Raw genomic sequence first — 230,686 nt, forward strand, 5'->3', positions numbered from 1 at the left:
CCCTGTTCACTACCCGTTTCAAGCTCGCGGTCGATGCCATTAATCAACATATCGACTGGTTGACTGGCCTGGAAGCCAAGCTGACTAAAGAGGGCGCTCGTAGCTTTAGAATTGGTGAAGAGCTCTATGAGCAGAAGTTTGCCTTCGATATTCAATCGGGCATGTCGGCCAAGCAGCTCTATGAGAAGGCCCTGGCGGATAAAGCAAGAGTTCAGGGCGAGATGGCTAAGATCACCACGCAGCTGTGGAGCAAGTATTTTAAGACAGAGATGCCCAGCGACACTAAGGTGGCGACTCGTCAGCTGATCGACAAGCTGTCGGCCCGCCATGTGAAACGCGAAGACTTTGTTGCCGAGGTACGCGCCCAGATCCCCGAGTTGGTCAAGTTCGTCAACGAGAAGCAGTTGGTGACGTTAGATCCTAAAAAGCCTTTGGTGGTGCGTGAAACCCCAGAATATATGCGTGGTTTCGCCGGCGCTTCGATTAGTGCACCTGGTCCCTATGAGAAGACGGGTAATACTTACTACAACGTCACACCGCTAGATGGCATGAGCGACGCTTCTGCAGAGAGTTACCTGAGAGAATACAACCATTGGATCTTGCAGGTACTTAACATTCACGAGGCGATCCCGGGTCATTACACCCAACTGGTTTACTCTAATGAGTCGCCAAGCCTGGTGAAGAGCCTATTTGGTAACGGTGCCATGGTTGAAGGTTGGGCGGTTTACGCCGAGCGTATGATGCTGGAAGAGGGTTATGGTAACTTCGAGCCAGAGATGTGGCTCATGTATTACAAGTGGAACCTAAGGGTCATTGCCAACACCATTCTGGACTACAGCATTCAGGTGAAGGGGATGACAGAGGAGGAGGCGATTGCGCTGATGACTCAGGAAGCCTTCCAGCAACAGGCTGAGGCCGAAGGCAAATGGCGCCGCGCGACTCTGAGCCAGGTGCAACTCACCAGCTACTACGCGGGTTATCGTGAGATCTATGATTTCCGTGAGGAACTTAAGGCTAAGCAGGGAGAAGACTTTAACCTTAAAGGCTTCCACGAACAGTTCTTAAGCTATGGTAGTGCACCGGTGAAATACATTCGCCAGTTGATGCTCAAATAGAGACAACTTGTTTTTAAGGCCCCAAAAGGGGCCTTTTTTATGTCGCGAGTATCAATGGGGTGGGATGCTGGTCAAAGTTTTATCCTTTAGAGGTATAAAGGACTGGATTGGCCCGATGAGTTAATGTAACCTTAATGATAACAATTATCATTAAGGTTCTTAAATGGAAAGAGTGTTACTCGTTGATGATGATCCCTTTGCGCGCGAAGTCCTCTATCTTGGCCTAGTCGCCAGCGGGTATCAGGTGCATTGTGCCAGTAATGGCCAGGAAGCACTGCTTATTTTAGGCAAAATGGCGATCGATCTCATTGTCTTGGATATCGAGATGCCCCTTGTGGATGGTTTTGCGTTTCTAGAGGCGCGTAGCGACAACCTGCCGGTGATCCTAATCTCGGCTACCGATGAAGAGGAGCGGCGGGTAAAAGGGTTTCGTCTCGGTGCCGATGATTTTCTTTCTAAACCTGTAAGTGTACGAGAGCTGGTGGCGCGTATCGATGCACTGCGGCGCCGCGCAGCCATCACCAAGGCGCAGCTGACCGAGGTTCTGCCGCTGCCGATCAAGGCGATCTATTTTAATCAGAATGATTTCAGCATAGAGGTGGCTGAGCGGCGCGTATCCCTGACCCAGACCGAGTTTAAGCTGCTTAAATACCTGTTCGATCGCAAAGGAGAGGTGATCACCAAACAGGAGCTGCAGAAAAGTGTGCTGAAGAAAGATCTGGGACAGTTCGATCGTAATCTGGATATGCACATCAGTAATACCCGGCGTAAGCTTGCCAAGATCTGCCTGCCGAAAACCATCATCAATACCGTTCGTGGCCAAGGTTACAGCTTTCTGTGTTAGTCAAAATGGCAACAAAAAAACTGGCTTTTATTTGGCGCTAGCGGTGCGAAAATGGGGCGAATTAGTTTATCCTTAGGGGATCAGCAGACCCAAGATGTCTGCCTTAACTCAATGAAGGAATGGATATGCTAATCAGTGCCAATTTTGACGGCGGTAATATTGAGGTCATTAACCAAGATGATATCAATAATGTGCAACTGGCCATTAGACCCGATGAAGGGGGCGAGTTTTTCCAGTGGTTCAATTTTCGTCTGCAAGGTGAAGTAGGCCAGCGCTATACCCTGAATATCATCAACGCGGGCCAAGCCTCTTACACTAAGGGCTGGGAAGACTATCAGGCTGCGGCCACCTACGACAGACAGCAATGGTTCCGCCTGCCGACTCAGTATCAAGATGGCAAACTCACCATAGAGGTCGAGCTGGATTGCGAAATGATCCAGCTCGCCTACTTCGCGCCCTATAGCTACGAGCGTCATCAGGATCTGCTTAGCGCCGTTCAGGTGCATCCGCTTGTCTCACTCGAACATCTTGGTAAGACATTAGACGATCGCGACATGACCCTAGTTAAGGTGGGTGATGAAGATGAAGAGAAAGCTAAGATCTGGATCACCGCACGTCAACATCCTGGCGAAACCATGGCCGAGTGGCTGGTGGAAGGCCTCCTAAATAATCTTCTCGATGGCGATTGTCCGACGGCCAAGGCGCTACTGGATAAGGCCAACTTCTATATTGTACCTAACATGAACCCGGACGGCGGCGTACGTGGCCACCTGAGAACCAATGCCAAGGGCGTTAACCTTAACCGCGAATGGCAGAGTCCGTCGCTGGAGAAGAGCCCTGAGGTGTACCATGTGGTCAATCGCATGAAAGAAACAGGCGTCGACCTCTATTATGATGTGCATGGCGATGAAGGCCTGCCATACGTGTTCCTCGCAGGCTGTGAAGGCGTGCCGGGTTACAATCAAAAGATGGCGGATCTGCAGGGCGATTTCGTTAAGGCATTGCTGATGGCCAGCGCCGATTTCCAAGATGAGTTCGGTTATGATAAAGACGAGCCAGGCCAGGCCAACCTGACCGTTGCGTCAAACTGGGTCGCGCAGACCTTCGGCTGTCTCTCTAACACCCTGGAGATGCCATTTAAAGATAACGCCAACATGCCAGATCCTATGTCTGGTTGGTCGCCTGAGCGTTGTATCTACCTGGGCGAGGCATCACTGCTCGCCATGCTGGCCGTGGTCGATAAGCTAAGATAGGAGTCCGCAATGGCCTTAGTAGAATGCCCAAGTTGTCAAAAGCGCATATCGAGTTTGGCTAAGAGCTGCCCGCACTGTTCCTCGGGCTTGTCTGGGGATAACGAGTCGCTTAATCGGATTAGCCATATCAAGCGTACCAATCAGCTGATGAACCAGAGCTTTCTGGCGATGACGCTGTTTATTGCCGGAGTGGTGATCTGGTTTTGGGGCGGCGAGCCGGCGGAAGGGCTCAGAGCCAATATCGCCGGCATCTGTTTCGTCTTTGGCTTCGTCGGCTATCTGATAGCCAGAGTTCGCATAGTGTTACATAAACGGAAGAGTATATGAGTGATATCAATAAGGTGATCGACGATATGCCTCAAGAGGTATACGAGCGATTACTCAGCGCCGCCGAACTCGGCAAGTGGGAAGATGGCACAGTGCTGTCTGATGAGCAGAAAGACTCGACACTGCAGCTGGTAATGCTGTACCAGGCTCGCAGGTTGAACCAGACAGATCATTTCACCATTAATAATCAAGGTGAATTGAACGAACTGTCAAAGGCCGAGCTGAAACGTCAGTTCAAGGGCGAGAGTATCGCCGCCTTCAAAGAGCAAGACCTCTAAGAGTGAAAAGCCCCTGATGACAGGGGCTTTTTTATTTCGCATTGTTAGTTTTAAACCAATTAGTCTTCGGTGAGCTCACCGCAGAGATCTTGCTGCATCTGCACGCGAATATCGCTTGGTGAAAGCTCGGTAGACAGCAGGTAGTGCAGTTTGGTCAGCGCCGCTTCCGTGGTCATGTCGAAGCCACTGATCACCCCGGCTTTGGCCAGTGCATTGCCCGTGGCATAGCCGCCCATGTTGACCTTACCCTGCAGACACTGGGTTAGATTCACTAAGATGATGCCGCGCTCGTTGGCTTTTCGCAGACACTCTAGGAGTTCGGGGTTTTGCGGCGCGTTGCCGACACCATAGGTAAGCAAAATTAGCGCCTTTACCGGCTGCTGTAAGATGTTATCGATGATCTCTGTGGTGATCCCAGGGTAGAGGGTAACCACGCCTATGGGCTGAGGGCTTATCTTGTTGACCGTCAGGGTATTGGCCTTGCTTTCGCTGATGCGGCCCGCCTTGAGGCGGATCTTAATGCCTGCTTCTAACAGCATAGGAAAGTTAGGCGAGGCGAAGGCATCGAAGCCATCTGCATGGGCCTTTGTGGTGCGATTGCCACGAAACAGCTTGTTGTTAAAGAAGAGGCATACCTCGGCCACCGGATAGTTGGCGGCGATATAGAGGGCGTTAAGCAGATTGGTTTGGCCGTCTGAGCGCAGCTGGGCCAGCGGGATCTGCGAGCCGGTAACGATAACGGGTTTGGTCAGTCCCTGCAGCATGAAGGAGAGGGCCGAGGCGGTAAAAGCCATGGTGTCTGTGCCATGGAGGATCACGAAGCCATCATACTTGTCGTAGTTTGCCTTGATATCGTCGGCGATCATCTGCCAATCCGTCGGCGCCATGTTTGAAGAGTCGATCAGTGGACAATATTCACTGATGACAAAGTCTGGCATCTCCTGGTGAAAAAACTCGGGCATGGCCTTGACGCAGTCGGTAAGAAATCCCGGTACCGGCGCGAAACCATTGTCAGTCTTTTGCATGCCTATGGTGCCGCCGGTGTAGGCGACATAGATGGAGGGTTTTTTCATTATAGTGATAGCTTTATTGATGCAGGATTGGCGCGATTATACTTAGGATGGAGCCAATAAAAAAGCCCGCATCGGCGGGCTTTTCTGTGATAGCGTCTTTGCTGCGAGTACAGCAGAGCGATTAGTAGTTACAGCTGTCGCAGTAGAGGTAGAGGCCATTTGGATCGTCAAAGGCGTTAAATTCTTCGACTACGCTGCTCACCTCACCAAGCAGTTGTTCGATTAGGCTGCTCTGAGACATACTCTGTGGCATATAGCTAACAGCCTGGGCAAACATCTGCTGGATGAACTGCTCCTGTGGCGACAGCTCCTGTTCGATCAGCTTGGTATCGAACTTCTCAAGCTTAGCCAGCTCGGCCGCCTTAGTCACCGCCTGCTCAAGATCGCCAAGATCATCGACCAGGCCAAGCTCAAGTGCGCGTTTGCCAGACCAGACACGGCCCTGGGCAATCTTATCCACCTCTTCGGGTTTCATGCCGCGCTCCTCTGAGACGAGCGAGATGAAGTCTTGGTAGCCACGCTCGATATGGCGCTGAATGATCTCCTTGAGCTCTTCGCTGATCCCCTGGGTGCTGGAGAATGCGGTCCAGCCTGAGGTGGAGACGCCGTCTGTGTGGATCCCAAGCTCTGCCAAGGAGTCTTCGAAGGTGGTCATCATGCCAAAGATACCGATAGAGCCGGTCAGTGTCGTTGGTGTGGCGTAGATATAGTCGGCACTTGCCGAGATCCAGTAGCCACCCGAGGCGGCGTAGGTGCCCATGCTAACGACCACAGGCTTGTTGGCCGCCTTGAGGGCCAACACTTCCTGGCGGATCTGCTCGGAGGCAAATGCGCTGCCGCCAGGGCTGTCGACTCTGAGGACCACAGCTTTTACCTTGTCATCGAATCTCGCCTTGCGCAGCAGGGCAGAGGTGCTCTCGCCGCCGATCTGGCCCGCTGCCTGGTGACCATTAAGGATGTTGCCCTTGGCGACTATGATGCCGACGGCGTCGTGCATCAACACTGGTGGGAACTGCTGGATCACGCTCTGATAGTCATAGAAGCTTATCTGCTTAAAGCTGTGACCTTCTTTGGCTTCTCCTACACGCTCGACCATGTCCAGGCGGAACTGCTCGGCAGAGGCGAGCTTATCGACCCAGCCAAGGTTGATGGCCATCTCGGATGAGCGACCGTTGGCCTTATTAAGCTCAGCAAGATAACGCTCGGCGCTCAGCATCAGGTCGTCTTGTTTGATGCCGCGGTTTTGACTGACCGTGGCTTCGAAGCTGTCCCAGATATCTTGCAGCAGCTCGCGGTTGGCCGATTTCGCCGCCTCAGACATGTCGTCGCGCATAAAGGGCTCGACCGCCGACTTGAAGGTGCCCACCCTGAAGACGTGCGCCTTGATCTTGAGCTTATCCAGCGCCGACTTGAAATATTGGCGATAGCGGCTCAGGCCTTCTATCTCTACCGAACCCTGAGGGTTGAGGTAGATGGTATCGGCGAAACTGGCGAGGAAGTACTGGTTTTGGCCATACCAGTTACCCATGGCGATAATCGGCTTGCCTGAGGCCTTAAAGCGGGTCAATGCGTCACCAATGCTCTGCAGCTTGCTGATCCCTGTCCATCTTAGGTGACCTATGTCGAGCACTAAGGCGGAGATGCGTTTGTCGCTGGCCGCATTGTCGATAGCGTTTAGCAGATCGGCAAGTAGGATCTCGCCATCGCTCTGTCCCCCTTTACCACTCTTCATGGCGGCCTCTATGGGGTCCACCTGGCGTTTCTGTTCTACCACGTTACCCGAGAGATCCAGCACTAATGCTGAACCCTCTTCGACTGTTGGGCTCTCCTCACCGGCGAGGATCACGAACAATAGGGCGATAAAACCGAAGAAGAATAGATTTAAGATCACCTTGCGTGTGGTGTTGACCACCTTCCACAAGGTGGAAAAGATCCGTTTAAATATTGAGGGCTTAGCGGACATTATCCACTCCTTTATGACTCTGATCCCTCTATGCTAACTGAAAATGGCCATAGGGGCGAAACACAATTGTAAATGAATCTTAAGGCTTGGCACGCATTGAGTATTGAGCTAAATCCAAACAGCGGGTATGCTGATTTAAATCACTTGTTTAAAAAGGATGTTTAAATGTCGTTTCCGCATTTATTAGAACCCTTAGATCTCGGCTTCACACAACTGAAGAATCGTGTGCTCATGGGGTCCATGCACACCGGGCTCGAAGAAGAAAAGGGCGGTTTTGAGAAACTGGCAAAATTCTACCAAGAACGTGCCGCCGGTGGTGTTGGCCTGATTGTGACTGGCGGGATCTCACCTAACCTCAGAGGTCGTTTGGCGCCCAATGCTTGTCAGCTAAGCTTTCCCTGGCAGGTCGCCAAGCATAAGATTGTCACCAGCGCGGTGCATGAGGCGGGCGGTAAGATCTGTATGCAGATCCTGCACGCCGGACGTTACGGCTATCATCCTTTTTCACAGGCGCCTAGCAAGATTAAGTCGCCTATTACCCCCTTTACCCCCTCGGCCATGTCGGCCCGTCAGGTAAGAAGCACCATCAAAGATTACGCCACCACGGCGGCGCTGGCCAAGAAGGCGGGCTACGATGGCGTGGAGGTGATGGGATCTGAAGGTTACCTAATCAATCAGTTTATTTGCGCCAGAACCAATAAGCGCAGCGACGAGTGGGGCGGTGAGTTCAGCCAAAGAGCCAAGTTCCCGGTGGAGATCGTCAAGGCGATCCGTGAAAGGGTCGGCAGCGATTTCATCATAGTGTTTCGCCTCTCTATGCTTGATCTGGTGGATAACGGCTCCTCCTGGGAGGAGGTGGTGCAGCTGGCTAAGTGGCTGGAGAGCGCCGGCGTGACCATCATCAACACAGGCATAGGCTGGCATGAGGCCAGGGTACCCACCATTGCGACTAGCGTGCCCCGCGGCGCCTTTGCCTGGGTGACTGAGCGCCTCAAGCAAGAGGTGAGCGTACCGCTTATCGCCACTAACCGTATCAATACCCCTGAAATCGGCGAGCAGATCATTGCCTCGGGTCAGGCGGATATGGTCTCTATGGCGCGTCCTTTCCTGGCCGATGCCGATTTCGTCAACAAGGCGGCCGCGGGGGAGAGTCAGCTGATCAACACCTGTATCGGGTGTAATCAGGCCTGTTTGGATCATACCTTCGCGCTGAAACGCGCCACCTGTCTGGTCAACCCCAGAGCCTGTTACGAGACAGAGCTTAATTTTGTGCCGGCGACAAACAAGAAGCGCATCGCCGTCATGGGCGCCGGCCCAGCCGGAATGGCGTTTTCCATCTATGCCGCCAGCCGAGGCCATCAGGTGGTGCTGTTTGAGGCCAAGGGTGAGGTTGGTGGTCAGTTTAACCTGGCCCGTAAGATCCCGGGTAAAGAGGAGTTTGATGAGACCATCCGCTATTTCACCGAGCAGATGAAGCTCAACAAGGTCGAGCTAAGGCTCAACACCCGACTGGACGCCTCAGTGGTTAGAGACGAGCCTTTCGATGAGGTGGTGATCGCCGCCGGTGTCGTGCCAAGAGCGCTCGATCTGCCCGGTTTCGATAGCCCCAAGGTGGTGAATTACCAACAGGTGCTGAACGGCGAGGTCGAGGTAGGCGAGCGGGTTGCCCTGATCGGCGCCGGTGGTATCGGCTTCGATATGGCTCACTATCTGGGAGAGCAGGAGTCGACCACACTCAAGCCTGATACCTGGCTCAAGCAGTGGGGCATAGACAAAGCCTATGGTGAGCGAGGCGGATTAACCACGCCTCAGCCAGAACACACAAGCCGAAAAATTTACCTATTGCAGCGTAAAACCAGCAAGATGGGCAAGGGACTTGGCAAGACAACAGGTTGGATCCACCGCGCCGTGGCTAAGCACCATGATGTCGAGATGCTAAACGGTGTCAGCTACCAGAAATTCGATGAGCAAGGCCTGCATATCAAGGTCGGTGAGGCGACCCAGGTACTAGAGGTAGACAATGTGGTGTTATGTGCCGGACAAGAGTCTAATCGCAGCCTAGTCGATGAGATGAACAACACAGGCCTGCCGGTACATCTGATTGGCGGTGTGGATGTTGCTGCCGAGCTAGATGCCAAACGGGCGATCCGCCAAGGCGCAGAGCTGGCCGCACGCATCTAAAAAATTAAAAAGTCGGCTACCGCTAGCTTGTGGTTATTAAACTAGATTGCGGTTATAAAAAGTGAAAAGCTAATCCTTTGGGTTAGCTTTTTTTATGACCTTGGCATAACTTAAGCTAATGCTTACTAAGGTGGATTAGATAATGAACGAAACTAGAACAAAAGCGAATACTAGAACGAATACCAAAAACCATCGCTTGCTCGTTACCTTATTGGGCGCAGTAGCGGCTCTGGTGGTGAGTTTGCCGCTTAGAGCCGAAAGCTATGATGCCGAGCTTGCGGCAAGAGTCGGCGCCGATGAGTATGGCATGAAGCGCTACGTGATGGCCATGCTCAAGAGCGGCCCTAATCGCAGCCAATCCGAAGAAGAGGCAGAGAAACTGCAACGCGCACACCTGGATAATATCGGCCGACTGGCCGAGGAGGGTAAACTGGTGCTCGCTGGACCCTTCTTAGAAGAGGGCGCCTTAAGAGGCATCTATATCTTTAACGTCACCAGTGTCGAGGAGGCCAAGGCATTAACCGAGTCTGATCCCGCCATTAAGGCCGGACGTCTGGTGATGGAGCTGCATCCCTGGTATGGCAGCGCCGCCCTAATGGAGGTGAACCGGCTACACCATAAGCTAGCGAAGAAGGCGATCTAACAGATTATCTCGCGAATTTGCCTTTTGCATCTGTCCAATGTCCCAGTCAGCTTATCTGTTTAATGCTTCTGTTTGAGACAAGTTTTTGGTGAATCTGCAAAGGAATGCCAGATGTAATCAGCGTTTTGCCAGGGATTTTACTTGGAACTTGACTGCTTTTACCTAGTGCCTGTCTGAGGCTAGATTTGAATTAGATTCAGAGCGCTATTCAACGGTGCAGGCAATGGGCTCAGATGCATGAGTCGAGACCACCTCTGCGCCTTGAGCAGAAAGTGCCAGGTCGAGATCGCCGTCGGGATGACAGCAGCAGGGCAGACACTCATCGGCTTCCAGTTCGACCAGCGGTTCTGTGTGGTAGACGACGCTACCGCGATTAATCTTGGTCTTGCAGGCACCACAAAAGCCGTTACGACACTCAGAGAAGATACGAACCTTCTTCTGCTCGAGTGCCGCCAACAGGCTCTGGTGGTTATTGGTATAGAGAAGTACAGGCTGTCCATGAAGGCTCACGATCGGAGCCTTCTTAAAAACAGCCTGATTAAAGACCGCCTTGTTAGAGATCAAAGTCGGCAAACTCACTCTCATCCACAGACGCGTCAATTTGACCAACCAGGTAAGAAGACACCTCAACTTCCTGCGGCGCAACCTGTACCGAATCACTCTCGAGCCAGTTCTTCATCCACGGCAGCGGGTTACTCTGGTCGGCATAAGGGCTTACCAGGTTAACCGACTTCATACGCTCGTTGGTGATGTACTCGACATACTGGCAGAGGATCTGCTCGTTCAGGCCGATCATAGAGCCGTCTTTGAACAGGTACTTGGCCCACTCTTTTTCTTGCTCTGCCGCCTTCACGAAGATGTCGATCGCCGTCTGTTCGCACTCTTTAGCGATCTCGGCCATCTCTGGGTCATCCTTGCCACCTTGCATCAGCTTAAGGATATGCTGAGTGCTGTTTAGGTGTAGTGCTTCATCACGGGCGATGAGGCGGATGATCTTAGCATTACCTTCCATCAGCTTGCGCTCGGCGAACGCAAATGAGCAGGCGAAGCTGACGTAAAAACGGATCGCTTCGAGCACGTTAACCGACATCATGCACAGGTAGAGGGCTTTCTTTATCGCGCGGGTGGTGACCTCTACAGTCTTGCCGTTGATCTCGTGGGTGCCTTCACCCATGAGGTGATAGATTTGGCTCAGCTCGATCAGGTTATCGTAGTAATCGGCGATATCGCTGGCGCGCTTGAGGATCTCTTCATTCTGTACGATATCGTCAAATACCACTGAAGGATCGTTAACGATATTACGAATGATGTGGGTGTAAGAACGTGAGTGAATTGTCTCAGAGAAAGACCAGGTCTCGATCCAGGTCTCAAGTTCCGGCAGCGACACGAGCGGCAGGAAGGCAACGTTTGGCGAGCGCCCCTGAATCGAATCCAGCAGGGTCTGGTACTTGAGGTTAGAGATGAAGATATGCTTCTCGTGATCTGGCAGCGCAGCGTAATCGATCTTGTCTTTGCTGACGTCAACTTCTTCTGGACGCCAGAAGAAGGAGAGTTGCTTCTCGATCAGTTTCTCGAACACTTCATATTTTTGAACATCGTAACGGGCAACGTTAACCGATTGACCGAGGAACATAGGTTCCAGCAGGGCATTGTTAGGTGTTTGACAAAATGTTGAATAGGCCATTTTTCTATCTTCCGATAAAGGGGGCAAAGCCCCCTGATAAAAGGTTAAAACACGTAGAGTTAGATCTTACATGCGCCGCCTGCGCAGCTATCGTCTTCTTTCTCAATGGAGGTGATATCGTCATATTTGTCTGACGCACCGTCACGCGTGTTGTGATAGTAAAGTGTCTTCACACCGTATTTATATGCGGTCAACAGGTCTTTCAGCAGCACCTGCATAGGCACCTTGGCACCTGGGAAGCGGCTTGGGTCATAGTTGGTGTTGGCCGAGATAGATTGGTCAACAAACTTCTGCATCAAACCGACCAGCTGCAGGTAACCTTCGTTGCCAGGCATCTGCCACAGCAGCTCATAGCTGTATTGGTACTTTTCAAAATCAGGGACCACCTGCTTGAGCTGACCATCCTTACTCGCTTTAACGCTGATCAGGCCTCGCGGTGGCTCAATACCGTTAGTCGCGTTAGAGATCTGCGATGAGGTCTCAGATGGCATCAGGGCAGACAGGGTCGAGTTACGCAGGCCGTGAGTCTTGATCTCCTCACGCAGGGTTTCCCAATCCATGTGTAGTGGCTCGTCACAGATCTTATCGAGGTCACGCTTGTAGGTATCGATAGGCAGGATACCCTTAGCGTAATTGGTCTCGTGGAAGGCAGGGCAGGCGCCTTGCTCTTTCGCGAGATTCATCGAGGCCTTCAACAGATAGTACTGGATCGCTTCGAAGGTCTTGTGAGTGATGCCGTTGGCGCTGCCGTCTGAGTAGCGCACGCCTTCTTTAGCCAGGTAGTTAGCAAAGTTGATCACGCCTATACCCAGGGTACGACGGTTCATCGAGCCCTTATGTGCCGAGACGATTGGGTAGTCTTGATAGTCGAGTAGGCTATCGAGCGCGCGAACGGCCAAATCTGCCAGGCTTTCCAGCTCATCAAGTTTCTTGATGGCGCCCAGGTTCAACGCAGATAGGGTACACAGGGCGATCTCACCATCGGGATCGTCGATGTTGTTCAGCGGCTTGGTCGGCAATGCGATCTCAAGGCACAGGTTCGACTGACGTACAGGGGCAACCTTAGCGTCAAACGGGCTGTGGGTATTACAGTGATCGACGTTCTGGATATAGATACGACCGGTTGAGGCACGCTCCTGCATCATCAAGGAGAAGAGTTCTACCGCCTTGATCTGCTTCTTACGTATGCTCTCATCCTGCTCATACTTCACATACAGACGCTCGAACTCTGCCTGATCTTCGAAGAAGGCATCGTACAGGCCTGGGACGTCTGATGGACTGAATAGCGTGATCATGCTGCCCTGAATAAGACGTTGGTACATCAGCTTGTTCAGCTGCACCCCGTAGTCCAGGTGACGGATACGGTTATCTTCGACGCCGCGGTTGTTCTTAAGTACCAGCAGAGACTCAACTTCCAAGTGCCACATAGGGTAGAAGAGGGTCGCCGCGCCGCCGCGAACGCCGCCTTGAGAGCAAGACTTCACCGCCGTCTGGAAATACTTATAGAAAGGCAGACAACCTGTGTGGAATGCCTCACCGCCGCGAATTGGGCTACCCAGCGCGCGGATACGACCAGCGTTGACCCCTATGCCTGCACGTTGCGACACATACTTCACGATAGAAGAGGCGGTCGCATTAATTGAGTCTAAGCTGTCGCCACACTCGATCAGCACGCAAGAGCTGAACTGACGTGTCGGTGTACGCACACCAGACATGATAGGTGTAGGTAGCGAGATCTTAAAGGTAGAGGTCGCGTCATAGAAATCTTTAACGTACTGAAGACGCGTCTCTCTCGGGTAGTTGGCGAACAGACAAGCCGCTACCAGAATATAGAGGAACTGCGCACTCTCGTAGACTTCGTGAGTCACACGGTTTTGAACCAGATACTTACCTTCCAACTGCTTAACCGCGGCATAGGAGAAGTTCATGTCGCGCCAGTGGTCGATATAGCTGTCGAGTGTGTCTAATTCCTCGCGGCTATAGTCGTTCAGAATATGCGTGTCATATTTACCCAGCTCAACCAACTTCACCACATGGTCGTATAGCGAAGGCGGCTCAAACTGACCGAAGGCTTTCTTACGCAGGTGGAAAATGGCCAGACGTGCAGAAAGGAACTGATAGTCTGGTGACTCTGGCGAGATAAGGTCGGCAGCGGCCTTAATAATGGTTTCGTGGATCGCTTCAGTTGGGATTCCATCATAGAACTGAAGGTGTGAACGTAATTCGACTTCCGATACTGAGACGTTATTCAGTCCTTTGGCCGCCCAAGTGATCACTCGGTGGATCTTATCGAGATCGATGGTTTCACGTTCGCCACTGCGCTTCGTGACTTGCATATTGCTGTTCATTGAAGATAAGCCTTGAATTAAATATCGCTGGGAGGGAAAACTCCGCCCTACGTTTCCATGTAAAAACAATCGAAGATGTTAAAAAAAGTACCTGAGCACTACTGCAGTTCTAGTGGCTTCGACCGCCGCCCATACACAAGATATGGTGTTTTTTCTTTTATAGGATACAAGATAGTGAGGTTGGTGGGATATTGCAAGCGGGTTTTTAGGGGACAAGTTGTGGATATCTTGGGGGTAAACCAAAGGGTTAGTAACGGCTTACCTTTAACCCTTGTTTTCAATTACGATAGCACCGGCGGGTCAAGTTTTAGGCGACTGATTCGCCCTATCATGAAAGCTAAAATATTGGCCAGATCCTGAGGATCTTTTTACGCCGAAAAAGGATCGCGATCTCAGCTTCGACGACTTTTTACTGACGTGTCACACGCTCTAGCACCAGAGCGCGTGATGCATCTCATTTAATTGTGACTTAACCGTGACTTATGCACGACTTAACCGCCACTTAGCCCTGTCTTAGGAGTTCAAGCACGGAGACTGGGGTGTCGAAGCCAAAGTCGTGAGGCCAGAGGTGCGCCTGATCATTGTTTCCAATATAACCCCAATGGGCGATGCCCCCCAGCATGTCGCTATTGCGAGCAGCCTCGAGGTCACGTTTGGCATCGCCTAGGTAGAGAACTCCCTGGCAGCTGACGCCAATTTGCGACGCTGCCAGACGCATAGGCGCCGGATGGGGTTTATTCTGTGTGGTGGAGTCGCCGCTGATGATGGCCGGCATCTTGTTGGCTAAATCAAGCCTGTGCAGCAAAGGCCTCGCGAAACGCGCCGCCTTATTGGTGACCACCCCGAAGGGGATCTGCTGGCCGCTAAGGTGCTCGAGCAGGGCGCTCATGCCATCAAACAGCTTGGCCTCTTGGCCGTTAACATTATGGTAGTGCTCAAGCAGCGCCTGCTGGATGGCCGCTTTTTCCTCATCATTAAGATGAGGCTGGGCGGCGCTAACTAACGCCAAGCTTCCATGGGAAGCGGCAAAGCGAATATCTTCAAGATGTTGGCTCGGCAGCCCAAAGTCTTTTAGCGCCAAGTTAAGCGCCAGCACGAGATCGGGCGCCGTATCCACTAGGGTGCCATCGAGATCAAACAGCACACCTTTTATTGGCCTAGTAGCTGTGCGCTTACCTTCAATCGTTTCAGCGTTAGCACCTGGCAGGATTTGATCAGTCATCCTGCTTAACCGTGGCGATCATATAGTTGACATCCAACGACTTTGTGTAGCGGAAAATCTCCGTTAGCGGATTGTAGGTGATGCCGGTCGCATCGACGCACTCGAGATCTACCGCATCCGCCATGCCAATAAGTTCGGCAGGCTTGATGTACTTCTTATGGTCATGGGTGCCTACCGGTAGCATCTTAAGCAGGTACTCGGCGCCAATGACTGTCTCTACATAGGCTCTGATGTTGCGGTTAATGGTCGAGAAAAACACATAGCCGCCAGGCTTAACCATGTCGCTACAGGCCTTGATAACAGAGGCTGGGTCGGGCACATGCTCGAGCATCTCCATACAGGTGACCACATCATACTGGCCCTGATGACTATCTCTGTGATGCTCCGCCGTGTCCTGGATATAGTTGATCTCAACGCCCATCTCTAAGGCGTGCAGTTTCGCGACATCGAGGGGCTCGGCGCCCATGTCCAGACCATCTACCTTGGCGCCCAGACGTGCCATGCTCTCAGAGAGAATACCGCCGCCGCAGCCGACATCTAGCACACGCTTACCAAACAGACCGCTTACAGCTTGGTCGATATAGTTAAGTCTCAGGGGATTGAGCTTATGGATGGGTTTAAATTCTCCTTCGGGGTCCCACCAAGTGGCAGCCATCTTCTCAAACTTAGCGATTTCTTGTGGATCGACATTGGCATTATTAGTCTCAGAAAAATTTGTCTCAGAAAGGTTAGACACGGAGAGTCCTCTGAAGGGAATAAATGATGTAGCTATTATACCCATCGCCTTAGATAAACAAAGGAGAACCCGGCGAAAATGTCTGCTTAGTCATCAGATTGCTGTTAAAGCGCTCATCTTGGTCAAAACGAGGCGGGGTTTTGGGTGGTAAACAGATATTTGGCGTGAAATTTCAATAGGGTCTAGCGCCTTTAAATATCTGTGTTAGAATGCCAAATCACGTTTTCAGGCTTGGTAAAATATTGCCTGGTTTTTAAGCAGTATTTTGTCGGCTAAATTTCAAGGGATCGAGCAGTTTATGACTGATCTGGCTTCATCTATAACACCAATTAATATTGAAGACGAATTAAAGAATTCATATTTGGATTACGCTATGAGCGTGATCGTTGGCCGTGCGTTACCCGATGTACGTGACGGTCTAAAGCCGGTTCATCGCCGCGTATTATTCGCGATGAACGAGTTGAAGAACGATTGGAACAAACCTTATAAGAAGTCGGCGCGTGTCGTCGGTGACGTTATCGGTAAATATCACCCACACGGTGACTCTGCAGTTTACGACACCATCGTTCGTATGGCGCAGCCTTTCTCTATGCGCTACACCTTGGTCGATGGCCAGGGTAACTTTGGTTCGGTCGATGGCGACGCTGCGGCGGCCATGCGTTATACCGAAATTCGTATGGACAAGCTGGCGCATCAACTGCTGGCTGACCTAGAGAAAGAAACCGTAGATTATGTACCTAACTATGATGGTACAGAGCAGATCCCAGCGGTACTGCCAACCCGTATTCCGGCCCTGCTGGTGAATGGTTCATCGGGCATCGCCGTAGGTATGGCGACCAACATTCCTCCTCACAACCTGTCAGAAGTGATCTCCGGCTGTTTGGCACTGATCGATGAGCCAAGTCTCTCTATCGAGCAGTTGATGGAACATATTCCAGGGCCAGACTTCCCAACGGCGGCGATCGTCAACGGCCGTAAGGGTATCGAAGATGCCTATAAGACGGGTCGTGGTAAGGCGGTCATGCGTGCCCGCGCAACCGTTGAGACTGAAGACAACGGTCGTGAGCGCATTATCGTTACCGAGATCCCTTATCAGGTAAACAAGGCACGTCTGATCGAAAAGATCGCCGAGCTGGTAAAAGATAAGAAGATCGAAGGCATCAGCGGCCTGCGCGACGAGTCAGACAAAGACGGTATGCGTATCGTTATCGAAGTAAAACGCGGCGAAGTGGGTGAGGTGATCCTCAACAACCTCTACGCCCAGACTCAGCTGCAGACCTCTTTCGGTATCAACATGGTGGCCCTGACCAATGGTCAGCCTAAGCTGTTTAACCTTAAAGAGATGCTCGAGTGCTTCATCCTTCACCGTCGTGAAGTGGTGACCCGTCGTACCGTATTCGAACTGCGTAAGGCTCGCGAACGTGCTCATATCCTTGAAGCACTGGCGATTGCGCTGGCCAACATCGACCCTATCATCGCACTGATCAAGGCGTCACCAACCCCTGCCGAAGCCAAGACTAAGCTGGTTTCTCAAGGCTGGGCCCTTGGCAATGTACAAGGCATGCTGGAGAAGGCTGGTGATGATGCGGCGCGTCCTGAGTGGCTGTCGGCAGAGTTCGGTATTCGTGATGGCCTCTACTACCTGACCGAGCAACAGGCTCAGGCGATTCTAGACTTGCGTCTGCACAAGCTGACCGGTCTGGAACATGAGAAGATCCTAAGCGAATATGAAGAGCTGCTAGAGCTAATCGCAGCCCTGCTATATATCCTCCGCAGCCCTGAGCGTCTGATGGAAGTGATTAAAGAAGAGCTTCAGGAAGTGCTAGAAGTGTTTGGCGATGAGCGTCGCACCGAGCTTAACGCCTCTGCGGTCGACATCAGCCTCGAAGATCTGATCAACGAAGAAGATGTGGTCGTGACCCTGTCGCATCTGGGTTACGCCAAGTATCAGCCTTTGAGCGATTACCAGGCTCAGCGCCGTGGTGGTAAGGGTAAAGCCGCGACTAAGGTGAAAGATGAAGATTTCGTCGAGAAACTGCTAGTTGCCAACACCCACGACACCATCTTGTGCTTCTCTGACTTCGGTAAGATGTACTGGCTCAAGGTGTACCAGCTTCCGCTGGCAAGTCGTCAGGCTCGTGGTCGCCCTATCATCAATCTGCTGCCGCTGGCGGAAGGTGAGCGCATCACCGCTATCTTGCCGGTGCGTGATTACGATGCCGACAAGTATGTGATCATGGCGACCTCTCACGGCACCGTGAAGAAGACCTCGCTGGATCAATACTCTCGTCCGAGAGCCAACGGTATTATCGCCGTTAACCTGAAAGATGGCGACCAGCTGATTGGCGTCGATATCACTAACGGTGATAACGAGGTGATGCTCTTCTCTAACGAAGGTAAGGTCGTTCGCTTTAGCGAAGATCAGGTTCGTGGCATGGGCCGCACCGCAACAGGTGTTCGCGGTATCAAGCTCGAAGATGGCCAGAGCGTAGTCTCACTCATCGTACCTAAGAACGACGGTGCAATCCTGACCGTTACCGAGAATGGTTATGGTAAGCGCACCGAGCTGGATGAATACCCAGCTAAGAGCCGCGCGACCAAGGGTGTAGTCTCGATCAAGGTGAGCGAGCGTAACGGCGCCGTCGTCGGGGCGGTACAAGTACTCGAAAACGACGAGATCATGTTGATCAGCGATAAGGGTACCCTGGTTCGTACACCAGCATCTGGCGTATCGACTATTGGTCGTAACACTCAAGGTGTGACCATTATCCGTACGGCAACCGACGAGACGGTTGTTGGGCTGCAGCGTATCGATGAGATCCAAGATGAACAGGAGTTTGACGAAGAGGGCAACCCTATCATCACGGATACTGTCGATGAGCAGCAAGTCGAAGGCGAAGCGCCCGAGGCCGAGCCAGACGTTGAGCCAAATGAATAACGTTTAGCGAAATTAACGGGCGTCCTTATGGGCGCTCGTTTTGTTTTGGCAAGTGAAACCCGATAATAAAATACGCCAATGGCATTTAATCTGACGCAACACAGTTGAAAGAAGAGCAAAGGAGAAAGCAGTGAGCGCGACATATAATTTCTGTGCAGGGCCGGCCATGTTACCTCAGCCCGTGATGCAAAAAGCACAAGAGGAGTTATTGGATTGGAATGGGCAGGGTGTCTCCGTGATGGAGATAAGCCATCGTAGTAAAGAGTTTATCGCGCTTACCGAACAGGCCGAGGCCGACATCAGAGATTTGATGAATATTCCCAGCAACTACCATGTGCTATTTATGCATGGTGGCGGTCGCGGACAGTTCGCCGCAGTCGTGAATAATTTATTGGGTGAACAGGGTAAGGCCCTCTATCTTGTTGATGGCAGCTGGTCATCTGCGGCGGTTGAAGAAGCCAAGAAGTTGGCCGGCGACGCCCAGATAGATACCTTAAACATTGTCGAAAAAGTCAATGGTATCAGCCGTATCGTGGTGCCAGATCTTAATGAGGTCAAACAAGATTATCGTTACCTGCACTACTGCCCAAATGAGACGGTAGATGGTATCGAAATTTTTGAAGAGATTAATTCGCCCTGGCCGATTGTTGCCGACATGTCCTCAAATATCATGTCTCGCGAGATAGATGTCAGCCGTTATGGACTCATCTATGCCGGCGCCCAGAAGAATATCGGACCATCGGGCTTAAGCATCGTCATCGTTCGCGACGACTTACTCGCGTATCCGCAGCTCACCCAGGCATCTATCATGGACTATCGCCTAGCGGTAAAACATGACTCCATGTTCAACACACCGCCGACCTTTGCCTGGTATCTGGCTGCCGAAGTCTTTAAGTGGCTCAAGGCACAGGGTGGGGTGGCAGAGGTTGCCAAGGTCAATGATCGTAAGGCAGAGACGCTCTATGCCTATATCGACAGCGGCGATTTCTATGAAAACCGCGTCGCGGTTGCTAACCGCTCGAAAATGAACGTGACCTTCTATCTGAAAGATGAGTCGTTGAACGAGGCGTTTTTAGCCGAGGCTAAGGCCGCAGGCTTAGTGGCGCTAAAAGGTCATCGCAGTGTCGGCGGTATGCGCGCCAGCCTCTACAACGCCATGCCATTAGTGGGTGTCGAGGCCTTGGTGAGCTTCATGAAAGCCTTCGCCGAAAAACACGCGGCTTAGCTTTAAAAAAACATCAAAACATAAAGGGGACCAGATGGTCCCCTTTTTTATGAGTTTTCAGGCTGTATTACAACACCTTGGCGATAGACTCCGCCAGATAGTCCACATTACCTTCACCAATACCAGCGATGCTGATGCGGCTGGAATCGACCATATATATGCTGTGACCCGCCTGAAGCTTAGCGACTTGCTCTGGGGTAACACCGAGGAAGGAGAACATGCCTTTTTGCTTGGCGATAAAGCTAAAGTCTCGGGTGACGCCTTTTTCGATCAGCTTATTTACAAGCATGGCGCGGTTGCCGTTAATGCGATCGCGCATGATCTTCAACTCATCTAGCCATTGCTGTTTAAGCTCGCTGGAGCCCAGAATCGTCTCGACGATGGCGGCGCCATGAGCCGGCGGCATAGAGTAGATGCAGCGCACCACATAGAGCAGCACCGAATAGGCCACATTGGCCGAATGGCTGTCTTTGCCGACGATAGAACAGGCGCCGATACGCTCACGATAGAGGCCGAAGTTTTTCGAGCAAGAGCTACACAGGATCATGTCATCGACGTTAGCAGCCATCTGGCGCACGCCGTAGGCATCTTCATCGACACCATCGCCAAAGCCTTGGTAGGCCATGTCGATGAGCGGTGTGAACCCCTGTTGCTTGGTCAGCGCGATCACCTGATCCCACTGCTCGTTAGTGAGGTCCATGCCGCTTGGGTTATGACAGCAGGCGTGGAACAAAACCACATCATCGGCGCCAATCTGGGAAAGGGCCGCCAGCATCTCGTCAAATTTAAGAGTATTGTTTTGATAGTCGTAGTAAGGGTAGGTCTTAACCTTAATACCGGCCGCCTCAAACAGACCCGTGTGGTTGGCCCAGGTGGGGTCGCTTACCCAGATCACACTATTTGGATTAACGCGTTTAATGAAATCGGCCGCGACGCGCAGGGCGCCCGTACCGCCCGGAGTCGATACGGTGCGAATGCGATCGGCCAGCAGCGCAGGGTTGTCCTGGCCAAACGCCAGTTCTCCCATCAGCTGGTTAAAGGCAGGAGAACCTGTTGGGCCAATGTAAACTTTGGTTGCCTCTGTGTCGATACGGTGCTGCTCGGCGCGTTTGACACAAGCTAAAATCGGGGTGTTTCCCGCTTCATCCTTGTATACACCTACACCCAGATCCACCTTATTTGAATGTGGATCTTCACGGAATTTAGTCATTAGCCCTAGGATAGGATCGGCGGGCATAGGGGAAAGATTCTCGAACATGGCTCCAACTACCTTATGTCTTGTTATAGGCCCTAAATGGCCTTCGCTGTGCGTAGCCTTAGGATAAACTAATTTCGCGCGGAATTTACAGCGCAAGGCGAGATTTTATCGAAACTTAAACTTGGCAAATTTTCATGCCAGTGGCGGGAGACGGGTCTGCTTTTGGCGATTTTTTGTGAGCATGCAAAGTGCTAAGAAAGAAAATTACTCATTAAAGGCCATAAATCGTAAAAAAGGGTTGAATAGTCCGCCTCAATCAGTAATTTTATAACCACGAGGCTCAGGTCTATTGAGCAGATGGCCATTTTGTCGTGATGGCAAGTTTTTAGTATCTAACAGTATCAATAATCCGCGGTCGATTCAGGCTGCAACCAATTAAGAAGTGATTAATGAAACAACTACGACTCGATCCCATATCTAAGGTTCATGGTACCGTGAATATTCCCGGTTCTAAGAGTATCTCTAATCGCGCCCTGTTATTGGCGACCTTAGCTGAAGGGAAAACCCGACTGACCAATCTGCTCGATTCTGACGACATTCGTCACATGCTTACTGCCCTCAAGCAGCTCGGGGTTAATTATCAATTGTCTGACAATAACCGGGTTTGCGAACTCGAGGGGCTGGGCGGCGCGATCAATAGCGACGCAGCTCAGACACTGTTTCTGGGTAATGCCGGTACGGCGATGCGCCCCTTATGTGCTGCGCTGACATTAGGCAGCGGCGAGTTTACCTTAACCGGTGAGCCGCGAATGGAGGAGCGTCCCATTGGCGACCTGGTCGATGCCCTAAACACACTGGGTGCCGATATACGCTACCTGAAACAGCCCGGCTTTCCGCCGCTGACCATCAATGCAACCGGACTCAATGGCGGCGATGTTGAGATCGCTGGTGACCTGTCCAGCCAGTTTTTAACCGCGCTGCTGATGGTGACACCGCTTGCCAAGGCCCAGGTGAATATCAAGATTAAAGGCGAGCTGGTCTCCAAACCTTATATCGACATCACTATCGCGTTGATGGCGCAGTTTGGTGTGACGGTTATTAATCACGACTATCAGCGCTTCGAGATCCCTGCAGGCCAGAAATATGTCTCTCCCGGCACTGTGTTGGTTGAAGGAGACGCCTCATCGGCGTCTTACTTCCTGGCGGCGGGAGCCATCCAGGGAGGCGAGGTTAAGGTCACCGGCGTTGGGCTGAAAAGCATTCAAGGTGACGTGAAGTTTGCCGATGTGCTCGAGGCTATGGGCGCAGAGATAGAGTGGGGTGATGATTTCATCATCGCCAGAAGCGCGCCGCTACACGGGGTGGATCTCGACATGAATCATATCCCGGATGCAGCCATGACCATAGCGACTGCGGCGCTGTTTGCCACAGGCACCACGACGCTGCGTAATATCTACAACTGGCGCATCAAGGAGACGGACCGTCTCGCTGCCATGGCCACCGAGCTGCGAAAAGTCGGTGCCGAGGTAGAAGAGGGCCATGATTATATTCGCGTCACGGCGCCGGCTCTGTTAAATACGGCCGATATCGATACCTACAACGATCATCGCATGGCCATGTGTTTCTCGCTGATGGCCTTTGCCGATTGTGGCATTACCATCAACGATCCCGATTGTACTTCTAAGACCTTCCCCGACTACTTCGCCCAGTTTGCGGCGCTTGCCCAGTAGACTCAGTCTCATCGCGGGTCAGTGTTTTTGACCCGCGATAATAAGTGATCCAATTATGTTAATTCGTAACTTTTTGCCGCTTTATGATTGCTTTTAGTTTATAATGCGCGCGCAGTTTTTTCGTGGACGACATTCAGGATCTTTAGGGAAGATAGATTTAATTTGGAGAATCATATGTCACAACGGGCTCCCATCGTCACTATTGACGGCCCAAGCGGTGCAGGTAAAGGCACTATTAGTCAGATACTTGCTTCGCGTTTAGGATGGAAGCTGCTTGATAGCGGTGCCATATATCGTGTCTTGGCCCTAGCGGCAATTCACCATAACGTTGAGTTAGATAACGAAGCCTCGCTGGCCCTGTTAGCCGCGCATTTAGATGTGCAATTCATTACGGCTAAGGGCAACGGCATTAAAGTGGTTCTGGAAGGCGAGGATGTATCCCACGCCATCCGTAGCCAGGAGTGCTCGAATGCAGCCTCAAAAGTCGCGGCTTTCCCTCGCGTTCGTGAGGCGCTTCTTCGTCGTCAGCGCGCCTTTGCCGAGGCGCCAGGTTTGATCGCTGATGGTCGCGACATGGGCACGGTCGTTTTTCCCACAACTCCAGCTAAACTTTATTTAACCGCGTCAGCTGAGGAAAGGGCCCAAAGGCGCTATAATCAGTTGCAGGACAAGGGCTTCGATGTTAATATCGACCGTCTTTTGGCCGAGGTCGTTGAACGCGATGAGCGTGATATGAATCGCCCGGTCGCTCCTCTGGTTCCTGCCGAGGATGCGCTGGTGATCGATACGACTGGCATAGGCATTGATGAAGTAGTTGAGCTTGCGCTCTCTCACATCAAAGAAAAATTACCTGATCTTGTTCTCTAGGGAGCTGGGTCGTTACGATTTGTCACATGGATGCGACAAATGATTAATCTGACTCCACGTCTAGGATGGGCCGTGGTTTATTACTTAAAGTAAATTAACATGACTGAATCTTTTGCTGATCTATTTGAACAATCCCTTCAACAACTTGAGTTCCGTCCAGGTTCTATCGTTCGTGGTACTGTAGTATCAATCCAGAACGGTATGGTACTGGTTGACGCTGGCCTTAAGTCTGAAAGCCCAATCCCAGCTGACCAATTCAAAAACGCTCAAGGCGTTCTAGAAATCGCTGTTGGTGATGAAGTTGACGTAGCCCTTGACTCTGTTGAAGATGGTTTCGGTGAAACTCAACTTTCTCGTGAGAAAGCTAAGCGCCACGAAGCTTGGATCGTTCTAGAAAAAGCTTACGAAGATGCTGAAACTGTAATCGGTGTCATCAATGGTAAGGTTAAAGGCGGTTTCACCGTTGAACTAAACGGTATCCGTGCATTCCTACCAGGTTCTCTAGTTGACGTTCGCCCAGTTCGCGACACTGCTCACCTAGAAAACAAAGAACTAGAATTCAAGGTTATCAAGCTAGACCAGAAGCGTAACAACGTTGTTGTTTCTCGTCGTGCTGTTATCGAATCTGAAAGCAGTGCAGAGCGTGATGCGCTACTTGAAAACCTACAAGAAGGTCAAGCAGTTAAGGGTATCGTTAAGAACCTGACTGACTACGGTGCATTCGTTGACCTAGGTGGCGTTGACGGTCTTCTACATATCACAGATATGGCTTGGAAGCGCGTTAAGCACCCATCTGAAATCGTAAACGTTGGCGACGAAATCAACGTTAAAGTACTTAAGTACGATCGTGAGCGCACTCGTGTTTCACTAGGTCTTAAGCAACTTGGCGAAGACCCATGGTTAGAAATTAGCAAGCGCTACCCAGAAAACACTAAGTTGACTGGTCGCGTAACTAACCTAACTGACTACGGCTGCTTCGTTGAAATCGAAGAAGGCGTTGAAGGTCTGGTACACGTGTCTGAAATGGATTGGACTAACAAGAACATCCACCCATCTAAGGTTGTTAACCTAGGTGATGAAGTTGAAGTTCTAGTTCTGGACATCGATGAAGAGCGTCGTCGTATTTCTCTAGGTCTGAAGCAATGTAAGACTAACCCATGGGATGATTTCGCAGAGCGTTACGCGAAAGGCGACAAGGTTACTGGTAAGATCAAGTCTATCACTGACTTCGGTATCTTCATCGGTCTAGACGGCGGCATCGACGGTCTGGTTCACCTGTCTGACATTTCTTGGAACGGTACTGGCGAAGAAGCTGTATCTGACTACAAGAAAGGCGACGAAATCAGCGCAGTTGTACTGTCAGTTGACCCAGAGCGTGAGCGTATCAGCCTAGGCGTTAAGCAGACTGAAGACGATCCATTCAACGCTTATCTTGCAGATAAGAAGAAAGGTGCTATCGTAACTGGTACTGTTACTGCAGTAGACGCGAAAGGCGTTACTATCGAGTTGGCTGAAACTGTAGAAGGTTACCTACGTGTTTCTGACATCTCTCGTGAGCGCATCGAAGATGCATCTACTGTATACTCAGTAGGTGACACTGTTGAATCTAAGTTCATGGGTGTTGATCGCAAGAACCGTTCTATCAGCCTGTCTATCCGCGCGAAAGACGAAGCTGATGAGAAGGAAGCGATGGCTAACTTGAACAAGCAAGATGACGTTGCTATGAGCAATGCCATGGCTGAAGCGTTCAAAGCGGCTCGCAAATAATTCGCCTGAAGTTCGGGGATGGCAACGTCCCCGCTAGGTGACTGTGTTTGGCTTGATTATAGAGGGTACAGGATGACTAAATCCGAACTGATCGAAAAACTTGCCACTAGGCAGTCGCAGCTGTCGGCAAAAGAAGTAGAAAGCGCTATTAAAGAGATGTTGGAGCAGATGGCAACGACATTGGAAGGCGGTGACCGTATCGAGATCCGTGGCTTTGGTAGTTTTTCCCTTCATTATCGTGCACCACGTACAGGCCGTAATCCTAAGACTGGCACTTCAGTTGAGCTGGAAGGCAAGTATGTACCGCACTTTAAGCCTGGCAAAGAACTGCGTGAGCGCGTTGATGCTATCAACTCGTAAATGACATTGTTTTAAAAGCCTCCGAAAGGAGGTTTTTTTATGTCTAAATTCTAGGTATGGCTAGCTAGTTCGCTAAATTTCTTGGATAATCAACCCACCACCACGGGTTTATGGAGAGTAACGTGAAGTCATTTATCGCGACCGTGCTTGTCGCCCTGTTTTTCGTCTTGGCTTTATTGTTTGGTGCACGCAACGAACAGCTGGTGACCATCAGTTATTTTGTCGCTCAGGGTGAATATCGACTGCCTGTCGTGCTCGGAGTGGTGTTTCTGGCGGGCTTCCTGGTTAGCTGGCTGTTTGCCATTTACCATATTACTAAGGTAAGGCTGCAACTGCGCAAGGCCAACAAAAAATTAGAGCAGTTAGAAGCCAAGTTACCGGTTGAGATACTCCCACCATCTACCCAAATCGAACATCAAGCGAAGGAAGTAAACGCTTAATATGTTAGAGATTCTGTTTCTGTTGTTACCCATAGCCGCCGGTTACGGTTGGTACATGGGTCGCCGTAGTATCAGGCATAAGCAGAATAGTAAACGTAAGCAGTTAAGCCGCGATTACTTTACCGGTCTTAATTTCCTTCTGTCTAATGAATCTGACAAGGCGGTCGATCTTTTTATCTCCATGCTGGACGTGGATGACGACACCATAGATACCCATCTCTCCCTCGGCTCCTTGTTTCGCAAGCGAGGTGAGGTAGATCGCTCGATCCGTATTCACCAAAACCTGATTGCCCGCCCAACACTGACAACCGAGCAGCGTGACATCGCCATGATGGAGCTGGGCAAAGACTATCTGGCCGCCGGCTTCTACGACAGGGCCGAGGAGATCTTCCTTAATCTGGTTCGCCAGGAAGATCACAGCGAAGAAGCCGAAGATCAGCTGATCGCCATCTACCAAGTGACCAAAGACTGGCAGAAGGCTATCGATATCATCAAGAGCCTCAAGCGTAAGCGTCAGCAATCGCTCAAACACCTGCAGGCCCATCTCTATTGTGAGCTTGCTGATGAGGCCAGCGACAGCGAGCTCAAGCTTAAACACCTGTCACAGGCGATAAAACAAGATCCCCAATGTGGCCGCGCCATGTTAACCAGCGCCAAGCTGTTCCTCGCTCAGCAGGAATTTGGCCGTGCCAAGGAGATGCTCTGCCGCCTGAAAGATGCCGATATCGAACTCTTTCCCGAAGCGCTCGCCATCGCCAAAGAAGTTTATCAATCGACCGAGGATCTCGGCGCCTATCGCGAACTGCTACGCGAAGCGTTAGAGCAGGGGGCTGGTGCGAGTGTGGCCATCACTTTGGCACAGCAGATGATCACTCAGGGTGAAACCCAAGATGCCGAGAAGTTGATCCTCGACGGCCTCTATCGCCATCCGACCATGAAGAGTTTCCAGCATCTGATGAAGATGCAGATCCAACACGCCGAAGATGGTCAGGCAAAACAGAGTTTAAACATGCTCGCCGAGCTGGTCGAGCAGCAGATAAAATTCCGTCCCAGTTACCGCTGTATCGAGTGTGGTTTCCCGTCCCACACCCTCTACTGGCATTGTCCTTCCTGTAAGAGTTGGGGCACCATCAAGCGGATCCGCGGACTCGACGGGGAGTAAATAGACAATAAAATGCAAAGCAACAGGAGAACAGCATGAGTAACAAACCTATTATAGTGGCGCTAGATTACGATAATAAATCCGAAGCTTTGCAGCTCATCGATCAGCTCGACCCCAACATGTGCCGGCTCAAGATAGGCAAAGAGATGTTCACCCTCTTTGGTCCTGAGTTGGTTAAAGAGATCCACAGTCGCGACTTTGACCTCTTTCTGGATCTCAAATTCCATGACATTCCGAACACCGTAGCCAAGGCCGTCGCCGCTGCGGCAGAGCTAGGGGTGTGGATGACTAACGTGCATGCCAGTGGTGGCCTCGCCATGATGCAGGCGGCTCGCGAGGCGCTGCTTCCTTATGGCGACAAGGCGCCGCTGCTGATCGCCGTGACGGTACTGACCTCAATGAGTGATGAAGAGCTGGCGCTGCTTGGCATCAATGTACCTGCTGCAGAGCATGTTAAGCGTCTGGCCAGCCTCACCAAACAGGCTGGACTGAACGGCATCGTCTGTTCGGCTCAGGAAGCCAGCATGCTAAAGGCCGAATTTGGCGCCGACTTTAAGTTGGTTACGCCGGGGATTCGCCCAGCCGGCAGCGACAAGGGCGATCAACATCGCGTGATGACCCCGACGCAGGCGCTGGCAGCGGGTTCCGATTACCTGGTGATTGGCCGTCCTATCACCAAGGCAGCTAATCCACTCGCGGCATTGACCGAGATCCATGCATCGCTTAAATAGCTTGACCTGACACTTCGAGCCTCCTAATTTAACTCTTAAGGTTTTATTAGACAGGGAAAGAAGATGTTCGATTATCAAGGGAAAAACGTCTTTGTAGTGGGCGGTACCAGTGGCATTAACCTGGGTATCGCCAAGGCTTTTTCAAAGGCGGGCGCTAATGTTGCCGTGGCCAGCCGACGTCAGGAAAAGGTCGATGCGGCCGTAGAGGCGCTGCGCGAGATTAATGGTCAAGGTAATATGCTTGGCGTCGCCTTCGATGTTCGGGATCTCGAGGCGCTTAAGACTGGTTTTAAGCAGATAGCCGATGCCTATGGCCAATTGGATGTGCTGGTCAGTGGCGCGGCCGGAAACTTCCCGGCGACGGCGGCAGAACTATCCGAAAACGGTTTTAAGTCGGTGATGGATATCGATCTGTTGGGCAGTTTTCAGGTGCTCAAGCAGGCCTACCCCTTGATGCGTCGCCCCGGCGGCGCCATAGTGCAGATCTCGGCGCCTCAGGCCTATATCGCCATGCCGATGCAGTCCCATGTGAGCGCGGCCAAGGCCGGCGTCGACATGCTGACCAAGAGTCTGGCACTGGAGTGGGGAGTCGAGGGGATCAGGGTTAACTCCATAGTACCCGGTCCAATCAGCGGCACAGAAGGATTCAATCGCCTGGCACCTAGTGATGCACTGCAGCAGGCCGTTGCCCAAAGCGTGCCCCTTAAGCGAAACGGCAGCACGGATGATATAGCCAATGCGGTGATGTTTATCGCATCAGAAATGGCCAGTTACATTACCGGCACCGTGTTGCCAGTAGATGGCGGTTGGTCCCTCGGCGGTGCCAGCATGGCCATGAGTCAGTTAGGTAAATTGGCCCAACAACCTAAAGAGAAGTAGGTAGCGCAGATAGTGTTACCCAATGAGTGAGAAGAAAGATGGCAAACCCATTTCAAGAGCAGTTGCTCAAGGCTGGCCTGGTCAGCAAACAGAAGGTTCGCGATGCCAAGACCCAGAAGCGTCGCGATCGTAAAGCTAAGGTCGATGATGGCTCAGAGGCCTTGAAACAAGAGATAGCCGCAAAGAAACAAGCCCAGATAGATAAGGATAAGGCGCTAAACGAGCAACGCTTCGCCGAGGCGATGGAGAAGGGCCAGGTGCGCGGGTTAATCACCGAATTTAAGCGCTGCGCCATCGAACCACCAAAGGATGCCGAAGTTAAGTTTAACTACACGCTAGGCACTAAGATCTTTAGCCTGTACGTGAGCGAAAAACTGCAGAGCCAACTACTCAACGGCCAGTTAGGGATAGTTCGCCACGAAGAGGTGAGCTACCTGGTTCCCCATAAGCTTGCCGAGCGGGTTAACCTGCTGGTGCCCGACTGGTGCGGTTACCTGTGGCAGGCAGAAGATGCCACCCAAGTGGTGGAAGAAGACGACCCATACGCAGATTATGTGATCCCAGACGACCTGATGTGGTAAGTCCCTCATTTGGTAACTAGCTGTAACTTAAGAAGCCTCGCAATCTACGCGGGGCTTTTTTATTTGCGCTGGCGGACAATATTTGACTAAAGGGCTTTATTCTCAGCCGCAACTGAGATAGATTAAAACAGCTGTTTTAATCTAACGTTTAAGAGAGGCGAGATGAATCCATACCAGGCGCCATTGGCCGACATGAAATTTCTGTTGGAGCGCGTGTTCGATGCTCCACAAACTTGGGGTGAACTAGCGGCCTTGGCCGAGACCGTCGATATGGATACGGCAACGGCGATCCTCGATGAGGCCGAGAAGATCTCACGGGATCTTATTCATCCTATTAACCGTCCCGGTGACGAGCAAGGCGTAAGCTTTGAAGATGCTAAGGTGATCACACCCGATGGCTATCGTGAGGTTTATGACCAATATGCCGAAGGCGGTTGGGTAGGGCTATGCGGCGATCCTGAGTTTGGCGGCATGGGTATGCCTAAGATGCTTGGCGTGCTGGTCGATGAGATGGCCTATAGCGCCTGTAACGCTTTTACCTTGTATGGTTCACTCACCGCGGGTGCAGCCCTCTGTATCAATGCCCACGGCAGTAACGAGCTAAAAGAGAAGTACCTGCCTAACCTCTATTCGGGTCAATGGGCCGGGGCCATGGACATGACAGAGCCACAGGCGGGTTCAGATCTGCGTAACATTCGCACCAAGGCGATGCCACAGGATGATGGCAGCTATCTTATCTCTGGCAGTAAGATTTTCATTACCGGCGGCGACCATGATCTCACCGAAAACGTCATTCACTTGGTACTGGCAAAGCTGCCAGACTCGAACGGTATTTCACTCTTCTTGGTGCCTAAGATCAAGGTAGATGATAACGGCGAGCTAGGTGAAACCAACGGCGTTACCGTAGGCTCTATCGAGCACAAGATGGGGCTTAAGGGCTCGGCAACCTGTGTGATGAACTTCGACGATGCCCAGGGTTATCTCATCGGTAAGGCGAACCGCGGCTTAGTATGCATGTTCACCATGATGAACTATGAGCGTCTGGCGATTGGCATTCAAGGTCTAGGCACATCTCAGGCGGCGTACCAGATGGCCAGCGATTATGCCAAGGAGCGTCTACAGGGGCAGGCCGCAGGTGGCAGCGACAATGCCAGCGATCCTATCTTGGTTCACGGTGACGTGCGCCGCATGCTAATGACCATACGCTGTTATACAGAAGCCGGGCGCGCACTGTCGGTGTTTACCGGTCAGCAACTGGATCTCGCTAAACATGCCGAGGGAGAGTTGCAGGAGAAGGCGGCGCGCTATGTCGGCCTGCTTACACCCGTTGCCAAGGCGTTCTTGAGTGACAGAGGCCTGGATGCCGCCGTGATGGCCCAGCAGGTGTTTGGTGGTCACGGTTATATTCGCGAGACAGGTATCGAGCAGCTGGTTCGTGACACCCGTATCGCCCAGATCTATGAGGGTACAAACGGTATTCAAGCCATCGATTTCCTGGGTAGAAAGACCACGGGAGACGATCTGCGTACATTGACTGAGTTTGTTGCCGAGTGCCAGAGTCAGCTGACAGCCATGACCAATGTGAGTGATGAACAAAAGGCGCTTATCACTTCGCGTTTCGATGCCTTGCTCGCAAGCGGTGAATATATCAACGCCAACAAGCTAAGCAATCCGGCCTTGATCAACGCCTGCGCCGTCGATTTCCTCGATGCCTTTGGTCATCTGGTCTATGGCTATTTCTGGTTATTGATGGCCGATAGGGCTGCCGATCACCAAGATGCAAGCTTTAGCACGGCGAAACAACAGCTGGCCGACTTCTATCTGACCAAGCTGCTACCTAAGGTCGACTATCATCTGGCGCAGGTCAACGCCGGCGATGCCAGCGTGATGGCGATGGCAGAAGAGCTGTTTTAGCAGCTAGATTTAATAAAATGAAAACGCCCGGTTCATTAGGCCCGGGCGTTTTTTATTTCAGCTATTTTACTAAGCACATGTTTATAAGCATATTTTACTAAGTGCATGTTATTTCGCACTGAGCGTTTTTGGGTTGCTCTTCTTATCCTCGTTTTCATTACCTTGGCTTTTGACTGTCTGCCCTTGATTATCCAGCAGGCTTTGCAGGAAGAGGGCGCTAAAGGGGGCAGGACTTTGCTTCTTACTCTTCTGGCTCTGGCCATTTTCCATGACCACGAAGAGCAATTGGTGACTTGCATCGAGTTGAAGGTAGCCCGCTAAATTATCGACACCCTGCATCGAACCTGTCTTGGCAGAAACCTTATTCATCAAGGGAGCTTGATGAAAGCCGCGCTTATAGTTGAGGGTACCGCTAACCCCGGCGACCGGCAGCAGCTCAATGAGGTGGCGTAATTTTTCATCCTTCGCCATCAGGCCCAGGACCTCAGCCAGTTGCCTGGCCGAGATAAGGTTATAGCGAGAAAGGCCCGAGCCATCGATGATCTGCGAGTGGCTGAGATCTATCCCGTCCGCCTCGAGTATCGCCTTAACGGCCCTGGCACCGGCATGAAAGCTTTCTGGAACATTGTAATAGTGTGCGCCTACGGCTTTAAACAGGCTGTCGGCAATCAAGTTGTCTGAATCCAGCAGCATGGTGCGAAGTAGCGTCTCGAGTCCTTCCGATTTGTGGGCCACTATGGGCTTAAGGCCTATTGGCGTTCTGTGGGCGATAGCCACTTGCCCGCTCATTTTGATGTGGGCGCTCTTTAACATGCGCGTTAGCATCTCTTTGGCGTAGAGCGCTGGATCATCCACGGCGATAGCCAGATTAAGTGGCTTATCACCCGGATAACAGCCACTGATGTGGTAATGGTTATCGGGCAGCCTAGCTAAGTTGAGTTCACAGAAGGGCTCTTGCTGCGTCTTATCAAACACCGCCGTTGTCGATACCTTGATGGGCAGATATCGCGGAAAGTTGAGTTGGCCGGCATTACTTGCCAACTTTGGCTTTAACTGGCCCTTGACACAATTTTGATTGACGATAAAGCTGGATACCGGCGCAGCGTAGCAGATCCCGAGATCGTCCCACACCCAGCCGGGGGCTCGCGTCTGCTCCTTGGCTTGACCCACAAGCAAGAGATTTCCCTTAACGGTATGAATGCCTGCATCTTTCAAGCTCTTTAACATAGCTCGTAGATCGTCTGTGGTTAAGGTGGGGTCGCCACTAAAGGAGAGATAGAGATCGCCCGTCAACACACCGTGAGACAAGCGCCCTTTGGTTGAAAATTGAGTAGCAAAGCTGAACTCTTCACCCAATACCCGCATCGCGGCGACGGCCGTGAGTAATTTTTGCGTACTGGCAGGCAGCACTAGGGTATCGGCGTTGTGCTGATACAGTATCTCATTATTGGAGAGATCCTGGGCCAAAATAGACAGTTGCGAGTGAGGCGGCGCGATCACCGACAAGAGGTTGTCATAGTAGCTTTGATTCTCATAACCCTTGCTATCAAGCTGCTTGGTATTGGGATAGGTGTTAACGTCGGCATCGGCATTGCTGACTGTAGGTATTAAGGCAGCCGCGACAGCTAGAGACAAGGCGAATGGTTTTGCAGCCGGAATCGCCTTAGTCAGCAAGCTTGGGAAATTAAGGGGAAGGGCGCTTAGCCCTTTAGTCAATCTTGTAAACATAAGCGTCGAAACAGGTCCTTGTTTTCGGTTTTGGCTAATCGTCCGTTGAAGGCTCATCTTTTTCCATCAAACGGTATAAACGTAGGGTCACAAATAGCACTAATACAATAAAGAGCGGCAACACCAGAAAACCGAGCTGCGCCTTAAAATGAAAGATGCCCCATGCGGTTAACAGGGTTAATGCCAAGGTAAGAAGAATGGTTTTGTTCATGCTGGAACCTAAACGAAGATGGATAAGCCTATTGTAAGGTGTTTTACGTCCGATGTCGGAGCGTTAAACGAGAATTAAGACTAAGGATGCAAAACTTAGCACTTTAGCCGCTGATTCTGCTTAATTTTAACCCGGTTTGTCTCAAGTGCGACTGACAACGACAGAAAACCCTTGCCCCAAACCCGGTAAATGGGTAATTTCTACCCCTTAAGATTTGGGATGGAACCAGTATGCCACACATTCGTATGCGCGGTTTACCGCAAGAGGCGGTATGTCGAATCAGTGAGACCTTACTCGATGAGCTCGCAAGCCTTTGTCAAATCAAGGCTGAGAGCTTCACCTTAGACTGGGAGCCAAGCGTCAGCTATCGCGCCGGCAAGGTCGATACGATATTCGTGCAAGTCGAGGTGCTCTGGTTTCCTAAAGATCCCGAAATTCGTCACGCAGTAGAGCAGATCATTCGTCAGGCCGTATTAGCGCACTATTCGCCTGCAAAACATATCTCAATCATGTTTATGGCGCTCACGCCACAATGCTACTACCGTGATGGGCAGCATTTTTAAAGGAGGATACCTTGCTGGATAAGCTAGGTGGAATTGCGTTACCCGCCGACGCCATACGTTGGTTGCTAACGCCTGCGGCGCTTAAAGCCGAACTACTCAAACAGATCGCGAACGCTAAACGAGCGATCACCCTTGCCGCACTCTATCTTGAAGATGATGAGGCGGGCAGGGAAGTATTGGCTGCCCTGATGGCGGCCAAGGCAGCCAGACCCGAATTGGATATTACCGTTTTGGTGGATTTTCATCGTGCCAGACGAGGGCTTATCGGCCATAAGGGTGACAGCGGCAACTACCTCATGTACCAAGAGGTGGTTAACGCCGCAGAGCATCCGATCAATATTCTTGGCGTACCGGTAAAGTCCCGTGAATTTATGGGCGTACTCCATCTTAAAGGCTTCATCATAGATGACACTGTCATCTACAGCGGTGCCAGCCTGAATAACATCTATCTTCACCAGGGCGAGAAATACCGTTTCGACCGTTACCATGTAATCGAATCTAAGCCGTTGGCTGAATCCATGCGTAACATGGTGATGGAGTACATCGCCAGTGACAGAGCCGTGACTTCGCTCACCCAAGACAAGGCGACCGAAAAGCTGCCGGAAAAAAATGATGTTCGCAGCCTGAAACAGCGTCTGGCTAAGGCCAAATATCGTTTTGCGAGTACCAAGACGGGCAATCGCATCACACCTGTGGTTGGTTTAGGGCGCAAGAAGAATAAGCTAAACAAGCTAGTGATCGATCTGGTATCCCAGTCTCAGCGCTCACTGTTTATCTGCACCCCCTATTTTAATCCGCCTTATATTCTCTCCAGAGCGCTTGCTAAGCATCTGCGAAAAGGCAAACGAATCGACATTGTAGTTGGCGATAAGACGGCTAATGACTTTTACATTCCGCCAGAAGAGAAGTTTTCGACTATCGGTGCCTTGCCCTACATGTATGAGCAATCGCTGCGTAAATTTGCCAAGCGCCAGCAATGGGCCATCGATGCCGGGCTACTCAACATTCATTTGTGGAAGCATGATCGCAACAGCTATCACCTTAAAGGGATTAGTGCCGATGATCGCCTGCATCTGATCACTGGCTCTAACCTTAACCCAAGAGCTTGGGCGCTGGATTTAGAAAACGGCTTATTGCTGCAAGATGAGACCCAAGCCTGGACCGAAGAGTTTAAACAGGAACAGGCGCACATCCTCGAGCATACCGAGCGCCTCTATCATTACAGCCAGATAGATACCCTAAATAACTACCCTAAGCCGGTACGCAAGATCATGAATCGTATCAGACGTTTGCGCGCCGATTTCCTGCTACGCCGTATCTTGTAAAGCATGAAGGCGAATAGTAGTCGTCGCGCATAGATAGTGAGTTAGCGTAAAAACAGGCGAACATCATGGTTCGCCTTTTTTATGAATGAGAGTTAAATGGCGTTGCCCGCGTTATACTTAACCAGGCAAGCCATGACGAGTAAGCCCCAAGTTTTTAATAGGTTACCCAATGACACTTCCTCCCCATGCGGTACATCAGCGCTACCAATATCGAAAGGCGATCTCTACTCGGCCCTATAATGCCCGGGGGAAAAACCTTGAGCGCTGTGAGGCCTGCCTGCTGGCTCAGCGCTACTGCACCTGCGATACCCGCGCGCAGTTGCAATCCGAGGTTAGTTTTTTGTTGGTGATGTATGACGATGAGGTGTTAAAACCCAGTAATTCTGGGCGCTTAATTGCCGATCTGATCCCCGATACCCATGCCTATATCTGGGATCGCACTCGGACTAATCGCAAACTCCTGGCGCTACTCGAATCTCCCGAATATCAACCTTATCTGGTTTTCCCCAGCGAATATGCCATGCCATCTCAGGCCGTGGTACCCGATGTAGCGCTGAAAACGCGCTTAGCCTCGGAAATCAAACGCCCGCTGTTTGTGCTGCTCGATGGCAGCTGGCGTGAGGCGATCAAGATGTTTAACAAGAGTGACTATCTGCACCATCTGCCCATGCTGTCGTTTGCACCGGACGCCGCGGCGCGATATGGCCTGCGCAAGGGGAGTCGAGATTTTCAACTCGGTACCGCCGAGGTAGCGAGTCTGGTACTTAGCGCTGCCGCAGAGCCCGAGAATGCAGCCAGTCTGTCAGCCTGGTTCTCGCTGTTTATCGAATCATCCCTCTATAGCCGCAGCCGTAAGAGCCCTAAAGATCTGGCGTCGCTCGACAGTTTAAAAACTGCATTCCTAGAGACGTTAAAGTAAACGTTAAAGTAGACCTTAAAGTCACAAGCCTGTCTGATTTTTGCGCCGAGGGGAATATTCTCATATAGTGAAATAAGGGGCTATGCCAGAGGTTGGGCGTGTTTGAGTTGAGGTTATTCGATATAGGCTTGCTCAACGGGGTGTAGCATCAAACAAAATAAGGAGTAGCTATGTTAAATATACCTTTACATAGAAACTTGCGCATATGCAGGCATAGTTTCTCTTCGGGCGGCTACTCACTCGTGCTCTTTCTCTTCCTCTTAATGGGCTGTGGGACACCAAGCCAAATTGATTACAGTTCAAATCAGGCTATTGCTCTCGATACCGTGAGCTACAACAGGTATCAGGCCATCTATTTTTGCAAACAAAATCGTTGGGCGTTTTGCCAAAGTTGGGGCGAGCTGAGTGTTACACGGCTCGCCTGAGATTTGGGACCTGAATTATAGTTAGCGCAGCTTAGATGTTCGAGATAGGTGTTTTGCATCTCAAGCTATCTTTATTCATCTTACTGACACGCTTATTGTATCTACTGGCCGAGCCTGAGAAGCAAGGATACGCATAGGGACATTTACCTATTAACTTGCCGACTTATTCACTATTGAGACAACTAGCCAACAGACAAATGCCCCCTAAAGACTAATCTTTGTAGATCACGCCATCCTTCATAACGAAACTTACCCGTTCCATCAGTGATATATCCGCTAACGGATCGCCATCCACGGCGATGATGTCGGCATAAAAGCCTGGTTTGAGCTGGCCGAGATTATCTTCTTGCTGGATCAACGCCGCACTGTTAACCGTCGCGGCTTGCAGCGCCTGGGCAGGCGTCATCCCAAAGGTAACCATACGCGAGAATTGTTTGCCATTGTCACCATGGGGATAGATGGCCGCATCCGAGCCAAACACCATCTTGGCCCCGGCTAAGGTGGCGCGTCTGAAACTATCACGCTGGGCCTTAGAGACCTGTTTCTCTTTCTCTATGTTGGCCTGAGGGACGCCATTGGCTTCGCCAAAGGCCAGGGTATATTCGGTATTGTAGATATCGCAGGAGAGGTAGGTTCCGGCTTTAACCGCCATCTTAATCGCCTCCTCATCCATAAAGCTGCAGTGCTCTATGCTATCTATGCCGGCGCGAATAGCGGCCTTGATGCCACTGGTGCCGTGGGCATGGGCGGCAATGACTAAACCGCGGCGATGGGCTTCGTCGGCCGCCGCGGCCAGTTCTTGCTCGCTATATTGCTGCACGCCGACCTTGGTTCCCTTTGAAAAAACGCCGCCGGTGGCGCAGATCTTTATAGCATTGGCACCATATTTGATATTTTCGCGCACCTTCTGCCTGACAGCCCAGGGGCCATCGGCGACACCAGCTGCGACACTATGCGCCTCTGGCGCGGCAAAGTTATCGTCACAATGGCCGCCAGTGATACTCAGCGCATGGCCAACGGCCCAGATGCGGGGCCCGGGGATCTCACCAGCGTCGATGGCATCGCGCGTTGCGATAACCGAGTAGCCTGATGCCCCTAAGTCCCGAACCGTGGTAAAACCTGCCATCAGGGTGCTGCGGGCATTCTTAACGGCCTTCACCGTCTGTCTCGGAATGGAGTAATTCATCGATTCGAGAAAGTTATCTTCGGCGTCGCTTGAGAGATGCACATGCATATCCATGACCCCAGGTAGCAGATACTTGTCCTTAAGGTCGACCACTCGATAATCGCCTTGCATAGCCACATTACCTAGCTTAGCCACACTGCCTTGATGGCCGACCGAGACAATCTGATTGCCGCGCACCACTATGGCTACATCTTCGATAGTCTTTCCCTTAGCGACGTCCACATAGCCTTTGGCAAGTAGCAAGGTATCTTGCTCTTGTTGCTGAGTTTGGGCCTGAACTTGGGCCTCTGCTTGATTTTCGGCTTGAGCTTGAGCAAAGCTAGGCAGTACTAGCGCCAAGGCCAGCGCAAGTGCGCTCAATGGTTTGGTTAGGGCAAGCAGGGACAAAGATGCTCCTTGCTGAGAATCATCATAGGGGCGCTGCGACATCATAGGTTTTCCTTATTGTTATTAATGGGTAACGCAAGAGTCATCTTAAGTCATATTGGGTCGAATAGACGAGTAAGTTTTAACGTCAGTCCTTAGCCGTTAACTTTGCTTAGTGGCGAACACTTGTTGCCAAAACTCTGCGCCGAGAGCGCTGATAATCCGTGACTCTCCGTTGAGTAAGATGGCGATCCCCAGGTCCAGCTCAGGTGAGTAGGCCACTTCGGTCACATAACCTGCGACCCAACCGGCGTGATAGATCAGCCGATGGCCGTTAAACTGGTAGATGCGCCAGCCCTTGCCATAGTGAGCATCGTCAAGATAGGGTTTCCAATCGCGGCGGCGCAGCTCCTTAGTGGTGCGAACCCCTGGGGTAGTGATATCTTCAAGCACCTGAGGCGAGAGCACCTTAGGTTCATGCCCCATGTTGGCCATGAGCCACTTAGCCATATCCTTGATACTGGCATTGACGCCAGCCGCTGGCGCTAGCTGATAGTAGTTAGGTTTTACCTTAACCTGTTTAAATCCATGTTTCGTTTTGATATGAGGCTCGGCCCGGTTGCTGGTATGCGTAAAGGCCTCATAGCCGATAGAGGCCGTCTCCATGGCAAGTGGGGCGAAGATACGCTTGTCGATCAACTCTTCATAAGCTTGGCCGCTTTCCTGTTCGATCGCCTGCTCGATAAAAGAGAAGGCGACGTTTTGATAGCTGTAACAGACGCCCGGTGGGCAGATGGGGGTCAGCTCGGCAAATTTGGGAATGATCTTATTCAACTTAACGTTGGCATTAACCAGGTTATCATAGCTGTTTGGCATCAGGCCCGTGCTTTGACCTATCACATGCCCCAGGGTGATCGCCTGACTATCGGCAGGCTTAGCCAGGGAAAAGTCAGGAAGGTATTGATTGATAGGTTGTTGCCAGCTGAGTTTATGTTCGTGTACCAGTTGACTCGCCAGCGCCCCGGCAAAGGTTTTTGAGACGGATGCCAGGCGAAACACAGTGTCGGCATTGATCTTCTTGCTACCGCCTTGATGGCGTTTACCATAGGTATCCAGAGTAACTATGTTGTCGCCCTGGACTATCACAAAGGCGCCGCCGGGCACTTTGTTCGCCTTTAGCTGCTTCTTAAAATTTTGCTGAAAACTTTTGCCTAGGTGTTGATAAGACTGGGCCATTGTCGAGGCATTGAAAAGGAGTGCGCAGCAGCACACGGCGAATGACAACAGGGCCGTATTGAAAGACATGAATAAGCTACCCGAATAAACAAAGTGAAACGATCAACGTCTGTAAATTATGTACATTTGTATTAGTTATTATCTTAAAAATCATGCCCTTTAGAAAAAGGGCGCGTCAAAATCACAATCTCTGTCATGACTTTGACGTTCACTCCATACTAACTAAAGGTGGTTGAAGATGTAAGTCGTGGCGGTGTAACAATCTGGTAACTGCGCAATTGTTCGGCAAACCCAGCAAGGAAATTCAGCTAGCAAGCTAAGGTTAAGCGACAAGGGTTTGAAATCTAACGCTACTAGACACTAAGTAAGGTTTCTATTTACCTGCTTGTTATCCCAAGGTTATGATGCTCGGTTCGTTATCTGTTGGAAATAAGGGAGTAAAAGATGAAGATAGCCGATAGCCAGAGATTAAGATTTGAGATGATCACCGAGCAAGACGCCCAGTTACTCTATGATTTAAATCTAGATCCCGAGGTAATGCGATACATCAATGGTGGCAAGCCATCGACCATGGCCGAGATTGAGGACTATTTCATCCCGCGTATCCAAGGCTTTTCCAATAGCGACACGGGATGGGGTCTGTGGAAAGTTACTACGTTAGCCAGCGAATCGGACCTTGGCGATACCTTTATCGGCTGGATCCTGGTACGGCCGATGGATTTCTATACCGATACGCCAAAACTTGAGGATCTCGAGGTGGGTTGGCGATTTTCCCAGGCCAGTTGGGGTAAGGGCTACGCCACAGAAGCGGCTAAGACCGTTTGCCAGGCTTTGGTAAAACACTCTCAGTCTACTGGCAACCCTGTTAGGCATTTCAGCGCCATTGCCGACCCGGATAATAAGGGGTCAATCAATATCATGACCAAGCTTGGCATGGAGTATATTAAAAACACTAGCGTCGACACCCCGGAGGGCGAGGTTGAGGTGGTGTTATACAGAATGGCGGTTTAAAGCAAGCTAGCTTTTGGGCACCAAGGTCTAGCACCTTATCTAGCCGATAAACCTAAGATAAAGGGCATTTTCCGCTAGGCTATCCATATTAGCGTTTATTTAGCCCCTATTGGGGCGTTACATTTATCTTGAACCCCAGCATTAGACTAGCGTCTAACCAATTAAAGGCAGGGGAGTAATGTAAATTGATTTTCCTTTTGGTAAAATGCCGCAAAATTTACTGTGAGAGTTAATTATGCCAATGTACGTTGTGGGTCATAAGATCCCAGATTCAGATTCAATTTGTGGTGCGATTGCACTGGCTTACCTTAAAAACCAGATCGGTGAAGAAGCCATTGCCGCAAGACTGGGTGAGCCATCACCAGAGACCGCCTTTATCCTGGAACGCTTTGGTTTTGAAGCCCCGCTGTATAAAGAGCACTACGCCGGTGAGCAGGTTTATATCGTTGATCACTCTGAGCTGACCCAGGCACCGGATGATATTGCCGAGGCGACTATTGTCGGCATCGTCGATCACCACAAACTGGGCGACCTGACGACCTCTACACCGCTTGAGTGTTGGATCCGTCCTGTGGGCTGTAGTAACACAGTGATCAAGATGATGTACGACTTCTACAATGTCGAGATCCCGAAAGATATCGCCGGCATCATGATGTGCGCCATCCTGAGCGATACAGTGATCTTCAAGTCGCCAACTTGCACCACGGCCGATATCAAGTGTGTCGAAGCCCTGGCTGAGATCGCCGGTATCGAAGACTACAAGGCGCTTGGCATGGAGATGTTCAAGGTTAAGTCGGCCGTCGAAGGCACGCCGGTTCGCGATCTTGTGATGCGTGACTTTAAAGACTTCAACATGAACGGTAACCTAGTTGGTATTGGTCAGCTTGAAGTTATCGATCTATCAGTATTCGATAAGGTTAAGGCTGAACTCGAAGCCGATATCGCGGCGCTTAAGGCTGAAGGCAATCGCCACAGCGTGCTTTTGCTGCTGACCGATATTATGAAAGAAGGCTCTGAGATGCTGGTCGTGTCTGATGATGCTGACCTCACCGAGCGCGCCTATGGAAAAGCAACTGAAAATGGCCGCGTATGGTTAGATGGCGTACTCAGCCGTAAGAAGCAAGTGGTTCCTCCGCTGCAAGAAGCCTTCGCTTAATAGCTTAGGCTTATTGGCAATGCTCTTAGCATTGGCTAAGTGGCTAAGTGGCTAAGTGGCTAAGTGGCTAAGAGATTGAGAAAATTAAAAAAGCCGGTCTAGTACCGGCTTTTTTATTGGCTAACAATTTGGGTTCTAGTCTCAAATCAGCTTTTTACTCTTATTCCTTAAGTATTTGTTCTTAAACCTTAGCCTTTTGGGTACGCTTTACATGGTCCCTCAGTTTCTGCAATCTGGCATCGGCCATGGCGTAGAGGCTGTCCTTCGGATAATCTTCGAACTCAAAATCACGTTCACCCGCCGAAATACCCGTTAAGATCTCAAGCGCATCATTAACATGATCGATTGCCCAGATGGAGAACTCTCCCTTGCTCACGGCGTCGACGATATCGGCTCTAAGCATCAGATTTTGCACATTGGTGCGCGGAATGATCACTCCTTGGCCCTTATGACGTCCCTTGATCTTACAGACATCGAAGAAGCCCTCGATCTTCTCATTTACCCCGCCAATGGGCTGTGCCTGACCGAATTGGTTCATCGAACCTGTGATGGCTACATCCTGGCGCAGTGGCACCTTGGCAAAGGCAGATACGATGGCGCACAGTTCCGCCATTGAGGCGCTATCACCGTCGACACCCGAATAGTTTTGTTCGAAGGTGAGGTGAGTGGTTAGCGGTATCTTATCCGTCTGACCGAAAATCGTCGCGAGATACGCCGTTAGAATCATCACCCCCTTGGAGTGGATCTGCCCGCCGAGTTCTACCTTGCGCTCGATATCGAACACGGCGCCTTCACCGAGTGAGACACTGGCGGTGATACGACTTGGGGCGCCGAATTGATGATCCGAGGTTGCCACCACAGACAGGGCATTGATCTGACCTACCACACTGTCTTGGGTATCGATGAGCGTGGTGCCATTGATAAAGCTCTGCATCACATGATCACGCAGGCGACAGACCCTGAGTTCATGATTATGCAGTGCCTGCTCTACATGGCCTGCGCGGATCATATTCGACTTACTCGTCCTGGCCACATAATTAGATTCCCGCAGCAGGTTGGCAATATCGGCCGAGTGCAGGGATAGCTTATTTTGCGCATCGGCCTGGCGCGCACTGAACTCTATGACGCGTTTTATGGCACCGCGGTCGCAGTGCAGCATCTTGTTGCCCACCACTATGCTAGAGATAAATTTCGCGTACTGCACCTCGGAGGCATCGGTACGCGGCATCTCATCTTCAAAGTCGGCGGTGACTCGAAATAGCTCTTTAAATTCAGGATCATAATGTTGCAGCAGTTGATAGGTCTGATAATCGCCAAACAAAATGATCTTCACATCTAATGGTATGGCCTCAGGGTCCAGCGAGATGGTACCCGATAGCGTCACCTCACGCTCTAACGAGCTGAGACTCAACTTACGAGAGCGCAGGGCGCGCTTCAAGCCGTCCCATACGTAGGGTTGTTCCAACACCTTGATGGCGTCAATCATCAGCACGCCGCCGTTGGCCTTATGCAGACTGCCTGGGCGGATCAAGGAAAAATCAGAAAAGATGGTGCCCTTATAGGTGGCGTTTTCTATGTAGCCGAAGATGTTGTGATAGTTAGGGCTCTCCTCAATCACTATGGGCATAGGGATATCGGCATGATTAACTAACACATTGACCTGATAGCGCCTCGGCATCTTCTTAGCCAGGGAGGCGTAGGAGAGGGCGATCTGCTCCTCATTTTGCTCGAGGAAGATATCCAGATTGTCTAAGATATCTTTGTGCATCTCATTAAGATGGGCCTTCACCTCGGGATATTGCGCGTAACGCTCCTTTAGGGAGTCAAGCAGATGCACCAAAACTTCCTGAGCCACCTGCTCATCATGCTTCTGCTGCTTGTCCGAATAACTCTCTTCCCAGGCGGTAAACTTGCGCACGACTTCCCTAAGCTTAGACTCAAGGGACCCGATATTTTTCTCGAGCTTCGCCTGTTCCTTGCTGCTTAGCTCGGCAAAACTGGATTCGGTGTGCGGCTCCTCACCATTCATGGCGACCAGCTCGTAGCTGCCTTGGGGATTGATGGACAGGCTGATCTGCTTGGCGGCCGCTTCTTTGGTGATCTGCCCCAGCGCCGCTTCTTGCTTCTCGGCCAGCTGTGTCTTTAGTTTTTCGGCCCGCGAATAGTAGAGCTCATTGTCAAAGGCCAAGGGCAGGGCCTTAACCAGGCGCTTCATCAAGTTTTCGATATCAGCCTTGAAGGCCTGGGCCTGTCCACGAGGTAGCTTAAGCACCTTAGGCGTACGGGCATCTTCGAAATTCACCACATAGCACCAATCAAAGAGTTGATGATGCCCGTTGGGGTCATATCTGTCCAGGTAACGCATTACCATAGTACGTTTACCCAGACCATTTCGGCCGATGGCGTAGATGTTGTAGCCCTTATCTTTCATCGACATGGCAAATTCTACCGCCTGTTGAGCGCGTTCCTGACCGACAATTTCGTTGAGCGGCGTCAGCTGTTTAGTCGATTTAATGCTTGGATCGAGTAGGGCAAGTGTAGAAGAACGATAAAGCTTGTCACTGGCAAGAGGAGAAATGGACATAGGCGAGTGCCCTCATATGACAAATGTTAACCCCAGTGTAGGCAGCTCATTTTTCAATTTACAATCATTTTTTATGTTGAAAGAGGTATTTAGGCGCGCCAATTGATTTGTTCGCTCAATATCTGTACAAATCGCTAACGCTTTCGAAGTAAAGCGGCTCAAGATGATTATTTTGACGATTCAGGACCACAAAAACGGTCCGATAAATCCCGCAGCGCCGAGATAACTTGTTAATATAGCACTCGTAGTTAACACAACTATACTCTTGTTAGGTACAGGGAACGTCAAATTAAACAAGAAGAGACCCTAAATATGCCGTATGATGCGCCCAATCTACACCCAGATCTGCTCCAATGTCTGGCCAGTGACAGCTATCTGTTGCAACTGACATTAGATACCTTACCTGTGCCTATCTTCTATAAAGATAAGGCAGGCGTCTATCTGGGCTGCAACAAGGCATTTGAATCCTTCATTAAACTCACCCGGGACGAATTAATTGGTAAGAGCGTCTATGAGCTTTTCGACGAAGAGCTCGCCGAAGTATACCAACGCGCCGATCAGGCGTTATTCGACAATCCTGGCGTGCAGATCTATGAGAAACAGATAAAGACCCGTGAAGGTGATTCTGTCTTTGTGCGTTTTCATAAGACAAGTTTTAACGACAATCGTGGTGAGGTGGCCGGCCTAATCGGTGTGATATTCGATATCACAGAGTTAAAGGCCCTGGAAGCCCAGCTGACACACCATGCTATCTATGACGATCTCACTCAGTTTTACAACCGCCGCGAAGGTATCGCCATTGGCGAGCGCCTATATCACGCATGTAGTCAGCAGCAAGGAGAACTGGGCGTCATCCTTATCGATGTCGATTATTTCAAGTTGATCAATGACACCTACGGCCACATGGTCGGCGATGATGCATTGCGCCATATTGCGGCGACCTTAAAGCAACAGCAGGATCCCGAAGATGTGCTGATGCGCTGGGGCGGCGAAGAGTTTGTCGTCTTGGTTAATCGTCCCTTTGGCACGGACCAAGACTTCGAGACTTATCTTGAGGTCCGCGCGCAGGTCTATTGTGACGCCATAAGACAAAATCGTTTTCAGATCGGTGATGACTCACTGCAGATCACTTTTAGCTGTGGCCTAAGCTCGTTTGAGCCGGGTAAGAGCCTGACGCAGATGCTACACGATGCAGACGCTGCGCTTTACAGGGCAAAGGATGCCGGTCGCGATAATGTAAGTTGGTAGCTGGCTAACTTGGTTCGTTATTATTTGGAAATTTAAGTTGCTAACGTTGCTTCAGGCTAATACTCGTTCTGCCCCATTTAAGCGTCTCATGGCTTGTAAATCCTACGACGCTAATTTAAGATTCTCTTGGTAACACTGATACTTTGGCGTTTTTATCCTGCCCAGGCTGTCACGCTTATTTAATTTTCTGATAAAATTCTGTTTCTTAACCGCAATTGTTTATCTAGCTCCTATTTTATCTTTGAGCGAATATGTCATTTTAGGCAATCAATAAATCACTTTGTGCAAACCCATCTCTGCTGTGATTCCTATACTGAATCGTAAGTCGGGAGGGCAGATACTTGAAGGTAATTTCTCTCCTGCTACCGATAACGAGTACGGAGTAAAGCAGATGAACCGAGTTACCTTTCCAAATACCAATGGCCTAGATATCACCCTAGCTGGGCTAATCAACTTCCCTGCAGATTTTGATGAAAGCAAAATCTACCCAGCGATCGTCGTTTCTCATCCTGGCGGCGGTGTAAAAGAACAGACTGCGGGCACTTACGCCAAGAAACTGGCCGAAAACGGTTTTATCGCTATCGCATATGATGCTTCTTATCAGGGCGAAAGCACAGGTGACCCCCGTCAGCTGGAAAACCCACATGTGCGCACCGAAGATGTTAGCGCTGTGATTGATTACCTTACAACGCTGAACTATGTAGACAACGATCGCATTGGAGCCATGGGCATCTGTGCGGGCGCAGGTTACACAGCCAATGCAGCGATAAACGATCGCCGCATTAAAGCGGTCGTTACCGTGAGTATGGTTAATATCGGTCAGATGTTCCGCAACGGCTGGGATAACAATGTTAAGGATAGCGACGCTTTGCCATACATAGAGGCAGGCTCTGGTGCCAGAACGTCAGATGCTAGCGGCGCAGAAATTGCCACCATTCCGATGGCACCGTTAAAAGAAGAAGACGCACCTAACGAAGAACTCCGCCAAGCGTGGGAATACTACCACACCGATCGCGCGGCTTATTGCACTGCACCGGGCTTTGCGACAGCACGCAGTCTGACGCAAATCATTACCTACGATGCGTTCTTCAAGGCAGAGGCCTTTTTGACTCAACCCCTGCTTACCATTGTCGGTAGTGATGCCGGCAGTAAGTGGATGAGTGAAGACTTGATGGCGCGCGCGGCCAGTAGCGACAAACAAATGTATGTCGTTGACGGCGCGAATCACATGGATCTCTATGATGGTGAGTCCCCAATTGCCGAAGCTATCGGTGTGCTAGCACCATTCTTCCAGCGCACGCTGTAACCACGCGCCAAAGTATTAACCAATAGAAAGGCTTAGTGCTACTAGGCCTTTCTATCAGATAAGGCTTTCATTATGAACATCCAAAAAGTGACATTCAGAAATGCAGATATGGCCTGGGATATGGCGGCACTCATTCTGTTGCCGGAAGGCTTTGACGAGTCAAAACGCTACCCAACTATGGTCAGTGTCCATCCATTTGGTAGCTGTAAAGAGCAAACATCCAGTGCCGTGTACGGTAAAGCGCTGGCTGAGCTGGGGTACGTGGTGATCGCTTTTGACGCCAGTTTTCAGGGCGAATCTGGCGGATCACCTCGCTACGTCGAAGACCCAAGCCAACGGGTCGAAGACATCAGCCGTGTGATTGACTATGCGGTTAGTTTACCTTATGTCGACGAAGACAGAATCGGTGGTCTTGGTATCTGTGGTGGCGGCGCTTATATCTTCAGTTCCGCTCTGACAGAAAAGCGTTTGAAGGCGGTTGTTGGTATTACCCCGGTAAATTTGGGACGTCTATTCCGAGAAGGATTCAGCCAGTACAATCCAATCGGAGCACTAGAAGCTATGGCCACCCAGCGCACTGCTGAAGCGAGGGGCGAGAAGCTACAGGTCAATGAGCTTCTGCCGCCGAGTCCTGATTTTGCAAAACAAAATGGAATGACCGAACGCGATCTGTTCGAAGCCACGGATTACTATAAAACACCCAGAGGGCAGGCCGAGGGCGGGGCAACGCGTATGTTGTTCTCTCATGCGCAAAAAACGCTGAGTTGGGATGCTTTCGCCTTTGTAGAAACCCTGATGACGCAACCAATGATGGCAGTTGTCGGTCAAAAAGTAGGTGCATTTGGCGCGTATCGTGACGGACACGAGATCTATGGCCGCTCAATTGTGTCCAAAGACCGCCAGTTGGTCGAATTGCAAGATTGGTCCCACTACGATCTGTATGACCATCCGCAAGCGGTGAGTCTGGCAATAGAGAAAATTGGTCCTTTCCTGAGCCAACACCTCTAACCAACGCCGCTAACCAAAGAGGTGAACGTGTCCTGAACACTGACGAGGGCACGTTCTCTTTTTACAAGGCAGCGGGTTTGCGCTAAGGCATATTGGCTTTAGCGATAAATAGCCAAAAGTAACAAAGGAAGCAACTATGGGTCGTTGGATATTGATTGGTTTGCTGATCGTGCTCGCATTAGTAACATTAATTGCCTTAGTCGTGACGCAGATTGAAAACGCCCAGGACGCCAAAAATAGATCGCATCTATCCAGCACACCGACCAGTCGAGTGGCCGAGGTCAATACGGCTATTGTGGTGTTCTCCCGCTCTGGCAATACTGGCGTCCTTTCGGACCATATTGCGCAGCAAACCGCGGGTCATGTGTATGAGATCACGGCCGAGAGTTACCACCTTGGGATCCCGGGCTGGATTAACGCGCTGAAAGACGCAAGAAGCAATGTCGCCGACATTTCGCCATCGAATATTGATCTCGAGCCTTATGAAACTGTCTATCTAGGTTCGCCTATCTGGCTCTATAGCCCGGCACCACCGATTTGGCAGTTTGTCAAAGACAATGATTTTACAGGCAAAAACGTCCTGCTCTTTAATACCTTCAACAGCAAGTTTAAGCAGCAATACATTGATGATTTTGCTAAATTGGTTTTTGCTAAAGGCGCCAAATCATTCAAGCACAGGTACGTAAAACGAGGACGTATGGGCGACCAAATTTCACAGCGGCGGATGCTGAAAGAATTTGACGCGCAATCAACCGAGGTCAAGCAAGTAGGGCATGTCTATGTTAATTACTAGCGGTAACAGCATGATTCAATCTCTAGCAGATAAAGCATTTGCTTACGGGAGAAGGGAAGGTGACCATGACACCAGCATCCCTGGCCTGACGCTTCACATCAGAAACAACCCGACCGAGCCACTGCACTGTATCTATACCTTGAGTCTGTCGCTTATCTTGCAAGGCAGTAAACAAGTCGCTATCGACGACCGTTTGCGCGTCTGTAAAGCAGGACAATCTATGCTGACGACATTTGATTTGCCTGTCATTTCCCATGTAACTGAAGCGACAAGGCATCATCCGTTTATCGGTTTAGTCTTGAAGTTGGACTATGGATTAATTGCCCAGACTTGCACTGAACTTAATCTGGAAAGACCATCCAAAGACATTAGATATCAAGCCATTTCTACCCAAGATATCGATACTGGATTGTGTGATGCGATGAGCCGTTTGCTGGGGTTACATCACACGCCTGAATATATCGAAAGCTTGGCGCAACTGTATAAAAAGGAAATCGTTATTCGATTGCTCCATGGCCCACACGGAATGCACTTGCGACATTTGGCGTCGGTTGGCTCGCCGAGCAGGCAAATCGTACAGATAGTGGCTTGGATGAAGCAAAATTTCGCTCAAGCGATAGGCATCAATGAATTAGCCGACAAAGCCCATATGAGTGCATCTGCCTTTCGGCAACACTTTAAAGCATTGACGGGTAGCAGCCCATTGCAATATCTCAAGCATCTGCGCCTGCAGGAAGCGAGGGACCAGATGCTGTTAAATGGTTTGGATGCCAGCCAAGCAAGCGGAGTCGTTGGCTATGAAAGCCCATCTCAATTTAGCCGTGAATACAGTCGGCTATTTGGGCTTCCTCCACAAAAGGATATCCAGCGATTACGTCAGGCGTAATGAATAAGCTGTGTCCTAGAGTGGTGCACGGCATTGCGGCGGGTAACTTGTGTCGGAAAAGGGTCATCTGCAGGCTTATGACAACCTCCATGGAAATGTTCACTTAAACTCAGAATCTGAGCCAATTAAATCCCAACCAAATCATCAAGCTTTCTTACTGTGTCGCAGCAGCCTTGCTAGCGTAAATCCTCAATGTCTAACACAGCAATCTTGTGAAGCGCTGTAGCAGAGTGGTGGATTATCAAATTAGCTATGCGGTGAACGAGAATCTCAGTTTGAATGAAAATGCCTAGAATTTTCCGGAAATAAATTAACCTCACACATCTTATTTAACATAATATACATTGTGCGCATGATCATGTATCTAAGACTGTGGTGGAGAGTGAGCCAGATATCAATCTTACAAAGACTAGCCTATATGCCATTTCTACTTTCACTTTTAATTTTGCCTTATCGGCTTATAGCTTGAAAGCTATCTGTCTCGAATACGCCCAATAGAATGAACTCATTGAATAATACTAAGTCCTTTCTCTTTCTTTTATCAGTGCTAGCTCTTTTTATGGCAACAGAGATTCAACTCATTTGGCTGAGTTACAGTTGCTACAATATCGCTATACTTTTTCATACAAAGCGAACTTACTAAGACTGGCATCTCAACAAGTGCTCCGAGTCGATATTTTAATTCAGCTACTGGCCTTTAGGCAGTCCGTTAAAGAATCGTCTTAGCTTTTCTAAAGTCCTTAATGGTATCTATCGCATTGAGGTATTCTTTCTGTGGAGCATTCTAATCAGCATCCAGGGTTTTACTTGCCATGGATTGCTCAATCATTAGGCGTCGCTACGTGAAATCTGGCGGGTAATCCCCTTGTTTAAGTCATTTCATGCACGTAGCGACGCGTGAAAATTTTGTAGGATTTTCCCTGGGTCAGCTATTTGTTTAATTACGCAAGAATTTTGCGAACTACTAAAGCTAGTGCAGACATAGCCTTCAATTAGCAAGCACTTGGAAAGCTAAAGTTAGTTTAGATGCTCTTAGTGTTACGGGTGTTAGTTAGGAACCAACCAGGCTTGCCGGTTTGATCGTTTCGGTGCGTTACTCTGAATGCATTAATGGAATGCCTGACATTTAGATGTTTAAACTGAGTGCTTTTAAAAGAGTAATGCGAAACTCAGTGTATGACTAACCTAACTGCAGCTCAGAACCTAGCTACCAATACGCAATCGGCACGCCTTAGCAGCTCACCAAATGATTCAATCTAGCCCCTCAGATGCAAACGCTCAAAAGTAACCTAAGTAACTTAGACCTCTTGATATTGGGAATCGTCATATAGACTGAGAGCTGCTAGTCAGAAAAATTGCTAAAACGAACTTTTAGTCAGATGCCGATAATGATACTTATCGGCATTAAGCGATTTGAAAAATGGCACGCCATTCTAATAGTTAAAAGTCTGGTTAAAATTTACGCGCCCGGTCATCATAATGTTTGTAGGTTGGCAGAAACCTTTAGTTAAGCATTAACTAAAGCGTCATATGAGTGACATGGAATCGCAAAACAGCCTGTTTAAACTATTATCGTCAACTCAAATTAGAGCCCTGTCTATTAAGTCTTTTCTTGTTGAGATACTTAAGCGATGCGACCGCTTTAGGCTCCCTACCCGTGTCTTCCCGGACACGGGCTTTTTTGATCATTCGATGCCGGCTAATCTGTCCATAGGCTTATTAGCTGCACTCTGATGCCTTTCGGCCTGAGATGTGTGAAGATACTGAGACGTGGTATCGATGCTCTCATGCCCTGCATCCGCCTGAACATGGGATAAGGGCCGACCATTGAGGTTAATGTCATGGGTGATCCCGGTATGGCGGATGCTATGCACTGTCAGTTTTCGCATCACCTCTGCATCTTCCAAAAGCCCGTCCGCTGCCGCTTTGTCGGCGGCATGATTAATCAGCGACTGTACCGCCTCCCTCACCTGGCGAATGCCCAGATTTGCGTCGACCAATCCCACTTCACGTCCTCGCCCAGCGGCCCTATGGCGTACAAAAATCGGTGTCTGTTCCTGATAGCCGGGTAAAGGTGATAGCCCCAAATGTTCGCGGTACTGTTTGAGTGCCTCTATTAATGCATTGGACAAGGGGATTTGCCGCTGCTTGCCCCCTTTGCTCTTGGGAATATGAAAACGCCAGATCCCTGTCTGCTTGTCTTGCTTAAATTGTCCCATGATGGGACTGTAACCGGTTCGCGCACTCACATCAGATACACGCAAATAACAACCGTAAATCAACTTGATAAGAAACAAACTGCGTTGATGGATTTCAGGTTCCGCGATGGCAAGTTGTTCGACACTTGAGATCACATAGGACCATTGCAATTCGGTAAAGGCGAGACCACTGCCCTCCTCTTCGCTCATGGCGAACTTTCGTTTATGGGCAAACTTTGAATGGTTCATCCAGGCCTGTGCAGGATTACGCTCACAGTAATCTTCCGCCATCAAGAAGCCATAAAATGAGGAGAGTATCGCCATCTTAGTCTTGAGGGCGTTATCGCTAAGGCGGTATTCTTCCCCTCGTTTGCCCACAAAGGGCCGCCATAACGGATTGGGAACGCGCAGCTGACTCGCCTTGTCGAGTTTAAACTGGGCAACGTTAAATTGGCCGATTAACGCCTTTGGTGGTGACTGACAGTAGGCCACGAATTTATCCATGTCACGCCTACTTATCTGCCCCGGTGACTGCTGCACCACATCGAAACACCAATTAAGAAAACAGGTGATTTCGCTACGAAAACTCTTATAACTGTTCTCATTTTCCCGCTGGGCGAACAGTAGATCGGATGCCAGCTCATAAACCAGGCCTGCATCTTCGACGCTAATCATGGCTATCGCCGTAATGTGCTGATTGATGATGGGATTGCCAGCTTCGATATAATCGATCGATTCAAATAGAGGTAAGGCGTGCAAGAGTCGACTCCAATAAAAAAGCGCTATGGGATGCCCTACGCACTATAGCAACAAAAGCGGGAAAATATTTAATAAAATTGGAGTGTTAGATCAGTATTTGATCGGTTAAATTAAAGAGCGCTTGCTCCGTAAACACAAGTATATGTTTACCGCTCTTATGTTCACCGCCCTGTTATCGTCACGCGATACGCAACAAACAGGGCTAACTGCCTCATTTAATCTGCATTTTCAATTTCTCACCTTCTAAATTCTCCAGCTAAATGCCACGTGAGTTACTACACTAATAAATAAGGTCAATTTAGTTCACCTAAGAGGGGTACGGATGCTAATTGATATGGCGAAAAAGAGTCCACTGTTCTCAGGTAAGAAGAAAGCAGCCGAAACAGAAACAGGACCGGCCTGGCGCATACTGATCGTCGACGATGAGCCCGATGTACACACAGTAACAAAACTCGCACTGTCGCGGTTTAAACTAGATAACCGCGGCATAGAGTTCATTAATGCCTATAGCGGCGAAGAAGCAAAGCGGGTGTTACAAGATGAAAAAGACGTGGCCATGGCGTTTATCGACGTGGTCATGGAGAGCGATCACGCCGGGCTTGAGCTGGTCAAATGGATCCGTGAAGATCATAACGACCGCAGCATCAGATTAATCCTGCGTACCGGTCAGCCGGGACAAGCGCCCGAAGAAGATGTGATTGTCAATTACGACATCAACGATTACAAGGCAAAGGCTGAATTGGATTCACGTAAGCTGATCACCAGCGTCTACTCTGCGCTGAGAAGTTACCGCGATATCATGGAGATCGAGGCGGCCAAACAGACGCAAATTCGCTATCGAGAAGGACTAGAGCGTGTAGTTAAGGCGACATCAGGCCTGTTTGAACTCAGAACTCTGTATCATTTTGCCGACGGCCTGCTGACTCAGGTCGCCAACCTGCTTAACCTCAACAACGAGACCTTGCTGCTAACCTGCAATGCCATCGATGCGATGAGCAAGGATTTAAGTACAGACAAACTCCATATCCTAGCCGGCACCGGCCAATTTGCCCGTCATCATGAACAAGCCATCCCCGAGCCCATCGAGAAGTTGCTTAAACGGGCACTACAGGAACAGACATGTCTGTATGAAGACAACCTGTTTGTGGGTTACTTTCCGGCCAAGAGTGGCTGGATCAACCTGCTGTATATGGACAACATACATGCCATCGGCGATCTGGATAAGAAGCTTATCGATATCTTTGCCATCAATGTCGGCGTCGCCTTCGAGAACCTGCTGCTGAACAAAGAGCTCGAAGATACCCAGTCAGAATTGATCTTCCGCCTAGGAGATGTGGTCGAGAGCCGCTCGAAGGAAGCCGCCAACCATGTGAAGCGTATGGCCGAGTACTGTTATATCCTGGCAAAATTGGCCGGGCTTGATGATCAACAGGCGGATCTCATTAAACATGCATCACCCATGCACGACATAGGTAAGATTGCGACGCCGGATGCCGTGCTGTTAAAACCTGGCAAACTAAACGATGAAGAGTGGCAGATCATGCGTCAGCATCCCGCCATCGGTCACCAGATCCTGGGCAACTCAGAGCGCCCTATTCTCAACGCTGCCGCCATCATCGCCTTGCAACACCATGAGAAGTACGATGGCAGTGGTTATCCTGACGGATTAAAAGGCGATGAAATTCATATATTTGCACGCATTGTTGCTATCGCAGATGTGTTCGATGCGCTCTCCCACGAGCGCTGCTATAAACCAGCCTGGCCGTTGGATGAAGTGATAGCCGAGATCGCAAAAGGTGCAGGGTCACACTTTGATCCCGATCTCACCGCGCTCTTTATCGATAACATAGAACGCTTCAATAAGGTGCGATTAGCCCTGTCTGACAGCAATTAAGGTTTAAGCAATCAGCGGTCGGCGTGAGCGGGTTTTATTGATCTAGTGAGTTGTGTCTATTTTTTGAGTCTGATTATTTGAGTCTAAATATTTGAGTACGATGGCATAGATGAAGCTAGCTGCCTAAAAGGCTTTGTTCCATATAAGGCAGCTTGAGTCGATTAGCACAGCTTTTAGCCATTTTTAGCCGGATTATCGGCCAAAAAATCGTACATAATGGTCTTAGATTGACCGCCTATCTCGAAGCTGGCGATAAGACGCCACACCATATAATTGCTGCTGCAAGAACCGTATATTAGCGTTCCTTGATAGGTGTTTTTGCTAGTTTCACTTAAAATGAGTGGAATAACCCCCATAAACATATCTCTACCCTCAACACGAACCTGGAGTTTTTCCATTGGTTCACTACTGCTAAAGGTTACCGTTAACGGCTTCTCGCTAGGGGTGTCTTCAGGTGAAATTGCCAATGAAATAAGCGTTTCACCGAGTTTTTTATCGCAGGTTTTTTGATGAAAATCGCACAGACTCGGGTCTATTTCAAAGGCGGTTTCGTTAGCCGCTTTTACATCTTGTTTAGGGGCTTTTGGCGCTTTTTCGCAGCCCGTTAACAGGGGCATTAAAAATAGGCTTGCAGTCAGCGTAATCAGGGAGATTTGTCGATTCAGTAGCACAATTATTAACCTTTTGAATCATAGTGTTTACATTCTATCCAGGTAGTTTGATCTGGATCAATATCCTAGGCCGCATAATTCCTATCTTTTTTGATATTGCTCAAGTATCATTGCGTTACTCGGCATTAATTTGCGTTAATGTTGCGTGACACATTGACACAATCTTGTTTGTTTCGTAGGGAAACAAGCCTTTGATGTCATTTTACCGGGTAAAGTGCCGCTTTACTCAAACAATAAGTATAAGTAATAAGCAGTGGAAGCAATATGATGAACCATTCCCAGCCTCAAGGCGCTGATTACAATTACACTGTTGTCCGCCAATTTGCCCTCACCACAGTTTTGTGGGGCATTATCGGTATGACAGTAGGTGTATTGATCGCGGCCCAGTTAATCTGGCCACAACTTAACTTCGAAACTCCATGGCTAACGTACAGTCGTCTAAGACCTCTGCACACCAACGCCGTGATTTTCGCGTTTGGTACTTCAGCGTTATTTGCAACATCCTATTATATCGTCCAGCGTACCTGCCAAACCCGCCTATTTGCACCTAAATTAGCTGCATTTACCTTCTGGGGATGGCAAGCCATTATTCTTTCAGCCGTTATTACTCTGCCGCTTGGTCTAACCAGCAGTAAAGAATACGCTGAACTTGAATGGCCTATCGACATCGCTATTACCATAGTGTGGGTAGCCTATGCCGTTGTGTTCTTTGGCACAATTGTGAAACGAACCACGTCACACATCTATGTGGCAAACTGGTTCTTCGGCGCCTTCATCATCACGGTTGCAGTTCTGCACATCGTGAACTCTATGGCAGTACCTGTCAGCCTGTTCAAGTCATACTCATTATACTCTGGCGCGGTCGATGCCATGGTGCAATGGTGGTATGGCCACAACGCCGTTGGCTTCCTACTGACCGCCGGTTTCCTGGGTATGATGTACTACTTCGTACCTAAGCAAGCAGGTCGTCCTGTTTATTCTTACCGTCTGTCTATCGTTCACTTCTGGGCTTTGATTGCACTGTACATCTGGGCGGGTCCTCACCACCTGCATTACACAGCGCTACCAGACTGGACACAGTCACTGGGTATGGTGATGTCTCTGATCCTGTTCGCACCTTCTTGGGGCGGTATGATCAACGGTATCATGACCCTGTCAGGCGCTTGGCATAAGCTAAGAACTGACCCTGTTCTACGTTTCTTGATCGTTTCTCTGTCTTTCTATGGTATGTCGACCTTCGAAGGTCCAATGATGGCCATTAAGACAGTTAACGCATTGTCTCACTACACCGACTGGACCATAGGTCACGTTCACTCAGGCGCACTTGGCTGGGTGGCTATGGTATCTATCGGTTCGCTATACCACCTGATCCCTGCTATCTACGGTCACGGTCGTATGTACAGCACACAACTGATTAACGTTCACTTCTGGTTAGCGACTATCGGTACTGTACTTTACATCGTTTCAATGTGGATCTCGGGTGTTATGCAAGGTCTGATGTGGCGTGCAGTTAACTCTGACGGCACCCTAACCTACAGCTTCGTTGAAGGTCTGGAAGCATCATACCCATTCTACTTTGTTCGCTTCTTAGGTGGCCTGTTCTTCGTCACTGGTATGCTGCTAATGGCATACAACGTGGTTAAGACAGTAAAAGCGCCAAAAGAATCTTTGCCAGCGCTGGCTGAAGCATAAGGAGTAGATTTGATGAAATTTAATCATGAGATAGTCGAGAAAAACATCGGTCTGCTAGGTATCTTTACCGTAATTGCTATCAGTATTGGTGGCCTGGTACAGATCACTCCCCTGCTTTTCCAAAAAGACACTACTGAGCCAGTAAACGGACTACGTCCATACTCAGCACTTGAGCTCGAAGGTCGTGACATCTACATCCGTGAGGGTTGTGTTGGTTGTCACAGTCAGATGATTCGTCCGCTACGTGCTGAAACTGAGCGTTACGGTCACTACTCTGTTGCCGGTGAATCAGTTTGGGATCACCCATTCCTATGGGGTTCTAAGCGTACTGGTCCAGACTTGGCCCGTGTTGGCGGTCGTTACAGCGACAAGTGGCATGAAGTTCACCTACTTGATCCTCGCGCAGTAGTACCACAATCAAACATGCCTGCCTTCCCTTGGTTGGCCGAGAACGTCCTAGATGGCGAGCTAACGGCTAAGAAGATGGAAGTGTTCCGTGGTTTCGGCGTGCCTTACTCTCAAGATGATATCGACAACGCTAAGAAAGCGGTTGAAGGTAAGACTGAGATGCAGGCACTAATTGCATACCTGCAGTCGCTAGGTCACGCACTGAAATAAATTGGAGGCATAAATATGGATTACGGCACAGTACAAGGGATTATTACCATTGTTGTCATGGTGACGTTTGTCGGTATTTTTGCATGGGCTTATAGCGGTCGCCGTAAAGCGCAGTTTGACGAGGCCGCTAACCTTGTTTTCTCAGATGATGAGAAGCACAAGGACTCAGGAGAACATAAGTGATGATGAGTAGCTTCTGGAGTATTTGGATTACCGTACTCACAATTGTGGTAATCGCAGGATGTTTCATCCTACTGTTTGTTGTCTCTAAAAACACCACAGGTGTTGAAGAAGGCAAATCAATGGGTCACAGCTTTGATGGCATTGAAGAGATCAATAACCCCCTGCCTAAGTGGTGGAGTTATATGTTCTACATCACCATCATCTTCGGTGTGGTCTATCTGGCAGCCTACCCAGGTCTTGGTAACTATAAAGGTTTCCTAGGCTGGTCAAGCTCGAACCAAAGCATTGGTACCGACAAAGGTATCAAGGAAGATTCTGCCGCTGCCGTTGAACTGGCTGCAAATGAACATCGCTGGGTTCAGTATGACCAAGAGGTTGAGAAAGCCAATGCTAAGTACAGCCCGATCTTTGCGGCTTACCTGGCAACACCGCTCGAAGAGCTAGTGAAGAACGAAGAAGCCCTAAAAGTGGGTGGTCGTCTGTTCCTGCAAAACTGTGCTCAGTGCCACGGTAGTGACGCGCGTGGTAGCAAGGGCTTCCCTAACCTGACTGACGGTGACTGGCTATATGGCGGCGATCTTGCCACCATCAAGACCACTATCATGAACGGTCGCAACGGCATGATGCCACCAAAAGGCGGTCTACCTATCGAAGACAGCGAGCTGAAAGGCCTGGCTGAATACGTCGTTAAACTGTCTGGTCGCGACCACGATGAAGCCTTGGCCGCACAAGGTCAGGCATCATTCATGAAAGGTTGTTTCGCCTGTCATGGTATGGACGGTACTGGTAACAAGTTCATGGGTGCACCTAACCTCACCGACAACACCTGGTTGTACGGCGGTAGTCGTGGTGTGATCCAAGAGAGCATTAAGAACGGTCGTTCTGGTGTAATGCCTGCTTGGAAAGATGTCTTGGGCGAAGAGAAAGTTCACGTCATCGCTGCCTATGTTTATAGCTTGTCAAACAAGTAATTACATATAAGTAACACCAAGGCCTCGAAACAGATCGAGGCCTTTTTTTTAAGTGCTATCACTGCCTTTTAACGGTAAGATATGGCCAACAAAAATAACAGGTAGTATCCATGAATAAACCACAAGCTTGGTATAAACAGTTTTGGCCTTGGTTTCTGATTATTTTGCCGCTGTGTGCCGTATTTGCCAGTGTGAATTTGATGTTGCTCGCAGTCGAAAATAAAGACTCCTTAGTATCGGAAGACTATTACAAAGACGGCAAGGCCATTAACATGGACCTGCGTAAGATTAAACACGCCAAGCAACTTGGCTTGCAGTTTGAGTTGCATCTAACCCAAGATGAACTCACCCTCACCCAGCATGGCGGTGAGCCCTATACAGCTGCGCTCAACGTATCCTTCTATCATCCAACGCTACAAGAGAAAGATTTCGCCGAGGTTGCCACCGCCGACGGTAATCAGGTTTACCATATCGCGCTCAACTCGCCGCTTCAGGGCAGCTGGGAAGTCAGACTGGAAGGGTTTGATGGCACATGGCGCATCCAAAAACGTCTCGAGCTAAAAGATAATCAACAATACTGGTTAAATTAATCTTGTATGGATGCGTTAAACTGCTTTCATTGCGGCGAGCCGGTAACTACCGGCCGCCAATTCGAGACCCTTATCGACAATGTCCCTCAGCCCATGTGTTGCCCCGGATGCCAGGCGGTATCTGCCGCCATCATAGAGGCAGGACTGACCAACTATTATAAGTATCGCACCGAGCCCGGCAGCAAGCAGACGGCGCTGGTGCCCGAAGCCCTCAACGCCTTTTCCGCCTTCGATCTTAAAGAGGTGCAGCAGGACTTTGTCCATCAAGACCTGCATAAAAACAAACAGAGTGCCAGCACCTCTCTAACCATAGATGGCATTACCTGCGCGGCCTGCGCCTGGTTGATCGAACATAAGCTGCAGCATCTCGAAGGCATCAATAAGATAGCGGTCAACACCACCACAGAGCGGGCCCAGGTCAGCTGGGATCCGGAAAAACTCAAGCTGTCAGAGATCCTGGCGCAGATCAGCCGTATCGGCTATCAGGCGGCTCCCTATCAGGTGGATGACGAAGAGATCCAGAGCAAGAAGAACAGTCGTAAATTCCTGCTTAGACTCGGCCTGGCAGGCTTTGCCACCATGCAGGTGATGATGTTTGCCCTAGCGCTCTACTCTGATTACTTTACCGATCTCGACGTGGAGTTCAGGGACTATTTTCGCTGGGTCAGCATGATCTTCGCCGCGCCCGTGGTCTTCTATTCGGCGCAGCCCTTCTATTTTAGCGCCGTGCGCGCCATGTTATCCGGCCGGCTCAACATGGACGTGTCTGTGTCCATCGCCATCTGCGGCGCCTATATCGCTAGCTGTATCGCTACGGTATCTGGCCAGGGCGAAGTCTATTTCGAATCCGTCAGCATGTTTACCTTCTTCCTGCTGTTGGGACGCTATTTCGAGCAAAATGCGCGGCAGAAGGCCTCGATTAGCTCCAATAACCTGCACAAACTGATCCCGCTCACCGCCAACTTGCTCGATGTTGACGGCAACCAGAGCGAGGTTCCCGCCAAGCGTCTCAAGGTTGGCGATCTCATCATGGTTAAACCCGGTGAGGTGATCGCCGCCGATGGCGATATCATCGAGGGCATGAGCAGCGTCAATGAGGCCATGCTTACTGGCGAGCAGATGCCGGTGACCAAGAATATCACCAGCCAGGTGTATGCGGGCACCATCAATGTGGATCATCCGATAAAGGTGCAAGTCACCGCGACCGGGCAAGATCAGCTAGTTGCCGAAATCATTCGTCTACAAGAGGCGGCATCGAACAACAAGCCAAAGGTGGCGCTCTACGTCGATACCATCTCCAACTATTTTACCTGGACCATCTTAGTGGTTGCCGCCCTCACCTATCTGGTGTGGAAGCACTATTGGCCAGAAGATGCCTTTTGGGTCACGCTTTCTGTCTTGGTCGCTACCTGTCCCTGCGCGCTGGCATTGGCGACCCCGACGGCGGTGACCTGCGCTACTGGCCTCTTTACCAGGCTTGGGGTGGTTGCTCGCCGCCCGGGTGTGTTTGAGAAGCTACCCAAAGTCGATCAGGTGGTGTTTGATAAGACGGGTACTCTCACCTGCGGCAGCCTCACCCTACGTGAGACTCAGAAATTTACTCAGCGTTTTAACCAGGATGCCTCTTTCGATGTGCTGGCCATCGCCGCCGCCATGGAGTCGCATTCGATTCATCCCATCGCTAAAGCGTTTTCACCTTATTACCAGACTGGCTATCGCTTGGATGACAGTCAGTATGTCGCCGGCGCGGGCGTGCAGGCTAATGTCAACGGCACTCGCTATTTCCTCGGCAGCGCGGATTTTATCCGCCAAAACACCAATGTAATAACTATCGACGGCCAGCACAGCGTCTATCTCGCCGATAACGATGCGCTACTCGCCGGCTTTACCCTGAGCGATACGGGGCGAGAAGATGCAAAAGCTACTCTGGCAACCCTAAAAGAGATGGGCTTTGCTACCTGTATCGCCAGTGGTGATACCAGTGAACACGTAGAACAAGTTGCCAGAGAAGTGGGTATAGAAAACTTGCACAAAGGCCTCAAGCCTCAAGATAAACTTAAACTTATCAATCAGCTAAAAGATGAGGGCAAGCAGGTCGTTATGTTCGGTGATGGTGTAAACGATGCGCCGGTACTTGCCGGTGCTAACCTTTCGGTAGCCATGGGCAGCGGTGCGGACATCGCCAAAAACAGCGCCGATCTTATCCTGCTCGGCGATCAGCTATCACGCTTTCCTCAAGCAGTTCGCATCGCCAAGATGACCGAGCAGATCATCAGACAAAACCTGATCTGGGCGCTTGGCTATAACCTGCTAATCATTCCTTTAGCGGTAACTGGACACGTGTTACCCTACATTGCCGCCATAGGTATGTCGGCCAGCTCATTAATTGTTGTCGCCAATAGCCTCAGACTACTAAAGGTTCGTTTATGAGTATTATCTATGTCTTGATCCCTATCGCCATGCTGTTCGTGCTGGTTGCCGTAGGCATCTTCTTCTGGGCGGTTAAATCTGAACAATTTGACGATCTCGACAGGCAGAGCGTCTCTATCCTGTTCGATGACGACATCAAACAGAAGCCAAGTGAGTCCAGCGATGAGTCGACGCCGCGTTGATCGACTTTAGCATTACCGGCGCCTTCCTCGTCGGCCTGATGGGCGCAGGCCATTGCATCGGCATGTGTGGTGGCCTGGTGGGCGCCTTCTCCCAGCAGCTCCCAAGAAAGGCCAGCGACAATATCTTGCTGGGTCAGCTGCAGTTTATCCTCAGCTATAACCTGGGCCGCATTCTCAGCTATACCCTGGCAGGCGCGCTAGTAGGCGGTTCAGCCAGCCTGCTCAGTACCCTCTTCAGTATCGATGCTTACCTGATTGGCATGCGTGTATTTGCTGGTGTGATGATGATAGTCACCGGACTCTATATCGCGCAGATCTGGTCTGGAGTGGTGCAGATTGAGCGCGTGGGGAAATTATTGTGGCGATTCATCGGTCCTATTGCGAATAAGTTGTTACCGATAACAGATTTAAAACAAGCCTTTGCGGCAGGTCTACTATGGGGCTGGCTGCCCTGTGGCTTGGTCTATAGCACACTTACCTGGGCGGTCGCGGCAAACTCGGCGCAGCAAGGGGCGATGATCATGGCCGCCTTTGGCCTGGGCACCCTGCCGGCGCTGGTCAGCGTCGGCATCGCTGCACGCTATTTTGCCCAGCTAGTACAGGCACGAAAAGTAAGGCTTATCAGTGGCTTAATCTTAGTAAGCTTTGGCATACACACTTTGTATATTGCATTTGCGCAGCTAGGCTAGCTGTGACTATTAAATTAGTTTAACATAAGCCTAATTGTGAAATTCGAGAGAGATTATGACAGATAATATTAAAAGTCGTCGTTCGGCTGTACCCGGATGCGCCATTCATTGTCATGACTGCAGCATGGGTACTTTGTGTATCCCTTTCACGTTGAATAACAACGAGCTAGATCAGCTTGATGACATTATTGAACGTAAGAAACCGATACAAAAAGGCGAGCAAATTTTTAAGTCTGGCGACTCGTTAAAATCTCTCTATGCGATTCGCTCCGGTACCATCAAGAGCTACACCATTACCGAACAGGGTGATGAGCAGATCACAGGCTTTCACCTGGCCGGTGATGTGATAGGTTTCGATGGCATTCACTCTCAGATCCACCAGAGTTTTGCCCAAGCATTAGAGACCTCTATGGTATGTGAAATTCCTTTCGATACCTTAGACGAACTCTCCGGCACCATGCCTAAGCTCAGACAACAGATCATGCGTCTGATGAGCAACGAGATCCAAAGCGACCAAGAGATGATCTTGCTACTCAGCAAGAAGAACGCCGAGGAGCGTCTAGCGGCATTTATCAGTAATTTGGCCAGCCGTTTCGGCAGCCGTGGTTTCTCGCCCAAAGAGTTCCGTCTCACCATGACACGCGGTGATATTGGTAACTATCTTGGTTTGACTGTTGAAACCATCAGCCGTCTCCTGGGACGCTTCCAAAAAGCAGAATTGATCGAGGTAAAAGGAAAGTACATTACCATCGTCGATTTTGACTCGCTCAACAAGTTAGCCGGTAACAACAAGATAGGACGCTAATTAGCCGATTTTCTGGGCAAATTTGATCTAAAACAAGGCAATTTGCCCTATATCGCTCATTATTTAAGTACCACCTCAGTTAAAGGAAGAATCTATGAAGGACTATCATAAGATCCTTGTTGTAGTGGATCCAACAAGCGACAAGCAATCTGCCCTCGCCAGAGCCGTCGAACTAGCCTCTAAAAACCAAGCGTCAATCACCGTTTTTCTCTCTATTTTCGATTTTTCCTACGAGATGACCTCTATCCTGTCGGGTCATGAACGCGAAGCCATGCGCCAAGGCGTGATTGCCCAGCGCAGAGCCTGGCTGGACGATATCCTCGCCGGTTACAAAGATAGCGGCGTCGCCATCGACAGCGAAGTGATCTGGCACAATCGTCCCTTCGAGAGCATCATCTTACACGCCATCGAAGGCGGCTATGATCTGATCGTTAAAGGCACACACGAACACGACAAACTCAAGTCAGTGATCTTTACCCCGACCGATTGGCACCTGATGCGTAAAGCGCCGGTACCAGTGCTCTTGGTGAAAGAACATGACTGGCCGGTAGCCGGTAAGATCCTGTGCGCCATCAACGTGGCCTCGGAAGATGACGATCATCAAACCCTTAACGGTAAGATCATCGAGCATGCCCTAGATCTAGCCAAGAAATTCGATGCTCAGGTACATCTGGTGAATGGTTACCCTGGTACCCCAGTTAACCTGGCTATTGAGTTGCCTGACTTTGACGCGCACACCTATAGCGAAACCATTCGCATGCAGCATGAGCAGCGTGTCTGTTACCTTGCCAGCAACTATGGTATCTCCAGTGACTTTTGCCACATCAAGGAAGGTCTGCCGGAGGATGTGATCCCTGAGCTTGCCGAGCAACTGGATGCCGAGCTGGTGATCTTAGGTACCGTGGGTCGCACCGGCTTCTCGGCGGCGCTTATCGGTAACACCGCCGAGCATGTGATCGATAGCATCAACTGCGACCTGCTGGCGATTAAGCCCGACGGCTATAAGTCACCGTTAGAAGAGGAATGATCGCCTTAGGCCATCTTCTTTAGCCCCATTTTTTAAGCTATACTACGCGCCCAGAATTTTACGATACTAGGCGCGTTTTTTATTATGTCTGAAGAAAGCCTCTCAAAGAAACAGATAACTCGGCTAAACAAGCTACAAAAGCGCCTTAGGCGCGAAGTCGGTAGTGCCATCGCCGATTACAACATGATTGAAGAGGGCGACACCGTCATGTGCTGTCTTTCCGGCGGCAAAGACAGTTATGCCATGCTCGATATCCTGGTCAATCTGCAGCAGAGAGCGCCGGTTAACTTTAATCTGGTAGCCGTTAACCTGGATCAGAAGCAGCCAGGTTTCCCAGAAGATATTCTGCCGGCTTACTTAGATAGCCTAAAGGTGCCTTACCATATCCTCGAGAAGGACACCTACTCTATCGTTAAAGATAAGATCCCAGAAGGCAAGACCACCTGCTCGCTCTGCAGTCGTCTGCGCCGCGGCACCTTATACGGTTTTGCCCAGAAGATTGGCGCTACTAAGATCGCCCTGGGTCATCACAGAGACGACATCATAGAAACCATGTTCCTCAACATGTTCTACGCCGGCAAGCTCAAGGCGATGCCACCTAAGCTGCTGTCTGATGATGGCGCCAACGTAGTGATCCGTCCCCTCGCTTACAGTCGAGAAAAAGATATCGCCGAATATGCAGAGTTAAAGGCGTTTCCTATCATCCCTTGTAACCTATGTGGCTCACAGGAAAACCTTAAGCGTGCGGCGGTAAAAGAGATGCTCAAGAGCTGGGATAAGCAGTTCCCCGGCCGTATCGAAACCATCTTCACCGCGATGCAAAATACCAGCCCGTCACAGGGCGTCGACCGAGACCAGTTTGATTTCGTCTCTTTGAAGCAAGATCCCGATGCACCGATGAAAGGTGATGTTGCTGAGTCGGACCTGCCGGCATTCGATTTCCTAGACCTTGCCAACAGCGGTCATATCGATCTCGATGCAGCTAAACGCAGCAGTGACCTGCTCAAAATTGATGTGGTGAGCACCTATACGCCGTAGGCGCTTATCTCAGATATAAAAACGCCCTCAGTTGAGGGCATTTTTATTATTCAGTCATCGTGACCAATGAAGCGCTTAGATTAGGAGTTTTTCACCCAAGGACTGACCACCTTAGGCGTCTCGCTAAAACTTATCTTAGTTAGCGCGCTTATTTCATCACTCGCTAAGCGATAGATGCCGTCAACCTGCTGCACTTTACCATCGATCGTCACCTGCGCCTTACCCGCAAACTCAAAGCTAACACCGGCAATATCCTCGGCGAAATATTTCATAGGAAAGCCCTGCATCTGCTTAAGCAACTCATCCATCTGGGTTGCCAGCTCGCTAAGTGCTGACTGGCTGTATTCGCGCGATGGTGATTTGGCGCGGATCTGCATGGCGACACCACAGCGAGTGGCATCATTTTTCATTTGCAGATTGATCAGGGCACGCTCGGACTTTAGGGTCTCATCGAATGGAATATAGAGACGTTGGTCATTGGAGATCGTCAGCGGATAATCGCGTTTCTCTGTGGTGATTGAGCCACTCTCGATAACACAGCCGTTCGCCATAGGGACGGAAAAGGCGATATCGATAAGCGAATAGTTACCTTTGTTCATCTGCTTCATTCTTTGATAGAAGCCCTGATAGTCGAGAGAAATGGGCGTTGCCTGAACAACACTCGTTGCGAGAAGCAGGCAACTACACAGCAGGCCTTTGTTCATGATTTTCCACCAAAAATTGATTGTTATGACGTAGCATATCAAGCAGCTCTTCAACATAAGCTTCCTGACGCTCTGAGTAATTCATTAGGCCGTACACCAACTTCTCGGCACTAACCGGCTGATTCTGCGCTCTTAGATCGGCGCGAATGGCACGCAGCAGCGAATAAGCCGCATTCGAGTTGAGGTTACGCATATAGGAGCCCACCGAATCTTCGACGGTCTTAAAGACGGCCACCTCATGGCTGAGCCCTTCGCTTCGCGATTGCGGCACCAGACCACAGCCCTTCTTAAAACACCATTGGCCGAAGAAGTTCATCCCTTCTCTGGCAAAACGGCTACTGCCCCAACCTGTCTCGTTAGCCGCTTGAATGAGTACTAAGTCTTCGGGAATGGTATCGACCCGCGTTAATAGCTCATCCAGGGACTCCAGGGTAGCTGTGCGCATCGAATACTGATATTTGCTCGCGAGCTGCAAAATACGATAGTCTTCGGCCTCGGACAGGGGCTGTTGGTTAGCTAGGTGAGCGCGAGATTGTTCCAGGAACTTACGTTCATCGCTAATCACCGCATTGTGATGCCTGATGGCCGGGCGCAGGAAATCGAAGAAGGCCTGCTTTTTCATACCGACATCGCCGATCGCCTGAAAATCTGGGATGGCACTAAACTGACTGCGGTTTTTCAAAATCGTCCCCGGCGCTTGGTCTGGCTCGGTTTTGCGCTCAATCAAGAATAACTTTACCGCCAATACCGCCAGCGCAACAATCCCTAGGGATAGTATCAACTTGTTGATGTGACCTGTTCTCAAATGCTTCGCTCTTATTATGAGTTCATGGGCGGCATTATATGTCATCTGCGCGATGAACAAAACCGCTATACCTAGGGGGGGAATTGGTTATAATGACCGGCAGGTAAATGGGGATTCAGGAAGGAAATACCCGAAATGCGCGATTGTGCCATCAATCAATATCAACATGTCGTCGCCATCGGCGGAGGCCACGGACTGGGCCGAGTCTTATCCTCTCTCTCATTTCTCGGCCCCAAACTAACAGGCATAGTGGCGACCACAGATAACGGTGGTTCTACCGGACGACTACGCCAGCAGCAAGACTGCATCGCCTGGGGCGATCTGCGTAATTGCCTGTCCCAACTCGCCAGCCGCCCTTCCGTCGGCTCACTGCTGTTTGAATATCGATTCGGCGGTAATAGTGAACTTGCTAATCACAATCTGGGTAACCTGGTGCTGATGGCGCTTGACGATCTTTGTGTGCGACCGTTAGATGCGGTCAATCTGATCCGCAAACTGCTCAACATTGAGACCAAGGTGATCCCCATGTCGGAGCAGCCTACCCATCTGGTCGCGATTCAGTCGTGTGGCAATCGTATCTTTGGCGAAGTCGAGGTGGACCAGAAGTGTGAAGATCCCATCGCCCTATCGCTGGAACCTATGGTGGATGCCACCCTCGAGGCCTGTGAGGCGGTTCGTCAAGCCGATCTCATCATCTTAGGCCCTGGAAGCTTTTTGACCAGCATCATGCCGCCACTCCTGCTGCCTAAGCTAGCTGAGGCGCTGCATGCCTCTAAGGCGAAAGTGATTCTGATCGACAATCTCACCCAGGAGCCCTCGGCCGCGGCAAACTTCAGCCTGGAAAAACGCCTTGGCTGGTTTAAACAGGTGATGGGCAATAAGGCTGTCGATCATGTGCTTTGTCACGGTGACAGATATCTCACCACAGGCATAGTCACTCACTACCCGCTACGTAGTCGCCACCATCTGGCCCTCCACGACAGAGCGGCGCTGGCAGACGCTTTGTCTCTCATCGTTGAGCCGCAAGCGCTCGACGCACTGGCATAAAAAAACGCCACGTTATTGCTAGCGTGGCGTCTTCATTAATAGTGTTTTACCTATTATGAAGGTTACAGCACCTGGGCGATCGCGCGGCAGATGGTATCCATGTTAGCGCGGGTCATGCCGGCAACGCTGATGCGGCCCGAACCTACGATATAGACACCAAACTCCTCTTTCAGGCGAGCCACCTGCTCTTTATTAAGGCCAGAGAAGCTAAACATGCCGTTTTGCGCCGAGATAAAGCTGAAATCTTGCTCGACACCCTGCTCAGACAATGTCTTAACGAACAGTACGCGCATCTCTGCGATACGCTCGCGCATCTGTGTCAGCTCTTCTTCCCATAACTTGCGAAGCTCAGCGTCACCGAGAATGGTCGCCACAATCAATGCACCATGTGCCGGTGGATTAGAATAGCTGCTGCGTATGGTGCTCTTGATCTGGCTAAAGGCACGCTTGGCCGTCTCTTCATCTTCGGCGACTAAGGTCACGGCGCCGATACGCTCATTATAAAGACCAAAGTTTTTCGAAAATGAGTTAGCCACCAAGAGTTCAGGCACCTTGCTGGCCACCAGACGCAGGCCCTGCGCGTCTTCTTCTACGCCGGCACCGAAACCTTGATAGGCAAAGTCAAACAAAGGAATTAATCCTTTATCGACACAAAGCTGGGCAATCACTTCCCACTGACTGATGTTAAGATCGATACCCGTTGGGTTATGGCAGCAACCGTGCAGCAGGAGTAGATCGCCGCTTTCGGCCTGCTCCAGGCTGGTAAGCATGGCGTCGAAATCGATATCATGACTGGCCGCATCGTAGTATCCATATCGCTTAACGGTTAGACCGGCAGACTGGAAAATGTTGTTGTGGTTTGCCCAGGTTGGGTTGCTCACCCAAATGGTGCGAGAATCGGTATTACGGACAACAAACTCGGCCGCCATTCTAAGCGAACCGGTTCCGCCCGGCGCCTGCGCCGTTACCGCGCGCTTCTCACTCATCACGGCGTGGTCGGCACCAAACAACAAGCCTTGTACCGCCTGGTTATAGGCGATCACACCATCGATACCCAGATAACTCTTGCTGGTTTCGGTTTCCAGTAGCTTTTTCTCGGCTAACTTAACTGACTTAAGTATCGGCGTCTGGCCAGACTCATCTTTATAGATGCCAACACCTAAATTAACCTTATCTGCGCGAGGATCGGCCTTAAAAGCATCGGTAAGACCTAAAATGGGATCTGCGGGGGCCAGTACAACCTGGTTAAATATCATGGTGGTGTTCCTAAACGTCGATATAAGAAGGGGTTCGGGGCTAGTTATACCACTGTCTTATCGCCCTTCAAAGCGGATATTTTTCTATATCAATATTTTTCTTATGCCGCCCTAGCTTTCCTGATTATTAACGAGCAGATCGGTGAAATTTTTATTAAATATTTAGCTAATCTGGCTAGATATAGCACAATCTTTAATATGAGAACTGGATCACATGGACTTCGAGGTTCCTTTATTTAAGACCTTCCCTTTTAAGAACCACCACTCGTTTGAACCTCCGCCAATTTAGCACTGCGTTGCGCTGCCTAAAAACCGTGGATGATACCAAGTTATCACTGTAAAGCTAATGAGCCTCATCATTGAGGCTCATTCTCGCGACAGATTTTCGCACCTGCTTACTAGTGATAGGCTTCGCCTACCTGCACCTTACCGCGAAATACATAATATCCCCATGCCGTGTAGCCTAAGATCACAGGTAAAATAAACAGTACGCCCATCAAAGTGAAGAGTTGGCTTGAAAGCGGTGATGCGGCCTGCCAGAAGTCAACCGATGGCGGAATTATCTTAGGCCAGATACTGGTCATCAGACTAAAATAACCAAGGATGATGAGTAATAGCGTGGCGACAAAGGGTTTGTACGGGTGGCGCTTGCGAAGATGGCTCAGAATTAACCCTAGCGCAATCACAGCAAGCACTTCGACACAGGCGGTAATGATCCAGTTACTGCCATTTAACCAAAGCGCGGCTATTTTGGGGTTCGTCCAGCCTGTCCAGACTGCTACCACAGCGATCATCAAGATCAAGCCATAGGCCAGTGGACGACTATAATGGCGCATCTTACTCTCGAGCATGCCATCGGTTTTCATCAGCAACCAGGTACTCCCCAGCAGCGCATACGTGAGGGTCAGCCCTAACCCACACAGCAAGGGAAATGGCGCGAACCAGTCGAAATCACCACCGGCAAATTGGCGGTCAACCACTGGTATACCGGCCACATAGCTACCAAGAGCGACGCCTTGGAAGAAGGACGCCATAAATGAACCACCTATAAAGGCCTTGTCCCACCAATGACGTGACTTCGCCGATGCCTTAAATCTAAATTCAAATGCGACGCCTCTAAAGATCAGCCCGGCTAACACCAGCACCAGCGGTAGATACAGGGCCTCCAAAATTACTGAATAGGCTAATGGAAACGCGGCAAACAGGGTTGCACCACCAAACACCAACCAGGTTTCGTTACCATCCCACACGGGCGCGACGGTGTTCATCATTACATCCCGCTCTTTCTGATCTTGAATCAAGGGAAAGAGGATCCCCAGGCCTAAGTCAAAGCCATCCAAGATCACATACATTAGCAGGCCAAAGCCGATGAGCACGGCCCAAATTATGGATAAATCTATGCCTTGAATCGTCATATGAAGCTCCTCTATCTAGCCTGGCTTAATGGCAGATTAACAACGTCTTGCGTCTTATCGATCGCTTGAGGGCCCTTGCCCACGAGACGCATCATGTAGGTGATCCCTACGGTAAATACGGAAAAATAGATGACGACAAACAGCGCGAGGCTAATACTCATCTGCAACACATCATGATTGGACGCGGCATCACGGGTTCTCATCATGCCGTATACCACCCAGGGTTGACGGCCAACCTCAGTCGTAAACCAACCAGCCAGCAGCGCAATCAGTCCAGAAGGCCCCATCAACAATATGAAACGGTGAAACGATTTGTTGGTGTACAGTTTACCCTTGCGTCGCAGCCATAACGCCGCCAGCGCAGCGAGAATCATTAGCATGCCCAGACCTGCCATGACACGGAAGCTCCAGAACACTAAGGTCGAGTTGGGCCTGTCTTCCTTTGGAAAGCTCTTCAACGCTGGGATCTGTTTGTATAGGCTGTGAGTCAGAATCAGGCTGCCCAGATAAGGGACTTCAAGACTGAACCGCGTTGCTTCGGCGTCCATATCCGGCACGCCAAACAAGATAAGCGGCGTGGCCTCACCAGGCTTATTGTCCCAATGACCTTCTATCGCCGCGATCTTGGCTGGCTGATATTCGAGTGTATTGAGTCCGTGGGCATCACCGACTAGCGCTTGTAAAGGCGCAACCAGCAAGATCATTCCCATCGCCATCGAGAACATCTTTTTGACTTCCTCACTCTTTCTATCCCGCAGCAAATGCCATGCGGCGGACGCAGCGACAAAGAAGGCCGTGGAAAGGAAAGCTGCCAGTGACATGTGGATCAAACGATAAGGGAACGACGGGTTGAAGATGATTTCAAACCAATCTACAGGCATCACACGGCCATCGACAATCTCAATCCCCTGGGGAGTCTGCATCCAGCTGTTGGATGAGAGAATCCAAAAGGTAGACATCAGGGTGCCGATGGCCACCATGAAGGTAGCGAAGAAATGCATACGGCGACTAACTTTCTGCCAACCAAAAAGCATAACGCCTAAAAAGCCGGCTTCGAGGAAAAAGGCAGTTAACACCTCGTAGGTCAGCAGAGGCCCTGTTACGCTACCTGCAAAATCGGAAAAGCGCGCCCAGTTCATGCCGAACTCATAGGACATGACTATGCCCGAGACCACCCCCATGCCGAAATTGACTGCAAAAATCTTGCACCAGAAGTGATACAGGTTCTTATAAACCTGCTCACCGGTTTTTAGCCAGCGCCATTCGAGCACCGCGAGATAACTCGCAAGTCCTATGGTAATTGCGGGAAAAATGATGTGAAACGACACGGTAAACGCAAACTGCAGGCGCGCCAGGTCGAGTGCTTCTAAGTGAAACATACTTGTATCCTAAAATCTTCGGGACGTTACAGGCCTTGCGGTTAAAACGGTGCTAGGCCCATCGGATAAAACGGAATAACCCGAGTTAGACCGCCTTGGTTGGGATCAGACTGCTTGGTTTGGCCTTCTCCAGCTTGATGGCGACAAACTTAGAGGTTGGCGTAAAGGTGCGATCCCCATAGCTGTCCAGCGGGACCAAGGGATTGGTTTCCGGGTAGTAGGCCGCAGCTTGGCCTTTCGGCATGTCGTAGGCCACGAGTTCGAAGCCTGTGACGCGGCGTTCCAGTCCATCGTCCCACAGGGTAACCAGGTCCACCTTATCGCCCGGTTCAAAGCCGAGGCGTCGTATCTCTTGTTCATTGACAAACACCACGTCTCGCATGCCAAACACGCCGCGATAACGATCGTCCAGGCCGTACAGGGTGGTGTTGTACTGATCGTGTGAGCGTAGGGTCTGTAAAATAAGATCTGGCGATTCTCCCCGCTGAGTAACGTTTTCATTTACCAGCTGTGCGGGCAACTCCGGTGCCGCAAATTGCGCTTTCCCGCTTGGTGTACTCCACTCTCGCCGCGCCGCCGTATTACCAAGATAAAAGCCGCCGGGATGCACTAAACGCTGATTGAAGTCTTCAAAACCAGGGATAGTATCTGAGATCAAGTCGCGAATATTAGCGTAATCGGCAATCGCCCAATCCCAGTCAATCGGAAAGTTACCTAAGGTAGCTTTGGCAATTCCCGCCAGAATCGCCGGCTCTGAGCGCAAATGAGGCGAGCGTGGACTCAACTGACCATAGGAGATGTGTACCATGCTGAAGGTATCTTCTACGGTGACACCTTGAGGACCATCGGCCTGAAGATCGATCTCGGTGCGCCCTAAACAGGGTAAGATCAGCGCGTCACGACCCGTGACTAAATGAGAGCGATTTAGCTTGGTTGATATGTGCACCGTGAGTTCACAGTTGCGCATCGCCTCATGGGTTCGTGGTGTGTCGGGCGTTGCCTGTGCAAAGTTTCCGCCGAGACCGATAAACACCTTAGCGCGTTTCTCCTCCATCGCCTTGATAGCCTGCACCGAGTTGTGACCATGACTTCTGGGTACCTTGAATTGAAAACGTTCTTCCAGCGCATCGAGCAAGAATCCTGGCGGTTTCTCATCGATCCCCATAGTACGGTCGCCCTGCACGTTACTGTGGCCGCGCACTGGCGAGAGGCCCGCCCCCGGCTTCCCCACATTCCCTCGGAGCAGTTGTAGATTGACGACCTCTTGAATGGTAGGCACCGAATGACGATGCTGAGTCAGTCCCATGGCCCAGCACATGATCACACGCTCTGCTCGGCGATACATGCGAGCCAGCACCTCAATTTCCTCTAACGTTAACCCTGATTGATCGATGACCTGCTGCCAGGTGGTGTCATCTACTGCCTGCAGGTAATCCTCAAAGCCAATTGTGTGTTTGGCAATAAACTCGAGATCAAACACCGATTCCTTTCCCTCGGAAAGGGCTTCACGCTCCCATTGCAGTAGAAACTTCGCCATGCCACGAAAAACGGCCATGTCGCCTCCAAGAGCAGGATGGAAGTAGGCGCTGCTGGTAGGTTCAGAGCCATTGCTCAACATCTCCAGAGGATGTTGTGGATGTTGAAAGCGCTCCAATCCACGTTCTTTTAGGGGGTTGAGACAGATCACCTGAGCACCGCGTTTCACTGCTTCTCTTAGGGGCTCCAACATACGAGGATGATTCGTTCCTGGGTTTTGCCCAATGACAAAGATGGCATCGGCCAGTTCCAGATCCTCAAATACCACTGTGCCCTTACCGACGCCCAGAGTATCTGACATGCCGATACCGCTGGCCTCGTGACACATATTGGAACAGTCCGGAAAGTTGTTGGTACCAAACGCCCGAACAAACAGTTGATATAGGTATGCCGCCTCGTTGCTAGCACGTCCAGAGGTGTAAAACTCCGCTTCATCCGGCGATGCCAGCGCATTAAGGTGACTGCCAACCAAGGCAAATGCCTCTTCCCATGAGATCTCTACATAATGATCCGTCATAGCATCGTATCGCATTGGTTGACTTAGCCGACCCTGATATTCCAACCAGTAGTCGGTCTGTTTAGCCAGCTCAGATACACTGTACTTGCGAAAAAAGTTGGAATCGACCAGGCGACTGGTCGCCTCCCAGTTGACGGCTTTCGCGCCGTTCTCACAAAAATTCACCATGGGATTGTCTGGTGATTCACCCCAGGCACACCCAGGACAGTCGAAACCACCGTTCTGGTTAGTCTTCAACATGGCTCTTAGGTTACGAAAGGCATTTTCGCTCCCTAACCAGCTTTTGGTGACAGCCTTGAGTGCGCCCCAACCCGCTGCAGGTCCAGGGTACGCTTTGATATGTTCTTTTTGATTCATGACGACGCTCCTCTCTCGGTATTACAATCAACCTTTTATCAGCCTATCTGTTAATGTGAGCTTCAATAAAAGATGCTGTAAAACATAAAAAACTAAAAAACGAATAAGGTTTTACGACGAGCAGTTAAATATTTTCACTGGTTACCCAGCAACTGCATTACATATTTTTATTGAGGATAATAATTTGCAGCCTGAACGTCTAATTGAATACACTTAATTAATAATAGATGGCATCTATCATTAATGAAATTTCAAATCTTCCAGCAGATATGTGAGTGATTTATATTTTGGTTCATATTGATGTTCTTTGTTTTGTTAGAAGCTTCAATTGAATTTAGATGTTCTTCATTGAAAGGAAACAAAACCTAATAGGCTGTAATTTATTGATTTATTATGCTCCGATTATTGGTCAACAGAAGCTAGGGGCGTGATAGACAGGCTCTATCACGTGATAAAAACAACCAATTTGCAGCCTTTGTTTTTCGATCGTACACTTGATCCAGATCAAAGAAGCTGAGGTTTACCACTAGAGGGGTGAACAAAAAGCGAACAGAGGGGTGAACAAAAAGCGAACAGAGGGTGAGCTTTTCCAACGGTTGCTTTGGATAATTTGACATAAGGACTTTATCCACTAAATGACTGCCAAACTTTATTTTATTACAGAAATTTATTTTTATCTCTCTTGAATTAACCATTTTGAATAATGGGTAAAATAATATGAGCGTGTCAATATTTTTAATTTACTTTGAACGGTGGGATTATGATTATCCATCCTAAGCCTAAATTAACCAGCATTTTATTTTCGCTCAAAGGTTCCATCGCGAAACGTATTGCCAAACGCAGTGTAATGGTAACTGTTTTGGCTTCAATAATTGTAATTGTGGAAGGTTTGTTACCTTCATTATTTTCTCACGTAAATGCGACACCTTTTACTTTGTTAGGTATTTCACTATCCATTTTTATGAGTTTTCGTAACAATGCCTGCTATACACGTTGGTGGGAGGGGCGCAAGGCCTGGGGACAGGTGATCACAGAGGTACGTTCTTTAACTCGCGCCAGCCAAGTCATTGAAGATGAAGATTTGAGAAGGTCGTTACTGAGAGAATTATGCGGGTTTACCCATGCCTTAGCTGCTAGGTTACGCTGTGAAGAGGAATATCAAGCCGCTAAGCCTTGGCTCAGCCAAAGGGTCGATACCTATGGACACAATGTTAGTGATGGTATCTTACGCCACATCAGTGCCGGCTATTCTAAGCTAGCCAAATCCGGTTCGATAAGTGAATGGCGTTATGTAATGCTGGAAGAGCGATTGCAATCGCTGTCTGAGGTCCAGGCGACCTGTGAAAGGATTAAGAATACACCACTGCCTTTTCCTTACACCCTACTCTTCCACCGCACTAACTATATATTTTGTATGTTGTTACCCTTTGCCATGGCAGAGCCCTTGGGTTGGATAGCACCGATTTTTACCACTATTGTTAGCTACACCTTTTTTGGTCTGGATGCCATAGGCGATGAGCTAGAAGATCCCTTCGGCCGAGATGAAAACGATCTCCCCTTAGATGCCTTGATACGTACTATAGAACGTAACGTGTTAGATGCGCTCAAGGTAAAGACTTTGCCACCTAAGTTGCAGCCAGTCGACTATGTACTTAACTAGTCTCCAGCACAGGGAACACCTGAGGAAAAATGATGGACATTAAGCAATTAAAGTATCTTATTGCACTCGACGAAACTCAACACTTCGGCCAGGCCGCAGCCATGTGTCACATTACCCAACCGACACTGTCGATGCGAATTAGAAACCTAGAGGATGAGCTACAGCTGACGCTGATTAGTCGCGGTCAACGATTTGAAGGCTTCACTGAGGCTGGCGAGCGCATTCTTGCTTGGGCACGCAGTGTATTGTCTGCCCATGACGGACTGCAGGCTGAAGCGGCTAACTGTCGCGGTCAGTTAGTGGGGAGTCTTCGTTTTGGCATGGTTCCCCTGGCAAGCCTTAATCCCATGGCCTTGCTGGAACCTCTGTCAAACTGCTATCCCGAGTTAAGTTACCAACTCTGCTCCATTACCTCGGAGCAGGTGATAGACGGCCTTAATCGAAATCAACTTGACCTGGGGGTGTGTTACCTGGATCAAATCGATACGACACATTTTGAGGTCATCGAACTATCGCCTACCACCATGGGGCTGTTGTTCGATAGTCGCCATTTCGATATTGCAGACGCTCAACTCGATTGGCAAAGTCTCAGCCAAATCCCACTCGGCCTCTTGACCAAAGGGATGCATTACCGCCAATCGATAGACATGAGCTTTGCCAGCAAGGGCATATCACCTCATATTCAGCTTGAAAGTGATTCCACCTTTCAATTGCTACAGGCAGTGACGGCCGGACTCTGCTGTGCAATCATGCCACTCAACAGCGGCATGGAAAGCATGAATGAACATCTTCGTATCTTGCCAATCATCGATGCGCAAGTACATTCGCGAATTGGTCTCTTGATGCGTAAATCCGAGCCTCGTTCTGCCCTGGCAGAGCGCTGTTTTGCTAAGGCGCAAGAGATCTTTGCCGCTGACCAACTGTTATCTGAGTAATCGGGGAGATCACTATGCCCTGCACACTTCCCCAACTGAGCGAGATAACAGAGGCCAACTTCTCTCCTCTGTCGCCCAATCAATATTCATACCTTGAGATGAACCCGCAGCAGGCCATGGGTAGAAACCTGTTAGCCAGCGAGACGGCACTCTCTATCAGCTACAACGGCATAAGCCATGCGGTGATGATGGTGACGCCTGGCCATATCGAAGACTTCGTCAAAGGCTTTAGCCTCAGCAGTGGTATCGTGGCGTCGTCGCGGGAAATATATGAGGTGCAATTGAGCATTGGCAAAGATTCACACCATGCGGCGGTCGAAATTTCCAATAGGGCCTTCTGGTCACTAAAGACCCAGCGTCGCCATATGGCTGGTGCCAGCGGTTGCGGCATCTGCGGTGTAGAAGCGTTAGAGCAAGCCCTGCCGCAACTCGTCCCGCTGACACCCACAACACCTCCTGATCCGCAGTTATTTATTGGTTTGCGTGAACGTATTAAAGATGCGCAGATACTCGCACGAGAGAGTGGTGCGCTACACGCGGCCCTTTACGTCAAAGAACTTGGCGACATTAGCTTGTGCCGTGAAGATATTGGACGGCACAATGCGTTAGATAAACTCATAGGTGCCATGGTGACGGCAAAAACTGAACCGCAGCAGGGGTTTGTTGTAATGACGAGCCGTTGCAGCCTTGAGTTGATCCACAAAGCTGTGCGCGCCAAGATAGCCACCTTAGTAACGCTTTCAGCACCAACCGCATTAACAGTAGAATGGGCGCGAAGGCATAATCTCAACCTTGTTCATCTACCCAAGAGGAGTACGCCTCGGCTTTACAGCCCTGCCCCCACGAGAAATAATGTCCTGGCGCTGCATCGTTAGAATCTTCACATTACTGTCATAAGTGTTGTTCGAGAATATCCAAGCTGCCGCCAGTCCTGGCTCAATAGAAGAGTGTTTTCAAAAGCTGATTACAAAAAAAAAGCGAACAACTCAAGAGTCATTCGCCCATTATTCTCTAATCCGATTTTCGATATCGTCCTAGTCCGTTCTCGTCAAGACGCCTATTTGTCTTTAATTCGTTCCTCTATGGATTCCAGTGGCTCTAATGTATATAGAGCACAATTTTATCTGGTCAATGACTGCTCATGCCTGCCGCAAACATCATGGCTCGCATTATCATAGCAACCACGGCGAGCACCAGTACGCTAGCTGTCCAAATCGCCCCCATCCACAGCCACTCATGCATTGTTGAGCCTAACTTATCACTTCTATCTTTTCTCATAGGATCCTCTCGATAACTTCCCGGCTTTTGAGCACTCAAGGTTAACTGGAGCAAATACCTTAAACATGCATAAGGCTTGGCCGAGCAAATATTTATTTCTAATGGCTTTGATCATAATAGTCGGGCCATCGGGGTCAAATCGATTTGCTGAATCCCCTCATCGACCGATTCAATCAAGACTATCATCACCTCTAAATTCTGTGACTCACCAAAATCCGTGAATATAGGTTGCTGTAAAACGACAGAAAAACTGAGAGATTTAGAAAAAGTGACAAGAACAGATAGGCAATTTACGCCAAATTTTGATTGCTTACGTAACAATTACGAGTATTTAATCAGGTAGGCGAAAAACAGGATTTGAGGGATAGCTAGATGTTTTAAAACTATCTGATTTACGTTGCTGAAGGGAAACTTTTAGGAAAGCAATTACCGTAAATTTGGGGCTATTGATTTTGACCCAGGAGGTGGTACCCGAGGACGGACTTGAACCGTCACGCTGTTACCAGCGAGGGATTTTAAATCCCTTGTGTCTACCGATTCCACCACTCGGGCTAAGTGTGTTTTATCGTGATTTACGTTAAAACGAAAAGTGGAGGCGCGACCCGGAGTCGAACCGAGATCGACGGATTTGCAATCCGCAGCATAGCCATTCTGCCATCGCGCCTTTATGTGAAGCGGTTTACGGTTTGACCGTAAATTTGGAGCGACATATCGGGTTCGAACCGATGACCTATACCTTGGCAAGGTATCGCTCTACCAACTGAGCTAATGTCGCATCTGAAACGCTTGCCAGCCAAGTGCCCTATCGAGCTTTCCCCTGACTGCGGAAAGGAATTCTACCGATTTACCTAAAAGTGTCAACGTCTATTTATGGCTTAAACAAGGTTTGTTGCATCAACTGCTGCATTAATCACCTTTGTGACTCTTTGTTAAGCATATTCAACTTCTTATGGATAAAAAAAACGCCCCGGTACTTACCGAGGCGTTTAGATTTATCTAGCGTCTAAGCTTAAGCAGCAGGCAGAGACTGGTAGTTTAGACCAAGCATCTTCTGCATTACGCCAACAACCTGGCAGCTATAACCGAACTCGTTGTCGTACCAAACATAAAGAATGGCGCGGTTACCCTCGGCGATGGTCGCCTGTGAGTCGACAACACCCGCGTAGCGAGAACCAACCAGATCAGAAGAAACGATCTCTGTTGACTCGGTGAAGTCAACTTGGTTTTGCAGCTCAGAACATAGCGCGACGTTACGTAGGTACTCGTTCATGTCTTCTTTGCTGGTTTCACCATTCAGGTTCAGGCTGATAATTGCCATAGACACATTTGGTGTAGGCACGCGAATCGCATTACCGGTTAGCTTACCAGCAAGCACTGGCAGTGCCTTGGCGACAGCCTTGGCCGCACCCGTTTCGGTGATCACCATGTTCAGCGGTGCACTGCGACCACGACGATCGGCCTTGTGGTAGTTATCGATCAGGTTTTGATCGTTAGTGTATGAGTGAATCGTTTCAACGTGACCGTTGACGATGCCATACTTGTCGTTGACCGCCTTCAGCACTGGCGTGATGGCGTTAGTCGTACAACTTGCCGCCGAGACGATTGTGTCTTCATCCAGGATATCGTTTTCGTTAACGCCGTAAACGATGTTCTTAATTGCGCCCTTGGCCGGTGCTGTCAGCAGCACCTTAGAGGCGCCGTTACATCTTAGGTGTAGTCCCAGACCATCTTCATCTTTCCAGATACCTGTGTTATCGACCACCAGCGCATTGTTGATGCCATAACGCGTGTAATCGACTTCATCTGGAGAGTTGGCGTAGATCACCTGAATATAGGTGCCGTTGGCGATGATAGCGTTGTTTTCTTCATCGACCTCTACTGAGCCGTTGAATGGACCGTGTACCGAATCACGACGCAGCAGGCTGGCGCGCTTCTCGAGATCGCCCTTACGACCGCCGCGCAGAACGATAGCGCGAAGACGCAGCTTGTTGCTCACACCCGTTCTTTCAATCAGTAGACGCGCAAGCAGACGACCGATACGGCCGAAACCGTATAGCACTACATCGCGTGCTTCTTGGTTGTCTTCATGATCGATTGCCGAAGCCAGCTCTTGTGACATGTAGGCTTCGATCTGGCTCGCATCCTTATGTTCGCGCCAGTAGTTAACCGCTAATTTACCGATATCAACTTTACATTGCTTCACCGCTAGTTTGCTAAGTGCCTCAACAAACGGGAAACTTTCGCGTAATCTGAGTTTGTCACCCACATGACGACGCACTAAACGGTGTGACTTAATGATCTCGATAGTGGAAGCATTAAGAAGTGGCTTACCGTATAGAACGACTTCTACACCTTGGTTACGATATAACTTACCAAGTAGAGGCTGCATCGCCTCCGCCATTTCGAAACGTTCTTGCCAGCTTTGTAGGTGTTTATCAGCGGTCATTTACAGATCCTTTATCTCACTTTTACTACATTTATTGTAGAAATGATTGAGTAACAAAAAGAAAAGACCAATACTCTATTATTATCGGACGTCAATCCTGTTATTGGTCGGCGCTATTGTAATGAAAAGTGAGCCTGCGATCTAGTAAGATATTTTCTCTAACCGTGTAATTTTATTAGATAAAATCCTAAGGAGACACGCTTTTGAGATTAAATTTTGTAATCATTACACCAATTATGTCTCTTTTGGCGCTTTTCAGCCTGTTTGGCTGTGATAATGCTGCTAATACCGCCACGATTTGTAAAAATAATCCTGAGCTTTGCGACGATCTACATCGTGATAGCTGGTGTCGATATGAGCGAGCCGACCTGATCCAGAAGCGTTATACCCTTAAAAACACCCCCTCACCCACCGGCAAGCAGATTTATCAGCATCTAATCAATCTTGAAAATTACAGTAAATGCATCGAACTGGCCGCTGGCGTGCAGCACATCATGCACCCAGAGCGCACCAACGATAGGGTGCGAGCCTTCGGCATCAGCGCCCAAAACCTGGCGCAGCTGAGAGAGACGACCAAGGACAACCCGGATCTCTATCTCTCTTACTATCACTGGATCCGCCTAAATGACCAGGCGGCCCTGTCTCGCGTGATTAAGGCACAACAGGCTGGCAGCATAAAAGATCTCGAGATACTGGCCAGTCTCGCCTCTTATTACCAAAAGTCGGATCTCGATAAAGCCAAGGCGCTATATCTGCAGCTGTTAGACAGTGCCGATCCGGACAGCTTTAATCCCGACTGGCTATTAGGCCTTGCCAGCATCTACCACCAGCAAAACGATCTGGAAAAAACCTATCTCTTCTCAAAAGCCAACGTATTGATGACGCGCAACACGGCATCCGATGCCAAAATGAACGCCTTAATCAATGGCAACCAGCAACTGGCGCATTTTTTAGATGAACAAGCCGATACCTTAGTGGAACATCTGAAAAACGGTGACTACGCTTCTAGTGAGATCCGCGCTCAGTTAAATACCTCGTCTTAATTGAGCCATTCTCTTTGCTGGCAAAATGTTTGCCACTAGTATTTTTTTTACAGAAATCGGCTCGGTTTTTGTAAAAAATCTGATCTTTGTAAAGAAAACAGCAAATTTGTTAAGCTAACTAGCCAATAAAACCCGATATTGCTTGACGATAGCTGTCAATTTGGTAATTTTACTACCAGATATTTTTATACATTTACCTGAGGGATATGAGATGACTATCCGCGTAGCAATTAACGGCTATGGCCGTATCGGTAGAAACGTACTTCGCGCACTTTATGAAAGCGAAAAGCAGTACCCCATCCAAATCGTTGCCATCAACGACCTGGGTGATGCTTCAATCAACGCTCACCTGACTAAGTACGACTCTGTACATGGTCGCTTCAACGCCAAAGTTGAGCACGACGACGAAGCTATCTACGTCAACGAAGACAAAATCCAAACTTTCTCTGAGCGTGACCCAGCTAAACTGCCTTGGGCCGAGCTTGAAGTCGATGTTGTGTTCGAATGTACCGGTATCTTCACTTCTAAAGAAGCGGTTCAGCCACACCTAAACGCTGGCGCGAAGAAAGTGATCATCTCTGCACCGGGTAAGAACGTTGACGCGACGGTTGTTTACGGCGTAAACAACGATGTGATCACCTCTGACATGACAGTGATCTCTAACGCTTCTTGTACCACTAACTGTCTGGCGCCTTTTGCTAAGCCGCTGAACGACGAGATTGGTATCGAATCGGGTCTGATGACCACTATCCACGCTTACACTAACGATCAGCGTCTATCTGACGTTTATCACACAGACCTACGCCGCGCTCGTGCCGCCGCTATGTCTATGATCCCAACTAAGACCGGTGCTGCTGCAGCCGTTGGTCTAGTGGTACCCGAGCTGGCTGGTAAGTTCGACGGTATGGCAGTACGTGTACCTACAGTAAACGTATCTCTGGTGGATCTCTCTTTCGTTGCCGCGCGCGACACCACAGTTGAAGAGATCAACGCCATCATCGAGAAGGCGGCAAGTGTTGCACCTATGAGTGAAGTGCTGTCGGTAAACAAAGAGCCATTGGTTTCTATCGACTTCAACCACAACCCATTCTCTTCTAACTTCGACGCGACACAGACCCGTGTAAATGGTCGTCTGGTTAAAGTGATGGCATGGTACGACAACGAATGGGGCTTCAGTAACCGTATGCTAGACAACGCAGTTGCGCTGATGACTGCCAAGTAAGCAAAGTTATATTTAAGTTACATTCACAAAAAAGGAGCCTAAATGGCTCCTTTTTTGAATCCGTCTTTCAACTTCTTTTTCTGTTCTGTCGTATGACTTAGCGTTGGTTTTTAATCGCGTTATACAGTGCGCGCCATGGCATCGTCCAAGCTCGCGATCCCCTGCGAAAGATACCCAAGTAGAATGTCTGTCTCTGCAGAGCTAAGATCAGCCGACAGCACATAGCGATAGAGTTCGAGTAATCGACTCTTATAGGAAAGGAGCTGCTTAACACCGATAGCGCCGGGTAAGAAGTAATGCTCCGCCAGGCAATCTGTGACCCGCTGGCAATCGCTCTGAATAAGACGCTTGATAAAATAGGCTCGGCTATTGGCAGCGTGAAGTGCACCGGCCTGCGCCGCTGGAATATGTTTAAGCTGTGCTTGGAGTCTTGGGGTGGCATTTGCTTGCATAGTGAACCTCTTAAGCCTAACACTTATTTCGTTTCACTATTATATTGGCCACAAACTGAACAGTGGCTTACCCGAAATGGATTAATCAGCTTTTAAATCAATTCAGGCACTAAATCTTAAACTAAATCCGCCGGACCTGGCCGTCTATCGCGCGCTATCGTCTCAAATTGCACTAAGCGCATAGCACATAGCACATAGCACATAGCATCAAGCTAGAAGCGTTTGATACGCACCACTTTCATCACTTCAAAATCGAAGCCAGCAACGGTTTCAGTCTCGGGGTAATAGGTCATATTTACCTTGTGTCCCTGTAGGCTGCGGTACTTCTTTGTGCGGCGAAACTTAAAGGGGGCGTCACAACCTTCTATGGTTACCGTATGTTGCACCCATTCATCAATCTCTCTCTGGGTATGGGATAAAATTTTCACGCCCTCTGAATGCACCAGTTTCTGATGTTTATCGAGCATCTTATCTACAACATGTTTCATAGCGGGTAACCTTTATCGATGAGTTCTAACCTGTTTAAAAAAACGACAGTAGAAAATTATAGAACATCTCATCGGCTTTGCGTGTGGTTGAGCTATGGTATCAAAAATTCGACCCTAACTGTACCTGTCCCTGAGCCAAGCATATTGATAATAGGCACTTTGTCCTAAGCGTCGCAGTCGCGCGAAGGGAAACTTAGGCAGTGGTGATTGGTAAAGCGGCAGCTCAGGCAAGCGCTCGCCGGCAATATGCTGTGCCAGGCGATAGGCGGCCTGAGCTGAGAAAGCGACGCCTGAACCGCAATAGCCCAGACTGTAACCCATATCTCCCTGACTAAAGACGTGGGGCATATCGTCTAAGGCGGCGGCGATCCATCCGGTCCAGTTATGATCAACTGTTACATCGGCTAACGCAGGAAAACAATCTGCCATGGCGCTCTTTAATCGCTCTCCATAGCGAGGATCGCTGGCATCGGCGCCGCTTATTGCGCCGCGGCCACCAAACAGCAAGCGATTGTCGCTTAGTAGGCGATAGTAGTACTTGAGCCTGCGGGTATCCATCACCACCTGATGTGTCTTAAGGCCCGTCGCCTCAAGTTGCGCATCAGTGAGAGGCGCAGTCACTATGATGTTACTCAGTATGGGCAGGTAGCGATTATCAACCGCTTGATTAAAACGTTTAGGCGTATAGGCGTTACCGGCACTGACAACCTGCTTTGCGATCAGTTCTCCCTTATCGGTTATGAGTCTATGGTAAGGTCCCTCCTTTAACCACTGCCGCACGCAGCTATTTTCATGCAAGGGAACGCCAAGGGATTGCACCACGCGCTTATAGCCCAAGCAGAGTTTTAGGGGGTTTACACCGAAACCATCGTTAAGTCGCAGCGCGCCATAAGCTTGATGGTTATCCATGTAGCTCTCTTTAAGATCGCTGGGTGTGAGAAACAGGGCATCATCGCCAAGATGTTCGGCGATGAAGTCGGCCGCTCCCTTTAATGTGCTATAGGCCTTGGCGTTGTGCGCTATCTTAAGATAGCCCTTGGGCTGAGCATCGCAGGCGATCTCATGCTGTTCAATCAACTGCTCGACGCGGCGCACCGCGCTTGTGAACTCACCATAGATCCCTTTGGTGGTCTCCATGCCCCACTTCTTGGCCATCTGACTATAGCCCATACGTCCAGAGCCTTTGAGCACAAAACCGGCATTGCGGCCGCTGGCGCCAAAGCCTATCTGATTCGCCTCTAACACCCTGGCCTCAATATTAAACTCGCTGGCAAGATAATAGGCAGTCAGCAAACCAGTAAAGCCTCCACCGACGATGGCTACATCGGTTTGCATCCGGCCGCTGAGAGCTGGCAAGAGTGCAGGACGAGAGACGGTCTTCGCCCAGTAAGAGTCTGGCCAGGGCTGACCATCGGGAAAGTCATTGAGTAAAGGATCGTAGGACATAATGTTTAGGACTTTTAGAAAGTGATATAAGGTTGTGGCTGGTCGATTCCCTAAGCTAGAAAGTCAGGATCATCTCGCAAGCGACGCAATGACATTCGCTGCCACACAGCACGCAGATATAGTCGGGATGATCTGGGTTATTGTTCCAGCGCTCAGGATGTTCCTTGATAAGCTTGCCTCCAGCCTTGGTAAAGTACCCCACTGCTGAGTTATCTGGGCTCTGTTTCCAGAGGTGGCTAACGCCAGCCAAGGCGCCTTGGGCCTTACAGGTTTCAATCGAGCTTTCAAGCAGGGCCTTACCTATGCCAAGTCCCCTAGCCTCCTCGGCGACCGTGTTACATTTAAAATAACAGCAATGTTCGGGTGCAACAGGCCAAAGCGCTGGCGAGCACCAGCGATCCAGCGACCAATTGCCTGGCGCGTAGGTAAGCCGAAAGCCGACTAATTCGCCCTCTAAGTAGGCAACAAAGTTTGCATTGAGGCCAGATTTAAAAGCCTTATCCTGCATCTCGCTAAGCATCTGCTCATCGAGATAGCCATCGCCATGCACCAGATTACCAAGAGCGATGACTCGCTCAAAATCTTCCTGCGCTAAGGGTCTTATCTCTACTTGGCTACTCATCGCCTCACTCGTCTGTTTACCTTAAATTAACCTCAAGGTAACATAAAAACCCTTAAATGAAGTAAGGATGCGATTAAGCGCATATTTCTTGAACAATCCCAAATCATAATGGAGTCATTGGGTGAATACAGATTTCTCAAAACCTGCGCTGGAAGACAAACTCAACCGGATCACTTCGATACCACAAAGATTCAACCAGGGCCTTAAGAACCTGTGGCAACGCCTCACGCTGCCACAAAGGCTTTACCTACTGGCCGCGCCACTGTTGATGAGCGAACATTTAGGCTTAGTGGCCATCATTACCACAATTGCCCTCACCCTGGAGTTTTGGCCTCTGTTTGAGCGTATCTGGCACTCGCTCGCCGGTAAGGCGGTATTGCTGCTCTTCTACGCTATCGTGGCCAACTATGCTCTGGCAATGGCAGGTGCCATTGTTAACGAGGTGGTGGGCGTACCGGCCACGCATTTTAACTACACCCACAACTTTGCCATCTTGCTGCTTCTGCCCGCCTGGATCCTGGGCATTAGCGCCATCGGGCTATTGTTTGTGCAGCTGTTGATGCCTTTCTATCTCATGATAGCCCTGATGTTAAAACCCATTGGTATCAAGCTCTTTTCCCTTACCGGCAACAGTCATTACCGTTTCACCACCCTGATGGTCAGATTCGTCCTCTCCTTGGTCTTGCTCTACCATTTGATCTTGCTTATCGGTGATGTAGAGGAGAGAGTGGAATCAGCGCTGAACGATTTAAAGACCATTGAGGAATCGGTAAAGGGAGAGTCGAACAAAGGTCAAGACAAGCAGCTAACCGCAAAAACAGATGAGGTGGCCGCCAATTTAGAAATAAAGAGGCAACGCGGGGCTGAAGCGCCAGAGAAGGATGAAGCGTTATCAAACGCCGGACCTGCCCAAGAAAAGACAGATGATCAACAAACTCGCCAAGCAGAGAGCGAGGCATCGTTAGCGAAAGAATATGCCTCACTACGTCACGCCTATCAGGGTGAGATCCGCGAGTTAATCGCCGAGTTCGCCTACCGCCTCGAGGCCGATAGCCGTTCTCGTTGTGAAAAGAGTGAGAATGCCAACGTGGTCGAGCTCAACGACTATGAAATTCTCGAGGTGGTGCCAGACAGTACGGCAAAATACCGTTATCGCTTTACGGTAAGAAAATGCATTTCACCTGCCTTTCCGGCCAAATAAGCTAAATACTTCGCTTGGGCGTTAGCCATAGGCCGTTAATCATAGCGCCCAAGCCTGTAACCAATTGTCTTAACCGCTACCAAGGGATCAGCTGGCCATCGAAGTTTAAAAACTGGCCTGACTGAGTTGCGTCCAGGTTTTCGATACATCTAGCCATCTGATCTACAGCCTCATTTACTGTGATCAGCGCGTTGGGCCCGCCCATGTCTGTCTGTACCCAACCTGGATGAAATGCCAGGCAGTAGATCTCCTCGCTGCTCAAGTCGATAGCCAGGCTCTTAAGCGCCGCGTTGAGTCCCGCCTTTGATGAGCGATAGAGATAGCTGCCGCCACTCTGGTTATCCGCTATGCTCCCCATCTTCGAGGAGATACAGATCACCTTGGCATTAGTCGCCTTTTGCAACATGGGATAGCAGATCTGGGTCACCATGATGGGTGCTATGGTATTAACCGCAAGCACCTTCTGCCACTCTGCCGCCCTAAGCTGACCGAAACCTATCCCCTTAGGGCCATAATAGCCGGCGTTATTGATCAAGATATCGATGGCCGCATCATTTAAATGCTGGGGTAAGGCGTGCATCGAGACATCATCGGTGACGTCCAGCTGAATAATATTGAGGTTGGCATGGATCTCCGCCAGTTGGATCAAGGCACTTGCTTGAGCGGGCTGCCGGCAACAGGCACTCACTCTATCGCCTTTAGCCAGATAATGCCTGACAAAGCCTAAGCCTATCCCGCGATTTGCCCCTGTGATCACCACATGCTTTGTCATAACAACTCCCTACATCATCAATAGTTAACAACAAGAATCATAACCTAAGGTTCGATGTTTTGCCTGTTTTACCCATCTTTGCACATCTATAACCGCTGGATATGCAAACGGCCAACCGAGGAAGACGGCAAGCCGCCTTTCCTCGGTTTTTATTGTCTGCGACAATAGGGACAAATTGATGACAACCTATGTCATGTCAGTGACTAGCTGGGATTCCTCTATCTTGAATATTGAGCAACTGCTTTGCGAAACACTCTCATGCGAAAAAGTCATAAAACTAGGTAAACTGCAGACCCTTTGGAGTGGCTATGGCGAGATAGCTCGCTTTATGATGCATTACCTGCCTGAAAGACCGCATGAGAACTCCCGTGATGATTTAATTAACAGGTCTGCTTCGCAAACTGTCATCGTTAAGCATATTGCGCCGCCAACACAGAGCAGCCATCCCCACCAATGGGACACAGAGATCTCTCACCAACGTAAGATGCGCTCTTATCAGGTAGAGCTCAATTGGTATCGCGACTTCACTCCCCGTTGTCAGGGCGTGCTTAACCTCCCCCAACTTCTAGTGGCAGATCAAGATACTGAGACCCAAGAGATGTTGCTCGTCATGAGCGACCTCGACGCACAGGGGTTCGATCAGCGCCGCATCAACCTAACCCAAGCCGAGCTTTACGCCTGCATAGAATGGCTGGCCCGTTTTCATGCCATGTTTGCCTATGAATGTGCCGATGAACTTGGCTATGAACTTGGCTATGAACTTGCCAATAAATTTGCCTATGAAGCTTCTCAAGCTTCAACAAAAGACCATCCGTCAGAAAAGGAGTTTCCAAATGCAGCGCCCTACGCTGGCCTTTGGCCAATAGGCACCTACTGGCACCTGGCAACCCGGCCCGATGAGCTTGAAATTATGGCGGATTCGCCTTTAAAAAATGCCGCAGAGGCGATCGACGCTAGACTCAATCAAGCCAGGTTTCAAACCTTAGTTCATGGCGATGCTAAGGTCGCCAACTTCTGCTTTCACAAAGAGGTTGAAAGCTTAGGCGTTGACGGTGTGGCGGCGTTAGATTTTCAATATGTCGGCGCCGGCATTGGCGTAAAAGACTTTATCTATCTGCTGGGTAGCTGCCTGGACGAGGCTCAGTTGGTGACTAATTATGACGCTGCCTGTAGCCACTATTTTAAGGCCCTCAAACAGCAGCTTTCTGGTCGTTGGGCGGCTGAGCAAATTGAGGCTTTGGTAAACGAGTGGAATGACCTACTTCCCTTCGCCTGGGCCGACTTTGAGCGCTTTCTTGCTGGCTGGCAGCCAGAGCATCATAAGCGCAACGGCTTTAGCCAAGATATGACTCAGAGAGCGCTAAATGCGCTCGGCTAAGTGTGATAGCTAAGTCCATTGTTTAAGCCTATTGTCTAAGTTTATTGCTTGAGTGCATTATCCAAGTTCATTGCTTGAGTGCATTATCCAAGTTCAATGCTTGAGTCCAATGTCTAAGATTGTTGTATAAGTTTACTGGTTCAAGGCGACTGATTTAAGAGGACTGATTTAAGACGACTGATTTACGACTATTAATAGAGCCATTGAGTTGATGTTGGGCAGCTTCAGCAAGCGCCTCCACACCCCAAAGCTAGCCTCTAATGACTGAATCCCCAAGGCGTCCAAAAGGCCCGAAAACAGGGGGCAAATCACACCAAAAGGGCTACAATCATACTAAGAGAGTGCTCGATATACGCAAACGGGTGAGTACCCAAATGTGCTATCTAAGTTAGCCAATAACGCGGCATCACACTCTCTTTCTTTTGCCTGTTTCTTTCGGCTCTATCTTGCCTAATCTTTTACCTTTCACTCGACCTTGTTCAGGTCATTTGCGCCTCAGGCGCTAATTGCCAATGCCCATACAACGCAAATTACATACCTGTTTACATTTAAGCGCTTTAACAAATTACCTATTTCGATAACATTTACCCTGCAAAAAATCTTTCGCCTAAGTATAAAAACGTTTTTATTAATAAATTTATTATCTTAGCTCCAACAAGAGGAAGTGTTTGTGGCTACCGTAAAACAGTTCGTATTGCCCATCGCAGTGCTATTGCTCGGGGGCGGCACCTTTGCCGTGCTAGCATCGATGAAAAAACCACCAGAAGAGAAACCTGTCGTTGACAATACGCCCGTCGTGGCTGTCGAGATTATCGACAAGGAGCCCATGACCTTTACCGTAAACTCCTACGGTATCGTCAACGCCAAGTATGAAACTGACCTTGTGTCTCAGGTTACCGGTGAGATCGTCTACCTGAGCGACGCTTTCGTTCGCGGTGGCTTCGTGAAGAAAGGCCAGATACTGGCAAAGATAGATCCCAGCGATTACGAGGCCGCCCTTATCGATGCCAAGGCCACAGTGGCCAGTGCAAAGGCGACTCTGGTACAAGAAAAAGCCTATGGCAAGGTGGCCGCCGAAGAGTGGAAGCGAATCGAGAACGGCACCCCTACCGAGCTGAGCCTGCGTAAACCCCAGCTGGCTCAAGAAGTTGCCCGCCTCAATTCATCTGAAGCAGGCCTCAAGCGCGCGACCCGTAATCTCGAACGCACTGTGATCAAGGCGCCCTATGATGCCTTGATCGAGAGTCGCCATATAGGTTTGGGCTCATACGTCTCCGCCGGTACCCAAGTGGGTAAGCTGCTTAGCACGGAAAAAGCCGAGATCCGCCTTCCCCTGCCCGATAAGGAGATACGTTACCTCGACAACAAGGGCCTGGGTGCTCAAGTCATGGTCAAGGGAAACTTTGCCGGTGAGAACACCGCCTGGAAAGGTCAGATAGTGCGCAGCGAAGGCGTTATCGACAATCGTAGCCGAATGACCTATCTGGTGGCCGAGGTGATCGATCCCTATGGGCTGAAGGACAACAAACAGCCGCTGAGATATGGCAGCTATATCACGGCGCAGATCCACGGCTCACAGGCCCAGGATGTCACCACCATCGCTAGACACCTTGTGGTTAACGACAAGGTCGCCATCATGACGCCGGAAAACACCCTCGCATTTAAATCGGTAGATATACTGCGTCAGCAAGGCACCCAGGTAGTTATCGGAGACGGGTTAGATGATGGCATGCGCCTCATCACCTCGGCGCTGGATTATCCCATCGAAGGGATGAAACTCGCCCTGGCCGATGACAAACAGACGCCGACACAAGATGAAGCCGTCGCCGATCAGCTGGCCATGGAAGACAAGGAGTAAGGGCGAATGCCAGATCCAAATAAAGGCATGATCGCCTGGTTTGCCCGCAACAGCGTGGCGGCGAACCTGCTGATGATCATCATCATTATCGGCGGCCTCCTCACTGCCAGCACCATACGCAAACAATTTTTTCCCCAGACAGAAACCAACTGGGTCGAGTTTAGTGCCTTCTATCCAGGCGCCGCGCCCCAAGAGGTAGAGGAAGGGATCACCATCAAGGTCGAGGAAGCCCTGGAGCGGGTACAAGGCCTGAAGCGTGTTATCACCTATTCGAACCGTAACTCGGCATCGGGCTATTTTCGTATCGAAGACTCATACGACCCTCAGGTGGTCTTGGACGAGATCAAGTCTGAGATCGATTCTATCTCGAGTTTCCCCGATGGCATGGAGCGTCCGCGGGTTGAGCGGATCAAGAATCGACAGGAGGTATTTTATATCAGTCTCTATGGCGACCTGCCGCCAAAGCAGCTCAAAGAGTTCGGCGAGAAGATCCACGATGAGTTGATGCAGTTGCCGCTGGTGAACATCACTGAGTTTTATGGCGGACTGGACTATGAGATGTCTATCGAGGTCAGCAAGGATAAGCTGCGCGAATACAACCTCTCCTTCAACGATGTCGCCAAGGCGGTTCGCGGTTATTCGCGCAACATGTCGGCCGGCCAAATCAAGGCCGAGAACGGCTACATCAGCCTGAGGGTGCAAAATCAAGCCTATGTCGGTTACGAATTTGAGAATCTGCCGCTGATCACCCTAGAAGATGGCACCAAGTTGCTGCTTGGCGATGTGGCCAATGTGGTCGACGGTTTCGAAGAGGGTATTCAATACTCCAAGTTCAACGGTAAGAACTCGGTGACTTTCTTCGTGGGCGCATCAAACGATCAGAGCATGACGGATGTGGCTAAGGTGGTTAACCAATACGTCGAAGATAAACAGGCCTCACTGCCCCAGGGCTTGAACCTGGAGACCTGGGTCGATATGACCTATTACCTGCAGGGCCGTCTGGATCTTATGCTCGACAGCATGAAGAGCGGCGCCATCTTGGTATTTATCATGCTGGCCCTCTTCCTGCGGGTTCGCCTGGCCTTTTGGGTGATGATGGGGCTGCCGGTCTGTTTCTTAGGCACGCTGCTACTGATGCCGACCGCCATGATAGATGTCACCATTAACGTGATCAGCCTGTTTGCCTTCATTCTGGTGCTGGGGATAGTGGTCGACGATGCCATCGTCATGGGTGAGAGCGCCCATACCGAATGTGAAGAGAAAGGCCAGAGCATAGATAATGTGATCCGCGGCGTGAAGAAAGTAGCCATGCCCGCCACCTTCGGCGTGTTGACCACAATTGCCGCCTTCCTGCCCATCACCATGGACGATGGCCCCTCTTCGGCCTTCGGCCAGTCGATCGGCTATGTGGTGATCTTGTGTCTACTGTTCTCGCTGGTGGAATCTAAGCTCATCCTGCCGGCGCACTTAGCCAAGATGAAACATAAAACCCAGGTTAAGCCAGGCTCGAAGAATCCCATCAACCTGCTGCGTATCGGGGTCAATTATTTACAGGCCAAGGTGGACAATGGACTGCAGTTTGTGATCTATCGTCTGTACAAGCCGTCTTTAACATTGTCGGTGAAATACAGATATATGATCATTGCCCTGTTCATCTCCTTAATTCTGGTCTGCGCCGGCCTATACTCCGGCGGGATCCTACGCTACGTGGGACAACCTAAGATCCCCCATGATTTCCCGCGCATCAGCGTCGAGATGAACCTGGACTCATCAGAGCAAGCAACCCTGTCTGCCGCATTGGCGATCGAGGCGGCGCTGCATAAGGTCGATGATCAGCTGGAACAGGAGTTTGGCCAACGAATGATTGCCGACATGCAAGTCGATCTTCAAGGCAGAACCCGTGCCCAGGTGATGACTAAGCTAGTGACCCCAGAGCTAAGGCCCATAGATACCTTTGCCCTCGCCGAGCGCTGGCGTGCAGCCATGCCGCAGATCCCAGGGGTGAAGTCCTTCAATATTCAGGATAACCTCTTCGGTGGCGGCCGCGACGATGGCGACATCAGCTTCCGTCTCGAAGGCAAAGACGAGGCTCAACTCATCGCCGCGGCGAAGGCGCTTAAGGCTAAGCTTAACAGCCTGCAGGGCGTTGGCGACGTCAACGACAGCCGCCAGTCCAGCGCCAAAGAGGTGCAATTTAGCCTCAAACCTCTGGCTAACAGTGTCGGCCTTACCCTGGCCGATGTGGCCTCTCAGGTCAGCGCCAGCTTCTACGGTCTCGAGGCCCAGCGTATTTTGCGTAACGGCGAAGAGATCAAGGTGATGCTGCGCTATCCCGAGGAGCAGCGTAACTCCATCGCCCATGTGACCGAGGTGATGATCCTCACGCCACAGGGCGCAGAGATCCCGCTCTCAGAGGTCGCAGAGATCCAGGTGACGCAAGGGGTCAGCGGTATCCGGCGTGAAAACGGCAACCGGACCATCAACGTCTGGGCCTCGGTGGACGCCTCTCAGGCGGAGCCATTTAAGCTAGCCCAGGACATTCGTGATAACTTTATCCCTGAGCTGCTGCGTCAGTATCCTAGGGTGAAGAGTGAGGTGGCAGGTAACATTCAGGAGCAGATCGACAGCGCCAATACACAGATGCGTAACTTCATCATCTCACTGCTGGTGATTTACAGCCTGTTGGCCGTGCCGCTTAAGTCCTATGTGCAGCCAATGATGATCATGTCAGTGATCCCCTTTGGCATCATTGGCTCTGTGCTCGGCCACATGCTACTTGGGATAGACCTAAGCGCCCTCTCCCTCTTCGGCATCATTGCCGCCGCCGGGGTGGTGGTGAACGACTCCTTGGTGATGGTGGATTACATCAACCGCGCCCGACTGGCCGGTATCAGCATGAAGGTTGCCGTGATTGAGGCAGGTTGTCGCCGTTTCAGGGCGATCCTGCTAACCTCGCTGACCACCTTTATCGGCCTGGTGCCCATCATGAGCGAGACCAGCATGCAGGCTCAGATGGTGATCCCTATGGCGGTATCGCTCGCCTTCGGCGTACTGTTCGCCACCATAGTGACTCTGGTGCTCATTCCATGTCTCTATGTGGCGATCGAGGATACCAAGTCTGCGTTTAGTTGGATATACAACCGAATTACCGGCGTTAAGATGAACCAGCCTGTGGTTTCAGAGCAGTAGTCTGATTGCCACTCGCTTAAACAGAAAAAGCCCGCTTTTGAGCGGGCTTTTTTACAATCAAGATCTTCTCCAGCGCGAGAATGCTTTGGTACCTTGATTCAAACATTCCCTGAAAATGAACAAAGAAACGAGAAAAGGCTTTCATTTCTGGAAGCGTTATTCTTTATGTGATGAAGAGATAGCCAGCGTTCTCTAAAAAAGAGTGAGCATTAGGAGCCCTGGGTTCAAATAATTCCTATAGCCAGAATTTAGATAGTTGCCAGTCAGAACGAAAAAAGGCCACCGTTTCTGGAAGCCTTTTCTCTTAATGTGGAGGAAAGATAGCAGGGCTTAAACGTTAGGAACCCGGTTATTACTCATTTCCGATATGCTAGATAGCACAAAGCCGCTTGTTAGCGGGCTTTGTTAATTTGGTGAAGAGATAGCCTGACTGAAATATTTGGAAGCCTGGGTTCAATTTACTTCCGTTTACCTAGTAACTAGTTAGCGCTTATCGAGTCCATAACGAAAAAAGGCTTCCATTTCTGGAAGCCTTTTTTCTTAATGTGGCGGAGAGATAGGGATTTGAACCCTAGACGGGCTATAAACCCGTGCCGGTTTTCAAGACCGGTGCATTCGACCACTCTGCCATCTCTCCGAACGCCGCGAATAATATAGCGCCCTATTTCACTTGTAAAGGGAAAATATAACGAAAAGGCGCATTTGGCGAACTTACGCTCACTTTGTCGAATCTTCCTCCTGATGCAGCGCAATTTTAGCCGGATCTGGTGTAGAGATGGCGCCGAACACGGCTCGCCAGCTATCGTAACCTCGCACTTGGAAACCGATTAGCACACCTATAGCGCTGACGACTATCCCGACACCAATCGCCTTCTCACCGCTACTTGCCCATAACGCCACAAGTGAGGATGCGCCAAAAGCAATACTGATCTGCAAGAAGTTTTGTAAGCCCGCCGCCTTGGCCGACGCCTGCTTGAACACCTGCAGCGCTGAGTTAACCACTATGGGATAACAAGCGCCATTGGCCGCCGCCATCACGGAGAAGATACTCAACAAAGGCCAGATAGTGCTCGATGGATAACACAGGGTGACCAGGGCGATACCAGCAACACAAGCGCCGAACAGCAACAAGACCCAGGTAAGCGTCACCTCGGCGCCTAAGCGACGAATAAACAACTTGCTCAGATAGCCCCCGAGAATAAACATCACGGTCTGCGGAACGAAACTCAGGCCGATCGCCTTAGCCCCATACCCATGTTGTTCCATCACTATCGGCCAGAGGGTTAGGTAAGAGAAAAAAGCCGCCGAGCAGGCGCCAAAGACCAGCACGTTGCCCAGATATTTGGGGCTGGCCAACATGGCCAAATAGCTCACGCGAACACTCTTTTGAGCTAGTGTGTCTTTACAGCCTTGCTGGCTACTTGCCTCGTCGGTCTTACTATTAAGGCTTTCCTTGCTATCGACCCAGGCAAGGGTCGCTAGGATAAGCAGCAAGCTTAAGCCGCCCAGGATGAAGAAGATGCTGTGCCACTGCTGCCACTCAAGCAGATAAGCGCCCAGGATAGGCGCTAAGGCCGGCGACAGGGCCACAAGCGGCATGATATTACTAAATACCTGCTGCGCCTCGTCTGCTTTATAGCGATCGATCACTATAGCCTGCCAGATCACCGAGGCGCTACAGGCACCTAATGCTTGGAAGAAGCGCGCCACATTAAACATGGCGATTGAGTCGCTATTGGCAATCACCAAACTGGCTGCGCCGAACAGAGCAAGACCCAATACCAGACTCAGACGTTTACCTACGGCCTGTACCAGGGGGCCATACAAGAGCTGCCCCAAGGCCAAACCAGCGAGGAAGAAAGTCAGCGAGCTGGCCACCTGAGTGGCACTTGCATCTAAACTTGTTTCAATTGCTTTGAAAGCAGGTAAATACATGTCAGTCGCAATAAAGCCCAACATGCTGAGTAGCGCTAGATAGATAAGAAAAGAAAAATTAGCGATTTTATTCATAAAAATAGAAGATTCACTTTAACTAACCAAAGAAGTCGGTGAGTCTATTGACTTGCCAATTGCTTGTGAAACGTTTATTTTTGCTTACAGCCTTCAAATATTCTCACGGCAAATTTAGGAGCAAATTCGAGATGCTTTCAGAACAGTCGATGCAATTAATTGATATGGTGGCCCGAGTCGGCAGTTTTACCGCGGCGGCCAACAAGTTACACAAGGTGCCCTCTGCCGTGAGTTATGCCGTGAAGCAGGTTGAGGAAGATTTGGGGGTCGTGTTGTTTGAGCGCCACCATAGAAGCGTGAGCCTCACCCCGGCAGGCGAACATTTCGTCAAGCAGGTGCGCTCCATGCTTACCCATTTGGCGTCGCTAAAAGAAGACACCAAACGCGTGGCCAACGGCTGGCAACCCACACTCTCAATCGCCCTGGATAACATAGTGCGCGCCGATAAGATCAGTAACCTGATCGCCGATTTCTATCGCCATTTCGACAATGTCGAGCTGATCATACGCATCGAGGTCTTTAACGGCGTTTGGGAGGCAATAGCCACCGGCCGCAGCGACATCGCCATCGGTGCCACCACCGCGATTCCTGTGGGCGGTGATTATCGCTTTAAGGATATGGGCGATATCGAATGGACCTTCCTGGTGAGTAAGCATCACCCCCTGGCCGCTATAGATAGACCGCTGCTGGATGATGAGCTACGCAGCTACCCCTCTATCTGCTTGGAAGACACCTCTCGCGAGATCCCCAAACGCATGACCTGGCTATTAGACAATCAGCGCCGTTTAGTCGTCCCAGACTGGATCCGCGCCATCAACTGTTTCCGCGAAGGCCTGGGCATAGGTTACATGCCCAAGCACTTCGCCACCCCCTTTGTGCAGGCCGGCGCGCTGATAGAGAAAGAGCTGGAACGCCCTAAGGCTCCAAGCCCCTGTTGCCTGGCCTGGAACGATGCCAACATGTCCCCCGCCATGGCCTGGGTGCTGGATTATCTAGGCGATAGCGAAAAACTGCAGCGAGACTGGTTTAACTAAATCTCTTTAAATCAGTCACGTTTAATGAGTTATGTTTAGTTACGCGCTTAACTGAACGCATTGAATTTACCAGGCTTAATTAACCGCTTATCGAGCAGATGGGCTTTCGCCTTCCCCTTGGCTCGGTTATGATAATAGCTTTGAAAAACAAGTTAAATCCGGTTCATGAAATGGAACTCTTGCAACCGATTTGACTCAAATAAACCATCAAGTTAGTGATAGTCACTGGAGATAAAGATGACGCAAGAAACACTATATGCAAGCCATGCTTCGACACAAGAAGTGAATAAGCTGCTTAAAAATACCTATCTGCTGCTCTCGATGACACTGGGCTTCTCCGCGCTGTGTGCGGGATTGGCAATGGTGTTGCAAATCAGTCCTCTGATGTCTATCGGTCTGTCGATCGGTGGTTTCATTTTGTTGTTTGTCACCCTGAGAAAGGCCGAGTCAGCCGCGGGTCTGTTTTGGGTATTCGCCTTTACCGGAATGGAAGGTGCCTCTTTAGGCTACATGCTTAACCACTATGCAGGCATGGCCAACGGTCCTCAGCTGATCATGCAGGCCTTAGGCCTAACCGCAGTGGTGTTTGTTACCCTGAGTGGCTATGCCATCACCACCAAGAAAGACTTCTCTTTCATGCGCGGCTTCCTGCTGGCTGGCCTGGTCATTGCCATCGTTGCCGGCATCGCCAACATCTTTATCGGTAGCGGCGCGGTGTTCATGGCCCTCAACGCGGGTATCGCCCTGTTGATGACAGGCTTTATCCTGTTCGACACCAGCCGCATCGTCAATGGTGGTGAGACCAACTACATACGCGCTACCGTATCGCTGTACTTGGACTTCCTCAACCTGTTTATCTCTATTTTGCACCTGCTTGGTGCAGGTAGCGACGATTAAGCAAACTAAGCTTAGAATGCCCGCCCCCATTGGCGGGCTTTTTTATGCCCTTTTCTTCGACTAATTAGCCTTTTATTTGTGTAAAACAGCCAGCGTATCCACCAGGCATTTGGGATCAATTTAAAAAACAGATAGAATAGCGGCTCAAAGCCGAGCTCTTACGGCGCAATATTAAGTTAGGGTTAATGAGTAAGCTCATCATTCAAGTCAATCAGGCTGGGTACGGCCAAGGTAGCAGCTATCAGGCACTGCAATTTACTAAGGCGGCTATCGATGCCGGCCATGAGGTGATTAAGGTCTTCTTCTATCAAGACGGCGTATTATCGACCAATCATCTGCAATCGCCTGCCTCCGATGAATTTGCCCTCTATCAGGCCTGGCGAGAGCTTGGACAGACACACCAGGTACCCATGGTCAATTGCGTATCGGCGGCGCTACGCCGCGGCGTGTTGTCTGCGGCCGAATCGGCTGAAAACCAATTGCAGCACTGGAATCTCGAGCCCCCCTTTCAGATGGGCGGCCTTGGCGAACTCGTGACCGGTATAGAGCAAGCCGATCGCGTGATCTGTTTTTAAACGCCAGATGTTAAGCATTCGCTTTTTGGAAAAATGATGAAAAAGATCACCATTATCTTCAGACACGCGCCCCATGGCAGTGCCAAAGGTCGGGAAGGACTGGATTTTGCGCTGCTCAGCGCCAGTTTCGAGCAAGAGGTCAGCCTGATCTTTGTCGATGAAGGCGTACTTAATCTGGTGCCGCAACAGACGCCGGAAGCCATAGGGGCCAAAGATTTCCTGGCAGCCTTCAAGGCGCTCCCTTTGTATGATATCGAGTGCGTCTATGCCTGTCGGCAGAGTCTGGCAGACTATCAACTGGATGAATCGGCCCTGGCCATCCCGCTGGAGGTCAAAAACCCAGCCGATATAGGTGAGCTGCTAACCCAAGCCGATGAGGTCTTTGTCTACTGATGATACTACATATCGTTCAATACTCGGCGACTCAGGATAACGCCCTTGCCACCTGCCTTCGCTACATTCAGCCCCAAGACACCCTCTTGTTGCTCGGCGATGGCGTAAACTCTCTGCTGCTACAAAAATGGCAACAAGCCTTGGCTGACACCGAGATCTGCCTGCTTGAGCAAGATGTTGAAGCCAGAGGCCTGCAAGCAAGGTTAGGCCAATACCAGCAGCTAAGTCAGGCGGAATTTGTCCAATACTCGTTAACTCACGCTAAGGTGATCACTTGGTAAATTTTATTATGTATGGCGATAGTCAGATCCCCACGGATCCACAGGGCTATTTGAAAAATGTCAGTGACTGGAATGAAGAACTTGCAGTACTTATCGCCACCGAAGAAGAGATAACCCTAACGCCAGCGCACTGGGAAGTGGTGCATTTCGTGCGTGATTTCTACATGGAATTTAAGACTAGCCCGGCCATTCGGGTGCTGGTCAAGGCCATAGGCCAGAAACTCGGCGCCGAAAAGGGTAACTCCAAATATCTCTATACCCTCTTCCCCCTCGGCCCGGCGAAACAGGCGACAAAGATAGCTGGGCTACCTAAGCCAGCCAAGTGTATCTAATCTTTAAGCCGTTAATGACCGTCTAATTAATTGTATTTAGATAATAAAAAACCTTCGCAATCGCGAAGGTTTTTTTGTGGTTAGAGATTTTTCATCACTAACATAATCGCTTTCCCAAATGTTGCTAACATTACTGCGACGAAGATACAGATAATGACGACATAGGTCAGCCACTGAAAATAGCGCCCACCGTTATCCATGTTTCACACTATCTCTTTATCGCGTTAGCCTATTTGAGTCAGGCCGCCCATGTATGGACGTAGCGCCTCAGGTACTGTGATTGAACCATCGGCATTCTGATAGTTTTCCAGCACTGCCACCAAGGTACGGCCGACTGCAAGACCTGAACCGTTCAGGGTGTGCAGCAATGCCGGCTTCTTGGCAGATTTGGCCTTGTAGCGCGCTTGCATGCGACGGGCCTGGAAATCCTGCATGTTGCTGCAAGATGAGATCTCGCGGTAGGTGTTCTGCGCCGGCAGCCAGACTTCGATATCGAAGGTCTTAGCCGCACCAAAGCCCATGTCGCCAGTACAGAGTACTACGGTGCGATATGGCAGACCCAGGCGTTGCAGCACTGTTTCGGCGTGCTGAGTCAGACTCTCGAGCGCAGCCATAGATTCTTCTGGCTTCACCAGCTGCACCAACTCTACCTTGTCGAACTGGTGCTGACGGATAAGACCACGAGTATCACGGCCGTATGAACCGGCTTCGCTGCGGAAACAAGCCGTATGAGCAGTCATCTTAATCGGCAGCTCATCTTCATCGATAATGGTATCGCGAGCCAGGTTAGTCAGCGGCACCTCGGCGGTCGGGATCAGGCTCAGGCCCTGACCTTCTTCGGTCGCTGGCTTGGTGTGGAACAGATCTTCACCAAACTTAGGCAGCTGACCCGTGCCCAGCAGACTGTCTTCGTTAACCAGCAGTGGCACATAGGTTTCAGTGTAACCATGCTCGGTTGTGTGCAGATCCAGCATGAACTGAGTTAGCGCACGGTGCATGCGGGCGATCTGCCCCTTCATCACGATGAAACGAGAGCCAGTGATCTTAACGGCGCTCTTGAAATCCAGGCCTGCGTGTTGCTCGCCCAGATCAACATGATCTTTCACTTCGAAATCAAACTGCTTAGGTTCACCCCAGCGACGGATCTCAACGTTATCGTTCTCGTCCGCACCAATAGGCGCCGACTCGTCCGGAAGGTTAGGCACGCTCATGGCGATGGCGTTCAGCTCTTCCAGCAGCTGCTTTAACTCGGCTTCTTTACTGCTTAGCTCGGCGCCAAGATCGCCGACCTTAGCCATGATAGGCGCAACATCTTCGCCCTTTGCCTTGGCTTGACCGATAGACTTGGAGATCGCATTACGGGACGCTTGCAGCTCTTCTGTCGCCACCTGTAGTGACTTACGCTTTTCCTCTAACTTGCTGAGACGATCCACATCCAGGATAAAACCACGGGTGGCGAGACGCTCGGCGGTCGCTTCTAATTCAGTACGTAAAAATTTGGGATCTAACATGTTTTTAGTTTCTTAATAGTTAAATGCGAGAAAAAACCAACTGCTGTCCTAAGTAAACCATGAATAAACATAGACATAGGTTCAGAGCGATATTTGTAAATGCTTTCAACCAGGCGCCCTGCTGCATCAATAACAGGGTTTCGTTCGAAAAAGTTGAAAACGTCGTAAGTGCTCCTAATAACCCAACACCTACTAATGCTTTGATTTCAGGACTAACCTGACTCGCTTCACCTAGGGCATAGATCACGCCCATCAGGAAGGAGCCGATCACATTGACCATGAGTGTACCAAAAGGAAAAGAAGAGCCAAACACCTGAATCATGAATATTGAAATAAGATAACGAAATACCGCGCCGATGGAACCACCCAGGGCCACAAAAATGAGATTATTCATAGCGTTTCACCTCACTTGCCCTGTCCATTTCTGCCAAGGTGGCCAGCTTGGTCTTGATACGTTTCTCGAAACCATGTTCGCTAGGGTAATAGAACTGCGCCCCTGCGAGCGGCTCGGGGAAATAACACTCACCGCTGGCATAATGATTGGGCTCATCATGGGCGTAGCGATACCCCTCGCCAAGGCCGATATCGGCCATCAACTGAGTCGGGGCGTTGCGCAGATGGTTAGGCACAGGCTGACTGCCGGTCTCCCGCGCCAGCTGGCGCGCCGCCTTAAAGGCGGTATAAACGGCGTTACTCTTGGGCGCGCACGCGAGATAAACGACGGCCTGGGCGATCGCCCGCTCCCCTTCGGCCGGCCCTACCCGATGGAAACATTCCCAGGCATTGACCGCCACCGACATGGCCACAGGATCGGCGTTACCTATATCTTCCGAGGCGATGGCCAGTAGGCGGCGAGCAACGTACAGCGGATCGCAGCCCCCTTCGAGCATGCGGCAATACCAGTAGAGCGCCGCATCCGGCGCGGACCCCCTAATCGACTTATGCACCGCAGAGATAAGGTCGTAATATTGATCGCCATTCTTATCAAATCCGGCCAGCTGTTGCCCGGCCACCTCGATAAGCATCTGGGGATGAAACTCGCCGCCATCGGGCAGCATGTCGCTCATCAACTCGATAAGATTAAGGGCCTTACGGGCATCGCCATCACAGAGACTAGCCAACTTCTCAGCGACCGCATCTGGCATCGTCAGCTGACGCTTACCCAGACCACGCTCCTCATCTTCCAGCGCCTGACGGACAATCTTGATGATCTCAGCGTCTTGCAACCGCTTGATCAGGTAGACCCTTGCGCGGGATAACAGCGCGTTATTGATCTCAAACGAGGGGTTTTCCGTGGTGGCACCGATAAAAATCACAGTGCCATCTTCGATAAAAGGCAAAAAGGCATCTTGCTGGCTCTTGTTGAACCTGTGTACCTCGTCGACAAACAGTAAGGTGCGCTGCCCGCGTGACTGGGCCACACTCTTGGCGTGCTCAATGGCGGCGCGGATCTCTTTCACCCCTGAGGTGACCGCAGAGATGCGCTCGACATGAGCATTGGCATAATGGGCAACCAGCTCGGCGAGTGTGGTCTTGCCGGTACCCGGCGGTCCCCAGAACATCATGGAGTGAGCCCTGCCAGCCTCGAGGGCCTGACGCAGCGGCTTACCCTCACCTAACAGATGATCTTGCCCTATATATTGCGACAGAGTTTCCGGCCGCATTCTTGCGGCAAGTGGGCGGAAATCTGGCGCGAAATCGAAACTTAAGCTAGACACAAATGGCCTTATCTAATGACTTATTCAAATGGCTTATTCTAATCGCTAATTCAAAGGCTTAATCCAATGCCTTGAGGCGCTGATCGTCAATATCGACGCCGTCGGGGACGGTAAACTGAAACAGGTTAGCATCGGCGTCTTTCAAAGGCGCCTGGGCTGACAGATTAAAGACGCTGAGGTTACCCTGCTGATCTGTCAGCTTCATCGCCTCGAGTTGCTCATCCTTAAAGCAGACCTCAACGCCGGTCACGCTAGCATCGACGGCCTTAGGGGTGATCTGATAGCAATCATCCTGACGCTTTACCTGATAGGCCTGCCAGGTCGCTTCGTCGCGATGTACCAAGAGCGCGATCGGCGAGGCATCGATAGCCTGATTGAAATCCAACACAGACACCTCTTCGGCAAAGGGATTGTAGATCCACACATCCCGGCCATCGGCGACAATCAGGGATTCATCCGGCTGCGTCAGATGCCAATAAAACTGATTGGGTACCGCTAGGGCGAAGGTGCCCGTGCCCTGCTGGATCACCTTGTTGTTAACGTCGGTTACCTGCTGGCTAAAATTGGCCTTGAGGTTATCCAGCTTGGCAAGTTTGTCCTTTAGGGCTGCCGAATCATCGGCGTAGCTCGATGCCGCCACGACTAAAGGTATGGCACAGACTAATTGAAATAAGGGTTTTAGCATTTCAAATCCTTTCATGTAAAAGCGCTCGCTATTCACTCGGGTTACTGTCCCCATAAACTCAGGAGGTTTAAAGTCCTGACTTATAACTCTCTACTTTTTATCAGAGAGCGTCACACGAGTTTGTCACGAGAAATATTAACGAGAGCTTAATAATCTTTCGGCGGCGGAGGCGCCAGCACCTCACGGTTACCGTTATGGCCTTGAGAGCTGACGACGCCCTGCATCTCCATCTGTTCTATGATGCGAGCGGCGCGGTTATAGCCAATCTTAAACTTACGCTGCACGCTGGAGATAGAACCACGACGGGTCTCGGTAACAAAGGCCACCGCCTCATCGTAGAGAGAGTCCATCTCTTCATCATTCTCCGCGGCTTCACCAGGAAGCAGCACCTGCTCCCCTTCGGCCGAGCCCTGCAAGATCTCATCGATATATTGCGGCTTACCGCGACTATGCCAGTCGGCCACCACAGCATGGACTTCATGGTCATCAATAAAGGCGCCGTGAACACGGATAGGCACACTGGTCCCGGGTGGTAGATAGAGCATGTCACCCATACCCAGCAGAGTTTCAGCACCTTGCTGATCTAAGATAGTGCGCGAATCGATACGGGATGACACCTGAAACGCCATACGGGTTGGGATGTTGGCCTTAATCAAACCCGTGATCACATCAACCGATGGACGCTGGGTCGCCAGGATGAGGTGGATACCGGCGGCGCGGGCCTTCTGGGCGATACGAGCGATCAATTCTTCCACCTTCTTACCGACGATCATCATCATATCGGCAAATTCGTCGACGATCACCACGATAGACGGTAGCTTATCCAGCTCAGGCGCCTGCTCTTCCATACTGTCTTGTGAGCGCCACAGCGGATCTGTGATCACCTCGCCGCGCTCCTTGGCTTCCTTGATCTTGGCGTTGTAACCCTTGAGGTTACGTACCCCGAGGGCCGACATCAGCTTATAACGACGCTCCATCTCGCCTACACACCAGCGTAGGGAGTTGGCCGCCTCTTTCATGTCGGTCACTACCTCACAAAGTAGATGTGGGATGCCTTCATACACAGAAAGCTCCAGCATCTTAGGGTCGATCATGATGAAGCGTACATCATCCGGCCCTGACTTATAGAGCAAGCTGGTGATCATCACGTTGACCCCCACAGACTTACCCGAACCTGTGGTACCGGCCACCAGAAGGTGTGGCATCTTACCAAGATCTACCACCACAGGCTCACCCGAGATATCCTGACCCAGCACCATGCTAAGGTGTGATTTGCTATGCTCAAAGGCTTCGCTGCCCAGCACGTCACGCATAAATACGGTTTCGCGAAACTTGTTAGGGATCTCCAGACCCACATAGGCCTTACCTGGGATCACCTCGACCACACGAACACTCTCGGCTAGCAGCGAGCGCGCGAGGTCTTTCGACAGGTTAGTGATCTTAGATGCTTTGACACCTGGCGCGAGCTCAAGCTCGAAACGGGTCACCACAGGACCAGGGAAGACGCCGACCACCTTGGCCACAATGTTAAAGTCGGCAAGCTTGACCTCGACCAGACGCGCCACCTGATCCAGCTCTTCCTGACTGATTGGGTTTGTCTTACGATTTGGCACATCGAGCAGTGAAATATCCGGCAGCGGCGTAACAGGCTTCTTCGGCTGAGCCTCTTCCCCGCCCGGCAGGACGACTATGCCATCGACAATTTTTGCCTGCTCGACCTTCTGATTTTTGGGCAGTTTCTTGGGCAGCACGGCGCCGGTTGAATGCTTGGTATCGAAATCAATCGAGACTTCATCATCCTGAGCACTGAAGCTCAGAGCAGGCTCTTGCGCTTCTACCTCGGCAGCGGGTTTTGCCGTTGGCAGGCTAAAGCTTGGCTCCTTAACCCGGCCGCGAGAAGAAGTTTCTTGAGCCTCATCTTCATCATATTCATCATCGTAATCATCCTGTTCTTCTTCATAGACCTCTTCTTCGGCCTTAGCCAAAGCCTTTTGACGACGAGACTCCTTATATCGGTCAAATACCGACATGAACCCCTTGGTATCATCGGTTTCGGGCGCGCTGGAGAACTTCTCGGGGATATGTTTCAGCTGCCTAACGCACCAGATGGTGGCAAAACCAACCACCTCGACCACGGTTAGCCAGCTGATGCCGGTCAGCAAGGTAAAGCCGGCGCCGACGAAACAGAGCAGCAGCAAGGTCGTGCCCAACTGATTAAAATAAGGCAACATGGCATCGGCGATCACATCACCGGATACACCGCCAGCCGAGAACTCGTAGATGTCATTGGCATTCATGCTGGCAAGAGACGCAAGGCTGAAGGTGATCAACAAGAAACCAATCAGCCTTAGCCCTACCGAAAAATAATCGATCTCCAACAGTCGGTGAATACGTTTGAACAACAGCCAACCGGTCACCGCCACTATGATAGGAATAAGGTAAGCGGTGTAACCGAAGAAATAGAAAAGAACATCGGCAAGCCATGCTCCCACGGCGCCGGTAACGTTTTTAATCTCACCTTCGAAATTAGACTGACTCCATCCTGGATCAGACGAATGAAAGCTGCTTAGTGCAAGCAGAATATAGGTGGCGACCATGCAGCAGAGGATGAGTCCGCCTTCAAGCAGACGCTGCAGACCGCTGAGTGTTTTGACACTATTTCCCTTAGACAAAAGACAACCCACAAAGCAAAAACGAAAAGGTGAGCCTAAGATATCAAAATAATTCGTGCTATGCAGCGTTTTACCTGCCTATACAGCACAATAGCAAGGCAAAAGGCCTTCATTGGTGAAAAACTATTCGAGGTGAAAAAAAAGGAGCCCTGACGGCTCCTTTTTTACGACATAAATCGTTTTTAAGACTCAAGCGTTACATTGATTGCAACTCTATTGGTCTGCTTGACTTCTTCCATCACAACGTAGGTACGAGTATCAGAAACAGCGGGCAACTTAAGTAGAGTTTCACCTAACAAGCGACGATAGGCAGACATGTCAGAAACACGGGTCTTCAATAAATAGTCGAAGTCGCCAGAAACCAGATGACATTCTTGAATATCATCGAGCAGCTGTACGGCACGATTAAACTTATCAAATACTTCTGCAGTATCGCGATTTAGCGTGATTTCTACGAACACAAGTAATGAGGCCCCAAGATAATGGGGATTTACTAGCGCAGTATATCCATTGATGTAACCTTGCTTTTCGAGTCTTTTAACTCTCTCTAAACAGGGAGTGGGGCTCAGCCCTACACGCTTTGACAACTCCACATTGGAAATGCGGCCGTCGATTTGCAACTCGTTAAGGATGTTACGATCGATCCGATCTAAGTCTTTTATAGGACTCTTTTTATTATTAACCATATTTTTAACCTTGCTTTATCACTAAAACAACATTTACTGCTACGTATGTCAAAAGTTCAGCAGCATTAACTGCCGAAGTGATACTATACTAGATTTCCCTGAAACAATCACGTTCAGGACCTATAAAATAACAATTCAACCCAGAATAAATGGGTTTTTATTCAATTTGAGGCTCGAAGATGATAATTGGTGTACCTAAAGAAATCAAAAACCACGAATATCGTGTTGGTATGGTGCCGTCAAGTGTCCGCGAATTGACCCTAAAAGGTCATGAAGTATTTGTAGAGAAGAATGCAGGTGTTGGGATCGGTTTTAGCGACCAAGACTATGTCGATGTAGGCGCGTCAATCTTAGACACTGCAGCTGAAGTTTTTGCGAAAGCAGAAATGATCGTTAAGGTAAAAGAACCTCAAGCGGTCGAACGTGCCATGTTGCGTGAAGATCAGTTGCTGTTCACTTATCTTCATCTTGCTCCCGATCTGCCACAAACTGAAGATCTTATTAAGAGCGGTGCCGTCTGTATCGCTTATGAAACAGTAACCGATGCCCGTGGCGGCCTGCCGCTACTGGCGCCAATGTCTGAAGTTGCCGGTCGTATGTCTATCCAGGCTGGTGCCATGGCACTGGAAAAATCTATGGGTGGCCGCGGCATGCTACTTGGCGGCGTACCTGGTGTTGAGCCAGCGAAAGTCGTTATCATCGGCGGCGGTATGGTTGGTACCAATGCAGCGCAGATGGCCGTAGGCCTGGGCGCAGACGTGGTTATCCTGGATCGCAGCATCGATGCGCTGCGTCGTCTGAATGCTCAGTTCGACAACCGCGTTAAGGCGATCTACTCGACTGCCGACGCTATCGAAAAGCACGTACTGGAAGCCGACCTGGTGATCGGTGGCGTACTGGTTCCTGGTGCTGCTGCACCTAAACTAGTGACCAAAGATCACATCAAGCGTATGAAACCAGGCAGCGCTATCGTTGACGTCGCCATCGACCAAGGTGGTTGTGTTGAGACTTCTCATGCTACGACTCACCAAGACCCAACTTATATCGTTGATGAAGTAGTACATTACTGTGTGGCTAACATGCCAGGTGCAGTGGCTCGTACCTCGACCTTTGCGCTGAACAACGCGACCCTGCCTTACATCATCAAGTTGGCCGATATGGGCTACCGCGAAGCACTGCGTCAAGACAAGCACCTGCTAAACGGCTTGAACGTAATGCATGGCAAGGTAACCTGTAAAGAAGTTGCCGAAGCCCTGAACTTCGAGTTTGTTGATCCAAGCGTACTACTCGCTTAATCAAGTAAAGAGTGTAAACAAAGGGAGCCAATGGCTCCCTTTTTCGATTAGAACAATCTAAAAGATTGCCTTTACCCCTTAGGGGAAATTCCCTACAATCGCTGCAATTCGCTAAAGGCACGGAGAAAAAGATGAGCCAAGCTAGACACTGTAACTTATTAATTTTGGGTTCGGGCCCTGCTGGGTACACCGCCGCTGTTTATGCTGCCAGAGCAAACCTAAAACCTGTATTGATCACGGGTATGCAGCAAGGTGGTCAGTTGACGACCACGACCGAAGTTGAAAACTGGCCAGGCGACGCCGACGATCTAACCGGTCCGGCTTTGATGGAGCGTATGCAGAAGCATGCCGAGAAATTCGAAACAGAGATCATCTTCGACCACATCAACGAAGTTAACCTGCAAGAGCGCCCTTTCCAACTGAAAGGCGACAGCGGTGAATATACTTGTGATGCCTTGATCATCTCTACCGGCGCCTCGGCCATGTACCTTGGCCTCGAATCTGAAGAAGCCTTCAAGGGTAAAGGTGTTTCGGCCTGTGCCACCTGTGATGGTTTCTTCTACCGTAACCAAAAGGTTGCCGTGATCGGTGGTGGTAACACAGCCGTTGAAGAAGCGCTTTACCTAAGTAACATCGCATCAGAAGTTCACCTGATCCATCGCCGTGACAGCTTCCGCTCTGAGAAGATCCTGACCAAGCGTCTGATGGACAAAGTTGCGAACGGTAACATAGTTCTGCATCTCGACAGCACACTAGACGAAGTCGTTGGCGACAACATGGGTGTGACCGGCGTGAAGATCAAGAGTACCAAAGATGGCGCCATCACAGAGTTTGATGTCATGGGCGTGTTCGTCGCCATCGGCCACAAGCCAAACACTCAGATGTTTGAAGGTCAGCTAGAAATGAACAATGGCTACATCAAGGTGCAGAGCGGTCTTGGCGGTAATGCCACCCAAACCAGTATTCCTGGTGTATTCGCCGCTGGTGACGTGATGGATCAACATTACCGTCAGGCGATCACCTCTGCTGGCACCGGCTGTATGGCTGCCCTGGACGCAGAGCGTTTCTTAGATGCACAGTAAGCGTTACGCTTAATAAAAAAGCAGGCCGAGTGCCTGCTTTTTTTTGTCTTTAATACCAATCACGGTAGATAAGTACTCAGAAATAGCACGGGGAAAACGTTCGAGAACAAGGCAGAGTTTTTGATAAGCAGTTATTCTACAATCAAAAATGATAACACCGTCATCGGACGTTTTAACAAGCTAGAGTGACCAGTTATTGACTACGATTGGTATAAGTTCAGCCAAATAAATTTGCGGTGATCGGGCACAAAAAAAGGGACCCTGGGGTCCCTTTCAAAGCAAAGCTCACTAATTACTTAGCTAGAGCTTCTTTTGCCTTTTCAACTAGAGTGGCGAAAACCACTTTGTCGAATACAGCGATGTCTGCCAAAATCTTACGATCGATTTCGATAGACGCCTTTTTCAGACCGTTGATGAAACGGCTGTAAGACAGACCATTTTGACGAGAAGCCGCGTTGATACGTGCAATCCACAGTTGACGGAATTGACGTTTCTTCTGACGACGGTCACGGTAAGCATATTGGCCAGCTTTGGTTACTGCTTGCTTAGCAACACGGTAAGTACGTGAGCGAGCTCCGTAATAACCTTTAGCTAGTTTTAATACTTTCTTGTGACGAGCACGAGCGGTTACACCACGCTTAACTCTAGGCATTGTTCTTTACTCCTCTAATTAAGCGTATGGTAGTTGACGTGCAATTGCTGGCACATCAGACTTCGCAACTAAACATTTAGCACGTAAGTGACGTTTACGCTTAGTGCTCTTCTTGGTCAAAATATGACGTAAATGGGCTTGCTTGCGCTTAAAACCGTTAGCGGTTTTCTTAAAACGCTTTTGTACACCCTTGTCTGTTTTCATTTTAGGCATTGCTAAAACTCCGCATTGGGAAATTAATAAAACGCAAGGCGAGCAGAGGCCCTCAGAGAGGTCTCTGCTACTTTTAAATTTGCCTTACTATTTCTTTTTCGGCGCGAGTACCATCACAGCCTGGCGACCTTCCATTTTTGGAAAAGCCTCCACAACTGCTATCTCAGCCAGGTCGTCTTTAATACGATTCAAAAGATTCATACCAAGACTCTGGTGAGCCATCTCGCGACCACGGAAACGCAGCGTAACTTTCGCCTTGTCGCCGTCTTCTAGAAAACGCTTCAGGTTGCGTAGTTTTACCTGATAGTCGTTTTCGTCAGTACCGGGACGGAATTTGATTTCCTTCACCTGTATCTGTTTCTGCTTCTTCTTTTGCTCTTTTTGGGCCTTAGCCTTGTCAAAAAGATACTTTCCGTAGTCCATTATGCGACATACAGGCGGCTCAGCGTTTGGGCTGATCTCTACGAGATCTACGCCCGCTTCATCTGCAAGTTCTTGCGCTTCACGAAGACTTACAATGCCGATAGTTTCACCGTCTAATCCATTGAGGCGTACTTCTGATACGCCAACAATGAGTTCGTTAATTCTATTCGCCGCTGCTTTACGCACGTCTGTTTTCTTGATCTTTATGACCTATTCCTCCAACAAATTTAGACTACGGAGCGAAATCTGTTCTTTAACCATGGCAGCAAATTGATCGATTTTGATCTTACCTAGGTCAACACCATCTCTGGTTCGCACCGCGACTTCCCTATTTTCCATCTCTTGATCGCCCACGACCAATAGATAGGGAACACGCCTTAGGGTGTGTTCGCGTATTTTAAAGCCAATCTTTTCATTCCTCAAGTCTTTCGAGGCACGAATTCCCTGATCTTTAAATAATTTGACCACTTCGTCAACATATTCAGACTGTTTGTCAGTAATATTCATCACAACGGCTTGAACCGGTGCCAACCAGGTTGGGAACTTACCTGCGTATTCCTCGATCAGGATCCCTAGGAAACGCTCCAGCGAGCCTAGAATCGCACGGTGGATCATCACTGGCGTCTGACGGCTGTTATCTTCGGCAACATAAGTCGCGCCTAGACGTCCAGGCAAGGCGTAATCAAGCTGCACTGTACCGCACTGCCATGCCCTGTCTAAGCAGTCATGGAGCGTAAATTCAATCTTAGGACCATAGAAGGCACCTTCGCCCGGCAGAATCTCATACTCGATGTCGTTGGCTTTCAGTGCATCCATCAGCGCCTGCTCTGCCCTGTCCCACATGGCATCGTCACCGATACGCTTCTCTGGACGGGTAGAAAGTTTTACCACGATATCGTGGAAACCAAAGGTCGCGTAGGTGTCGTAGACCATCTTGATACAGCCACTCACCTCTTGCTGCACCTGCTCTTCGGTACAGAAGATATGGGCATCATCCTGGGTAAAGCCACGAACGCGCATCAAGCCATGTAGAGAACCCGATGGCTCGTTACGATGACAACAACCAAACTCAGCCATGCGCAGTGGCAGATCGCGGTAAGACTTGAGACCTTGGTTGAAGATCTGCACGTGACCTGGGCAGTTCATCGGCTTCACCGCGTACTCACGGTTTTCTGAGTGAGTAGTGAACATGGCTTCGGAATACTTATCCCAGTGACCACTGCGCTCCCACAATACACGGTCCATCATCAAGGGGCCTTTCACCTCTTGATAGGTGTACTGACCAAGCTTCTGACGAATGAATCTTTCAAGTTCGAGGAACAGGCTCCAACCGTCGTTGTGCCAGAACACCATGCCAGGGGCTTCTTCCTGCATATGGTACAGATCAAGCTGCTTACCTATCTTACGATGGTCGCGCTTAGCCGCTTCTTCGAGGCGAGTCAGATGCGCCTTAAGGGCCTTCTTGTCTGCCCAGGCCGTACCATAGATACGCTGCAGCATCTTGTTGTCTGAGTTACCGCGCCAGTATGCACCAGCAACACTCATCAGTTTGAAGTGATGACAGAACTTCATGTTAGGCACATGGGGGCCACGACACATGTCGGTATATTCTTCGTGATGATAGAGCGCAGGCTGGTCATCTTTACTGATGTTCTCATCCAAGATAGCCATCTTGTAGCTTTCGCCGCGTGACTCGAAAGTGTCACGGGCTTCTTGCCAGCTGACGACGCGCTTCACCACATCATAGTTTGTCTTAGCCAGTGCCAGCATACGCTTTTCTAGCTCGACTACATCTTCCTCGGTCAGCTTATGATCGAGATCCACGTCATAGTAGAAACCGTTATCGATCACCGGGCCGATGGCCATCTTGGTTTCAGGCCACATCTGTTTGATGGCATGACCCAATAGGTGAGCACAAGAGTGACGTAAGATCTCTACCCCTTCATCGTCTTTTGCGGTGATGATAGCGAGATCGGCATCTGTCTCGATCAAGTCACAAGCATCTTTCAGCTCGCCATTGACGCGACCTGCGATACAGGCTTTTGCGAGACCAGGACCTATGTCCGCGGCGACATCTAGGGTAGAAACGGCGTTAGCAAACTCGCGCTTGCTGCCATCGGGAAGTGTAATTACAGGCATGTATAATCCTTATCCAGTGGTGACCCCTACGTAGGGCCACTTGGTCATATTGAGAAAAATTTAAGCAACTGAAGCGCAAAACATTACCGGAGTTTTGATCTACTTCAGCGCAGGCCTGACATTCTAGGGCCGCATCAGGCAAATCGCAAGGTTTAAGGCCGCCGCTGTAGCCTAAAATCACCAACTAACTGACTAGCTAGTCGCTGCCAGTTAAATCTGTCACCAATTGTCCATCTGGATGTCATCGAAAAGTCATGGACGGCCCCTACTCTAGCCGCCATATCGTTATGGCTAATTCGCTAAGGAGCCCGACCATGATGAAGCTTATATTATTGACCGCACTCTTCTATCAGCCTTTGTACCCTAATGACGGCACTCGCGGCGCGTCTATGCTGGAAACTGCTACGCAGCAAACTCAAGTGCAGGCTTTCGAAGCCAAAGGTATCGAATTGCAAACATCGACTATTGGCCTGGATGTGAGCCAACTGGAAGGTGAGATAGCTATTGAGCTCGACCAGCAGCTCAAGGCGCTACATGCCGAGTTGCCACTGCAAGGAGGCGATCAGGAGCTGCTCGCCAGCCAAAACTGATAACGGTTGAAGCCGATGACGTCAGTTGTCCGGGACTTCAACTGCACTATAGTGCCTGCTATTGTCCGAGCACTTACTATGCTATTGCAACCTATTGCTATAAATAGGAAAGTCATCCAAGATTGTGCTCAAAAGATAATGAGCAACTTAGATGACAATGAATAAATGGGCACTGGTAACCGGCGGCGCCAAACGTATTGGTGAAGCGATCGTATTAGCCTTGCACAGTAAAGGTTTCAATATACTGCTGCACTATAAGGGATCTGAAAGTGAAGCAATGGCGCTCGCAGGCAAGCTTAACCTCAGCCGGGTAAACTCGTGCCAGACTGTGCAGGCTGACCTCGCCACCGAACAAGGGCCCCTTAGCCTTATCCAACACATTAATGACCATCAACTCCCGCTTGGGGCTCTTATCAATAACGCCTCGCTGTTTATACCAGACAGCAGTATTGAAGACTGGCAATCGAGCCAGCAGCTGTTAAACCTTAATCTGCTCGCGCCCTACCTGTTAGCCACCAAGCTTAGTGAAAACCTCGCCAGCAATGACGGCTGCGTCATCAACCTGGTGGATATTCACGGCGACCGCCCCTTAAAACACCATGGGCTATACTCAATATCTAAGGCAGGATTAAACATGGCGACCCGAGCCTTGGCCCAGGAGTTAGCGCCTAAGGTAAGGGTCAACGGTATATCGCCAGGCGCGATACTCTGGCCATCCCAGAGCGATCAAGCAGCTATCGCTAGCGTCACTCAGGCCATACCTCTGGCTAGAGCCGGCAGCCCCGAGGATATCGCCGATACCGTATGTTTTATCCTGGAGAGCCCCTACCTTAATGGTCAGGTGATCGCTATCGATGGCGGTCGTAGCGCAACCGGATATACAGGAGCCGACGGATGAAAATTTTTGATAAAGTGATCTGTTGTCCCCACTGTGGGCACCATCAACATATCAACTTAGATATCAGCTGTGGCGATCAGGACTATTACGACGATTGTCGTGTCTGCTGTAACCCTATCCATTTTCGAACCCACATAGACGATTCCAGACAGAAAATAGAGGTCTATGTGGACTCGGACGATGAGCAGTACTATTAGGCCAACTAAGACTCAGTGTAGGCCAACTTAGACTATGTACTGCTGCGTTAAATTCAGCAAGATTAAGGTCACCCACACCTGGTCACGCCTTAATCTACGCCTCAACGCCAATCCTTATCCGTTAACCAAGCCGTTTAACCAAGCCGTTTAACCCAAACGCTTGGCCAATACCCGTTCAACCGTGTCCACGATAGCCTGAGTCTGACTGTCTATCTCGATATTAAGCATAGTGCCGACAGCGACCTCGTCTAAGTTGGTGATCTCCAGGGTTTCTGGAATGAGGTGCAGCATAAAGCCAGTTTCGCTGATCTCTCCTACGGTCAGGCTACAACCATTCACGCCAACGAAACCTTTGTAGAGAATGTAGTTCATCCATTTAGGGTCGACTTCGAGGCGGATATCAAAATGGGCAGGCGTATGACTCACCTCGACCACAGTGGCCTGAGTGTGTACATGACCCGATAACACATGGCCACCTATCTCGCTGCCATAGGTCAAAGAACGCTCGATATTAACTTGGCTACCCACAGACAGACCGGCCAGATTAGTCAGCCTCAATGTCTCTTCCATTACATCGAAAAACACCCTATCATCTGCCATCTCGGTAACGGTCAGACAGACGCCGTTATTGGCGACACTTGCACCTCGCTGCAAGTTTTCCTTCAGGTGTGACGGCATCGCAATTTCGATTGTATTAAGACCATCTTTTTTATGAATAGCCACCACTTCACATGTGGCTTGAACAATACCTGTAAACATTTTTTACTCTCTGCATTAAGGCGTTTTCATGAATCAATTCGGCTTTCAAGCCAAAAAGCTCGTCCATCTCGCGTTGCCTGTGCTGATCGCCCAGGTCACCCAAACCATGATGGGTTTTATCGATACCGTCATGGCCGGACGTGTCAGCGCATTAGATATGGCCGCAGTGGCCATCGGCGGCAGTCTGTGGCTGCCGGCGCTACTGTTTGTACAGGGTTTGCTGGTCGCCTTTACCCCTGTGTTTGCCAGCCATCATGGCGCCGATAATCAAAACGCTATCAGGCCGATGGCTTTTCAGGCTGCCTATATTGCCATAATCGGCGCGGCCGTAGTGATAAGCTTTCTGCTTTTTGCGCCGCAGATCTTCAAATTAATGAATTTGTCCCCCGAGCTGGCCGAGCTGAGTGTCAGCTATCTCCATGGATTTGCCTGGGGCGTCCCCGCCTTCGTGCTCTATCAGGTCTTGCGAGGATGTAGCGAGGGGATCTCATACACACTACCGACTATGGTGATAGGGTTTGTCGGGCTGGCGGTCAACATCCCGGCCAACTATATCTTCATCTATGGCCACTTAGGTGCGCCCGCGCTGGGCGGTGCGGGCTGTGGTATCGCAACGGCCCTGGTGTTCTGGGCCATGTTTATCGCCATGACCATTTACATGCAGTGGCATAAGCGCTTCGCCGTTATCAAGCCGCTAGGTGCCTTTCACCTGCCGGATCTTAAGACCATGAAGAGAATGACCAAACACGGAATGCCCATCGCCATGGCCTTGTTTTTCGAGGTGAGCCTGTTTGCCATCATAGCACTGCTGCTCGCCCCTTTGGGCGCCGATGTAGTGGCAGGCCATCAGATCGCGCTTAACTTTTCATCCATAGTGTTTATGCTGCCACTCTCTATCGGCATCGCCGTGTCGATAAGGGTTGGATACTACCTCGGACAGGATAAGGCGGACGTGGCTAAGCTAGTGACTAAGGTCGGTCTGGCTATCGCCTTTAGCTTGGCGGCCTGCACGGCCGTCATCACTGTGGTGTTTCGCACTCAGATAGCGCTGCTCTATAACCAAAACCCCGAGGTGGTCTCCCTGGCGAGCAGCCTGATGTTCCTGGCCGCCCTGTATCAGTTGTCTGACTCGGTGCAGGTAGTTACTGCAGGTGCCCTGCGTGGCTATCACGACACCCGCAGCGCCTTCTACATTACCCTTGTCTCCTATTGGGCCATCGGCATGGTGCTCGGCTATCTGCTGGCAGAAACCGACATACTAGTTCCTGCCATGGGCGCCCACGGTTTCTGGATTGGCTTGATCGCCGGCCTCACCAGCGCCGCACTGCTGTTTGCCTTGAGACTTCAGTATATTCAAAAGCATCCAAAGCAACTGGCCTTGGTTGATCAGCCGATTAATCACGCCGACCTATAGCCAAGATCAACACAGGCAAGCTGATGTTTAGCTGATGTTTAGCTGATGTTTAGCTAAATAATCATCATCTTGCCTGAATCTTTATGTAAACACTTTGCCGAATATAACGACGCTTTGGCGTTAAAAAGATCAAGTTGCGCAGCAAATCACCGCTTGATTGAAAAATTACGATTTTTTACTTGCAACTCACATCACATCCCTCGTAATATAGCGCTCGTTCGCTGGCCGAGAGGTCGTGAACGGTAAAGCAGTACAACCGTAGCTCAGTTGGTTAGAGCACCACCTTGACATGGTGGGGGTCGGTGGTTCGAATCCACTCGGTTGTACCAATTTTACAAGAGATAACAGTACAACCGTAGCTCAGTTGGTTAGAGCACCACCTTGACATGGTGGGGGTCGGTGGTTCGAATCCACTCGGTTGTACCATCTTGTAAAAATATCAGCCAGCGCAAGCTGGTTTTTTTATGCCTGTTACTCGCTATTCAGCCTACTTCGCACTCACCATAACAAAAATCGGCTCACCACCGCCGGATCTATTGCTGGCAAGGTCGGTAATACTAACCTTGGTTTTCACTCGATTGGCGCTCGATGAGTGACGCTCAAGAAACTGAAAGCTTTGTGATGCCTGATATTGGTAGGCAAACTGCGCCAGACTCAGGCCATTGCAGGAGATGCTGTTGACCCCGAAGCGCATGTTATGGTCATAGTTAACCAGTTTACGCTTTAACGCCGAACTGTTATCGCTACCCGCCGCAATACAGATCTTGGTCTCGACGCTACTGTCCTGCGCCACAAATCTATAATTGGCATTGGTGTTAGTGCTGGTATTAGCGGCGGCTGCCGCCTCTTCAGCCACTGCCACCTGTGTACTCAAGCCTAAACCTAGAGCCGTAACAGCTACACCGATAGAAACAAACGCCCCTGTTTTCATCTTCAACTCCTTAAGCCGTATTGATAACGGCGCCGCGATACCTGTTTATTGCCGATCCGCAAAGGCACTTAGGCCTGCACGAAATTGCATTGCCAGTCGCCTCGGCGCATCACATCTCCTCAAGTAAAGCCCAAAAACCGCGTCAAGGTTGTTAACCCTTGATGTCAAAGTGTTGCAAGCTGTGTAGCCCAAATGAAGGGCATGGTGAACGCTGCTTATCCTACTAAAATCCTAGAGAAAAAAAGTACAACTGAGGTACACTGTTTGCTGGCGAGTGACAACAGGAGCCGGGAATGAGCCAGCGTACATTACACACCCTTTTTAAACCTAAGTCGGTGGCCATCATTGGAGCCTCTAACGGCGCCAAGCGCGCCGGCAATGTCGTAATGCGCAACCTGCTCTCCAGCGGGTTTTCCGGGCCTATCATGCCGGTCACCCCAAAATACGATGCCGTGATGGGTGTGCTAGCCTACCCCAATATCGAAGCTCTGCCGCTTAAGCCCGATCTGGCCATCATCTGCACCGCGGCCAGCCGCGTCCCCGCCATCGTCGAACGTCTCGCCCAATTTGGCTGCAAGGTGGCGATTATCAACGCTTCAGGCATGGCCAATCAGCTCGATGAAGAGGGGCAGAATTTACTGACGCTGACCCGCGCCCACGCCAAACGCTACGGGATGCGGATCCTCGGCCCCAACAGCCTGGGGATGATGCTGCCAAATTTGGGGCTCAATGCCAGCCTGGCACACACCAGCGCCCTACCGGGTAAAATCGCCTTTGTGTCCCAGTCTGCCGCCATCTGCACCACTGTGCTGGACTGGGCCAACAACAAGGGGATCGGCTTCTCCTCCTTTATCTCACTTGGCGATGCAACAGATATCGATTTCGACGAGCTGCTGGACTTTCTCGGGCGAGACTCGCGCACCACGGCGATCATGCTCTACATAGACTCGGTCAACGAGAAGCGCCATTTTCTCTCCGCAGCCCGCGCCGCCGCACGTAACAAGCCGATATTAGTGATCAAATCGGGTCGCAGCATTGAGGGCACCACAGCAGCTAAGCTACACACAGGTGGGGAAGTGGGTAACGACGCCGTCTACGAGGCTGCCTTCAGACGCGCGGGTATGCTGAGGGTTAACGATCTGGTAGAGCTGTTTGCCGCAGTAGAAACCCTGGCCCACTCTGCTCCCTTGCAGGGCGAGCGTTTGGCAATTCTCAGTAATGGCGGCGGTCCCGCCGTACTAGGCCTAGATCAGCTAATTCTCGGCGGCGGTAAAGCCGCCATCCTAGACGATGATACCTTCGACAAACTCAATGCCTTGCTGCCCGATACCTGGTCCGGGCAAAATCCGGTGGACATAGGTGGCGACGCCGATGCCAAGCGATACACCCAGAGCCTGGACATTCTGATGAACGCCGATGTGGCCGATGCCATCTTGGTGTTGCACTCACCTTCCGCCCTCGGCGATAGCATAGAGATCGCCGACAGCATCATAGAGCTCGTCTCAAAACATCCAAGGCGTCACAAGGTCAATGTGCTCACCAACTGGAGCGGAGAAGACTCGGCCTATCAGGCCCGTAAACACTTTAACCGCGCCGGTGTGCCCACCTATCGCACACCAGAAGGTGCGGTTGGCGCCTTCATGCACATGGTGGAATACAGACGCAACCAAAAGTTGCTACAGGAAGTGCCGCAATCTATCCCGGATAATATTCCCACCGATGCCCAACTTGCGCGCTCCTTGCTGCAAAGAGCGATTGCCGATAACAAGCAGGTGATCGAGACCCATGAGGCAAGCGCCATCCTCAAGGCCTATGGGCTAAACACCATAGAGACCCACTTTGCCGCCAATGCCGAGCGCGCCGCCGAAATTGCCGAACAGATAGGCTATCCCGTCGCCCTCAAGGTGCAGTCACCTGATATTCACCATAAATCCGATGTTCACGGCGTCATGCTCAACCTCACCTCCCATCAGGAGGTGTTACAGGCCGCCGATGCCATGGTCGGCCGGGTACATTCACTCAACCAGGACGCCGACATCCAGGGGCTGATAGTGCAGAAGATGGCACTCACCGCCGGCACTCAGGAGATCCGCGTCGCGGTGACCAATGATCCCGTGTTTGGCCCGGCCATCCTGCTTGGCGAAGGCGGCTCCGAGTGGCAACCCAGCACAGATGCCGCGGTTGCTCTGCCACCACTGAATATGACTCTGGCCCGCTACATGGTGATCCAGGCGCTGAAGACCCACAAGCTCAAAGACAGGCATCTGCCGCTGGGCTTAGACATGAACGCCCTGTGCGTCATGCTGACCCAGATCTCCCACCTCATCATAGATTGCCCCGAGATATCAGGCTTAGATCTTAACCCTGTGCTGTGCGCCGGGGAGCAGATCACCCTGTTAGATGTAAATATTCAGCTCAATGCCAATGCCCAGGACAATACCAACCGCCTGGCTATCTGCCCCTACCCTAAGGAGCTTGAAGAGCATGCGGTATTGAAAAACGGTCTTGAGATCATGCTACGGCCAATTTTGCCTGAGGATGAGCCTAAGCATCTGGCCTTTGACAACTCCCTCTCGGACGAAGACAGGTATAAACGCTATTTTGGTGTGCGATCCAAGATGACCCATGAGGAGATGGCGGTGCTTACGCAGATTGACTATGCCAGGGAGATGGCCTTTATCGCCACCACAAAGGGCTCCGATGGCGATGATATTACCCTGGGCGCCGTGAGGGCCTCCATCGACCCCGACAATACCGAGGCGGAGTTTGCCATGGCGGTGCGCAGCGACCATCAGGGGATAGGCATAGGTAAATTATTACTGGAAAAATTGATCGCCTATTACAAGGCCAATGACACCGAGCTGCTTACCGGCTTCACCATGTTTGAAAACCGCAACATGGCAAGCTTGGCGAAGAAGTTGGGCTTTAGCGTTACCTTCGACATGGAGGAGCATCTGATCAAGATGGACATGCCCCTCAAGCCGAAACAAGACTAGCTGGTGCGCCCAGCTTGTAAGCCGTGCTTATTTAGCGTGTTTGCTAAGCGTTAACCATTTTACGTTTAGCTGCTAAATCTGCTTTCACACCTGCATACAGAGAAGCTAGCTCACAACAGAGCTAGCCTTTGAAACAGTTACTTATTGAGCCCCTTAGCCTTTCACACAGTTACGGCCCGCTGACTTGGCTCTATATAGGGCTTCATCGGCGCGCACCAGATAAGACTCTCTGTCGTCATCGTGGCGCAGTGTCGCCACCCCGATGGAGACGGTGATCGCCCCAAGTGATAGCTTCTTATCTTTGCCTATGCTTAGATGGCGCTCGGCGATACGTGCCCTAAGCTGCTCGGCCACGACCATGGCGCCTGAATGCTCGGTATCGGGCAGCAGGATCACAAACTCTTCACCGCCGTAACGCGCGACAAAGTCATCCCCCTTCACCCCTTGTTTTAACGCTAGTGCGATATAGGCGAGTACCTTATCGCCCACCAGGTGACCATGGGTATCATTAAACTGCTTAAAGTTGTCGATATCGACCAGGAGCAAGCTGCTAAGGCGCTGCTCTCTTCTGAACCTTTGAATATGACCCAGCACCTCCTCATCGAAGGCACGGCGGTTACGCAGCGAGGTGAGCTGATCTGTCATCACGGCGATATTGAGATCTTCCATCTCGGCCTTCAGCGCGGCGACCTCCTGATTCATCGTCTTCAGATTCGCTTCCATCTGGCGATTGCTGATCACCACCTGAGACACCTCTTCGGCCAGGGTATCGACCAGGCGCTCGAGGGTCTTAGGGTCTGGGTCCTGGCTGATGTTCTGCTGAAAGGTGGTCAGGCTGAGATTAAATTGCGCCGTACCTGCGGTGACCTCGGATAAACGGGTCATAAAATTATTGATCAAGATCTGCGTCTCTATCTGCACATTCTCGATCACCTCGGGTGACTGCTCGCGAATGAAGCTGTTATAGAGGCCGGCATTGACCTCAGAGGTAAACTGAGCGCGGCTGGCCACCAGGGTGTCGATGGCGCGCTTAAGATCCAGATTGACCCCACGGAAATACTCATACCACACGGCATAATTATCTGGGGTTACTGGGATATTGAGTTCTGACATGCGCGGAACGGCATGTCGGAGAATTTTAGCGGAAAGTTCGGTCTCGGTAAGTTGTTTAGCCAAATTCATAGAGATTTTCGCCATTTTATTATTAGAGGAACACTAGCGCACACTCGGCGCCTTCATCCGCGTAATTTAATGAATGAAGGCGCAATCTCTACAATAACGAAAATTTTAAGCCTTACCAGCTATTTTTGTTGTTTTTATGTTACAAACCACTATTTTACCCGGCAAGTCGCAAACAGATCCTTTTCCTTGCGATACACCTCGGTCGATACGTTCATCAGACCAAGCAGGCTGGAGAAGAGGTTATCGTGTGAGAAGCCGCCCTTGGTGGCATGGTCACGCAGACACTGCTTGTCTAAACCATTGTCGGAGGCGAAGTCCGCTGAGAGCCAGGCCAGCATAGGGATCTTGATCTGCTCATCCGGCGCTATCGCATAAGGCGCACCATGAAGGTACATGCCACTCTCCCCCAGCGACTCGCCGTGGTCGGACACATAGAGCAAGGCGGTATCGGCCTTGTTCTGCTGCGCCTTGAGACGTGAGATCACCTGAGCGATAATATAGTCGGAATACAAGATGGTGTTGTCATAGGTATTCATCAACTCTTCATCGCTGCAGTTTTGGATGTCGCTACGCTGACAATCGGGCACAAACTTGCGATGGGCTTCTGGATAGCGCAAATAGTATGTCGGGCCGTGTGAACCTATGATGTGCAGCACGATAAGGGTATCCTGGCTGACACCTTCGGCCAGGCGCTTATCGAGTTCATTCAGCAGCACCTGATCGTAGCAGTAGTGACCGTCGCAGAGCTCTGGGTCGCTATTGAGATCTATGTTGATGTGTTTAACGCGGTCACACACGCCCTTGCAGCCACTGTCGTTATCCAGCCAGTCCAGCGAGATACCGGCGTGATCCAGCACGTCCATGGCCGTGTCCTGGGCCTGTGCCTGGCGCGCGTCGTAATCTTCTCTATCCATGCTAGAGAACATACAAGGCAGCGACACGGCCGTTGCCGTGCCGCAAGACTCGGTGTTTTTAAAGGCGATCATGTCATACGCCTTGGTATGGGCGTTGGTTGGCTTATCATAGCCATAGTACTCATAGTTATGGGCCCTGGCGGTCTCGCCGACCACAACCACCACCAAGTTAGGCTTGCCGTTATGATCTAAGGTCAGGTTCTTGGCATCTTTGCCCTGCACCTTATAGACCAGCGGCTCCTGGAAGTAGTTAACCTTGACATACTTGATCATAGATCCGATGGCATAGGTCGGGACTATGTAGCGCTTCATCTGATCGTTGTTACGGCCAAAGGCGACATAGTTTTGATAATAGAAGAAGCCGATCACCGCGATACCGGCAAGCATGGCGAACATGAAGGCAAGCTTATGCAGTAGCTCTTTCACGAAAGGCTTGTAGACGATATCGGCCTTAAAGATCAGCAGCGCCGGCAGCAATCCGGTCAGGGTAAAGTTTAAAATTGATGACCAGTTAAGATAGGTTAAGGCCTCGGCGCTGTTAGTCTGCACTGTGTTTTCGATCATGCCATAATCGAACACGACGCCATATTGCAGCGCGGCGAAAAACACGCTGGAAGAGATCAGAGTAACGATGATGAAAAACGGTTTAAGTAGATACTTAACCGAAAAAAGCGAAAAGATGAAGCTTAACGCGAAGATAAGAAATAGCGGAATGGTGGCGATGAAGAGGTAGTTAACCTCGCCCTGCTTCTCTATACCCTGCTGAACGATCTGGAACAGCGGAATATTAAATACGCCTACATAAAATAACGCAGTGATCAGTGTAAACTGATTCACCGAAAGGGTTTTAACGCGTGACAGCACTGAGTGTTCTCTCTGTAAATAAACCTAAAATGACGTTCAAAAAATCGCCAAGCTGCCGATTATAACGACCTGCCAATCAAATAACGCCACGACTTCTTTTTCATCTTCTGCATCATCTTTCACATCAGGGCCAAACCTGGCCCGAATCAGAAGCAATTCATGCTCTAAGCACTTAACTTTTAACACTTAGCTAAAAGTACTTAGCGAATAGCAATTCTCGAATAGCACTTAGCTAATAGCACTTCTCACATAGCACTTAGCTATCAAAATTTTGCCATTAGCCAAATTTCAGATAACCGTGGCGCAGAAATGTTGCGGCAATATTACCAATCAACACACCGCGCCACAATTGTAATCGCTATCAGCCTACCAACACAGGCACAGAACACCTTTGTTAACAGCTATGACTTAAGGGCAATAGGTAAAAGGCCATTTGTTAACTGCTATTTGCTTATAGCGTAAGCCTATTAACCAGCATATTTGAAAGTTTTGAATTAACACTCGGGAGTTTACACACCCGAGGTGAAAAAAAAGTGTTTTTACAGACGCAGTGCATGAGTTGCGGGTTAAAACTCGCTGTTCATGCGCTGGAAAAAACTCAACAAGAGCTCACGTTCGCTGTCGGAGAACTTAGCGGTAAGTTGATCGGACAAGCCATGGTGCAGTTGGTCATGCTCCCGGTAGACAGCCTGACCCTGCTGGGTTAATCCAACCAGAATCGAGCGTCTGTCTTGCTGGTGGGCCTTACGTGCAACTAGGCCCGCCTGCTCCATCTTATCTATCTGCACCGTCAGAGTACCTGTGGTGATCCCCATCTTCTCCGCCAGCTCTTTCATACGCATGTCACCATTGCCGCCCAAAATCTCTACGGCATGGATCTGAGGCAAGGAGTGGCCGGCATCCTTGACTACGGCCATCTCCCAAGACGAGAGCTTTTCATAAAATTCGACTATGGTGTGGCTCAATAGGTCATTATTCATAGTTAACGCACAATTCCTTTTTAAAGAGTTCGAAATTTAAGCTTATTCTGCCCCTTGGCAAGCAGTTTGACGGCAAGTGATGAGTTCGACCGTCAGATGGTCAATACGTTCAAATTTAGCCAACTTCTGCTTGAAATAATCCAGCTCCTTCGGCGCATGGCTAACGATAGAGACCATGGCGGCATAATGATCGGCGCTAACACGCCAGACGTGAATGTCGCTCACCTGATGATCCTGCTCGGCCTCAATCAACTCAACCATCTGCTTCACGTATTGTTTCTCTATGCTGGCATCGAGCAGAATCGGCCCAGTTTGCTTCATCAAGCCCCACGCCCAGCTGGTGATAATCACAGCGCCAACCACGCCCATTAAGGGATCTAACCAGGTCAGTCCCAGATACTTACCGAACAGTAAGGCGCCAATGGCCAGCAGAGAGGTCAAGGCGTCGGCCATTACATGGAAATACGCAGCGCGCAGGTTGTGATCATGATGACCCTTGTCACCGTGTGCATGCGCTTTTTCATGTTTATGCTCATGAACATGGTGATGAGCGTCATGCTCGTGGCTATGATCGTGCTCATGGCTGTGATCGTGATGATGCCCGTGACTGTGGTCATGACTGTGATCATGATGGTGATTATGATGATGCCCGTGGTGGTGATGTCCATGGTGGTCTTTTAGCAAAAAGACAGAAATTACATTGACCGTCAGGCCGATCACCGCCACAAAGATGGCTTCGTTAAAGTGGATCTGCTCGGGGTTAAACAGGCGGCTCACCGACTCAACCACCATAAGTAACGCAACGAGCCCGAGTGCAACGGCACTGGTAAAGCCCCCTAATACGCTAACCTTACCTGTACCAAAGGCAAAATCAGGGCTGTTAGCATGTTTCTTCGCATAGTGATAGGCAAACAGGGTAATGAGAAACGCTGCGGCATGGGTACCCATATGCCAACCGTCGGCCAATAAGGCCATCGAACCGTATACGGTACCTGCACCAATCTCGGCGATCATGGTAAATAGGGTTAGCAGTAACACATAACGGGTGTTGCGCTCGCCATCACTGTTTAAATTAGCGAACTGGTGGCTGTGCTGCCAGGGGGCTAGATGATCCTTTACGTTAGGCATGAATGTTTCTCTATTCGTTTTTATTGGTTAGCTTTTGCTGTTTACTTTGGTTAATTAACTTTGGCTAGTTAACTTGGGTTGTTTAACTTCTACTGGTTCGTATATAGGTTCGTACATCGGCTCGTATATTGATTCGAAGCTAGCTGTTTGTGTTTATCAGTACCCGAGACGCTTAACCCAAATACTTTGAAAACCAAACAGTCAGCATATTAACTAGTTTGATTTTCAAAGTAAATAAATATGAGATGCTCGAATAGAAAACTGCCATTCTCGTCACAAGCCATATTAAAAATTAACTAAAAACAATAAATTAAAAATTATTTCTTTGCTTTTAACCCTTTTCCTCTATGCTAGCGTTTATACCAGGTATAACCGTTCAATTTAACGCTAGGAGCTTTCATGAAATTACCATTGAACAAATATACATCTGCCCTATTAATCGGCCTAGGTCTCTCCTTTAGCACCTTCTGTGCCCAGGCGACCAGTCCCGCCAAGCCACAGCAGTTAACCATGCCCGTCGCAATAAGCTACTCTGCAAGCGACTATCAAGCCGAAGAAGCTACTAAGATGTTTCCTGCGCCAACTGACGGCCTGGTGCAACATATTCTTACCCTGCCAAAACTTGCCAATGAGGGCGACTATCGCCTGGAGATAGCCATCGGCCGCAGCGAAGAGGTAGATTGCAACAAGCATGGACTGTCGGGGGAGATAACTCAGCATACGGTAAAAGGCTGGGGCTATAGCTATTATCAGGTGGATGCCATACATCAAGGTCCTAGCACCATGATGGCCTGTTTCGATAAGGCAAAGAAGACAGCATTCCTCACCCTGCCTGAGAAGCTTACCTTAGCCTACGACAGTCGCTTACCTAAGGTGTTTTACTTGCCTGCAGGTGCTCAGCTTAGATACCGCATCTGGCAGGCCAGCAGCGACTATCAGTACAGCGAAGCCAAGTAGTTGTGTTCAGCCTTACGGCCTGTTGCTCATATTAATCAGATACAAAAAAACCTCTGCCTAGGCAGAGGTTTTTTTATAACGCTCGCAGCATTTGCTTAGCGTAATTACAGGCCGTTGATGGCGTCTTTACACAACTGGGTGATACGCGCCCAGTCGCCCTGCTCCATAGCATCGGTTGGGGCAATCCAGCTGCCGCCGATACAATCGACATTCTTAAGCGCCAAATAATCTTTGTAGCTGCTCGGGGTAATGCCGCCGGTTGGGCAGAAACGTATGTCGGCTAGCGGACCTGAGAAGGCCTTCAGCGCATTCACGCCGCCAGATGCCTCTGCTGGGAAGAACTTAAAGTTGGTGTAACCCAAGGCCATACCCGCCATCACCTCAGAGATGCTAGCAACGCCAGGGATTAACGGCACGCTACCCTTCATCGCCGCCTTTAGCAGCTCAGGCGTGGCCCCCGGGGTGATCACAAACTGAGCGCCGGCATCGATAGCCTGCTGCAGCTGCGCTTCGTTGAGCACGGTACCCGCACCGACCAGGGCTTCGGGCACCTCTTTGGCGATCTTGGTGATCGCTTCCAGCGCACAAGGGGTACGCAGCGTCACTTCCAATACGCTGATGCCACCTTCGACCAGGGCTCTGGCGAGTGGAACCGCATCCTCAATCTTATTAATCACCATGACGGGAACGATCGGGCTACGTTTAAAAATATCTTGGGGTTGAATTGACCAGTTATTCTCAGCCATTGCTAAAAGCTTCCTCAATGATTAATAATTTTCGTCTATGGTCGTGGTGCAACGTGCACCCGTCTCTGGACTACTTAAATTGGAACGCAGCGCCGCAAACAGTTCGCGGCCCATGCCGAAACTGGTACTACGTAGATCGACTTTTTCCGCTTCACGACTCGCCAGTACAGCCTCATCGACCAGCAGGCTCACCTCACCTGTATTAGCATCGACACGAATCAGGTCACCATTCTCAACCTTGGCAATCAGACCACCGTCTAATGCCTCTGGCGTCAGATGGATCGCCGCAGGCACCTTACCGGATGCACCAGACATACGGCCATCGGTCAGCAGCGCAACCTTAAAGCCTTTATCCTGTAGCGAGCCCAGGATTGGCGTTAACTTATGCAGCTCAGGCATACCGATCGCCTTGGGCCCTTGGCCTTTAACCACGACGACACAGTCTCTGTCGAGCTCTCCGGCCTTGAACAAGCCTTCGAGTTTGTTCTGATCGTCGATCACCACGGCTGGCGCCTCGACAAATCGGTGCGATTCGGCAACCGCTGATACCTTGATCACCGCACGCCCCAGGTTACCCTTAAGCAGCTTCAATCCACCGTTGGCCTGGAATGGCGATGCCACGGCCGTCAGCACCTCTTTATCCAGAGAGTCACTTGGGCCTTCGACCCAAACCAATTCATTGTCGATAAGGCGTGGCTCCTGGGTGTAACGACGCAGACCAGGACCGGCCACCGTCAACACATCTTCATGCAGCAGTCCGGCATCGAGCAGTTCCTTGATCAGGAAGGCCATACCGCCAGCGGCGTGGAAGTGGTTGATGTCGGCGTGACCGTTAGGATAGACGCGAGCAAGTAACGGCACGGCGTCTGACAGCTCAGAGAAATCATCCCAGTTGACGATAATGCCGGCAGCACGGGCAGCGGCAACGATATGCATGGTCAGGTTGGTCGAGCCACCCGTTGCCAGCAAGGCAACTATGCCATTGACCACAGATTTCTCGTTAACCACCTCACCGATTGGTGTGTATTGGGTACCCATCTCGGTGAGACGACACACCTGCTTAGCCGCCATCTTATTCAGGGCTTCACGCAGCGGATCGTCAGGATTCACGAATGAGGAACCTGGTAGTTGCAGGCCCATCACTTCCAGCATCAGCTGATTGCTGTTTGCCGTACCGTAGAAGGTACAGGTGCCCGCGCTGTGATAAGACTTAGACTCGGCTTCCAAGAGCGCGGCGCGATCCACCTGCCCCTGGGCAAACTTTTGTCGAACCCGCGCCTTCTCCTTGTTAGGAATACCGGATTTCATCGGACCGGCTGGCACAAACAACATAGGCAGATGACCGAAGCTCAGAGCGCCGATCAACAGACCAGGAACTATCTTGTCACAGATCCCCAGTAGCAAGGCGCCGTCAAACATGTTGTGAGACAGACCCACAGCCGTTGACATGGCAATTACCTCACGGCTAAGCAGGCTGAGCTCCATGCCGGGTTGCCCTTGGGTCACACCGTCACACATGGCGGGCACGCCTGCGGCCACCTGGGCAACGCTGCCAACCTCGTGACAGGCGTCTTTCAACAGCTGAGGGTAATGCTCGTATGGCTGATGGGCCGACAACATGTCGTTGAACGCGGTAACAATACCTATGTTGGCTTTATTGAATGCCTTGATGGCATTCTTATCCGCCGGACTACAGGCGGCAAAACCGTGGGCTAGGTTGCCACAGCTCAGGCTGCTGCGATGAACGCCATTGGCTTTTGCTTCGCCCAGCGCCGCAAGATACTTTGCGCGAGTCGCTTGGCTTCTGGCAATGATCCTGTCGGTAACTGACTGTACTACTGAATGCATAATCGCTCCTTAAGCGCTCCAATAAACATCGACGGGTGTCTTGTGCTGGGCAAGTACCGCACGTATCGGCATCACCTTGGCATCGTCATTCTCGAGCGCTTGTCGGTAAACGGCGAGCTTCTGTTCACCGACTATGTGTAAATAGATTTGGCGTGACGCTAAGATCCCCTGCTTGGAGATGGTCATACGACCATGGGGTGCCTCGCCCGGATTCACCGCCAGGCACAACGCCTGGGTGCTCAGCGCCTGTTCAATCTCCTTAGCGCACGGGAACCATGAACAGGTATGGCCATCGTTGCCCATGCCGAGCACCACCACATCGAAGGGCCTCGGGAAGTTGGCGAGTTGCTCTATGGCCATGTCGACGCCAGCCTCTGGGGTGGTGAACATGTTCTTCAGGCCGCGAAACTTAGCGCCCGCGGCGCGGTTTTGCAGCAGGTGTTGTCTCACCAAACGCTCGTTGGAATCGCTGTGCTCGCTATCGACCCAGCGCTCATCGGCCAGGGTGATATAGACATCGTTCCATTCGATCGCCTTCTGACTCAGCAGCTTAAACAGTGCCAGTGGTGTCGAGCCACCAGACACTACCAGGCTAGCCTTGCCACGGGCATCTATAGCCGCCTGAAGCTGCTCGGCGATGCGCTCGGCAAGTTGCTCCTCCAGGCTGGCTTTGCTATCAAAAGATTTGAATACGGATTCTTTAATCATCTTAAAATCCCCTTATTCGTCCCAAGAGCGGCCGTCTTTAGCGATCAAAGCAACTGATGCCACAGGGCCCCAGCTACCGGCTGGGTATGGCTTAGGCGTCTCATTGCTCTCTTCCCACGCCTGAATGATGCCGTCGACCCAGGTCCATGCCTGCTCAACTTCATCTCGGCGTACGAATAGCGCCTGATTACCCAGCATGGCTTCGAGTAGCAGACGCTCATAGGCATCGGCGATGCGGTCGTTCTTGAAGGTATCGGAGAAACTCAAATCCAGCTTTGTGGTTTGTAGTCTTTGTTTCTGCTCAAGACCCGGCACCTTGTTCATCATCTGGATCTCAACCCCTTCGTGAGGCTGCAGACGAATAGTCAGCTTGTTTGGCGGCAGGTTGCGGTAGCTTGAACGATACAGGTTATGGGGTGGGTTCTTGAAATAGACGACGATTTCAGAACTCTTGGTCGGCATACGCTTACCGCTACGCAGATAGAAAGGCACACCGGCCCAACGCCAGTTGTCGATATCGACGCGCAGGGCGACGAAGGTCTCGGCGTGAGACTGAGTATTAGCACCCTCTTCTTCCAGGTAGCCAGGTACTGGCGCCCCTTTGAGGAAACCGGCTGAGTACTGGCCGCGCACCGTGTTTTCATAGATGTTATCGGCATCTATCTTACGCAGTGACTTAAGCACTTTGACCTTCTCATCGCGAATGCTGTCTGCGTCCAGGTTTACTGGCGGATCCATGGCGACCAAGGTAAGAACCTGTAGCAGATGGTTTTGGATCATATCGCGCATCTGACCGGCCTTATCGAAATAGCCCCAGCGACCTTCGATACCCACCTCTTCGGCCACAGTGATCTGCACATGGTCGATCGTGCGGTTATCCCACTTAGAGGCAAACAAGGAGTTAGCGAATCGCAGCGCGATCAGGTTCTGTACCGTCTCTTTACCTAGGTAATGGTCGATACGGTAGACTTGGTTTTCATTAAAGTAGGCGCTGACTTGATCGTTAATGACTTTAGAAGAAGCGAGATCTGAGCCGATGGGCTTTTCGAGGACGACACGGGTATCGGGATAGATAAGGTTTTGTTCATGCAGGCAGCGACAGATATCGCCAAAGATGGCCGGCGGCGTCGCGAAGTAGTTCACCATGACACGCTTCTTGGGCTCGAGGATCTCATGGAAGGCACTGTAACCTTCTGCTTCGGTGAAGTTAGTCCCAATATAGACACAGCGCTTTAGGAATCGCTCGAGGGTTTCATCACACAGGGCTTCTTTAACGAAGCTCTTTAGTGCCGTGACGACCAGCTCCTGATACTCATCATGGCTAAAGGCGTCTTTGGCTACCCCGACTATCTTAGTCTCCTCATTGAGCAGACCTGCCTTATCCAGTTGATAAAGAGAAGGGAGTAACTTACGTCTGGCGAGATCGCCTTTGGTGCCGAACAATACAAAATCACAAGCTTTGGCTTCTGGTGATGTCATGCCCATAGCTTAAAAATCTCCTATGTACTGTGTCCCATCGTTTCGATGAGAAGCTCACATGTTTGTTGTAATATAACAACAGAATTTGTTAATTGCATCTAAATTTTGCAAAAAATGACCTATTAGTAAACTAGCAACGAGACACCAAAATCTGATATGCTTTTTGTGATTAAATTACTATATATAGTAGAAAGTTTGCTCTGTAGTTAGATCATAATTCGTCATATAAACCAAACTGTAGCACTTTTTGTTTGGTTCTATCATGACATAAAAGAATAAATATAATTACATTACAATCCAGTGGATGTACGCATATGAATACCCTAGAAAAGGTTCAGAAAAACCTAACACATTTCAGTAAGTCGGAACGTAAAGTGGCTGAGGTGATCCTGGCGTCACCACAAACCGCGATTCACTCCAGCATCGCCACCTTGGCTAAGATGGCCGACGTGAGCGAGCCTACTGTGAACCGCTTCTGCCGTCGTCTCGACACTAAAGGCTTCCCCGATTTTAAGCTGCACTTAGCACAGAGCCTGGCCAACGGTACGCCTTATGTCAGCCGCCACGTCGAAGAAGACGACAGCCCAGACTCCTACACCACTAAGATCTTCGAGTCTTCCATGGCGGCACTGGATACCGCCAGACAGAGCATGGATACGGCAGCCATCAATAAGGCGGTCGATATTCTTACGCAGGCAAAGAAGATCTCCTTCTTTGGCCTTGGCGCCTCGGCCTCTGTTGCCCATGACGCGCAGAACAAATTTTTCCGCTTCAATGTCCCTGTGATCTGCTTCGACGATGTCTTGATGCAACGCATGAGCTGTATCAACAGCAGCGAAGGCGACGTGGTGGTGTTGATCAGCCACACAGGCCGTACCAAGTCACTGATTGATATCGCCCGCCTGGCCCGTGAGAACGGCGCCGCGGTGATCGCCATCACCTCACGTAACTCGCCGCTCAGCGCCGAATGTACCCTGCCAGTGACCATGGAAGTCCCCGAAGATACCGACATGTATCTACCTATGGCTTCACGCCTGGCTCAACTGGTCATTGTCGACGTGTTGGCAACTGGTTTTACCCTGCGCCGCGGCCCACGTTTCAGAGAAAGTTTGAAGCGGGTAAAAGAGGTGTTGAAAGAGTCTCGCATAGACAAAGAAGCGACACTATAGTCCAGTTTTGTAAGGATATTAGGCGGCCCTTGTATAAGGGGCCGCCTTTTTTTTCACTTTTAATCGCAGCAGTTCACAAAATTAATAATTTGAGATAGATCATTTTGTTTGTAATTTTCCTACAAAACTCCATTTTGTCTGTTAATATAGAGTAAGATTATTTAAAACTTAACGGAGTATCTCATGTTCCGCAGAACCAAAATTGTAACGACTCTGGGTCCAGCAACCGATCGTGACGACAATCTACGTCGTATTATCAAAGCTGGTGCAAACGTTGTTCGCCTAAACTTCTCTCATGGTTCACCTGAAGATCACCTGAAACGTGCCACCGACGTGCGAAATATCGCTAAAGAACTTGGTGTTCACGTTGCCGTACTGGGTGATCTACAAGGCCCTAAAATCCGTGTATCAACCTTCAAAGACAACAAGAAGGTGCAACTGGATATCGGTCAGGCATTCATCTTAGATGCCGATCTCGAAAAAGGCCAAGGTGATGAACACCAAGTGGGTATCGACTATAAAGAGCTACCGCAAGATGTCACCATCGGCGATATCCTGATGCTCGACGATGGTCGTGTTCAGCTTAAAGTAGAAAAAGTTGAAGGTAATAAGGTTCACACCACAGTGACGGTTGCCGGTCCCCTGTCTAACAACAAGGGCATCAACAAGAAAGGTGGTGGTTTGTCTGCCGCGGCGTTGACCGAGAAAGACAAGCAAGACATCATCACAGCCGCGGCCATCAAGGTCGACTACCTAGCTGTTTCTTTCCCACGCAGCGGCGCCGATCTGAACTACGCTCGTGAATTGGCTCAGAAGGCTGGTAGCAATGCGCTGATCGTCTCTAAAGTAGAGCGCGCCGAAGCCGTTGCCTCTGATGAAGCGATGGACGATGTGATCCTAGCCTCTGACGCCGTGATGGTTGCCCGTGGTGACCTGGGTGTTGAAATTGGTGACGCTGCCCTGGTTGCGGTGCAGAAGAAACTGATCAGCCGTTCTCGCCAGCTGAACAAGAGCGTGATCACCGCGACTCAGATGATGGAGTCTATGATCACCAGCCCAATGCCTACCCGCGCCGAAGTAATGGACGTGGCTAACGCCGTGCTTGATGGCACTGACGCCGTCATGCTTTCAGCCGAAACCGCTGCCGGTGACTTCCCAGAAGAAACCGTTAAGGCGATGGCTAATGTTTGTCTTGGCGCCGAAGCACACCCAAGCGTTCAGGTGTCTAAGCACCGTATGGACGAGCGTTTCACCTCTGTTGAAGAAACCATCGCCCTGTCGACCATGTATGCGGCTAACCACCTGGAAGGCGTTAAGGCTATCGTTGCCCTGACAGAATCTGGTGCGACGCCTCAGCTTATGTCTCGTATAAGCTCTGCCCTGCCTATCCTGGCCCTATCACGTCACGACGTGACTCTGGCTAAGATGGCACTGTATCGCGGCGTACAACCTGTCTACTTCGACTCAACGGCCTACGGCGCAGACGAGCTAGCGAAGAAGGCACTCGAAGCCCTGACCGAAGCGGGTTACCTCACCTCCGGTGACATGGTACTGATGACCAAGGGTGACGCGATGGAAACTATCGGTGGCACTAACACCTGTAAGGTTCTGATCGTCGCCTAAGACTTTCAGCAACAATCAAGCGGTTCGCTTAGTTAGATGAACCGCCCTAAAAGAAAAAGGTACGCTATGCGTACCTTTTTTTATGGCAGGCTAAATGTCAGCGCCTGTATATTAAAACTGAAAGCTTAACGTCACCGACCGTTAGAAGCTTTCAAACTCATCCACAGCGATCGCTATCTTACGTAGCCTGTCGGCCTCGAGTAGCGTGTCGCGTTCTGCCTCAGTGATGATCTTAAGCTCATAGGCTTGGGCATACAGGGCGTCGTTAGCCTGTTTACGCTCAAGCTTGCCTTCCTTCTGGGCATTGCGCAGCGTCTTAAACAGCTGCTTTGCCTTGTACTGAGCAATAAACGCATCTTCCACCTCGGCAATACCACCATTGTCGCCTTCGAAATCAGGGCACAGATGGGTCAACCTATCGCGAGCTGGACCGGGTCTGAGCATGCTCTGACACACGGCAATAGTGAGCTTGTCGTCTGGACCATTGAAATGGTTTCCCAGCGGGAACACCAGCGCACGCATCGCATAGGCCAGTGGGCGATTAGGGAAGTTACGCAGCGCGCCATAAAGCGCCTTAGCCGCCCTTTGCAACCTAAGCTGCATCACATAGTGTACAGTCGGAAGATCATCCTGCTGACGGCCATTGTCTTCGAACAGCTTGAGGGTAGCCGAGCCAAGATAGAGTTCACTGAGCACATCACCAAGGCGCGCCGACAACATCTCCTTGCGCTTGAGATCGCCGCCCATCACCAACATGGAGAGATCGGTGACGAAGGCGAGTGCCGCCGACAGACGAGTCATATCCTTATAGTACTGCTTGGTTTCGCCGGACACGGGCGCCGAGTTGAATCTGCTACCGGTTAAGGCGCCCCATAGTGAACTCAGGGCATTACGAGCTGCATAGCCCATGTGGCCCAGCAGTAGACTATCGAAACGCTCTAACGCCTCGCCGGTATCTTCCATGGCCGCGGCTTCCATCTCGGCCAGTACATAAGGATGACAACGTGTCGCCCCCTGACCGAAGATCATCAGGCTGCGGGTAAGAATATTCGCCCCTTCTACCGTTATCGATATCGGCGTGGCCATATAGCCATGACCTAGATAGTTCTTAGGCCCAAGCTGGATCCCTTTGCCCGATTGAATATCCATGGCATCGTTGAGCACGTCACGGCCCATCTCTGTCATATGATATTTGGCGATGGCGGTGACCACAGAAGGCTTGACTTTAAGATCGATCCCCGTTGTGGTCAGGCGGCGCGCCGCCTCCAGCTGATAAGTGTTGGCGATGATACGCGCCAGGGCCTCTTGCACCCCTTCAAACTGGCCGATCGACAAGCCAAATTGATGGCGTACATAACTGTAAGCCGTGGTGGTTTTCGTGGTGACATGACCAGATGCCGTCGCCAAGGCGGGCAGCGAGATGCCGCGACCGGCCGAGAGACACTCGACCAGCATACGCCAGCCACGGCCTGCGTATTGCGGCCCACCAATGATCCAATCCAGCGGAATGAAGACATCCTCGCCGCGAGTGGTACCATTCATGAAGCCCATGTTAAGCGGGTTGTGACGATTACCTATCTCAACGCCGGGATGATCCGTTGGAATAAGGGCGCAGGTTATACCTATCTCTTCTTTGTCTCCCAGCAGACCTTCAGGGTCGCGCATTTGGAAGGCCAAGCCCAATACCGTCGATACCGGAGCCAGGGTGATATAACGCTTGTCCCAGTTAAGCTTAAGGCCTAATACCTCTTCGCCTTGGAACTCACCGCGGCAGACTATGCCGGTATCAGGAATGGCGCCCGCATCTGAACCCGCTTCGGGGCCTGTCAGGGCAAAACAAGGCACGGCTTCACCGCTGGCCAGTTTCGGCAACCAGTGGTCGCGCTGCTCCTTGGTGCCATAGTGGGTCAGCAGTTCGCCGGGACCTAGGGAGTTTGGCACCATCACACTCACCGCCGCGCTGACGCTACGACTGGCAAGCTTACTGACGATGGTTGAGTTGGCATAGGCAGAAAAGGCCTTACCGCCATACTCTTTGGGGATGATCAGGGCGAAGAAGCCCTCTTTCTTGAAGTAGTCCCACAGCTCGGGCGGCAGATCTTTACGTTCCTGCACTATGTTGAAATCATCAATCATAGTCAGGGCCGTCATCACCTGCTCATCGATAAAGGCTTTCTCCTCTTCGGTCAGCCTTGGACGGCCGTAGCTGTGCAGCGTGTCCCAATTTGGTTTGCCACGAAACAGCTCGGCTTCCCACCACACATCACCGGCTTCCATCGCCTCTTTCTCAGTATCTGAGAGCGGCGGCAACACCTTCTTAAAGAAGGCGAATACGGGCCGCGTGATACACTGCATACGGATATTTTTCACGCCAAAAAGCACTATGATGACCAATAGTGCCAGGATAAAGAGTGTCATGTTGCCCCCTACTGCGTTGTCACAGGCACTGCCACACCGGCAGCCAGATATGGTATGACCTTGCGGATCACGGCTTCGATATCATTGTGCTCATTGAAATCTGCCTCGGCAATTTCGGTCAAGGCATCGGCTGATGCCATGGTGAAGACCACAGTGCCCAAGGTAAAGTGTAATCGCCAAAACATCTCTGCGGGGGGAATATGTGGCGCGCTTTCGGCAACCGCCTTCACAAACTCGCTCAGATGCTCACCATAATGCGTGGTGATAAACCATCTTAAATGGCCCTGACTCTCGATATAGCCACGGCCCAGCAGCTGCAAAAAGGTGCGGGTGCCATCGGCCTTAAACTTGTTAAGCTCGAGGAGCGGTTTAACCAATGACGAGAAGATCTCATTCAGGCTGGGTTCGCTAGCCTGTTTTAATTGCACCACGGCATCTGAGGCTTCTGGCATGAAACGGTCCAGATAGCGCGCGAGTACGGCGCGGATCAGCTCTTTCTTAGAGCCAAAATGATAGTTTACCGAGGCGAGGTTAACCTCTGCCTTGCTGGTGATCAGCCGCAAGGAGGTTTCTGAAAAGCCGCGCTCGGCGAATAGCTTTTCTGCCGCATCCAGTATTCTTGTTTTCGTGTCGGATCGATTTGCCATTCCGTGACCTACAACTCTGATTTAAACGTGTGTTTAAATTAAACACTGGTTCACCTATTGTCAAATGGAAATCGACAAGCTTTGCGCAGCCTTGCACAGGCATGGGGACCATTCATGGCTATGGCAGATAAGGAAAAGCGCGTTCAACTGTAAAATTTGGTGAAATTGAGTAAACTATGCCCCACAAAAAGCCACACAAAAATAACAAAGGAAGCACTCATGAAACCAATTTGTGCCAAGTTGACCCCGGTTGCCGTGGTCATCGCACTCTCTCTAGGGATCGGCGGCTGTAACGACGAGAACAATGCTAATACAGAAAGCAAGGCCACTGCAGAAAGCAAAGCCCAGCAGGCAGCAGGGCAAGATGCTCTAAAACAGCAAACCTCTGAGCAAGATAAGCTGGCCGAAGCCAAACAGTTTATCAGCAATGCCGAGAGCCAACTCGCCGATCTGTCTATTGAACAAAATCGCGCCGAGTGGATCTACAGCAACTTCATCACTGAAGACACGGCCGCCCTCGCCGCCTCTGTCGGCGAACGCCAAACCGCCCTATCGGTACAACTCGCCACCCAAGCCGCCAACTATAGCCAGCTGCCACTGGATGAGGTCAACACACGTAAACTCAACATCTTACGTAGCGCATTGGTGCTGCCGGCCCCTCTGGATCCTAAGAAGAATGCCGAACTTGCCAATATCAGCGCCGAGCTAAATGGCCTCTATGGTAAAGGCAAATACTGTCTGGCCGATGGACGCTGTCTCACTCAGCCAGAACTTTCAGGCATCATGGCTAGCTCACGCGATCCTAAAGAGCTTGAGGAGATCTGGAAAGGCTGGCGCGAAATAGCCAAGCCGATGCGTCCGCTGTTTGAGCGCGAGGTGGAGTTAGCCAACGAAGGGGCTAAAGATCTCGGTTATGCCAACCTATCAGAACTCTGGCGTAGCCAGTACGACATGCAGCCTGATGCCTTCTCTGCAGAGCTCGACAGACTCTGGGGCCAAGTAGAGCCTCTGTATGAATCGCTGCACTGTTATGTCAGGGGCGAGCTGAACGAAAAATATGGTGATGAAGTCGCACCTAACAAAGGCCCTATTCCAGCACATCTGCTTGGCAACATGTGGGCGCAGCAATGGGGTAACGTCTATGACATGGTGGCGCCGCAAGATGCGGACCCTGGCTATGATGTCACCGAGCTGCTGGCAAAACAGGGCTACGATGAGCATCAGATGGTTAAACAGGCCGAGAGCTTCTTCACCTCGCTCGGTTTTGACGCACTACCAGAAACCTTCTGGAGCCGTTCACTATTCCTGCAGCCCAAGGATCGCGATGTGGTCTGTCACGCCTCGGCCTGGGATCTGGATAACCTAGATGATATTCGTATCAAGATGTGTATCCAGAAGACGGCGGAAGATTTCACCGTGATTCACCATGAACTGGGCCACAACTTCTACCAACGCGCCTATAAAGAGCAGCCCTTCATCTTTAAGAACAGCGCCAACGACGGCTTCCATGAGGCGATTGGTGACACGGTCGCCCTGTCGATCACGCCTAACTACCTGAAGCAGATAGGCTTACTGGAAGAGGTGCCAGATGCCTCTAAAGATATCGGTCTCTTGCTTAGACAGGCTCTGGATAAAGTAGCCTTCCTGCCCTTCGGCCTCATGATAGATCAATGGCGCTGGAAGGTATTTAGCGGCGAGATCACCCCGGCGCAATACAACCAAGCCTGGTGGGAGCTACGTGAGAAGTATCAGGGCGTTAAGGCGCCAATCGCCCGTAGCGAAGCCGACTTCGACCCGGGTGCCAAGTACCATGTACCCGGCAACGTGCCCTACACCCGCTACTTCCTGGCGCACATTCTCCAGTTCCAGTTCCACAAGGCGCTGTGTGATATCGCCGGCGATAAGGGCCCGGTTCACCGTTGCAGCATTTATGGTAACAAGGACGCGGGCGCTAAGCTAAACGCCATGTTAGAGATGGGTCAGAGTAAGCCTTGGCCAGAAGCCCTTGAAGTGGTCACGGGCTCGCAAAACATGGATGCCTCTGCGGTACTCGATTACTTTGCGCCGCTAAAAGTCTGGCTGGATGAGCAGAACAAGCAGGCTAACCGTCAGTGTGGCTGGTAAGCGGTAATCTCATCAAACAGGCGCACTTAAACCAATACATAGCCTGATTTGAGACAGTAGAAACAAAAAATCACCTCCTCGGAGGTGATTTTTTTAAACTAAACACTATTAAGGCAGCAACAAGCGCTCTCACAAATTAAGAGCCTTGCTAGGTTAAGCCCAGCGGTGTGTGCCTTTAGCATGTTGCTCTGCGGTGTCTAACTTATCTTGCTCCGATTTCGTTAGCATCACCATCATGGCACCTGGACCGCCCCAGGCAGCTGGCGCACTGTGAAAAGCCTGCACCACCTCTATCTCGGCAAGCCAGGCCGAGACATAAGATTTAAGTTTGGCGGGAATAGGCTGACTATTCACCCCAGTGCCGTGGATCACGATAAGGTTTCTTAACCCTGACGCCTGACTGTTTATCACAAAATCGAAAAGCAGCTCTCTAGCCCTGGCTAGACTCAGGCCGGTTACATCCAGATCCGCCTGCACATCATATTTTCCCTGGCGAAACAGCTTAAACACCTGTCCCTGCACGCCCTGTTTCTTAACGCTCACCACGGCATGTGGGTCCAGCGGCGTAATATCATTCAGTTCGAGGGACAGTTTCTCCAGCGCTAAGCGCCGCTGCGCATCATGGTGACGCTGCTGCCCCTCAGCGCTCAAACCACTCTGAATTGGCGTGACCGCATTACTTGTCTTTAACGGCTTAACACCTTGCATAGAAGCGAGAAATAAAGCGCTTTCATCTTCACTCATGCCTATCTCCTCCACTTCTGTCTTTCACTATCACACCGGGAACTACTATGGGTGATACTCATACGAGCGACACTGCCTAAAAGCTCACTCAATGCATAAGCAAATCGGCGAGTCATTCGCAGGGTTAATTTGCTACAAGCATCGCGAAACCAATCACAATAACCATCGGAAACCAATTGCAGCATACAAGCACCCGGTCAGGTAAAAGTATCCGTTTAGGCTAAGCAAAACTCAAGTGCGGTATCGAGCGGGCCCCTTCAAGCGACTCAAAAATCACCAATGCATGGTCAGCAACCTGGTAGGTTTTGCTTTGCATGCCTTATAAAGCTCAGAAGCCTTGATGCTTGTAAACATCGAGGAAAGAGGTGATTAGCGGTAAAGTTGCAGAAAAAAGCAACGCCCAGTGCGAGAGACACAATTTGTTAAGAACTAAATCTTTCGCATCAAAAGGCCATGGATTATAGTGACCCTAGTATTAGCAGCAGCGTATAGCTAAATGAAACTCTTCAAATTTGTCCTTGTCTTGGGGCTCTGTGCTCTCAATTTCCAAGCCTTTGCCCAAAAGAATGACAATGATGCCTTAAATCAGTTCTATAAGCAGTTCAGCGTCGCGTTTGAACAGCTAGACGCGGCCGTGATTCAAGATATCTATGCGGAGAATGCCTGCTACATTCCCGAGCAACAGAACAAAGAGATCACCATGGGGCGCGATAACATTATCGAGCTCTACAAACGCTTCTTTGGCAAGATTAAACATAAGAATGCTCAGATAGAGGTGGATTTTCGCGTGGTCGAGCGCCAGCTAGACAAACAACAGGCGACCGATGTGGGCTACTATCTTATCCGCTTCTATCCGCCTAAAGAAACCGAGGAACCCGTGAGTGAGTTCGCCGGTAAGTTTGTCACCGTCTCCAAGAAGAAGGAAGATGGCAAGTGGTACCTCACGGTAGATACCAACAATCGCTCGGAACCGTCGTTTTACTATAGTGCCAAGCCGTTACCTAATCTCTATTATGGCCGTCAGTTTTCGACCCTAAATGAGTCAAGCAGCAATCATGATTAACCCCTCCCTCCCATGCCCCTGTGGCAGGTCGGTGAAAGATAACCCCCTAAGCTACAACCAGTGTTGTGAACCTTTTCATCTCGGGGTCATTGCACCGGATCCCGAATCCTTGATGCGCAGTCGTTATTCTGCCTTCGTGCTCAAGTTGCACAAGTATCTGATAGCGACCCATCATCCCGATCATCTGGACGGACTGAGTGTCGAGATCCTCGATGAAGAGAATCATACGAGTTGGCTGGGGCTGAGCGTTAATCGAAGCAGCAGTACCCAAGATGCGGGAATGGTAGAGTTTCACGCTTGGTACCAGGGCAGCAACGGACTGGACGCCATTCATGAAATCTCAGACTTTGTGAAGCAAGATGGTCGCTGGTGGTACACCCAGGGCGAGCAACTTGTGCCCAAATACCCCAAACGCAACGATCCCTGTGTATGCCAGAGCGGCAAGAAATTTAAGCAGTGCTGTCTTAAATAGTTAGATTGGATTTATTTAGCCGAGAAAACTAATAGATAGGCTACCAAACTGGCTGTGACAGCTTATACACCACAGGCTGAGCGCCCACACAAACTTTCACTTCTAAACCACTACCGCGGCGGATTAGTTAGGAATAGCTATAGTTGTGTCAGTGTAGCGGCGTCTCGGCATTGGCTCGCAGGAACTGGCTGAATTCGGCCTCCCTAAGGGCCGGGCTGTAGAGGAAACCTTGGGCCTGATGACAGCTCAATGCCGATAGGAAAGATTCTTGCTCGGCGGTCTCGACCCCTTCGGCCGTCAACGACAGATTAAGCGCCTTAGCCATGGCGATGATGGCGCTGACGATCTCGCGGCTCTCCCGACTGACACTCAGATCTGAGATGAAGGATCTGTCTATCTTAAGCTTAGAGATGGGGAACTGCTTGAGATAACGCATCGAGCTGTAACCCGTGCCGAAATCGTCGATCGCCAACCCTACCCCTAGCTCGGCCAGCTCCTTACAAAGATGCGTCGCATAGACCACATCTTCCATCAGCTCTGTCTCGGTGATCTCTAAGATCAGGGTATTAGGGCGAATACGGTAACGGGTAACCAGTTGCCATACCTGATCATAGAGCTGAGTACTGAAAAACTGCCGTGCCGATACATTCACATGCATGGAAATGTTGATGTTATGGTGCTGCCACAGGTTGAGCTGACGGCAGGCGGCCTCTAACACCCATTCGCCGATGGCGGCGATCATGCCGGTTTGCTCGGCGATATCGATAAAGGCGCCGGGATAGAGCACGCCTTTCTTGGGGTGATGCCAACGGATCAAGGCCTCGGCGCCGATATAGGCCTGACGACCGAGATCTTTAAGCGGCTGATAATAGAGTTCAAACTCGCGATTCTTAAGCGCCGCCTGCAGATCCCGCTCGATCTGTGCATCCTCTTTGAAAGTGTTTAACAGGGCGTGGTTAAAGATCTGTATCGCGCTGCCCTGCTTCTTCTTGGCATATTGCACTGCGATATCGGCGCAGGTAAGCGCAGAAAACCCAGCCTCCAGGGCATCTATCTCGACCACAGAGAGCGCAGGTTTAGCCTCAAATGATTCGGTGCCCACCTGAACAGGCAGGCTCAGCTGATGATAGAGGCGCTTGATGGCATAATCCAGGTTCTGCTCATCCTCTACCCCTTCAAGCACCAAGGCAAACTCATCGCTGCCCACACGGGCCATCAACTCCGCCTTCTTGACGCTGGCAAAATGTTTGATACGACGCGCCACCTCGATCAACAGGCTATCGCCCTTCTCATGACCATAGGTATCGTTGAAGCGCTTAAAGCCCCTGAGATCGATCAACATCAGGTGGCCGCTGCGCAGTTTTTCCAAGGCGCGATTGAAATAGCTGCGGTTATAGAGGCCTGTCAGCGAACAGCGCCAGGCTAGACGCTCGAGTTCATTCTGCTGCACCAACTCTTCCGAGCAATCTTCGGCGGTCACCAAGGCGTAATGGTTGCCTCTAGGCGTGGTGAAGGGACGCACTCGATAACGCAGCCAGTAACTCTCGCCGTCGCGGCGGGTCAACTGGGTGTTTCCCTTAGTGATCTTGCCTTGCTTGACTTGGGCCAGTACCGCATCGGCCTGCACCGGTGATTGCTTAAAGAAATCCAGGCAGGCGAGCGATTTGCCTAAGATCTGCTGCTTAGGCACCCCAGAGATGGCGTGATGGGCGCCGTTGACGTATTCAATCTTATCCGTGGCCAGATTGACCACCATGCTGATCTGTTCAGACTGCTCTATCGCCTTCAAGAACAGGCTCAGGCGCTCGTCTGTGTCGTAGGCTCTCTGGGTGGCCAGGGTCAACGCTAGCTGATCGGCGACTTGAGAGACGATATGGATTTCGCTTTCCGGCCATTCATGGGCCTTGAAAGATTCGAGATAGAGCACACCTTCAAGATGGCCATTGATACGAATCGCCACATCGAGATGTGACACCACGGCGTTGGCCGTTAGATGCTCACGAATCTCGGCGACGCGGCAGTCCTGCTCCACGTCGAGCACATCTATGATACGACCACGTTTGAGTTGTTCGAAATAGTTAGGACAGAGACCCTGTGCGGGACGGGACGCATGATTCTGAGCAGACTGATTAAATGAAGCTTGGCTTTGAGAACCCGAAAGAGCTATGAGCTCACTGGTTTCGCAACCGGAAAACAGGCAAACACCTATGTTGTCGACCTTCAGGGATTGACTGAGCAGATCACAGGCAAGCTCGGCCGTCTCTTTAAACTGGCCTTCTTGTTTCTGCGTCGAATTGACTATCGTTTCAAGCAGATGTTGAAATTGTCGCTTGGTCATAAAATCCTACTGCCGATAACCTTTGCCAATAAAAAGGTTATCAAGATAAAAACCGCCAAAGACGGTACAACATAGATGTTATTGTTATTATTTAACGTTCAATTTGTGCACATTACACGAATAACTAGCTAATTAGCAAGCAAATATGGCTGTCCCCTATTAGAGGCCATGCTCGAGTTGAAATATCATCTTCTCGGCGCTGTAACCAAAGGTCAGACGTAGTTCCTGGCCGCCTTCAACCGCTTTAATTTCACTCTCTACGCCCTCGAAACGCTGTTTGGCCGCCTCTGCCAAGGCTTGCAACTCACTCTGAGCCTTGTCACCCTCACGAACCAGAGTCAGTACTGTGTCAAATTCATCGATCACCGCACCTATGTCGGCATAGCTGCCACAATCGTTACAGGTATCGTTGACTAACTCGGATTGACCTTCTTGAATCTTCTTCATTTTGACGCTTAACCTTTTTACTGAAAATGCTCTTAGCTATATATAGCAAAACCCGAGCGTTCGCACTTAAAACTAAGCCAAAATGTCTCCTAACGCACGTTGCCTGACGATCTGCTCGGTAAAATGGGGCAGCTCCATCACAGGTGCATCGGCATCGAGTTCATTATGAAAACGTGCCAGGGTAACGGGATCGCAGTTAGCCAACACCTCTTGCATCGCCAGTGGGTCTCGCCCTCTATGCACCAAGGGCTCGGGGTTTAAATATTGCTGTAGATGAAAACCACAGAGACCCGCTTGATGAAACTGCTCACGATTATCTCTGTCTTCACCAAGATGCAGTTTGCTGGTCAGGGGCTGAGCGTCCGGTAACTCAAACTGACGCTTGAGTTTCGCTTCAAGATCACTGGGGGTTTGCTCCAGGTTAAACTGCGCCATATCGCGGGCGTCGTTAGACAACATGGCCAGCAGCAGACCAAATTCGCCCCGGCGATGATCGACTATCGCCTGGTTGAGTCGGGTCCCCAATTGATTTTCGTTGATGATCAACTGACTAGTTCGCATAAAAAAACATCAATAAAACAGCTCGTTGCTATTTAATCGACCGCTTGCGCCATAACTTTAGTAATTATTTTAAATTGGGGCTTTACAGCGCCAACGATTCTGACTACTATGGCCGCCGCAATTGAGGAGGGGTTCCCGAGTGGCCAAAGGGATCAGACTGTAAATCTGACGGCTCAGCCTTCGAAGGTTCGAATCCTTCTCCCTCCACCATTTGCCTACAATGTAATAAAGAGATACTCGTGGAGGGGTTCCCGAGTGGCCAAAGGGATCAGACTGTAAATCTGACGGCTCAGCCTTCGAAGGTTCGAATCCTTCTCCCTCCACCATCTTTATCTTGTTATTACCTTGTGCTGCTGTACCAAAAAATATGGAGGGGTTCCCGAGTGGCCAAAGGGATCAGACTGTAAATCTGACGGCTCAGCCTTCGAAGGTTCGAATCCTTCTCCCTCCACCATTTTTTCTCCCGCGTTATCTCATCTCTCAGCTTTACCCTAAATCTCAGCTTTACCCTAAACCTCAGCTATCTTAAGACTTAGCTTCCCTGTTTGGTTTACCTATTGTTTTAAAGCGCATCTGTTTTTAAGCAAGACTAATTTCGTCCCGTTTGCTACCCACTGCAGCCTAGGGCTTGAGTAATTTTCCAGTCGCTCCTTCAATCATCACAACACGCGCCCTCAACGCTCGGTCGCATTTCTTTTCGATTTTCCTTTTCGTTATAAATTATTTCGTTAAGCTATAAGGTCTATCCGCTCAATAACCTCAGGAGCCACAATGGATCAATCTTGGGTCAACCAGGCCATCGCAAAGATCGAGGCTGATTATCAACGCAGTGCAGACACTCATCTGATCAAGCTAGAACTGCTCATGCTGCCCGGCATCGATATCTACCTAAAAGATGAAAGCACCCATCCCACAGGCAGCCTCAAGCATCGCCTGGCGCGATCCCTGTTTCTCTACGCCCTGTGTAATGGCTGGATCACCCAAGATACGCCCATCATCGAATCTTCATCTGGCAGTACCGCAGTATCAGAGGCCTACTTCGCGCGCTTGCTGGGGCTGCCATTTATCGCCGTGATGCCGGCCTCTACTGCCAAAAAGAAGATCCAACAGATAGAGTTTTATGGTGGACGCTGCCATTTCGTCGAGCATTCGAGTCAGATCTACGCCGAGTCACAACGCCTGGCCGACGAGCTATCGGGCCACTATATGGATCAGTTTACCTACGCAGAGCGGGCTACCGACTGGCGCGGTAATAATAATATCGCCAACTCCATCTTCGAGCAGATGCAAAGAGAGCCGCATCCCGTTCCCAGCTGGATCGTAATGAGCCCTGGCACGGGTGGCACCTCGGCCACCATAGGCCGCTATATTCGTTACCAGTGTGCCAAGACCAAGCTTTGTGTGGTGGACCCAGAAAATTCGGTGTTCTACGACTATTACCATAGTGGCGACGCCAACATCAGCTGCGCTGGCGCCAGCCGTATCGAAGGGATAGGCCGGCCGCGGGCGGAGCCCTCCTTTATTCCAGGGGTTGTCGATCATATGGTCAAGATTGATGACAGCGCATCGATCGCCACCATCTATTGGTTAGAGACGCTGATAGGCCGCAAGGCTGGCCCCTCGACCGGCACCAACCTCTATGGCGCCCTGCAACTGGCCAGCGAGATGCATGCCAACGGCCAAACTGGCTCCATCGTGACCCTGCTATGCGACTCGGGAGATCGTTATCTCGATACTTACTACGACAAGCAATGGGTCGATGAGCATATTGGCGACATCAGTGAATATCAGGCCAAGCTAGCGGCCTTTAATGAGTCGGGGCATTTGGAATAGCCTGCCTATCTAGCCAATTATCAAGCAGGGACTATAGAGAAGATAAGCAAGCTTAATGAATCATCAACAAAAATGGCGCCTTTAACTGGTTACTCCCGGTTGGCGCCGTTTTATTGTGTGAACTTATGTGTCCCTGATACTTAATCGATATTCAGATATTTATGGGTCTGAATAGAGAGGCGCCAGTTGCGCTCGATGCAGACCTTCATCGCCAGCTCGGTGGCGCGGGGCTTCTGACTAATCGGCTGCAGGCAGATGGTCTTGCCCAGGGTATCAATGCCTTTGAGCAGCTCATCAAGCTCCTCAATATGCGAAGCCTTGGCGACCGGGTGTTTGATCTCATCGGCGCGTTCCAGCGCCTGCTCTAACACCTTGTAACCGCCCTTCATGTTGATCTTAGGCGATACCGTCACCCAGGCGCGGGGGTCCACCAACACATCGAAGGTCCCGCTGGTCTCGATTTGACACTGCATGCCTGCATCGGCAAAGGCCTGAGTCAAGGCGATAAGGTCATAGATACAAGGCTCGCCGCCGGTGATCACCACATGTTTGGCGCTAAAGCCCTGCACCTTGAAGTGCATCAGCAGCTCACGGGCATCCAGCTCGGCCCAACGACCGATGGCGCCGTCCACCTGGATCACTTGCTCCGAGGAGACACGATTCTCGGCTAAGGTTTCCCAGGTATGTTTGGTATCGCACCAGGAACACCCCACAGGGCAGCCCTGCAGACGGACGAAGATCGCCGGCACGCCCGTGTAAACCCCTTCACCTTGGATGGTTTCAAAAACTTCATTAACCGGATACTTCATCTTAAACCTCGTCACTTGCGGGCGGCTTTTATAGAAGATTTTGCCCCTACAAGCAAGTATAACCCCATTAATTCCCCAAGGTTTCACCAATTTGTCCATGGCTTAGGCGGATCGTCACAAGAAAATTTGCAAGGCCTTCATGGTCAGTTAAACTATCGACAAATTTTCAATCTGGACAGATCAGATGTCTAAAGCTGTTGTTGTGTTTAGTGGCGGACAAGACTCCACCACCTGTTTAATTCAAGCCCTGAATCAATATGATGAAGTGCATGCGGTTACCTTCGATTATGGCCAGCGCCACAGCGAAGAGATCGCCACCGCCGCCAAGCTGGCCAAGGACCTCAAAGTCGCCAGCCATAAGATATTAGATGTAACCGTGCTGAACGAGTTGGCTATCTCAGCCCTCACCCGTGATGCCATTCCTGTATCGAATGAATTGATGGAAAACGGCCTGCCCAACACCTTCGTGCCTGGGCGTAACATACTGTTTCTCACCTTGGCCGGGATCTACGCCTATCAGCTGGGCGCCGAGAGTGTGATCACCGGCGTGTGTGAAACCGACTTCTCCGGCTATCCAGATTGTCGCGACTCGTTTATCAAGGCAATGCAGTCGGCGCTCGAGCAGGGAATGGATCGTGAACTTAAGCTTGTCACTCCCTTAATGTGGCTTAACAAGGCCCAGACCTGGGCACTGGCAGACAAATATCACAGCCTGGAGCTGGTTAGAGACCAGACCCTTACCTGCTACAACGGTATCGTCGGCAGTGGCTGCGGCACCTGCCCTGCCTGCCTACTGAGAGCCAAGGGACTGAATGACTATCTGGATGACAAAGCAGGCGTCATGGCCGAACTGGACGCAAAATGTTAGGTCGGCTGACGTCGCACGCTACGCCCTATGGCGTGGTGCTGGGGATCAGCATACTCTGCGCTCTGCTCTACTTTCTCCATCTGGATGGTACACTCGCCTTTCGCCGCAGCGCCATTGCGCACGGAGAGTGGTGGCGCCTAGTTAGCGGCAACCTGCTGCACACCAATCATTGGCACCTGCTGATGAACCTAGCGGGTCTGTGGGTGATCAGTTTTCTGCACGAGAACCACTACCGCGCCGGTAATTTCACCCTGCTGTTTGTCCTGCTCTGTCTACTACAGGGACTGGGGCTCTACTGGTTTTTCCCAACCTTAGGCGGCTATGTGGGCCTCAGCGGCATGCTGCATGGTTTGTTTGCCTACGGCGCCCTCAAAGATATTCAGATGAAGATCCGCTCCGGCTACCTGCTATTTGCCGGCGTCTGCTTTAAGGTGGCTTATGAGCAATATTACGGTGCCACGGATCAGATCACTAAGCTGATCGATGCCAGGGTCGCCACAGAGGCACATTTGGTAGGCGTGATCAGCGGCGTGCTGGTCTTTTTGCTCTATCGTCTCATCAGGCGACTGGCGCGCTAATGACCTAAAGCTAATAACCGAGTTAACGGCATTGCTTATTACATTGGCCCTGAAAAGATAAAAAGGCTCACCTAGGTGAGCCTTTTCTTTGTCGCATCGCTTATGCGGGTGTACTAAGCCTTAATCAGCGCCTCGCGCAGGGCCAGCACCTCATCACGCAGCGCGGCAGCCTGCTCGAACTCCAGGTCTCTGGCATGCTGATGCATACGCTTCTCCAGCTCATCGATTTGATGGCTGAGGCTAGAGGCATCTTGCTTGGCATAGGTAGTTCTGGACTCGGCCACCTTCTGGTATTTCGGCAACACCTTGGCGGTATGCTCGTTGTAATCCCCCAGATCCATCACATCGGCGATCTTCTTCGACACCCCTTTCGGTGTGATGCCGTTGGCCAGGTTGAACTCATGCTGTTTCTCCCTGCGACGCTCTGTCTCGCCGATCGCCTTGGCCATCGACTTAGTCATATTGTCGGCGTAGAGGATCACCTTACCGTTCACATTACGGGCGGCGCGACCTATGGTCTGAATGAGGGAGCGCTCTGAGCGCAGGAAGCCTTCCTTATCGGCATCTAAGATGCACACCAGGGAGACCTCCGGCATATCCAGCCCCTCCCTGAGCAAGTTGATGCCGACCAGCACATCAAATACACCCAGGCGTAGGTCGCGGATGATCTCCACCCGCTCTACCGTATCTATGTCTGAGTGCAGATAACGTACCTTGACACCATGCTCATCGAGATACTCGGTGAGATCTTCCGCCATACGTTTGGTTAACGTGGTCACCAACACCCGCTCGTTCACGGCGACTCGCTTGTTGGCTTCAGACAAGAGGTCGTCCACCTGAATTGCGACCGGGCGCACCTCTATCTCGGGATCCAGCAGACCTGTCGGTCGCACCACCTGCTCGGCGATCTCCCCGTCACTCTTATCTAACTCATATTGCGCCGGGGTCGCCGACACGAAGATGGTCTGTGGCATCAGGGATTCGAACTCTTCGAACTTGAGCGGACGATTGTCCAGCGCCGAGGGCAGACGGAAACCATACTCCACCAGATTCATCTTGCGCGAACGGTCGCCCTTATACATGGCGCCGATCTGCGGCACGGTCACGTGAGACTCATCGAGGATCAGCAGACCGTCGGCGGGCAGATAATCCAGCAGGGTCGGCGGCCCCTCGCCCGGACGTCTGCCAGAGAGATAGCGGGAGTAGTTTTCGATGCCGGAACAGTACCCCAGCTCTGTCATCATCTCAATATCGTATTGCACCCGCTCAGAGATCCGCTGCGCCTCGATAAGCTTATTATTGTCCAGCAGATACTGCTTGCGCTCTCTGAGCTCCTGCTTGATATCCTCTGTAGCCGCCAGGATCTTCTCTCTGGGCGTCACATAGTGGGTCTTAGGATAGACAGTGGTGCGCGCGATGCGCTGCAGAATATGGCCGGTCAAGGGATCGAACAGGCTGAGGCGGTCAATTTCATCGTCGAACAGCTCGACACGGATCGCCTGCTTGTCAGATTCGGCTGGGAAGATATCGATCACCTCACCGCGCACCCTGAAGGTACCGCGATCCAGCTCGATATCGTTACGGGTATATTGCAGCTCACTCAGGCGCTGCAGGATCTCCCTCTGGCCCATAAAATCGCCCTGACGCAGATGCAGCAACATCTTCATGTAGGACTCAGGGTCGCCCAGACCATAAATGGCCGACACAGAGGCGATCAGCACCACATCGCGCCGCTCAAGCAACGCCTTGGTGGCCGAGAGTCGCATCTGCTCGATATGGGCGTTGACCGAGGCATCCTTCTCGATGAAGGTATTGGTCGACGGCACATAGGCTTCGGGCTGATAATAGTCGTAGTAGGAGACGAAATACTCGACGGCATTATTAGGAAAGAACTCCTTCATCTCACCATAGAGCTGGGCCGCCAGGGTCTTGTTGGGCGCCATGATGATAGTTGGGCGCTGCATCTGCTTGATAACATTGGCAATGGTAAAGGTTTTTCCGGATCCCGTTACCCCAAGCAGTGTCTGGCTTGCCAGCCCGGCATCCAGGCCGTCGACAAGTTGCTTGATCGCGCCGGGCTGATCGCCGGCCGGCGCGTATTGCGAAACGAGATCAAATGCTGATTCACTCAATGGTGCACTCCTTTATAGCTGTGCACCTATCTTAAAGTACCCACAGCTATTAGCCAATGAGACGGTTCATTTTCTTATTAGGCAGAATTCACCAAAACACCCCATAAATGTCATCGGTTTGTCATGTAAGTTTTGTACAAGAGGCAAATTTGTACTCGACGGTCAAAAAACAGGCTAAAACTCACGCCTGTAGCCAATTTAATACACAAGTGAAGGGCCAAAACTCATTACATATCTGTAACGTCATGCAGATAAATGCATTAAGGGGCTTGATTTTCATAAGTTGTTGATAATTGGTGCCAATATTAAGATGCGCTAATTCTTGTCATTTTAAGTACAACCCGCAGAGCCACTGCGTTTGCCCGGCGATTTAGTGCCTAACCCACAGGCTTATCCACAGATTTAGTGGATAACTCCCGCAACCTCAGGATAATCGCGGCTTTAGCCCCTTTTACACATCGCCGCCCTTTTCGCTATAAGGATGTAATTTTACTACATTTGAAAACCCAGCCTATCAGAGGAGCGTCGTCGGCTGTCATATAGCGTCAGCATAAAATGCCAATAGCCGATAAATTTCAGCCAGATATGGCCGTTAAAGCAGCAAAATGCGCACTTAGCGATCACTGTGCGCATTAGATGAGCACTTAACAGCATAATTACACTTTTTTTGCCAAGTCGAGTTGACTCATGTGTAAGAGCGATTTAATATGCGCTCCGTCTTCAACGACGAGTCGCTTACACGATTCCCCAGTAGTTCAGTCGGTAGAACGGCGGACTGTTAATCCGTATGTCACTGGTTCAAGTCCAGTCTGGGGAGCCAAAGCGTAAAATTGAAGAAGATGAGTTAGCTATATAGATGTTCCCCTGTAGTTCAGTCGGTAGAACGGCGGACTGTTAATCCGTATGTCACTGGTTCGAGTCCAGTCAGGGGAGCCAATTTAGTTAACCATATAAGTATCAATTCCCCAGTAGTTCAGTCGGTAGAACGGCGGACTGTTAATCCGTATGTCACTGGTTCAAGTCCAGTCTGGGGAGCCACTTATAGCATAGAGAAGTATCTACTCCCCTGTAGTTCAGTCGGTAGAACGGCGGACTGTTAATCCGTATGTCACTGGTTCAAGTCCAGTCTGGGGAGCCACTTCACTATCATATCTCTCTCGATTCCCCAGTAGTTCAGTCGGTAGAACGGCGGACTGTTAATCCGTATGTCACTGGTTCAAGTCCAGTCTGGGGAGCCACCTTCTTAAGTTTTATCCTCTGCGTTAACCTAAAAAACTCATCGGCCATAAAGCGTTAGACTATCTGTTTCAAATTTAGCTAGAATGAGCAGTCGATCAATTTGGGTTACTTTCTTATGGGCGTTGGAAAATCTATACATCTATTGCTGATAACGGCTTGTCTTGCCTTGACGGCGCTGGCCTATCTCAACCAGCGACAAGAGATCGCCGCAATAGCCGACTTCCAACTTAAGGAATATCAGGCCGATCCCATCTGGCAACAGCCCCTGCCCGAGCAAGGCCAGGCACTCTATACCCTGCTGACTAAGCAATACGAATTTCAGTTTTTCCAATATGTTCACCAATTAGATGGCAACCTCAACTACACCCAGGGCGAACTTATCGCCTCAGGTACGGATCTGGCCACAGTCCTCTTTAATCAGCCAAGGGAACACACCCAGGCACTGCCCCTAGGCCGCTTGCAGGTGAAACTCTCCAGCCGCACCATAGCCAAGGATGCGCTGACTCATTTTATCCAGACTCTTATCTGGATAGTCGGTGGCTATCTGGCCCTGGCGGTACTCTTTACCCTCTTGATGGCCAGACAGAAGCGGACCATAGGCTATGCGGTCAATGCCCTGGACGGTTTCGCCGAGCTTAAATTTGATGCCATTGCCCATTCACGTTTTCACGGCGAACTCAAACCCTTAGGCAAGGCGCTGGAGCATTGCCGCGTTGCCCTGCATGACAAGTTCGATCAGCTGCAGCAACAGACAGAGCAGCTTAATCGTGAGGCCTATCAAGATCCCGTCACCCTGTTTGGCACCCGCCCTAAGTTTACCGAGAAGCTCGACGCCCTCGCCAAGCCCGGCAAGTCGCGCATCGGATTGATGGCGATGATCAAGGCCACCGAACTTGGTCATGTTAACCAGAGCCAGGGCCGCGCGGCGGGCGATGACTATCTGGCAGGCGTCTCCACCTGCATCCGCAAGGCCCTACAAGGGATGCCAAATATCGAGGCATTTCGGATCAGCAGCGCAGATTTTGCCGTCTTTATACCGGATCTGGTATTAAAGGATGCCCAGCTGCCGCTGGAGAAATTAAAAGCCCAGTTCGATGAGTACCAGCAAGGCGGCGATCTCGAATCGGTCGCCTATATCGGCATGGTGCCCTATGAGCAAGGCGGCGACGCCCTGTCTCTTGTCTATATTGCCGACGCCGCCGTCAGCATCGCCCAGACACTCGGCCCCAACAGCTATCATGTACAGGAGAAGCTCAGCGACGAGGAACTGGTTGGCGATTCTCACTGGAAGCTGGCCATCGAAGATATTATTAAGCGCCGCGCCATCAAGTTTCACGCCCAAGATATTCAACCCTGTCGCGGCGCCGACAACGTCTATCGCGAGCTGCTGTCGCGCTTCTATAGCAGCGAGGGCAAGTTTCTGCCCACGGGCACAGTGATCGCCATGGCCGAGCGTCATGGGCTCAGCGTAGAGCTGGATAAGATCATCATACTCAGCACCCTGCGCCTGTTGCTCGACACCCCAACCTTCACCGGCGCCTTGGGGATCAACATCAGTACCGCCTCAGTCAACCAGCCCGCCTTTACCGCCTGGCTGAAAGATATCTTCGTACGTCAGCGCCAGATCGCCTCGCGCCTGGTATTGGAGGTGAATGAGGCAGGAATGCAGGCCAATATCCGTCAGGCCCATAAGTTTGTGCGCGACATGCACAGTGTCGGCGCACGGGTGGCGGTCGAGCACTTTGGCATGGGATTCACCTCTTTCAAGTTCTTTAAAGAGGTCAGGCCCGACTTTATTAAGCTCGATGGCAGCTATTCTCAGGGAATAGACACTGATAGCAACAATCGCTTCTTCGTGAAGATGATAGTCGATGTGGCCCGTAAGCAGTCGGTTAAGGTGATCGCCTCCAGTATCGAGCGTCAAGAAGAGAAGTTTGCCCTGGAGCAGCTTTTAGTGGACGGCTTACAAGGCTTTTACATCGCTAAGCCTAAACCATTCACCGTAAAGGATGAACAATCTGCGCGCAGTCAGACGGCGGGATAAATAATCCCTTCATTCTTTGTGTTGTTTATCCCGGCCGAAAGGCCGATAATAGCCCGTAAATTAGATATAGATAACCCATTGAGATGAGCGAATATCTCCTCCTATTGGTCGGCACAGTGCTGGTCAACAACTTTGTATTAGTTAAATTTCTCGGCCTCTGCCCCTTCATGGGGGTCTCGAGTAAGTTGGAATCGGCTATCGGCATGTCGATGGCGACCACCTTCGTGCTCACCCTTGCCTCTATCTTAAGCTATTTGGTCGACACCTACCTGTTGACCCCTTTCGATCTCAGCTATCTGCGCACCATGGCCTTTATCCTGGTTATCGCCGTCGTGGTGCAGTTTACCGAGATGCTGGTACAGAAGACCAGTGCCGCCCTGCACAGGGCTCTGGGTATCTATCTGCCGCTGATCACCACCAACTGCGCCGTATTGGGTGTAGCCCTGCTCAACGTCAACGAGAAGCACGACTTTATCGAGTCGGCCATCTATGGTTTTGGCGCGGCGGTCGGTTTCTCCATCGTCTTGATCCTCTTCTCCGCCATGCGTGAGCGCCTCGCCGCAGCCGATGTTCCAGCGCCTTTCAAGGGCGGCGCCATCGCCATGATCACCGCAGGCCTGATGTCTCTGGCCTTCATGGGCTTCACAGGTTTGGTTAATTAAGCATGAGCCAAGTTATTATTGCCATCATCCTATTAGGATTACTCGCCCTCGCCTTCGGCGCGCTGCTGGGTTACGCCGCCGAAAAATTTAAGGTCGAAGGCGATCCCATTATCGACCAGGCCGAGGCACTACTGCCGCAAACCCAATGTGGCCAATGCGGCTACCCAGGCTGTCGTCCCTACGCCGAGGCGATCGCCAACGGCGAGAAGATCAACAAGTGTCCGCCGGGCGGTACCGCCACCATGGAGAAGCTTGCCGAGCTGATGGGCGTCGACCCAGAGCCGCTCACCGCCAGCGCCGAGACCCAGGTAAAAAAGGTCGCCTTCATTCGTGAGGCCGAATGTATCGGCTGCACTAAATGTATTCAGGCCTGTCCGGTCGATGCCATCTTAGGCACAGGCAAACAGATGCACACGGTTATCACAGACTACTGCACAGGTTGCGATCTGTGTGTCGAGCCTTGCCCTGTAGACTGTATCGACATGATCCCCGTTGCCGAGACACTGCAAAACTGGAGCTGGCAGCTCAATGCCATACCCGTGGTCAATATTAGCGAGGAATCTAAGTGTTAACCTTGTTAGAACAGATAGATAAAGGCACACTCTGGCGTATCCCCGGCGGTATTCACCCACCCGAACATAAAACGCTTTCCAACCAGAGCAAGATAAGCCGCTTGCCCCTTGCGGACCACTACCTCATTCCTGTCCCGGGCGTCGGCGAAAACTGCACCTTAGCAGTGAAAGTCGGCGACACTGTCACTAAGGGACAGCCCCTGACCCTGGGCGAAGGCTTTCGCCATCTGCCGGTCCATGCCCCTGTCTCAGGCAAAGTCGTCGCCATCGAGGAGCGTGCCAGCAACCACGCCTCCGCGCTACCTGTGCTCACCTGCGTGATTGAAAACGATCATCAGGAAAAGTGGATCGAAAGCGTTCATGCGCCACTGAGTCTTGAACAAGTGGCCGAGATGGACAACGACGCCATCATCAGGCGGATTCAGGCGGCAGGCATTGCGGGCCTTGGCGGCGCCGCCTTCCCAACCCATATCAAGCTCAAACCGGTTAGCGAGATTGAGCTGCTGATCATCAACGGCGTCGAGTGTGAACCCTATATCACCTCGGACGACAAGCTGATGCAGGAAAGCTGCGATGAGATCGTCCGCGGCATAGAGATAGTCCATCAATTACTCAGCCCGAAACGCATCGTTGTCGCCATCGAAGACAATAAACCAGAGGCCATCGAGCAGATGGGCCATGCGCTCAACCGCAGCCAGCTGCCGAGTCACTGCGCGCGAGTGAGCAAGATCCCCACGCTCTATCCGTCAGGCGGCGAGAAGCAACTTATCCAGATCCTCACAGGACAAGAGGTACCCTCAGGCGCCATTCCGGCCAACCTGGGCATTCTGGTGCAAAACGTAGGCACCGCCTACAGCATAGCCCAGGCAGTCTATCGCAATATGCCGCTCATCGAGCGCGTGGTCACCCTGACCGGTCAAAATATCGCTAAGCCCGGCAACTACTGGGTCCCTATCGGCACGCCAGTCGAGCACCTGCTCGAGGTGGGTCAGTTTAGGGGCGATGTCAATGCCCCGGTGATCATCGGCGGCCCCATGATGGGCTACATGCTGCCGAATGTCGCGGCGCCTATCACCAAGGGCACCAACTGTGTCCTGATGCCGAGCGAACAAGAAGTTGCACCACAGAGTCCGGAGCAGCCCTGCATCCGCTGCGGCGAGTGTGCCCAGGCCTGTCCGGCGCAGTTGCTGCCCCAGCAGCTGTTCTGGCATGCCAAGGCCCAGGAATATGACAAGGCTGCCAGCTACAATCTGCGTGACTGTATCGAGTGTGGCTGCTGCAGCTATGTCTGCCCTAGCGACATTCCACTAGTGGAATATTATCGCGTCGCCAAATCTGCCCTGCGCCAAGAGGCGGAAGAGAAGAAACAGGCGGAGCTTGCCAAGCAGAGATTCGATTCCCGCACCCTGCGCCTCGAGCAGGAGAAACAGGCGCGTGAAGAGAAAGCCAAACAGGCGGCCGAGCGTCGCAAGGCGCAGATGACAGGCTCTGATAAAGATGCCGTTGCCGCCGCCATGGCAAGAATCCAGGCCAAGAAGGCCGCAGAGGCACAAGGCTCAGCAGGCGCAACGACAGAGAAGCCACAAGACAAGGTCGCCGCCGCTATCGCGAGGGCCAAGGCTAAGAAGGCCGCCCAGAAAGCTTCCAGCGAAACAGAAACTGAGACGAGCGAGCAGCCAGCATCACAAGTCATGGGGGCCGACAATAGTGAATCGGCCGCTATGAGTCAGAAAGATAAAGTCGCCGCCGCCATCGCCAGAGCCAAGGCGAAGAAAGCCGCACAAGACACGGCCGATACCACTGAAGCAAGCCAAGTGCCCGCTCAGCAAGGTGCTGAGACTGCGCCATTAAGCCAGAAAGAGAAAGTCGCGGCGGCAATCGCCCGCGCCAAGGCCAAGAAAGCCGCTCAGGTAGGCTCAAATGAGCAGCAAACCGCGACTGTTGAGCACAGCGACGAGCCAATTGAACGCAGCGACGAACCAATTGAGCGTAGCGGCGAGACAGCTAAGCCAAGCGAAAACCAGAGTGCTAGCACAGACAATGTCGAAGGCACCGAAAAGGCAGATGCTGCGGCTGCTAAGAAGGCAAAAATTGCCGCCGCCATTGCTAAGGCCAAGGCAAAAAAGGCACAGCAAGACGCTGGGGCTTCCGATGAGCCAGACGTCATGACCCCAGCTGAGGATATTGAAGCCGACAGTCCTGAGGCCATCAAGAAGGCAAAGATAGCCGCGGCAGTCGCCAAGGCCAAGGCGAAGAAGGCACTGCAGGCCGGATCAGGCGATGAGCCAAAAGCAGAAGCCGCAACTGATGCAGAGCCAGCTAAAGCGGCATCTGTACAGGTTGAGGCGATAGACGATGCCGAGGCCAACAGCCCTGAAGCGATCAAGAAGGCCAAAATAGCCGCCGCAGTCGCCAAAGCCAAGGCGAAGAAGCTGGCTAAGCCCGAGGCAGAGACCCCAAACAATGAGCACAAGGATTAATCATGGCATTTAAGTTGGCCTCATCGCCACACCTATCCACCAAGGCACAAACCCGTGGCCTGATGTTTAAGGTCATGCTGTGCGCTCTGCCCGGCGCGCTGGCCCAGTGCTACTTTTTCGGTTGGGGAACCCTGATCCAGATAGCCTTGGCTATTGCCATCGCAGTGGCCACAGAGGCGGCGGTATTAAAGTTACGTGCGCGTCCCGTGGGCAAGACCATCAGTGACAACAGCGCGGCCCTTACTGGCCTGCTCATCGGAGTGGCGATTCCAGCCCTGGCACCTTGGTGGATTGCGGCCATAGGCGTAATATTTGCCATCTTAGTGGTCAAACAGCTCTACGGCGGCCTTGGCAACAACATCTTCAACCCGGCCATGGCGGCCTATGTGATGCTGCTGATCTCCTTCCCGGTGCAGATGACCACTTGGGTCGCCCCAAGTGGCGCCGCCCTGCATGACGTGGGGCTGATGCAAAGCCTGAGTGTCATCTTTCAGGGCGCCGACGCCGAGCAGATCCTCGCCTATCGCGCCGGCATAGACGGCGTGACCATGGCCACGCCTCTGGATGCGGTCAAGACAGGCCTCTCCACCGGCCTGACCCTGGATGAGATTTTAACTAAGGCCAGCTTTAGCGACGGCTTTGGCATAGGCTGGGCGGTGATAAACCTGGCCTACCTGGCTGGCGGCCTGGTGATGCTCAAGCTGAAGCTGATCCGCTGGCAGATAAGCACCGCCATCTTGGCCAGTTTGTTTGTCTGCGCCAGCATAGGTTATTTGCTGAGCCCTGATACCCACATGGGCCCCTTGCTGCATCTGTTTTCCGGCGCCACCATGTTGGCGGCCTTCTTTATAGCAACCGATCCTGTGACCGCGGCGACCAGCACCCGCGGCCGACTGATCTTCGGCGCCCTGATTGGTCTCCTGGTCTATCTGATCCGTAGCTTCGGCGGCTATCCCGATGCCTTTGCCTTTGCCGTGCTGCTGGCAAACCTGTGCGCGCCCTTTATCGATTATTATGTCAAACCCCGAGCCTACGGCCACAGAGCAAGCCGCTAAGCCCACGGCAGGAGTATGAAGTGAAACGTTCTATCGTCAAAAATGCTAGCTTACTGGGATTATTCGCCCTCCTGTGTACCGCCTTGGTGGCCCTGGTTAACCAGTTTACCTTCGAGCGGATCAAGCAGCAGCAAGATCTCGAGCTGATGCGCACCCTGCATCAGATCATCCCTGATGAGATGCATGACAACGCGCTTATTGAGCACTGCATCCTGATCCAGGACGCAGATGTCCTGGGTATAGATGAGCCCCTACCCGCCTACATCGCCAGCCAAGGAGGCGAGCCGGTAGCCATCGCCATGGAAACTGTCGCACCGGACGGCTACAACGGTCAGATTAAGCTGATCGTCGCCATCGATGCCAAGGGCGAGGTTTTAGGCGTGCGAACCCTTAACCATAACGAGACGCCGGGCCTTGGGGATAAGATAGATCTGCGTAAGTCTTCCTGGGTACTGGGCTTTAAGGGACAGAGTATTCAGGGCGAGCAAGACAAGCGCTGGGCGGTGAAGAAAGATGGCGGTCAGTTTGACCAGTTTACCGGCGCCACCATCACGCCAAGGGCCTATGTCGGCGCCGTTAAGCGCACCCTGGCCTATTTCAATGCCAACAAGCAGACCCTGTTAAACCGCCCTGCCAACTGTGAGGTCCAGTATGAGTAACTATCGTGATATCGCCTGGCAAGGGCTGTGGAAGAATAATCCGGGCTTAGTCCAGCTCCTGGGCCTGTGTCCGCTGCTGGCGGTCACCGCGACCCTGACCAACGCCATAGGCCTCGGCTTAGCAACACTGGTGGTCCTGGTGGGCTCCAACGTGCTTGTCTCCCTGGTGCGAGAGTTTGTGCCCAAAGAGATCCGCATACCCGTATTTGTGATGATCATCGCCGCGCTGGTGACCTGTGTACAGTTGCTGATCAACGCTTATGCCTATGGCCTCTACCTGTCATTGGGGATCTTCCTGCCGCTTATCGTCACCAACTGTGTCATCATTGGCCGCGCCGAGGCCTTCGCCTCACGCAACAGCGTGGTTAAGGCGGCGTTTGATGGCCTGATGATGGGACTAGGCTTCACCCTGGTGCTCATGCTGTTAGGCGCTTGCCGCGAGATTTTGGGCCAGGGCACACTGTTTGACGGTGCCGATCTGCTGCTTGGCGACTGGGCTAAAGGGCTAACGATTCATCTCTGGCAGGTGGATACCAACTTCCTGCTAGCCATGCTGCCGCCTGGTGCCTTTATCGCCATGGGTTTCCTCATTGCCATCAAGAACATGATCGACAAGCAGCTTGAGGCGCGTAAACCCGTCTTAGAGGCCGCACCAGCCGTCACCCGCGCACGCATTACCAAGGTGAGTTAAGTTATGAATACCGAGAAACGCCGCAAGATCCTGGAGATCTTTCGCGATAACAATCCTAAGCCAGAAACCGAGCTTAACTTCTCCTCTCCCTTCGAGCTGCTGGTTGCCGTCACCCTGTCGGCCCAGGCCACGGACGTGAGCGTTAACAAGGCCACCGACAAGTTATTTCCCGTGGCCAATACCGCCCAAGCCATCTATGACCTAGGCGTCGAGGGACTCAAGGACTATATCAAGACCATAGGCCTGTATAACAACAAGGCAATCAACGTTATCAAGGCCTGCAAGATCTTGCTGGAGAAGCACGGCGGCGAGGTGCCCGAAGATAGAGAGGCACTCGAAGCCCTGCCTGGCGTGGGTCGTAAGACCGCCAACGTAGTATTAAACACCGCCTTCGGCTGGCCGACCATTGCCGTCGATACCCATATATTCCGCGTCGCTAACCGCACCAAGTTTGCCATGGGCAAGAACGTGGATCAGGTGGAGCAGAAGATGTTAAAGGTGGTACCGGCCGAGTTTAAGGTAGATGTGCACCACTGGTTTATTCTTCACGGGCGTTATACTTGTGTTGCCCGTAAGCCAAGATGCGCCAGCTGTTTGATTGAAGAGCACTGCGAGTTTAAAGAGAAGGTCTATCCAGACGAATAGGCGTTCAGGCTTGCGCTGATTCTAGAACTAATACTTGAGCAAATACTTAAGCAAACTCTTGAATAAAAATAAGCTCTCAAAGATAAAAAGCCGCAGATGCGGCTTTTTTCAGACTCAGTAGCGAGGGTTCGCTGCTGAGCTATACCAATCACGGTAAGTAAGTGATCAGAAATAGCACGGGAAAAACGTTCGAGAACAAGGCAGCATTTTTTGATAAGTAGTTATTCTACAATCACAAATGGTAACACCGTTATCGGACGTTTTAACACGCTAGAGTGATCAGTTATTTACTAAGATTGGTATCAAAACATACAGACAAAAAACACAGATAGAAACAGTGCTATGGTGGCCGTTAATCCAAGGGCCATTTTCAATTCGTTTGGCATTGACAACTCCTCTAGTAACCAAGCTCAATTATCCCAGCCACCCGGGTTAACACCAGTGACATAGGCCCATTCTGTGACAGGGATCATGGCGATTTACACCTGTATTTCCCAGACTGTCAGGGGACAAGCAAACCGCTAGCACAGATTTAAATGGTGGATAAATAAGGTATACTTGGGCCTAGCATTCCCCTAAAAAGAGGTCCTTATGGCACAACTTTTACACACCATGCTGAGGGTCGGCGATCTCGATCGTAGCATACATTTTTACACCGAGATCCTGGGCATGAAGCTACTGCGCAAGTCCGAGAATCCAGAATACCGCTATACCCTGGCCTTCGTTGGCTTCGACGAAGAGGCAACTGGTGCCGCTGTGGTCGAGCTCACCTACAACTGGGATACGGACAAGTATGACCTTGGTACCGGTTTTGGCCATCTGGCGATCGGCGAAGAGGATATCTACAGTCGCTGCGCCGCCATTGAAGCCGCCGGTGGTAAGGTGACACGTCAGCCTGGCCCGGTTGCCGGTGGCACCACTGAGATAGCCTTCGTAGAAGACCCTGATGGCTACAAGATTGAATTCATTCAGATGAGATCTGCCCAGCACGGCTTAGGCTAATTTTGATACTCGCATAAAAAAAGCGCCCTAGGGCGCTTTTTTATTTCCAACTGCTCGTTAGAACTTAACGGTTACACCGCCGTAGATCTGACGACCGATAGTGTCGTAAACCTCAGGCACTGTGCCTGCTTCGTTACCACTTGCCACCATCACAGGCTTCTCATCGGTGAAGTTCTTCACGCCCAGGCTTGCCGTAATGCTGTCGTTGATGTGGTACATACCCGAGATATTGTGGTACAGCACTGAATCAACTGTGTCACCATAGTTGATGTCGTCCATCTCACCGATAAAGCGGTTAGAGTACATCAGACTCCAGTCACCCTGGCCAGCCTTAACGCTGAAGTTGTTCTTCACCTTAGCGTAACCACCGAACATACCGCCGATGGTGCCAGTGTAGTCGATGCCATCCTGTTCAAACTCAAGCAGGTAGGTCAGATCGTTGCTGATGCTCCAATCCAGACCCAGGCCTTCGAAACGGTAAGCCAGGTTAAAGTCGATACCACTGGTGTCTTGATAACCCACGTTGGTTAACGGGTTAGTCAAGTTCTCCAGGTTACCGTCAGGCGTGATGCCGAAGGTTTCACAAGCTGTAGTATCACCAGCGTGGCAAGCATTCAGACCCGCTTGAACGTCCAGACGCGAGATGGCGTCTTTGATCTTGAAGCGCCAGTAGTCCAGCGTCAGTGACATGCCGTCGATATAGCTTGGCGAGTACACCAGACCAGCTGTGTAAGACTCTGAAGACTCAGCCTTTAGATCGGGATCTGAGGTGTAGTTCACCAGGATCTGTGGGTCTTGCTCGTTGCCCCAAGGATCGTCCAGGTAGTCGTATGAACCCACGTTACCACCGAACAGCTCGCTCACGTTTGGCGCGCGGAAACCGGTTGCCGCTACGGCGCGAAGCATAAGGTCATCGGTCGCTTCATAGGTCAAACCTATCTTCCAAGTCGATGCGTTACCAAAAGTTGAGTAGTCATCGAAACGCAGCGCAAATTCACCGGTCAGCTTGTCGGTAAAAGGTACGCTCACCTCTTGATAGACAGACACCACGCTGTAGCTACCATCGGTAGGATCTTGCTGGGCCGCGGTGCCTTCACCGGCGACGATCACTGGATCTGGATTGTAGTAACCACTGTCATGGCGATACTCGGCGCCAATCGCATAAGCCACTGGGCCCGCCTCCAGGTCGAAGGCTTCGCCGCTGATCACGCCAGAGACGATGTGCTGCTCGTTACCACCTGTAGTGCTTTCCAGGTAGCTGATATCATCGACGATGGCTTGAGACAGTGGGTCACCGCTGAACCAGGCATCCTGGTTGTCATAGACAGACTGCGCCATGTTCTTAGCGTTGATTGAGTTGTGCACCCAGGTCTCTGCCTTGTTCTTACCATAGGTGTAAGAAAGATCCCAGGCGATGCCTGTGTGAACATCGAACTCACCGGCCAGACCCGCTGAGACACGCAGAGTGTCAGTGTCTTGCTCGTAGATACGGTTACCCGCATCTGTGGTTCTTCTGCGATATTCGACGCGGCCTTGGTCGTCAGGCGTGATGCCACCGGCAACCATCTCGTCGGTTAGCGTAATGCAGTTACCTGTAGAAGTCGGCGTGCACACATCTAACATCACAGAGGCTGGCTGAGCCGCCATCATCTGCTCAGACTGACGCTTGGTATAAAGCAGGTCGCCGGTAAAGACGATTTCGTTCGCAAACTCCTGGGTCGCGTTGGCGAAGAAGCTGTAACGCTCGTTTGGTGTCTGTAGCCAGCTGTCCTGGGTAAAGTCATACCCTTCGGTGCGATCGACCCAGTTGCCGTTCTCGTCTTGTACCTTGCCGCCTAATGAGCCGGTTGGGATGAAGCTACTGGCACCCTTCTCTACCCAGTCGCGATCTTTTTGCATCACGCCACCACGGTCTGAGTAAGCCACACCAAAGGTGTAGTTACCACCGTCTGTGTTGAAGCCGTAAAGCGCACTGATCTCAACGTTTTCTCCATCACCCTTGTCGGTCGCGCCGCCATTGATGTCCAGCTGGAAGCCTTCAAAATCTTTCTTGGTGATGATGTTCACAACACCGGCAATGGCGTCAGAGCCATAAACCGCTGAGGCACCGTCTTTCAGGATCTCCACACGGGCGATCATCGCCACTGGGATAGTGTTCAGATCCACTGCACTGTCGGCGCCCGAACCTGAGTTCACCATGCGGCGGCCATTTAACAGCACTAGCGTACGGCTTGCGCCCATACCACGTAGATCCACCTGGGCGACACCGTCGGCACCATTGTTAGTGGTAGAGCCTACTGCCATACCCGCCATGGCAGGTTGCGCCTGTAGGATCTCATCGACCGAGTTGTAACCCTCGGCGCGAATAGCACTGGCGTCGATAACGGTAACAGGTGAAGCCGTTTCCATGTCTTGACGTTGAATGCGTGAACCCGTTACCGCGATACGTTCAAAAGAGGCACTTTCTTCGGCAGCAACGGCATTGTTGGCAACAAAATATCCGCTGGTCGACACTGTCGCAATTAAACTTAATTTAACTGCCGCAGCTAATCTGCTTGTTTTAATCATGTAGGTCTACTCCCTAATTCAATTTTTATTCGGCGCCGTTCTTTTATTTATTCAACGCTCGATTCGATACTCTCCTTTCACCCCAAATGCGTCAATCCACCAATTCATTAACCAATGAAAAATAAAAGTTAATACAAAGTATCATTTAAGTAACAACGCAAGTTTAATATTTCACCCCAGATAGTGAATAAGCATTCACCTGGTTTAATTAACTAGAATGTTTGATTCGAGCCAGTGTTTTACTCGGCAAGAGTTGCAACACAATCACAACGCACACAAAAGACAAAAGTGTGACCTCCATCACAAAAAAAACAGTCTAAACACTTGTTTCAATCTGGCGTTTTTACGCCGCAGGCACATAAACACGCCACCATTAACAAATCCGCCGACCCGAGCCTTAAATGAATAAGGATGCTGAGCGATGATTAGACTTGCTTGTTACAATATTTTACAAACGCGCAGAAACTCAGCGTTAGTTAACTTATCTCTCTACCTAGCTTCCACCCCGCCCAATTAAAGAAATTACTGACTTAACGCATTTAATTTTAAGGAGTAACTAAGTGCGAAATTAATAAAATGGACACGAATCAATCTTCAATTTAAATACACTCAATCTTTGTGGAGAATTAACAAAACCACTAACAAGTAGGCTTATTAAATTATATAAATGTAACGCTTTGTATCTTTTATTCCCTTAACAGGAACTCTTTTAGCTTAAATTTTAAACGAAAGGATTCTGAAATAGGATTCAGGAGTAGCTAGACAGCAACCGACTCGAATCATCGACCTGATTGCATAGAAATTCGAGTGCGTCCCCAGCAACGACAGAGCGACAGCCGCAAGATCATGACACTCAAAGCACACTCATGGAGACGTTATATTAGCGCCTTAGATTAAAGGCTTTGATTGAAGGCGTTGATTGAAAGCTTTGATTAAATGCTCAGACAGGGAGGTACTGGGTAGACAGCAAAGGCGTCGTATTTAGAGCAAGTAGGTGACAACAAAAAAGCGCAGTCTTTCGACCACGCTTTTTAACGCTCAACTCAATAATGTGAAGATAATAGCCGTTCGCCTAGCGATTATTCCGGCTGGATCAGGTTAAAGTGCTGATAGGCTCTCGCCGTCGCGATACGTCCTCTTGGGGTGCGCTGGATGAAGCCTTGCTGGATCAGGAAGGGTTCGAGCACATCTTCGATAGTCTCACGCTCCTCGCCGATGGCCGCGGCCAGGTTATCCAGACCCACAGGGCCGCCCATAAACTTATCTATGATGGCCAGCAACAGCTTACGGTCCATATAATCGAAGCCTTCGACATCCACATCCAGCATATCCAAAGCGCTCTCGGCGACCACCTTGTTGACCTCGCCATCGTGCTTCACCTCAGCGTAGTCACGTACCCGTCTAAGCAGACGGTTAGCGATACGCGGCGTGCCGCGAGAACGTCTGGCGACCTCTACCGCGCCTTCTTGATCGATCGGCAGCTCAAGCACCTTGGCCGAGCGCGTGACGATGCTGCTAAGATCTTTGACGTTATAGAACTCGAGACGCAGTGGGATGCCAAAACGGGCACGCAGCGGCGATGTCAGTGCGCCAGCACGAGTGGTGGCGCCAATCAGGGTGAAGGGAGGCAGCTCAAGCTTAATGGAGCGCGCCGCCGGACCCTCGCCTATCATGATATCCAGCTGATAGTCTTCCATCGCCGGGTAGAGGATCTCCTCCACCACAGGACTTAGTCTGTGGATCTCGTCGATAAAGAGCACATCACCGGACTCGAGATTGGTCAGCAGGGCCGCGAGATCCCCCGCCTTCTCCAGCACTGGGCCCGAGGTGGACTTGATGTTAACCCCCATCTCGTTGGCGACGATCATGGCGAGCGTAGTCTTGCCCAGACCTGGTGGTCCGTAGATCAACATATGATCAAGGGCCTCGCCGCGCTTCTGCGCCGCCTCGATAAACACCTTGAGCTGGGCCCTGGCATCGTCCTGGCCCGTGTATTCATCCAGCAGCTTAGGACGCATCGCCCTATCTATCTGCTCGTCCCGCTCCTCAGTGCCTTGGGGCTGGGCGTGAACTAACCTATCGGCTTCAATCATCTATTTCTCACTCTGAGCGCTAGAGCATCGATTTCAGCGATGCCTTGATCAAGGTTTCTGAATCCATGCCCTCTTCGAAGACACTGGACACCGCCTTACTGGCCTGTGCCGGCTTATATCCTAACGCCAAAAGCGCCGAGATGGCATCTTCTTCGGCAGTGTTAACCACAGGCGCAGGAGTATAGTTAGACTGCAACACAAACTCGCGCTCGTTGCCATGGGACGCTTCCATCAGGCTCTTAAGCTTGTCGCGCATCTCAACCAACAGACGCTCCGCAGTCTTCTTGCCGACACCCGGCAGCTTAACCAGGGTCGCGATATCGTCATGCTCGACGCATTTCACGAATTCGCCCGCCGTCATGCCAGAGAGTATGGTCAGTGCCAGCTTAGGACCGACGCCATTGGTCTTGATCAGCAGCCTGAACAGCGCCCTCTCCTGCTTGGTGATGAAACCGTACAGCAGCTGGGCGTCTTCACGCACCACGAAGTGGGTGTAGATCACCGCCTCTTGGTTTAATTCCGGCAGTTCATAAAAACTGGTGAGCGGCATCTGCACCTCATAGCCGACACCGCCAGTTTCAATCAGCACCTCGGGCGCTTGCTTCTCGACGAGTAATCCCCGTAAACGACCTATCATCTATATCTTCCGTAAGTTCTCGCGCTAGCCTTACCGCCCATGGCGATCAGGCTCTGATATGTGTGGAAATGGCACAGGGCAACGCCTAACGCATCGGCTGCATCGGCCTGTGGTGCCGCCGGCAACTTGAGGATCTGTTGCACCATGTGCTGTACCTGACTCTTCTGCGCCCGTCCCGTGCCGACCACGGCATTTTTGATCTGGGTCGCCGAATATTCGGCCACCGGCAATTGAGCATTGGTGGCGGCGACGATGGCCGCCCCGCGCGCCTGGCCGAGCTTTAACGCCGAATCGGCATTCTTAGCCAGAAACACCCGCTCGATAGCAAATTCATCCGGCTGGTATTGGCGAATGATCTCGCTTATCCCATCGAAAATCACCTTGAGCCGGGAAGGCAGATCATCGGATTGGGTACGAATACAGCCGCTGCCCAGGTAGATCTGCTGCCTGCCCTGGCACTGGATCACCCCATAGCCTGTGATCCGCGAGCCGGGATCCACCCCCAAGATTATCGGCATAGTCTGCCTATTCGAGGCTGGCTAAGATCTCATCTGAGATCTCGGCGTTATGATAGACCTCTTGCACATCGTCGTGATCTTCAAGGTTATCGATGAGGCGCAGGAACTTAGGCGCCGTCTCAGCATCCAGCTCCGCCTTAGTCGATGGCACCATGGTCACCTCGGCATTAACCGCCTCAAGACCAGCTGCATCCAGCGCATCCTTAACCGTACCAAAGGCTTCTGGCGTGGTGTAGACATCGATAGAGGTATCATCATTGGTCACCACATCCTCGGCGCCGGCGTCGAGCGCCGCATCCATGATGGTGTCTTCATCGCTGCCTTCGGCGTAAGAGATCACGCCACGCTTCTCGAACAGATAGGCCACAGAACCATCTGTGCCCAGGTTACCGCCAGACTTGCTAAAGGCGTTACGTACGCCAGAGACGGTGCGGTTACGGTTGTCTGTCATGGTCTCGACCATCACGGCGGTGCCGCCAGGACCATAGCCCTCGTACATGATGGTTTCCAGTACCTGACCATCGAGCTCACCGGCGCCGCGCTTGATGGCGCGCTCGACCGTGTCACGGGTCATGTTATTTGACAGCGCCTTATCGATTGCCGCCCTGAGTCTCGGGTTTGAATCGGGATCCGAGCCGCCTTCTCTGGCCGCTACCGTGAGTTCGCGAATGAATTTGGTGAAGAGTTTACCGCGTTTGGCGTCTTGTGCCGCCTTGCGGTGCTTGATGTTGGCCCATTTACTGTGACCGGCCATAGGGACTCCTTATTCGAGTTTGCCTCGAAAAAGCCGAGCAAGATGCTCGGCTTATTGGTTCAATCTTGTTTTATTCCTGCTCTTTTTTCGCTTCCACTACGCTGACCCCAAGCTCCTCGAGCTGTACAGGGTTGGCAAAGCCAGGGGCATTGGTGAGCGGACAGGCTGCCGTGGTGGTCTTAGGGAAGGCCATCACGTCGCGAATCGAGCTGGCACCAGTCATCAGCATGACCATACGGTCTAGGCCGAATGCCAAACCTGCGTGTGGCGGCGTACCATACTTGAGCGCTTCGAGCAGGAAGCCAAACTTCTCTTGGGCTTCCTCGTCGTTGATCCCCAGGATTCTGAATACGGCCGACTGCATCTCGGCGTCGTAGATACGTACCGAGCCACCGCCCAGTTCACAACCGTTAAGTACCATGTCATAGGCATCAGAGATAGCCGCCGTTGGATCCGCTTCCAGCTCGGCTGGCGTGATACCACTTGGCGCAGTGAACGGGTGGTGCATGGCGTGCAGGCCACCGTCAGAGGTGCGCTCGAACATTGGGAAGTCAACCACCCATAGTGGTTTCCAGTCGCCTTGTAGCAGGTCGAAATCTTCACCTACCTTAAGACGCAGCGCGCCCATGGCTTCGGCCACTATGTTCGCCTTGTCGGCGCCAAACAGGATTAGGTCACCGTTGGCCGCGCCTGTGCGCTCCAGGATCCCCTTAACCACCTCTTCGCTTAAGAACTTAAGCACTGGCGACTGAATGCCTTCCAGGCCTTTCTCCAGTTCGTTGACCTTCATCCATGCCAAGCCTTTGGCGCCATAGATGTTGACATACTTGCCATACTCATCGAGCTGCTTACGTGACAGGCTAGCACCGCCCGGCACACACAGCACGGCAACACGGCCTTCGCTGTCGTTGGCTGGCTCCTGGAACACCTTGAAGTCGACATCTTTAACCAGATCGGCTACATCGACCAACTCCAGCGGGTTACGCAGGTCTGGCTTGTCTGAGCCGTAACGACGCATCGCTTCGGCGAAGGTCATCTTAGGGAACTCGCCCAGGTCGACGTTTAGCAGCTCTTTAAACAGGCCGCATACCATCTCTTCAGTCTTGTCCATCACCTGCGCTGAGGTCATGAAAGAGGTTTCGATATCGATCTGAGTAAATTCAGGCTGACGGTCGGCGCGTAAGTCTTCGTCGCGGAAACATTTCACGATCTGGTAGTAACGGTCGAAGCCAGACATCATCAGCAGCTGTTTAAACAGCTGTGGCGATTGTGGCAGCGCGAAGAACTGGCCCTTGTAGGTGCGGCTAGGCACCAGATAGTCCCTGGCACCCTCTGGGGTTGCCTTGGTCAGAATTGGTGTCTCGATATCGAGGAAACCATTGCCGTCGAGGAAACGACGCACGGCGCTGGTCACCTTAGAGCGGAAGATGATGCGCTCGGCCATCTCTGGGCGACGCAGATCCAGGTAGCGATACTTAAGGCGCTGCTCTTCGGTGTTGTGTTGATTTTTGTCCATGTTGATCGGCAGTGCCGGTGCGCTATTGAGTATGGTCAGGGCCTTACCCAGCACCTCAATCTCACCTGTGCGCATCTGGTCGTTGATCTGGCTGTCTGGACGTGCACGCACCAGGCCTTTGACCTGAACACAGAACTCACTGCGCAGTGTGCTGGCGACATCGAATACCTCTGGCAGATCAGGATCATATACTACCTGAATCACGCCTTCACGGTCGCGCAAATCCAGAAAAACCACGCCGCCGAGATCGCGACTGCGGTTAACCCAACCTACGAGAGTAACTTCTTCCCCAACATGAGACCGATTAACGTCTCCACAATAATGACTGCGCATCTAACACTTTCCTTTCATCCGTCAAGGCCGTGCTTGAGGATATTCAATACATGACAAAAGCGGCATTATAGTGAAATATTGCCGATTTCAAAACAACTTCATCCGCTTAAAATGAAGTAAACCTTTGGGTTGGATAAATATCCATCAAATCCTGAACTGGGGTCACAGATCAGGCGCTCTGGTAACAGCGCCCACCCTGTTTCACCGCCCGCGACATCAACTTGTCGGCGGTCTTGAGTAGCTCCACCACAGTATCGCCATCGCTTGGGAACATGGCCACCCCTATGCTGACCGATAGTGCCACATCCAGGCCGTTGATCGCAAAGGGAGCGCTAAAGCCGCCTACTATACCGTCGGCCACCTGGCACACGGTATCGAGATCTTTGCTGCGATTAAGCACCATCACAAATTCGTTGCCACCGAAACGCGCCAGAGTATCAGACTTACGCACCGCCGATTTGAGGCGCTGCGCGCCCTTGGCCAGCACCCTGTCGCCTACTTGATGGCCATAGGTCTGGTTGATCTCACGCATGTTGTCGAAGCTGATAAAGAGTACGGCAAAGGGCTGCATCTCGCGGCGATGTAACAGCACAGACTGCTGCAATCTGTCATCGAGCAGGCTGCGATTCGGCAAGCCGGTGAGTGCATCGAACTGCCCTGCCCGGGTCAGCTCATGGGCAAGCTCCTTGGCGGCCGCCAAGCGGCTACGCTGAGCGCGCCAGATAAGATAGACAAACACCACAAAGCTGAGTAGCGCCAGAAGATAGAAGGCGCTCTGATAGTTCACCCAAGCCTTCCAACTGCTAGGTTCATCTTTCACCCAGTGCTGATAAATTTCCTCTTGCCGCTCTGGCGTGATCTGGGCGATGGCCTGATCCCACAGGGGCACCAGCGCATCAAACTTGGGGTTCAGGGCGAAATGGCTCTGCTGCTGGGAAAAGTCCGCCAGCACAGACATCTTAAGTGCTTTGTAATCGGACTCCTTAAGCACCATGGCCATGTTGATCACCTTCTCGATGAAGGCATCGGCCTTGCCCTGGGCCACCGCATCGACACCGGCGCGGCTGTTGGGCACAATCACCAGCTCGATGCCCAGCGCCTTGTTCATCAGATTGGCGATGAGATGATACCCCTCGACAATCGCCAGACGCTTACCACTCATCTGACTCAGGTTAAACACAGTCACCTGACTGAGGTTAGTCACCAATCCCCAGGGGGATGGCCAATATGGGGTGGTAAAGATCATCTCCCGCTCCCGCTCAGGGGTATGGGCGACGCTACCGACCATATCGATGTCACCCTGTTTAAGCGCCTCCAGCAGACTGCTCCAGCGATCGAATGGCACCCCCTCTATGGTTAAACCCAGCTGCTCGGCGACCCAGTGGCTGATCTCGCTGTTGATCCCCATAAACTCACCGGTCGGCCCCTGATACTCCATGGGCGCCCAGGCAGCAAGGTAGCCCACTTTAAGCGTACCCAAACTATCCAGATAACGGCGCTGCTCCTCTGTAATAGAAAGCGGATTAAGCAAAGACTGCACGCTCCTGTCGTCTCTATCCAAGATCCATTTATTCTCTATGGCGGCAAGCTCGGCATTGCTGATCAGACGAAAGCCCGCCGCGATACGCTGAGCCAGCCCCTTGTCCTCGTTGCGGGTCAAGGCATAGATGTCTGTGGTGAAGGCCAGCTTGCGATACTGGTGAAAGTCAGACCAGGATTCGGCGCGCAGCAAATAGTGTTGGGTCCAAGCCGATGCGGCCACGAAGGCGGCGATATGCCCCTGCTGGGCGGCCTCTATCATCTGAGTCACATCGGTATAGAGCTTAAGCTCAGAGTTTGGCAGCGCCTGCTTGAGTTTATCCAGATAAGGCGCGGTGGGCACGGCGCCGACACGCTTACCCTTTAGCTCATCCAGGCTATTGATCGCCTTACCATAACTGAACAGACGACTCTTGACCTGATAGGTGCGCCAGGCACGGGTGAGATTAGTCTTCATGGTATCGCTCTCTGGATACCCCACATGGATATCGGCGCGGTGAAACTTGAGTTCATCCAGGCCATCTTCCATAGCAGCGGGGCGAAACTCCACCTCTATGCCCGTCTTCTTAGACCAGAGCTTCCAGATATCGATATAGAGACCGTGTGGCTCACCGTCGCCGCCGGTATCGACAAAGGGTTGAATTCCTGTCGTGGTGGCAATCACTAAGGTGTTGGCATCATGGCTAAAACCTAACCAACGCTTGTCTATCTCGGCGCGGATGGTTTGGCTCAAGCGGTCAAAGCCGCGGTTGATCTCTGTGATAAGATCCAGCCTTCCCTTGCTGACGGCGGGCACCAGCGCCGTCTTCTTGATAAGCAAACGATTATCCAGGGGAAACTCTTCCAGAACGGCGCGGCTAACGGCGTTATCCTTTAAGTAGCCTTCCATGCCGGCGAAGACATCGACCTCGCCGGCCACCACGCCACGAAGCAGTTCGGCGCGGCTATTATAGTAGCGATAACTCAAACCAGTAACTTGCTGATTGAGAATGGATTCATGGGATGAGCCGGTCACTATGCCGATGCGATAGGGCTGGAGATCGCTAAAACTCTTCTTACCCTTTAGCGTGTTACGCACATAGAGATAGGTACTGACATAGGCGATGGGCGCCGCGAAATCGAAATCTTTATCCCGCTCCTTGGTGATCCCAAGGCCGATATGGATATCGGCATCCCCCAGCGCCAGCTGCTTCAAGGAGTCCTGCCAATGACGGGCAACAAATACCACTGGCACCTGAGTCTGAGACGACCACTCACGCCAGAGATCCACCAAGACCCCCTTGACATCGCCATTCTCATCGACGAACTGATAAGGGTAGCTGTCCTCCCCCATTACCAAGACTAGCGGGGCTTGCTGCTCTTGTGCAGACACCTGAAAACTAAGCATTAAGCTCAGCGCCAACGCGGCAGTTCCCAGCACAAAACGGGCCATCATGAGCGGCGCAAAGACTATGCACGCCGACAGGAGACGTCGCCAGGCAACACAGGCCGAAGCAAAAGTGTGTAGTGATGTCAAAGGTAGGTCCCAGTTTCTATTATCATTTTTATATCAAGCCAAGCTATCACTTGTTCTAAAACAGCCCCTTATAAAAAGGGCTTATAAAAGGCAGCTTATATTACAAGCTGGCTACAAAAAATAACCTTAGCATCCCTGCGTCGAGCGCAAAGTCACCACGCTGTAAAATATATGTTGTTATTAGGATATTAGACAGAATTTTATTCCTAATTACCAGTACCAGACTTGCTGCGAACTGTTATCATTAGCTAGAATGAAATATTGAATTTACTCAAAAAACTCTGATGAACTCAACTCAAGATACTATTTACGCACAGGCCTGTGAACATATCAGTGACTTTCAATTCGACGATAGAGTCGCAGGCGTCTTTAGCGATATGATCCGCCGTTCTGTTCCCGGCTATGGACAGATCATCAACACTTTGGGCGATTTCGCCGACAAATGTGTCACCCCCAATAGCAAGATATATGATTTAGGCTGCTCCTTGGGCGCGGCCACCCTGAGTGTGCGTCGCCGTATCGAAGGTCGCGGATGTGAGATCATCGCCGTCGACAACAGCGAGTCTATGATCGAACGCTGTAAACAGAACCTCAGCGCCTATGTCAGCGAAACCCCAGTCGACCTTATCTGCGCCGATATACGCGATATCGAGATCCAAGATGCCTCCATGGTCATCTTAAACTTCACCATGCAGTTTTTGGCCCCGGAAGACAGACAGACGCTGATCGCCAAGATCTATCAGGGACTCAAACCCGGCGGAATTCTGGTGCTGTCAGAGAAATTAGTGTTCGAAGACGAGCCGGTGCAGCATCTGCTGGACGAGCTACACCTCGACTTTAAGCGCGCCAACGGCTATAGCGAGCTTGAGATCAGCCAAAAGCGCAGCTCGCTCGAGCATGTAATGAAACCTGACACCCTGCCCCAGCATCAGCAAAGGCTTAAAGCCCAGGGCTTTAGCCATTTCAGCGTCTGGTTCCAATGTTTTAATTTCGCATCTATGGTGGCCATCAAGTGATCAGCTTCAGCTCCTTTTATCAACAAATCGCCGATTCCAATCTTCAACATTGGTTAGAAGAGCTGCCGGCGATCCTCGGCCAGTGGCAACGTGAACATAAGCATGGCAACCTGCCCAAGTGGGAGAAGGTGCTCAATAAGTTGCACTATCCTGCGCCGGACAGAATCGATTTCACCACTAAGGTAGAGGTGGGCAGTGGCGAACAGCTCAGCAAGGGCCAGCAGGAGAAACTCAAGAACCTACTAAAACTCTTCTGCCCCTGGCGCAAGGGCCCCTTCGATCTACACGGCATCCATATCGACACCGAGTGGCGCTCAGATTGGAAGTGGGAGCGAGTTCAGCCCCATATCTCACCACTGAAGAATCGCACCGTGCTGGATGTCGGCTGTGGCAGCGGCTATCACATGTGGCGTATGCTGGGTGACGGCGCTAAACGCGTCGTGGGTATCGACCCCTCGCCGCTGTTTCTGTGTCAATTTGAGACGGTAAAACGCCTGGCGGGCAATGACCACCCAGTGCACCTGCTGCCTCTGGGCATAGAGCAGCTACCGCCACTGGATGCCTTCGACACCGTCTTCTCCATGGGCGTGCTCTATCACAGACGCTCCCCCATAGATCACCTGCTGCAATTGAGGGATCAACTGAGAACCGGCGGTGAACTCGTCCTCGAGACCTTAGTGGTCGATGGCGATGAAAATACCGTACTGGTCCCAGGGGAGCGCTACGGCAAGATGAACAATGTCTGGTTCCTGCCGTCGGCCAAGGCGCTGGAAGCCTGGCTAAAGAAGGCGGATTTTGTCGATGTTCGCTGCGTCGATATCGATGTGACTTCACTTGCAGAGCAGCGCAGCACAGAATGGATGCCTAATGAGTCCTTGGTGGACTACCTGGATCCTAACGATGTCAGCCTGACGGTTGAGGGGTATCCGGCGCCCAAACGCGCCACTTTTATCGCCGTTAAGAATCAACCCAACAAAGATTTGGTTTAAACAAAAATAGTAAACGGGAAGCACTATGTTAAAACAGATGACCACTCTCGCCCTGGTAACCAGCCTGGTAGGCTGCGCAGCCACCCAAGATCCTAAGCAGCCCGCGCCTGTCGATGTCGACACCTTCAATGCCAGCCTGAGCGAGCAGAAGAGCGAGCTAGTCACCCTGATCAGCACCAGCCAAAGCGAGCAGCAGGCGGCGCTGACTTCCCTGTCTGCCCAGCTGGAGCAGCTGTCCAAGCAATTGGCGGCCGTTAAGACCCAACCCGAGAAGCAGGTGGTACAGGTTCCTATGCAGTGTGACCCGTCCCCTATCGGTGACAAGTTTATCCTAGGCGCGGTTGAACACGTCTATGTCGATGAGATCAAGGCAGGCTTCGAGACCCGTATCGATACCGGCGCCGAATCCTCATCGCTAGATGCCCACAACATCATACTGTTCGAGCGTAATGGCAAGCAGTGGGTGCGCTTCGATGTGTTCACTCAAGGCGCAGACAAGCCATCACAGACCTTCGAGTCTAAGGTCGAGCGCTTCGTGCGCATCAAGCAAGATGCAGAAGATAAGAATGACAGACGCCCGGTGATCCATGCCCATCTACAGATTGGCAATTACAAGGCGGAAACCGATCTCAACCTGGTCGATCGTAGTCACCTCGACTATCAGCTGCTGCTGGGACGTAAGTTTATGCAAGACATTGCCGTCGTCGATGTAGGACAGACTTTTGTGCACGGTAAGAACAATCCATCAAAGACAGCCAAATAATAGGATGTAAATGCGATGCACTCTAAAAAACCTTTTTATATCTTAGTGGCCCTGCTGTTTATCGCCGGCATCGCCGCTAGCGTCTATCGCGGCATAGAACATAATGTCCCCTTCCTCCCGGGCGAGCAGGTACAGAGCTGGGCCGTGGATGCCAAGGTGAGCTTCCAGGGCACAGGCGAGCCTGCCGAGGTGACCTTCTCGCTGCCCAAGGATCCTGCCTTTGAGATCTTAGCGGAAAACGCGACCTCTCCAGGCTACGGCTTGTCAGCCACAGAGGATGACACAGGCCGTCAGGTCACCTGGTCGACCCGCGAGGCGATCGGTCAGCAAGATCTCTACTATAAGGTCACCCTGGTACCGACCGGCAAGAATGAGATCCCGGCAGACAAAGAACCCGACGCGCCGCAGGCCTACAACTGGCCTGCCACAGAGAAGGCCGCCGCCGAGCAGGTAATGAGCGAGATCTGGTCGCGCAGCGCCACTAACCTGTCGTTTGCTCAGCAGCTTAACAAGAGCTTCAATGCCACCGAGCGCAGCCAGAACCTTGAGCTACTGCTGACCAGTAACTCCCGCGCCGAACTGTTTATCCGCATGCTCAACAGCAAGGGGATCCCGGCGAAGAAAGTCAGCGGTCTGTTTTTAGAAGATCAACGTCGTCGTCAGCAGCTGACCAACTATGTTGAGGTCTATCATCAGGGTCAGTGGATCATCTTCAACCCCAACGATGGTACTCAGGGACGCCCTGACAACCTGCTCATCTGGGACAGAACCGCCAAGTCGACTCTGGACGTAGTAGGCGGCGTTAACTCTCAGGTTAACTTCTCCATGTTACAAGACACCCGCTCGGCGCTCGCCACCTCTATCGACATGCTGAAGAACAAGAATGCCTTGGACTTCTCCCTCTATCAGCTACCGCTAGAAGAGCAGAGCCTGTTTAAGGGTATCTTGCTGATCCCTATCGGCGTGCTAGTGGTGGTGTTCCTGCGGGTGATTATCGGCATCAAGACCTCGGGTACCTTCATGCCCGTGCTGATCGCCCTGGCCTTTATTCAGACAACCCTGCTGACCGGCCTTGTCGGCTTCCTGCTGATCGTCGCCTTCGGTTTAATGATCCGCTCCTATCTGTCGGATCTCAACCTCTTGCTGATCTCGCGGATCTCGGCGGTGATCATAGTGGTGATCGGCATCATAGGCCTGTTTACCCTACTCTCTTATAAGTTCGGTTTGAGCGAGGGCCTCACCATCACCTTCTTCCCTATGATCATCCTGGCATGGACCATCGAGCGTATGTCGATTCTCTGGGAAGAGGAAGGCGCCAAAGAGGTAATGGTTCAGGGCGGCGGCAGCCTGTTTGTTGCCACCTTAGCCTACCTGGCCATGAGCGCTACCTGGGTACAACACTGGGTATTTAACTTCCTGGGTATCCACCTGGTGATCCTGGCAACTGTACTCCTGATGGGCCAATATACAGGTTATAAGTTATTGGAACTTAGACGCTTTAGACCTTTAGCGGGAGAATAACTATGCTGTTTGCAAAGCCCCGAAAGCTGAAGGAAAACGGCGTACTTGGCATGAACAAGCGCAACATCGACTACATAGGTCGCTATAATCAGCGCAAGTTCTACAAGCGAGTGGATGACAAGCTCACCACTAAGCAGCTGGCCCTGGCGAACGATATCGCCGTGCCGGCGCTTATCGGCACCGTCTGTCAGCAACATGAGATCATGCACATCCCCGAGATGGTCAACAACCGTGACGGTTTCGTGATCAAGCCGTCGCAGGGCTCGGGCGGTAAAGGGATCTTGGTGATCACTAAGGTGGAAAATGGCCACTATTTCAAGCCCAACGGTCACGAGGTGACCCCAAGCGAGATCGACCGCCATATCTCTAACATCTTGAGCGGCCTCTTCTCCCTGGGCGGCAAGCCAGACGTGGCCATCGTCGAGGGACTCATCGAGTTCGACCCCGTATTCGACGGCTACTCCTTCGAAGGGGTACCCGACATTCGTTTGATCGTTTTCAAGGGCTTCCCTGTAATGGGCATGCTTAGGCTATCCACGGCGGCGTCCGACGGTAAGGCCAACCTGCACCAAGGCGCCGTGGGCGTCGGCCTGGATATCGGCACCGGCCGAGGCCTGCATGCGGTGCAGTTTGACCGTCCGCTCGATCTGCATCCGGATACCGACAAGAAGCTCACCGAGATCCAGGTGCCCCACTGGGACACGCTTCTGCATACTGCCTCTAAGGCCTATGAGATGAGTGAGCTGGGTTATCTGGGTACCGACATGGTGCTGGATCAGAAGCTTGGCCCTCTGCTGCTTGAGCTCAACGCCCGTCCGGGTCTGGCGATTCAAATCGCCAACGGCCAGGGCCTGCTGCCAAGGCTCAAACATGTGGAGCAGATGAAGAACAAATCTATGTCAGTGGAAGAGCGCGTCGCCTATGCTAAAACGCATTTTAGCAGTCTCCCTAGCGCTTAACTTCAGTCCGGCGGCCCTGGCCGCCTCTCCTATCACACTGCTCAGCGAGCAGTGTATCGACTATCAGGTTTCCCTGTCTCAGGCACAGGAGAGCGGCACGCCGCTCGATGCCAGCGTACGACTCGAACGCGAGTTGATCGGCCTGTTTAACCTCAAAGACAGCGTGCGCTTCTATCGCCACTATCCTTTAAATGCCGAAGATAAAGAGGCGCTGCTGCAATGTCAGCTGCATCTGGCCGATGAGTTTGACCGCCTGGCACACGAGCCTTGGCTCAAGTCGCAAAGCCAGAACTGGTCTCAAAGCGACTCGCCAGGGCTGCGCCAGTTTGGTCAGTTGCTAACGCAGCAGATCGCCGAGCAGATTGACCAGCAGCAGAAGGCGAAGATCCATACCGCCCAGGCCAGCGTCGCCCACGGTCTGAAGCAGAAAGACCTGTCGCTCATCATAGGTCAGAGTCAGTGTCGCCTTACTGATGGAGAAACTGAACAAACTGAGCAGGCCTTCGATAATTCGATAGCCAGCTACCTTATTCATCAACAAGATGAAAGCTGTAAGCGTCAGGTGTGGCAGGCCTACCAGGTCAGGGCAAAGCAGAAGAATCAGGCGGCCATCTCCCTCATCATGGCGACCAAGCAGACGATAGCGCTGGAACATGGCGCCGACGACTATGCGAGCTGGGCGCTGAGCCATCAGCTGCTCGCCAACCCCGCACAGGTCAAACATTTTCTGGACAGCCAGACTCAGCTAGCCCCAGCCCCCTGGGCACTCGGGGCCGTACTTGCCAAACTGCCTAAGGTCGAGGTAACACCGCACACGGGTGAGCAGCTGCTGGATGATATTCAAGCCGAGCTCGCGCCCTTTGGCCTTGAATTTGAAACCGTTAACGTCAATATGCTGCGGCTTTGGCATAAGGGGCGTTTGCTGGGGGATGTTTTTCTCGATCGCCCGCCCAAACCCCAATTAACAGGTTCGCAGCGAGCTAATCCGCCGCTAGGAAAACAAGAGCCCCCTCCAACAGCGAAAGCGCAGGCGGTAACACTTAAGACGCAGGCGCATAAGGAACATAAGGCCCAGTTGAGCCCCCTGAGACAAACCGTGGTCGGGCAACAATTTGGTCAGCTGACCCTGACCCTGCCAGATCAGTTAAATGATTATCGCAGTCAGGAACAGCTCATCGCAGCGGTGGCCGAGATGGTGTCTCGCCTGCTCACAGGTGGGCGCTACTATCTCAACAACACCTTAGGCGATGGTCAGGCGATCGCCAGTCTCTGGCTGAGTCAATATCTGAGCCAGCAGCTGCTACCCGAGTTGCCATCCAATAGCCGCGAAGCCGAGCTTAAGGCATTCTCCAAGCAGCTAAAGGTATTTCGCAGCAAGCTGGCTTTGTCTGCGTATCAAACCTTCGATAATCAACTCTACCGGGATCTCAGCCAGGAGTTTGCAGTCAGTTTCGGCGCGCCCTGGCCAGACGCCGATGACGCCCTCTACAGTTTTACCGGTGTGGTGACTCAAGGGCCACTCTATTATCTTACGCTGTGGCATCAGCGCCTGGCGGAGCAGATCTTGAGTGACACTCAGCTGGAGGCAACAAGCGTTTTTGAACTCCTTCTCATCAACGAGCAGCAACAGTCCCTTGATGAGCAACTCACCGCAATTTTTGGCAGTGCGCAATCTGTCGCCACCATCCTAGAAAGGAGCCAATATGATCAACCTAAGCCCGTACACTAGAATCTTTGGTGCACTTGCACTCACCTCCGCCCTGCTGCTCCCTAGCCTGCCCGCCTCGGCTAAGGCGACAGCATCACTGGACGCACAGGGCGTCAAACAGGTAATCCAACAAAATCTGGAAGATAACCTCTACCAGCTGCCACCAAGGGTGCAGGGACATTACGGCATCCGCCTCTATCGCATGACGGGCGATGACAAGTATGCCAATGCGGCCCTGGTGGATCTCTACGCCGTCACCGAGTCTCAGGCCTTTTATGCCTGCCAGCTGGATAAACCGGGTTTTATCGAGCAAGAAGCTCAGGCCGCCATCGACGTGCTGGGTAAGGGCCCAAGAGCCAAGGCACGCAAGAAGGCGCTGGCTCCCTTCCCCGAGTTTCTCTTCTATACCGACGTGCTACTAAGATTCTCAAGCCGCATCGACGAGTTTGGTCTACAAGGTCCCTGCCACGACAAGTTGGTCAAGGCGCTAAAGGCCACCGATCTTAAACGCGGGCTCACCGACAAGGCGATGATCGAAGCCTGGGCGGCGCAGCTGGTGAACTATGTTTACTGGGCGAAGCAGCTTGGTGTGGGTGATTATGTGCAGGAGTATAAGGACGGCTTCAATCGCGTCTATCCTCAAAGTCGAGACGCCAAACTCGATAAGAAGCAGTTTCGCAATAAAATCTACGGCATGACACACTTTATCTTTGCCGCCAGTGAGTATTATCAGCATCCGGTCGATAGAAAGGAATTTTCCTGGATCTTAGATTACTTCGAAGCCAACATAGACAGGATCCTGAAAGACGCCACAGACGATATCATCGCCGAGGTGGGCATCAGCTTCCATCTGGCGGGAATGTCAGATAATCCTGTGGTGAAGAAGACCCAGGCGCACATCATGGCCGCCTTCGATCCTAAGGCGCAGACCATACCCTCACCCCGTGGCAACCCAGATCTCGCCCTGGGCGAGCACCGCAACGTGTTAGCAATGATGCTGCTCGATTGGCCTAAGAGCCTGCATCAGGGCCCCTATTTCCATCAGCTAAAGGCGACCAAGAAGTACCTACCTAAGCTGGTCAGCATCAAGACCGATGCTGCAAAGGGAAAAACCGATAAAGCAAAATCTAAAGCCGAAAAGCATTAGGAGCGCAGGAGCAGTATGAGTCAGGCAAAATCGACCTTCGAGCAGTGGCGCATCCTACAGGCGGTTGTTGACTGTGGTGGCTACGCCCAGGCGGCAGAGAAGCTTAACAAGAGCCAGTCGTCCCTTAACCATGCGGTGGCCAAACTGCAGACCCAGTTGGGGGTCGCCCTGCTGGAAGTGAGGGGACGCAAGGCTTATCTCACCGAGAGCGGCGAGGTGCTACTGCGACGCTCTCGTCACATCACCCGCTCGGTGAGTGAGCTGGAGCAGTTAGCCAGCAATCTGGAGAAAGGCTGGGAGCCGAGCCTGTTGATCTCCCGCGAGATGATCTATCCCATGGAACATCTCATCGACGCCCTGGCCGAGTTTGAGCCTCAGGGGCGCGGCACCCGGATCACCATCTTAGATTCGGTGATCAGCGGCAGCGCCGAACTGGTCGAGTCGGAAGCCGTGGATCTCGCCATCATAGGCGGCGCGCCGCCGAAGGGTCACCTGGCTCAGCCCCTGTGCAACGTCGATTTTCACCTGGTCTGCCATCCCTCTCACCCCTTGGCGAGCATGGAGTTGCCGCTGGACGACCAAACCTTGGCAGAGCAGCTACAGATAGTGATCAAAGATACGGGTCAGATAGCCCGCGGCGAGCTGGGTTGGCTCAAGGCGGAGCGGCGCTGGACGGTAGCCAATTTCCATGAGGCCCTGGTGGTGCTGTCCAAGGGGCTCGGTTTTTGCTGGATCCCCAGTCATCTGATCTGCGATGCCATCAGGGAAGGTCGGCTCACCCGCTTGACGCTCAAGGGCTCGAGTCATCGTCAGGTGCCGCTCAGCCTGGTTATCCCCAACCGCGATAAGCAAGGACCCGCCTCACAGTTGCTGGAGCAGTTGATCCTCAAGAATCACTCTGTCTTAGAGGGAGAAGGCGAAGGATGAGGAAGATGTTGAAGAAGAGTCAGACTCGCCTGCTTGGTAACGCATCGACAGGACTTCAGCGCTAAACAGAAGGCCATTGCCCTCCAGGAGCTGGCGACTGATCCGCTCGAACGATTGTGAAGGGCTCTTGTCATCATCCAGCGGTGAGGGGGAATCGATTCTGGCCGCAGAGATCTTGCCCTGATCATCCACACTACCGCTCACCTTAGGCGTCACAGGCTCTGGCAGCTGGCGCTGCTGCTCACTCTTACCGGCATCGATAAGCGGCTTCATCTGCTCAGGGGTGATGCCGCTTTGTTGACGCGTCTTAGCCAGCTCGGCCTTTGCCGAATTCATCTTACGCAGGGCTTCGCTGGCCACCCGGATATCCGCCATCGAAGGGGTCGCGGGCGCCATCGCCGCCGCGTAAACCTGCTTCATCTTGTTCAGGGTAGCCAGGGGATCCCCTGGCACCGAGGAGATATCGATCGCCACCTCGCCATCTACCGCATATCGCCTGCCATCGCTCCCCTGCTCATACTTAAAACTTGGGCTGCGCGCGAAGGTGCCCCCAACGCTGGCATGGGCCTGCTCATGGGCTCTCACCTCGGCGTCACGCTTGGACAGCTCTTTTAGCTCGGCTTCCTGACGGGCAAGTTCAGGGTCTTGTGAGCGGCTCTCATCACCTGGTGCGTCCTTTCGCTCTTGCTTATCCGCGAAGGGGTTGTATGCCTCGCCGCGGGTTTCCTCGGCCCCACCAAAGATATCGACTACCGGCTTTTCGCCCTCAATTGCGCTACCGCGACTAACGTCAACGCCGCCTTGTCCCCCTGCTGTAATCGCATTTGGCTTGCCATTGCTACCTCCCGAACCAGGGGGTAAACCAGAGCCTGCTGCGCTACCTCCCCCATCCGGTAGTGTAGAAACGCCATCGGTCCCGCCGCCTTTGCTCAAGCCATTGCTAAAACCAGAGCTTGCCGCTTGATTGAGTAGGCCGCCGATTCCGATCGGCCCACTAGAGAGGCTATATCCCCCTTGAGTCGACGAACTGCCATTGAAGACAGGACGGCTCATACTTGAGCCGCTTTGCGTTGACAGGCTAGAACTTAAGTGACCAGAGGTCAGTACACCGCTTGCTACCGAAGGCGTCGAAGAAACCGCCGTGTTGGCCTTTAGGCTGGCATGCGACGCTTGATGAGAGAAAGCTGGCGTTGAAACAGCACTTACAGAACTTGAAGCTCTATTTGAAGAAGATAAAGAAGCTGTAGAGGATGAGGAAATTGAAGACGTTGAAGCAGAAGAAGACGGCAATGCGCTAAGGCGCATCGCCGTTAAGGGGGGCGTAGTCATGGCGCCAGCCACGGCCTACACCTTGATATCTATCACTGTACCTAGGGTCTCGTTAGCGGTCTCTAATACTTCAACCGCGGCTTCCCCTTGGTTTTTCGATTCTATCGCCGAGACCAGGGCCTCAGTTTTATCTGTGGCGTTGACCGGATTGGTCGTCTCTGTGCCGCCAGCTTCACTCACCTGAGGTTGGCTGGGTTTGGCGACATCCACAGTAGCCTGAGTCAGGCCAGACTGAGCGCTCTGCAAGCCGGCCAGACCGGAAGAAAAGCTCGATGGTATTTCCATAATTGATGGCCCTTTTTCATGAGTCACAGTTATGGCTAATTATTAATCAAAAGCCAAGCAAAGTACAGCATTACAGAGGGCTTGGCTAACATCTTGAATTGGTTAGCCTGCGCCTATCCAGCCAGCCTCCCAGTCTTTCCACACTGGGGTAAAGCCACGGCTTCGAAGGACACTGGCAACCTCGGCGGCGCTACGTTCATCGCTGATCTCAAACTGATCTAACTGAGCGGCCGGATTGACATAGCCGCCCGGTTCGGTGCGACTACCGGCGCTCATCTGGGTGATGCCGAGCCCTATCAGGTTATCTCTCAAACTAGGCGTCTCTCGGGTCGAGAGGCTGATCTCAAGCTGCTCGTTGAAGAGACGAAAGGCGCAGATAAGTTGTACTAAACCTTTGTCGGTCAACTGCACCTTGGGCGTGATACCGCCGACGCAGGGTCTGAGCCTAGGCAGGGATATGCTGTAACGACTGCGCCAGAAGCGGCGCTCGAGATAATCCAGGTGATAGCCCATCAAGAGCGCGTCCATGCGCCAATCATCGAGACCCAGTAACACACCTAGGCCTATCTTATCCACGCCCGCCTGGGCGATCCGCTCCGGCGATTCGAGACGATAGCCATAGTCCTGCTTATTGCCCCTCAGGTGATGTCTGCGATAGGTCTCAGGATCGTAAGTTTCCTGATAGAGCATCACGGCATCCAGCCCCTTCTCCACCAAAATCCCATAGTGTTCACGGCTGAGCGGCTGTACCTCCATGGCCACATGGCTAAACTCCGCCTTCACCAAGGGTAAGACCTCGGCAAAATAGTCGATGCCGACCTTAGTTTCATGCTCGCCAGAAACCAGCAAGATGGAATCAAATCCCTGAGGCTTGATCACCGCCATCTCCGCCGCTAGCTCATCATGGCTGAGCACCTTGCGCTTAAGCTTGTTGCTCATGGTGAAACCACAGTAGTCACATTCGTTGGCGCAGAGGTTTGAGAGATAGAGCGGCAGATAGAGGCCGATGTTATGACCAAAACGGCGCCGGGTTAAGGCGGCAGCACGCTGCGCCATAGGCTCAAGGTACTCCTCGGCGGCAGGCGATAACAGGGCTAACAGATGACCCAAGTTGCCCTGCTCACCCTCGATCGCTGCTTCTACCTGGGCCGGCGTAGTGGAATAGAGCGCCATACGCAGCTGCTCGCGAGAGAGTCCACTCAAGGTATCGAAGAAACTCATTGGGTTACTCCGATAAGAAGGCGGTGAGCGCCTGCTGGGGACTGGTGCCAATCGCCCTCTGGTGCACCTGAGCCAAGCCGGCCTCATAGGCCTTACGCCCCGTGGCGACGGCGTCGGCAAAACAGAGCGCCATCCTCACCGGATCGCGACTGGCAGCAATTGCCGTGTTCACCAGCACGGCGCTCGCCCCCATCTCCATGGCCGCCATCGCCTGAGAGGGTGACCCGATCCCGGCATCGACCACCACGGGCACATTGGCCTGCTCTATGATGATCTTCAAAAATGCCGCCGTCTCCAGCCCGCGATTAGAACCTATTGGGCTACCCAGCGGCATCACGGCCGCGCAGCCCACAGACTCAAGATTACGACAGAGCACAGGATCGGCATGCACATAGGGCAATACGGTAAAGCCGCGCTCACACAGCACCTTGGCGGCGTTAAATGTCTCTATTGGATCCGGCATCAGATACTTAGGATCGGGATGGATCTCAAGCTTTATCCAAGAGGTACCCAGCACCTCTCGGGCCAGCTCGGCGGCGAAGATCGCCTCCTTGGCATTGCGCGCCCCCGAGGTGTTGGGCAGCAGCTTAACGCCGCTCTGACGTATGGGCGCCAGAATATCATCGAAGCCCGCCTTAAGATCGAGCCGCTTCATCGCCAGTGTCACTAATTGCGAACCGCTTGCCGCCAAGGCCGCCAACATCTGATCAGAGCTGGCAAACTTGCCCGTGCCGGTAAACAGCCGTGAAGAGAACCGACTATCGCCTATCGTTAACATATTAACCTCCTGCCACTACGCCAAAGAGTTCAATCACATCGCCCGCCTCACATAGGGTCAACGCCCACTGCGACTTGGGGACCACCTCGCCTGCCCGCACCAGCGCCACGCTATCCGGGGCTATCTGCTGGCTCTCCAACATGGACTGCAGACTTGCGTTATCTGGCACCTGTATTAACTGACCATTCAAACTTAATCTGATCTCACTCATCATTTTCTCCTAAGGCCGATGAACAGGGAGTCCCGCCATGTATCGCATAAGTCTTTTCATTCGATTCTTTAATTGCCACACAGACCGAGCACTTGGGATCCCGCCGCAGCGTGAGCTTTCGCATCTCGCCAGTTAATCCGTCGAACCTATGCAGCACACCTAGAGCCGGTAACCCCAGCAATAGCTTTATCGCCAGCAGCGCCTGCATCGAGGCCATGGTGCCCACCATGGGCCCAAGTATGCCTATGGTGCTGCAGCTCTCACTCACCCTTAGTTCGGCCGGAAACAGACAGTGATAGCAGCCATTGTCCGGGGATTTGCTCAGATCGAACGCCATCAACTGACCAGAAAAGCGGGCCGCAGCCGCCACCACTGTTGGCGTGCCCAGCGCCACACAGGCGGCATTGACGTGCTGGCGCGTGGCGAAGTTGTCGCTGCAATCGAGCACCAAATCCACATCCGAGAGCAGCGACTCGGCGTTATCGCCATCCAGACGCACAACCTTGGCCGCTATCTGACTAAAAGCCGATACCTGACTGTTTTGAGCCGTACCTTTTTCTACCAGCCTGTCTCTGGCGACTTCCGCCTTGTACTGGCCGCAATCGGCATGGGAAAACAGCAGCTGCCTGGGCAGGTTACTCAGCTCCACCTTGTCATCATCGATCAGGGTCAATTGGCCGATCCCCGCCGCGCTCAGATACTGGGCGCAGAGCTGGCCCAAGCCGCCGACGCCGACTATGGCGACACTTGCTTCCATCAGCCTTTGCTGGCCCAGTTCGCCGACCTCGGGCAACATGATCTGCCGTGAATACTGAATAAATGCCTTATCATTGAGTGACATAGGCTTTCTCCCACATCCTAGCCAGCTGTGTATAGGCCTCGCCCGGCGAGTCAGCCTGAATCACCGCGCGCACCACGGCCACCGCCTCAACGTTTGTTGCTTTAACCAGCTCTAAACGCGAAGCGTCTATACCGCCGATGGCAACTCTGGGGCAATCGGGCGTCCAAAGCGCAACCATACGCGCGAGCGTACTCAGCCCCTGAGGATTGGAAGGCATAGATTTCGTCGATGTGGGGAAGATATGCCCTAGGGCCAGATAGGATGGATTAAGCTGACTGGCCAGCGCCAACTCGAACACGCCATGGCTGGAGACGCCCAGGGCGATCCCTGCCTCGGCGATCCTATCGAGATCCGCCTCAAAAAGATCTTCCTGCCCAAGATGGATACCGAAGGCGCCATGCTTTAACGCCAGCTGCCAGTGATCGTTGATAAACACCTGCGCATCATATTTGCGCCCCAGCGCGATTGCCGCTTGGATCTGCGCTTCTAACGCGGCAGCACCTTGGCCCTCTTCTTGTTTGCCCTTCCCTTGTTTGCTTTCTTCTTGTTTGCTCTCTTCTTGATTGCTAGCTGCTTGGCCATCATCCTCCAGCTTGATCCTCAGCTGGGCCGTGGTGGCACCGGCGGCCAGCACCTGCTCCAAAGTATTCACATTATCCACCACAGGATACACCCCGATGGGACGCTTAAGCCTTGGAAAACTAAGCCCCGGGAAACTAGGCCTTGGAAAACTCAGTATCGAGGAGGCATCTGAAGCACGATCTGAAGAGCTTAACGAAGTGATGCCAGCCAACTCTGTGATACGGGGAAGCGATGCCAGGTCAGAGGGCCAACCTGTGCGCGCCAGTGGTCCGGCGCCGGCGCCCAAGGCCTTGGCCGACGCTATGCCTTGGACTACATAGGTTTTAGCGAGCAAGATGGCGTCGTGTAGCACCAAGCCCTGAGCCAGAAAGCTGGCGATCGCCGATGACAAGGTGCAGCCGCTACCGTGGTGATTGGGGTTATCCACCCGCTCGCAGCTGAGGCAAAAGCTGGTGTGCTGATGTAGCAGCGAGGTATGCGCCACCGCGTTGCAGATAAAGAGATCTTCCGCCTTATCGCTATGCCAGAGCGAGCCCTTGTCACCGCCTGTGATCAGCAGATTACAGGCTAAGCGCCTTGAGAGTGCGCTTGCCTGAGCTAGCATCTCATCACTTGATGACGCCTCGCTTCCCACCAACTTGCCAAACTCGCTGGCGTTCGGCGTCACAAGAGTAAGCAGCTTAGCGAAGGGGGTGAAATCCAACCCGGCAAGGTGCTTGGGCTCAGTTTTGAGCTCAGTTTTGGGCTTAGTTTTGAGTTTAGTTTTGGGCTGAGCGGAGGCCTGAACAGCAGATTCGCCAGTCAAGGCATCGCCGCAGGACGCTACCATCACGGGATCCAGAATAATCGGGATAGGCTGGCCATCATCCGTTTTCAGTGGCGCCATATGGGTCGCCAGCCAATCGGCGATAAGATTAATCTGACGCTGATTGGCAAGCAGCCCTATCTTGATCGCCCTTGGCGGCAGATCTGCCAGCAGGGTATCGAGCTGAGCGAGCAAGATAGCCTCACTCACTGGCTCGACACCATTAACCGCCACCGAGTTTTGCGCGGTAACGCAGGTGATCACGCTGCAACCATGGCAGTCCAGATCCGCCATGGTCGCAAGATCTGCCTGAATGCCAGCACCGCCCCCGCTGTCTGAACCGGCAATGGTCCAGACGATAGGTTTTTTAGCGGACATGGCTACACCTCTTCTGCTTTTTCGAGAGCCGTAATTTCAAGAGCAGTACTTTCAAAAGTGGTACTTTCAAGAGAGGCGCTTTCAACGGCAGGGCTTTGCTTCACCGCGCTGTGATAGAGCTCGCTGCCACTTTGCTTAAACTGCGCCGACATCTGCGCCATCCCTTGCTGGATCTCTGCCTTTGGCGCGCTAGCAGTAACGTCAATCTGCTCAACCTCAATCTCTCTCACCTCAATCTCCCTTACATCGATCGCTTGGGCCGCAGCGTATTCGCGCACCTCTTGGGTGATCTTCATCGAGCAGAACTTGGGACCGCACATGGAGCAGAAATGCGCGACCTTGGCCGACTCCTGCGGAAGTGATTCGTCGTGATACGCCCTGGCGGTATCGGGATCCAATCCTAGGTTGTATTGATCTTCCCAGCGGAACTCGAACCTCGCCTTAGACAAGGCGTTGTCGCGGATCTGCGCGCCGGGATGCCCCTTGGCCACATCGCCAGCATGGGCGGCAATCTTATAGGCGATCAGCCCCTGCTTAACATCTTCCTTGTTTGGCAGACCAAGATGCTCCTTGGGCGTCACGTAGCAGAGCATGGCGCAGCCATACCAGGCGATCATCGCCGCCCCTATGCCTGAGGTGAAGTGATCATAACCTGGAGCAATGTCGGTGGTCTGAGGGCCTAGGGTATAAAACGGCGCCTCGTCACACAGCTTGAGCTGCTTATCCATGTTCTCCTTGATAAGCTGCATCGGGATATGACCCGGCCCTTCAATGATGGTCTGCACGTCATACTGCCAGGCCTTCTTAACCAGCTCGCCTAAGGTTTCCAACTCGGCAAACTGCGCCTCGTCGTTAGCATCGGCGATGGAGCCTGGTCGCATGCCATCACCCAACGAGAGGGAGACATCGTAGGCGGCGCACAGCTGACAGATCTCATCGAAGTGCTCATAGAGGAAGTTTTCCTTGTGGTGAGAGAGGCACCACTTGGCCATGATGGAACCGCCACGAGAGACTATGCCTGTGAGGCGCTTGGCCGTCATGGGCACATAACGCAGGAGCACACCGGCGTGAATGGTAAAATAATCCACCCCCTGCTCCGCCTGCTCGATCAGGGTATCTCTGAAGATCTCCCAGGTGAGATCTTCGGCGACGCCATTGACCTTCTCCAGCGCCTGATAGATGGGCACAGTCCCGATGGGCACCGGCGAGTTGCGGATGATCCACTCGCGGGTCTCGTGGATATAACGACCAGTCGAGAGATCCATCACAGTATCTGCGCCCCAACGGGTGGCCCACACCAGCTTCTCCACCTCCTCTTCGATGGAGGATGTGACCGCCGAATTACCTATGTTGGCGTTGACCTTCACCAGGAAGTTTCGGCCGATGATCATAGGTTCGGCCTCAGGGTGGTTTATGTTAAGCGGCAAAATTGCCCGGCCCGCCACCAGCTCCTGACGCACAAACTCCGGCGTGATGGGCTCACCTAGCTTGGCACCGAAGCTCTCACCCGGCGCCCGCTGATTGAGCACCTCGTCGGTCACTTTCTCGCGAGCCATATTCTCACGCAGGGCAACATACTCCATCTCTGGGGTGATGATGCCGCATCTGGCGTAGTGCATCTGAGTCACCACCTTACCTTCAAGGGCGCGTCTTGGCTTGGGCAGCTGCTCAAACCTCAGATGATCCAGCCCCTCATCGGCCAGACGCTGCTGAGTGAAACCTGAGCTGACTTGCTCGAGTTCCTGGGTATCGCCACGCTCGGCAATCCACTCGCTGCGCAGCTTTGCAAGCCCCTGGCGCACATCGATATCAGCCTCGGGATCTGAATAGGGCCCGGCGCAGTCATAGACTGTGATGGGGGGATTCTTCTCATAGACAGGCGCCTCGGCCGTGCCGCCAATCAGAGTATCTGACTGAAAGATCTGCCGCATAGCGACCTTGAGATCCGGCCTGCTGCCGCTGAGATAAAATTTTTGCGAATTAGGGTGTTGTAAGGGTTTGAGGTTATCGATAAAGGCCTGGGCCTCTGCTCGCATTTCACGACGTGTTGACATAAGCAATCTCACTATAGGGTTAGATGAAGTTGCTTGTCTGGAGAAGTTTGGCGTTGAGGGCATTGAGCCGGGCCAGATAATGGCCTGATTCAAAAATATGCTGGGTGTCACTGGGATTTCACTCGCCAAATTTGCGGCGATTTTAATCCCATTGGCCGATAAAAAACGGCGGGACACTAAGGTCATATTATGCTTGTTTCCTTCGCAGGGACTAACCTGATCAGGTTCAACGGATCCCGAATAAACGGTCTCAGCCTAATGGCACTCCGACAAGAGGGGCTCAGTATAGACCTAAGGGATTGAGGGTGGCAAGCCCCTTTAAACCCTAGCTGAAATCAAATTAATCGAAACAAATAATAAAATAAAATCAATAAATTGTATAAAATAAAAGTATCATGTTAATTTAAGCTTGAAAATATATCACACTAGTTTTTATCTTTAATCTCTACTCCCATCATACTCAGATGCTTATCAAGGGAGTCTTTAATCGCCTGTTTCACCTTGTCGCCACCACACTTAAAGGGGAAGCCTAAGTTTTCCCCGTGGGGGTTAATTGGTGTCGCCACACTCACCACGCGATAACAGGTATCCCCTATCTTGACGATGCGATTAGGGTCCAACTTGCTGTCTAAGGTGATTGCCGTCTCATACTCGTTCTCCTTAGGCAAGGCTAACACCCTCATCTCGCCATCCATCTCGCTCATCGACTGCTTCTGGGTGGCCTTGTCGGCGGCGTGCTCAACTAGTTTGTCCAGCTGTGCCTGTCTGTGCCTCGCCATATAATCGCCAGTTGCAGCGCTTACCGCTCCCGAGTCTGCTGCTCCCCTCTCCAGATTAAGACCTTTCATACCATCGAAGGAGAATGCTTCATTCTTTTTCTGAGTGTCAACGGGCACCTCGATTTTAGGCGCGATGCCAGACTCAGAGGAATCAACTGCTGAATCAAGGGAAGGCTCAACCCTTGTTTGGACAACATTGGGCTGGAAACGAGTAATTTGAGTAGCTGACGCCTCTTTCTCGGGATTTAACTCAGTCAGAGAGGCACTTTGCTGAGCGGGAACTGGCGCCAGATTGTCCTCTGTCCTTTCACCCCTTTGATTAAGCGTATCTTGCCTTGGCTCGCCTTGGTCTAACTGGCTTTGACTTAGTTGGCTGTGATTTAGCTGGCTCGTCAGCGGCGCGTTTACTGGTACCTCGGCAGGGCGAGATTTGGCCTTCATGGCATCAAACTCTGCCTGAGTCAGCATATAGGCGCTGATGGCCTGCTTGTCTCGCTTAATTGATTCCTGAGCCAGATATGGCCCCTTAAACTGCCAACTCAAGAAAGCCAGCAATGCAAGATGCGCCAGCAAGACGACCAAGAAAAGTGACAGATCTTTCCAGCCAATCCTTGCAGCTATAGCAATAGAAAGTGGGCCTTCAAGAGGTGCGTTAGGAACAAGCTCCTTAAGCGAAAGCTCCTTAACCAAAAGCATCTCAACTTGAGCGTCTTGCTGGTCATGCTCACTCACTAATGCCTCACTCGATACAGGCTCTCTCGCTAATGGATCGTTGACGAGATGGCAGAAGGCTAACTGCTCGACATCAATATCAGCATTAAGGTTTAGATTAAGATTGAGGTCAAGCCAGGAAGATTGACTATCCTTAGGGGGCACTCGCAATAGCAACTCATTCTTTCCTTAGAAAACTTAGCATTTTAGAGAAGAAGAGAAGCCTTTAGTTCAATCAAGGATAGATAGTGAACAGCGTGAAATTCAAAAAACAATAAATTCAATTACTAACAAAACAAAATTAAAATTAAGCGTACACACGTACGCTTAATTATTTCTTTTGCACCAGCATGCTGTTAGACTCACCATTAACGAGGTCTAACCAGTTTTAGAGAGTCTAATGCCACCACAGTCCGTGCCGCCACAAACCATACAGCCCCAAGAGATCGGCCTGAATAGTCAGCCCAGCTTTGCTGCTACGGCCGCTCCCTATAGCCGCGCAGAAGAGCTGGCAAACGCCCTCAGCCATGGCCTGGGTGTGATTGCAGGTATTCTGGCGCTAGCGTTTTCACTGCATAAGGGATGGGACAGGCTCACCGATCTTCAACTTGGAGGATTGGCACTCTATTGTTTGAGCATCATACTCCTGTTTCTCTGCTCAACGCTCTATCACAGCGTCTCGGCACCTAAGTTAAAGCATAAACTCAAGATAGCCGATCACTGCGCCATCTATCTGTTGATCGCCGGCACCTACACGCCGCTGATGCAGATCCTGCTCGACAGTGTCGAGGCCGATGCCATTCTCATCGCCATCTGGAGTCTGGCCCTAGGCGGGATCCTGTTCAAGACGCTGTTTATTCATCGCTTCAAGATCTTTAGCCTAGTGCTTTATCTGGTGATGGGTTGGTTGTGTGTCATAGTGATGAAGCAGCTGCTTGCAGCCATGACGCCACTGGGCTTTCAGCTACTGCTGGCGGGCGGGATCTTCTACAGCACCGGGGTGATCTTCTATGTGGGTAAACGCATTCCCTATAATCACGCCATCTGGCATCTGTTTGTCCTCGCCGGCGCCCTAAGCCACTTCCTATGCGTCTACCTGACGGTGATCTAACATAAAGAGATCAAACGCCTCATCAAGCTGCTGTGCCTCCTGGCTCATCCCTAAACTGTGCATCAGGCTAATGATGCACTCTATGGTGCACAGACCTTGAGATAACTGATTCCGCCTTAGGCGATAGCGTGACGGTTCGCTCTCCTGCAGCGTCAGCCTTCTCGCCGCTTGCAGATAGGGGCTCTGACGCATCATCTTTCTGGCCTCCTGCCAGGTGGCATCAAGAATGATCACCTGACGCATGCCCTGCTCCCCATCCTTTTTAAGCTGAAGTTGCTCGGGCGTGCTAACCTGGTTCACGCTCGAGCCCATTCTCGAACCAGAGTCCGTCCCATCTGCATCGTACTCCTTTGGAAAGAGCAGCAGAGCTTCACCCGATTCACAGGCCTGCTTCAACGCCTCATCGGGCGTAACCCGCGACCAGGGCACACGGCGACACAGCTCAGGGAATGCGGCTAACGCCAACTGGCCTGTGTTACTGTGGCGCTCATACTCCCGCTCGTGTGTTAACAAGACAAACTTCACCCTTTCTCTCCCGGCCATTTTGCTGGTATTTGGAGCCTAAACTCACGCCTATCGTTAAACCAAAGGCGATGAGTATACCTCAAAGGGCTAGGACGAGCACAATGACAGGGACAATCCTAGACGGCCTGTTGTAGCTTGCCAGGGTGGCATCATTAACGTGCGACCACTAACGAAAATCCCGCGAACTTAGTTCAAAATCATTCACCAGAGCCGATAGATCGTCCAGTCTACCCGCGATAACATGTGACACGCCAGACTGGGTCTCAAGCACCCCTGTTACCTTTAAAATTTTTGATGTCAAAAATGGCTGACGCTGCGCCCTGGCCGTGGCGCTCCAGACGATCACATTGATGTTGCCCGTCTCATCTTCTAAGGTCACGAAGGTGACCCCAGAGGCGGTACCGGGACGCTGGCGCCCCACCACCACCCCCGCCACACGCACAAGCTGCCCATGACGACAATCGACTAACTCACAGGCGCGGCGACAACCCACAAATGACGCCAGCCCTCTAAGCTGAGCCATCACATGGCGCCCCAGGCTGAGCCCCAGATGGCGATAGTCGCTCTGCATGGCAGCCATCTCACTTGGGGGCGGCAACACCACCTCACTGGCGACAGCAGGCAAGTCATCGAACAGAGGAAGGCTCGGCTGATAGGCACTGAGTTGCCAGCGCGCCTGATACCTATGCCCGGCCAGCGTCAACAGAGCATCGGCGCTGGCCAGCAGGGTCAGACAGCCCTGAGATAAACCTAGCTCATAGAGCTGCTCGACCCGGGTAAAGCCGCCTTCGGGGCGCGCCGCGATAAGGATCTTGATCTCCTCCAGCCTGAGTCCCTTCACTTGCCTAAAGCCCAGACGTATCGCAGGCTGCTCAGCCTCCAGCAGGGTCACCAGGCTATTATCCCAGTCACTGTGATTGACACATACCGGCAGTACCATAACATCGTGGCGCTGCACATCCTGAATAAGCTGCGACGGGCTATAGAAGCCCATGGGTTGACTGTTAAGCAAGGCGCAGCAGAAGGCCGCCGGATAATGATGTTTAAGATAGGCCGACACATAGGCCAGCAGGGCAAAGCTGGCGGAGTGAGACTCGGGAAAGCCATACTCGCCAAAGCCTTTGATCTGCCTGTAGATCTGCTCGGCGAATGTTTGGCTGTACCCCTGCGCCGCCATCCCCTGAAGCAGTTTAGCCTCAAACTTTTCAAGCTCACCGGTACGCTTCCAGCTCGCCATCGCCCGGCGCAGCTGATCCGCCTCGCCGCCACTGAACCCCGCAGCCACCATGGCCAGCTGGATCACCTGCTCCTGAAAGATAGGAACCCCCATGGTACGGGACAGCACGGACTCAACCGCCGGGCTGGGATATTCTACCGCCTCCAGGCCATCCCGCCGCCTCAGATAGGGATGCACCATATCCCCCTGAATAGGCCCTGGCCTAACGATGGCGATCTGCACCACCAGATCGTAGTAACAAGCTGGCTTAAGCCTTGGCAGCATGGCGCTCTGCGCCCGGGACTCGACCTGAAACACCCCTATGCTGTCGCCCGCCTGCAACATGCGATAGACCTCGGCCTCCTCCCATACCACATCGGCCATGGAAAAGACTTTCTCTGGGCCGCTCAGCAAGGCGAAGGTCTTACGGATCGCCGTCAGCATCCCCAGGGCCAGGATATCCACCTTTAACAGCCCCAGGCTCTCTAAGTCATCCTTATCCCACTGGATCACGGTGCGATCCGCCATGGCCGCATTTTCAATGGGTACCAGCTCAGACAGGGGTCCTGCCGAGATGATAAAGCCTCCCACGTGCTGAGACAGATGGCGGGGAAAACCGATCAGCGTCTGCACCAGGGGCAGCAACATGCGCCCGCGGCCAGCCTCTGGTAGCATGGCGGCAAGCTGAGTCGTCCAGTGATGCTTGGGATCCCGGCGATCGATATTCTTTATCATCAGGGCTACCTGCTCGGCATCTATCCCCAACGCCTTGCCCACATCGCCCATGGCGCTCTTGAAGCGATAGCAGATCACCGCCGCGGCCAGCGCCGTACGCTCACGGCCATATTTGCGATAGATGTACTGAATCACCTCCTCGCGCCGCTCATGCTCGAAGTCCACATCGATATCTGGCGGCTCGTTACGCTCCTTGGAGATGAAGCGCTCGAATAACATGTTGATCTTGGTGGGATCCACCTCTGTGATCCCCAGGCAGTAACAGACCACAGAGTTGGCCGCCGACCCCCTTCCCTGATAGAGGATCTGCTGAGACTTGGCGAAACAGACGATGTCATAGATGGTCAGAAAAAAATACTCATAGGCCATCGCCGCGATCAGCTCTAGCTCCTTCTCATACTGCGCCTTCACCCTATCGGGCACCCCGTCGGGAAAACGGCGTTTAGCGCCTTCGCGCACCGCCTGCGCCAGATAATCGCTGGCCTGCATGCCGGCAGGTACCACCTCGGCCGGGTACTCATACTTGAGCTCATCCAGAGAGAAATGGCAGCGACGGGCCAGAGCCAGGCCGTTATCGATCCACTCTTGGGGATAACGTTTATGCTGCGCCGCAGTCGGCTTGAGGCTGGCTTCGGCGTTGATGGAGCATAGCGCCGCGCCGCTGTCGAGATCCCGCCCATGGGCGATACAGGTTAAAATATCCAGCAGCGGCTGACGCTCCGCCTCGTGCATGCGCACGCCACCAGCCGCCACGCAGGGGATCTTCTGAGCCTGACTCAGCCATTGCCACTGCTGCAAGTTAAGGGCCTCTCCCGGCAGTAAGAGCCGCTCCATCAGCAGATGCAGACGCTCCGGAAAGGCTAGAACCAACCGTGAAGCGATGCTAGCAATGTGCTCACGATAACGGGACAACAGATTAGGCTCATCGCTCTGTGCCGCACTCCCCTTTGCCGTATCGCCCCCAGCCATCTCACTCTCTGCCGTACCGTTTACGGTCAAGTCACTCCTTGCCTCATCTCTCCTTCCCTCGCCACTCCTTGCCTCGCCAGCCTGCCTGAACTGCGCCAGTGTGGGCGGGCGCCACAACAGCAGGCTCTGCTGCTGAGCCAAGATGGCCTCAAGGCTCACCCTGTACTCCCCCTTGCCCTGGCTTCGTCTAGCGTTGGTGATCAGGGCGCTGATCTCACCATAGGCAAGACGGCAAGGCGCCAGCAGCACAAACAGTCCCTCGTCGAGATGAAACTCGGCGCCCAGGATCAGCTTAAGATCGCAGCGCTTGGCCGCCTCATGGGCCTTGACCACACCGGCAAAGGAACACTCATCGGTCAGCGCCAATGCCTGATAACCAAGGCGCTTGGCCTGCTCCACCAGCTCGTGAGGATGGGAAGCCCCGCGCAAGAAGCTGTAGTTCGAGAGGACGTGCAACTCGGCGTACTGTAATTCGCTGTACATTAGCCAAACCATCCCTGCAGGAATAGTCCCTCAGGCGAGCGAAATACCCAGCAGAGCCCCCCCTGATGCATGCGGGCAAGGTAATAATCCCGCGGCGAGGCCGCCGACCAGGGACTGTGCAGCCGCTCCGGCCCCTTGAGCAGGCTCACCGACTCCGGCGCCAACGGTTCGGGCTGGCGCAGTAACCAATTGGGGCGGATGCGGCCATCACACAGGCCATGAAACAGATCTGCAAATAAGGTCGCCTCCTCGCTCAGCGCACGGGTCTTGCCCTGATAGCAAGCCCTCGGCTCGGCGCACAGATCATACGCTTGGCGCTCAAGCGCTTGGCTCTCAAACTTTTGGCTGGAAGCGCCTCGAGTAGAAAGGCTTTGACGAGAAGTGTTTTGACGAGAAGTGTTTTGACGGGAAGTGCTTTGAGAAACAGCTTGATTCGATCGCTTGCCCCCCAAGGCACCCGAGCGGCTTTGAGATACTTGACTTTGAGATACTTGGCTTTGAGATACTTGGCTTTGAGATACTTGGCTCTGAGAAACTCGGCTCTGAGAAAGCGAGCGGCTCTGCCAGCTCAGCTCCGGCAGATGGTGACTGCAGTGCTCAAGCCCCTTAACCTTATCCGCACCTAGACGCGCCTCAAGCAGTGAGAGCAGGCGCATGCTGGCATCGCTCTTACCCTCGCCCTGCCACCAATTGGATGTCTGCACCGATAGCGGCACCAGAGTATCGGCCTGAATAGCCAGGCTGATCACAGGCGCCGCCAGGGTGAGACTCTCTAGCTGCACACGGCAGAGTTTCAGCAAGGCATCCCCCCTATGCTCGGCGAATGGATAACGGATCTCGCAGCGCTGTGGCGCCAGACTCAAGTCGCGAAACACTAAGGTTAATGACAGGGCCAGCACCGCCTGCTGGCGCTGCACCAGATAGGCCGATAGTGTTGCTAGCATGCGCCCGAGGGGAAAGGCCAAGCCTTCGAGGTGACTCACCTCATAGAGCAATTCAAGCTTATGACGATAGGACTCTGGCATCTGGTAAAACTCATGCACCTGAGGCAGCTGCCCCTTGAGCTGAGCCAGCAGGGTTAAGACACTCTCGCCAAAGCGCTCTCCAAGCTCCTTGAGAGGCAAGGCGAGCAGCGCCTGCACCTGAGTCAGCCCCATGTTCTCGCAAGACTGCAGCACATGCCCTGGCAGTGGCAAGATAGAGAGCGGCAGAGGCGCGATCTGCTTAAGACTGATCTGAGGTAAACTCACCAGAGATGCCCCCGCTTGCTCATCTATCGATTGGGCTTTGGTTTCTTCTCCTTGGACTTCCTCCTCTCTTGCCGATTCTCTCACTTCTCGTTTGGCAAGATGAGTAGATGCCGTGACACCTCTTTCAGGCTCAAGGCTTGGTTCCGCATTCCTATGCTCATCACACCCAGCTTCAACAGGCACTGTGAGCGGCAGATACCTGGCTCCCAACTGAGCCAGCAAGGCATTCTCCCCCAGGGCAAATTGACACTCGAGGCCATAGCCTTGGGCGCTCTTCTGATATTGACAGATGAGCCTGTCCAGACCACCGAAGATCTTTGCCATGGAGCCCACCTCCAGCAGCAGGGTGTCTGTCACACTGGGCACATCATAGGATCGACTCGATTTGCTTGCTTTATGTGACTTACTCGGCTTATTTAGCCTATGCTGCTGGGCCTGTTCAAACGGGCAGACAGGCGGCACGACCCTGGCACTGTAGCCATAGCTCCACTGGCACAACCAATGGCTGGCCTCCTGACTCAAGGAGGGGTCATAGGCCAGCAGTTGCAGCGATGGACTGAGCGTCTGGGCGGTAGCCAGGCTCTGCCCCGGCTCCACGCCCAGCTTAGCCGCAGCACTCGATGCGATCAGGATCTGACTCGACTGACGCTCAAAAAGGGCCAGCTCGCCGCCCTGGGGCAAGCCTTGATGATAGCTTTGATACTGGAGTAACCAGTGGGGAAAATAGACCGCCAGCCACAACATCTACGCACTCCAGGGACCTTGTAAGATCTGACCGCTCTGCTGCTTATCCAGCTCATTTTCCAATCTCTTATCCTGCTCCTGCTGTTTAGTCACATCGAGCATCAGACTCTGGGCCAGCAACTCAGGTAGCAGGGATAAGGAGAAGCGCGGCGCCGGCCAGCCCCCACGGCGCTTTAGAATATCCACCTGGGTCTCGAGAAGCCTATCGTTGCCCATTTTTGTGTTGGTTTCGGTACTGGTTTTTGTATTGGTTTCTATGTTGGTTCCTGTGTTGCTTTCAGTGCTGGGTTGCAAGGCGATCCGCAGTGGCACGGGATGAGCCTGATCCTTGACCTTGCTTGGCAGATAACAGAGACACAGGCTCTCGCCCTTCTCGCAGGCAAGCTGCAAGCGCCTGGCCTGACTGACACTGAGACCCTCGAGCCAACATAAGACCAGGGGCGAGGCGCCGCTGGTTAAGATCTGTTCAAGCGCCCAAAGCTGCTCCTTCGGCGTCTGGGTATCGACCCACAGGAGACGGCTGACATCTATCTCCTGCATCGCCAGCGACTGGGGATAAGGCACGTGAGGCGGCGCCACCAGACTCACCAACCCGGCAGCACTTCCCTCCCTCGATTGCCTAGGGATCAGACGGCGCATCAGAGGCAGCGCCAGGCTCAACTCGCCGATCCCTTCGCTGGAGCAGAAGATCTCACACAGCCCCTGACTGGGCCAGCCTCTCTGTCCCAGATGGCGATTAAGCTCGGGATAGCCGCTGTCCAGCCCCATTTGCTGGGGATGATAGACATCGCCGCGCCAGAGATCGCTGCGCTGGAGTAAACGTTCAAGTTGAAGATCTGCCAAGGCCATAATGCACCCGCTTTCATTCGGTTCGGTTAAGCGCCCCCTCGGAAATCGGACTATAGGCTTAGACCTGACTTAAGCTATCGCCATGCTTGACGTCCGAGCAACACTCAACATAAATATCGCACATATACTGTATATAAATACAGTATATTTATAAATTGACAGATCGCAAGCAGAGAAACCTGAGATTGGAGTAGAAAATCACCCCAAAGCATCGAGCCGGTAAGCGGCAGACAGACACAAAAAAACCACCCTAGGGTGGTTTTATCGGTTATGGGTTATCGGCTATCGCTATCGATTAGCGATATTTCTTTACCTTCTTGAGCGCTATCTGCTGCTTGAGGGGCGACAAATGCTCGATAAAGACCTTGCCATCGAGATGATCCATCTCGTGTTGCAGGACGATTGCTAGGAAGTCATCGCTCTCGATCTCAAAAGCCTCCCCCTGACGGTTAAGCGCCTTGACCTTCACCTTCTCGAAACGTGTCACCTTGGCGCGGTAGCCAGGAATTGAGAGACAACCCTCCTCGCCGACGATCTCACCCGAACGCTCGACGAACTCAGGGTTGATCACCACCAAGGGGTGATCGCGATCCTCAGACAGATCGATCACTAAGATGGCGTGTTCGCTGCCCACCTGAGTAGCGGCGAGCCCTATGCCATCGTCTGTGTGGTACATGGTTTCGATCAGATCATCGATAAAACCTTGCACGGCGGCAATGTCTTCTACGGGCTTGGCCTTACGTTTCAGGCGCTCATCGGGAATGGTCAATATATCGAGTACAGGCATAGTCTCAGGTTCTGGTTAATCAAATTAGGCATATAAAGTGGCGCCATTATGACCGAAATCACATTAAAGGCAACCGCAATCGGGTTTTCTCTTCAGGCCAGGCCATGCCGCCGACTTGTATTTCATCGCTCAAGCCGATAGCATAATTAAACAAATGTATACAATATACGAGAGTAATAATGACGACCCCTACACGTACCCCATTGCCCAGTACCTTTTATGTGGCCAATACCATGGAGATCTTCGAGCGTCTCGCCTGGTATGGCTTTTTTACCCTCTCCTCCCTCTACATGACCTCTCCCGCCCATCAAGGCGGCTTAGGCTTTAGCGAACAGGAGCGTGGTCTGTTGCAGGGGATGATCCCCTTCTTTCTCTACCTGTTTCCCGTACTTACCGGCGCACTGGCCGATCGCTATGGCTACCGTAAGATGTTCCTGATCGCCTACGCCATCATGTGTCCCAGCTATTTCCTCCTGGGACAGGTGAGCAGCTTTAGCGGCTTCTTCATCGCCTTCATGGGGGTCGCCATAGGCGCGGCCTGCTTTAAACCTGTGGTGACGGGCACTGTGGCACGCACCACAGATCACACCAACCGCGGCCTGGGTTTTGGCATCTTCTATATGATGGTCAATGTGGGCGGCTTCCTCGGCCCCTTCATCGCAGGTTATGTCCGCGCCATCAGCTGGGACTGGGTCTTCATCATGTCGGCGATCTGGATAGGCATTAACTTCATACCGGCGACCTTCTTCTATCGCGAGCCGACGGATCCCCACCAGCAGCGGGGCAAGCCGCTGTCTCAGGTATTGAGAGACATCCAAGAGGTGCTGGGCAACGCCCGTTTTGCCCTGCTGTTTTTCGGCACCTTAGTGATCCTGCTCTCCTACGGCGCCAAGTGGATCAGTGGCGAGCAGTGCCTCACCATCTATCTGGTGTGGTTTAGTCTGCATTTTCTCTGGAACACGCTGGCCAAGTCAGATAAGCAACTGCCCTGGTATCAACAGAAGATCGCCCTGGGCAACAAACCCTTCGTGATCTACCTGCTTATCCTCTCCGGTTTCTGGATGGTCTACCAGCAGATCTTCATCACCCTACCCATCTATATCCGTGACTTTGTCGATACCTCAGATCTGGTCGCCATGCTCGCCCCCTGGCCCGGACTGCTCGTCTTCTTCGCCCCCGTGGATATCTCTCTGCTCAGCGACGAGCTACTGAACGCGGCAAAAGCCTACACCGCAGGAAGCCTGAGCCTGTCAGAGGCCTACTTCGACTTGGTCCATGCCAAGGTAATGATCCCAAAGGAGGAGCTGGGCACAGCCCTTGGCGCCATCGCACAAAGCCCAGAGCTGGCGAGTCAATATAGCCAGCAGTTCGCCCAGCAGTATCGTCAGGTGAACCCCGAGTACCTTATCGGCTTGAACTTTCTCTCGATCGTGCTGATGCAGGTGATGGTGAGCCGCATCGCCGAGCGCTTCAGTCCACTACCCGTACTGGTGGCCGGCACCCTCATCCTGGCACTGGGCACGGCGCTGGGCGGACTGGCCCACGGCATCCTCATGGGCGGCGCCATGGTGCTTACCTCTATCTTAGTCTTCTCTATCGGCGAGATGGTGGCGTCCCCTAAGAGCCAGGAATATGTGGCCAGCTTCGCGCCCCAGGATAAGAAGGCGATGTTTATGGGCTACTATTTCGTCTCATCGGCCATCGGCTTCCTGCTGGCGGGCCCACTATCGGGTTACCTCTACGCCGAAGTGGCTAAGGGCGCCGGGCAGCCAGCCCTGATGTGGTACATCATAGGCGGCTTCGGCCTGCTTGCCGCCATAGGCCTGGTACTGTTTCACCGCTTTGGTGCCAAACAGGCGTTATCACAGGCGCAGCCAAACGCCTTGGGCGCGCAAGGCTAGCGATACACCTCGCTTCACACAGACAAGCGAGCAGAGAGTAGAACAGACAGGCCAAGCGACAAGAACCTGTCTGTTCTTTTTCCCCTGACAACTCACTGCCAAGCGGCCAAGCACTACAGCGACTATCTCCCTCATCTCGCCTCTCTCGCCTCTCTCGCCTCTCTCGCCTCTCCGCCGCTCAGGCTCTCGGATAGATTGACTCTCCTTTTAACCTTAGAAATTATAAAAAATCTGGTTTACTATCAGAACATAGCCTTAAGCCGGACAGAGGCGTGCTTAAGTTAAACGCACTGAATTAAGCGCATTGAGCTAAACACTTTGAGTTAAGCACTCTGGGCTTAAACAATAGATCATTAACCGAAATAAGCAGAGGCCTTAGGGCCCAAACGGAGAACGCGTGGATCAGACACAGTTATCACCCATGGCCAAGATATGGCATGTGATTGCCCTGATCCCCGAGGGGAAGGTCAGCTCCTATGGCAAGATAGCCGATCTCGCGGGGCTACCCGGGCGGGCGCGCTATGTCTCCCGCGCCCTAAAGATGGCGCCCGATACATTGGCGCTTCCCTGGCATAGGGTGATCAACAGCCAAGGCAAAATAGCCTTTCCCGAGACCAGTCCCCATTTTATCGAGCAGATGCAGAGATTAAGAAGTGAAGCGATAGAAGTGAACCGAGGTAGGGTTAAGCTGTCCAAGTATGAGTGGCAGCCGGATCTGGCGACCCTAGTGTTTGCATTACCCTTTTAACCTATAGTTACCGGGAGAAGGCCTTGTCGATATTCAAATCCGCATTCATGATTTCATCTTTCTGTGCCATTGCTCTTAGCGCACAGGCCGATGAATACCCCTTGACCCCCCACACGGCCGAGTATCAGGTGAACTACGGCAGCATAGAGCTGGGTAAGGCGCGCTATCAGCTGCCGGCGCCTCAGGGCAACTTGTACCAATATCGTTTCGACAGCGACGTCAGCCTCTTGATGCTGTGGGATAAACGCACCGTCATCAGCACCTTCAGCAAGGAGGGAGAGCAGCTTATCCCCATGCGCTTTACCCATAACCGCAGCGGCACCGGCTCCGACTATCAGGAACAATCCGCCTATGTACTGGATCAGAAACTGGTGCACAGCCGCTATAAGGATGAAAGGGCAAAGTTTCCCTATACCCCGGATCTCTTCGACCCCTTGATGGTTCAGTTGCAGTTTAGGCTAGATATCATGAAGGGCAGCAATAAGCTGCACTACAAGATGCTCAAGAGCGGCGAGATAGATGAGTATGACTTTAAAGTGGTCGGCAAGGAGCGCATGGTGATCTCCAGCGGCACCTATGAGACGGTCAAGATAGAAGTGGTGCGGGACAACGACAAACGCCAGACCTTTTTCTGGATGTCGCCTGAGCTCGGCTATCTGCCTATCAGGCTGACCCACTTCGAGAAAGGCAGCAAACAGCTAGATATCACCCTGCTTAATTATCAGTACAGTGAGCCGACTATGGCGCAAACCAACGAGCAGACCAATAAACCGGCGAATCAACAGACAGGTGAACAGACCAAGGCCCTCGTAGATAGACAAAACCAATCTCACCCATAGAAAGTCAGCCGTAGAAAGTCAGCCGTAGAAAGCCAACCATTAAAAAATCGGCCATGACAGTCAACCATAGACAATCAGACATAGACTGAGTTACTTGTCTGAATCCTTCGCACATACTGCCCGAAAGATTAGCATTACCAACATCAGCATTAAAAAGGGGCCTTAGGCCCCTTCTCTTTTTCCAAGGTTTACAACTAGTCGTATGCTTGGCTTAAGCCCTTTAGCTTAAGCCCTTTAACTTAAGCCCTTTTAACCTAAGCTCTCTTGGCTTCAGCCTTCTTGAGTTAAAACAAGCTCACCCCGGGCGAACAGCTTCCACTCTCCGGGCTTCAGAATATGCCAGTCTTCGTTATCGGTCAGCGGCCTGGTCGCGATAACTGTGACGATATCGTTGGGGGTGGTCTCCTTGTCGAAATCGATCACCACGTCGGTATCGATAAGCTTGGCCTTACCAAAGGGAGCTCGGCGGGTGATGTGACACAGGTTATTGCTGCAATAGCTCATCAGGTGCTCACCATCACTCAAGATCATGTTAAACACACCTAGGGCACGGATCTCATCGGCCAGGGTGGCGATAAACCGATAAACGGGCAGCAGATCCGCCGGCGCCTCGTCGCCGAAGCGCTCCACCACCTTTTCTAGAATCCAGCAAAACGCCAGTTCGCTGTCGGTGTCACCCACAGGCTGATAACGGCGCACCGCAAATTTTTGCTGATAATCGCTAAGCTGACCATTATGGGCATAGGTCCAGTAGCGTCCCCATAACTCACGGGTGAAGGGATGGGTATTTTCCAGCGACACACAGCCGCGATTGGCCTGGCGGATATGACTGACCACCACTTCACTCTTGATGGGGTAAGACTTGATCAATTGCGCCACATGAGACTCGCTGCTGGGGCAGGCATCCTTGAAGGTGCGACTCCCCTTACCCTCATAGAAGGTGATCCCCCAACCATCTACATGGGGACCTGTAACGCCACCACGCTCTGCCAGCCCGGTAAAACTAAACACGATATCCGTGGGCACATTGGCGCTCATGGCCAGCAACTCACACATAAACAGACACCTTAACTCTAAATTGCTTATCTTATTTAATTCTAACGACTTGACCCAATTTGTGGAATCCTCGCCTCAACAAAAAAGTTAAACAATTGTTTGAAAAATGCTTGTATAAAACCCGCCATAGGGTTAGATTTTATGCGACACAGGTCTGACCAGCATCTATAATTGTGATTATGGTCATATAAAAAATGCTGACATAGAGCAGCTTTCGGTCGCTATTGAAGGAGAATTACCGTGACTAGCTTACTTTGGATTTTTGTGATGCTCTTTGCGTTAGGCGCCTTAGCCTACCTTAGAGTATCCCTGCTGACCTCGACCATCATCGCGGCTATCGTGATGGCACTGGGTACAGCAACCGCGAGCATTTCCCCCCTTGCCTGGCTGGTCTTCCTGGCCATCGCCCTACCGCTTAACATAGGCGCCTTCAGAAAAAGCGTGATCACCCGTCCGCTGCTGAAACTCTATAAAGGGATCATGCCGGAGATGTCTTCCACCGAAAAAGAAGCGATCGAAGCCGGTACCACCTGGTGGGAAGCGGATCTCTTTGCCGGTAAGCCTAACTGGAAGAAACTGCATAACTACCCTGTCGCCCGTCTGACCGCCGAAGAGCAGGCCTTCCTCGAAGGACCGGTTGAGGAAGTGTGTAAGATGCTCAACCAGCATCAGGTTTCTCACCAACTCGGCGATCTGCCCGAATCTATCTGGCAATACCTCAAAGACAACGGCTTCTTCGCCATGATCATCAAGAAGAAGTACGGTGGTCTGGAATTCTCTGCCTATGCCCAGTCTCGCGTACTGCAAAAGCTAGCGGGCGTCTCTAGCGAGCTGGCCTCAACCGTTGGCGTGCCTAACTCACTCGGCCCCGGCGAGCTGCTACAGCACTATGGTACCCCGGCGCAGCAAGATCATTATCTACCTCGCCTGGCCAAAGGCCTAGAAGTTCCCTGTTTCGCCCTCACCAGCCCAGAAGCGGGTTCGGATGCCGGCGCCATCCCTGACTTTGGTATCGTCTGTAAAGGCCAATGGCAAGGCGAAGAAGTGCTGGGGATGAAACTGACCTGGAACAAACGCTATATCACCCTGGCACCGGTTGCGACCGTCCTGGGTCTGGCGTTTAAGCTGCAAGATCCCGACAAACTGTTGGGCGACAAGGAAGAGCTAGGCATCACCTGTGCGCTGATCCCAACGGATGTGCCCGGCGTCGAAACCGGTCGTCGTCACTTCCCGCTGAACTGTATGTTCCAAAACGGTCCGACACGCGGTAACGAAGTGTTCGTTCCGCTGGACTTTATCATCGGTGGTCCAGAGATGGCCGGTCAGGGCTGGCGCATGCTGGTCGAGTGTCTCTCGGTTGGACGCGGCATCACACTACCTTCTAACTCAGCCGGCGGCATCAAAACCGCGGCGGTGGCCACAGGTGCCTACGCCCGCATTCGTCGTCAATTCAAGCTACCTATCGGTAAGCTGGAAGGTATCGAAGAGCCAATGGCACGCATCGGCGGCAACGCCTATCTGATGGATGCGGTCACCACCCTGACCACCACAGGTATCGATCTTGGTGAGAAACCATCGGTGATCTCGGCCATCGTTAAGTATCACCTGACCGACAGAATGCAGAAATGCGTCATCGACGCCATGGACATTCACGGTGGTAAAGGCGTGTGTCTTGGCGAGAACAACTACCTGGGCCGCGGCTATCAGGCGGCGCCTATTGCCATTACCGTTGAAGGGGCTAACATTCTGACCCGCTCGATGATCATCTATGGTCAAGGGGCGATCCGTTGCCACCCTTACGTACTGGCCGAGATGGAAGCGGCATTTGATCCGGACATACACAAGTCGCTTAACGACTTCGACTCTGCCCTGTTTGGTCATATCGGCTTTACCACCAGCAACCTGGTGCGTAGCTTCTGGTTGGGCTTGACCTCGAGCTACTTCTCAAACAGCCCGTACAAGGACAAGACTAAGCGTTACTATCAGCACATGAACCGCTTCAGTGCCAACTTGGCCCTTCTATCGGATCTGGCCATGGCAACCCTTGGTGGCGGCCTCAAGCGTAAAGAGCGCGTCTCCGCCCGTCTTGGCGATCTGCTAAGTCAGCTGTATTTGGCCTCGGCGACCCTGAAGCGCTATCAGGACGAAGGCCGTCAGAGTGAAGATCTTGTGCTGGTACAATGGGCGGTTGAAGATGCCCTCTACAAGTTGCAAGACTCGCTGGACGATCTGCTCAACAACTTCCCGATGGGACTGGGCCGCGTGCTAAGAGTCATCCTCTTCCCATTTGGTCGTCCACTTAAGCGTCCAAGCGATGTGCTGGATCATAAGGTGGCTAAGATCATGCAAACCCCTTGTGCCAGCCGTGACCGTCTGGGTAAAGGCCAGTTCTGGACACCGTCACCATTCAACGCCGTCGGTATTCAGGAGCAGACCTTTAAAGACATTCTGGCCTGTGAACCGCTGCACGATAAGATCTGCAAGGCAACCGGTAAACGCCACCCCTTCATGTGGCTGGATAAGCTAGCCGCCGAGGGTAAGGCACTGGGGATCTTGAGCGATGAGGAAGTAGCACTGCTCGAGCGCGCCGAGATTGGCCGCATGAAGTCAATCAATGTCGATGACTTCGACCCAGCCGAGCTCAGAGCGCAGACGCTAGACGATGAGACTCAACATCAGGCCGCCTGAACTCGAGGCGATAACTGATCCGTAAAAAAAGGAGGCAATCGCCTCCTTTTTTATCTCCTAAAACTGCCAACGCAATTATTCAAAGGTAAAGATTAACGCTAATACATTAACCAGCCGCTTTCTCGTCTGCCGTCACAGCTGATGGCACCTGACTGCCTTTACTCTCCTGACTGCTTTTACTTTCCTGACTGCCATCAACTGACCTAGAAGGCACACATTCACCGTCTTCAATGGACGCTGCCGCCTTCTTCTCATCGGCCAGCAGCGCTTCATTGAGCGCCTCCTCGGATAACAGGCTGATAAGCTCTATGCCCACCGGCAAGTCATCCACCGCCTGGGTAATAAGCTTCACCTTACCCTCTTGCAGATAGATGAGCGGCAAGGCGCCTTCGCCGTAGCGCTGCTTAAAATCGGCAAAGCTAAAGTTCTCCGTCAGGCTGGTACTCTTGATCTTACCACCCTTGGCGATGGTGCTGGCGAGCCGTGCATAGGTAACATTGTCACCAAACAGGCAAAGACGCTCCAAATAGGACTCGGACAACTGATGGCGGGCGCTGTTACCCTCGCCGCTTCCCAGGCCAAACACCTTATTCTTGCCAAGAATATCTTGAAAATGAAAAGTCACCAGCGGATTGAGCTGACGATAGGGAGACAAGACCAGGAGGCGACCCAATCCCGTCATATCCAGTGCATTATCGGCATGCTCGGAGGCGGGATTACCAAAGTACACGGGAATATTATCCATTCGCGATAAACGTATGTTATCCCAGTTGTTATCTGCCAAGACCACGGACACATTCTTCTGAAGCAGTACCTTGGCAAGCTCCCTGGCAAACTTAGAGGCGCCAAAAATCAGCAGCCCCTGAGCGGAACCCGCCTTCACCCCTAAGAACCGCGCCCAGGCCCCGGCCGTGAGGCTCTGGGAGACCACTGTGCCTATGATGATCAAAAACACCAACGGCACTATCTTATCGGCGCCCGCCACCCCGAGGCGCTCAAGCTTGATGGCAAACAGCGAAGACACCGCCGCCGCGACTATCCCCCTTGGTGCCACCCAGCTGAGAAACCATTTATCGGCGCGAGGCAGCGAGGTACCCACGGCGCAGCACCAGACACTTAATGGTCTGGCGATAAACATCACCACCAACAAAAGCGCCAGCCCCTGCCATCCCAGTTGCATCAAGGCTGTAGAGTCCAATCTGGCCGCCAGCAGTATAAACAGGCCCGAGATGAAGAGTACGGTGAGCGTCTCCTTAAATTCGATGATCTCGCCGATATCCACGCCGCGCATATTCGCCAACCAGATCCCCATCACGGTCACGGTAAGCAGGCCAGACTCTTCCTGCAGCAGGTTAGACGCCACGAATGCCCCCAGCATGATGGTGAGCACGGCGGTATTCTTAAGATAATGCGGCACCCAGGCCCGGCGCAGCATCACCCCTATGCCGTAACCAAACAGGACGCCAAGCCCCAGGCCGACACCCAGCATGGAAAACAGCGAGAGCAACACATGACTGGCGGGTTCGGCGGCCACAGTTAGATATTCAAACACTAAGACGGCCAGCAAGGCGCCGATGGGGTCGATCACTATCCCTTCCCAGCGCAAAATACTGGCCAATTGGGATTTTGGTTTAATGCTGCGCAGCATAGGCACTATCACCGTAGGGCCGGTCACCACCACCAGCGCGCCAAACAACATGGCCAGCTCCCAAGAGAACCCCATGATGAAGTGCGTCGCTACACCGATACAGATCCAGGTGACTAAGGTACCGAGCGACACCAGATGGGTCACCATGCGGCCATGTTCGCGGATCTCGGAGAAATTGAGCGTGAGCGCGCCCTCAAACAGGATCACCGCCACCCCGAGTGAGATCACAGGAAATAGCAGATCGCCAAAAATGGCATCGGGATCCAGCAAATTAAAAACCGGCCCCACCAACAGACCACAGAGCAGCAAGGGGAGAATCGCCGGCAGTCGCAGCCGCCAACCAAGCCACTGACACACGATTGACAAGATCCCCACTAACCCCAACATGGCCGTGATCTTTTCTACCATTATTTTTATCCTTAATGCGCTAAGGCTGACTCGCCCCAGTAACTAGCATGAGTATAGCCAAGACGGGCAACTAAATAGCACGCCTACTTTCCCTTTGCTTGCAAGATAACACTGTCAGCTCAAATGTATAGGACAACTAGAAGCGAAAAGGCAGTTTGGAGAGTCTGCTCGTTACAGAAACAAGATATTGGAAAGATTGATAGTCCCTTCACCATTGAGGCCTAAATCTTGTCGGAGAGTTGGACAGGACTCGAAATTGCGCTCTCCGGTATGACATGCCGCCATGGTTTCAAAAGAGCTAACCAACTGAACTACAGCGCTTATCCTAAAACCCTGGCAATCTGGGACCTATGCAAATCAAAGAAAAACAGATACAAAAAAGCCCCGTCATTACTGACGAGGCTTCCATGTAGTTGGCGGAGCAAACGGGACTTAAGCCTTCGTCACCGTCGTAACAGGCCGCCTTGCTTTCAAAAGCGCTAACCAACTGAACTACCGCGCCTACCCTAAAACCCTGGCAATATGGGACTTATGTAAATCAAAGAAAAACAGATACAAAAAAGCCCCGTCATTGCTGACGAGGCTTCGATGTATTAGGCGGAGCGGACGGGACTCGAATCAGCGCCATCGACGTTATAGGCCGCCATGCTTTCAAAAGCGCTAACCAACTGAACTACAGCGCCTATCCTAAAACCCTGGCAATATGGGACTTATGCAAATCAAAGAAAACAGATGCAAAAAAGCCCCGTCATTGCTGACGAGGCTTCGATGTAGTTGGCGGAGCGGACGGGACTCGAATCGGCGCCACCGACGTGACAGGCCGCCATGCTTTCAAAAGCGCTAACCAACTGAACTACAGCTCTTATCCTAAAACCCTGGCAATATGGGACTTATGCAATTCAAAGAAAACAGATACAAAAAAGCCCCGTCATTGCTGACGAGGCTTCCATGTAGTTGGCGGAGCGGACGGGACTCGAACCCGCGACCCCCGGCGTGACAGGCCGGTATTCTAACCAACTGAACTACCGCTCCTAAACTCGGATAAAACGCCTTAGCATTCTATCAAAATTAGGCACTTGATTGGCGGAGCGGACGGGACTCGAACCCGCGACCCCCGGCGTGACAGGCCGGTATTCTAACCAACTGAACTACCGCTCCACATCAAGTTGCGAAGGATAATACTTAGGCCACCTAGTCCCGTCAATAACTTTTTTCCTGAAACAAACTAATCAGTTAAAAATTCGCCAACCAAGCCTGATTAATCGATAAAAGCGGCTAGCTTTTCTCCGCCTCGGCGCCTTTTAGCTCGCCCTCTTCCGGCATGGTCAGGTCGATCTCATCCAAAGTCGGTCCTATCTCCTTAGCCCGCTGCTCTTCGAGGCGCGCCGCGGTCACCGCCAGCGCCTGCTTAAGATTTTGTCGTTTACGCCACACCAGTAACGCCAGTGTACCCAAGACCAAGAGGCTAAGGTTCACAGTAACTATCCAGAACATAGCATCATCTTTTGCCTTGGCCTCGGCTATAGCCGCCTTCTTGGCCGCGATGGCCGCTAGCTCTTCAGCCGTTGGCGGTGGCTCGGGTGGTGGAACCAGATTAAAGAACTTCTCAGGCAGAGTGAGCAGCACCTCGCGCCCGGAGACAGAGGTGGCCGCGGCAATCCCCTTGATTCGATAACTGCCGAACTCAGACACCTGAGGCAGGGTCAACTGCATACGCTTATCGGTAACACTTTGTACAGGGAGGGTCAGCTGCAGCCCGGCGGGGCCGACTAATTCAAATTCGAAATGGGTGTTTGCCAGCTGCAACTGCTCATCATCGACAATCACCTCCACCTGCCAGCGGCCTTTAAGGTGATCCTCCGGGGCGATGACAGAGAGGGAAACCGGCATAGGCAATAAAACGATGTCACCGCCCACCTCGCGGCTAAAGGTATTGTTCTTGGCGCTGACCAGAAAACGATAGTGGCCCCAGGGCTGATTGAGGTTGATATCGGCGGTAAAGATGCCATCGTCGGGGGCGCCATCCAAACCTTCGCCGTTATCCTTATAGCTGCCGACGATTAGGGTACCGGCGGCAAAGTTCTCGTCCCCGGGTCTGTGCTCACTGATAAACTTCGCCGTCCAGTCCACCAAATAGTCCAGTCCAGGCATGCGCATGCGCTGCTCGTCGCCTAACAGCTTGGCGGTTACCTTGATTCGCTCACCCTGATAGAGCGGCTGTGGCATGGGGTCGACCTCGATCCCCAGCTTGGAGACCTTATCGATTTTAGAGCCCTTAGCGACCTTACCCAGCAGCTGCCAAGGCCCAGGCATGGGAGATTTGATGGTGATGATGTCGCCGCTTAAGCCATCGACCCACTGCACCGACTCTGGATGGCGCGAGACATACCACTTGCTGCCGTTGGGCAGCACGATGATCACAGGCGCGCTGCCATAGTCGCGCTGCACAAACAGGGTCAGCTCATCGACCATATGATCGATCCTGAAACGGTTTTTAAGCTCGCTCGCCTGGGATGATGGCACGACCTGGGCCGTGGCATTCAAAGTAAGCAGCAATAATCCCGAGGTGAAAATCGCGCGTAGCAGCCAATTTCTCATAGGATGACGTTTATCCTCGCCAAATACATTGTCCTGATTTTTCAACTAAATCTAATCTTTGCTCATGCATATTCAGTTCATCGGCCGAAGCGCCGATCACTTTAAGGCTTGGACGATTATTTGCGAGTCGTATGATGCCACCGCTCTCCTGCCCCGGTTTCTCATTTGAGAGTTCAAACTTGGTCTGTCCCCCCGTCATGATGAGGTATACATCGGCCAAGATCTCGGCATCCAACAATGCACCGTGGAGTTCGCGACGCGAGTTATCTATGCCGTAGCGCTTACACAGGGCGTCCAGGTTATTCTTCTGGCCTGGATGAAGAAATTTGGCGATCTCCAGCGAGTCCAGTACCTGACAGATATCTGTGGTCTTAGGTCCCCTGGGGGTAAGCAGCGAAAACTCGTGATCCATGAAGCTCACGTCGAAGTTCGCGTTGTGTGCCACAATCTCGGCGCCATCGATAAACTCTAGAAAGGCTGGGGCTATCTGAGCAAACACAGGCTTATCGGCCACAAACTCGTTGGTGATACCGTGCACTGTGATCGCCTCTTCGTCGATCGCCTGCATCGGGTTGATATATTCGTGAAAATGGCGGCCGGTCAGCTTACGGTTAATCACCTCGACACAGCCTATCTCGATAATACGATGGCCAAAATAGACGGCACCGGCCCCCTGGTTCATACCCGTGGTTTCGGTATCGAGAATCACTTGGCGCTTAGCATTGGAGATAATATTCATATAATTACACGCTTTTACAAAAAAATATTGGGTATACTGCAGTCCTATTTGGCTATGGTAGCAACTTGATGCACGGACTGAAACAACTCTTAATCTTTACCGATGGTTCTTGCCTGGGCAATCCGGGTCCCGGCGGCTACGGCGTGGTGATGAAATATAAGGCCCACGTGAAGGAACTCAGTGGCGGCTTCGCCTTGACCACCAACAACCGCATGGAACTCCTGGCCCCCATCATGGCGCTGGAGTCGCTCAAGGAACCCTGTCAGATCATTCTCACCAGCGACAGCCAATATATGCGCCAGGGGATCACCCAGTGGATCCATGGCTGGAAGAAGCGCGGCTGGCTCACCGCCGCCAAGGAACCGGTGAAAAATGTCGACCTCTGGCAGCGCCTGGACGCCGCCATCGGTGCACATAAGATAGACTGGCGCTGGGTAAAGGGCCATGCGGGTCATATCGAAAATGAGCGCTGCGATACCCTGGCGCGAGAAGCCGCCGAGGCTGGCCCGAGTGAGGTAGACACAGGCTATCAGGCGAAAGGCTAGCGCTTAACACCTAACTAATTAACGCCTAATTACTTAACACCTAATTACTTAAGCTTAAACTGCTTGACCCTTCCCGCAGTTGGCGCGGTAGACCATTTAGGCTGACGCACCTTCTGCCGGTCCAGGATTGGCGTCATGGGCGAGTCTAACTTGCGAGCCACCAGAATATAGACGCTGCCACTGCCAGGCAGCCAGGCCTGCAGCGCATGCTGCCAGATGGAATCGCCGCGGATCTCACTGAGCAGATGATGGTAAACCAGACGCTCATCGCCCACCACCTGATAGCCCAGCAGGCCTAGCCAGTCCTTGACCCTGGCGGGGGTAAAGAAACGGCCGCTCCAGGGGAGCATTTCCTGACGACTGGGGAGCATCTTACCGAAGAAAGCCGGGCTCAGAGGGTTAAAACCTATGATAAATAGATAGCCACCGGAGATAAGCACCCGGTCGGTTTCGCGCAGCACGCTATAGGGATTGGCCTCGAAATCGAGCAACATGGAACAAACCACGGCATCGATCACCCCATTCTGAATCGGCAGTTGGGAATACTCTCCCTGTAGGCAGCACAAGGCGGACTCACACAGGGAAAACTCACGTCCGATAGGCAGATTAGGCTTCTCTAGGGCATGACTGAGGGGCCCCATGCAGAGCATATGATAGCCAAACACCTTGGGCCACCAGGGCATCAGCTTATCCTCGATGGCCTCTTGCAGCCACAAGCCGTTGGGCAACTCCTGCCAAGCCTGGGGTTTTATCACATTAAAGGACACTGGCCACTCCGCGACTCACTTTTCCGGTTTCCCTAATGATTTGACTATTTTAGTATTAAATCCTTAAAGCGCTATACACGCAATAGCTTTGCTCAGTAAACTAAATCCGTGTCACCCAATCCCTGTGAGAGTCGAGTATGCATACTGTTACCCCCATCCCCGCCTTCAACGACAACTATATCTGGCTCATTCATGCTAAAGACAGCGGCGGCTATTATGTGGTCGATCCCGGTGACGCCCAGGCGGTGCTCGACTATCTCGAGCAACATCAAATTGTGCTCGATGGCATCTTGATCACCCACCACCACAGCGATCACACAGGTGGCATCGAAGAGCTACAGGCAAGCCATGACCATAAACTCACTGTCTACGGCCCAGATAACGAAAATATCAAGGGGATCAATCATCCTATCTCGGGGCAAACTGAGTCTGTTAGACCAGAAAAACTTGATAGTGACGCCAGAATTTTTCACCTTCCCGGCCACACCTTGGGGCACATTGCCTACCTGATTGACGCTCATCTGTTCTGCGGCGATACCCTGTTTAGCGCCGGCTGCGGCCGCCTGTTTGAGGGTACCCCAGCTCAGATGCACCATTCCCTGCAAACCTTGGCGCAGCTCGATGAAAATACCCTCGTCTATCCCGCCCACGAATACACCCAGGCCAATCTGGCGTTTGCCCTGACGGTCGAAAATGACAATGAGGCCCTCATCGCCCACGCCGCCAAGGTTAAACGGCTTCGTGATCAGAATCTTCCGAGTCTGCCGTCCAGCATAGGGCTGGAGAAGCAGATCAACCCCTTCCTGCGCCCAGAGCAGGCAAGCATAAAACAGAATCTCAGTCGCCATTTCGCCCAGGATGTGACACATGACGCCACCAGTTTCACGCTTCTACGTCAATGGAAGGACAATTTCTGATAATTCCTATACAATGGCGCGCTAATTAAGTCCCCACCGAGGCGGCCCAAGGGTTATCGCCTCGCCGAGAGGGACCCAAAAGTAAGGAATTATTGTCGATGCGCTTACCCATTGTCCTGGTCGCAGGGGGATTCTCCCTGCTCACAGGCTGTCAAACTTTTACCCAGCCGGAACCGGCTGCGTCGGCGATCACCACAGCGCCCGTGGTCGTCGAGCCTCAAGTTATCGCTCCTGTCGAGCCTGAGCCAATTCAGATCACCGATGTGTGGCAACGTATCCGCCTGGGCCTCACTCTCCCGGTACCGGATCAGAAACTGGTCAATCAATACCGTAATTGGTATCTGAAACACCCTCAGCATCTGGCCAGGGTATCGGAGCGCGCCGAGCCCTTCATGTATCTGATCGTCGAAGAAATTGAGAAGCGCAACCTGCCGATAGAGTTGGCGCTGCTGCCGATCGTCGAGAGCGCCTTCGATCCCTTCGCCTATTCCCACGGCGCCGCGTCAGGCCTGTGGCAGTTTACCGCCCCCATGGCTAAACACTTTGGCCTAGAGATGAACTGGTGGTATGACGGTCGCCGCGATGTGCCCGCCGCCACCGTTGCCGCGCTGGATATGATGGAATACCTCTACCAGAAGACGCACAACAACTGGCTGTACGCCATCGCCGCCTATAACACGGGCGAAGGCCGGGTGCTCAACGCGGTTAAGCGCAACGAGGCCAAGGGGCTGGCGACCGACTTCTGGGCACTTGACTTGCCGCGGGAAACCGAGCGCTACGTGCCTCAGCTACTGGCACTGGCCGATGTGATCGCCAACGCCGATGATTACGGCATCTCCCTCTACCCCATTCCTAATGAGCCACAGCTCAAGGTTGTCGAGGTAGGCAGTCAGATCGATCTGGCACTGGCCGCCGACATGGCCGGCATGAAGCTCAACGAGCTGCACTCGCTCAACCCAGGCTTTAACCAGTGGGCGACGGCGCCCGAAGGCCCACATCGTCTGGTGGTCCCCCTGGATCACGCCGAGCTGTTTGAGACCAAGTTGGCCGCCAGCGACCAAGACCAGCGTCTCAAGTGGCAGCGCTACAAGATCAAGTCCGGCGATAGCCTGGGGCTGATCGCCAAGCGTTTTAACACTACACCGTCGGCCCTTCGCGCGGTAAATGACATTAAGAACAACCGCATCATCGCAGGTAAGCATCTGTTGATCCCCGTCTCCTCCAAGGATCCGGCAAAATATCTGCTCTCGGCCGAGCAGCGCCTGCAAAAGCGTCAGTCCGGCGGCAGCGGCTATAAGCTGAGCTACAAGGTGAAGTCTGGCGACTCACTCTGGTTGATCGCCAAGCAGCACAAGGTGAGCGTTGCCAAGCTTGCCAAGTGGAATGGCATGGCGCCAAAGGATCCCCTCTCTATCGGACAGAAGCTGGTGATCTGGCAACAGGGCGACAGCAAGGCGGTGACCCGCACTGTGAACTACACGGTACGCTCGGGCGACTCACTGGCTAAGATAGCCACTAAGTTTAATGTCAGCGTGAGCCAGTTGGTGAAGTGGAACAGCCTCTCGACCAAGAAGTACCTGCACCCAGGCCAGAAGCTGACCCTGTATGTGGATGTGACTAAATCTCGGGTGTAAAGTCTGGGTTTAAAGTTCGGGTCTAAAGTCTCGGGGGTAATCTCACACACTATGACAACTTTACCTTCATGACAGCTTTACCTTTATTACAGCTTTAATTTAAGCAGCAATTACCACACACAAAAAAGCGATGCCTCGGCATCGCTTTTTTATTAGTGCTTTTTTGTTAGTGCTCTTTTGTTAGCGCTTGTTTATCGGTTACCGCGCTCGCTTACAGCCCGCCTAACTTCTTAAACAGCTTGTCTTTTAGCTCGTCGGTCGCCTTCTCGGTTTCCTTTTTCAACTTGGACTCGAAGAGGGCTGCAGTATCGAGGGAGAACTTAGGCTCACTGATGGTGCCGGCGATGGCAAAGGGGATCTCGACGCCGTAGAGCACATCTTTCTCCGCGCCGCCCTGACCCTCTAACGAGCCAACCACCGAAGTCTTCAGCGCATAGTCGATCGCCTCGGACAGCAGATTCACATTGCCCTTACCCTGTAAACGGATCAGAGGTGATGCCATGTTGAGATCCGGGTTATTCACTATCCCTTTGGCCATAGTAAAGCTGCCAGTCAGGCTGGTGAAGTCGGTTTTCTTCTCACCGCTGGAGGCCGCATTCAGGTTACCACCGAGTTTTGCCTTGGCATCACGCAGCATCTGCGGAATGTTCACCCCATAAAGCGCACCGTCGGCGATCTCAAACTGTCCCTTGGCATCGAGGTTACGCTTGATGTTGTCCGGGATCAGGCTGTGGCCGCTGCCTGTCACCTCGAAGTTAGTCGTACCGGCCAGCATGTCGACCTCGGCGGCATCGGTCAGCAGAGGACGCACCTTAATGCCGGAGATCTTCTTGTTGAAGCGGTAGCTAGCCACAGGTTTACGACCATCTAGCTGAGCGCTGGCAAGTAGTTTACCCTGATAGAGATCGGCGCTTAGCTGGCTGACATCTAGCACACCATTTTTCAGGGTCAGCTTCATCAACCAGTTCTCTGTCTTGATCTTATCGGCAGTCACAGACTTGGCATCGAGGTCCAGCTTGAGGTTAACCGCCTTCATGCCGCTAAGGTCAGGTTCCTTGGCAGGTGCCGCGCCCTCGCCTTTAGCCGTCTTATCTTCGCCCATGGCACCATCATCTTTGGTCATAAATGGCGTCACATCGACATCGCCAAAGCTCATAGAGGCCACTACATCTGGCACCTTGGCGCCGTAATTAACCGACATTTTGCCTTGTGCCTTAATCTGCTCGATATTCAGGCTTGAGAGCACCAAGGCCATGGTCTTGGCGTTGTTGTCCAGCTCGAGTTGAGTGGTGAGATTGATGTTCATGCGCTTATTGGGAATGGCATCCCCTTCCAGGCTGTTCTCAATCTCAAAATCCTTGATGGCGATTTTCGCAAGACTTGGGTCGACCTTGATCTGTCCCTTACCTTGGCTGCTGACCTTCATCTCAGGCTGAGTCATGGAGAACTTGTAACCCAGATCGGCAAACTGCCCCAGAGAGAACTCGCCTAAGGTTAAGGACTCAAGTGTCAGCGCCTGGGTCTTACCCGTCGCCTCATCATAAAGATTCACCTGGGTGTTGGTGATGGCTATGCCGCCAATATTCAGGCTACTCAGCTGCACGCTACACTGAGCGGCCCCATCGCCACCGGCATTGTCGCCATCCTTCTCGGCCTTTTCGCCAGCGGACGTCAAACCATCCATGCTGCTACGGCCATTCTTGTAGCTGTCGAAGTTTAGGGTGAGGCCATCTAAGTTAAGCTGGGCGATCTCCACTTCTTTGCTCAGCAATGGCATCAGCGCCACCTCCGCCACTATGCCGTCGACCTTAAGCATGGTGTCATGTTTGAACCCCTCAGGATTCGACAGGCTGATGTCACCAAGGGCTATCCCTATGCTAGGGAAGAAGGTCCAGCTGAGGTCTTGCTTGATAAGTAGATCGCGCCCGGTTTGCTTTTTCACCGCCTCGACAATTTGCGGCTTAAAGTCATTGGGATCGAAGATAAGGGTGAGATAGGCGATCAGTAATAGGAAAAGGGAGGCAAATACTATGAGTAGCCATTTTACAAATTTCATAACAGGTTCCGTCTGGTAAGGGTGAGCAATTGGCCCGTTAGGCCAATTGCGAGAGATCCAACTGCTCTGACGACACGGCAACGCCATTATCGTCGGCATAAAGCATCATACCTGGCTTTATTATAACGCGATCTATCTCAAGCGTAACGTTAACATCGCCAAGATCCCGTTTATCCGTCTTGATGGGGTTAGCGCCAAGTGCTTGAATTCCAATGGGCATCTGCGCCAAGGCGCCGACATCACGCACATAGCCATTGATCACTATGCCGCTCCAGCCATTGTCCACCGCACTCTGGGCAATCATATCGCCAAGCAGGGCGCGCCGATTCGAACCGCCGCCGTCCACCACCAGGACTCTGCCTTCACCAGGCTTTCCCAGCAGTTGCTTGACCTTGGAGTTGTCTTCGAAACACTTCACCGTGACCACCTCTCCCCAGAAGATTCGCTTCTGGCCAAATTGTCGATAATAGGGCGCCAATAACGACAGTTGAGTCTCATAGTGGTCAAAGAGATCGGGCAGTAGATCTTGCATTGCAGCCTCCCTGCAGAACTGAGAAAAGTTAAGTTACTATAACAAGGCGAATATAAAATGAAAATTAGATGAATTTAAATTCGATCGGTTTTAGAATGTGCCTTCGCTAATATAGGTTGGCGATTTAATCATCAAGATAATAAACACAAGACCCTGGCTAATAGACCCGTCGATATTGACCAATATCGACCAAGCGATAATGGAATCACATGACAGATCATCTCAATTTACATGATGCAATGGCTGCGCTCGACGAATATGGCTACGAGCAAAAACACAGCAGCGAATTGAGTCAGGCCCGAACCCATGCGCAGATGGATAAATATCTTAGATCGTTAGACTTCAACCTGCGCAGATTGCTGATTTTGCAAGAGGTCGTTGGCAAGCTGGTCGACGAAGAGCAGGCCAATCTGGCTCGCCAGGAAAACATTCAGACCTATAAGACCAAGGTAATTAACCTGTCCCGCGAATATGGTATCTCTTACGACCGTGTACTTGAGATCATGCAGCAAGGAACAAAGTAATCCAAATAACCTGCCAGATAGCAGGTTATTTTCCATTACAGCTTAAAGGTCGAAATAAGGGATTCAAGATCCGCCGAGCCCGATTTTATCTGCTCACTGGTACTGCCAATCTCTTCACTCTTCTGCTGGTTCTCCAGTGAAATATCGTTAATCCGGGTCACATTCATATTCAACTCGGCGATCACCGCGCTCTGCTCCTCGGTCGCGGTGGCGATCTGGATATTCATGTCGGAGATCTGTCTGATGGAAGACTTGATGGTCTGCAGCGCCTCCACCACCTGACTGGTTTCACCCACCGTCTGCTCCGACTGCGCCTTGGCCCTAGCCACCGAGGCGTTGACACTGTCTACCGAGGCGCGGATAGCCTCTATGATGGCATTAATCTCCTGGGTCGACTCCTGAGTTCGACTGGCCAGGGTGCGCACCTCATCGGCCACCACCGCAAAGCCGCGCCCCGCCTCACCGGCCCTCGCCGCCTCGATGGCCGCGTTTAGCGCCAACAGATTAGTCTGCTCGGCGATGCCAACGATCACATCCAAGATCTGGCCTATCTTGCCTGAACTTATCTGCAGCGCCTGAGCCTCATCGGCGGTAACCTCTAACTCGTTAGACAGGCCTTTTATCTTAGCTACGGCGCCGTCGACCACGGCCACGGTATCATCGGCTTCGCCATCGGCGCTGCCGGCACTATCGGCAGCAAGCTGGGCATTGGACGCCACCTCGGAGGAAGCCATGGACATCTCATTGATGGCGGTGGCGACACTTTGGGTCTCCGCCTGCATGTTGGCCGTCACCATACTGGCCTGGGCGGAGATATCCGCCAGTCCTTCGGCCAGTTCGCGGCTGTGGGTCACTGAGGCGCTCACCGAATTGACCAACGCCTGTATCTTGGCAACGAATTCATTAAAGCTCGCCGCCACCTGCTTGAGTTCATCCCGGCCCGACTCTTCGAGCCTCAAGGTGAGGTCGCCTTCACCGCGTGCGATATTTTCGAAGGCGGCTATGGTGTCGGCCATGGGCGCCGAGATACTACGGGAAATCACCCCTAAGATCAGGATCACCGGCAGCCACACCGCAATGCAGATCAGCAGATACTTGTAGATGAAGGCCTGCATCTCCTCTTGGATATCATCTACATAGATGCCGGTCCCGACTATCCATCCCCAGGGAGTAAAGCGTTTGACCACACTCATCTTAGGGCTCGGCGCCGAAGCATTGGGGCGATTCCACATATATTCGATCAGCGCATAATCGCTATTTGCCGTACCTGTCACCATCTTCTCAAATAGCCTGACGCCATTGGGATCTTTCATCCCCAACACATTGGTGCCCACCAGCTTCTTGGCAAACGCATGCTGCACCATGATCCCCTGTCTATCTATGGTCCAGAAATATTCGTTACCCTCATACCTCAGGGCATCCAGGGCGGCGATGGCGTTGCGCTTGGCCTCTTCCTCACTCATGGTGCCTGCTTGTGACGCCTCATAAAACTGGCTGATCACCTTCTCGCCCACGTCGGACAGCGCCGATAACTTGGCCTGTTTCTCCTTAACCAAGACCTCTTCTATATTTGCCAGCGCAAACACAAACATGATGCCGGTCGCGACGATGGCAAGCAGCAACATAAACAGTAAACGATGGGCAATTTTAAACTTGCGAAACAGGGCGTAAATGGCGTTCATGGCGATCACCTTCAGGCAAGTGACAGGAAAAATAGGACAGCCCTTTAAATCTCGCCCATTCAAAACCTTTTGTCAAAGCCGCTAACTACCTATAAATGCATACTTTAGTGGAATAAACAGGGGTCAAAAGCAGGATATAATACCTATTGGTTAATTATTCATCTCTGTCGGCCGATAACAACTAAACTAAAGTGTCAGTACTTTTTATAAGGGTAATCTTTCACGATGAAAGCTAAGGGAATAGTGCTTCTGGTCTTAGTCGTTATGGGGCTCTTATCGATCAACTGGTGGGGTGGCAAGGCGCCCGCTACCGAGCCGCCCATTAAGTTAAAAATAGCAACCTCTACCACTCCCTTGAGTGCCCCGCTGATCATCGCCAGGGAACTTGAGCTGTTTAAGCCCTACAACCTGGATATCGAACTTATTCCGCTGCGCGGTGGTCACCTCTGTTTTCAGGCAATGATACAGGGCGTTGCGGATCTGGCGACCAGCTCGGAAACCGTGATCATGTTCAACGGCTTTCAGCGCAGCGACTTTCGATTGCTGGCAAGCTTCGTCGAGTCGGATAACGATCTCAAGCTGCTCACCCTCAACGATGAACATCCCAAGAGTATCACTCAGCTCAGTGATAAGAAGATAGGCATGGTCAAAGCCAGCTCCAGCGAGTTCTTTGCCGATGCTTTCCTGATCATCAGTGGTCATCAACAGCAGGATTTTCAGAAGGTCTTCATGTCCCCCCAGGCGTTAGGGCCAGCGCTGCTGGCCGGTGACGTCGACGCCATCTCGGTATGGGAACCCTTCGGCTATAAGCTGATCGAAGAGCATGGCGATACCATCTATCAATACCCGGGTAAAGGGATCTACAACCTCTCCTTCAACCTGGTCACCTCGGCGGTCAACGCCAGGCTGCATGAGAAGCAGCACGCCGATATTCTGCGGGCGTTAAAGAGTGCACAAAACTTTATTAATCAGCATCCTCAAAGTGCCAAGCAGATCATCAGCGACTATCTGGATATCTCTTTGTCCGAGCTTGAGTGGGCGTGGAATGATTACGTATTTCGGCTATCTTTAAATAACTCACTGATCTCAAATTTACATGCGCAGGCGCGCTGGGCCATTGCCAGCGGCGCCGTCGATGCACAGACCACCCCGGATTTTAGGCTGCTTCTGGATGATTCAGCACTCAAGCAGGCGCTCGATAACTAGGACGTTAACAGCAAATGATGATCAATACCCGGTTGAAATTGTTGCTCTTTATCAGCCTTTTTCTGACAACTACCATATTGTTAACCTTTGCCGGGCTGAGACACATACAGCAGGAGAACCTGCAGCAGCTTTCCCATATCATGCAGCTGGAAAGCAGCATAGACGTGCTCAGAAGCCGGCTCTGGGCCCTGCAGGAGTTTCAGGATGAGGAGGTGTTGACCCAGACCCTCAACGCCCATCAACAGCTCAAGGCCAAACTTGCCGAGGCACAGTTCTTGGCGCCCGCAACCAAAGTATTAACCACCAATTTGAATCGTCAGGCGGACAGCCTGGCCGCACTGCTCAAACTCACCCAGCAGCATATGAGCTCGCCCCCACAACGTGGCATCACCTCCGCCCGCGGCATGTTAACCACCCGGTTTAACATCACGATACAGTCGATGAGTGAAGATCTCACTAGTCTACAGCGTCTGGTGATCGACAGCCTGGCCGAGCAGCAATCGCAGATCCTCTCATCCACGATTCTCTTCCTGCTGGCAGGTTCAGTCATCTCACTGCTGGTTACCATGTCGACTCTCAAGGCGTTCAGAGAGAGCCTGCACCGCATGAAGATGGGGATCAGCAAACTCAGCCAGGGGGATCTGGACAGTCATATCGAGATAGTCCACCAGAACGAGCTGGCGATACTGGCGCAGAAATTTAATGCCATGACCCACAAGCTCAAGGAGACCACTATCCGCAAGGAAGCTCTCCAGGGCGAAGTGGCAGCGCAGACCAAACAGCTCAAGCGCCAGACTCAAAAGCTCAAGTATGTGGCGGAACACGACGATCTCACCGGCCTCTATTCCCGCAGCGCCTTCGAGCGCCAGATAGATACCGCCATCGCTCGCTGTCAGCGCACCCAGATGCACGCCGCCATGTTATTCATCGATCTGGATAAATTTAAGCAGGTTAACGACAGCCTGGGCCATGACAATGGCGACAAGGTGCTGTCGACGGCGGCGAGACGTATACAGAGTGCGGTGCGAAGCTCAGACATCTGTGGCCGCCTGGGGGGAGATGAGTTCGTGGTCTGGCTCGAACCCATCAACGACATCGAGGAGGTGACCATAGTGATCGATAAGATCATACGTCAGATCTCACCGCCTATCGTCTGTGGCCGCACCACGGTTTCACTCACCGTCAGCATAGGCGTGGCCATGTATCCGCGCGACGAACTCAGCCGCCTCAGCCTGATCAAAGTCGCGGACGACAACATGTACCAGGCCAAGCAGGTTAAGGGGAACAGCCACCGCTTTACCGAGCAGGTAGCTCGCCAGGTTGACAAGCACCAGGTAGATGAAAGCCAAGTAGATGAAACCCAGGTGGGCTAGTTGGCCCGCAGCGACAGGCGCCGCTGCAACTGCTTGAGATTAACCCGGATAAGTAGCAAGCAAATCAAGCCGATAAGATAAAGACTCGGCTCTATCACCTCTGATTTCACCGACCAATAAAAATGAATAGGTGCCAGCAAGGCCACCAGATAGACCCAGTTATGCAGCTGTTGCCAGCGACGCCCCATGGCGCGTTTAACCCTGGCAAAGGAGGTGATCGCCAGCAGCAACAAAATAAGATAGGCGGTGGCACCTACCAGAATATAGGGCCGCTTAACAATCTCACTCAGCAGCAGTTGCCAGGCGAACAGCAGATCCAGACTCAAGAAGGTCAATATATGTAAGCTTGCATAGGCAAACACATACAGGCCCACTAAACGGCGAGTCTGCATCAAAAGCCCTAGCTTGAAATGTTTCGCCACCGGCGAGATCAGCAGCACGGCGATCAGTGAATTGATCGCCCCCATCCCGGTGTAGTGGATGATGTACTGGACGGGATCGCCCCCGAGCTGGTCATTTAATACGCGCCACACCAGCACCACCAAGGGCACCAGGGCGATAAGATGAAAAGCTATCTTTAAGGGCAACAGATGCCTGGCTTGCAATCGAAACAAAGGCTTCTCCTTACTGGGTCACTTTAATAAATGAAGGCTTAATAGTACTGGCGCAGGTTCATCCCCTTATAGAGATGGGCTACCTGCTCGCCATAACCATTAAAGGGCAAGGTTGCGATACGCTGGGCCGAGAAGATCCCGCCCTCACCTATTCGACGCTCCGTCGCCTGAGACCACCTTGGATGATCCACCTCGGGGTTCACATTGGCAAAGAAGCCATATTCGTGAGGCGCCAACTGATTCCAGCTGGTCGGCGGCTGCTTGTCCATCACACGGATCCGCACCACTGACTTGATGCTCTTGAAACCATATTTCCATGGCACCACCAGACGGATAGGTGCGCCGTTTTGCGGAGGTAGTGTCTTGCCATAGAGACCAACTGCCATAAAGGCAAGCTCGTTGGTTGCCTCATCCAGCCTTAGGCCTTCGACATAGGGGTAATGTATACCGCCGCCCATCAAACGACTCTTCTGCCCCGGCATCTGATCAGGATCGAACAGGGTCTCAAAGGCAACATGGGTCGCGCCGGCCTTGACCCCGGCCTTGGCCAGCAGCGCCTTCAGGGGAAAGCCCACCCAAGGGATCACCATAGACCAGGCCTCGACGCAGCGCAGACGATAGATGCGCTCTTCCAGCGGAATCAACTTAGTCAGGTCGTCCAGATCCAGTGTCAGCGGATTATCCACCAAACCCTCTACCCTCAGCGTCCAGGGATCCACCTTAAAGCCTTGAGCGTTCTCGAAGGGATCTGTCTTGCTGGTACCAAACTCGTAGTAGTTATTGTGGGTGGTCACCTTCTTCTCAGGAGTGAGGATCTCCTGCTGGCCATAGGCCTTGTTGCCGCTAAAGGCTAACGGATGCGTCACAAAGGGGGCGTGGGGCTCAGACTTACCGAACAGATCAAACAAGCCTGCCTGCACCTGGCCGGGTATGCTTGCTCCCAGCGCGCCGAGGCCGAGCGCCTTGATGATGTTGCGTCTATCGTTAAATACCACCTCTGGCGTGACGTGCGCACTCTTCTCTTGCCAAGCTTTTTTCCCCGTACCCTTGATACCCTTCGCCATATCTGTTACCACCTTTTATCCATTGCGTTTCAGCCCATGCTTAATTAGATAGTCAAAACCCTTAAAAAATTTCACCTAAATAATATTTAACGAACAAGTGTTCGTCATTTGCCCTATCTCCCCTTGAACCTGCACTGGCCTCATGAGAGGCTTAACGCCAAGCTTATAACGGGTATCGACTATGTTGACAGAACTTCCTTTATCTCTCCCACAAATCATCGTCTTAGGCGCGGTGGCCATGTTAGCAGTGCTGATCGGTGCCCTGCTCAATCAGCGACTCACCCGCAGTAAGTGGCAGAGGGTCAGAGAGGAGCTAGTCCAGGAGCACACCATGGCCATCGCGCTGCTGGAAGCCTCGCTGGAAGAGAAGCGTAGCGATATCGCCCAGCTCAACCAGAAGCTTGAACACCAAATTAATCTACTCGGCATGAGCCAGGCCCAGGCCCAGCGCGCAGACGATCTCGAGCAGCAGCTCCAACAGAGCCAACGTAAACAGATGGAGACGCAACTGGCCCTGTCCAAGTCTAATGCTATTCAACAGACCCTGACGGTAAAATTTGAGACAGAGCAGCAGGCACTGGAAGACAAGATTAAGCACCTGCATGAATCAGAGACCCGCCTGACCCAACAGTTTGAAAATCTCGCCAACAAAATTTTTGATGCTAAGGCGCAACGTATACAGCATGAGAGCGAGCAACAGCTCTCTAATGTGCTGTCTCCCTTCAAACAGCAGCTTGAAGGTTTTAGAAAGCAAGTCCAGGAATCTTACACGGTTGAGCAGAATGAACGTAGCGCCCTCAAGCATCAGCTGGAATCGCTCAAGGCGCTAAATCTGCAGATGAGTCAGGATGCCATCAACCTCACCAAGGCACTTAAGGGCGACAACAAACAGCAAGGCAACTGGGGGGAAGTGATCCTCGAGCGGGTGCTGCAAGAGAGCGGCCTCAGAGAGGGTCACGAGTATGAGACCCAGCAGGATCTCAAACACGACAACGGTAAACGCTTCAAGCCCGACGTGATTGTGCATCTGCCGGAAAACAAAGATGTGGTGATCGACGCCAAGATGTCGCTGGTGGCCTACGAGCGTTACTTCAACAGCGAAGATGAGACCGTCAAGGCGGCCGCTATCAAGGAGCACTGCCTGTCTATCCGCAACCACATCAAGGGCCTCAGTCAAAAGGATTATCAAGCGCTTCACGGCTTAACAAGCCTGGATTATGTGCTAATGTTTATTCCATTGGAACCCGCGTTCCTGTTGGCGCTCGAGCATGAACCCAGCCTGATCAACTATGCGCTGGAGAACAATATCATGCTGGTGAGCCCAACAAACTTGCTGGTGGCGCTACGTACCATCAACAACATCTGGCGCTATGAATATCAGAACCAGAACGCCCAGCTGATTGCCAAGCAGGCGGGTAAGATTTACGACAAATTATGCGGCTATCTCGAAGACATGGAAAAGATTGGCCGCGCGGTGGAGTCGCTGGACAAGCACTACCAGGCGGCCATGGGCAAGCTGAGCACGGGTAAGGGCAACCTGATCCGCCAAGCCCATCAGATGCAGCAGATGGGGGTCACCACCAACAAGCAGCTAGATAACCAGTTGCTCGACAAGGCCCTCAGTGACCACCTGGAGCATGACATAAAACTGAATTGATCCAGCGTTACACTGTAAATGGGTAAGTAGATGGGTAAATCTGCGTCATTGGACGAATCGAGCACAGCAGGAAAACAAGGATAGCAAGACAATGCCAAAGCGGTTAGGCACACTTTTTCAGGCAAAACGTTATCTCCTCTTGGGTTTAGGGGCGCTCATCCCCATGACGCTGTCCGCCGCCGGCCTAACCCCACCCCAGCAGCGCTACCTGGATGCCAGAGAGGCCCTGGATAAGGGCCAACTAGACAGCTATCAGGCGCTGAGAAAACAGCTCAATGGCTATCCCCTCACCCCATATCTCGACTACCACGCCGAGATAGATAGCATTCTCGACGCGCCGGGTGCTAAGGCGCTGGAATCTATGACGCGCTTCGATGGCACACCTCTCTATAACAGCGCCCGTCACCGCTATCTGGAAAATGCCGGTAAGCAAAAACATTGGCAGGATTTTCTCGCCATGAGCCCTGAGCTGCCTCGCAGCATCAACCTGCAGTGCTATTACTACCGCGCCCAACTAAACCAGGGCGACAAGGCAGCAGCCTTCGCAGGCGCCGAGAAGCTCTGGCTCCACGGTCATTCGCGCCCCAAGGAGTGCGACCCCCTGTTTAACGCCTGGGAAAAGGCTGGCAATCGCAGCCAATCGCTGCTCTGGTCGCGCATGTTACTGGCCTTCAACGGTGGCGAGTATGGCCTGCTCAAGTATCTTGCCAGTAAGGTCACCGCCCACCAGAAAGAGGCCAAGCAACTCCTGACCGTCTATCAAGATCCCCGCAGCCTGAGACACACCAAACGCTTCAAGGTTAAGGCCACCATCTATGGCGATATCGTCGATGCAGGTCTCAGACGTCTGGCCCGAAAAGATCTTGTTAAGGCAGTCAGCCTGTTTACTAAGTATGAAAAGGCCCATCGCTTCAGCGACTATCAGGGGCAGAAACTGGCACGCTACCTGATGAAACGGGCCCTAGTGGCTCAGGAGACAGAGCTCAAAGCCTTCGTCGACAGTCGCCTGCCCAAGACAGACAGCGACGATCTTAAGGCGCTGCGCCTGCGCTGGGCGATTCGAGAGGCGGACAATCAGAGTCTGGACAACTACCTGCCCATGCTAAGCGAGGCTAAGCGGCAGAAGGCCCGCTGGCAATATTGGATAGCCAGGCGTCAGATGGAAACAGGTGCAAAGCTGGCCGAGACCGCGCTGCCCAGCTTAAGTAAACAGCGTAACTTCTACGGCTTTACCGCGGCCGATCTGATATCGACCTCGATAAACCTTGCACAGATCGACACACAGCTCGACGAGAGCCTGACGCCACAGTTACAGCAAGATCCCGGACTTGCCCGCGTCGAAGAGCTGTTGGCGCTGGATAAAAAAATCGATGCCCGCGCCGAATGGGTGTTGCTGCTTGGCCGCCATCCACAGAACAAACAGGCGCAGTATGCCCTGCTGGCTCAGCGCAACCAGTGGCACGATCTGACCGTGCAGGCCAGTATTCAGGGGCAGCTGTGGAATGACATGACGCTGCGCTTTCCCTACGCCGCCGACGAGGCCTTCAAGGCCGCCAGCAAGAGCGCCAAGGTCGATATCGATGAGATCCGCGCCATCGCCCGCAGAGAATCCGCCTTCTATCCCTACGCCACATCAGGCGTGGGCGCCCGCGGCCTGATGCAGCTGATGCCGGCTACGGCAAAGGAGACCGCCCGTAAGCACGGCATGAAATACAGCGGCAGCAAGAGCCTCTACGATGTCTCCCTCAATACTGCTCTGGGGAGCCGCTACTACAAGTCGCTACTGGACAAGTTCGACGGTAACCGCGTGCTGGCTACCGCAGCCTATAATGCCGGCCCCCACAGGGTGACCCGCTGGCTGGAGCAGAGCCAGGGCAAACTGGATGTGTATGCCTTTATCGAGTCTATCCCCTTCACCGAGACCCGCGAGTATGTGCAGGCGGTATTAAGTTATCGCGCCATCTACCAGGCGAGACAGCAAAAGCCAGTCGCCCTCTTCTCCGCCGAGGAGCTTGCGTTCAAGTATTAACGCCTGCAATAGTCGCTTTATTTGCTGCTTAGTTAGCGGTATTAGATAGCCTCTTGATAAGTCCAACTGGCCGTCAAGAGGCTGGCA

At 51.8% G+C, this 230,686-nt stretch carries 191 protein-coding genes, 16 tRNA genes and 1 riboswitch (1 of these 208 only partly in view); of the genes, 113 read left to right on the top strand and 94 right to left on the bottom strand.

Annotation, left to right across the window (positions count from 1 at the left end; genetic code table 11):
* The 5 genes from K0I63_RS10000 to K0I63_RS10020 all read left to right on the top strand — a co-directional run.
* On the top strand, positions 1–1,115 hold the 3' portion of the coding sequence (locus K0I63_RS10000; RefSeq protein ID WP_220083316.1) for a DUF885 domain-containing protein. Its footprint begins 664 nt before the window's first position; only the last 1,115 of its 1,779 coding nucleotides appear in the window; its start codon lies beyond the left edge, outside the window; it ends in the stop codon at positions 1,113–1,115.
* A 163-nt stretch (positions 1,116–1,278) separates the two neighbouring features.
* Positions 1,279–1,959, top strand: a complete 681-nt coding sequence (locus tag K0I63_RS10005) for a response regulator transcription factor (RefSeq protein ID WP_220083317.1) — start codon at positions 1,279–1,281, stop codon at positions 1,957–1,959.
* Positions 1,960–2,084: 125 nt separating this feature from the next.
* Positions 2,085–3,212: a M14 family metallopeptidase gene (locus K0I63_RS10010; RefSeq protein ID WP_220083318.1), complete on the top strand. Its 1,128-nt coding sequence runs from the start codon at positions 2,085–2,087 to the stop codon at positions 3,210–3,212.
* Between the two features lie 9 nt (positions 3,213–3,221).
* Entirely contained in the window at positions 3,222–3,539 is a 318-nt protein-coding gene (locus K0I63_RS10015) for a hypothetical protein (protein WP_011865736.1), read from the top strand.
* Positions 3,536–3,817 (top strand): YeaC family protein, encoded by a 282-nt coding sequence (locus tag K0I63_RS10020; RefSeq protein ID WP_011865737.1) that lies wholly within the window; start codon positions 3,536–3,538, stop codon positions 3,815–3,817. The genes K0I63_RS10015 and K0I63_RS10020 overlap by 4 nt, the downstream gene beginning before the upstream one ends.
* A 59-nt stretch (positions 3,818–3,876) precedes the next feature.
* Here K0I63_RS10020 and ansA read toward each other — a convergent pair whose 3' ends face one another.
* Both ansA and sppA read right to left on the bottom strand, forming a co-directional pair.
* Complete coding sequence (gene ansA, locus K0I63_RS10025; protein WP_220073844.1) at positions 3,877–4,890, bottom strand: asparaginase; 1,014 nt, start codon at positions 4,888–4,890, stop codon at positions 3,877–3,879.
* Positions 4,891–5,011: 121 nt separating this feature from the next.
* Positions 5,012–6,853, bottom strand: a complete 1,842-nt coding sequence (sppA, locus tag K0I63_RS10030) for a signal peptide peptidase SppA (RefSeq protein WP_220083319.1) — start codon at positions 6,851–6,853, stop codon at positions 5,012–5,014.
* Between the two features lie 165 nt (positions 6,854–7,018).
* Between sppA and K0I63_RS10035 the strand changes: the two genes are divergently transcribed.
* On the top strand, positions 7,019–9,034 hold the full coding sequence (locus tag K0I63_RS10035) for an NADPH-dependent 2,4-dienoyl-CoA reductase (protein WP_220083320.1): 2,016 nt from the start codon (positions 7,019–7,021) through the stop codon (positions 9,032–9,034).
* 196 nt (positions 9,035–9,230) lie between these two features.
* On the top strand, positions 9,231–9,677 hold the full coding sequence (locus K0I63_RS10040; protein ID WP_258406986.1) for a YciI family protein: 447 nt from the start codon (positions 9,231–9,233) through the stop codon (positions 9,675–9,677).
* Positions 9,678–9,881: 204 nt separating this feature from the next.
* Here K0I63_RS10040 and yfaE read toward each other — a convergent pair whose 3' ends face one another.
* From yfaE to ubiG, 5 genes are all read right to left on the bottom strand, one after another.
* A complete protein-coding gene (gene yfaE / locus K0I63_RS10045) occupies positions 9,882–10,262 on the bottom strand; it encodes a class I ribonucleotide reductase maintenance protein YfaE (protein WP_220083322.1) in 381 nt (126 codons plus the stop codon).
* Positions 10,231–11,361 (bottom strand): class Ia ribonucleoside-diphosphate reductase subunit beta, encoded by a 1,131-nt coding sequence (gene nrdB / locus K0I63_RS10050; RefSeq protein ID WP_220045151.1) that lies wholly within the window; start codon positions 11,359–11,361, stop codon positions 10,231–10,233. The genes yfaE and nrdB overlap by 32 nt, the downstream gene beginning before the upstream one ends.
* Positions 11,362–11,420: 59 nt before the next feature.
* Positions 11,421–13,709, bottom strand: a complete 2,289-nt coding sequence (nrdA, locus tag K0I63_RS10055; protein ID WP_220083323.1) for a class 1a ribonucleoside-diphosphate reductase subunit alpha — start codon at positions 13,707–13,709, stop codon at positions 11,421–11,423.
* Between the two features lie 502 nt (positions 13,710–14,211).
* Positions 14,212–14,931 (bottom strand): HAD family hydrolase, encoded by a 720-nt coding sequence (locus tag K0I63_RS10060; RefSeq protein WP_220083324.1) that lies wholly within the window; start codon positions 14,929–14,931, stop codon positions 14,212–14,214.
* On the bottom strand, positions 14,924–15,712 hold the full coding sequence (gene ubiG, locus K0I63_RS10065) for a bifunctional 2-polyprenyl-6-hydroxyphenol methylase/3-demethylubiquinol 3-O-methyltransferase UbiG (protein ID WP_258406987.1): 789 nt from the start codon (positions 15,710–15,712) through the stop codon (positions 14,924–14,926). The genes K0I63_RS10060 and ubiG overlap by 8 nt, the downstream gene beginning before the upstream one ends.
* A 253-nt stretch (positions 15,713–15,965) precedes the next feature.
* Between ubiG and gyrA the strand changes: the two genes are divergently transcribed.
* Entirely contained in the window at positions 15,966–18,605 is a 2,640-nt protein-coding gene (gene gyrA / locus K0I63_RS10070; protein ID WP_144199271.1) for a DNA topoisomerase (ATP-hydrolyzing) subunit A, read from the top strand.
* Positions 18,606–18,735: 130 nt separating this feature from the next.
* Positions 18,736–19,830 carry a 3-phosphoserine/phosphohydroxythreonine transaminase gene (serC, locus tag K0I63_RS10075; RefSeq protein WP_220083326.1) on the top strand — a complete coding sequence of 365 codons (1,095 nt, stop codon included), beginning with the start codon at positions 18,736–18,738 and terminating at the stop codon, positions 19,828–19,830.
* A 67-nt stretch (positions 19,831–19,897) separates the two neighbouring features.
* On the opposite strand, the gene K0I63_RS10080 is transcribed toward serC, so the two are convergent.
* Entirely contained in the window at positions 19,898–21,088 is a 1,191-nt protein-coding gene (locus K0I63_RS10080; protein ID WP_220083327.1) for an amino acid aminotransferase, read from the bottom strand.
* Between the two features lie 389 nt (positions 21,089–21,477).
* Between K0I63_RS10080 and aroA the strand changes: the two genes are divergently transcribed.
* The 10 genes from aroA (at position 21,478) to K0I63_RS10130 (ending at position 31,459) form a co-directional block, all read left to right on the top strand.
* Positions 21,478–22,758, top strand: a complete 1,281-nt coding sequence (aroA, locus tag K0I63_RS10085) for a 3-phosphoshikimate 1-carboxyvinyltransferase (RefSeq protein ID WP_220083328.1) — start codon at positions 21,478–21,480, stop codon at positions 22,756–22,758.
* A 174-nt stretch (positions 22,759–22,932) separates the two neighbouring features.
* The gene (gene cmk / locus K0I63_RS10090) at positions 22,933–23,625 is read left to right on the top strand and encodes a (d)CMP kinase (protein WP_220083329.1); all 693 of its coding nucleotides are present in this window, start codon (positions 22,933–22,935) and stop codon (positions 23,623–23,625) included.
* Between the two features lie 99 nt (positions 23,626–23,724).
* Complete coding sequence (rpsA, locus tag K0I63_RS10095; protein ID WP_011865752.1) at positions 23,725–25,392, top strand: 30S ribosomal protein S1; 1,668 nt, start codon at positions 23,725–23,727, stop codon at positions 25,390–25,392.
* A gap of 72 nt (positions 25,393–25,464) precedes the next feature.
* A complete protein-coding gene (gene ihfB / locus K0I63_RS10100; RefSeq protein ID WP_011865753.1) occupies positions 25,465–25,752 on the top strand; it encodes an integration host factor subunit beta in 288 nt (95 codons plus the stop codon).
* A 122-nt stretch (positions 25,753–25,874) separates the two neighbouring features.
* Positions 25,875–26,192, top strand: coding sequence for a LapA family protein (locus K0I63_RS10105; RefSeq protein WP_041407148.1), 318 nt, complete (start codon positions 25,875–25,877; stop codon positions 26,190–26,192).
* Position 26,193: 1 nt separating this feature from the next.
* The gene (lapB, locus tag K0I63_RS10110; protein ID WP_220083330.1) at positions 26,194–27,354 is read left to right on the top strand and encodes a lipopolysaccharide assembly protein LapB; all 1,161 of its coding nucleotides are present in this window, start codon (positions 26,194–26,196) and stop codon (positions 27,352–27,354) included.
* A 35-nt stretch (positions 27,355–27,389) separates the two neighbouring features.
* Positions 27,390–28,085: an orotidine-5'-phosphate decarboxylase gene (gene pyrF, locus K0I63_RS10115; RefSeq protein ID WP_160793343.1), complete on the top strand. Its 696-nt coding sequence runs from the start codon at positions 27,390–27,392 to the stop codon at positions 28,083–28,085.
* A gap of 63 nt (positions 28,086–28,148) precedes the next feature.
* Positions 28,149–28,964 (top strand): SDR family oxidoreductase, encoded by an 816-nt coding sequence (locus K0I63_RS10120; RefSeq protein WP_220083331.1) that lies wholly within the window; start codon positions 28,149–28,151, stop codon positions 28,962–28,964.
* A 38-nt stretch (positions 28,965–29,002) separates the two neighbouring features.
* Positions 29,003–29,545 carry a DUF2058 domain-containing protein gene (locus K0I63_RS10125; protein ID WP_011865758.1) on the top strand — a complete coding sequence of 181 codons (543 nt, stop codon included), beginning with the start codon at positions 29,003–29,005 and terminating at the stop codon, positions 29,543–29,545.
* Between the two features lie 162 nt (positions 29,546–29,707).
* Positions 29,708–31,459: an acyl-CoA dehydrogenase family protein gene (locus K0I63_RS10130; RefSeq protein WP_220083332.1), complete on the top strand. Its 1,752-nt coding sequence runs from the start codon at positions 29,708–29,710 to the stop codon at positions 31,457–31,459.
* A gap of 108 nt (positions 31,460–31,567) precedes the next feature.
* Here the strand turns inward: K0I63_RS10130 and dacB are convergent, their stop codons facing one another.
* Both dacB and K0I63_RS10140 read right to left on the bottom strand, forming a co-directional pair.
* The gene (gene dacB / locus K0I63_RS10135; protein WP_220083333.1) at positions 31,568–33,187 is read right to left on the bottom strand and encodes a D-alanyl-D-alanine carboxypeptidase/D-alanyl-D-alanine endopeptidase; all 1,620 of its coding nucleotides are present in this window, start codon (positions 33,185–33,187) and stop codon (positions 31,568–31,570) included.
* A 34-nt stretch (positions 33,188–33,221) separates the two neighbouring features.
* A complete protein-coding gene (locus K0I63_RS10140) occupies positions 33,222–33,398 on the bottom strand; it encodes a hypothetical protein (protein ID WP_220083334.1) in 177 nt (58 codons plus the stop codon).
* A 230-nt stretch (positions 33,399–33,628) separates the two neighbouring features.
* On the opposite strand from K0I63_RS10140, the gene K0I63_RS10145 reads away from it, so the two are divergent.
* The 3 genes from K0I63_RS10145 to K0I63_RS10155 all read left to right on the top strand — a co-directional run bounded on the left by K0I63_RS10145 (position 33,629) and on the right by K0I63_RS10155 (position 36,205).
* Positions 33,629–33,961, top strand: coding sequence for a DUF1904 domain-containing protein (locus K0I63_RS10145; RefSeq protein ID WP_220083335.1), 333 nt, complete (start codon positions 33,629–33,631; stop codon positions 33,959–33,961).
* An 11-nt stretch (positions 33,962–33,972) separates the two neighbouring features.
* Positions 33,973–35,286: a CDP-diacylglycerol--serine O-phosphatidyltransferase gene (pssA, locus tag K0I63_RS10150; protein WP_220083336.1), complete on the top strand. Its 1,314-nt coding sequence runs from the start codon at positions 33,973–33,975 to the stop codon at positions 35,284–35,286.
* A 169-nt stretch (positions 35,287–35,455) separates the two neighbouring features.
* Positions 35,456–36,205 carry a tRNA-uridine aminocarboxypropyltransferase gene (locus tag K0I63_RS10155; RefSeq protein WP_220083337.1) on the top strand — a complete coding sequence of 250 codons (750 nt, stop codon included), beginning with the start codon at positions 35,456–35,458 and terminating at the stop codon, positions 36,203–36,205.
* A gap of 636 nt (positions 36,206–36,841) precedes the next feature.
* On the opposite strand, the gene K0I63_RS10160 is transcribed toward K0I63_RS10155, so the two are convergent.
* Positions 36,842–38,248 carry a Xaa-Pro dipeptidase gene (locus K0I63_RS10160; protein ID WP_258406988.1) on the bottom strand — a complete coding sequence of 469 codons (1,407 nt, stop codon included), beginning with the start codon at positions 38,246–38,248 and terminating at the stop codon, positions 36,842–36,844.
* Between the two features lie 96 nt (positions 38,249–38,344).
* Complete coding sequence (locus K0I63_RS10165) at positions 38,345–39,487, bottom strand: serine hydrolase domain-containing protein (RefSeq protein WP_220083338.1); 1,143 nt, start codon at positions 39,485–39,487, stop codon at positions 38,345–38,347.
* Between the two features lie 375 nt (positions 39,488–39,862).
* On the opposite strand from K0I63_RS10165, the gene K0I63_RS10170 reads away from it, so the two are divergent.
* Together K0I63_RS10170 and K0I63_RS10175 are read left to right on the top strand one after the other, a co-directional pair.
* The gene (locus tag K0I63_RS10170) at positions 39,863–40,429 is read left to right on the top strand and encodes a GNAT family N-acetyltransferase (RefSeq protein ID WP_220083339.1); all 567 of its coding nucleotides are present in this window, start codon (positions 39,863–39,865) and stop codon (positions 40,427–40,429) included.
* A gap of 235 nt (positions 40,430–40,664) precedes the next feature.
* Positions 40,665–41,585 (top strand): manganese-dependent inorganic pyrophosphatase, encoded by a 921-nt coding sequence (locus K0I63_RS10175; protein WP_144199304.1) that lies wholly within the window; start codon positions 40,665–40,667, stop codon positions 41,583–41,585.
* Between the two features lie 181 nt (positions 41,586–41,766).
* Here K0I63_RS10175 and K0I63_RS10180 read toward each other — a convergent pair whose 3' ends face one another.
* Positions 41,767–44,169, bottom strand: coding sequence for a Lon protease family protein (locus K0I63_RS10180; protein WP_220083340.1), 2,403 nt, complete (start codon positions 44,167–44,169; stop codon positions 41,767–41,769).
* A 312-nt stretch (positions 44,170–44,481) separates the two neighbouring features.
* Here K0I63_RS10180 and K0I63_RS10185 point away from each other — a divergent pair, with 312 nt between their 5' ends.
* The 5 genes from K0I63_RS10185 (at position 44,482) to K0I63_RS10205 (ending at position 49,410) form a co-directional block, all read left to right on the top strand.
* The gene (locus tag K0I63_RS10185) at positions 44,482–45,417 is read left to right on the top strand and encodes a GGDEF domain-containing protein (protein ID WP_220083341.1); all 936 of its coding nucleotides are present in this window, start codon (positions 44,482–44,484) and stop codon (positions 45,415–45,417) included.
* A 391-nt stretch (positions 45,418–45,808) separates the two neighbouring features.
* Positions 45,809–46,723: an alpha/beta hydrolase gene (locus tag K0I63_RS10190; RefSeq protein ID WP_220083342.1), complete on the top strand. Its 915-nt coding sequence runs from the start codon at positions 45,809–45,811 to the stop codon at positions 46,721–46,723.
* 72 nt (positions 46,724–46,795) lie between these two features.
* Positions 46,796–47,731 carry an alpha/beta hydrolase gene (locus tag K0I63_RS10195; RefSeq protein ID WP_220083343.1) on the top strand — a complete coding sequence of 312 codons (936 nt, stop codon included), beginning with the start codon at positions 46,796–46,798 and terminating at the stop codon, positions 47,729–47,731.
* A 136-nt stretch (positions 47,732–47,867) separates the two neighbouring features.
* Positions 47,868–48,524 carry a flavodoxin family protein gene (locus K0I63_RS10200; protein WP_220080968.1) on the top strand — a complete coding sequence of 219 codons (657 nt, stop codon included), beginning with the start codon at positions 47,868–47,870 and terminating at the stop codon, positions 48,522–48,524.
* Positions 48,511–49,410 (top strand): AraC family transcriptional regulator, encoded by a 900-nt coding sequence (locus tag K0I63_RS10205; protein WP_220080969.1) that lies wholly within the window; start codon positions 48,511–48,513, stop codon positions 49,408–49,410. Before K0I63_RS10200 ends, K0I63_RS10205 begins: the two co-directional genes overlap by 14 nt.
* 1,685 nt (positions 49,411–51,095) lie before the next feature.
* Here the strand turns inward: K0I63_RS10205 and K0I63_RS10210 are convergent.
* Positions 51,096–52,367 carry a tyrosine-type recombinase/integrase gene (locus tag K0I63_RS10210; RefSeq protein ID WP_220080970.1) on the bottom strand — a complete coding sequence of 424 codons (1,272 nt, stop codon included), beginning with the start codon at positions 52,365–52,367 and terminating at the stop codon, positions 51,096–51,098.
* Positions 52,368–52,689: 322 nt separating this feature from the next.
* Here K0I63_RS10210 and K0I63_RS10215 point away from each other — a divergent pair, with 322 nt between their 5' ends.
* Positions 52,690–54,261, top strand: a complete 1,572-nt coding sequence (locus K0I63_RS10215) for a response regulator (RefSeq protein WP_220080971.1) — start codon at positions 52,690–52,692, stop codon at positions 54,259–54,261.
* A 173-nt stretch (positions 54,262–54,434) separates the two neighbouring features.
* Here the strand turns inward: K0I63_RS10215 and K0I63_RS10220 are convergent, their stop codons facing one another.
* Positions 54,435–54,932: a hypothetical protein gene (locus K0I63_RS10220; protein WP_220080972.1), complete on the bottom strand. Its 498-nt coding sequence runs from the start codon at positions 54,930–54,932 to the stop codon at positions 54,435–54,437.
* Between the two features lie 264 nt (positions 54,933–55,196).
* Between K0I63_RS10220 and ccoN the strand changes: the two genes are divergently transcribed.
* The 11 genes from ccoN (at position 55,197) to ttcA (ending at position 65,157) form a co-directional block, all read left to right on the top strand.
* Complete coding sequence (gene ccoN / locus K0I63_RS10225) at positions 55,197–56,624, top strand: cytochrome-c oxidase, cbb3-type subunit I (RefSeq protein ID WP_011865783.1); 1,428 nt, start codon at positions 55,197–55,199, stop codon at positions 56,622–56,624.
* 12 nt (positions 56,625–56,636) lie between these two features.
* Positions 56,637–57,242 carry a cytochrome-c oxidase, cbb3-type subunit II gene (ccoO, locus tag K0I63_RS10230; RefSeq protein ID WP_011865784.1) on the top strand — a complete coding sequence of 202 codons (606 nt, stop codon included), beginning with the start codon at positions 56,637–56,639 and terminating at the stop codon, positions 57,240–57,242.
* Between the two features lie 15 nt (positions 57,243–57,257).
* A complete protein-coding gene (locus K0I63_RS10235) occupies positions 57,258–57,425 on the top strand; it encodes a CcoQ/FixQ family Cbb3-type cytochrome c oxidase assembly chaperone (protein ID WP_011865785.1) in 168 nt (55 codons plus the stop codon).
* Between the two features lie 2 nt (positions 57,426–57,427).
* A complete protein-coding gene (gene ccoP, locus K0I63_RS10240) occupies positions 57,428–58,396 on the top strand; it encodes a cytochrome-c oxidase, cbb3-type subunit III (RefSeq protein ID WP_220045271.1) in 969 nt (322 codons plus the stop codon).
* Positions 58,397–58,506: 110 nt separating this feature from the next.
* Positions 58,507–58,986 (top strand): FixH family protein, encoded by a 480-nt coding sequence (locus K0I63_RS10245; RefSeq protein WP_011865787.1) that lies wholly within the window; start codon positions 58,507–58,509, stop codon positions 58,984–58,986.
* Between the two features lie 6 nt (positions 58,987–58,992).
* Entirely contained in the window at positions 58,993–61,416 is a 2,424-nt protein-coding gene (locus K0I63_RS10250; RefSeq protein WP_220080973.1) for a heavy metal translocating P-type ATPase, read from the top strand.
* Positions 61,413–61,598 carry a cbb3-type cytochrome oxidase assembly protein CcoS gene (gene ccoS, locus K0I63_RS10255; RefSeq protein ID WP_220042481.1) on the top strand — a complete coding sequence of 62 codons (186 nt, stop codon included), beginning with the start codon at positions 61,413–61,415 and terminating at the stop codon, positions 61,596–61,598. The genes K0I63_RS10250 and ccoS overlap by 4 nt, the downstream gene beginning before the upstream one ends.
* On the top strand, positions 61,595–62,287 hold the full coding sequence (locus K0I63_RS10260) for a sulfite exporter TauE/SafE family protein (protein WP_220071475.1): 693 nt from the start codon (positions 61,595–61,597) through the stop codon (positions 62,285–62,287). Before ccoS ends, K0I63_RS10260 begins: the two co-directional genes overlap by 4 nt.
* 55 nt (positions 62,288–62,342) lie before the next feature.
* A complete protein-coding gene (etrA, locus tag K0I63_RS10265) occupies positions 62,343–63,092 on the top strand; it encodes an electron transport transcriptional regulator EtrA (RefSeq protein ID WP_011865791.1) in 750 nt (249 codons plus the stop codon).
* A gap of 94 nt (positions 63,093–63,186) precedes the next feature.
* Complete coding sequence (gene uspE / locus K0I63_RS10270; protein ID WP_144199325.1) at positions 63,187–64,119, top strand: universal stress protein UspE; 933 nt, start codon at positions 63,187–63,189, stop codon at positions 64,117–64,119.
* An 84-nt stretch (positions 64,120–64,203) separates the two neighbouring features.
* A complete protein-coding gene (ttcA, locus tag K0I63_RS10275; protein ID WP_220080974.1) occupies positions 64,204–65,157 on the top strand; it encodes a tRNA 2-thiocytidine(32) synthetase TtcA in 954 nt (317 codons plus the stop codon).
* A gap of 80 nt (positions 65,158–65,237) precedes the next feature.
* Here ttcA and K0I63_RS10280 read toward each other — a convergent pair whose 3' ends face one another.
* Both K0I63_RS10280 and K0I63_RS10285 read right to left on the bottom strand, forming a co-directional pair.
* Complete coding sequence (locus tag K0I63_RS10280; RefSeq protein ID WP_220080975.1) at positions 65,238–65,861, bottom strand: DUF2987 domain-containing protein; 624 nt, start codon at positions 65,859–65,861, stop codon at positions 65,238–65,240.
* Positions 65,839–66,666, bottom strand: coding sequence for a glucosaminidase domain-containing protein (locus K0I63_RS10285; RefSeq protein WP_220080976.1), 828 nt, complete (start codon positions 66,664–66,666; stop codon positions 65,839–65,841). The genes K0I63_RS10280 and K0I63_RS10285 overlap by 23 nt, the downstream gene beginning before the upstream one ends.
* A 135-nt stretch (positions 66,667–66,801) precedes the next feature.
* On the opposite strand from K0I63_RS10285, the gene yvcK reads away from it, so the two are divergent.
* Positions 66,802–67,713: a uridine diphosphate-N-acetylglucosamine-binding protein YvcK gene (gene yvcK, locus K0I63_RS10290; RefSeq protein ID WP_220080977.1), complete on the top strand. Its 912-nt coding sequence runs from the start codon at positions 66,802–66,804 to the stop codon at positions 67,711–67,713.
* Between the two features lie 62 nt (positions 67,714–67,775).
* Here the strand turns inward: yvcK and K0I63_RS10295 are convergent, their stop codons facing one another.
* The 4 genes from K0I63_RS10295 to K0I63_RS10310 all read right to left on the bottom strand — a co-directional run bounded on the left by K0I63_RS10295 (position 67,776) and on the right by K0I63_RS10310 (position 74,173).
* Entirely contained in the window at positions 67,776–68,969 is a 1,194-nt protein-coding gene (locus tag K0I63_RS10295) for an amino acid aminotransferase (RefSeq protein ID WP_220080978.1), read from the bottom strand.
* A gap of 398 nt (positions 68,970–69,367) precedes the next feature.
* Positions 69,368–70,384, bottom strand: coding sequence for a cytochrome d ubiquinol oxidase subunit II (gene cydB, locus K0I63_RS10300; RefSeq protein ID WP_220080979.1), 1,017 nt, complete (start codon positions 70,382–70,384; stop codon positions 69,368–69,370).
* A gap of 11 nt (positions 70,385–70,395) precedes the next feature.
* Positions 70,396–71,763 carry a cytochrome ubiquinol oxidase subunit I gene (locus K0I63_RS10305; protein ID WP_220080980.1) on the bottom strand — a complete coding sequence of 456 codons (1,368 nt, stop codon included), beginning with the start codon at positions 71,761–71,763 and terminating at the stop codon, positions 70,396–70,398.
* 85 nt (positions 71,764–71,848) lie between these two features.
* A complete protein-coding gene (locus tag K0I63_RS10310; RefSeq protein WP_220080981.1) occupies positions 71,849–74,173 on the bottom strand; it encodes an FdhF/YdeP family oxidoreductase in 2,325 nt (774 codons plus the stop codon).
* Positions 74,174–74,933: 760 nt separating this feature from the next.
* Here K0I63_RS10310 and K0I63_RS10315 point away from each other — a divergent pair.
* The 3 genes from K0I63_RS10315 to fdhD are packed head-to-tail and all read left to right on the top strand — an operon-like array spanning position 74,934 to position 77,643.
* A complete protein-coding gene (locus K0I63_RS10315; RefSeq protein ID WP_220080982.1) occupies positions 74,934–75,833 on the top strand; it encodes a bestrophin family protein in 900 nt (299 codons plus the stop codon).
* A gap of 29 nt (positions 75,834–75,862) precedes the next feature.
* A complete protein-coding gene (locus K0I63_RS10320; protein ID WP_258406847.1) occupies positions 75,863–76,768 on the top strand; it encodes a LysR family transcriptional regulator in 906 nt (301 codons plus the stop codon).
* A 14-nt stretch (positions 76,769–76,782) separates the two neighbouring features.
* The gene (gene fdhD / locus K0I63_RS10325) at positions 76,783–77,643 is read left to right on the top strand and encodes a formate dehydrogenase accessory sulfurtransferase FdhD (protein WP_220080983.1); all 861 of its coding nucleotides are present in this window, start codon (positions 76,783–76,785) and stop codon (positions 77,641–77,643) included.
* A gap of 253 nt (positions 77,644–77,896) precedes the next feature.
* On the opposite strand, the gene K0I63_RS20060 is transcribed toward fdhD, so the two are convergent.
* The 5 genes from K0I63_RS20060 to K0I63_RS10350 form a co-directional block, all read right to left on the bottom strand.
* Positions 77,897–78,046, bottom strand: coding sequence for a DUF2474 domain-containing protein (locus K0I63_RS20060; RefSeq protein WP_350354940.1), 150 nt, complete (start codon positions 78,044–78,046; stop codon positions 77,897–77,899).
* A 465-nt stretch (positions 78,047–78,511) separates the two neighbouring features.
* Positions 78,512–78,598, bottom strand: a tRNA-Leu gene (locus tag K0I63_RS10335).
* A gap of 38 nt (positions 78,599–78,636) precedes the next feature.
* Positions 78,637–78,710: transfer RNA gene (locus K0I63_RS10340), tRNA-Cys, on the bottom strand.
* A gap of 35 nt (positions 78,711–78,745) precedes the next feature.
* Positions 78,746–78,821, bottom strand: a tRNA-Gly gene (locus tag K0I63_RS10345).
* 234 nt (positions 78,822–79,055) lie between these two features.
* Positions 79,056–80,492: a glyceraldehyde-3-phosphate dehydrogenase gene (locus K0I63_RS10350; RefSeq protein WP_011865798.1), complete on the bottom strand. Its 1,437-nt coding sequence runs from the start codon at positions 80,490–80,492 to the stop codon at positions 79,056–79,058.
* 236 nt (positions 80,493–80,728) lie between these two features.
* Between K0I63_RS10350 and K0I63_RS10355 the strand changes: the two genes are divergently transcribed.
* Both K0I63_RS10355 and gap read left to right on the top strand, forming a co-directional pair.
* On the top strand, positions 80,729–81,535 hold the full coding sequence (locus tag K0I63_RS10355; protein ID WP_011865799.1) for a DUF2989 domain-containing protein: 807 nt from the start codon (positions 80,729–80,731) through the stop codon (positions 81,533–81,535).
* Between the two features lie 211 nt (positions 81,536–81,746).
* A complete protein-coding gene (gene gap / locus K0I63_RS10360; protein ID WP_144199353.1) occupies positions 81,747–82,757 on the top strand; it encodes a type I glyceraldehyde-3-phosphate dehydrogenase in 1,011 nt (336 codons plus the stop codon).
* Between the two features lie 119 nt (positions 82,758–82,876).
* On the opposite strand, the gene K0I63_RS10365 is transcribed toward gap, so the two are convergent.
* The 4 genes from K0I63_RS10365 to K0I63_RS10380 form a co-directional block, all read right to left on the bottom strand.
* Entirely contained in the window at positions 82,877–83,209 is a 333-nt protein-coding gene (locus tag K0I63_RS10365; RefSeq protein ID WP_220080984.1) for a hypothetical protein, read from the bottom strand.
* A 212-nt stretch (positions 83,210–83,421) separates the two neighbouring features.
* Entirely contained in the window at positions 83,422–83,697 is a 276-nt protein-coding gene (locus K0I63_RS10370; protein WP_011865802.1) for a hypothetical protein, read from the bottom strand.
* Positions 83,698–83,811: 114 nt separating this feature from the next.
* Positions 83,812–85,143 (bottom strand): NAD(P)/FAD-dependent oxidoreductase, encoded by a 1,332-nt coding sequence (locus tag K0I63_RS10375; protein WP_220080985.1) that lies wholly within the window; start codon positions 85,141–85,143, stop codon positions 83,812–83,814.
* A 55-nt stretch (positions 85,144–85,198) separates the two neighbouring features.
* Positions 85,199–85,765 carry a GNAT family N-acetyltransferase gene (locus K0I63_RS10380; protein WP_220080986.1) on the bottom strand — a complete coding sequence of 189 codons (567 nt, stop codon included), beginning with the start codon at positions 85,763–85,765 and terminating at the stop codon, positions 85,199–85,201.
* Between the two features lie 121 nt (positions 85,766–85,886).
* Here K0I63_RS10380 and K0I63_RS10385 point away from each other — a divergent pair, with 121 nt between their 5' ends.
* Positions 85,887–86,966 carry a hypothetical protein gene (locus K0I63_RS10385; protein ID WP_220080987.1) on the top strand — a complete coding sequence of 360 codons (1,080 nt, stop codon included), beginning with the start codon at positions 85,887–85,889 and terminating at the stop codon, positions 86,964–86,966.
* Between the two features lie 76 nt (positions 86,967–87,042).
* Here the strand turns inward: K0I63_RS10385 and K0I63_RS10390 are convergent, their stop codons facing one another.
* The gene (locus K0I63_RS10390; protein WP_220080988.1) at positions 87,043–87,738 is read right to left on the bottom strand and encodes an SDR family oxidoreductase; all 696 of its coding nucleotides are present in this window, start codon (positions 87,736–87,738) and stop codon (positions 87,043–87,045) included.
* Positions 87,739–87,916: 178 nt separating this feature from the next.
* On the opposite strand from K0I63_RS10390, the gene K0I63_RS10395 reads away from it, so the two are divergent.
* The 3 genes from K0I63_RS10395 (at position 87,917) to K0I63_RS10405 (ending at position 94,163) form a co-directional block, all read left to right on the top strand.
* Positions 87,917–89,116: a phosphotransferase gene (locus K0I63_RS10395; RefSeq protein WP_220080989.1), complete on the top strand. Its 1,200-nt coding sequence runs from the start codon at positions 87,917–87,919 to the stop codon at positions 89,114–89,116.
* 670 nt (positions 89,117–89,786) lie between these two features.
* On the top strand, positions 89,787–90,974 hold the full coding sequence (locus tag K0I63_RS10400; RefSeq protein WP_220080990.1) for an efflux RND transporter periplasmic adaptor subunit: 1,188 nt from the start codon (positions 89,787–89,789) through the stop codon (positions 90,972–90,974).
* A 6-nt stretch (positions 90,975–90,980) separates the two neighbouring features.
* Entirely contained in the window at positions 90,981–94,163 is a 3,183-nt protein-coding gene (locus K0I63_RS10405) for an efflux RND transporter permease subunit (protein ID WP_220080991.1), read from the top strand.
* A 546-nt stretch (positions 94,164–94,709) separates the two neighbouring features.
* Here K0I63_RS10405 and K0I63_RS10410 read toward each other — a convergent pair.
* Together K0I63_RS10410 and punC are read right to left on the bottom strand one after the other, a co-directional pair.
* Positions 94,710–94,800, bottom strand: a tRNA-Ser gene (locus K0I63_RS10410).
* 80 nt (positions 94,801–94,880) lie between these two features.
* Positions 94,881–96,173, bottom strand: coding sequence for a purine nucleoside transporter PunC (gene punC / locus K0I63_RS10415; protein WP_220080992.1), 1,293 nt, complete (start codon positions 96,171–96,173; stop codon positions 94,881–94,883).
* Positions 96,174–96,304: 131 nt separating this feature from the next.
* Between punC and punR the strand changes: the two genes are divergently transcribed.
* From punR to K0I63_RS10445, 6 genes are all read left to right on the top strand, one after another.
* Positions 96,305–97,207 carry a DNA-binding transcriptional activator PunR gene (gene punR, locus K0I63_RS10420; protein WP_011865811.1) on the top strand — a complete coding sequence of 301 codons (903 nt, stop codon included), beginning with the start codon at positions 96,305–96,307 and terminating at the stop codon, positions 97,205–97,207.
* A 237-nt stretch (positions 97,208–97,444) separates the two neighbouring features.
* A complete protein-coding gene (locus tag K0I63_RS10425; protein ID WP_011865812.1) occupies positions 97,445–98,104 on the top strand; it encodes a Bax inhibitor-1/YccA family protein in 660 nt (219 codons plus the stop codon).
* 185 nt (positions 98,105–98,289) lie between these two features.
* Positions 98,290–98,679 (top strand): sulfurtransferase complex subunit TusD, encoded by a 390-nt coding sequence (gene tusD, locus K0I63_RS10430; RefSeq protein ID WP_220080993.1) that lies wholly within the window; start codon positions 98,290–98,292, stop codon positions 98,677–98,679.
* A gap of 36 nt (positions 98,680–98,715) precedes the next feature.
* Positions 98,716–99,072, top strand: a complete 357-nt coding sequence (tusC, locus tag K0I63_RS10435) for a sulfurtransferase complex subunit TusC (RefSeq protein ID WP_220083420.1) — start codon at positions 98,716–98,718, stop codon at positions 99,070–99,072.
* On the top strand, positions 99,072–99,353 hold the full coding sequence (gene tusB / locus K0I63_RS10440) for a sulfurtransferase complex subunit TusB (RefSeq protein ID WP_220080994.1): 282 nt from the start codon (positions 99,072–99,074) through the stop codon (positions 99,351–99,353). The genes tusC and tusB overlap by 1 nt, the downstream gene beginning before the upstream one ends.
* 8 nt (positions 99,354–99,361) lie before the next feature.
* On the top strand, positions 99,362–99,685 hold the full coding sequence (locus tag K0I63_RS10445) for a TusE/DsrC/DsvC family sulfur relay protein (RefSeq protein ID WP_144199425.1): 324 nt from the start codon (positions 99,362–99,364) through the stop codon (positions 99,683–99,685).
* Positions 99,686–99,909: 224 nt separating this feature from the next.
* On the opposite strand, the gene serS is transcribed toward K0I63_RS10445, so the two are convergent.
* From serS to lrp, 6 genes are all read right to left on the bottom strand, one after another.
* On the bottom strand, positions 99,910–101,196 hold the full coding sequence (gene serS / locus K0I63_RS10450) for a serine--tRNA ligase (RefSeq protein ID WP_220071494.1): 1,287 nt from the start codon (positions 101,194–101,196) through the stop codon (positions 99,910–99,912).
* A gap of 19 nt (positions 101,197–101,215) precedes the next feature.
* On the bottom strand, positions 101,216–101,590 hold the full coding sequence (crcB, locus tag K0I63_RS10455) for a fluoride efflux transporter CrcB (protein ID WP_011865819.1): 375 nt from the start codon (positions 101,588–101,590) through the stop codon (positions 101,216–101,218).
* Entirely contained in the window at positions 101,583–102,914 is a 1,332-nt protein-coding gene (locus tag K0I63_RS10460) for a replication-associated recombination protein A (RefSeq protein ID WP_220080995.1), read from the bottom strand. The genes crcB and K0I63_RS10460 overlap by 8 nt, the downstream gene beginning before the upstream one ends.
* 58 nt (positions 102,915–102,972) lie before the next feature.
* Positions 102,973–103,599, bottom strand: a complete 627-nt coding sequence (lolA, locus tag K0I63_RS10465; RefSeq protein WP_220080996.1) for an outer membrane lipoprotein periplasmic chaperone LolA — start codon at positions 103,597–103,599, stop codon at positions 102,973–102,975.
* 146 nt (positions 103,600–103,745) lie between these two features.
* Positions 103,746–106,271, bottom strand: a complete 2,526-nt coding sequence (locus tag K0I63_RS10470; protein ID WP_220080997.1) for a DNA translocase FtsK — start codon at positions 106,269–106,271, stop codon at positions 103,746–103,748.
* Positions 106,272–106,453: 182 nt separating this feature from the next.
* Entirely contained in the window at positions 106,454–106,957 is a 504-nt protein-coding gene (lrp, locus tag K0I63_RS10475; protein WP_011865823.1) for a leucine-responsive transcriptional regulator Lrp, read from the bottom strand.
* 179 nt (positions 106,958–107,136) lie between these two features.
* Here lrp and ald point away from each other — a divergent pair, with 179 nt between their 5' ends.
* Together ald and trxB are read left to right on the top strand one after the other, a co-directional pair.
* Positions 107,137–108,252, top strand: coding sequence for an alanine dehydrogenase (gene ald / locus K0I63_RS10480; protein ID WP_011865824.1), 1,116 nt, complete (start codon positions 107,137–107,139; stop codon positions 108,250–108,252).
* Between the two features lie 131 nt (positions 108,253–108,383).
* Positions 108,384–109,334 carry a thioredoxin-disulfide reductase gene (gene trxB / locus K0I63_RS10485; RefSeq protein ID WP_144204223.1) on the top strand — a complete coding sequence of 317 codons (951 nt, stop codon included), beginning with the start codon at positions 108,384–108,386 and terminating at the stop codon, positions 109,332–109,334.
* Positions 109,335–109,626: 292 nt separating this feature from the next.
* On the opposite strand, the gene rplT is transcribed toward trxB, so the two are convergent.
* From rplT to thrS, 4 genes are all read right to left on the bottom strand, one after another.
* On the bottom strand, positions 109,627–109,986 hold the full coding sequence (rplT, locus tag K0I63_RS10490) for a 50S ribosomal protein L20 (protein ID WP_011865827.1): 360 nt from the start codon (positions 109,984–109,986) through the stop codon (positions 109,627–109,629).
* An 18-nt stretch (positions 109,987–110,004) separates the two neighbouring features.
* The gene (gene rpmI / locus K0I63_RS10495; protein WP_011865828.1) at positions 110,005–110,199 is read right to left on the bottom strand and encodes a 50S ribosomal protein L35; all 195 of its coding nucleotides are present in this window, start codon (positions 110,197–110,199) and stop codon (positions 110,005–110,007) included.
* A gap of 87 nt (positions 110,200–110,286) precedes the next feature.
* The gene (infC, locus tag K0I63_RS10500) at positions 110,287–110,829 is read right to left on the bottom strand and encodes a translation initiation factor IF-3 (protein ID WP_041406632.1); all 543 of its coding nucleotides are present in this window, start codon (positions 110,827–110,829) and stop codon (positions 110,287–110,289) included.
* Positions 110,830–110,832: 3 nt separating this feature from the next.
* Positions 110,833–112,761: a threonine--tRNA ligase gene (gene thrS, locus K0I63_RS10505; RefSeq protein WP_220080998.1), complete on the bottom strand. Its 1,929-nt coding sequence runs from the start codon at positions 112,759–112,761 to the stop codon at positions 110,833–110,835.
* Between the two features lie 314 nt (positions 112,762–113,075).
* Between thrS and K0I63_RS10510 the strand changes: the two genes are divergently transcribed.
* The 3 genes from K0I63_RS10510 (at position 113,076) to K0I63_RS10520 (ending at position 114,446) form a co-directional block, all read left to right on the top strand.
* Positions 113,076–113,351: a hypothetical protein gene (locus K0I63_RS10510; protein ID WP_220080999.1), complete on the top strand. Its 276-nt coding sequence runs from the start codon at positions 113,076–113,078 to the stop codon at positions 113,349–113,351.
* Between the two features lie 151 nt (positions 113,352–113,502).
* Positions 113,503–114,249, top strand: a complete 747-nt coding sequence (locus tag K0I63_RS10515) for an SDR family oxidoreductase (protein WP_220081000.1) — start codon at positions 113,503–113,505, stop codon at positions 114,247–114,249.
* Positions 114,246–114,446: a CPXCG motif-containing cysteine-rich protein gene (locus tag K0I63_RS10520; protein WP_011865833.1), complete on the top strand. Its 201-nt coding sequence runs from the start codon at positions 114,246–114,248 to the stop codon at positions 114,444–114,446. Before K0I63_RS10515 ends, K0I63_RS10520 begins: the two co-directional genes overlap by 4 nt.
* A gap of 147 nt (positions 114,447–114,593) precedes the next feature.
* Here K0I63_RS10520 and K0I63_RS10525 read toward each other — a convergent pair whose 3' ends face one another.
* Entirely contained in the window at positions 114,594–115,205 is a 612-nt protein-coding gene (locus tag K0I63_RS10525) for a riboflavin synthase subunit alpha (protein WP_220081001.1), read from the bottom strand.
* A gap of 28 nt (positions 115,206–115,233) precedes the next feature.
* On the opposite strand from K0I63_RS10525, the gene K0I63_RS10530 reads away from it, so the two are divergent.
* The 3 genes from K0I63_RS10530 (at position 115,234) to K0I63_RS10540 (ending at position 117,045) form a co-directional block, all read left to right on the top strand.
* Positions 115,234–116,619: an MATE family efflux transporter gene (locus K0I63_RS10530; protein ID WP_220081002.1), complete on the top strand. Its 1,386-nt coding sequence runs from the start codon at positions 115,234–115,236 to the stop codon at positions 116,617–116,619.
* Between the two features lie 252 nt (positions 116,620–116,871).
* A tRNA-Val gene (locus K0I63_RS10535) sits at positions 116,872–116,948 on the top strand.
* 20 nt (positions 116,949–116,968) lie between these two features.
* Positions 116,969–117,045: transfer RNA gene (locus K0I63_RS10540), tRNA-Val, on the top strand.
* Between the two features lie 61 nt (positions 117,046–117,106).
* Here K0I63_RS10540 and K0I63_RS10545 read toward each other — a convergent pair.
* The gene (locus tag K0I63_RS10545) at positions 117,107–117,550 is read right to left on the bottom strand and encodes a DUF3718 domain-containing protein (RefSeq protein WP_220081003.1); all 444 of its coding nucleotides are present in this window, start codon (positions 117,548–117,550) and stop codon (positions 117,107–117,109) included.
* 293 nt (positions 117,551–117,843) lie between these two features.
* Here K0I63_RS10545 and K0I63_RS10550 point away from each other — a divergent pair, with 293 nt between their 5' ends.
* Positions 117,844–120,546, top strand: coding sequence for a bifunctional acetate--CoA ligase family protein/GNAT family N-acetyltransferase (locus K0I63_RS10550; protein ID WP_220081004.1), 2,703 nt, complete (start codon positions 117,844–117,846; stop codon positions 120,544–120,546).
* 153 nt (positions 120,547–120,699) lie between these two features.
* Here the strand turns inward: K0I63_RS10550 and K0I63_RS10555 are convergent, their stop codons facing one another.
* The 4 genes from K0I63_RS10555 to K0I63_RS10570 form a co-directional block, all read right to left on the bottom strand.
* Complete coding sequence (locus tag K0I63_RS10555) at positions 120,700–121,728, bottom strand: GGDEF domain-containing protein (protein WP_220081005.1); 1,029 nt, start codon at positions 121,726–121,728, stop codon at positions 120,700–120,702.
* Between the two features lie 149 nt (positions 121,729–121,877).
* Positions 121,878–123,506 (bottom strand): phosphoethanolamine transferase, encoded by a 1,629-nt coding sequence (locus K0I63_RS10560; protein WP_220081006.1) that lies wholly within the window; start codon positions 123,504–123,506, stop codon positions 121,878–121,880.
* 566 nt (positions 123,507–124,072) lie between these two features.
* The gene (locus K0I63_RS10565; protein ID WP_220042510.1) at positions 124,073–124,486 is read right to left on the bottom strand and encodes a MarR family winged helix-turn-helix transcriptional regulator; all 414 of its coding nucleotides are present in this window, start codon (positions 124,484–124,486) and stop codon (positions 124,073–124,075) included.
* Positions 124,487–124,528: 42 nt separating this feature from the next.
* Positions 124,529–125,614, bottom strand: a complete 1,086-nt coding sequence (locus tag K0I63_RS10570; RefSeq protein ID WP_220081007.1) for a cation diffusion facilitator family transporter — start codon at positions 125,612–125,614, stop codon at positions 124,529–124,531.
* A gap of 399 nt (positions 125,615–126,013) precedes the next feature.
* Here K0I63_RS10570 and eco point away from each other — a divergent pair, with 399 nt between their 5' ends.
* Complete coding sequence (gene eco, locus K0I63_RS10575; protein WP_220081008.1) at positions 126,014–126,571, top strand: serine protease inhibitor ecotin; 558 nt, start codon at positions 126,014–126,016, stop codon at positions 126,569–126,571.
* 104 nt (positions 126,572–126,675) lie between these two features.
* Here eco and K0I63_RS10580 read toward each other — a convergent pair whose 3' ends face one another.
* From K0I63_RS10580 to zwf, 4 genes are read right to left on the bottom strand one after another with little or no spacing between them, the layout of a single operon-like run.
* Positions 126,676–127,317: a bifunctional 4-hydroxy-2-oxoglutarate aldolase/2-dehydro-3-deoxy-phosphogluconate aldolase gene (locus K0I63_RS10580; RefSeq protein WP_144204237.1), complete on the bottom strand. Its 642-nt coding sequence runs from the start codon at positions 127,315–127,317 to the stop codon at positions 126,676–126,678.
* A 21-nt stretch (positions 127,318–127,338) separates the two neighbouring features.
* A complete protein-coding gene (gene edd, locus K0I63_RS10585; protein ID WP_220078358.1) occupies positions 127,339–129,165 on the bottom strand; it encodes a phosphogluconate dehydratase in 1,827 nt (608 codons plus the stop codon).
* Positions 129,166–129,174: 9 nt separating this feature from the next.
* Positions 129,175–129,873: a 6-phosphogluconolactonase gene (gene pgl / locus K0I63_RS10590; RefSeq protein ID WP_220081009.1), complete on the bottom strand. Its 699-nt coding sequence runs from the start codon at positions 129,871–129,873 to the stop codon at positions 129,175–129,177.
* A gap of 12 nt (positions 129,874–129,885) precedes the next feature.
* Entirely contained in the window at positions 129,886–131,358 is a 1,473-nt protein-coding gene (zwf, locus tag K0I63_RS10595; protein WP_220081010.1) for a glucose-6-phosphate dehydrogenase, read from the bottom strand.
* Between the two features lie 308 nt (positions 131,359–131,666).
* On the opposite strand from zwf, the gene K0I63_RS10600 reads away from it, so the two are divergent.
* A complete protein-coding gene (locus K0I63_RS10600) occupies positions 131,667–132,521 on the top strand; it encodes a MurR/RpiR family transcriptional regulator (RefSeq protein WP_011865847.1) in 855 nt (284 codons plus the stop codon).
* 183 nt (positions 132,522–132,704) lie between these two features.
* Positions 132,705–134,144, top strand: a complete 1,440-nt coding sequence (gene pyk / locus K0I63_RS10605; protein ID WP_011865848.1) for a pyruvate kinase — start codon at positions 132,705–132,707, stop codon at positions 134,142–134,144.
* A 141-nt stretch (positions 134,145–134,285) separates the two neighbouring features.
* Here the strand turns inward: pyk and K0I63_RS10610 are convergent, their stop codons facing one another.
* Together K0I63_RS10610 and psrA are read right to left on the bottom strand one after the other, a co-directional pair.
* Complete coding sequence (locus K0I63_RS10610; protein WP_220081011.1) at positions 134,286–136,562, bottom strand: acyl-CoA dehydrogenase; 2,277 nt, start codon at positions 136,560–136,562, stop codon at positions 134,286–134,288.
* Positions 136,563–136,570: 8 nt separating this feature from the next.
* Positions 136,571–137,209, bottom strand: a complete 639-nt coding sequence (gene psrA, locus K0I63_RS10615; RefSeq protein ID WP_011865850.1) for a TetR family transcriptional repressor PsrA — start codon at positions 137,207–137,209, stop codon at positions 136,571–136,573.
* 219 nt (positions 137,210–137,428) lie between these two features.
* Here psrA and K0I63_RS10620 point away from each other — a divergent pair, with 219 nt between their 5' ends.
* Complete coding sequence (locus tag K0I63_RS10620) at positions 137,429–139,333, top strand: M2 family metallopeptidase (RefSeq protein ID WP_220081012.1); 1,905 nt, start codon at positions 137,429–137,431, stop codon at positions 139,331–139,333.
* 153 nt (positions 139,334–139,486) lie between these two features.
* Here K0I63_RS10620 and smrA read toward each other — a convergent pair whose 3' ends face one another.
* On the bottom strand, positions 139,487–140,077 hold the full coding sequence (gene smrA / locus K0I63_RS10625) for a DNA endonuclease SmrA (protein WP_220081013.1): 591 nt from the start codon (positions 140,075–140,077) through the stop codon (positions 139,487–139,489).
* Positions 140,078–140,573: 496 nt separating this feature from the next.
* Here smrA and K0I63_RS10630 point away from each other — a divergent pair, with 496 nt between their 5' ends.
* Together K0I63_RS10630 and K0I63_RS10635 are read left to right on the top strand one after the other, a co-directional pair.
* Positions 140,574–141,140 (top strand): YybH family protein, encoded by a 567-nt coding sequence (locus tag K0I63_RS10630; protein ID WP_220081014.1) that lies wholly within the window; start codon positions 140,574–140,576, stop codon positions 141,138–141,140.
* A complete protein-coding gene (locus K0I63_RS10635; RefSeq protein WP_220081015.1) occupies positions 141,133–141,612 on the top strand; it encodes a YchJ family protein in 480 nt (159 codons plus the stop codon). Before K0I63_RS10630 ends, K0I63_RS10635 begins: the two co-directional genes overlap by 8 nt.
* A 148-nt stretch (positions 141,613–141,760) precedes the next feature.
* Here K0I63_RS10635 and K0I63_RS10640 read toward each other — a convergent pair whose 3' ends face one another.
* The 3 genes from K0I63_RS10640 to K0I63_RS10650 all read right to left on the bottom strand — a co-directional run bounded on the left by K0I63_RS10640 (position 141,761) and on the right by K0I63_RS10650 (position 144,958).
* Positions 141,761–143,950: a putative bifunctional diguanylate cyclase/phosphodiesterase gene (locus K0I63_RS10640; protein ID WP_220081016.1), complete on the bottom strand. Its 2,190-nt coding sequence runs from the start codon at positions 143,948–143,950 to the stop codon at positions 141,761–141,763.
* A gap of 159 nt (positions 143,951–144,109) precedes the next feature.
* Positions 144,110–144,397, bottom strand: a complete 288-nt coding sequence (locus K0I63_RS10645; RefSeq protein WP_220081017.1) for a DUF406 family protein — start codon at positions 144,395–144,397, stop codon at positions 144,110–144,112.
* 72 nt (positions 144,398–144,469) lie between these two features.
* Positions 144,470–144,958: a VC2046/SO_2500 family protein gene (locus K0I63_RS10650; RefSeq protein ID WP_220081018.1), complete on the bottom strand. Its 489-nt coding sequence runs from the start codon at positions 144,956–144,958 to the stop codon at positions 144,470–144,472.
* Between the two features lie 125 nt (positions 144,959–145,083).
* On the opposite strand from K0I63_RS10650, the gene K0I63_RS10655 reads away from it, so the two are divergent.
* The 4 genes from K0I63_RS10655 (at position 145,084) to K0I63_RS10670 (ending at position 146,791) form a co-directional block, all read left to right on the top strand.
* Positions 145,084–145,168 (top strand) — tRNA-Tyr (locus tag K0I63_RS10655).
* Between the two features lie 31 nt (positions 145,169–145,199).
* Positions 145,200–145,284 (top strand) — tRNA-Tyr (locus tag K0I63_RS10660).
* A gap of 43 nt (positions 145,285–145,327) precedes the next feature.
* Positions 145,328–145,412 (top strand) — tRNA-Tyr (locus K0I63_RS10665).
* 317 nt (positions 145,413–145,729) lie between these two features.
* On the top strand, positions 145,730–146,791 hold the full coding sequence (locus K0I63_RS10670; protein WP_220081019.1) for a PLP-dependent cysteine synthase family protein: 1,062 nt from the start codon (positions 145,730–145,732) through the stop codon (positions 146,789–146,791).
* Between the two features lie 140 nt (positions 146,792–146,931).
* Here K0I63_RS10670 and queE read toward each other — a convergent pair whose 3' ends face one another.
* Complete coding sequence (queE, locus tag K0I63_RS10675; RefSeq protein WP_011865859.1) at positions 146,932–147,600, bottom strand: 7-carboxy-7-deazaguanine synthase QueE; 669 nt, start codon at positions 147,598–147,600, stop codon at positions 146,932–146,934.
* 184 nt (positions 147,601–147,784) lie between these two features.
* Between queE and queC the strand changes: the two genes are divergently transcribed.
* Together queC and rrtA are read left to right on the top strand one after the other, a co-directional pair.
* Positions 147,785–148,468 carry a 7-cyano-7-deazaguanine synthase QueC gene (queC, locus tag K0I63_RS10680; protein WP_220071519.1) on the top strand — a complete coding sequence of 228 codons (684 nt, stop codon included), beginning with the start codon at positions 147,785–147,787 and terminating at the stop codon, positions 148,466–148,468.
* Positions 148,462–149,046, top strand: coding sequence for a rhombosortase (rrtA, locus tag K0I63_RS10685; RefSeq protein WP_220081020.1), 585 nt, complete (start codon positions 148,462–148,464; stop codon positions 149,044–149,046). Before queC ends, rrtA begins: the two co-directional genes overlap by 7 nt.
* 113 nt (positions 149,047–149,159) lie before the next feature.
* On the opposite strand, the gene uvrB is transcribed toward rrtA, so the two are convergent.
* A complete protein-coding gene (gene uvrB / locus K0I63_RS10690) occupies positions 149,160–151,178 on the bottom strand; it encodes an excinuclease ABC subunit UvrB (RefSeq protein ID WP_220060687.1) in 2,019 nt (672 codons plus the stop codon).
* Between the two features lie 744 nt (positions 151,179–151,922).
* Here uvrB and K0I63_RS10695 point away from each other — a divergent pair.
* The 14 genes from K0I63_RS10695 to gloA all read left to right on the top strand — a co-directional run bounded on the left by K0I63_RS10695 (position 151,923) and on the right by gloA (position 162,227).
* Positions 151,923–151,998: transfer RNA gene (locus tag K0I63_RS10695), tRNA-Asn, on the top strand.
* 40 nt (positions 151,999–152,038) lie between these two features.
* Positions 152,039–152,114 (top strand) — tRNA-Asn (locus tag K0I63_RS10700).
* Between the two features lie 26 nt (positions 152,115–152,140).
* A tRNA-Asn gene (locus K0I63_RS10705) sits at positions 152,141–152,216 on the top strand.
* A 24-nt stretch (positions 152,217–152,240) separates the two neighbouring features.
* A tRNA-Asn gene (locus tag K0I63_RS10710) sits at positions 152,241–152,316 on the top strand.
* Positions 152,317–152,340: 24 nt separating this feature from the next.
* Positions 152,341–152,416: transfer RNA gene (locus K0I63_RS10715), tRNA-Asn, on the top strand.
* A 116-nt stretch (positions 152,417–152,532) separates the two neighbouring features.
* Positions 152,533–154,461, top strand: a complete 1,929-nt coding sequence (locus K0I63_RS10720) for an EAL domain-containing protein (RefSeq protein WP_220081021.1) — start codon at positions 152,533–152,535, stop codon at positions 154,459–154,461.
* 83 nt (positions 154,462–154,544) lie between these two features.
* Positions 154,545–155,123 (top strand): electron transport complex subunit RsxA, encoded by a 579-nt coding sequence (rsxA, locus tag K0I63_RS10725; RefSeq protein ID WP_011865864.1) that lies wholly within the window; start codon positions 154,545–154,547, stop codon positions 155,121–155,123.
* 2 nt (positions 155,124–155,125) lie between these two features.
* A complete protein-coding gene (rsxB, locus tag K0I63_RS10730) occupies positions 155,126–155,695 on the top strand; it encodes an electron transport complex subunit RsxB (protein WP_144204256.1) in 570 nt (189 codons plus the stop codon).
* Positions 155,689–158,175: an electron transport complex subunit RsxC gene (rsxC, locus tag K0I63_RS10735; protein ID WP_220081022.1), complete on the top strand. Its 2,487-nt coding sequence runs from the start codon at positions 155,689–155,691 to the stop codon at positions 158,173–158,175. Before rsxB ends, rsxC begins: the two co-directional genes overlap by 7 nt.
* A 2-nt stretch (positions 158,176–158,177) precedes the next feature.
* Positions 158,178–159,230: an electron transport complex subunit RsxD gene (rsxD, locus tag K0I63_RS10740; RefSeq protein WP_220081023.1), complete on the top strand. Its 1,053-nt coding sequence runs from the start codon at positions 158,178–158,180 to the stop codon at positions 159,228–159,230.
* A gap of 20 nt (positions 159,231–159,250) precedes the next feature.
* Positions 159,251–159,889: an electron transport complex subunit RsxG gene (gene rsxG, locus K0I63_RS10745; protein WP_220081024.1), complete on the top strand. Its 639-nt coding sequence runs from the start codon at positions 159,251–159,253 to the stop codon at positions 159,887–159,889.
* Positions 159,882–160,580 (top strand): electron transport complex subunit E, encoded by a 699-nt coding sequence (locus K0I63_RS10750; RefSeq protein WP_220081025.1) that lies wholly within the window; start codon positions 159,882–159,884, stop codon positions 160,578–160,580. The genes rsxG and K0I63_RS10750 overlap by 8 nt, the downstream gene beginning before the upstream one ends.
* Positions 160,581–160,583: 3 nt before the next feature.
* On the top strand, positions 160,584–161,225 hold the full coding sequence (nth, locus tag K0I63_RS10755; RefSeq protein ID WP_220081026.1) for an endonuclease III: 642 nt from the start codon (positions 160,584–160,586) through the stop codon (positions 161,223–161,225).
* A gap of 591 nt (positions 161,226–161,816) precedes the next feature.
* Positions 161,817–162,227 (top strand): lactoylglutathione lyase, encoded by a 411-nt coding sequence (gloA, locus tag K0I63_RS10760; protein WP_220060682.1) that lies wholly within the window; start codon positions 161,817–161,819, stop codon positions 162,225–162,227.
* A 57-nt stretch (positions 162,228–162,284) separates the two neighbouring features.
* On the opposite strand, the gene K0I63_RS10765 is transcribed toward gloA, so the two are convergent.
* From K0I63_RS10765 to K0I63_RS10795, 7 genes are all read right to left on the bottom strand, one after another.
* Complete coding sequence (locus tag K0I63_RS10765) at positions 162,285–164,795, bottom strand: TonB-dependent receptor plug domain-containing protein (protein WP_011865872.1); 2,511 nt, start codon at positions 164,793–164,795, stop codon at positions 162,285–162,287.
* 1,079 nt (positions 164,796–165,874) lie between these two features.
* The gene (gene ruvB, locus K0I63_RS10770; RefSeq protein WP_220081027.1) at positions 165,875–166,888 is read right to left on the bottom strand and encodes a Holliday junction branch migration DNA helicase RuvB; all 1,014 of its coding nucleotides are present in this window, start codon (positions 166,886–166,888) and stop codon (positions 165,875–165,877) included.
* A 19-nt stretch (positions 166,889–166,907) separates the two neighbouring features.
* Positions 166,908–167,525: a Holliday junction branch migration protein RuvA gene (ruvA, locus tag K0I63_RS10775; RefSeq protein WP_011865874.1), complete on the bottom strand. Its 618-nt coding sequence runs from the start codon at positions 167,523–167,525 to the stop codon at positions 166,908–166,910.
* Complete coding sequence (gene ruvC, locus K0I63_RS10780) at positions 167,522–168,043, bottom strand: crossover junction endodeoxyribonuclease RuvC (RefSeq protein WP_220042535.1); 522 nt, start codon at positions 168,041–168,043, stop codon at positions 167,522–167,524. Before ruvC ends, ruvA begins: the two co-directional genes overlap by 4 nt.
* 7 nt (positions 168,044–168,050) lie before the next feature.
* Positions 168,051–168,797 carry a YebC/PmpR family DNA-binding transcriptional regulator gene (locus tag K0I63_RS10785; protein ID WP_220060678.1) on the bottom strand — a complete coding sequence of 249 codons (747 nt, stop codon included), beginning with the start codon at positions 168,795–168,797 and terminating at the stop codon, positions 168,051–168,053.
* A gap of 70 nt (positions 168,798–168,867) precedes the next feature.
* Positions 168,868–170,646, bottom strand: a complete 1,779-nt coding sequence (gene aspS / locus K0I63_RS10790; RefSeq protein WP_220081028.1) for an aspartate--tRNA ligase — start codon at positions 170,644–170,646, stop codon at positions 168,868–168,870.
* Positions 170,647–170,815: 169 nt separating this feature from the next.
* A complete protein-coding gene (locus K0I63_RS10795) occupies positions 170,816–173,620 on the bottom strand; it encodes a transporter substrate-binding domain-containing protein (RefSeq protein WP_220081029.1) in 2,805 nt (934 codons plus the stop codon).
* 365 nt (positions 173,621–173,985) lie between these two features.
* Between K0I63_RS10795 and cmoA the strand changes: the two genes are divergently transcribed.
* From cmoA to K0I63_RS10835, 8 genes are read left to right on the top strand one after another with little or no spacing between them, the layout of a single operon-like run.
* The gene (gene cmoA, locus K0I63_RS10800) at positions 173,986–174,717 is read left to right on the top strand and encodes a carboxy-S-adenosyl-L-methionine synthase CmoA (RefSeq protein WP_011865879.1); all 732 of its coding nucleotides are present in this window, start codon (positions 173,986–173,988) and stop codon (positions 174,715–174,717) included.
* Positions 174,714–175,706: a tRNA 5-methoxyuridine(34)/uridine 5-oxyacetic acid(34) synthase CmoB gene (cmoB, locus tag K0I63_RS10805; RefSeq protein WP_220081030.1), complete on the top strand. Its 993-nt coding sequence runs from the start codon at positions 174,714–174,716 to the stop codon at positions 175,704–175,706. Before cmoA ends, cmoB begins: the two co-directional genes overlap by 4 nt.
* A 25-nt stretch (positions 175,707–175,731) precedes the next feature.
* Positions 175,732–176,469, top strand: coding sequence for an ATP-dependent zinc protease family protein (locus K0I63_RS10810; protein ID WP_220081031.1), 738 nt, complete (start codon positions 175,732–175,734; stop codon positions 176,467–176,469).
* A 15-nt stretch (positions 176,470–176,484) separates the two neighbouring features.
* Positions 176,485–177,990, top strand: coding sequence for an inactive transglutaminase family protein (locus tag K0I63_RS10815; RefSeq protein WP_220081032.1), 1,506 nt, complete (start codon positions 176,485–176,487; stop codon positions 177,988–177,990).
* A 2-nt stretch (positions 177,991–177,992) separates the two neighbouring features.
* Positions 177,993–178,949, top strand: a complete 957-nt coding sequence (locus tag K0I63_RS10820) for an alpha-L-glutamate ligase-like protein (RefSeq protein ID WP_220081033.1) — start codon at positions 177,993–177,995, stop codon at positions 178,947–178,949.
* Positions 178,912–180,678, top strand: coding sequence for a hypothetical protein (locus K0I63_RS10825; protein WP_220081034.1), 1,767 nt, complete (start codon positions 178,912–178,914; stop codon positions 180,676–180,678). The genes K0I63_RS10820 and K0I63_RS10825 overlap by 38 nt, the downstream gene beginning before the upstream one ends.
* Positions 180,653–181,804 carry a DUF3541 domain-containing protein gene (locus K0I63_RS10830; protein ID WP_220081035.1) on the top strand — a complete coding sequence of 384 codons (1,152 nt, stop codon included), beginning with the start codon at positions 180,653–180,655 and terminating at the stop codon, positions 181,802–181,804. Before K0I63_RS10825 ends, K0I63_RS10830 begins: the two co-directional genes overlap by 26 nt.
* Positions 181,805–181,819: 15 nt before the next feature.
* On the top strand, positions 181,820–182,731 hold the full coding sequence (locus tag K0I63_RS10835; RefSeq protein WP_220071539.1) for a LysR family transcriptional regulator: 912 nt from the start codon (positions 181,820–181,822) through the stop codon (positions 182,729–182,731).
* Here the strand turns inward: K0I63_RS10835 and K0I63_RS10840 are convergent.
* From K0I63_RS10840 to K0I63_RS10880, 9 genes are all read right to left on the bottom strand, one after another.
* Positions 182,708–183,784: a putative metalloprotease CJM1_0395 family protein gene (locus K0I63_RS10840; RefSeq protein WP_258406848.1), complete on the bottom strand. Its 1,077-nt coding sequence runs from the start codon at positions 183,782–183,784 to the stop codon at positions 182,708–182,710. The two genes, K0I63_RS10835 and K0I63_RS10840, sit on opposite strands and share 24 nt — an antisense overlap.
* 291 nt (positions 183,785–184,075) lie before the next feature.
* A complete protein-coding gene (locus K0I63_RS10845) occupies positions 184,076–184,345 on the bottom strand; it encodes a hypothetical protein (RefSeq protein ID WP_011865888.1) in 270 nt (89 codons plus the stop codon).
* A 102-nt stretch (positions 184,346–184,447) separates the two neighbouring features.
* Positions 184,448–185,566 (bottom strand): 2-iminoacetate synthase ThiH, encoded by a 1,119-nt coding sequence (thiH, locus tag K0I63_RS10850; protein ID WP_220081037.1) that lies wholly within the window; start codon positions 185,564–185,566, stop codon positions 184,448–184,450.
* Positions 185,567–185,570: 4 nt separating this feature from the next.
* Positions 185,571–186,344, bottom strand: coding sequence for a thiazole synthase (locus tag K0I63_RS10855; protein ID WP_220081038.1), 774 nt, complete (start codon positions 186,342–186,344; stop codon positions 185,571–185,573).
* Between the two features lies 1 nt (position 186,345).
* Positions 186,346–186,558: a sulfur carrier protein ThiS gene (gene thiS / locus K0I63_RS10860; protein WP_258406849.1), complete on the bottom strand. Its 213-nt coding sequence runs from the start codon at positions 186,556–186,558 to the stop codon at positions 186,346–186,348.
* Complete coding sequence (locus K0I63_RS10865) at positions 186,548–187,396, bottom strand: HesA/MoeB/ThiF family protein (RefSeq protein WP_220081039.1); 849 nt, start codon at positions 187,394–187,396, stop codon at positions 186,548–186,550. The genes thiS and K0I63_RS10865 overlap by 11 nt, the downstream gene beginning before the upstream one ends.
* Positions 187,383–189,161 (bottom strand): bifunctional hydroxymethylpyrimidine kinase/phosphomethylpyrimidine kinase, encoded by a 1,779-nt coding sequence (locus tag K0I63_RS10870; protein WP_220081040.1) that lies wholly within the window; start codon positions 189,159–189,161, stop codon positions 187,383–187,385. Before K0I63_RS10870 ends, K0I63_RS10865 begins: the two co-directional genes overlap by 14 nt.
* Before the next feature lie 2 nt (positions 189,162–189,163).
* Positions 189,164–191,215: a phosphomethylpyrimidine synthase ThiC gene (thiC, locus tag K0I63_RS10875; protein ID WP_220081041.1), complete on the bottom strand. Its 2,052-nt coding sequence runs from the start codon at positions 191,213–191,215 to the stop codon at positions 189,164–189,166.
* Positions 191,216–191,395: 180 nt separating this feature from the next.
* A riboswitch (TPP riboswitch) is annotated at positions 191,396–191,494 on the bottom strand.
* 146 nt (positions 191,495–191,640) lie between these two features.
* Positions 191,641–192,726, bottom strand: coding sequence for a hypothetical protein (locus tag K0I63_RS10880; protein WP_220081042.1), 1,086 nt, complete (start codon positions 192,724–192,726; stop codon positions 191,641–191,643).
* Positions 192,727–193,105: 379 nt separating this feature from the next.
* Here K0I63_RS10880 and trhA point away from each other — a divergent pair, with 379 nt between their 5' ends.
* Positions 193,106–193,816, top strand: coding sequence for a PAQR family membrane homeostasis protein TrhA (gene trhA, locus K0I63_RS10885; protein ID WP_258406850.1), 711 nt, complete (start codon positions 193,106–193,108; stop codon positions 193,814–193,816).
* Here trhA and K0I63_RS10890 read toward each other — a convergent pair.
* The 5 genes from K0I63_RS10890 to def form a co-directional block, all read right to left on the bottom strand.
* Complete coding sequence (locus tag K0I63_RS10890) at positions 193,790–194,341, bottom strand: DTW domain-containing protein (protein ID WP_220081043.1); 552 nt, start codon at positions 194,339–194,341, stop codon at positions 193,790–193,792. The genes trhA and K0I63_RS10890 overlap by 27 nt on opposite strands.
* Before the next feature lie 166 nt (positions 194,342–194,507).
* Complete coding sequence (locus K0I63_RS10895) at positions 194,508–197,744, bottom strand: error-prone DNA polymerase (RefSeq protein WP_220081044.1); 3,237 nt, start codon at positions 197,742–197,744, stop codon at positions 194,508–194,510.
* Complete coding sequence (locus tag K0I63_RS10900; protein WP_220081045.1) at positions 197,744–199,738, bottom strand: Y-family DNA polymerase; 1,995 nt, start codon at positions 199,736–199,738, stop codon at positions 197,744–197,746. Before K0I63_RS10900 ends, K0I63_RS10895 begins: the two co-directional genes overlap by 1 nt.
* Positions 199,739–200,587 (bottom strand): translesion DNA synthesis-associated protein ImuA, encoded by an 849-nt coding sequence (gene imuA, locus K0I63_RS10905; protein ID WP_220081046.1) that lies wholly within the window; start codon positions 200,585–200,587, stop codon positions 199,739–199,741.
* A gap of 295 nt (positions 200,588–200,882) precedes the next feature.
* Positions 200,883–201,374, bottom strand: a complete 492-nt coding sequence (gene def / locus K0I63_RS10910; protein WP_220081047.1) for a peptide deformylase — start codon at positions 201,372–201,374, stop codon at positions 200,883–200,885.
* Positions 201,375–201,553: 179 nt separating this feature from the next.
* On the opposite strand from def, the gene K0I63_RS10915 reads away from it, so the two are divergent.
* From K0I63_RS10915 to K0I63_RS10925, 3 genes are all read left to right on the top strand, one after another.
* Positions 201,554–203,275, top strand: coding sequence for an MFS transporter (locus tag K0I63_RS10915; protein ID WP_220081048.1), 1,722 nt, complete (start codon positions 201,554–201,556; stop codon positions 203,273–203,275).
* 421 nt (positions 203,276–203,696) lie between these two features.
* Positions 203,697–204,023, top strand: coding sequence for an MGMT family protein (locus tag K0I63_RS10920; protein ID WP_220083422.1), 327 nt, complete (start codon positions 203,697–203,699; stop codon positions 204,021–204,023).
* 47 nt (positions 204,024–204,070) lie between these two features.
* Positions 204,071–204,862 (top strand): DUF3108 domain-containing protein, encoded by a 792-nt coding sequence (locus tag K0I63_RS10925; RefSeq protein WP_220083423.1) that lies wholly within the window; start codon positions 204,071–204,073, stop codon positions 204,860–204,862.
* Between the two features lie 270 nt (positions 204,863–205,132).
* Here K0I63_RS10925 and K0I63_RS10930 read toward each other — a convergent pair whose 3' ends face one another.
* A complete protein-coding gene (locus tag K0I63_RS10930; protein ID WP_220081049.1) occupies positions 205,133–205,918 on the bottom strand; it encodes a class II glutamine amidotransferase in 786 nt (261 codons plus the stop codon).
* Positions 205,919–206,158: 240 nt separating this feature from the next.
* Here K0I63_RS10930 and fadE point away from each other — a divergent pair, with 240 nt between their 5' ends.
* On the top strand, positions 206,159–208,606 hold the full coding sequence (fadE, locus tag K0I63_RS10935; RefSeq protein ID WP_220081050.1) for an acyl-CoA dehydrogenase FadE: 2,448 nt from the start codon (positions 206,159–206,161) through the stop codon (positions 208,604–208,606).
* A 106-nt stretch (positions 208,607–208,712) separates the two neighbouring features.
* Here the strand turns inward: fadE and K0I63_RS10940 are convergent, their stop codons facing one another.
* The 5 genes from K0I63_RS10940 to dnaQ all read right to left on the bottom strand — a co-directional run bounded on the left by K0I63_RS10940 (position 208,713) and on the right by dnaQ (position 213,999).
* Positions 208,713–210,662 (bottom strand): cation:proton antiporter, encoded by a 1,950-nt coding sequence (locus tag K0I63_RS10940; RefSeq protein ID WP_220081051.1) that lies wholly within the window; start codon positions 210,660–210,662, stop codon positions 208,713–208,715.
* 955 nt (positions 210,663–211,617) lie between these two features.
* A tRNA-Asp gene (locus K0I63_RS10945) sits at positions 211,618–211,694 on the bottom strand.
* A gap of 49 nt (positions 211,695–211,743) precedes the next feature.
* Positions 211,744–211,820: transfer RNA gene (locus tag K0I63_RS10950), tRNA-Asp, on the bottom strand.
* A 117-nt stretch (positions 211,821–211,937) separates the two neighbouring features.
* Entirely contained in the window at positions 211,938–213,260 is a 1,323-nt protein-coding gene (locus K0I63_RS10955) for a TIGR03503 family protein (RefSeq protein ID WP_220081052.1), read from the bottom strand.
* 10 nt (positions 213,261–213,270) lie between these two features.
* Positions 213,271–213,999: a DNA polymerase III subunit epsilon gene (gene dnaQ, locus K0I63_RS10960; protein WP_011865909.1), complete on the bottom strand. Its 729-nt coding sequence runs from the start codon at positions 213,997–213,999 to the stop codon at positions 213,271–213,273.
* 68 nt (positions 214,000–214,067) lie between these two features.
* Between dnaQ and rnhA the strand changes: the two genes are divergently transcribed.
* A complete protein-coding gene (gene rnhA, locus K0I63_RS10965; RefSeq protein ID WP_220081053.1) occupies positions 214,068–214,544 on the top strand; it encodes a ribonuclease HI in 477 nt (158 codons plus the stop codon).
* A 44-nt stretch (positions 214,545–214,588) separates the two neighbouring features.
* On the opposite strand, the gene K0I63_RS10970 is transcribed toward rnhA, so the two are convergent.
* Entirely contained in the window at positions 214,589–215,311 is a 723-nt protein-coding gene (locus K0I63_RS10970; RefSeq protein WP_220081054.1) for a methyltransferase domain-containing protein, read from the bottom strand.
* A gap of 137 nt (positions 215,312–215,448) precedes the next feature.
* Between K0I63_RS10970 and gloB the strand changes: the two genes are divergently transcribed.
* Together gloB and K0I63_RS10980 are read left to right on the top strand one after the other, a co-directional pair.
* Complete coding sequence (gene gloB, locus K0I63_RS10975) at positions 215,449–216,228, top strand: hydroxyacylglutathione hydrolase (RefSeq protein ID WP_220081055.1); 780 nt, start codon at positions 215,449–215,451, stop codon at positions 216,226–216,228.
* Positions 216,229–216,326: 98 nt separating this feature from the next.
* Positions 216,327–217,862 (top strand): LysM peptidoglycan-binding domain-containing protein, encoded by a 1,536-nt coding sequence (locus K0I63_RS10980; protein WP_220081056.1) that lies wholly within the window; start codon positions 216,327–216,329, stop codon positions 217,860–217,862.
* 211 nt (positions 217,863–218,073) lie between these two features.
* Here K0I63_RS10980 and K0I63_RS10985 read toward each other — a convergent pair whose 3' ends face one another.
* Together K0I63_RS10985 and K0I63_RS10990 are read right to left on the bottom strand one after the other, a co-directional pair.
* Positions 218,074–219,918: an AsmA family protein gene (locus K0I63_RS10985; RefSeq protein ID WP_220081057.1), complete on the bottom strand. Its 1,845-nt coding sequence runs from the start codon at positions 219,916–219,918 to the stop codon at positions 218,074–218,076.
* A 37-nt stretch (positions 219,919–219,955) separates the two neighbouring features.
* A complete protein-coding gene (locus K0I63_RS10990; protein WP_220081058.1) occupies positions 219,956–220,450 on the bottom strand; it encodes a putative 4-hydroxy-4-methyl-2-oxoglutarate aldolase in 495 nt (164 codons plus the stop codon).
* A 209-nt stretch (positions 220,451–220,659) separates the two neighbouring features.
* Here K0I63_RS10990 and K0I63_RS10995 point away from each other — a divergent pair, with 209 nt between their 5' ends.
* Positions 220,660–220,974, top strand: a complete 315-nt coding sequence (locus K0I63_RS10995; RefSeq protein ID WP_220071561.1) for a hypothetical protein — start codon at positions 220,660–220,662, stop codon at positions 220,972–220,974.
* Positions 220,975–221,009: 35 nt separating this feature from the next.
* Here the strand turns inward: K0I63_RS10995 and K0I63_RS11000 are convergent, their stop codons facing one another.
* Positions 221,010–222,656, bottom strand: coding sequence for a methyl-accepting chemotaxis protein (locus tag K0I63_RS11000; RefSeq protein ID WP_220081059.1), 1,647 nt, complete (start codon positions 222,654–222,656; stop codon positions 221,010–221,012).
* 225 nt (positions 222,657–222,881) lie between these two features.
* On the opposite strand from K0I63_RS11000, the gene K0I63_RS11005 reads away from it, so the two are divergent.
* Both K0I63_RS11005 and K0I63_RS11010 read left to right on the top strand, forming a co-directional pair.
* On the top strand, positions 222,882–223,862 hold the full coding sequence (locus tag K0I63_RS11005) for an ABC transporter substrate-binding protein (RefSeq protein WP_220081060.1): 981 nt from the start codon (positions 222,882–222,884) through the stop codon (positions 223,860–223,862).
* 14 nt (positions 223,863–223,876) lie between these two features.
* A complete protein-coding gene (locus tag K0I63_RS11010; RefSeq protein ID WP_220081061.1) occupies positions 223,877–225,235 on the top strand; it encodes a GGDEF domain-containing protein in 1,359 nt (452 codons plus the stop codon).
* On the opposite strand, the gene msrQ is transcribed toward K0I63_RS11010, so the two are convergent.
* Both msrQ and msrP read right to left on the bottom strand, forming a co-directional pair.
* The gene (gene msrQ, locus K0I63_RS11015) at positions 225,232–225,849 is read right to left on the bottom strand and encodes a protein-methionine-sulfoxide reductase heme-binding subunit MsrQ (RefSeq protein WP_220081062.1); all 618 of its coding nucleotides are present in this window, start codon (positions 225,847–225,849) and stop codon (positions 225,232–225,234) included. The two genes, K0I63_RS11010 and msrQ, sit on opposite strands and share 4 nt — an antisense overlap.
* A gap of 38 nt (positions 225,850–225,887) precedes the next feature.
* Positions 225,888–226,913, bottom strand: a complete 1,026-nt coding sequence (gene msrP, locus K0I63_RS11020; protein WP_220081063.1) for a protein-methionine-sulfoxide reductase catalytic subunit MsrP — start codon at positions 226,911–226,913, stop codon at positions 225,888–225,890.
* Positions 226,914–227,094: 181 nt separating this feature from the next.
* On the opposite strand from msrP, the gene rmuC reads away from it, so the two are divergent.
* Positions 227,095–228,570: a DNA recombination protein RmuC gene (rmuC, locus tag K0I63_RS11025; RefSeq protein ID WP_220081064.1), complete on the top strand. Its 1,476-nt coding sequence runs from the start codon at positions 227,095–227,097 to the stop codon at positions 228,568–228,570.
* A gap of 91 nt (positions 228,571–228,661) precedes the next feature.
* The gene (locus K0I63_RS11030) at positions 228,662–230,599 is read left to right on the top strand and encodes a transglycosylase SLT domain-containing protein (protein ID WP_220081065.1); all 1,938 of its coding nucleotides are present in this window, start codon (positions 228,662–228,664) and stop codon (positions 230,597–230,599) included.
* The last annotated feature ends 87 nt before the right edge of the window (positions 230,600–230,686 follow it).

The organism is Shewanella rhizosphaerae, assembly GCF_019457655.1.
GTDB lineage: Bacteria > Pseudomonadota > Gammaproteobacteria > Enterobacterales > Shewanellaceae > Shewanella > Shewanella loihica.

Coding starts and splice junctions, on each gene's coding strand:
- K0I63_RS10870 (WP_220081040.1), bottom strand. CDS start 189,161: ATGTCCGCTAAAAAACCTATCGTCTGGACCATTGCCGGTTCAGACAGC.
- K0I63_RS10855 (WP_220081038.1), bottom strand. CDS start 186,344: ATGTTAACGATAGGCGATAGTCGGTTCTCTTCACGGCTGTTTACCGGC.
- K0I63_RS10765 (WP_011865872.1), bottom strand. CDS start 164,795: ATGATTAAAACAAGCAGATTAGCTGCGGCAGTTAAATTAAGTTTAATT.
- pgl (WP_220081009.1), bottom strand. CDS start 129,873: ATGATTAAAGAATCCGTATTCAAATCTTTTGATAGCAAAGCCAGCCTG.
- K0I63_RS10155 (WP_220083337.1), top strand. CDS start 35,456: ATGACACTTCCTCCCCATGCGGTACATCAGCGCTACCAATATCGAAAG.
- K0I63_RS10035 (WP_220083320.1), top strand. CDS start 7,019: ATGTCGTTTCCGCATTTATTAGAACCCTTAGATCTCGGCTTCACACAA.
- cmk (WP_220083329.1), top strand. CDS start 22,933: ATGTCACAACGGGCTCCCATCGTCACTATTGACGGCCCAAGCGGTGCA.
- queE (WP_011865859.1), bottom strand. CDS start 147,600: ATGAAGTATCCGGTTAATGAAGTTTTTGAAACCATCCAAGGTGAAGGG.
- rnhA (WP_220081053.1), top strand. CDS start 214,068: ATGCACGGACTGAAACAACTCTTAATCTTTACCGATGGTTCTTGCCTG.
- K0I63_RS10670 (WP_220081019.1), top strand. CDS start 145,730: ATGGATCAATCTTGGGTCAACCAGGCCATCGCAAAGATCGAGGCTGAT.
- K0I63_RS10810 (WP_220081031.1), top strand. CDS start 175,732: ATGTTAAAACAGATGACCACTCTCGCCCTGGTAACCAGCCTGGTAGGC.
- K0I63_RS10610 (WP_220081011.1), bottom strand. CDS start 136,562: ATGACACTCTTTATCCTGGCACTATTGGTCATCATAGTGCTTTTTGGC.
- K0I63_RS10200 (WP_220080968.1), top strand. CDS start 47,868: ATGGGTCGTTGGATATTGATTGGTTTGCTGATCGTGCTCGCATTAGTA.
- K0I63_RS10865 (WP_220081039.1), bottom strand. CDS start 187,396: ATGTCACTCAATGATAAGGCATTTATTCAGTATTCACGGCAGATCATG.
- gloA (WP_220060682.1), top strand. CDS start 161,817: ATGGCACAACTTTTACACACCATGCTGAGGGTCGGCGATCTCGATCGT.
- K0I63_RS10350 (WP_011865798.1), bottom strand. CDS start 80,492: ATGACCGCTGATAAACACCTACAAAGCTGGCAAGAACGTTTCGAAATG.
- cydB (WP_220080979.1), bottom strand. CDS start 70,384: ATGACGATTCAAGGCATAGATTTATCCATAATTTGGGCCGTGCTCATC.
- K0I63_RS10955 (WP_220081052.1), bottom strand. CDS start 213,260: ATGAGAAATTGGCTGCTACGCGCGATTTTCACCTCGGGATTATTGCTG.
- K0I63_RS10060 (WP_220083324.1), bottom strand. CDS start 14,931: ATGACTGATCAAATCCTGCCAGGTGCTAACGCTGAAACGATTGAAGGT.
- K0I63_RS10930 (WP_220081049.1), bottom strand. CDS start 205,918: ATGTGTGAGTTGCTGGCCATGAGCGCCAATGTGCCCACGGATATCGTG.
- K0I63_RS10250 (WP_220080973.1), top strand. CDS start 58,993: ATGGATGCGTTAAACTGCTTTCATTGCGGCGAGCCGGTAACTACCGGC.
- ihfB (WP_011865753.1), top strand. CDS start 25,465: ATGACTAAATCCGAACTGATCGAAAAACTTGCCACTAGGCAGTCGCAG.
- K0I63_RS10895 (WP_220081044.1), bottom strand. CDS start 197,744: ATGTACAGCGAATTACAGTACGCCGAGTTGCACGTCCTCTCGAACTAC.
- K0I63_RS10355 (WP_011865799.1), top strand. CDS start 80,729: ATGTCTCTTTTGGCGCTTTTCAGCCTGTTTGGCTGTGATAATGCTGCT.
- K0I63_RS10900 (WP_220081045.1), bottom strand. CDS start 199,738: ATGTTGTGGCTGGCGGTCTATTTTCCCCACTGGTTACTCCAGTATCAA.
- K0I63_RS10985 (WP_220081057.1), bottom strand. CDS start 219,918: ATGAAATTTGTAAAATGGCTACTCATAGTATTTGCCTCCCTTTTCCTA.
- K0I63_RS10215 (WP_220080971.1), top strand. CDS start 52,690: ATGCTAATTGATATGGCGAAAAAGAGTCCACTGTTCTCAGGTAAGAAG.
- K0I63_RS10990 (WP_220081058.1), bottom strand. CDS start 220,450: ATGCAAGATCTACTGCCCGATCTCTTTGACCACTATGAGACTCAACTG.
- K0I63_RS10235 (WP_011865785.1), top strand. CDS start 57,258: ATGGATTACGGCACAGTACAAGGGATTATTACCATTGTTGTCATGGTG.
- K0I63_RS10125 (WP_011865758.1), top strand. CDS start 29,003: ATGGCAAACCCATTTCAAGAGCAGTTGCTCAAGGCTGGCCTGGTCAGC.
- K0I63_RS10530 (WP_220081002.1), top strand. CDS start 115,234: ATGAATCAATTCGGCTTTCAAGCCAAAAAGCTCGTCCATCTCGCGTTG.
- K0I63_RS10295 (WP_220080978.1), bottom strand. CDS start 68,969: ATGATATTTAACCAGGTTGTACTGGCCCCCGCAGATCCCATTTTAGGT.
- thrS (WP_220080998.1), bottom strand. CDS start 112,761: ATGCCTGTAATTACACTTCCCGATGGCAGCAAGCGCGAGTTTGCTAAC.
- K0I63_RS10120 (WP_220083331.1), top strand. CDS start 28,149: ATGTTCGATTATCAAGGGAAAAACGTCTTTGTAGTGGGCGGTACCAGT.
- punC (WP_220080992.1), bottom strand. CDS start 96,173: ATGAATAAAATCGCTAATTTTTCTTTTCTTATCTATCTAGCGCTACTC.
- K0I63_RS10010 (WP_220083318.1), top strand. CDS start 2,085: ATGCTAATCAGTGCCAATTTTGACGGCGGTAATATTGAGGTCATTAAC.
- K0I63_RS10370 (WP_011865802.1), bottom strand. CDS start 83,697: ATGAAACATGTTGTAGATAAGATGCTCGATAAACATCAGAAACTGGTG.
- queC (WP_220071519.1), top strand. CDS start 147,785: ATGTCTAAAGCTGTTGTTGTGTTTAGTGGCGGACAAGACTCCACCACC.
- smrA (WP_220081013.1), bottom strand. CDS start 140,077: ATGAGTGAAGATGAAAGCGCTTTATTTCTCGCTTCTATGCAAGGTGTT.
- K0I63_RS10920 (WP_220083422.1), top strand. CDS start 203,697: ATGGCCAAGATATGGCATGTGATTGCCCTGATCCCCGAGGGGAAGGTC.
- K0I63_RS10820 (WP_220081033.1), top strand. CDS start 177,993: ATGCTGTTTGCAAAGCCCCGAAAGCTGAAGGAAAACGGCGTACTTGGC.
- K0I63_RS10795 (WP_220081029.1), bottom strand. CDS start 173,620: ATGATGGCCCGTTTTGTGCTGGGAACTGCCGCGTTGGCGCTGAGCTTA.
- K0I63_RS10645 (WP_220081017.1), bottom strand. CDS start 144,397: ATGAAGAAGATTCAAGAAGGTCAATCCGAGTTAGTCAACGATACCTGT.
- K0I63_RS10815 (WP_220081032.1), top strand. CDS start 176,485: ATGCACTCTAAAAAACCTTTTTATATCTTAGTGGCCCTGCTGTTTATC.
- ruvB (WP_220081027.1), bottom strand. CDS start 166,888: ATGATTGAAGCCGATAGGTTAGTTCACGCCCAGCCCCAAGGCACTGAG.
- K0I63_RS10840 (WP_258406848.1), bottom strand. CDS start 183,784: ATGAGCCGTCCTGTCTTCAATGGCAGTTCGTCGACTCAAGGGGGATAT.
- K0I63_RS10380 (WP_220080986.1), bottom strand. CDS start 85,765: ATGAGTAGCCAAGTAGAGATAAGACCCTTAGCGCAGGAAGATTTTGAG.
- K0I63_RS10515 (WP_220081000.1), top strand. CDS start 113,503: ATGACAATGAATAAATGGGCACTGGTAACCGGCGGCGCCAAACGTATT.
- K0I63_RS10570 (WP_220081007.1), bottom strand. CDS start 125,614: ATGCCTAACGTAAAGGATCATCTAGCCCCCTGGCAGCACAGCCACCAG.
- K0I63_RS10525 (WP_220081001.1), bottom strand. CDS start 115,205: ATGTTTACAGGTATTGTTCAAGCCACATGTGAAGTGGTGGCTATTCAT.
- K0I63_RS10620 (WP_220081012.1), top strand. CDS start 137,429: ATGAAACCAATTTGTGCCAAGTTGACCCCGGTTGCCGTGGTCATCGCA.
- aspS (WP_220081028.1), bottom strand. CDS start 170,646: ATGCGCAGTCATTATTGTGGAGACGTTAATCGGTCTCATGTTGGGGAA.
- K0I63_RS10565 (WP_220042510.1), bottom strand. CDS start 124,486: ATGAATAATGACCTATTGAGCCACACCATAGTCGAATTTTATGAAAAG.
- def (WP_220081047.1), bottom strand. CDS start 201,374: ATGCCTGTACTCGATATATTGACCATTCCCGATGAGCGCCTGAAACGT.
- K0I63_RS11005 (WP_220081060.1), top strand. CDS start 222,882: ATGAAAGCTAAGGGAATAGTGCTTCTGGTCTTAGTCGTTATGGGGCTC.
- K0I63_RS10720 (WP_220081021.1), top strand. CDS start 152,533: ATGGGCGTTGGAAAATCTATACATCTATTGCTGATAACGGCTTGTCTT.
- K0I63_RS10650 (WP_220081018.1), bottom strand. CDS start 144,958: ATGCGAACTAGTCAGTTGATCATCAACGAAAATCAATTGGGGACCCGA.
- rplT (WP_011865827.1), bottom strand. CDS start 109,986: ATGCCTAGAGTTAAGCGTGGTGTAACCGCTCGTGCTCGTCACAAGAAA.
- K0I63_RS10190 (WP_220083342.1), top strand. CDS start 45,809: ATGAACCGAGTTACCTTTCCAAATACCAATGGCCTAGATATCACCCTA.
- psrA (WP_011865850.1), bottom strand. CDS start 137,209: ATGGCAAATCGATCCGACACGAAAACAAGAATACTGGATGCGGCAGAA.
- K0I63_RS10080 (WP_220083327.1), bottom strand. CDS start 21,088: ATGTTCGAGAATCTTTCCCCTATGCCCGCCGATCCTATCCTAGGGCTA.
- K0I63_RS10205 (WP_220080969.1), top strand. CDS start 48,511: ATGTTAATTACTAGCGGTAACAGCATGATTCAATCTCTAGCAGATAAA.
- K0I63_RS10980 (WP_220081056.1), top strand. CDS start 216,327: ATGCGCTTACCCATTGTCCTGGTCGCAGGGGGATTCTCCCTGCTCACA.
- trhA (WP_258406850.1), top strand. CDS start 193,106: ATGCCACCACAGTCCGTGCCGCCACAAACCATACAGCCCCAAGAGATC.
- K0I63_RS10175 (WP_144199304.1), top strand. CDS start 40,665: ATGCCAATGTACGTTGTGGGTCATAAGATCCCAGATTCAGATTCAATT.
- ruvC (WP_220042535.1), bottom strand. CDS start 168,043: ATGCCGATAATCTTGGGGGTGGATCCCGGCTCGCGGATCACAGGCTAT.
- K0I63_RS10445 (WP_144199425.1), top strand. CDS start 99,362: ATGTATGGCGATAGTCAGATCCCCACGGATCCACAGGGCTATTTGAAA.
- K0I63_RS10320 (WP_258406847.1), top strand. CDS start 75,863: ATGATGGACATTAAGCAATTAAAGTATCTTATTGCACTCGACGAAACT.
- K0I63_RS10315 (WP_220080982.1), top strand. CDS start 74,934: ATGATTATCCATCCTAAGCCTAAATTAACCAGCATTTTATTTTCGCTC.
- zwf (WP_220081010.1), bottom strand. CDS start 131,358: ATGGGCATGACATCACCAGAAGCCAAAGCTTGTGATTTTGTATTGTTC.
- K0I63_RS10005 (WP_220083317.1), top strand. CDS start 1,279: ATGGAAAGAGTGTTACTCGTTGATGATGATCCCTTTGCGCGCGAAGTC.
- K0I63_RS10145 (WP_220083335.1), top strand. CDS start 33,629: ATGCCACACATTCGTATGCGCGGTTTACCGCAAGAGGCGGTATGTCGA.
- K0I63_RS10130 (WP_220083332.1), top strand. CDS start 29,708: ATGAATCCATACCAGGCGCCATTGGCCGACATGAAATTTCTGTTGGAG.
- ccoN (WP_011865783.1), top strand. CDS start 55,197: ATGATGAACCATTCCCAGCCTCAAGGCGCTGATTACAATTACACTGTT.
- K0I63_RS11030 (WP_220081065.1), top strand. CDS start 228,662: ATGCCAAAGCGGTTAGGCACACTTTTTCAGGCAAAACGTTATCTCCTC.
- K0I63_RS10600 (WP_011865847.1), top strand. CDS start 131,667: ATGAATACCCTAGAAAAGGTTCAGAAAAACCTAACACATTTCAGTAAG.
- rpsA (WP_011865752.1), top strand. CDS start 23,725: ATGACTGAATCTTTTGCTGATCTATTTGAACAATCCCTTCAACAACTT.
- lolA (WP_220080996.1), bottom strand. CDS start 103,599: ATGCTAAAACCCTTATTTCAATTAGTCTGTGCCATACCTTTAGTCGTG.
- etrA (WP_011865791.1), top strand. CDS start 62,343: ATGACAGATAATATTAAAAGTCGTCGTTCGGCTGTACCCGGATGCGCC.
- K0I63_RS10245 (WP_011865787.1), top strand. CDS start 58,507: ATGAATAAACCACAAGCTTGGTATAAACAGTTTTGGCCTTGGTTTCTG.
- thiH (WP_220081037.1), bottom strand. CDS start 185,566: ATGAGTTTCTTCGATACCTTGAGTGGACTCTCTCGCGAGCAGCTGCGT.
- ald (WP_011865824.1), top strand. CDS start 107,137: ATGATAATTGGTGTACCTAAAGAAATCAAAAACCACGAATATCGTGTT.
- K0I63_RS10510 (WP_220080999.1), top strand. CDS start 113,076: ATGATGAAGCTTATATTATTGACCGCACTCTTCTATCAGCCTTTGTAC.
- K0I63_RS10375 (WP_220080985.1), bottom strand. CDS start 85,143: ATGTCCTACGATCCTTTACTCAATGACTTTCCCGATGGTCAGCCCTGG.
- K0I63_RS11010 (WP_220081061.1), top strand. CDS start 223,877: ATGATGATCAATACCCGGTTGAAATTGTTGCTCTTTATCAGCCTTTTT.
- K0I63_RS10550 (WP_220081004.1), top strand. CDS start 117,844: ATGAGCCAGCGTACATTACACACCCTTTTTAAACCTAAGTCGGTGGCC.
- edd (WP_220078358.1), bottom strand. CDS start 129,165: ATGCATTCAGTAGTACAGTCAGTTACCGACAGGATCATTGCCAGAAGC.
- K0I63_RS10825 (WP_220081034.1), top strand. CDS start 178,912: ATGCTAAAACGCATTTTAGCAGTCTCCCTAGCGCTTAACTTCAGTCCG.
- rsxB (WP_144204256.1), top strand. CDS start 155,126: ATGAGCCAAGTTATTATTGCCATCATCCTATTAGGATTACTCGCCCTC.
- dacB (WP_220083333.1), bottom strand. CDS start 33,187: ATGTTTACAAGATTGACTAAAGGGCTAAGCGCCCTTCCCCTTAATTTC.
- K0I63_RS10830 (WP_220081035.1), top strand. CDS start 180,653: ATGATCAACCTAAGCCCGTACACTAGAATCTTTGGTGCACTTGCACTC.
- ccoS (WP_220042481.1), top strand. CDS start 61,413: ATGAGTATTATCTATGTCTTGATCCCTATCGCCATGCTGTTCGTGCTG.
- K0I63_RS10925 (WP_220083423.1), top strand. CDS start 204,071: ATGATTTCATCTTTCTGTGCCATTGCTCTTAGCGCACAGGCCGATGAA.
- gap (WP_144199353.1), top strand. CDS start 81,747: ATGACTATCCGCGTAGCAATTAACGGCTATGGCCGTATCGGTAGAAAC.
- K0I63_RS10630 (WP_220081014.1), top strand. CDS start 140,574: ATGAAACTCTTCAAATTTGTCCTTGTCTTGGGGCTCTGTGCTCTCAAT.
- K0I63_RS20060 (WP_350354940.1), bottom strand. CDS start 78,046: ATGAGAAAAGATAGAAGTGATAAGTTAGGCTCAACAATGCATGAGTGG.
- eco (WP_220081008.1), top strand. CDS start 126,014: ATGAAATTACCATTGAACAAATATACATCTGCCCTATTAATCGGCCTA.
- tusD (WP_220080993.1), top strand. CDS start 98,290: ATGAGTAAGCTCATCATTCAAGTCAATCAGGCTGGGTACGGCCAAGGT.
- K0I63_RS10170 (WP_220083339.1), top strand. CDS start 39,863: ATGAAGATAGCCGATAGCCAGAGATTAAGATTTGAGATGATCACCGAG.
- K0I63_RS10395 (WP_220080989.1), top strand. CDS start 87,917: ATGACAACCTATGTCATGTCAGTGACTAGCTGGGATTCCTCTATCTTG.
- dnaQ (WP_011865909.1), bottom strand. CDS start 213,999: ATGAATATTATCTCCAATGCTAAGCGCCAAGTGATTCTCGATACCGAA.
- rsxD (WP_220081023.1), top strand. CDS start 158,178: ATGGCATTTAAGTTGGCCTCATCGCCACACCTATCCACCAAGGCACAA.
- gyrA (WP_144199271.1), top strand. CDS start 15,966: ATGACTGATCTGGCTTCATCTATAACACCAATTAATATTGAAGACGAA.
- cmoA (WP_011865879.1), top strand. CDS start 173,986: ATGAACTCAACTCAAGATACTATTTACGCACAGGCCTGTGAACATATC.
- K0I63_RS10545 (WP_220081003.1), bottom strand. CDS start 117,550: ATGAAAACAGGGGCGTTTGTTTCTATCGGTGTAGCTGTTACGGCTCTA.
- K0I63_RS10305 (WP_220080980.1), bottom strand. CDS start 71,763: ATGTTTCACTTAGAAGCACTCGACCTGGCGCGCCTGCAGTTTGCGTTT.
- K0I63_RS10185 (WP_220083341.1), top strand. CDS start 44,482: ATGCCGTATGATGCGCCCAATCTACACCCAGATCTGCTCCAATGTCTG.
- imuA (WP_220081046.1), bottom strand. CDS start 200,587: ATGGCCTTGGCAGATCTTCAACTTGAACGTTTACTCCAGCGCAGCGAT.
- K0I63_RS10915 (WP_220081048.1), top strand. CDS start 201,554: ATGACGACCCCTACACGTACCCCATTGCCCAGTACCTTTTATGTGGCC.
- ruvA (WP_011865874.1), bottom strand. CDS start 167,525: ATGATAGGTCGTTTACGGGGATTACTCGTCGAGAAGCAAGCGCCCGAG.
- K0I63_RS10995 (WP_220071561.1), top strand. CDS start 220,660: ATGACAGATCATCTCAATTTACATGATGCAATGGCTGCGCTCGACGAA.
- msrP (WP_220081063.1), bottom strand. CDS start 226,913: ATGGCGAAGGGTATCAAGGGTACGGGGAAAAAAGCTTGGCAAGAGAAG.
- K0I63_RS10425 (WP_011865812.1), top strand. CDS start 97,445: ATGACGCAAGAAACACTATATGCAAGCCATGCTTCGACACAAGAAGTG.
- tusC (WP_220083420.1), top strand. CDS start 98,716: ATGAAAAAGATCACCATTATCTTCAGACACGCGCCCCATGGCAGTGCC.
- rpmI (WP_011865828.1), bottom strand. CDS start 110,199: ATGCCTAAAATGAAAACAGACAAGGGTGTACAAAAGCGTTTTAAGAAA.
- K0I63_RS10165 (WP_220083338.1), bottom strand. CDS start 39,487: ATGTCTTTCAATACGGCCCTGTTGTCATTCGCCGTGTGCTGCTGCGCA.
- ttcA (WP_220080974.1), top strand. CDS start 64,204: ATGTCTGAAGAAAGCCTCTCAAAGAAACAGATAACTCGGCTAAACAAG.
- fdhD (WP_220080983.1), top strand. CDS start 76,783: ATGCCCTGCACACTTCCCCAACTGAGCGAGATAACAGAGGCCAACTTC.
- K0I63_RS10310 (WP_220080981.1), bottom strand. CDS start 74,173: ATGAATCAAAAAGAACATATCAAAGCGTACCCTGGACCTGCAGCGGGT.
- K0I63_RS10390 (WP_220080988.1), bottom strand. CDS start 87,738: ATGACAAAGCATGTGGTGATCACAGGGGCAAATCGCGGGATAGGCTTA.
- rsxA (WP_011865864.1), top strand. CDS start 154,545: ATGAGCGAATATCTCCTCCTATTGGTCGGCACAGTGCTGGTCAACAAC.
- thiS (WP_258406849.1), bottom strand. CDS start 186,558: ATGATGAGTGAGATCAGATTAAGTTTGAATGGTCAGTTAATACAGGTG.
- K0I63_RS10015 (WP_011865736.1), top strand. CDS start 3,222: ATGGCCTTAGTAGAATGCCCAAGTTGTCAAAAGCGCATATCGAGTTTG.
- rrtA (WP_220081020.1), top strand. CDS start 148,462: ATGTTAGGTCGGCTGACGTCGCACGCTACGCCCTATGGCGTGGTGCTG.
- K0I63_RS10750 (WP_220081025.1), top strand. CDS start 159,882: ATGAGTAACTATCGTGATATCGCCTGGCAAGGGCTGTGGAAGAATAAT.
- nth (WP_220081026.1), top strand. CDS start 160,584: ATGAATACCGAGAAACGCCGCAAGATCCTGGAGATCTTTCGCGATAAC.
- K0I63_RS10635 (WP_220081015.1), top strand. CDS start 141,133: ATGATTAACCCCTCCCTCCCATGCCCCTGTGGCAGGTCGGTGAAAGAT.
- trxB (WP_144204223.1), top strand. CDS start 108,384: ATGAGCCAAGCTAGACACTGTAACTTATTAATTTTGGGTTCGGGCCCT.
- punR (WP_011865811.1), top strand. CDS start 96,305: ATGCTTTCAGAACAGTCGATGCAATTAATTGATATGGTGGCCCGAGTC.
- rmuC (WP_220081064.1), top strand. CDS start 227,095: ATGTTGACAGAACTTCCTTTATCTCTCCCACAAATCATCGTCTTAGGC.
- K0I63_RS10405 (WP_220080991.1), top strand. CDS start 90,981: ATGCCAGATCCAAATAAAGGCATGATCGCCTGGTTTGCCCGCAACAGC.
- K0I63_RS10140 (WP_220083334.1), bottom strand. CDS start 33,398: ATGAACAAAACCATTCTTCTTACCTTGGCATTAACCCTGTTAACCGCA.
- pyk (WP_011865848.1), top strand. CDS start 132,705: ATGTTCCGCAGAACCAAAATTGTAACGACTCTGGGTCCAGCAACCGAT.
- lrp (WP_011865823.1), bottom strand. CDS start 106,957: ATGGTTAATAATAAAAAGAGTCCTATAAAAGACTTAGATCGGATCGAT.
- thiC (WP_220081041.1), bottom strand. CDS start 191,215: ATGTCAACACGTCGTGAAATGCGAGCAGAGGCCCAGGCCTTTATCGAT.
- nrdA (WP_220083323.1), bottom strand. CDS start 13,709: ATGAACAGCAATATGCAAGTCACGAAGCGCAGTGGCGAACGTGAAACC.
- uspE (WP_144199325.1), top strand. CDS start 63,187: ATGAAGGACTATCATAAGATCCTTGTTGTAGTGGATCCAACAAGCGAC.
- tusB (WP_220080994.1), top strand. CDS start 99,072: ATGATACTACATATCGTTCAATACTCGGCGACTCAGGATAACGCCCTT.
- nrdB (WP_220045151.1), bottom strand. CDS start 11,361: ATGGCCTATTCAACATTTTGTCAAACACCTAACAATGCCCTGCTGGAA.
- K0I63_RS10280 (WP_220080975.1), bottom strand. CDS start 65,861: ATGAACAAAGGCCTGCTGTGTAGTTGCCTGCTTCTCGCAACGAGTGTT.
- yfaE (WP_220083322.1), bottom strand. CDS start 10,262: ATGAGAGTGAGTTTGCCGACTTTGATCTCTAACAAGGCGGTCTTTAAT.
- K0I63_RS10835 (WP_220071539.1), top strand. CDS start 181,820: ATGAGTCAGGCAAAATCGACCTTCGAGCAGTGGCGCATCCTACAGGCG.
- K0I63_RS10640 (WP_220081016.1), bottom strand. CDS start 143,950: ATGACCAAGCGACAATTTCAACATCTGCTTGAAACGATAGTCAATTCG.
- ccoP (WP_220045271.1), top strand. CDS start 57,428: ATGAGTAGCTTCTGGAGTATTTGGATTACCGTACTCACAATTGTGGTA.
- gloB (WP_220081055.1), top strand. CDS start 215,449: ATGCATACTGTTACCCCCATCCCCGCCTTCAACGACAACTATATCTGG.
- K0I63_RS10020 (WP_011865737.1), top strand. CDS start 3,536: ATGAGTGATATCAATAAGGTGATCGACGATATGCCTCAAGAGGTATAC.
- crcB (WP_011865819.1), bottom strand. CDS start 101,590: ATGAATAATCTCATTTTTGTGGCCCTGGGTGGTTCCATCGGCGCGGTA.
- K0I63_RS10195 (WP_220083343.1), top strand. CDS start 46,796: ATGAACATCCAAAAAGTGACATTCAGAAATGCAGATATGGCCTGGGAT.
- pyrF (WP_160793343.1), top strand. CDS start 27,390: ATGAGTAACAAACCTATTATAGTGGCGCTAGATTACGATAATAAATCC.
- lapB (WP_220083330.1), top strand. CDS start 26,194: ATGTTAGAGATTCTGTTTCTGTTGTTACCCATAGCCGCCGGTTACGGT.
- yvcK (WP_220080977.1), top strand. CDS start 66,802: ATGCGCGATTGTGCCATCAATCAATATCAACATGTCGTCGCCATCGGC.
- K0I63_RS10580 (WP_144204237.1), bottom strand. CDS start 127,317: ATGGCTGAGAATAACTGGTCAATTCAACCCCAAGATATTTTTAAACGT.
- K0I63_RS10520 (WP_011865833.1), top strand. CDS start 114,246: ATGAAAATTTTTGATAAAGTGATCTGTTGTCCCCACTGTGGGCACCAT.
- ccoO (WP_011865784.1), top strand. CDS start 56,637: ATGAAATTTAATCATGAGATAGTCGAGAAAAACATCGGTCTGCTAGGT.
- K0I63_RS10785 (WP_220060678.1), bottom strand. CDS start 168,797: ATGGCCGGTCACAGTAAATGGGCCAACATCAAGCACCGCAAGGCGGCA.
- K0I63_RS10845 (WP_011865888.1), bottom strand. CDS start 184,345: ATGGAAATACCATCGAGCTTTTCTTCCGGTCTGGCCGGCTTGCAGAGC.
- aroA (WP_220083328.1), top strand. CDS start 21,478: ATGAAACAACTACGACTCGATCCCATATCTAAGGTTCATGGTACCGTG.
- K0I63_RS10160 (WP_258406988.1), bottom strand. CDS start 38,248: ATGATGTCGCAGCGCCCCTATGATGATTCTCAGCAAGGAGCATCTTTG.
- K0I63_RS10555 (WP_220081005.1), bottom strand. CDS start 121,728: ATGAATTTGGCTAAACAACTTACCGAGACCGAACTTTCCGCTAAAATT.
- serS (WP_220071494.1), bottom strand. CDS start 101,196: ATGTTAGATCCCAAATTTTTACGTACTGAATTAGAAGCGACCGCCGAG.
- K0I63_RS10940 (WP_220081051.1), bottom strand. CDS start 210,662: ATGGTAGAAAAGATCACGGCCATGTTGGGGTTAGTGGGGATCTTGTCA.
- K0I63_RS10180 (WP_220083340.1), bottom strand. CDS start 44,169: ATGTCCATTTCTCCTCTTGCCAGTGACAAGCTTTATCGTTCTTCTACA.
- K0I63_RS11000 (WP_220081059.1), bottom strand. CDS start 222,656: ATGAACGCCATTTACGCCCTGTTTCGCAAGTTTAAAATTGCCCATCGT.
- ansA (WP_220073844.1), bottom strand. CDS start 4,890: ATGAAAAAACCCTCCATCTATGTCGCCTACACCGGCGGCACCATAGGC.
- sppA (WP_220083319.1), bottom strand. CDS start 6,853: ATGTCCGCTAAGCCCTCAATATTTAAACGGATCTTTTCCACCTTGTGG.
- ubiG (WP_258406987.1), bottom strand. CDS start 15,712: ATGGGTATAATAGCTACATCATTTATTCCCTTCAGAGGACTCTCCGTG.
- K0I63_RS10365 (WP_220080984.1), bottom strand. CDS start 83,209: ATGCAAGCAAATGCCACCCCAAGACTCCAAGCACAGCTTAAACATATT.